Source organism: Lutibacter holmesii (assembly GCF_042679665.1).
Classification (GTDB): domain Bacteria; phylum Bacteroidota; class Bacteroidia; order Flavobacteriales; family Flavobacteriaceae; genus Lutibacter; species Lutibacter holmesii.
On record NZ_JBHTMV010000004.1, the window covers coordinates 230687 to 461372 of the forward strand.

Below are 230686 nucleotides of genomic sequence, written 5' to 3' on the forward strand. Positions count from 1 at the left end.
TAATAATTTTATCGCCTAATTTGTAACCTTTTTCAACGCCATCAATAATTTTACCTTTCAAATCAGGAGAAGGTGCAGGAATTTGTGTAATTGCTTCATGCTGTTCGGCATCAAACACATCACCTTGCTCGACATTTATAGGACTTAATCCTTTTTGAGCTAAAATATTTCCTAATTTATTTTTGATTAACTCCATACCTTTTAAGGCTGTGTCATCTTCTAATTTTTTTAGCTCATTCAACCCTCTGTCAAAATCATCTAAAATTGGTAATAAAACTGACATTAAATCTTCATTGGCAGTTTTAAACAATTCTATACGTTCTCTTGAAGTTCTTTTTTTATAATTTTCAAATTCAGCAAATAATCGTAAAAATTTATCTTTCTCTTGCTTAACTTCAAGTTCTAATTGCTCTTCAACAGATACTTCTTGTGTTTCTTCTTGCGTAGTCTCTTCAGTATCTTGAATATCTTTCTCCTCTATATTATCTTTATTTTCACTCATAATATTTCGATATAACTTAAATTTCCTTATAGCTTGCAAAAGTATTGCCATTTTTTGAATTATGCCAATATGACATTTTATTTTATTGAAAATTTAATTTGAATTCAAAAAAAATGGATACTTATTTAAATAAATATCCATTTTTAATTATTTTTTATGAAATTAGGATTCTTCTACCCTAGTTATTTTTGCCCCAATTGCTTTTAAGCGTTCATCAATATTTTGGTAACCTCTATCAATTTGTTCAATATTATGAATTGTACTTGTTCCTTGTGCTGATAATGCTGCTATTAATAAAGAAATACCTGCTCTAATATCAGGTGAAGTCATTTTTGTAGCTTTTAAACTAGACTCATGATTCATACCAATAACGGTTGCTCTATGTGGATCACATAATATTACTTTTGCTCCCATATCAATTAATTTATCGACAAAGAACAAACGACTTTCAAACATTTTTTGATGAATTAATACACTTCCTTTTGCTTGTGTAGCAACCACCAACATAATACTTAATAAATCTGGTGTAAATCCTGGCCAAGGCGCATCAGAAATGGTTAAAATTGATCCATCTATAAAGTTTTGAATTTCATAACTATCTTGTTCAGGAATAAAAATATCATCACCTCTTCGTTCTAAATTAATTCCAATTTTTTGAAATATTCTTGGAATAACTCCTAAATCATTCCAGCTTACATCTTTAATTGTAATAGAAGATTTTGTCATAGCAGCCATACCTATCCAACTTCCAATTTCAATCATATCAGGTAAAATTCTATGAGAACACCCTTGTAATGATTCAACACCTTCTATAGTTAAAAAGTTTGAACTAACTCCTGTTATTTTTGCTCCCATACTATTCAACATTTTACATAATTGTTGAATATATGGTTCACAAGCAGCATTATAAATTGTTGTGGTTCCTTTTGCTAACACTGATGCCATAATAATATTTGCAGTACCCGTTACAGATGCTTCATCTAATAACATATCTGTTCCTATCAATTGATCAGCTTCAACACCATAAAATTTCTCGTCTTTATTGTATCTAAACGTAGCGCCTAACTTTATAAAACCTTCAAAATGAGTATCTAATCTTCTTCTACCAATTTTATCTCCACCAGGACGTGGAATATATCCTTTTCCAAAACGAGCTAACAACGGACCAACAATCATAATAGAACCTCTTAGTGAGCTTCCATCTTTTTTAAATTGATCAGACTCTAAATAATTTAAATCTAAATCATCTGCTTGAAAAGTATAAGTGTCTTCACTAATTTTTTCACACTTTACTCCTAATTCACCTAAAACATAAATTAATTTATTTACATCAATAATATTAGGAATGTTACTAATTGTAACTTTTTCAGGAGTAAGTAAAACAGCACAAATTACTTGTAAAGCTTCATTTTTTGCACCTTGAGGTGTAATATTTCCACTTAATTTATGACCACCTTCAATTACAAATTTTGCCATTTTGTTGGTTTATTAATTAGATTTATAATTTTTCTTCTTAAAATCTTGGCGCTGTTTACCACCACCTTTATTATTCGACTTGTTTGTTGACTTTCTTTTCTTTAATAAGTCTTTAACTTGTGATAATGATTCGTTTCTATCAGTTAAATCAATTTTACCGTGAGATAATTCTACTAAATGTTTAAAAATTACCGCATCTTCAACTGTATCTTTATTCCAATTTAAATAACATTTTTTCATATGATTTGCTATTGCAAAATACAACGCTTCACGTGCTTCACCTTCTTCCCAAGTTAAAGCAACATCAATCATAGTTTGAATGTTATTTCCATAAAAACGATATTTTGAAGCAGATTTTGGGTAAGCCAAAGCTTCAGGTTTTGCTTGAAGTTCTTCTCTTGAAGGTTTTTCAAAAGGTGAATCTACTTCTAATTCAAAATTAGACATGATAAATAATTGATCCCAAAGTTTGTGTTTAAAATCAGGAACGTCACGTAAATGTGGTTGTAAATTCCCCATTACATCAACAATTGCTTTCGCCATTTTATTACGTTCTTCAACGTTCTCTAATGCTTTACAATTATCTATAAGTTTTTGTATATGTCTACCGTATTCAGGTATAATTAAATGTGGTCTTTCTCCGTTATATTCTAAATCAAATTCCATGTATCTCTGTTCTATTTAGGTTTTGCAAATTACAATATAAATATTGGTTTAACAATGATATTTTAGCTTATAATCTTAAGCTTAGCAAATTGCAATAATAATTTTTTTACACCTACAGAAGCAAAACGAATTTCTGCTTTTTGATTTGGTCCTGTTCCCTCTAAACTAAGTACTTCTCCTCTACCAAACTTGGTATGTTCAACTCTATTTCCAACAGCAACATTGCTATCAAATAAATTTGCTGAAGCTGATGGTTTACCGGTAACTTTTTTTAAGTTTTTTGGAGCTTGAAACTCCATTTTAGGACTCGCCTTCTTTTTTATTGGTGCACGCTGAATTGGCTTTTTAAATCTAATTTTATTTTGTGGAACACTTCCAAAAATATCTTCATTTATAAATTTATTTTGCTTTGTTTCAGCTACTTTTAACGTTAAATGTTCTAAATATTTTTCGTCTATTTCTTCTAAAAATCTACTAGGCTCACAATCTACTAATTTACCCCAGCGATAACGCATTTGAGCGTGACATAAATACGCTTGTTTTTCAGCTCTTGTTAAAGCTACATAAAACAAACGACGTTCTTCCTCAAGTTCACTTCTTGTATTCATACTCATTGCTGAAGGAAATAAATTTTCTTCTAACCCAACAATATATACATACGGAAACTCTAACCCTTTTGAAAGGTGAATGGTTAATAGTGATACTTTTGGTGTATCATCCTTTGAAGCTTTATCCAAATCTGAAGCTAAAGCAGCATCTTCAAGAAAAAATGCCAAAGAAGCATCTTCTCCTTTTTCTTTTTGTTCAACTGTAAAGTTTTTTATGGCATTTAATAATTCTTGAATATTTTCTACTCTACTAACGCCTTCTGGCGTGCCATCTTTTTCTAAATCTTTAACCAATCTGGTTTGTTTCACTACAAAATCTGCAACTTCATAAGCATCTTTTGTTTCAGCTTCAATTTTAAAGTGCTGAATCATAGTTGCAAAATTGTTTAATTTTGTACGTACTCCAGCATTTAAATTGATATCAGTTTTATTTAAATTACAAATAATTTCAAAAATTGATTTTTTGTAATGATTTGCTGCTACTGATAGTTTATCTACTGTGGAAGCGCCAATTCCTCTTAACGGATAATTAATTACACGTTTTAATGCTTCTTCATCATTTGGATTAATTAATAACCTTAAATATGAAAGCGTATCTTTAATTTCTTTTCTTTGGTAAAATGAAAGTCCACCAAAAATAACATACTCAATATTTTTTTCACGTAAAGCATCTTCAATTGCTCTAGATTGTGAATTGGTACGATATAAAATTGCAAAATCAGAATTTTGAAGTTGGTTGTTCATTTTATTTTCAAAAATAGAATCTGCAACAAACCTACCTTCTTTAATTTCATTAATGGTGCGCATTACTTTTATTTTCTCACCATCACTATTATCTGTCCAAACTTCTTTATCTAATTTGGTTTTATTTTTTTCAATAACACTATTTGCTGCTTCAACAATATTATTAGACGATCTATAATTTTGTTCTAATTTAAAAATCTTAACATTGTCATAGTTCTTCTGAAAATTTAAAATATTTTGAATATTTGCACCACGAAAGGCATAAATACTTTGTGAATCATCGCCTACAACGCAAATATTTTGAAATCTATCAGCTAATGCTCTAACAATTAAATATTGAGAATGATTGGTATCTTGATACTCATCAACCAAAATATATTTAAACCTGTCTTGATATTTGGCTAAAACTGCTGGGAATTGCGTTAGTAACTGATTGGTTCTCAACAATAAATCATCAAAATCCATTGAACCTGATTTAAAACAACGGTCAACATATTGTTGATAAATTTCACCAATTTTTGGACGTTGTGCCATTTTATCAGCTTCCATCAACTCTGGATTGTTGTAATACGCTTTTACTGTGATTAAACTATTTTTAAATGATGAAATTCTTCCTAAAATTTGTTTTGCTTTATAAACATCTTTGTCCAAGCCCATTTCTTTTATAATAGAAGTAATTAAACGGACTGAATCTTGTGAGTCATAAATAGTGAAATTTGAAGGAAAACCTAAATGATGCCCTTCAGATCGTAAAATTCTTGCAAATACAGAGTGAAAAGTTCCCATCCACAAATTTTTTGCTTCAGAAGTACCAACAACAGTTCCAATACGCTCTTTCATTTCACGTGCTGCTTTATTGGTAAAGGTTAATGAAAGTATGTTAAAAGCATCAACACCTTTATTCATTAAATGAGCAATTCTATAGGTTAAAACACGTGTTTTACCTGAACCAGCACCGGCAATTATTATCATTGGGCCGTCTTTATGAACAACGGCTTCTCTTTGAGATTCGTTAAGATTGTCTAAGTAATTATCCACAGGAAGTCTTTAAAAATTCAAATGTACTATTCCAAATTAAGTTTAGCAATAAAAGTTATCTACAAGTTTTTGTTAAATATCTTATTTCAGTTGGTGATTCACAAACAGTAAAACGTAACAAGTATTAAACACAATAATAAATAAACTTTTGAAAAAGGACATAAAAAAAGCGGTTTCATTTGAAACCGCTTTTTACATATTATTTTAAAAATTATTTAGCAAAATTGTAAGACAAGCCCAACATAATCATACTAGTGTTCATTTTATAACCTACAGATGTAACAGGAATTGCTCCGTAAGGATTTGTTGATGAAGCCAATAAAGGATTTAATAAATTTCCTGAAGTTGATCCACCACTTGTTCCATAATGGTACACACCATTTAATTTAAAATTATCACTAAATTCATATCCTAAACCAAATTGTACAGCATTTTTAATAACCGCAGTTGCTGGAATTGAAAAGAACGCTAATTCATCTTCAATTGGATTTGTACTATGCGTATACCCAAATCTTAAAGGTAATTTATTAATTAGTTTTAATTGGAAACCTGCCGAAAAAATATGCACATCATTCCAACCAAAACCTTGTACTGAACCAGTTTGTGTCCAACCTTTATCAGCAAAACCATTTGTATTTGTATAATCTACATTTCTGTAATCAAAAGCTATATCAAAAACATTTGTTGAATATCCAACACCAAAAGATAAAATTGCAGGATAATCCATATTGAAATTTGTATCAGGAGCTGCAGAACCATCTAAATAAGTATTGTTGAATTCAAAGTCACTAAAAGATTGTGCTGTTTTATAAGAAGCTCCAATATTAACTCCTCCTTCTGAAGCATAATACAATCCAAATTGTGCTCCAAAACCAACTGCTGTAGCTTTATCACTGTTTGGATAACCTAACGTCATACTTGGTGAAGAAATAGGACTTGGCGCTAATTCTAATGACGCATAATTAATATTGGGTTGAATACCTAAAGACAATCCTTTCAATATTTCATATGACCAAGATAATGAAACCTGTAATAGCATATAATCAGATTCTATATGTCCAAAACCACTCATATTTTGAGGGTAACTAATAGGGTTTGAATCATTTGGATTCCAAGATGCATTTGGATTGCCCTCTGCATCCATTGGTAAATTTGTTTCTTGAGGAAATGTAACTCCAAAACCGCTAATACCAAAAGCAGAAATACCAAATGTACTTTTACTTCCTTCTTTTCCGTACACAAAAGCAAGTGCTGGCATAGGTGATATTCCTCTATCATCTTCTGTTACACCTGAAACAGCTGGAGATCCGGTAAACATCATTCCTGCGGGAACGCTTGAACTTAACTCTGGTGATGAAGAAAATGCTCCAACACTAAAATCTAATATTTTTCCTTCAAAAGCAGATAAAGTTGCAGGGTTCCATTGTATGGCTCCACTAATATCTAAAGGCATTGCTGTAGCTGCACCACCCATTGACATGTTAACAGCCCCAACACCTTGCATAATATGCCCGGCTTGTGCAAAAGTTGCTGCTGTAAACAGCATTACCATTATTTTTAATAAATTTTTCATAATTGTTTGTTTGGTTTAATTTATGTTTGTTTAGATATTAAAATTAGGCTGTTTAATAAATATAATTACTGATAATTGTCAGTAATTTAGTTTTGAATTGTAACAATAGTTACTCAGTAATATTTGCGACATTACTTACTTTATAATAACTAAATTATATTGTGAATATTCAATAACAAAGTCTAAATTTGACTCATAAAATGATAAGAAAAGAATGGATTTAGATAGAATACTTGAATTACTTAGTTATACAATACCATCAGTTATTACTGGTTTAGTAGCCTATTATTTTTTTGTAACACATACTAAAAATGAAGAACGCAAATTAAAATTGGGGCTTTTAAAAGAAAATCAAAAGCAGGCTTTACCAATAAAATTGCAAGCTTATGAACGAATGACATTGTTTTTAGAACGTATAAACCCTTCTAGCTTATTAATTAGAATTACCTCTGTAAATAATGATAAAAACGCCTATGCAATAAGTATTATGAATAATATTGAGCAAGAATTTGAACATAATTTAGCACAACAAATTTATATAAGTGATGAATGTTGGAACGTAATTGTTGCTTCAAAAAATACCACACTACAATTAATAAGTAAAACTAGCCAACTTGAAAATATTTTAACTGCTCAAGATTTAAGAGAGGCTATTTTGAAAAAAATGGTTGATGTAGCTCCACCAAGTACTACAGCTTTAGCTTTTATTAAAAACGAAGTGAAAAATATTATTTAATCCTCTAAACAGGAATTAAATCGCAAAAATGAAAACCAGATTCTTTTTTTGAATTATCATCTTTTGAAATTTCATATTCTTTATACGTTTTTTCACCAATTTTAAATTGAATTGGATTTTTAAATATAGGACCATCAAAAACAAAAGTATGAAACTCTCCATTTTCTCCACAAGGGTCTACATTTTTAGGCAAATCTTTTAATAATTCTTTATCTATAACTCTACCTGTAAATTCACTTCCTAAAAGTTCAGCCTTACAACAAACAATCATTGTTTTAAATCCTAAATCTATAAATTCGTTTACAAGTTCAGTTGTATTACGTTTCCATAGCGGAAAATAACCTTGCAAGCCAACTTCTTTTAATCGCGTTTCACGGTACGTACGTAAATCTTCCAAAAAAATATCACCAAAAATGCTATGCGTAATTTTTTGTTTATTAATTTCAATAAGTTGCCTTTTCATAATAGCATCGTAATCTTCCATTGAAGGAGTTTCAGGCAACAAAATTCGTTGTATTGGCAACCCTATTTCTTTTCCTTGCGCAGTTAACAACTCATTTCTAACACCGTGCATAGAAATTCTATTGAACTTTGAGTTTACTGTAGTTACCAATTGTGTAACATCAAATTTCTCATCATTCAAAATATGATACAATGCCAAGGCGCTGTCTTTACCTCCACTCCAATTAAAAATTGCTTTATGCTGCTTCATTATAATTACAAATATTTGATGTGAAAAAATAGCCTAATCTTATTAATAAAATTAGGCTATTGTTTTTATTATATTTTAACTAATTCTAATTAAAATAAATTTTTGATGCCCCAACTGGTGCAGCAGTAGTATTTGTTTTTGCTCCAGTAGAAAGACTAAATACATTCATTTTACTTTCACCACTAAAATTAGCATCTAAAGTATATACACTATCATCTTCTACTTCAAGACCATATAAGTAAGCTGCTTCCGTTTCTAACAATGCAGTAGTAGGTAAACTTGTTGCTGAAACATCCATTTTATAAATGCTACTTCCTAAATTATAATAAATATATGAATCATCTTCTACCATTAAACTTGGATTTGAACCACTAGGAAATGCTAATTCTGATGAAACAGTATCACTATTAGTATCTATAGTTGTAATTACAGCATCAGTTTGACCAAGCCAATTCCAATTCTCATCATAAATTGTTCTTCCTTCAGACAAAACAACTAGATCTCCAGAATTATTAACAAATAACTCATCTGGATTATCTCCAACTGTAATTTCAGATGTTGCTTGTGTATCAATATCAATAACAGTTACAATATTATTTGTTGACCAAGCTCCTTTATGAGAAACATATAATTTTCCGTTTTCTTCAACAATACGCTCTGGACCATTTCCTACAGGAATTGTACTTGTAACTTCAAAAGCATCTAAGTCTATTACAGCAACAAAATCATCTGTAGCATCATATGTACTTCCCCAGTTAGTTGCATATCCAATTCCATCTTCAATTACCATATATCTTGGCAAAATTAGATCTGTTGTAATTTCCCCAACATATTCAAAAGTATATCTATCTACAACAACTATGGTATTTTGATTGTCAACAATAATGTAAGCGTAATCATCATCAAAAGAAATTGATTGTAAATACACCCCTAAATCTGCTCCATTTACATTTTTATAAATTAAACTTTCTGTAGTAACATAGTCATCTGACACAAAATAAACAGATCCTGTTGCTACTCCTTCACCACTTATAATAATACCGTTTTCATAATCACCTTTTGGTAATTGTGGCTCGTCATCATCATCACACGACACGAATAATACACTTAGTAAAAATATGCTAAGTAAAAATTTACTGATTTTCATAATTTAAAATTTAAAGTTTATGTTTATATTAAAATTTCTATTAGGCATTGGTCTACTAGGTAAAACTTCGTATTCTTTATTAAATACATTATTTACTTTTACTCCTAAACCTAATTGTTTGTTATTTGATTTTATAATGTTATAGTTTACACCTGCATTTCCTACATTGTAATATGGTACAGTGTAAGTATCTAAATTATCTGTAGTTGTATATACTTCACCTGTAAATAAGTGTTGGTAAAAAGCACTAAACCTTTTGTAAGAATATCCTAAACTTCCATTAGCTAAATGCTTAGGCACGTAGGTTAAATAGTTATTAGTACTTTTATCTTTTGCAATGGTGTAACTATAATTTAAATTGAAATTAAAAAGATGTTTATGTATTGCTTTGTTTATAGCTGCTGTAAACTCTACACCTTTATTTAAAGCTTCTGCAACGTTAATTGGTGTCCAAATACCTGGTCTATCAGGATCACCACCAGGAGTCCAAACTATTTTATCACTTGACTTTATATAAAAAGCACCTATATCAAATTTAACCGTATTTGATTTATAGGTAACACCAAAGTCACCTTGTAATGAAGATTCAGGAATTAAATCTAAATTACCCAACGCAGGCCAATACAAATCGTTATATGTTGGTACTCTATAATTTTTTGATCCATTAACTCTTGCAATTGTATTTTTCAACAAGTTAATTTCGGCTCCCAATGCAAATATTAACGGAATTTTATAATCTGAATTAAAATCTTTTCTAATCTTCGCATTTATGGAAACTATATTCTCAAAACTAAGATTGTAAATAAAGAATTGCGAAAATTGTTTTCTATTTTGCTCTCTAATTTCATCAGTACTTCCAAAAACCGATTCTAGTTCTGTAACACTTTCAATACTTGAATGTTGTGAGATTTGATAGTTAAAATTGTACTTTAATAAATATGTTTTTGACTTACCATAATTGTAAGCGTTTACATTTTTATCTACAAAATATCTATACTCTTGAGTTAAATATGCAAATTTAATAGCGTGAGTAAATTCATTTTTATGAAAATTGTATGCTATTAAATTTCTAAAATTATAATCTTTATATTTTTCTTTAGCTGCGGAAGGATTAGGTAACGTACCTGAAAATTCGCGATCCCCATTAAATTTAGATGAAAACACACTAAACTTACTAAAGTTATTCAGTTTATAAGCAAAACCTAAATTAAAACTTAAATTTTCATAAGCGCCATTTTCATTTTTCAATCCATCTGTTCCCAACCAATCATAATCATTTTCAGATTGATTAAAAGACACTCCAAATTTAGCAGCTATACTTTCATTCCCATATGAAACCTTATACAAACTATTGTAGGTATTATAACTCCCTAACGAAGTTACAACCTGATTATCAAAATGTTTTCCAAAACTTAATTGATCATTTAAATGAATTGTTCCTCCAATTGCACCTGAACCAAATTCAATACTACCACCACCACTTCTAACATTAATATTATCAAACAAATTAACTGTTAAAGCGTTAAATCCTGTTTGCCCATTGTTAATGGAATTTATATTAATACCGTTCCAAATAACTGCTGTGTTTGAAGCACTTGTTCCTCTAAAACTTGCAGTACTTGTTCCGCCAGCTCCATATTCTTTTATATAAATTGGCGTATTAAAACGTAATAAGCTTGTAAATGACTCGGTGTTTTTTAAAATTACTGAATCTGAAAGCACTAAAACCTTATACCCTTTAGACAGTTTTTGTAATTTTACTGTACTCAAGTTTACAACCTTTAAAGTTTGAACACTATCAAGTTGTGCAAAAGATTTGCTTCCAATTAATAAAATAAATACAAATAAAATATATCTCATCATAATAACCTTTCTCCCGAAAGTTTTAATTAATTAGATTGTGGCAGGTCTCCTGGCTTACGTATTGTTATTTACCTTCCCGTTTATTAACAGTGGTTTAAGTTTAATAACAACCATCGATTTCATCGACTAAGCATACAGTTGCGGGAACAGCTTCGGACTTTAACCGAATTCCCTTTTAACTCGTTTTATGTAAAATAAAACCGAGAACCATAATCGGCTGCAAAAGTAATTAAATAAGATTAATTAGTATCATTATTTCATAATAATATTACATTTGCTAAAAATTTAAACTCTATGATACATTATATAACTGGTGGAGAAAGATCTGGTAAAAGCAGCTATGCTCAGAAATTAGCAGAGAGTTTAAGCAATTCTCCTTATTATTTGGCAACCTCTAGAATTTGGGATAACGATTTTGAAAAAAGAGTTGAACGTCATAAAAATGATAGAGATGATCGTTGGACAACAATTGAAGAAGAGAAAGAAATTTCAAGAGTAATCCCAAAGAATTCAGTTGTTGTTATTGATTGTGTTACTTTATGGTTAACAAATTTATATTTTGACTCTGAATACAATGTTGAAAAAGCATTAGAATTAGCATCAATTGAAATTGAAAATTTATCAAAACTAGAAAGTGAAATTATTATTATTTCAAATGAAATTGGAATGGGTGTTCATGCACAAACACAAATGGCTAGAAAATTTACAGAATTACAAGGTTGGACAAATCAACGTATTGCTAAAATAGCAGATAAAGCAGTTTTTATGGTCTCAGGACTTCCACTTACTTTAAAATAATACACCCCTATGAATACATTTAAAATTACCCCAACTAACAAAAAATTTCTTAAAGAAATTACGCATAAAATAAACAATAAAACAAAGCCGTTAGGCTCGTTAGGAACATTAGAAATTATAGCCCAAAAATTATGTTTAATTCAAAACACATTATCTCCAAAATTAAACAAACCAGCAATGCTGGTTTTTGCAGGTGATCACGGTATTGTAAACAATTACCCTGTTAGTTCTTGTCCGCAAGAAGTAACACCTCAAATGGTATTTAACTTTTTAGAAGGTGGCGCTGGAATTAATGTTTTTTGTAAACAACATGGCTTTGATTTAAGCGTAATTGACGCCGGTGTAAATTACGATTTTGAGAACAGCGACGCTTTAATTAATGCAAAAATAGCAAAAGGAACTAAAGACTACTCAAAAGAGCCAGCAATGACAAAAGTGCAATGCGAACAAGCTTTTAAAATTGCTAGTGAAATAGTTTCTGAAAAATATGCTAATGGTAGTAATATAATTTCATTTGGAGAAATGGGAATAGGAAATACTTCTTCTGCTTCTTTATTAATGAGTGCTACTACAAAACAATCTATTGAAACTTGCATTGGTAAAGGAGCTGGCCTTACTGATGAGGGATTAGCAAATAAAATTTCAATATTAACCAAAGTTCAAAATTTCCACGGAATAAGTGAAAATGCACTTGAAAATTTACAAAATTTTGGAGGGTTTGAAATTGCAATGATGACTGGTGCTATGCTAAAAGCTGCTGAATTAAAAATGACTTTAATTATTGATGGTTTTATTGCCACTTCTTCCCTTTTAATAGCACAAGAGCTTAATAAGAATGTATTAGATTACTGTTTATTTTCACATGTTTCAAATGAACAAGGACATATTAAAATGCTAGACTTTTTAAATGCTACCCCAATTTTACACCTTGGTTTACGCTTAGGTGAAGGTACTGGTGCTGCAATTGCCTATCCAATAATTCAATCTGCTGAATATTTTATAAATCAAATGGCAAGTTTTGAAAGTGCTGGTGTAGCTAATATTGTTGAATAATATAACATGAAAAAAGAGTTAACTATTTTCTTAACAGCTATTATGTTTTTTACACGAATTCCGTGTCCAAAATGGATAGATCATTCTGGAGATATACTTCAAAAGTGCACTAAGTATTTTTCTATGATTGGTGTAATTGTTGGTTGTTTTGGGGCTTTAGTGTTTTGGGTAGCTTCATATATTTTACCGCTAAACATATCAATTTTACTAAGTTATGTTTCAACAATTTGGATTACTGGAGCATTTCATGAAGATGGCTTTGCTGATGTTTGTGATGGTTTTGGAGGCGGTTGGACCAAAGATAAAATACTTGCTATAATGAAGGATTCATTAGTTGGAACCTATGGTATAGTTGGTTTAATATGTTTATTTACATTAAAACTTTTTTCTCTTTTTGAAATTAGCAACCAATTAATTATTACAATTATTGCTGGGCATAGTGTAAGCAGATGTTTAGCTGCATTTATTTTATATTTATATCCGTACGCAAGAACTGAAAATTCAAAATCTATTGCCGTAGCTAATAATTTTAAACTTACTTATTTAATTTTTAATATAGTAATTGGGTTTTCTCCATTGCTATTATTTAAAACATATTGGGTATTTCTAGCAATAATCCCTCCATTCATAGCAATGTTGCTTTTAGGCAGGTTTTTCAAAAAATGGATTGGTGGTCAAACAGGTGATTGCGCTGGTGCAACGCAACAAATTACTGAAGTTATTTTTTATTTAAGTCTATTAGTTTTATGGAGATATATTTAGTAAGACATACCACTCCAAACATAGAAAAAGGCATATGCTACGGCCAGTCAAATATAGATGTAGCAGCTTCATTTAAAAATGAGGTTGATGCAATTTTAAATGCGTTAGATATTACAAAAGAAACCGTTGTATATTCTAGCCCATTAAAAAGGTGCACTCGCTTAGCGCAACAGTTTTCAAAAAATATAATTATTGATGACAGATTAATGGAGCTTAATTTTGGAGACTGGGAATTATTAAATTGGGATAATTTACCTAAAAAAGCATCAAATATTTGGATGAATGATTTTGTAAATGTTTCTACTCCAAACGGTGAAGCTTATATTGATTTAGCTAAAAGAGCAAACGAAATTTTTACTGAAATAGTTTCAACTTCAGCCAAAAAAATAATTATAACAACTCACGCGGGAGTTATTAGAAGTATACTCTCAAAAATGACTAACATACATTTAAAAGATTCATTCAATATAGATGTAAAATACGGTCAAGTATTCAAAATTATAAAACAAAATAATACACTTAAACTACTTTAAAACTACAATTATGAAATTATTTAAAAATATTTATTTATCAATTTTAACCATTTCTTTAATTGTTTCGTGTAGCACAAACAGCACAAAAAAAATAGAACCAAAAGCAATTTCACTTGTTAAATATGCTAAAGGTTTTGATATTTTAAAGTCTGAAAATGAAACAACACTAATTATAAAAACACCTTACCCTGGAGCAACAAAAGACGTTGTTTACACTATTGTTTCTACAGAAACATCAGCAAAAAACACAATTCAAGTACCTTTAAAATCAATTGTGGTAACTAGTTCAACACACGTACCTTCTCTAGAACTTTTAGGTGTTGAAAATAAATTAGTTGGGTTTCCTAATACCGATTTTATTTCTTCTGTAAAAACAAGGAAATTAATTAACGAAAACCTAGTTAATGAATTAGGACATCCTGAACATATTAATACAGAAACATTGTTAGATTTAAAACCCGATTTAGTAATGGGCTTTTCTATTAACAGTAACAATAAAATGTATGCAACAATTGAAAAAATTGGAATTCAAGTACTTTTAAATGGTGATTGGCTTGAAGAAACTCCTATAGGGAGAGCTGAATGGATTAAAGTTTTTGGAGTATTGTTTGATAAAGAAAAGGAAGCTGACAGTATTTTTAATAATATAAAAAATAACTACCTCAATGCAAAAGAAATTGCGAAAAAATCTAAAAACAAACCTTCTATAGTTTGTGGTGGATTATACAAAGATGTTTGGTATTTACCTGCTGGAAACAGTTTTGAAGCACAATTTTTAAAAGATGCAAACACCAATTACTTATGGAAAGATTCTGAAGGTGAAGGTAGCTTATCTTTAAATATAGAAAATGTTTTTGAAAAAGGAAAAGATGCTGATATTTGGATTTCTCCTGGTTTTTATGCCAATCTAAACGAACTTGGAAAAGCTAATTTAATTAGCTCAAAAATGAAGGCTTTTGAGGATAAAAGAATTTATTCATACAATAATACAACAGGTGAAAAAGGTGGTATTTGGTATTTTGAATTATCTCCAATAAGACCTGATTTGGTTTTAAAAGATTTAATTAAAATTGCACACCCTGAATTATTACCTAATTATGAATTCACTTTTTATAAAAGATTAAACTAATAATTACAATGAAAAAACTTCGACCAAAATCTAATTTAGATGAGCTATGTTACCCTTATATTTATGAGGATTCTTTACTTTGTGATTATGAAATTTTAACAGATGACTTAACCAGAATGGTAGGTTGGGCAATTAACGATCTAGGTGTTTTAAGACAACAATATCCAAAAAGCATTGAATTACAAACATTGGAAAATGAACTTAATTGGATACTGCCACTTTGTTATCATTTAAACGGATCTATTAGAGGTGAATTAGCAATTACAGAACAAGATCATCAACAATTATTAAAGAACTATAGAGCTATAAAAACTATTACAGAAAACGCTATTTCCGGATTTGTATTACCTGGAGGAGTTTCACCTGTAGGAGTTTTAAATAAATGCTCGTCAATGTGTAAACAAGCAATACGATTAATGGTGAAAATTCATAATTATGAACAAAAAGAAGTTGCAGAAATACTACCTAAATTCGCTAATTTATTATGTAATTACTTTTTTACAGCAACCGTATTAATTAATAAAGTTACAGGTTTTAAAGAAACTCCATTTATAAGTAAAAGTTATAAGTAAAGTAATTTAAATGCACGAATTAACTGTAAGTAGAATTGAATTATAAAATTAACTTTATATACTATAACATAACTTATTAGCAAAAAAAAGAGCTGTAATTATATTTACAACTCCTTTTTATAAATAATAAAAATTAAATTTAATCAAACATAGATGTTTGAGTATCGTCTTCTTCAATCACTTCAATATTTTCAATCACTGGAGGCTCGTATGGCAAAGGTTCTAACAGATTTACTGTTTTAATTTTGTCGCCTGTTAATTGATTTCCAAGAGCTTTTATACCTTTAACGGCAATAAACTCTTCTAAATTTACTTCCATATTTTCCAAACTTCGTTTAGAGAATACAATTTCAGCCATAGGTCTATAATCTGTTGAAACAATTTCTAACTGTGATTTTGGATGATCTGAAATAAATACTTCTTCCTTATTTGGGTTATCTATCATAAAACGTTTGATATAATAACGTTCTTTTTCACCTTCATAATAAATTACTGAAATTGGTTTTTGAGGTTCCCATTTTTCAAGCACAATCATATCACTATCAAAATGCGTTGTTAATTCTGGTTTTATAGTTTTAACTTCACCTTTTTGATTGATTATTAATAACCTATCTTCACCTTTAAATTCACCTAAAAGTTCTCCTCTTGCATCAACGTTTAAACGCTGTACAGTTTCATCAAACCATATTTTGCGTGGCTTTAAGGTTGAAACACCTTCAGATTTTAATTCTATTTTTCTTATAGGATATTTGCTAACAGTGTTCCCTTTTACACCACGACCTTTTATTAATAATTCAGAAAAATCAATATCCCATTTTAATTTTTTTACGCTTCCAACAGATCGCAATGTAACCGTTACAACTTCTGCTTCACCATTAGGATTTGCAGTAAAATAATGAACTACTGACGCTTTTTGTCCATTGGTTAAATCGTACTCTTTATCTCTGGTTACACTTGTAACATTAAAACGTTTCATATAACTTGCTCCGTGTCTTCCATCTCTATAAATCATATTGTACACGGTACGTTTATCATTCTTTTTAAAAATAGCAATATGTATAATATTTTTACCAACAAAGGTTTTAGTATCAACCTTGGTAATCATCATTACACCATCTTTTCTAAAAATAATAATATCATCAATATCTGCGCAGTCACCTAAATACTCATCACGTTTTAATGAAGTTCCCACAAAACCTTCTTCTCTATTCACATAAAGCTTTGTGTTACGCATTACAACTTTTGTAGCCACAATATCATCAAACAAACGCAATTCTGTTTTACGCTCCTTCCCTTTTCCGTATTTAACTTTTAGCTCTTTAAAATAATCAATTGCATACTCAATTAAATTGGCTAAATTATTTTTTACAGCAGCTATTTTATCTTCTAAACCTTCAATAAATTGCTTTGCTTTATCAATATCAAACTTAGAAATCTTTTTGATTCTAATTTCAGTCAAACGTACAATATCATCTTCAGTAACTGCTCTTTTTAAATGTTTTACATGTGGCTTTAAACCATCATCAATTGCATTTATTACGCCTTTCCAAGTTTCTTGCTCTTCAATATCACGATAAATTCTATTTTCAATAAAAATGCGCTCTAACGAAGCAAAATGCCATTGTTCTTCCAGTTCATTTAAATGAATTTCAAGTTCTAGCTTTAATAAATCTACTGTATGATTTGTAGAAGTTTTTAAAATTTCAGAAACACCAATAAAAACAGGTTTATTATTATCAATTACACAACCTAAAGGCGAAATAGAATTTTCACAATTTGTAAATGCATATAGCGCATCAATCGTTTTATCAGGGGAAATACCGTTTGGTAAATGCACTAAAATTTCAACATTTGCCGCTGTATTATCTTCTATTTTTTTAATCTTAATTTTACCTTTATCATTGGCTTTTATAATAGATTCAATTAATGAAGAAGTAGTTGTACCATAAGGAATTTCAGATATTACTAACGTTTTTTTATCTTGTTGAGAAATTTTGGCTCTTACTCTAATTTTACCACCTCGTTTACCATCATTATAATTTGAAACATCTGCAATTCCACCAGTTAAAAAATCTGGAACTAAAGTAAAACTTCTACCTTTTAAATATTTAATTGAAGCATCAATTAATTCATTAAAATTATGTGGCAACACCTTTGTTGAAAGTCCAACGGCAATACCTTCAGCTCCTTGTGCCAAAAGCATTGGGAATTTTACAGGTAAATCTACAGGTTCTTTTTTTCTACCATCATAAGAAGTTTGCCATTCAGTAGTTTTTGGATTAAAAACAACATCTAATGCAAATTTAGATAAACGAGCCTCAATATACCTTGAAGCTGCCGCACGGTCACCGGTTAAAATATTTCCCCAGTTTCCTTGCATATCAATCAACAATTCCTTTTGACCAATTTGCACCATCGCATCTGCAATTGAAGCATCACCGTGTGGGTGGTATTGCATTGCGTGCCCAACAATATTTGCTACTTTATTGTAACGTCCATCGTCTAAGTCTTTCATAGAATGTAAAATTCTACGTTGTACAGGCTTAAAACCATCATTTATTCCAGGTACGGCACGTTCTAAAATTACATAGGAAGCGTAATCTAAAAACCATTCCTTATACATTCCTGTAACTTTGGTAATGGTTTCTTGGCTTCCAAAATCTTCGTTCAAGTCGTTATTTAATTCTTCGTTGTTTTCTTCTTGCATTCTTGTGGGATCTTGTACTTGGTATCTGTGGTATTTAAATTTATGCTTCTTCTACTATATCTAGTTCAACTTTTAAGTTTTCAATAATAAACTTTTGCCTATCTGGAGTATTTTTACCCATATAAAATTCTAACATTTTATCTATGGTCATTTCTTTGTCTAACATAATAGGATCTAAACGAATATCGTCTCCAATAAAATGAACAAACTCATCTGGAGAAATTTCACCTAACCCTTTAAATCGGGTAATTTCAGGTTTACCTTTTAACGATTTTATTGCATTTTTCCTTTCTTCTTCAGAGTAGCAATAAAACGTTTGTTTTTTATCGCGCACCCTAAACAGAGGCGTTTCAAGAATGAACAAATGCCCTTCTTTTATTAATTCAGGAAAAAATTGCAAAAAGAACGTAATTAACAACAATCGAATATGCATACCATCAACATCGGCATCTGTTGCAATTATAATATTGTTGTAACGTAAATTTTCTAAACCATCTTCAATATTTAAAGCGGCTTGTAACAAGTTAAATTCTTCATTCTCATACACAATTTTTTTACTCATATTGTATGAGTTCAAAGGTTTTCCTTTTAGGCTAAATACCGCTTGTGTGTTAACATTTCTTGATTTTGTAATAGAACCACTTGCAGAATCTCCCTCTGTAATAAACAAAGAACTTTCTAAACGATTGTCCTTTTTTAAATCACCCAAATGCACTCTACAATCACGTAATTTTTTGTTATGTAAATTTGCCTTTTTTGCACGTTCACGCGCTAATTTCCGTATTCCAGATAAGTCTTTACGCTCTTTTTCAGCTTGTAAAATTTTCTTCTGAATATGCTCAGCTGTATCTGGATTTTTATGTAAATAATTATCTAATTTTGTTTTAACAAAGTCTGAAATAAATGTTCTAACAGTTGGTAAATCTCCACCCATTTCAGTTGAACCTAATTTAGTTTTTGTTTGACTCTCAAAAACAGGTTCCATTACTTTAACACTAATGGCTGAAACAATAGATTTTCGAATATCTGAAGCGTCATAATTTTTACCAAAATATTCTCTAACTGTTTTTACAATAGCTTCTCTAAAAGCTGTTTGATGTGTACCACCTTGTGTAGTATGTTGTCCATTTACAAATGAATGATATTCTTCGCTATATTGTGCTTTGCTAAACGTAATTGCAACTTCAATATCTTCACCTATTAAATGAATAATTGGAAACAACATAAATTCGTCAGCAATATTTTCTTCCAATAAATCTTTTAAACCATTTTCAGAATAATATTTTTCTCCATTAAAAATAATAGTTAAACCAGTGTTTAAATACACATAGTTTTTTATCATTTTTACAATATACTCATTTCTATATTTGAATTTTGGAAAAATGCTAGTATCAGGCACAAAAATCACTTTTGTCCCTTTTCTAAGTGTTGAAGGTTGCGCTCCTTCATTCAATGTAATATTCCCTGCTGAAAACTCTGCAAAAGCAGTTTCTCCATCTCTTATAGATTGTACTTTAAAATAAGAGGATAGCGCATTTACGGCTTTTGTACCAACTCCATTTAGTCCAACAGATTTTTTAAACGCTCTAGAATCATATTTACCTCCTGTATTCATTTTAGAAACTACATCAACAACTTTTCCTAAAGGAATCCCTCTACCGTAATCACGAACCGTAACCGTTTCATTTTTTACAGCAACCTCAATGGTTTTTCCAGCTCCCATCACATACTCGTCAATTGAGTTGTCTAAAACTTCTTTAATTAAAATGTAAATACCATCATCTGGTGAAGACCCATCACCCAATTTCCCAATGTACATTCCGGGACGCATTCTAATATGTTCTTTCCAGTCTAAAGAACGAATATTATCCTCGGTATAATTTGTTTGTTTAGCCATTAATTTGTGTAAGATTCTTGAACAATTGCTAATGTAACATTTTGCAATTAAAAAGGCAAAAAAGCCTTGTATAATAGTTATTAACAGAATTTTAACAATGTGAAGCTAAAACAGTTATATTTTCACTTTTTCTTATAAGAAATTACTCCTACTCCAACAATCACAATTAGCGTACCAACAAACTGTAAAACCGTTAACTTTTCATCTAAAACTAAATATGCTAAAATAATGGTTGAAATTGGACCGATACTACCTATTATTGAAAAATTATTAGCTCCTAGTTTTTTAATAGCAAAAGAAACTAAAAATGAAGGAATTAGAGTAGATACAATTGCCATTAAAAAACCTAACACATACACTTGATAAGGATATACAAATACACTTGTTCTATCAACAATTAAATAATGAATGAATACACAAACAGTAGAAACTATCATAGCATAAGCTGTAAATGCTACTGCACCAAATTTTGGTATTAACCAACCGCTACCAACTAAATACGAGGCGTATGACAAAGCACTTAAAAAAATAAAGAAACCACCTAAAACTACATTTGAATTCTCAAACTGAACTTCTCCCCAAAAAGTAATTACAACGCCTAAATATGTAATTAAAATAGCTACAACTTGTTTTTTTGAAATTGTGGTTTTAAAAAATATTTTTGAAATTAACAAAACCAAGGTTGGATAAATAAAAAGAATTATACGTTCTAAACCAGCTTTAATAAATTTTAAACCTATAAAATCAAAATAACTTGCCAAATAATAACCTATAAATCCAAACAAAAGAATATATAAAAAATCTGCCTTTTTAATTTTATGCGGGTTTTGAGGTTTTACATAAAAGGCAATTATTAAATAAAAAGGCACAGCAAAAAGCATTCTAAATAATAATAAATGCACAGCACTTACTTCATATTTATATGCCAATTTTACCATAATTGCTTTTGCCGAAAACATAACTATGCCAACAACTGCAATTAAAATTCCTGAATTAAATATTTTTGAAAAACTCATCTGACAAACATAAACAGATGATTTTTTTTATAAAGCTATTTATAAGTTGAAAATACGATATTCAAACAGCTAATTATACATTAAAACGGAAATGCATAACATCACCATCCTTCACAATGTACTCTTTACCTTCAACACGCATTTTACCAGCTTCTTTAACTTTAATTTCACTACCATAAGAAGCAAAATCTGAATAAGCAATTACTTCAGCTCTAATAAACCCTTTTTCAAAATCAGTATGAATTACACCTGCTGCTTGCGGTGCTGTATCTCCAATATTAATGGTCCAAGCACGTACTTCTTTAACACCTGCAGTAAAATATGTTTGTTGATTTAATAGTTTATAAGCCGCTCTAATAAGTACTGAAGATCCTGGCTCTTCTAAACCTAAATCTTCTAAAAACATTTCACGTTCTTCAAAAGTTTCAAGTTCTGTAATATCAGCTTCCATTCCAACTGCCAACACAATTACTTCAGCATTTTCATTTTTTACAGCTTCTTTTAAAGCATCAACATATGCATTTCCATCAACTGCCGAATTTTCATCAACATTACACACATATAAAACAGGTTTATCTGTAATAAATTGTAACGGTTTAATATATTCTTCTCTTTCTTTTTCTGTTAATTCAACAGCTCTTACAGAGATTGCAGCTTCTAATCCTTCTTTAACTTTCATTAAAGCATCTAATTCTTTTTGAGCTTCTTTATTACCAGTTCTTGCATTTTTTTTAACGCGCTCTAACCTTTTTTCTAAAGTTTCAAAATCTTTTAACTGCAATTCAATATCAATAGTTTCTTTATCTCTAACAGGATCTACCGTAGTATCAACGTGTACAATATTATCATTGTCAAAACAACGCACCACGTGAATAATAGCGTCTGTTTCACGAATATTTGCTAAAAACTGATTTCCTAAACCTTCACCTTTACTTGCTCCTCTCACCAAACCAGCAATATCAACAATATCAACGGTTGCCATTTGCACTCGTTCAGGTTTCACCAACTCTTCTAATTTCACAATTCTTGGATCTGGTACATTCACCACACCAATATTTGGTTCAATAGTACAAAAAGGAAAGTTTGCACTTTGCGCTTTTGCATTTGATAAACAATTAAATAATGTTGATTTTCCTACATTTGGTAATCCTACAATTCCAGCCTTCATAATTTTAATTTTTAGCGCTGCAAATATAGTGTTTAGTTTTCTATTATTTAAAATGAATTTTCAATTAAAAATACACGTTAAAATTAAAACAACAAAGCAGCTAATCTTTATGTAAAAATTCTTGTTTTGCTAACAATTGTGTAGCGGTTTCTACAACATCTTCATCGGGTACGCAACAATCAACTGGGCAAACTGCAGCACATTGTGGTTCATTGTGAAACCCTTTACACTCTGTACATTTACTTGCAATAATAAAAAACACTTCATCACTTAAAGGCTCTTGTAATTCTTCAGCATTCACTTTAACTCCATTTGGTAAAATTATATTACCATTTAATGTAGTTCCTTCAGCATAGGTCCAATCTTCTGAAGTTTCATAAATAGCATTATTTGGGCATTCAGGTTCACAAGCACCACAATTTATACATTCATCAGTAATTTTTATTGCCATAATTATATTTAAGTTAATTTTGTGCAAATTATAAAAATAAACATTAAGATGAATTTAGAGCAACGCATAAAAGCATTTGCACGATTAGGAACGTTTTTTAAACAATTTTCAAATCAAAAAATTGAAAAAAATGAAGGTTCTGAATTGAACAACCTCTTTTTTGAAGCTTTTAATATGCAAATTAATAGAGCACAAGAATTTAATGGATGGTTTACAAAAGAAAATGTGCTAAAATCTATTGAAAGCTGGAGCGATGCCCTTACAGAAGAAAATTTAACTAAATGGACTGCTGCTTATAATTTTGATGAAAAAGCAACACCAAAAAATGTAGCCATTATTATGGCCGGAAATATTCCTTTGGTTGGTTTTCATGATTTTCTATCGGTGCTAATAACAGGAAATAATGCCGTTGTTAAACTCTCATCAAACGACAAAAACTTTTTACCTTTAGTAGTTAAATTTTTAGAATATTACCATTCTTATTTTAAGGGAAAAGTTACGTTTACAACTGGAAAATTAGATAATTACAACGCCGTAATTGCTACCGGAAGTGACAATACAGCGCGTTATTTTGAACATTATTTTGGAAAATATCCAAATATTATAAGAAAAAACAGAAACTCAGTTGCTATAATTACTGGAAATGAAACAAATGAAGAATTAGAAGGATTGGGAGAAGATATTTTTCAATATTTTGGTTTAGGCTGTCGCAATGTTTCAAAAATTTATGTTCCTAAAAATTACAATTTTGATGCACTTTTTAATGCGCTTTATAAATTCAAAGACATTATAAATTATAAAAAATACGAAAATAATTACGACTATAATAAAGCCGTTTATTTAATGAGTATGTTTCAAATTTTAGAAAATGGTTTTTTAATGTTGAAAGAAGATAAAAGTTTTGCTTCACCAATAGCCTCACTATTTTACGAATATTATGAAGACTTTGAAACGCTTACGCAAGAATTAAACTCACAAAGTGACCAAATTCAATGTATTGCTTGTAATAAAAAAGGCGATGGTTTTATAAAATTAGGTGAAACACAACAACCAAAATTATGGGAATTTGCTGATGGTGTTGACACTATAGAATTTCTACTTAAAAATTAAATAAACTTAAAAACAGTACTTTTTAGCAACTATTTTTGAAAGCTATAAATAAGAATAATCACGCTTTTTTAATAATTCTAAAAATCTAAAAATCACAAAGTCAGTAAATTCAATGTATTAGCGAGAACGAAAACGTTGTAAATTTTGCGAATTCTACCAAAACTAACGCAACAAAATTATGAGATTTTTGTGATATTGTTAATTTCATTGGTTTTTCATTAAAATTATAATATTTTTTTTAGTAAATATGTAGCCGCTGTTTATCTTTTTTTATCGAAATTTGTAAACAAATAATTCATATTTATAAAAATGAAAAAACATAATTTTAGTGCTGGTCCTTGTATTTTACCACAAGAAGTTTTAAAACAAGCAGCTGATGCTGTTGTTAATTTTAACAACCTAGATTTATCATTAATTGAAATCTCGCATAGAAGTAAAGATTTTGTTGCTGTCATGGAAAATGCGCGCAGTTTAGTAAAAGAATTATTAAACTTACCTGAAGGTTACTCCGTATTATTTTTACAAGGTGGAGCAAGTCTTGAATTTTTAATGACTCCTTATAACTTATTAAAAGAAGGCGGAAAAGCTGCCTACATAGATACTGGAGCTTGGGCTGCAAAAGCTTTAAAAGAAGCTAAATTATTAGGTGATGTTGAAGTTATTGGTTCTTCAAAAGACAAAACATACAACTATATTCCTAAAAACTACACTGTTCCTTCTAATGTTGATTATGTTCACGTAACATCAAATAATACAATTTACGGAACTCAATTTAAAGAATTTCCAAAAACTGATGACGCTTTGTTAGTTTGCGATATGAGCTCTGATATTTTTTCTAGAGAATTAGATTTCACAAAATTTGATTTAGTGTACGCCGGTGCTCAAAAAAATATGGGTCCTGCAGGTACAACATTGGTTGTAGTTAAAGATGAAATTTTAGGAAAAACAAGTCGCAATATCCCTGCAATGTTAGATTACCAAGTTCATTTAAGTAAAGACAGTATGTTTAACACACCTCCTGTTTTTGCTGTTTATGTTTCTATGTTAACATTACAATGGTTAAAAGATTTAGGTGGTGTTAAAGCTATCGAAAAATTAAATAAAGAAAAAGCAGCATTGTTATATGCTGAAATTGATAGAAACCCATTATTTAAAGGTTTTGCTGAAGTTGAAGACCGTTCTTTAATGAATGTTACTTTTAATTTAACTGATGAATCTACAGGTGAAGTTTTCGATAAAATTTGGAACGAAGCTGGAATAAGTGGAATAAAAGGTCACAGATCAGTTGGTGGTTACCGTGCAAGTATTTACAACGCTATGCCAATTGAAAGTATTCAAGTGTTAGTAAACGCTATGCAACAATTTGAAAAAGAAATTAAAAACTAACTAATTAAAATTATTTATAATGAAAGTATTAGCAAATGATGGATTAGCTGTAAGTGGTGTAAAAGCACTTGAAGCAGCTGGGTTTCAAGTAGATTTAACTACTGTACCTCAAGATCAATTATTAGATTATTTAAATAACAATGAAATTGTTGTTTTATTAGTAAGAAGTGCTACAACAGTAAGAAAAGATATAATTGATAACTGCGAATCTTTAAAAATTATTGGTCGTGGTGGTGTTGGAATGGATAATATTGATGTTGAATATGCGCGCGAACAAGGATTAAGTGTAATTAACACTCCTGCTGCATCATCTCACTCTGTAGCTGAATTGGTATTTGCACATTTATTTGGAATGGCTCGTTTTTTACCACAATCAAATAGAGAAATGCCTTTAGAAGGTGATACTAAGTTTAAAAACCTTAAAAAAGCATTTGCAAAAGGTGTTGAATTAAGAGGAAAAACAATTGGTATTCTTGGTTTTGGACGTATTGGACAAGCTACAGCAAAAATAGCTTTAGGATTAGGAATGAAAGTTGTTGCTTTTGATCCATTTATGGACGAAGTTAATCTTGAATTAGAATTCTTTGATCACCAATCATTATTCTTCAATATCAATACAATTTCAAAAGAAGAAGTATTGCAACAAGCAGATTTTGTTTCATTACACGTTCCTGCACAAAAAGAATACGTTATTTCAACAAATGAATTTGAAATGATGAAAGATACCGCTTGCTTAGTAAACGCAGCTCGTGGTGGTGTAGTTGATGAAGTAGCTTTAGTAGAAGCTTTAGCTAGTGGTAAAATTGCAAAAGCAGCTTTAGATGTTTTTGAAAACGAACCTACTCCTGAAATTCAATTACTTATGAACCCAAGTTTATCTTTAACACCACATATTGGTGCAGCTACAAGTGAAGCTCAAGATAGAATTGGAACTGAATTAGCAGAACAAATTATTGATATATTAAGTTAATTTTACCAATAAGATATAAAATTAAAAGGTCGTTTATTAACGGCCTTTTTAGTTTAAAAAAACTAAATTTGTATCTTTGATTTTAATAAAAGTAAACCATAAACCACACTTAAAAATGGCAATTATAAAACCTTTCAAAGGACTTAGACCACCAAAAAATATTGTTGAAGAACTTTCTTGTTTACCGTATGATGTAATGAACTCTGACGAAGCAGCGGAAATGAGTGAAGGAAAAGGCACTTCATTATTAAGAATTACCAGAGCTGAAATTGATTTTGAAAAAGGAACTGATTCTCACCAAGAAAAAGTTTACGAAAAAGCCAGTTCAAACTTTAATTATTTTCAAGAAAAAGGATATTTAATTCAAGATGAAGTTGCGCAATATTACATTTATGCGCAAACTATGAATGGAAAAACCCAATATGGAATTGTGGGTGATGCTGCTTGTGATGATTACAAAAATGGCATTATAAAAAAACACGAATTAACAAGACCAGACAAAGAAGAAGATAGAAAAATACTTACTAGATATTTACAAGCAAATATTGAACCTGTATTTTTTACCTATAGAGCCGTTCCTGAAATTGATGAAATTGTTGCTTCTATTGTGGCTAACAATGAACCAGAATACGATTTTATAGGAAAAGAAGATGGTTTTGGTCATCAATTTTGGGTTATTAATGACGCTGAAATCAATAAAAACTTAGAGCAACTTTTTAAAGAAAAAGTACCTTGCACTTACGTTGCTGATGGTCACCATAGAACTGCTGCAGCTGCAGGAATGCAAGATGAATTCATTAAAAACAACCCAAATCACACAGGAGATGAACCATACAATTATTTTATGGCTGTACATTTCCCAGATGATCAATTACAAATAATTGATTACAACCGTGTTATCAAAGATTTAAATGGATTTACTGCTGAAGAAATTGTAGAAAAAATAGAAGAAAACTTTGAAATTTCTCAAATTTCTGAAGACATCATTAAACCTGAAAAAATACATGATTTCTCAATGTATTTAAATAGTAAATGGTACGGTCTTTCAGCTAAAGAAAATACTATAAATAATGATTCTCCAATTGATGGATTAGATGTAAGTATCTTATCAAAATTTGTTTTAGAACCAATTTTAAATATTAAAGATTTAAGAACCGATACTAGAATTGAATTTGTTGGTGGAATTAGAGGTTTAGGTGAACTTAGTAAGCGTGTAGATAATGGTGAAATGGCCATTGCTTTTGCATTATTTCCTGTAAGTATGGAAGAACTAATGCATATTGCAGATACCAATAATATTATGCCTCCAAAAGTAACTTGGTTTGAACCTAAATTACGTTCTGGTTTAGTAATTAATAAATTAAATTAATTTTGACAAGTATAGCTGATAATTTACAAAACATAAAAAGTACCCTGCCAGCTAATATTACACTAGTTGCGGTATCTAAAACAAAGCCTGTTTCTGAAATTTTAGAAGCGTACAATGCAGGACAACGTATTTTTGGTGAAAACAAAGTGCAAGAAATGGCACAAAAGTTTGAAACAATGCCAAAAGATATTCAGTGGCATATGATTGGTCATTTACAACGCAATAAGGTAAAGTATATGGCACATTTTGTAGATTTAATTCACGGTGTGGATAGCTTAAAAACGTTGAAAGAAATTAATAAACAAGCCCTTAAACATGAGCGTGTTATTAATTGCTTATTACAATTAAAAATAGCAAAAGAAGACACAAAATTTGGACTTTCATTTACAGAAGTTGAAAATATTTTAAACTCTGAAGAATTAAAAAATTTAAAAAATATTCATATAAAAGGTGTCATGGGAATGGCATCTTTTACTTCTGATGAAAGTATTGTTAGAGCCGAATTTAAAACCTTAAAAAATTTCTTTGAAAAGCTAAAAACAATTAATCTATTTAACTGTACACCAACTACTATTTCAATGGGTATGAGTGGTGATTATAAATTAGCCATTGAAGAAGGCAGTACTATGGTTCGCGTAGGAAGTGCTATATTTGGACACAGAAATTACTAGTATTTGTACGCAATTGTAGACATAGAAACAACAGGTGGTAAATTTAATGAAGAAGGAATTACTGAAATTGCTATTTATAAATTTGATGGTCATGAAATTGTAGATCAATTTATTAGCCTTGTAAATCCTGAAAAAGATATTCAACCATTTGTAGTTACTTTAACAGGAATTAATAATGGAATGTTGGTAAATGCACCTAAATTTCATGAAATTGCAAAACGTATTGTTGAAATATTTGAAGATTGCATTTTAGTAGCGCACAATGCTAGTTTTGATAGTAGAATATTAGCAACTGAATTTAGACGATTAGGTTATCATTTCGATCCTAAAACGTTGTGCACTGTAGAACTTAGTAAACAATTAATACCAGACCTTCCCTCCTACAAATTAGGACGCTTATGTAAATCTTTAGGTATTCCTATTTCAAGTAGACATAGAGCTGATGGTGATGCACTGGCAACAGTTCAATTATTTAAGCTTTTACTAAATAAAGATGTTGAAAAGAATATTATTAAACAAGCAGTAAAAGCTGATAATCCTAAAAAACTAGCTCCAAAATTAATGTCTATATTAGACGAGCTACCAAGTAAGACTGGAGTTTTTTATGTACACAACAATTCACGTAAAATTGTATACATTGGTAAGGGCAAAAATATTAAAAAAACAGTAAATCAATTGTTTTTAAGAGCTTCTAGAAAAGCCAAAACCATTCAAAAAAATGTGACTTCAATCACTTATGAAACTACAGGAAATGATTTAATTGCTCAATTAAAATTTTCTGAAGAAATAAAAATTAATAAACCTATTTTCAACTACAAATTAAAAAACAACATTCAAACAGTTGAGTTTAGTAGTCAAAACTTTTTACTTATTGATAAAGGTAGAACTGTTGGAGAAAAAGCGGTATTATTAGTTGAAAACAATCAATTTAAAGGGTTTTGCTTTACAGATTTAAGTTATCAAATAAATAATATTGAAGTACTTCGAAATTTAATTGCTCCTATGGAAGATTCAATCTTAAATAGAAATATTATTAAAAAGTACCTCGACAAAAATCAAATTGAAAAATTAATTGAATTTTAGATATCTTAAAATTCTCAAAATACTATGAAAAAAACACTCACCCTCATTTTCCTTTTAATAACAATTTATTCCTATTCTCAAGAAACAACATATAAATTTGGAGAAATCACTGCAAATGATCTAAGTTTTAAAGCCTCACAAATAGATGCTACTGCTAATGCAGTTGTACTCTATGAATCTGGCGATTCAAAGTTCACTGTAGATGATAGAAACATAAATGTAAACACAACCTATTACTTTAAAATAAAAATTTTTAATAAAGAAGGTTTTAAACACGGCACATTTTCAATTCCAATTTATGCGAACAAAAATAACAGTGAAAAGGTTGTAAAAATTAAGGGAATTACGCATAACAGTAACACTAAAAATCAAACACATTTGTCACTAAACAATGTGTTTACTGAGCAAGAAAACACAAATTGGAAATCTGTAAAATTTACAATGCCAAACCTTAAAGAAAACTGCATTATTGAAGTTTCATATACTGTGGTTACTCCTTTTAAATTTAATTTAACAGGTTGGGATTTTCAATCAGATATTCCAAAATTATCAAGTCAATACAAAGCTCTTATCCCTGGTAATTATTTCTACAACAGAAGTTTAACAGGTTACTTAAAACTTAGTTTAAACAATTCAACCGTAAAAAAACATTGCTTTCATGTTCCTGGTGTTATGGGTGATGCAAATTGTGAAGAGATAGTTTACGGAATGAAAAACATTCCTGCTTTTATTGAAGAAGATTATATGACTAGTAAAGAAAATTTTATATCAAAAATAAAATTTGAATTAGCTGAGTCTGTTTGGTTTGATGGAACAAAGAAAAAATACACAACAACTTGGGATGCTGTAGATAAGGAATTTAAATCTGATAAAAACATTGGTATTCAGTTTAAAAAAATTAAATATTTTGAAGATTTAATACCAGAAGAAATTAAAAATATTCCTAATGATTTAGACAAAGCAAAAGCTGTATACACTTTTATTCAAGATCATTTTACTTGGAATGAAAAATATGGAATATTTAAAAATGCACGTGTAAAACAGGCTTTTGAAGCAAAAATTGGTAATGTAACCGAAATAAATATTTCATTAATTAACGCCTTAAAAACGGTAGGTTTAAACACTGAATTAGTTTTATCTTCAACCAGAAATCATGGCGTACCAACAAAATTATATCCTATAATATCAGATTTTAATTACGTATTGGCAAAAGTAAATATTAACAACACCTACTATTTATTAGATGCGTCTCAAAAATTAAATCCATTTGGGTTGTTACCTTTTAAATGTTTGAACAGCTATGGTAGAGCTATGGATTTTAAAAATGATAGTTATTGGGTTAACATTATTCCAACTAAAAACAATAAAACAAATTTATATGCTAGCTTAGTTTTAAATGAAGATGGAAGTATTCACGGAAAATTAAGAAGAGTTAGCACAGGTTACCACGCTTTAAATAAAAGAATAGCATATTTAAAACTAAACAACGATGAAATTGCTGATGATTTTGAAAATATTTTTTCAAATTTAACGGTAGAAAATTACACGTTAGAAAATAAAAACGATATTAATAAACCAATTATTGAAGTATTTGATTTTGTTGTAGAGTTTGATGATCCTCGAAAAATATATTTCAATCCATTTTTTGGAGGAAGCTTTCAAGAAAATCCTTTTAAACAAGAAGATAGATTGTATCCTGTTGATTTTGGATTTATCAAGAAATATAATTTACACTTCAACATAGAACTACCTGAGAACTACAAAATTGAATCTTTTCCAAAGTCAGAAAAATATAATATTACTGAAAATGGAGCTAGTTTTGAAATCAACTCAAAATTAATAGAAGATTATAAATATACACTGCAGAGCAATCTCACAATTGCAAAAGACAAATTTTTAAACAATGAATATAATTCATTAAAAAAACTTTTTGAACACACCATAATAGCACAAAAAACACCACTAGTTATTAAAAAAGTTGAAACAAATTAAAGTCTGTTTTCTTTATCTAAAGAAAAACACTAATTTTAGTATAGAAAAGTTTACACTATTTTGAAAAAAGACATTAAAAATACTAAGCCTAACTTGAAAAGAAAGGTTCATGATATTATTTATGAAGCCGATACCAAGCATGGGAAATTATTTGATGTAATATTAATTATTACTATTATAATTAGTATAATTTTGGTAATGTTAGAGAGTGTTGAAAGTATTGACAAAAAATACCATGACATTTTAAATTTTTCTGAATGGATTATAACCATCTTATTTACAATTGAATATATAGCTAGAATTGCAAGTATTAAAAAGAAGTCAAGCTATATTTTTAGTTTCTATGGAATTATAGATTTTTTAGCAACTATCCCAAAATATGTTTCAATTTTTGTAGTAGGTTCACATGCGCTCATAGCATTAAGAGCGCTTCGTTTATTACGTGTTTTCAGAATTTTAAAATTAGGACGTTATTTAGGAGCTTCTAAAAGTTTACACACCGCTTTAATAGCAAGTAGAATTAAAATTTCAGTATTCTTATTTAGTGTTATTGTTCTTACTATTATTTTAGGAACAGTAATGTACCTTGTTGAAGGTCCTACAAACGGATTTACAAGTATACCCAAAAGTATGTATTGGGCAATTGTAACACTAACTACCGTAGGTTATGGAGATATTGCACCACAAACACCACTAGGGCAATTTATTGCTGGTTTGGTAATGATTTTAGGATACGGAATTATTGCCGTACCAACTGGGATTGTTACTTCTGAAATGGCAAAATCAGAAGAACCTAAATTGCATACAAACACACAGCACTGCACATATTGCTCAGCACACAACCATTTAGATAATGCAAAATACTGTCATAAATGTGGCGAAAAATTATACCATGAATAAATTTTTAATTACCGTTGTTGGTGCAACCGCTATTGGAAAAACTGCCTTAAGCATACACTTAGCGAAACATTTTAATACAGAAATTATTTCTTGTGATTCACGCCAATTTTATAAAGAAATGTGTATTGGTACAGCAGTTCCAACTACAAAGGAATTAGCAGCAGCACCACATCATTTTATTCAAAACAGATCAATTTTTGATGATTATAGTGTTGGGCAATTTGAAAAAGATGCCTTAAAAAAATTAGATGAACTTTTTAAAAAACACAATGTAGTTATTATGGTTGGTGGTAGCGGTTTATATGCCAACGCCGTGCTAAATGGATTGGATTATTTTCCAAAAGTTGATCCAGAAATTAGAACCAAATTAAATGCAAAACTTGAGACAGAAGGAATTGAATCACTTCAAAAACAATTAAAAAAACTAGATCCAACGTCATACAATGAAATAGAAATTGACAATCCACACAGATTAATTAGAGCATTAGAAACTTGTATTGGATCAGGTAAAACATATGCCGAGTTTAAAAACAAACCTAAAGCAACTCGCAATTTTAAAAGTATTAAAATTGGATTGACAGCCGAAAGAGAAATTATGTACCAACGCATAAATAAACGTGTAGATATTATGATACAAGAAGGCTTAGAACAAGAAGCTAAAAAACTGTTTAAACACAAATACTTAAACGCTTTACAAACAGTTGGTTATCGTGAACTTTTCAATTATCTTGAAGGACAATCAAACTTAGAGTTTGCTATTGAAGAAATTAAGAAAAACACACGTCGTTTTGCAAAAAGACAAGTTACTTGGAATAAAAAAGATACTGAAATTAATTGGTTTAACTTTGAGGAAAATGTAGCCACAATTATAAAGGAAACCGAAAACTTACTGTTAACTTCTAAAAATTAACATCTTATTAAACAAGCTTAATTTTAATTATTACTTCTAAAGTAAAATCTACAAACAGAGAGAAATACAAATCTATTAATGCAGTAAATTACAGCTTCATCGTTTATATTTAAAAAATTATAAATTTTTACTCAAAAAAAGTATATTTGACCAATTAAAAAAACGATTAAAATGAAAAAACTACTTACTTTACTTTTATTTTCTAGTATCCTTTTAGGATTCTCAACTTCTGCAACTGCTCAAGAAGATTACACCGCATTAAACCTATATGTTTCTTTTGGTGATAATGCAGCTATCAATGCTCAATACGAAATTCCAATTATGGAGAATGTAACCATTTCTCCATCTGTTGTAGTTCCTTTTGACTTTGATAATTTAACCGTTGGTGCAAGAGCTGATTACTATTTTGATAGTTTAATGAGTTTGCCTGAACCTTGGGATATTTGGGGTGGTGTTGACACTGGTTTTGTACTTGGAGGAGATGATGCTTTTAATATAAATGCACACGTTGGTGTAGAATATAAACTTAGCAAAACCTTAGGTATTATTGCTGAATTTGGTGGCGGAACTGCTTCTTTTGGTGGCTTTGGAGTTGGACTACATTTCTAAAACCTATAAAACGTATGTAAAGGCCTTATTTTTTAATAAGGCCTTTTTTTATGGCTAATTATTAAATATAGTTATCTTTAATAAATCATTTCAAATATAATTATTGTGAATAAAAAGGACCTTAAAGAATTTCTAGATCAAAAAGTATTGGAATACAACAATCCAAAATTTATTGAAAGTGATCCTGTACAAATACCACATCTTTTCACGCTAAAAGAAGACATTGAAATTGCAGGGTTTTTAGCAGCCACAATTGCTTGGGGAAACCGAAAAATGATTATAAATAATTCTCACAAAATGATGGAGCTCATGGGAAATTCTCCATTTGATTTTGTAATGAATCACAAGCAACATCATTTAGATAGTTTTAATGGTTTTGTTCATAGAACTTTTAATCATATAGATTTCACTTATTTTATAAAAGCTCTAAACCACATTTATAAAAATTACAATGGTTTGGAAAATGTATTTCAACAAAATGCCACGTCAAATTCACTTCAACCCGCAATTCATCACTTTAAAAAAATATTTTTTGAAATAAATCATCCAATAAGAACAACTAAACACATTTCAGATCCTTTAAAAGGATCCGCAGCGAAAAGAATAAATATGTATTTAAGATGGATGATTCGAGAAGATAAAAATGGTGTTGATTTTGGATTGTGGAAATCTATCTCACCTAGTGTATTATCTTGCCCGTTAGATGTTCACTCAGGGAATGTTGCTAGAAAACTTGGGATTTTAACAAGGAAACAAAATGATGCCAAAGCATTAGCTGAATTAGATACTGCTTTAAGAAAAATGGATGCCAATGATCCGGTAAAATATGATTTTGCCTTATTTGGTTTGGGTGTTTTTGAAAAGTTTTAAAATAATAACATAGGTAATTCTATGTTCAAATGAATATTAGAATCTCATTAAAAAAATATTATTTCAAACTTTCTTAAGTTTTCAAGGTCTAATATTTAATAACTTTAATTAATAATAATTTAATTGTATTAAATCTTAAATAATTGGTAAACGAGTCAGAATTCATACAAAAATTAACAAGCCCAAAACATAAAGATGAAGCCTTTAAGCAATTACTTCAACTTTATCAAAAAAGATTGTATTGGCATATTCGAAAATTAGTTATAACCCATGAAAATGCTGATGATGTTTTACAAAATACTTTTGTTAGAATTTTTAAAAGTTTGCCCAATTTTAAACAAAAAAGTTCATTACATACTTGGATGTTCAAAATTGCTTACAATGAATCTTTACGATTTTTAGAACAACAAAAAAAGAAACAGCATCAATCCTTAAATGAAATTACTTCAATGTATATGGATCAATTGGTTTCTGATACTTTCTTTGAAGGAAGTGAAATTCAATTAAAATTACAGCGTATTTTAGCAAGTCTTCCTGAGAAACAACGCCATATATTTCATCTAAAATACTTTGACGATTTAAAATTTAATGAAATGGAGACCATTTTAGGAATTAAAGAAGGCACCATAAAAACATCGTATTACAAAACGGTTGATTTTATTAAAAAAAACATAAACAAGGAAGAACTTTCCCTTAAAATTAAGGTCTAACTACTACTAACTAAAATCATAAAACATGAAATTAAATAACAATAATATTGATAAAACCCATTCTAAGGAATTAGGATTTTCTACTCCAAACAACTACTTTGAAACATCAAAGAATGAAATTTTTCATAAAGTTTCAGTTAAAAATAAACCAAAACGTATTTTATTAAATAAAACAAACGTTGTTTGGTTAGCGGCTGCTAGTATTGCTCTGTTAATTACGTTTACATTAATTAAACCAACAACATTTTCATCTTTAAAAAATGTGCCTACCATAGTTTCTGATTCACTACACAAAATTCAAGATACAAATTTGATGGATCAATATTTTTCTTCAGAAGATAATATCATTTTAACTTCCCTATTTGTTGATGATGAAAATATTGACAATTATGTAGCTCAATATATTGTAGAAGATATACTTATTGATGAATATATTGACAGTTATATTGTAGATGAAATGATGAATGACGAATTAATTTTTCAGTAATTAAAACTTTTTAATATACCTAAGGTCTAAATAATAGAACGTTCAAAATAGAATAAAATTTAATCTTTAAAAATCTATAAAAATGAAATCAATAAAATTAATATTCACAATCCTATTTGGAGTTTTACTAGTAACATCTAGTATACAAGCTCAAAATAATAAAGGTTCTCAACCTAAATTAGCATTAGAAAATTTAACTGAACAACAAAAATTACTTTTTCAAGAACAACAAGAGTTAATAAAAGCAAATAGAGATGCCTTTAAAGAAACACTTACTGAAGAACAATTATTAATAATTGAAAACCAAGAGCTTACCAGACAAGAACGCCAAGATGCTTTACGCTTAACTTTAACTGAAGCACAACTCACTATGATGGAAACTAACCGTGAAAGTGTTCGTGAATTAAAAGAACAATTTAGAAGTACCATTACAACTGAACAACGTCAACAATTACGAATGAGAATGCGAGTTAACCAAGATACTGATACAGGAAATGAAGCCATAGAAGCTATTAAAGAACAAAGGAGAGCTAAAATGCGCAACGGAACTGGAAATAGTAACGGAACAGGTAATGGAACCGGCAATGGAAATGGAACAGGTAATGGAACTGGCAATGGCAACGGAAACGGTGGTAGTTAATTAAAATTTAATAAAGTGGTTAAGGAAACTTAACCACTTTTCATCTTTCAAAAAAATGAAAAGAATAATAGCAATCATATTTTTTATTTCAATTATTTTTTCAGCAAAAGCACAACAACCATCTACAACTTCAAAAAATGTAGATGTTTTTATAGATGAGCTTTTGTTGGAAGAGGAAACTATAACTGATTTAATTGCTTCTTTAGTTCATTTTCAATTTTTATATTTTTCTGTAAATTATAATGCGGCTACTTATTTTTCAGGCCGAGATGTAGATATTGATCAATTTAATTTAACGCCACAAATTTCATATATGCATTCTAAAGGTTTTTATGCAAGTTTATCTGGAATTTATTATAGCGAATTTACTCCGAATTGGGATGTTACCAAAGCCACTGTTGGTTTTGGGAAAAGTTTTGGAAAAAATAAAAATTACTCATATTATACTTCGGCATCAGTATTTTTTTACTCAAATGATCTTGATAACTTATACAATAGCACCCTAAATACTGGTATTGGTATTCACACCAAAAAAAGAACGTTAGGAACACAAATATCAGGCTCTTTTTATTTTGGAAGTGATACAAGCTATCAAATAATTTCAAGTAGTTACGCTAACATATATTTGATAAAAACAAATAAACACAAATTAAAACTAAGACCACAGTTAAGCATTATAACTGGTACACAACTTGTAGATTTAACGGCTGGTTCAATTCAAAATACAACTTTAACCAATGAATTTGTTGAAGTTGCAGAAACTCCTATTTTACAATTAAGCTCGTATAGTTTAATAAACAGTCAATTAAGTATTCCTTTGCAATATAGTGTTCAGTCTTTTGATTTTGAAGTTGGCTATAATTTTAACTTCCCAAATGAAATAGGTTTAGAAACAGACCTAGAAAATACAAGTTTTTTTAATTTTGGAATGGCGTATCTTTTAAATATTTAATTACAAAAAGCTTTCTAACGCCAACTCATAACTTTGCAGTCCAAAACCTGCAATTACACCTTTTGCATTTGGAGCTATGTAAGAAACATGTCTAAATTCTTCACGAGCATGAACATTAGAAATATGCACTTCAATTACAGGTGTTTCAATTCCTTTTATAGCATCGCCAATAGCTACTGAAGTATGTGTATAAGCACCAGCATTAAAAATAACTCCATCAAAACTAAAACCTACTTCGTGCAGCTTATTTATAAGTTCACCTTCAACATTACTTTGATAATAAACAAGTTCAACATCAGCATATTTCTTTTTTATAGATTCAAAATATTCTTCAAAAGTTAAAGTCCCATAAATTGTTGGTTCACGTTTACCTAGTAAATTTAGGTTAGGTCCGTTTAATATCAATATTTTCTTCATAAGGTAAAAGTAATTAATTTTAAGCAAAAAAAAAGGAAGCTATTAGCTTCCTTTTTAAAATATTTTCAAGTTACTAGTTAAAGTAATACCCAAGTGTTAATTGAAAAACACCGTTTACTTTACCATAGTTATAGTAGTAATATGGCGGATTAACAGTTGGACCTTTCCAAATATCAGTCAATCCTAAAGTATAACGTGCATTTACATTAAACCCATTATCAAATTTATAACCAAAACCAATTAACCAATCAAAAGTAAGATCAGTAAAGGCATCACCAACTTTTACATCAGCATCTACAGCTTTGGCTGATAATAAAATACCTAATTGAGGTCCAGATTCAAAGCTAAATCCTTCTTTAAAATAATATTTAAATACAACAGGTAAATTTAAATAATCTAATCTGTAGGTATCTTCTAAAGCTTCAACACCACCAATAATACCACCACCGTTATATTTAAAACCTTGACCAGAGTACAATAATTCTACTTGAACAGCTGTGCTATATGAAGTTTCTACTTCAGCAACAAGACCTACATTAAATGATGTTCTACCTTTTACTCCATTAATATTTTCGTTTAAAATTGATGCAAAGTTTACACCTCCTTTTATACCAAAAGAAGCTTGTGCATTTATGCTTGTTATAGCAAGTAATAAAATACTTACTGATAAAATAATTTTTTTCATAATAAATAGTTTTTGTTAAATTCTTGCCAAATATACTGTAATTATTTAATTTGATGTTATCAAACAATTATTTCTTCAACTTGATATTCGCCTGATAATTTGAGTATTTATTTTATTGCAATACTTAATAAAAATGTATTTTTATAAAATGAAATGGTTAAAAATTTTAGAGGATTATCAGTTCTATTTAAAGATTGAAAAAGGGCTTGCACAAAACTCTATTGATAGTTATAGTAACGATGTTAAAAAACTACTTTCATATTTAGAAGAACATGAAATAGTCACTACTCCTCTTTCAATATCACACGATGATATTCAACAATTTATTTATACTGTTGCTAAAAACTTGAATGCTCGTTCACAAGCTAGATTAATTTCTGGATTGCGTAATTTTTTTGAATATTTGATTTTTGAAGATTATCGTAAAGACAATCCAACAGATTTAATTGAAACACCCAAAATTGGTAGAAAACTTCCTGATACCTTATCTATTGAAGAAATTGATACTTTAATACAAAGTATAGATTTAAGTTTACCACAAGGTGAACGCAATAGAACTATTTTAGAAACCTTGTACAGTTGTGGCTTACGAGTTTCTGAACTGATTAACTTACAGGTTTCTGATTTGTTTTTTGAGGAAGGATTTATAAGAGTTATTGGGAAAGGAAACAAACAACGCTTTGTACCAATAAATAAGCACACTCAAAAATACATTCAATTTTATATTAAAGATATAAGATCACATATTCCTGTTCAAAAAGGTTTTGAAGATACTGTGTTTTTAAACAGAAGAGGTAAAAAATTATCAAGAGTTATGATTTTTACCATTATTAAAAACTTAACAACAAAAGCTGGAATTGAGAAAAAAATTAGTCCGCATACTTTTAGACATTCATTTGCTACGCATTTATTAGAACGTGGTGCAGATTTGAGAGCTATACAACAAATGTTAGGTCACGAAAGTATTACCACAACCGAAATTTATATGCATGTTGATAAAAGCTTTTTAAAAGAAGTTGTTGCTACTTTTCATCCTAGAAATAAAAACAAATAAACATAAAAAAATCTCACCGAAGTGAGATTTTTTAAAGATAAGAACATCTAATTTTTTTTTACTTAGCAATATTAACAGCTCTTGTTTCACGAATTACTGTAATTCTTACTTGTCCAGGATAAGTCATATCGTTTTGTATTTTTTGAGAAATACTAAACGATAATTCTGATGCTTTTGCGTCATTCACTTTTTCACTCTCTACAATTACACGTAATTCTCTACCTGCTTGAATTGCATATGCTTTTTGAACTCCTTGGAAACCAAACGCAATATCTTCTAAATCTTTTAAACGTTGTATATAAGAATCTAAAACTTGTCTACGAGCTCCTGGTCTTGCTCCTGAAATAGCATCACAAACTTGAACAATTGGAGCTATTAAGGTTTTCATTTCAATTTCATCGTGGTGTGCACCAATGGCATTACATATTTCAGCATTTTCATTGTATTTTTGTGCCCATTCCATTCCTAACAAGGCGTGAGGTAAATCACTTTCTGTTTCTGGTACTTTACCAATATCATGTAACAATCCAGCACGTTTTGCTAGTTTAGCATTTAAACCAAGTTCAGCAGCCATAATACCACAAAGGTTTGCTACTTCACGAGAGTGCTGTAATAAGTTTTGACCGTAAGAAGAACGGTATTTCATACGTCCAATAGTTTTAATTAATTCAGGATGCAATCCGTGAATTCCTAAATCTATAACGGTACGTTTACCAACTTCAATAATTTCTTGTTGTAATTGTCTTTCCGTTTTCTTAACAATTTCTTCAATACGTGCAGGATGAATTCTTCCGTCTGTTACTAATTTATGTAATGACAAACGCGCTATTTCTCTACGAACAGGATCAAAACAAGATAAAATAATAGCTTCAGGTGTATCATCAACAATAATTTCTACACCAGTAGCAGATTCTAAGGCGCGGATATTTCTACCTTCTCTACCAATAATTCTACCTTTTACATCATCTGATTCTATATTAAAAACAGACACACAGTTTTCAACAGTTTGTTCAACACCTACACGTTGAATTGTATTTAAAATAACTTTACGAGCTTCTTGCTGTGCTGTTAATTTAGCTTCTTCAATAGTATCTTGAATTAATGCCATTGCATCAGATTTAGCTTCATCTTTTAACGATTTCACCAATTCAGTTTTAGCATCTTCAGCAGACAATCCTGAGATTACTTCTAAGTTTTCAACTTGTTTTCTGTGTAATTTATCAACTTCTTCAGCTCTACGCTCAAAGTACTCTAACTTCTTGTCGTTTTCAGCTATTTTAACAACTAATTCTTTGTTTAATTTTTTGCTTTTATCAAGTTCTTGAGACACTTGAGATTCTTTATCTCTAGTTCTTTTTTCAGCATCAGCAATTTTTTTATCTCTAGCGATAATTACTTTTTCATGTTCAGATTTTAATTCTATAAAGCGCTCTTTAGCTTGTAAAATCTTATCTTTCTTAATTGCATCAGCTTCAACTTTAGCTTCTCTTAAAATTGAAGTTGCTTCCTTTTTTGTATTTCTTAAAATTTTAGTTGCTTTATTTTTTTCAACAACTTTTGCAATAATAAGACCAATTGTCAATCCTATTGCAATACCAACAATTATTGGCATTATATACTCTACCATATTTCAAATTTAGATATAAAAAAACCTACATTAGAGTGGTTTTATGTAAACTCCTTATAAACAAGTTTAGGACTAACTAATTGATCAAGGATCCGTTCAAGACGGCTTGCTTTTACAATTAAGACTCATCCTTTATAAAGATGTAGTGTTGAGTTTAACAAACAATAACTAATGTAGGCAGTGTTATTAATTAATACTATTTTAAAGAACTTATTTATTTATATGCTCATCAATTAAAGCACATAACGTATTCATTTTATTGGTTGCTTCAGATAAATCTTGTTCTTTATTTATGGCGTTTATTTCAATTAAGGATGCAAATTGCAAGGCACACATGGCCAACACATCTTGTTTATCACTAACTGCATAATTCTTTTCAAATTTATTAACCAAATCATTTATTTGATTTGCTGCTTTTCGCATTCCTTCCTCCTCATTTACACTATTTACTTTAATAGGATATACGCGACCAGCAATTGTTATTTTTATTTTTAAAGGTTCTGCCATTTTAAAGAACTTATTCGCTTAATTGACTTATACAAGTATCAATTTCACGAATTAAAGCATTTATTTTGAGTTTTGTTTCTCTTCTATCTTCTTTACTGCCCTCTATAGTTTTAGCAATTTTTAAAACTTGATATTTTTTTTCAAGTGTTTCAAATAATTGCTTTTCCTTAGAAATTTCGTTTTCCAAAATAGCCAATTTGTTTAATAACAAATCATTTTCTTCTTTTAAAAAATTATAATTTTCTAAAAGTATTTTGAGTTTATTTTCAACTAAATTAACAACTTCTGTGATGTGACTCATAAATCCCTAAAAGATTATAAACTATATAATACAAAGTTAACATTAGTGAACCAATATTACAACTGTTTTCCATCATTTTATAGAAATGTTACTTCGTTAAGTATAAAAGCTTTAAGATTAAACCTTGTAAAAAATATAATTTACTATTTTAGCCTAAAACAAATTTCAGTGAAAAAACTAGTTTCAGTTATTCTAATTTTAATAGCACAATGTAGCTATAGTCAAGGTGATGTTTCCTCCTATCCTACTAATTATTTTAGTAATCCTTTAGATATTCCTTTAGTGTTATCTGGAACATTTGGAGAGCTACGCACCAATCATTTTCATGCTGGTTTAGATATTAAAACACTGCAAAAAGAAGGTTTAAATGTAATTGCTGCTGCAAACGGATATGTTTCTAGAATTAAAGTTTCTTTATGGGGTTACGGTAAAGTTATTTATGTTAAACACCCAAATGGATACACAACTGTTTATGCGCATTTGCAAAAATTTAATGACCGCATAGAGTCTTATATAAAAAAACAACAATACAAAAAAGAGTCGTTTGAAATTCAATTATTTCCGGGAGCTAATGAATTACCTGTAACTAAAGATGAAATTATTGCGTTTAGTGGAAGTACTGGTGGTTTTGTTGGGCCGCATTTACATTTTGAAATTAGAGATTCTAAAACCGAAAAACCAATAAATCCATTTTATTTTGGCATTCAAGTGAGTGACTCTAAAAAACCTAGATTAAATAATTTAATGGGGTATTCATTAAATGCAAATTCTCACATAAATAAAGTAAATGTTCCCGTACAACTTTCTTATAGAAAATTAGAAAATGGTGATTACTTAGCTAATAAAATTAATGCTTTTGGCTCTATAGGATTTGGTGTAAATGTATACGATCAGTTAGATGGCGCTTACAACAAAAATGGTATTTACAGCTTAACAATGGCCGTAAATGGAAAAAAAGTCCATGAGTTTAAAGCTAGTTCTTTTGCTTTTTCTGAAACAAAATATATTAATTTATTGGTAGATTATAACCGTCTTGAAAAATTAAATCAACGTGTACAAAAAACATTTACAGAGCCTTCAAACAAACTAAATATGTATCCTGTTTCAATAAATAATGGATTTATTACTGTTGAAGACGGACTTACCTACTCTATAGACATTGTAGCCAAAGATTTTGAAGGTAATCAACAAAAAATCACCATTCCGGTAGTTGGTAAAAAAGATACGACTACTGTTTCAAAACCAATTGTTAAAACACCTTATAAAATTAAAAAAGCTGAATTTAATAAATTTACACAAGATGGTGTTACGGTTGCTTTTCCAAAAAACACTTTTTACACTGATTTTTATTTAGATTTTAAGGTGGAAAATGGGATTGCAAAAGTGCACACACCTACGCTTCCACTTGATAGAAAATACACATTAACTTTTGATGTTTCTAAATTTTCAGAAATTGAAAAAAAACAATTATATATTGCTTCCATCAAAAAAAATGGAAACACTTCTTACCAAAAAACGGTTAAAAAAGAAACAACTTTTTATACAACCACAAAAAATTTAGGAACCTACACATTAAAAAAAGACACCTTTAAACCTTCGGTTAAATTACACAATGTTAAAAATGAACAATGGTTAACTCATTTTAAAAATTTACAAGTAAAAATATCTGATAAAGGATCTGGAATTAAATCTTATAGAGGTGAAATTGATGGTAAATGGATTTTAATGGAATACAATGTAAAAAGTGGTTTATTAACCTATGACTTTAACGATCAAGTTTTTTCAGAAGCAAAACACAACCTTAAAGTAACCGTTACAGACAATGTTGGCAACACAACAACATTGACTTCAACTTTTTTTAGAAAAAAATAAATAATCCTTGAAAAATTTAATTATAACAGCATTACTGCTATTCACAACTATTGTAACCGCTCAAAATGCAACTGTTAAAGGCGTTTTAAAAAACGAATTTAAGGAACCTATTGAAGGCGTTGCTGTAACTACTTCAAAGTTTGGGACAGTTTCAAACAATAAAGGTGAATACACTATAACGGTAACTGCTGATACTGAAATTACACTTATTTTTACACACGTTGCTTATAACACGTATAAGAAAAAAGTGAAAATCCCTAAAAATAAAACATTTCGTTTTTCACCAACTTTAACCGCAAAAGTAGAAGAAATTCATGAGGTTGTTATTGAAAATTCAAAAGATAAAGCACAAGGAACTATCAACGTTGACCCTTTAACGGCAACTAAAATTCCTGGAGCAAAAGAAGGTGTTGAAAACGTGTTACTCACATTTGCAGGTGTAAATAATAACAATGAATTAAGTACACAATACAATGTTCGTGGTGGAAATTTTGATGAAAATTTAGTGTATATAAATGGCATTGAAGTTTACCGGCCGTTTTTAGTAAGAACCGGACAACAAGAAGGTTTAAGTTTTGTAAATGAAAACATGGCACAAAATGTAAAATTTTCAGCCGGTGGGTTTCAAGCAAAATATGGAGATAAACTTTCATCGGTTTTAGACATAACCTATAGAACTCCAACAAAATTTGCAGCAAACATTAGCGCAAGTTTATTAGGCGCAAGTGCAACTATTGAAGGTACAATGTTTAATAATAAACTAAGTGCATTAGTTGGTGTACGCTATAGAAATAATAGTTTATTAATAAACAGCAAAGACATTGAAACTACTACTGAACCAAATTTTACCGATGCACAATTATACCTATCTTACTTAATAAATGAAAAATTTAAACTTGATTTTTTAGGTGTTTTTTCACTTAACAATTATAATTATACACCTAAATCAAGAAGTACCAAATTTGGGACGGTTAGTGATCCGTTAGAATTAATTGTTTATTACGAAGGTCAAGAAAAAGATGCTTTTAAAACACTATTTGGTGCTATAAACGGAAGTTACATAGTTAACAATAATTTAAGTTTTAATTTAACCACATCACTCTATCACACTGTAGAACAAGAACATTACGATATTTTTGCAGCGTATAATTTAGGTGAAGTAAATGCAGATTTTAGCGCCTCCAATTTTGGTGATGTAGAATTTTCAGAAGGTATTGGATCACAATTAAATCACGCTAGAAATGATTTAGATGCTTTAATTGGTGCTGCAGAAATAAAAGGTACGTACAAAAAAAATAGTCATCAAATAGATTTCGGAATAAAGTACAAAATTGAAGATATAAGAGATCGCATCAATGAATGGGAAGTAATAGATTCTGTTGGATTTAATGTACGTCCGCCGCATCACATTCCAAACAATCAACCTTATGAACCTTATACAAATCCAATAGAACCTTATCAAAATGTTCAGGCTCAAAACAATGTAAAAATTGATAGGTTAGTTTGGTTTGCCCAATACAGCAAAAACGCTTTCATTAACAATCATAAAATTTGGTATAACTTGGGTTTACGTTCTCACAATTGGAATATTAACGGTGATGAAATTGCTACTGTTAACCAAATTACGTATAGTTTACGCGGGCAATTTGCTATAAAACCAGCTTGGGAAAAAGATATGCTATTTCGAATTTCCGGAGGAATGTATCACCAACCTCCTTTTTATAAAGAATTAAGAAATTATGAAGGCACAGTAATTCCAACAGTAGATGCTCAAAAATCATTACAAGTAGTTATTGGAAATGACTTTAGTTTTAATTTATGGAATCGCCCTTTTAAACTAGTTTCTGAAGTATATTATAAACATTTAAGTAATGTAAATGTGTATTCAGTAGATAACGTTAGAATTAGATATATAGCAGATAACAATGCAACTGCGTATGCTACCGGATTAGATCTGCGTTTAAATGGGGAATTTGTTCCAGGTACGCAAAGTTGGATTAGTATAGGTTTATTAAAAACTGAAGAAAATTACGATAATATGGGCTACATAGCTAGACCAACTGATCAACGCTTTAAGTTTGGTATGCTTTTTCAAGACTATATGCCAAATATTCCTATGGTAAAAATGTATTTAAACTTGGTTTATAATACAGGAGTTCCAGGTGGTTCCCCTTCGTATAGCAACGCTTATAATTATCAAAGTAGATTGAATGATTATAAAAGAGCTGATATTGGTATATCTTATGTTTTTACAGATGCGCAAAACAAAAATACAAAAGGTTGGTTAAAACAATTTGAAGAACTTTCTTTAGGTGCTGAAATTTACAATTTGTTTGATGTGCAAAACTCAATCACAAATACTTGGGTTAGAGACGTATATTCAAAAGAATATTATGCTATTCCAAATTATATGACACCTCGTGTATTTAATGTAAAATTACATATGAAGTTTTAAATTACTAATTCTCTATAATTTAGTACACAAAATAAACATATACTACCTTCAGCTTTTTTAAACTTCTATTTTTAAAAATAAAAAGGTAAATTTAAACACAAACTAAAACTAAGCATACATAAATTAATTTTTTATGAAGTTATCCAAGCTATTATTATTCACATTTTTAATTTCTGTTCCTTTCATTACTTTTTCACAAGAAACAAAACCAAAAGTAGTATTGGTTTTAAGTGGTGGTGGCGCAAAGGGTGTTGCACATATACCAACGTTACAAGCGTTAGATTCCTTAGGGATTGTTCCTGATTTAATTATTGGAACTAGTATGGGAAGTATTGTTGGCGGATTATATGCGGCAGGATATTCAGGCGATAGCATTGCAAACATAGCAAACCACACAGATTGGGACGATCTTTTAGGAGGTGGTATTTTACTTTCTGACGTAAGCGTAGAAGAAAAAAGTGAATTTAATAGATATGTAGCTGACTTTGATTTGGTAAAAGGAAAGCCAAAAGTAAGTTCAGGAATTATTAATGATCAAAATTTACGTGAATTTTTATCTGTTTTAACGTATCCTGTTTATAATATTATTGATTTTGACGAATTGCCAATTCCTTATAGAGCAATGGCTACAGACATTGTTAATGGTAAAGAACTTGTTATAGATAAAGGCTCTTTAATGATTGCCATGAGAGCTAGTATGTCTATACCAAGTGTGTTTGAACCCGTACCATATGGAGAAACACTATTGGTTGATGGTGGTGTGTTAAATAATTTCCCAACTGATATAGCTAAAGAGCTAGGTGCTGACATAATTATTGGTAGCGATGTTGGTGGAGGTTTGGCTCCAATTGAAGAGTTAGATAATATTCCAAATATTCTTTTCCAAACAGGAATGCTTAGTAGTAACTTAAAAAACCCCGTAAATCAATCAAATTGTAATATATTAATTGACCATACCCAAAACTTAACATATTCTACAGGTGATTTTGCAAATAGCAAAGAAATTTATGCGCAAGGAAAAATTGCTACAAATACACAATTAACAAATTTAGTTGCATTAGCGCAGCAATTAAAACCTTATAAATCTAAACCTCATAGCCTTCCAAAAGTTCCTAAGTTATTTAAAATAGACACTATTCATTACACAGGAATAAGCAAAGCTAATATTGAAATGGTAAAGGCTAGAGCAAATATTAAAACAAATACAGCATACACAACAAATGATCTTATTAAAAGTGTTAACCAAGCAATGGGAACACAACTTTTTAAGCAAATTACCTTTAGTTCATTAGCTTTAAAAGATAAAAAAGGAATATCATTTAAAGGTTTTGAGAAATCAAAACACCAAGTTAAAGGATCTTTACATTACGACACTTACCGTGGTGTTGGGTTAATTGCTAATTATACAGGAAGAAATGTTATTGGAAACTCATCTCGTTTATTGTTTAGTATTGATATTGCTGAACAACCTAGACTGCGGTTGCAATATCAAAAAAACTTTGGAAAATATAAATCAATGTGGTGGCGCTCTGAATTTTTTACTGAACGACTACAACAACGTGTTTTTATTGATGGAAATATTGCAGACAGAATGAGATACCGTTTTTATCAGTTCAATAATGAGATTAATAAAAACTTAAATTCTTTACACAGTTATATTGGTGGAGGTATAAAGTATCAATTCACCAATTTAAAACCAATAAATGACCCTTTATACAATAGTAATGTTTTAGACTTATATGATTATAAGTTTAACAATTTAGAGCTTTACACACAATACATATTTAACAATTTAAATACTGTTTTTTATGCTACAAATGGAAATAGATTTAATGCAACCGTAAACCGATCAATATTGCATAAAACAAATATTCAATTTATTGAACATCCAGAATCCAATCAAAAAGGAAATACAAATGGTTTTACAAAAGTAAGTTTAGACTTTGAAAAAAGAATTCCTTTCAAAAATAAAATTACAGGAATATTTGGCGCTACAGTTGGACTCACTTTTGAAGATTATTTACAACAAAATCAAGTTTCATTTACTGATTTTGGTTATGCAGCTAAATTTTTTGTAGGAGGAACAATGATAAATCCAAGAAGTGGTAGCTTTACTTTCCCAGGATTACAAGAAGATGAATTAAATGTTAGCCAATTTTTAAAACTAAATGTTGCCGCACAATTTAACCCAGCAAATAAATTATACTTTACACCTCATTTAAATATTGCTTCTGTTGGATTTCAAGATTTTAATGAATACATAAAAGAAGCTTTTTCACCTAACGGAAACTGGAGTGAGTCTACAAATACAAGTACCTTATTTTCTACAGGTATTACAGCAGCATACCATTCCTATTTAGGGCCAATTACTTTTGATGTTTCTTATGTTAATGATATTAATAAAATTCGTGTATTTTTTAGTATGGGACTCGTTTTAAACCGATAACATATTAAATTAACCTAAACACATAAAATATGGCAAAAAAAGGACACGCTAAAAACACTGTAAACAAAGCAAAACATAGTAAATTAATGGCTCAAAAAAAGAACAAACTAACAGCTAAAAAATTAGCAAACCAACAACGCTTAAAAGAAATAGTTAGAAGAAGTCAAGAAAATAACAACACAAATTCATAAATCAATTCTTTCTTTAAATTTTAAATAAAAATAGGTCATTTATTTTTTTTGATTATATTAGCTTAAATTATTAGCAATACGCGCTCATTTATTAAGCTTTATGAATTACTTAGCAAACAACATTAAACATTTACGAACTTTAAAAGGTTTAACCCAAGAACAATTTTCAACCGAACTAAATGTATCACGCTCAAGAATAAGCTCTTACGAAGAAGAAAGAGCCTCACCTCCTATTGATTTTTTAATTGAATTGTCTAATTTTTTCAATATCCCAATTGATGCAATTATTAAAAATAATTTATCTTCAGCCACCGAAGCTTCTTTTATGAATGTAGGTAATAAAAGAACTCTTTTCCCAATAACGGTAGATTCTCAAGATGAAGAATTTATTGAAATGGTGCCTGTAGAAGCTTCCGCAGGTTATTTACGAGGCTATTCAGACCCTGAATATATTGAACATTTAAACAAAATTAAATTACCGTTTTTACCTACAGGAACACACAGAGCTTTTCCTATTAAAGGAGATTCTATGTTGCCTGTAAAAAGTGGCTCCTATATTGTTGCACGTTTTGTAGAAGATATTAGAGATTTAAAAGACGGTCACACTTACATTGTACTTACTTTAAACGACGGAATTGTATACAAAAGAGTGTACGACAAAATTGAAGAACACAATATGTTACTATTAGCTTCAGATAATAAAAAATACGATCCGTATTATGTTCCTGTAGAAGAAGTTATTGAATTGTGGGAGTTTACTTGTAGCATTAACACACAAGAATACAGCGAGCAAGAATTAAAAATAAGCAGCATTGCAAGTATGCTAACCCAATTAGGTGTTGAATTAAAAGAACTTCAAAAAACGGTTAATTAATGTACTCAATTGTAGATATAGAAACCACTGGCCACAGTTCAAAAATTACTGAAATCTCAATATTTGTTTTTGATGGTGAAAAAGTTATTGAAGAATATACTAGTTTGGTAAATCCAGAATGTGTTATTCCACCATTCATTACTAATTTAACTGGTATTACAAATGCAATGGTTGGTAGCGCTCCAAAGTTTTATGAAATTGCTAAAAAAATTGCCGAAATTACAAAAGACACCATATTTGTAGCTCACAATGTAAATTTTGACTATAACATTATTCAGAAAGAATTTAAAGATTTAGGCTTTGATTTTAAACGAAAAAAATTATGTACCGTTCGCTTATCTCGAAAATTAATTCCAGGATTAAAATCTTATAGTTTAGGCGCTTTATGCAGTAGTCAAAATATTCATATTCAAGACAGGCACAGAGCAAAAGGTGATGCTGAAGCTACCACCATTTTATTTGAAAAATTACTAAAATTAGATACAGATGAACAGGTTTTTAGATCTTTTTTAAATCCACGATCTAGACAAGCTACTTTACCACCATTATTACCAAAAAAAATACTTGACGAACTTTCACAAAAAACAGGCGTATATTATTTTAAAAATGAAAAAGATGAAATAATTTATGTAGGAAAAGCAAACAATATAAAACAACGTGTACTAAGTCATTTTTACGACAAGTCTAAAAAAGAAGTCACAATGTGCTTAGAAATTGCTCAAGTTACTTTTGTTGAAACAGGAAGTGAATTACTAGCGTTACTGTTAGAATCTTCTGAAATAAAAAAATGGTTTCCAAAATACAACCGTGCGCAACGAAGAGCCTCAGAAAGTATTGGCTTATTTAGCTACGAAGACAGAAATGGAATTATGCATTTAGCTTTCAACCGATTAAAATTAATTTCAAATCCGTTAATGAAATTTTATAGCACTACAGAATGTAGAAGTTTTCTTGAAAAACTTTGTGAAGAGTTTGAATTATGCCCAAAATATTGCCATTTACAGTCCAATGTTTCGTCTTGTTTTCATTATCAGTTAAAAAAATGTAATGGCGTTTGTAAAAATGAAGAACCTATAAACATTTACAACCAAAGAGTTAAAAAAGCCATTGAATCTATTCAATATAGTGCAGAACATTTTGTAATAAAACAACGAGGAAGAACCACCGATGAATACGGATATGTTTTAATTGTAAACGGTATTTACAAAGGATTTGGTTACGCTTCAAAAACTAGTAATTTAACTTCTGTAAGTGATTATTTAAACAACATTACCGCTCTAAAAGACAATAATGATGTAAAACGTATTTTAAATTCATATTTGAAAAAAAATACTGACACCATAGAAGTTTTAGATAATGTGGTTATTGAATTAAATTCTTTTAATTTATTTGCATCGTAAAAATTAACTATGAAAGCTGTAACGGTTACTGTTTTAAAAAAAGAGCTCAATAATAAATCAAACAGTGAATTGATTGAGTTGTGCTTACGTTTATCAAAATTTAAAAAGGAAAACAAAGAATTGCTCACTTATTTATTGTTTGAAGCTTCTTATGAAGAAGGTTATATTGAAACAGTAAAACTAGAAATAGACGAACAATTTGAACTTATAAATACCAAAACCTATTATTTTATAAAAAAAAGTGTGCGCAAAATATTACGAATGATTAAAAAATACATCCGGTATTCAAAAAAGAAAGAAACAGAAATTGAACTTCTACTCTATTTTTGTAAAAAAATGAAAGAATTTAAACCCGCTATTTCAAGAAATACAGTACTTCAAAATATTCAAACTAGAGAAATTGAAACTATTAAAAAAAAGTTGCTTTTAGTTCACGAAGACTTGCAATACGATTATAATTTAGAACTTCAAGATCTTCAAAAACGTTGATTTATATTCTACTTTGGTAAGTATACAAATCGTAATATCGTCCCTTTTTAGCAATTAATTCGTCGTGTTTTCCACGTTCAACAATTTCACCTTCTTCAATCACTAATATTTGATCTGCTTGTTGAATTGTACTTAATCTATGTGCAATTACAAAAGTTGTTCTATCTTTCATTAAAACACCCAAACTCTTTTGAATAAAAGCCTCACTTTCAGTATCTAAGTTTGAAGTAGCTTCATCTAATATTATCATCTTTGGATTTGCAAGCAACGCTCTTGCAATAGAAATTCGTTGTCGTTGTCCACCTGAAAGCTTTACACCTCTTTCTCCAATTACGGTGTCTAAACCATTTTCAAAACGACTGGTAAACTCATCTACGTAAGCTCCTTTTACCGCTTGTTGCAGTTGTTCTACGGTGGCATTTGGCCTTGGAAATAATATGTTTTCTCTAATGGTTCCTTCATATAAAAAATCGTCTTGCAACACTACTCCTAAACGACTTCTAAAACTACTCAAATTTACCTTTGATAAATTTAAACCGTCTAACAATACTTTTCCTTTTGAAGGGTTTAAAAATGTGGCTGCCAAACCAGCAATAGTTGATTTTCCTGAACCTGATGAACCAACCAACGCTGTTACACTTCCTGAAGGAGCTTCAAAAGAAATGTTATGTAATACTTCTTTACCTTCATCATAACTAAATGAAACATCATCAAAAACAATACTTCCTTTAATTTTGTCTAGAACAATCGTTCTTTCTTCTGGATTGTCTTCTTCTGTCATATTCATTAACTCCTGAGTTCTATCCAAACCAGCCATAGCCTCAGTAATTTGACTTCCAATATTACTCATTTGAACAATTGGCGCTACCATAAAACCTAATAATAATGTGAATTGAATAAATTCACCTAAGGTCATAGTTTCATTCATCATATAATAACCGCCAATTCCCATAATTCCAGCAGAAGCCAATCCAATTAAAAAAGTAGAAGAACTTGTAATAATTGCTGTTGCCGTTAAACTTTTTTTCACATTTAAAAAAAGTGTTTCAACTCCTTTTTCAAAATTTTGATTTTCTTGTTCTTCTGCATTAAAACCTTTTATAACACGTACTCCATTTAATGTTTCTGTCAATCTCCCAGATACTTCAGCGTTTATTTTACGTCGTGCTTTAAAAATAGGTCTAATTATTCCAAAGGCTTTTAACATTACAAAAGCAAATAAAATAACTGGAACCAATACAACAAAGGTCATAGTAGCATTAATTTTTAACAGCCAAATAAAAGAAACAATAGCTGTAATAGAACCTCCTATTAATTGCACCAATCCTGTTCCAACCAAATTACGAACACCTTCAACATCAGACATTACTCTTGAAACCAATGCTCCAGATTTATTATTATCAAAAAAATTAATAGGTAATTTTAAAAGTTTTTTTTGTACTTGAGCTCTTAATAACGAAATTAAATGTTGTGCTTCTACACTTAACAAACGTGTTAATGAAAATGAAGTTAAAGCTTGAATTAATAATGCTACAACTACAATTATTAAAAGTTGATACAAACCATTCATATCACCATTAGGTACAATTTTATCAACCAATGTTTTAGTTTGTAAAGGAATTACAAGTCCTGCCAAACTTTTTAAAATAATAAGGATTAACCCTATAAAAATTATTTTTTTTCGTGGCCAAATAAATTCTTTAAATGCCCAGGCAAACGATACTTTATTTTTACTCATACACAAATATAGTGGAATAATTGATGTATACCTTACAACAAGTAACCATCAATTTTTGGACATAAAAAAACTGCCTAAAAAATAAAGTAATTACTTTTTAGGCAGTTCTCTCAAATTATAATTTTAATTACTCTTCGTAAAAACGTCTTCTTGATGGTGGAGTTGAATATAAAACACCTCCTGCGGCTTCAAATTCTTCAACCAAATTTGGAAGTTTTACATCAAATAAATTATTTAATGTAGATGCTTCTTCATTGTACGTTTTTTCAGCAATCTCAAATTGCTCCTTTTGAGAACCTGTAACATCAACTTGAGCAGAAACGGTTGAATATCTTGCAAATCGCAATCTACTTGCTACCGTGTTTTTAGCTCCAAAACCTCCAATTAAAACTTTAGAAACATCGTTTACTTCTTGCTGTAAAGCATCAATTTTAGCAACCAACACATTTGCTTCAACAGCAGTATTTCCTAAAATAGACTTCATACTTTTTAATTGTGTATTCAATGCTTCTATTTTACCTTGTGCTGAGGTTACTTTCACATTTAAACTATTCACCGCTTTTAAAAACTCAAAATTAGATTTATAATTAGCCGTTCCTAATGCATTTGGAATAGATTTTACAGTAAATAATTGTGGTTCTACCAAACGCGTAAAAACACCATTCTCATTTTTATCAATAGAAACTTTATAAGTTCCTGGCGGAACTTTTGGCCCCCTTCTTGTTAAATAACTTAAATCCCACGAAATAGACTGATATCCTTTTTTAAGAGGAGCTGTTATTTTTCGCATAATTTCATTATTCGAATCGTAAATTGTAAAAACCAATGAAGGTTTTACCTCGCTTTTTTCAGCCAACAATTCATCACCTGTTGGATATACAAATTCACCTCCTGATTTTTCAGCAGCATTCATTCTTTTTTGACGCTTTGATTTTAAACTTTCAAATCCGTTTTTAATGAAAAACTCAAACTTAGCGCTTGGTCTAGGGTTTGGAGCTCTATAATAAACATCACCTTGATAATTTAAATTACTTGAAGGGAAATACAATAATGCATCATTAATTGGAAACAAATGCGCTTCTTTTTGAGCAACTTCATTAGATAAATTTCTTAATGAAGAATAGTTATCTAACACGTAAAACCCACGACCAAAAGTAGCAACAACTAAATCATTTTCACGTTCTTGAATAGTTAATTCTTTCACCTGAATAGTTGGCAATCCTTTTTTAATTTGAACCCATTTTTTACCACCATCAATGGTTGTCCAAACACCCCATTCTGTTCCTACAAACAATATATTTGGATCTTTAGTATCTTCAATAATACAATAAACTGTTCCTGAAGGTAAATTTGATGCTATAGATTTCCAAGTTTTTCCTTTATCGGTACTTTTTATTAAATATGGTGTAAAATCACTACTATTTTTTCTACCATCAAAACAAGCGTACACGGTACTTTCATCAAACCTTGAAGGCGTTATATAATTCACAAATGTCATATTTGGAACACCTGGAAATTTTTCATATTTACTCCAGTTTTCACCATCATTTTCAGTCATCCAAATTAAACCATCATCGGTACCTGCGTACAACAATCCTTGTTTTAAAGGCGATTCTGAAAGCGCAAAAATATTACCAAATTTTGAAGTTGACATATTTTTAGCAACAGCTTCAGGTTGCCACAATTTCCCCATCATTGGCAAGGTATTTTGATCAATACCACGTGTCATTTTTCCACTTACTTTTTTCCAAGTTCCGCCCATATCTGTACTTTTCAACACATAATTTCCTCCAACATATAATGTTTTTGAATTAAATTTACTTATAAAATAAGGTGTATTCCAATTCCAATTATACACTTCATCTTCTGTTGGTTGCGGTTTAATAGAAATACTATTTCCTGTTGTTCTATCATAACGTCTTAATCCGCAATATTGAGATTCACAATAATGAATATCTGGATTGCTAGGATCTGGAATAGATAAATACCCGTCACCACCAATTGTATATGTCCAATCTGAATTCACAATATTTCTTCTATGAGTTTGCGATGGACCAAACCAAGAACCATTGTCTTGAGCACCACCATACACATTATAAAAAGGATAATCATTATCTGTTCTTACGTGATAATACTGTGTAATTGGCAAATTATTTTTAAACTGCCAAGTTTTAGCTCGGTCATACGTTTCATAAATTCCACCATCGCAACCAGCAATATAATGGTTGGTATCATTTGGATCTATCCATAAAGCGTGGTTATCAACGTGTTTATTACTACCTTCAATATTTTCCCAAGTTTTACCTCCGTCATTTGAAAGTGAATTATAGGTATCCATTAAAATTACCACATTTGAATCAATTGGATCTGTGTACAATTCATTGTAATATTGCGGACTTCCAGAAACTTTGTCGCTTCTTTTTTCCCAACTTTCTCCCATATCACTTGATCTATATAAACCTCCTTTATTCCCCGGTAATTCAATAACAGCATACACAATATCAGGATTTGAAATAGCCAAAGACAAACCAATTCTTCCAACATCACCTTTAGGTAATCCTTTTTTTAATTTTGTCCAAGTTTCACCAGCATCTACAGATTTATAAATAGCTGATTCTGGTCCACCATCAATTTTAGAATAAACTCTACGCTCTCTTTGATGTGAACTTGCGTATAAAACATCAGGGTTTCTTGGATCCATTTCCATATCAGAAACACCGGTGTATTCACCTATTTCCAATACTCTCTTCCAGTTTTTTCCACCATCAATGGTTTTGTATAAACCTCTTTCTCCTCCAGGTCCCCAAGCTTGACCTTGAGCTGCAACATATACAACATTACTATTTCTAGGGTCTATCATAATTTTTCCAATTTGAGAACTTGTTTTTAAGCCCATATTGGTAAATGATTTTCCACCATCAGTTGTTTTATAAACACCATCACCGTACGCCAAATTACGTTGTGAATTATTTTCTCCCGTTCCAACCCAAACTACATTTGAATTGTTTGGATCCATTGCCAAACACCCAATTGAAAATACTTTTTGATCATCAAAAATTGGCTCAAAAGTTGTTCCATGATTCATTGTTTTCCACAAACCACCTGATGCCACACCAACATAATATTCTGAAGTGTTTTCTGGATTTACTGCCAAATCAGATATTCTACCTGAATAAGCTGCAGGTCCAATACTTCTAAATTTGAACATATTTAGCATTTTTGGGGTTAATTCAAACTGCTTTTGGTTTGAACTAGATTTCTTTTTACTTTTTTGCGCAATTATTTCCAACGAAGAAAACAATACTAAAAAAGCAAATAAAGGAATTATTCCTTTTTTTAGGGTTTTGTACATAATTGAGATACTTAAATTTTATTTTATTTTTAAACTCAGATAAAAATACATCTTTTTTTAACTTTTTACCTATCTAAATACATATAAATAGCTGTTTGAAAATATGATTTTTTTAAAAAACATATCCCAAAAATAATTTTTATTGAAAATTATATAAAATGAATGGATATTATTGAATAACTACTAAAACTAAAAAATCAGATTTTATGATGCATCATAAAATCTGATTTTTAAATATGTTTACTAATTTCTATTTTAATTCAATAAACTTAATACCTAAAGCTTTTTGTAGTTCATGAACTTTAGGCAATTCGCTTGGTGTAATTAAGGCTATTGAATAACCTGCTTTTCCGGCTCTTGCAGTTCTACCACTTCTATGTGTATAATATTCTAATTGTTCAGGTAATTGATGATGAATTACAAATGCTAAATTGCTAACATCAATTCCTCTAGCTGAAACATCTGTTGAAATTAATATTTGAATACTTTTGTTTTTAAAGGCACGCATTGTTTTTTCACGATCTCTTTGTTGCATATCACCTTCTAAAGCTGCAACCGAAAAACCTTCTTCTTTTAATTCTTCTTTTAATTTTTGAGTACCTAATTTAGTTCTACAAAAAATAATACCTCTATCATCTCCCCTTTTTTCTAACAATTGAATTAATACATCTAGCTTATTTTTCACTTCAGTAGTAATAAATTGATGTGTTATGTTAGCATTTACAATAGAATTTTTATTCACCGCAATTCTAGGTGCATTCACGTCCATATACGATTTAACAATTCTCTTAATTTCATCAGGCATCGTAGCTGAAAACAACCAAGTATTACTTGTACCACTTGTATATTTTAATATTCTATTTAAATCTTGTTTAAAACCCATGCTCAGCATTTCATCTGCTTCATCTAACACAATGGTTTTCACATTATTTAGTTGCACTTCATTACGTTCTATCAAGTCAATTAATCTTCCTGGTGTAGCAACAATAATGTGTGTTGTTCTTTGTAATGCTTTTATTTGAATTTCAATTTTTTCACCACCATACACACCTTCAACAAATATTCTTTCTGGGACATATTTAGTAAATTTGAATAACTGCTTTTTTATTTGCTGCGCTAACTCTCGTGTAGGTGTTAAAATTAAACCTTGTACTTCATTTAATGAAGTATTAATACTTTGTAAAATTGGAAGTCCAAAAGCTGCAGTTTTTCCTGTTCCTGTTTGTGCTAAACCAATAAAGTCGGTATTAGATTTTAATAAAACTGGAATTACTTTTTCTTGAATCTCTGTTGGTTTTTTAATTCCTAATTCTTTCAAACCAGCTATATATTCTTTTTTAACTCCTAATCGTGAAAATGATGACATATTGTTAATTTTAAGTGTGCAAATATACGTTTATTTAAAGTGTTATATTTTTATTTATTTTGATAAACAAAAGCAAAAAAAAAGCTACTTAAACAAGTAGCTTTTTTAAAAATATATTTTTGTTGAAATTAAATCTTTTTAACTTTAACAGCATTCATTCCTTTTAAACCTTTTTCCAATTCAAAAGTAACTTTATCATTTTCAGCAATTTGATCAATTAATCCACTAACGTGAACAAAATATTTTTCTTGAGAGTTTGTATCAAGAATAAATCCAAATCCTTTAGAAGTATCAAAAAACGAAACTTTACCAACTTTATCAGCTACTTCCTCTTCTTCTCTATCTTCCTTTTTAGGAATACCAATTTCAATTGTAGAAGCATCAACTTTTATTTTATTTGCTGGATCTGGTGGCGTATCAGTTAACTGTCCAAATTCATCAACATATACAAACATACTTTCTTGTCCGTTAGCTTTACGCTCTTCTTTTTTAAGTTGTTTGTCTTTTTTTCTTTTCAAACGTTTCTTTTCTCTTTCCTTTTTACCAAAGGTTTCTTGTGATCCTGCCATTAATTTATTAACTTATTTTTTAAATGTTGTTATTTAATTATTATTGTTGACTTAAAAAAAGAATTGTAAAGTAATTAACAAAAACAATATCAAGTGGTAGCAATAACTAGTTTTAAGTATATCAATATCATCAGACAATATTGAATAAAACTTAAGCAAATATACAATAAGATATCCTATTTTCAAAAAAAGAATAACGCCTTCTATATTTTAAAAACCTTGCTCAATAAACAACAGCCTATTTTACTTCTAAACCAAAAGTAAATCTCAAATCTTTGCGTTGTTTTTTATCAAAACTTCTTGAAAGGTTTGCTACATTCTACTTCAACTAGTTTTCACATATATTTCTACCCTATTATAAAGTTCATTTTTTTTGTTTCAATTCAATAATAAAATACTGAAACCTTTCTACCTAATGATTTTATTGTAATTACTCTAAAATAAATTTGAATTGATCTCCAGATTTTTTTTGAGCTAAAATAGCAATTGATTTTTCTGTTAGTTGAAAAATACGTGGGTAACCACCTGTTGTTTGTCCATCTTTCATTAAAATAATAAGATGTCCCGAAGGTACAATTTGTATTGTTCCAGGTAAAACTGGACTTGTAATAATTGTAAAATCATGCGGCACAAGTTGTTCGTTTAAACGATATCCCATTCTATTACTTTTGTTTGAAATAGTATGAATTCTACTCAAAATATCTTGCTGTTCTTTTAGTGTAAACAACTCTAATTCTGGCCCTTTTGTTACTTTAATGTTTTCAGTTTCATAAAACTGTTGTTTATTATTTACAACTCCTTTATTTAATAAATTATTGTTTTTGTTTGTATTAAAAGCAATTATATCTTGCTTAACAAACCTTTCTTGCTGTGTAATACCTTTGTAAAAAGAACGACTTCCTAAAACTTTAGGAGATTGAAAACCGCCTTTTACAGCTAAATAGCAACGCGCACCTTTTATTAATTTTCCAAATGATAAAATATCACCAGGCTCAACTTTAAAAACTTTATAATTAGAAATTGGTAAATTATTAAGAACTGGCGACATTTCTGCTCCTGTTATAACTGCGGTTGTACTTACAGTAAATTCTAATTTTGGACCACTTAATGTAATTTCTATTACAGCAGCATTCTCATCATTATTTAACAATCCATTTGCCAAACCTGCTGATATGGCATCCATTGTACCACTCATGGGAACTCCATATTTCCGATAATGAAATCTACCTAAATCTTGTATAGATGATTGCAATCCAGGCCTCAATACTTTAATCATGGATTATAGTTGGTTTTAATTGTAAAACTTCTTGTTTGTGAAATTCATCCACAGAAATTGGAAAAAATTGAATTCTGTCTCCTGGTGTAATATCACATGGAATTTCATTAGTAGCATCAAATAAATTTACTGGTGATTTTCCAATAAGTTGCCAACCGCCAGGTGAATCTTGCGGATAAATTCCTGTTTGATTTCCTCCTATTCCAACTGACCCTTTTGGCACTATTAATCGAGGTGTATTTTTTCTTGAGAAATGTAGCTTCTCTGGCAAACCGCCTAAATACAAAAAACCAGGTAAAAACCCAATTCCAAATACGGTATAAGTAACGCTACAATGTAAGTTTACAATCTCTTCAATACTCATATTTTTTTCAGAAGAAAGCAGTGCTAAATCAACACCAAACTCTTCTGAATAACATACAGGAATATTCCAAACAGTATTAACAACATCTAAATGATTCTCACCTTCTTCATACATAGATTTTAAAACAAGTACCAATTCATCAAAACCAACACTTAAATAATTATAACTTACTAAAATTGAATTATATATAAAATTTATATCAAGTATTTCTTTATGTTTTATATTTTCAATTTTTGACACAAAACAACGAATATCTAACAAAATTTCTTCTGATATTATAGCTGGCCAAGTAATTAGAATTGCACCTGAACCTAAAGGCTTATATGTTAATTTATAATTACTCACTTTTAGTAAAATCCTCTTTAAATTTTGAGATTCCTTTTACAATATCAACTGCATTTTCAGTGTCCGAATGCACACAAAAAGTTGCTCCTTTTATAGTATGTTTTTCTCCTGATATAGTTGTGATTTTATTTGTATTTATCACTTCTAAAACATGTTTAATAATAGCGGGTAAACTAGTTAACACGGCATCCTTTTTTGTTCGTGAAACCAAACTTAAATCGTCATTGTAATTTCTATCCGCAAACACTTCATAAACAATATTAAATCCTTGTTCCAAAGCACAAGTTTCAATTTCAGAAGCATAAGGAACATACAATACAATATCATTTTTATAGGGCGAAATAGCCGTTAAAAACTGATTTGCTAATTTTTTATTTTTAGCTATATCATTATACAATGCACCGTGTGGTTTAATGTGATGAACTTTTCCTCCTTGCAATTCAACTTCTTGCTTCAATAAATTTACTTGAGATCTTATGGTATTAATTAAATCAAATTCTGACAGTAGCATTGTTTTTCTACCAAAGTTTTCTTTGTCTGGATATGACGGATGCGCTCCTATTTTTACTTTATTTTTTATAGCTAAAGCAACAACTTCATTTATGATATCTTTTGAACCTGCGTGCGCACCACAAGCAATATTACAAGATTGTATATAAGGCATTAACAGCTCTTCGTTATACACTCCTTCTCCAACGTCACAATTAATAGCTATCATCTCTTTCCTTTTTATAAAATTTCAAACACTTTTAAAATACTCTTAAATCCTAAAATTAGCGTAATTAATATGATAATACCAGAAAGGATATTTTGAAGAGTTGTGTTTTTATAAATTCCTAAAACGCTAGTTTTATTTACTACCCACAATAAAAACAAAGCAACAACTGGCAATAAAATACCGTTAGCAACTTGTGCAAATTTAATTATTTCAATAGGACTTATTTTTAGTAATGAAAAAATTACTCCTAAAATTAACACTACTGCCCAAACCATTCTAAACTTTAAATCCTTCAAATTAGCATTCCATCCAAAACAGCTGTTTGCAACATAAGCTGCTGCTAAAGGAGCAGTAATTGCTGAAGTTATTCCTGCAGCAAATAATCCAATTCCTAAAAAATAAGTAGCCATATCACCGTACAACGGTTCTAAACCTTTAGATAAATCGGCAATATTTTTAATTTCTGTCCCTTGAATAGACGTTGCAGTAACAATAATAGCCATAGATACCAAACCACCTAAAATAATGGAGATAACAGTATCTATTCTAGCAAATTTTAAATCTTTTGGAGTATTCCATTTTTCTTTAACTAAAGAAGCGTGTAAAAACAAATTATAAGGAACAACTGTGGTCCCCACTAAGCCAACAATTGTAAGCAAACTTCCTTCAGGAAATTGAGGAACAAACATTCCATTAAAAAATGCAGAAATATCTGGTTTTGTTATAATTGCAGTAGCAATAAAAGAGCTACTCATAATTAGTACTAAAACCACCAAACTACGCTCCATAATTTTGTATTTCCCAATATACAGTAACAAAAAAGCTATTACACCTATACTAATTGGAAAAACATAAAAAGGAAGCGTTTTAAAAATACCTGATGCTCCTAAAGATGCTCCACTTATATTTCCAGCTTCATAAGCGGCATTCCCAATTACAATAGCTGAAAAAATTAAAGTCAGTACACTTTTTCTTAAAACAGGTGATTTCAATTGTTTTTTTATAATGCTAGCTAATCCTTCTTGAGCAATAATACCAACTCTCGCAGCCATTTCTTGTAATACAATTGTAGCAATAATAGACAATGTTAAAGCCCATAACAATGCATAACCATAATTGACTCCCGCCAACGTGCATAAAGTTACAGTTCCCGGACCAATAAAAGCAGCTGCAATTAATACACCAGGTCCCATATTTTTAAACCATTTTATCATTATTTAAAGAATTTTTTGATTGTACAAACTAGAATAATAATCAACTAAAAGTAAAAATAGTAATTTTGGTTAATCATAAGATTATAAAGCCAAATTTTATATCAATTTTCATTAAAAATGTACCACTACTTATGAAAAGTCAACTTCAACAATTATTTAATCAGCAAAAGAATCAACAATTCTGTATTGAAAATTCCACATACAAAAACAGCCAACGAATTGCTTTTTAAAGTTAAAATTGTATATTTAAAATTATTAAATAATCAAACTAAATTACTAACAAATGACGACTACATCAACTACTAAACCTACAAAAGCTTTTTGGATAATTGGCAGCATTGCTTTACTATGGAATTTAATGGGAGTTATAGCTTATTATAGTCAAATTAACATGACTAATGAAGCTTTATCTTTATTATCTGAACCCGAACAATTATATTATAAAAATGTGGAATCTTGGGCAACTGCAGCTTATGCTACAGCAGTTTTTGGAGGTTTCTTAGGATGTGTAACACTTTTATTAAAAAGAAAAATTACTTTTACTCTATTTATACTATCATTAATTGGCGTGTTAGTACAAGCAACCTATAATTTATTTATTCAAGAATTTATGGAAGTTACAGCGTTTCAAATGGGTTGGACAACTCTAATTATTGTAATTTCTATATTTTTAGTGTGGTACTCTAAAATTGCAATAAATAAAGGTTGGCTTTACAAGTAAGCATCATTTGATTTCTTACTTTTGATATTGATATGAAAAAACTATTGATTATTGGATTTGTTTGGCCAGAACCAAATGCTACAGCTGCAGGTAGTAGAATGTTACAATTAATTGAATTGTTTCAGCAAAAAGGTTACTCCATTACTTTTGCTAGTACTGCCTCAAAAACACCAACTATGTTTAATTTAGAAAATATTCATATTAAAACAGTTTCAATTGAATTAAACAACGCTAGCTTTGATTTGTTCATCACCAAATTAAACCCTGATATTGTTTTGTTTGACAGGTATTTAACTGAAGAACAATTTGGTTGGAGAGTATCCGAAAACTGCCCAAAAGCAATTAGAATTTTAGATACAGAAGATTTACACTTTTTAAGAAATGCTCGTAAAACAGCATTAAAAAACAACACAAAAGTTTCAAATTCAGAATTAATGAATGAGATGGCAAAACGTGAAATTGCAAGTATTTTTAGGTGTGACTTAACTTTGATTATTTCAAAATATGAAATGAAATTATTAAAAAAAGTGTTTAAAATTCCGAAAACGATACTGCAATACGTTCCTTTTTTAATGAATAGCATTTCATCTGAAACCATAAATTCATATCCGTCTTTTGAGAATAGATCTCATTTTATGACAATGGGAAATTTTAGACATGAACCAAATTGGGATGCTGTATTGCAATTAAAAAATAATATTTGGCCACTAATTAGAAAACAATTACCATCTGCTGAAATGCATGTTTATGGCGCATACGTTTCAGAAAAAGCCTTACAGCTTCACAATAAAAAAGAAGGCTTTTTAGTGAAAGGATGGGCAAACAGTACTGAAAATATATTTAAAAACAGTAAAGTTTGTTTGGCTCCATTGCGATTTGGAGCTGGATTAAAAGGAAAATTAATAGATGCTATGAAATATGGTACACCCAGTGTAACTACTTCTATTGGTGCAGAAGCAATGCATAAAAAACTGTCGTGGAACGGGTATATTTGTGACAACCCAACAGATTTTGCCACAAAAGCAATTAAACTCTACAGCAATAAAATTGAATGGGAAAAAGCACAAGAAAATGGAGCTATAATACTAAATAAATGCTTTTCTAAAACAAAATATGGTAACAAGCTGCAAGATAAAATTATGTTACTTGAAGAAAATTTGGAAAATCACCGATTAAATAATTTTATGGGCTCTTTATTAATGCATCATACTTTAAAAAGCACAAAATTTCTTGCCAAATGGATTGAAGAAAAAAACAAAAAATAATTTAATTTAAAATATCTAAAACATCCGTAGGAATTCTTACTGCTCTCATTTTTTTTTTATCTAACAAACACCAAGTAGTTTTTGCTTTTGCTAATAACTTATTACCTCTTTTAATTTCAACATATCTGTCTGATTTTACACCAACACTTTCTCCAATCCAAGTTTCTATAGTAATTTTATCACCTAATTTAGCAGCAGCTATATAATCTATTTCGTGCCTTAAAACAACCCAAACATATTTTTGGTTAATAATTTTAGAACTCAATTTATTCCAATGCTTTTCGGCGGCTTTTAACACCCATTCTAAATAAACAAGATTATTTACATGGTTTAAATTATCAATAGCATTTTCTGAAACAATTTTGTGAAATGTGTAATTATTTTTCAAGAATTTAAATTTAAAATGAATAAATGATAAAGTTGAACAATTATTTAAAATTTTATTGGAATTATAAAATCAATACCGTAAATTTACAAAACCTAAAGTTATACAATAAAAAAGGTTTTTTAACCACATTTTTTTTAAATTTGGTTAAAAAACTTACAGTCGTAACAACTAGCATTATTTAAGAAATTATCGTGGGGACGACAGTTTTGTTTATTAGTGTTGCGGCTGTTTTTTTATGCCCAAACCTAAAGAAATCCTCCCGTAATTATCTAAATATCAAAACAATAAATAATTTATTTATAGAATTATTCAATTACAAATAAACGCATATTGTTTTAGGTGTTATTAATAGTCCACTTTTATTTTTATATTCAAAATAAGGAACTAAAGTATTTATATAAATTCTTTTTAACCTAGTTTTAATTTCATTTTCTCTAACTAAAAACATAATATATAAAGATTTAAATTTAGCGTTCAATAAATATTTGCGTGAAAAAATTTCTTCCTTCATTATTTTTCTTTGTTGAAATTCCAAAATGTGTATAATCTGAATTTTCAATTATTTCTCTATGGCTATCACTTTTAATCCAAGCATCAAAAACACCTTGAGCTGTTCCAAACCCAAAACCAACATTTTCACCAACTAGTTTAGCATCTGCATCTTCTACAAGCTGCTGATGTCTCAATGGAAAATAATCATGACTAACTTTGTTCATTTCAGCCATATAAACAGTATGTGTTTCTGCAACACTTGAAATAATATTTAATTTTTTCAAAGAAATTAAGCCTTTAGACATTCTATAATTATTTACCAATTCAAGAATATCTAACTCAATTTCAGAATATTCTACTTTCGCATTTGCAGTTTCATCAAAGTAAATTCCATCATCATCTGATGAACAAGATGTAAACAAAAAACAAAGCATTACACAAGGGATTAAGAGTTTATTTAAAGTTTTCATAAGTAGGGTTAATGTTTTTGGAGTTGATTTTTTATTATTTTAAATACAGCCGTATTGCCATTTTTTATAGTACCGTTGTGGGGAGCAAAGATTTTAGTGAATGACATACAACTGTATTTAAAACACCAACTAACCTAATAATTTCATTGTTCAACAATGTAAATAATGAAATTATAAGATTAATTGGGTAAAAAAGTTTCGATGGTTGAGGTTTATTTGGTTTACCTAGAAACAATTCACTGCTTAAAATAACAGTAGCGGGGTTGAGTGTGCAAATGAATTTAGAATTCATGTCTTTGGGATTTGTGGTTAGGGTTGATTAAATTTTGTTTAAATTAAAGGTACTTTCAAAACGCAAGGCTTTAAAAGTACCCAATAATTTAGGGTTGATTTATTTATCTCTAATTTTCTCTAATAATTGATTTAGAGCTATTATTTCAGTTGGATTTAAATTACTAACAATCTCATTTTCAAATGCTGTATGAATAATTTCAATCTCCTTTAATAATTTTAATCCTTCTTTAGTAATATGGATATCAACTTTCCTCCTATTATTCTCATTCTGATTTCTAGTAATTAATCCTTTTAAACGTAATTTTTCAACCAAACGAGTTGTATTACTATTTTTACTTACCATTTCAGCTTGTATAGATTGAAGATCGGTTGCTGCTCCTTTCAATTCTTTTAATGAACGTAAAACTTGAAATTGTTGAATAGATATTCCATATTTTTTTAAATGATCTGAAAATTTTTCATTCATCCAGTTACCTGTATGCAAAATATTTGCAATTGTATAATCAGGTAAATTTAACGTCTGTATTTTAACATTTCTATTCAAATTCGAAGGGACGATAATTTCCTACACAATAATTGTATATACGTCAAATGTATATACAATAGTTTTAATTACCAAAATTTTTTGTTGAAAACTTTTATTGAGCCAACCATTTCAGCAGGTAATGAATTCACTATTAGCTAAACAAAATAAAAATCAAAAGCCAAATTACACAACTAAAACACACGTACAACTATTTGTTTTTCAGGAAGTTAATTAAATAAATAACTTTATATGGAAATAATAAAAAGTAACAATAATATTGTAAATATTAAGAAGAAAATAAAATCCATTTATTTTTATTACTTCTTTAGAATTGTTGATAACTATACTATCCAACAGCCAATTATTAACAAATTAAATGAATTTTAACAATAAACATTTCCGTAGATTTTCATGTTCATCTATCTTAAAAACAGTAAAAAAGAAAAATCAACATTATATATTTCGATTATTCAAATCTCAAAAAATCTTCGACTAATTTTAAAACTAGTAAATAATTGCAATTCTTCATTTAGAACACATAAATATGACACACTTTTTTGAATTGTTTAACTAAATTTTTCGTTAAATTCAGTATAATTGCATATGCTAAAAAACATTATATATATTGCTTTAGTTTTATTTACAATTAAAGCGTACTCTCAAGATCAACAGGCGAAAGACTCACTTATAAATAAAAGTGAAGAGAACTCTATTCAATTAAAAGGTCAAGTTGTAAGTAATTTTAATAAAACACCTTTAAAAGGAGCTCACTTATTTAATTTAAACTCTGTTATTGGTGCGGTTACAGATGATGACGGAAAATTTGCCATTACCACAAAACCTAATGATACGTTATACATTTCATATTTAGGTTTTCAATCTATTAAGTTAAAAATTACTAACGATTTATTAAAAGGTAACGAGCTTGTAATTGAATTACATGAGAAAGCAGAGCAATTTAATGAAGTTGTTGTAAAATCACATAAATTAGTTGGTGTATTAGAAATTGACGCCAAAAACGTTCCTAAAGACAAGTATGCTAGAATACATATTAACGGAATTTCTCAAACCTATGAATCAGGTTCTAGTTCGAGTAAAACTTATAATTCTGCAGTTGATAAAATGTTTCAACCCATTAATATGATGTATGATAAATTTGGGAAAAACCCAAAGCAACTGCGAAAAATTAAAAAATTACGAGATGATGATGCATTGCGTCAAATGATGGAGGATAAATTTAACAGAGAATTAATGATGGAATACCTAAATGTTGATGCTGTTGAACTAAATGATTTGTTAAACGAATGTAATTATTCTGATTATTTTATAAAACAAGCAAGCGATTTACAGCTTTTGGAAGCCGTTTTATTATGTTATGAAAATTATAAAGCAATTAAAAAAGGAAGTACAGTTAGAGACAATAACTCAAAAAATTAAAATTTTAAAAAGTCGCAATTAGCGGCTTTTTTTAACTACTCAAAATGGAATATAAATATAAAGAAATTGAATCAAATTCAGATTTAATAAAAGTTCTTGAGTTTGAAAATGAATTAAGGTATTACGCTTTTCAAAATATAGATTTTAACACTATTTTTAATTTAGGAACAAATGTTTCTTTTTACAACTGTATATTTTTAGGATGTACAATTCCTGATCATATTAACACACATGTTTCAGAAGACTGTCTCATTTTCCCTCAAATTAAAGCTCCGTTCAATCCTTTTATAAATAAATTATATACAAAAGAAACGCTTTATAATAATTACAAAATTGGTATTCCTAAAAGTTATGAGCAAACGCTAGACAAGGTTGTTTACAATCATTTTATTAAACACGGGAAAGAAGCACAAGATATTAAAGAAACTTTAACAAGACGTTTACACGACCATTCTATTACAAATGCACTAAACGATTTTATATCTTCCTACGAAAAAAGAAAAATTGTGGCTATAATGGGTGGTCACGGACTTTCAAGAAATGACGACAATTTTTTATCTGTTGCTCGAATTAGTAAAAAACTAACAGAATTAGGTTATTTAATGATTTCTGGTGGTGGCCCGGGCGCAATGGAAGCAACACACGTTGGTGCTTGGTTTGGTGGTAAATCTGATGCAGAATTAGTTGATGCTATTGAAATGCTATCAATAGCTCCAATATACAATGACGAATTATGGTTAGATCAGTCATTTAAAGTTCTTGAAAAATATCCAACTTCAAATTATAAAAGTTTGGGTATTCCTACTTGGCTTTACGGTCATGAACCTCCTACTCCATTTGCCACAAATATTGCTAAATATTTTGCCAATAGTGTGCGTGAAGAAGGTTTATTAGCCATTGCAAAAGGTGGTGTTATTTTTTCTCCAGGTAGTGCTGGAACAATTCAAGAAATATTTCAAGATGCAACACAAAATCATTATTTAAGTTATGGCTTTGCTAGTCCAATGGTATTTTTAAACAAAGAATATTGGACAAAAAATAGACCTATTTACCCACTTCTACAAAGTTTAACCGCTGAAGAAAAATACAAAAATATGATTCTTTCAATTTATGATAAACAAGAAGATGTTATTGAAGAAATTGAAAAATTCCCAAAAGCATAAACAAAAAAAAGGCAACCAATTGGTTGCCGTTTTTTTTATACGAATACTGTCTATTGATTTCCTAAAATAATTGGCATTCCGCTTTTTCCGCTTCCAATAACAATTACTTTGCTATTTGATGAATTTGATAATTCTAACGTTGCTTCAATTCCTTTATCTCTTAAAATCATATCATTTAATGATGCACTTAAAATACGGTTGGCATCTGCTTTACCTTGAGCTTCAATACGTACTTTTTCAGCTTCTTTAGATGCTGTAACTAATCTAAATTCATATTCTAAAGATTCTTGTTCTTGTTTTAATTTACGTTCAATGGCATCTTTAATTGTTGCAGGTAACGTAACATCTCTTACTAACACATCATTTAATTGAATATGCTGCGCATCTAAAATTAATTTTGTTTCCTCAAAAATTTCATTTTGAATTACATCTCTTTTGCTTGAATACAATTGCTCTGGAGTATAACGTCCAACCACACTACGTGCAGCAGACCTTAATGCTGGTTTAATAATACGTTCTAAATAATTTTCACCAATTTGTTGGTGTAAAGCACCTAACTCATTCGCTTTTGGTAAATACCAAGTAGATGTTTCTAATAAAATATCTAATCCGTTTGAAGAAAGTACTTTCATTGTCTCATACAATTCTTGCTGACGTACTTCATAAACAATAACGTTATTCCAAGGTGCAACAATATGAAACCCCTCTCCTAAAGGTGGTTCATCAGTTACTACACCGCCATCAAAACGTTTCCATAAAACACCCGCTTCACCGGCATCAATAGTAATAGTAGATTTTGATAAAAATATAATAGCTATAATTCCTAATAATATAAAAGGCATTAAAGTTTTTGGTAATTGTAATTGTCCGTTATTGGCCATAATTTTTAATTTAGTTTTTAATTTATTCAAAAATACAAAACAGATTTTATTTCTATTTACATTTTAAGTTTATTTAAAATAAAAAATGCCTTTAAAAACAGTTTAATTTTAATAGTTCTGTTTTATTCGTTTTTAACTGAATTTATATTCAGTTTAAAATAAAACTTACCCCAATTTTTAACACAACAAACAATTAAATTTTACCATAATATTTGCGTGTAAACCACTCAACACTTAATAAAAACAAAATAAAACCTAATATCCATTTCCAATTAATTAAAGGTGTTTTTACAACATTAGATTTTTGAATACTTTTAGCTGTGTTTGCTTCTAATAACGAAGAGATTAATTTTTCTTGTTGATTGGTGTAAAATATTTTTCCTGAAGTTTTTTCTGATAGTTTTTTTAATTCTTGGTCATTTGATTGACTAAACTGCTGTTCTAATTCAAATGGTATTATTTTAAATTTTCCTGTAACGCGCTCTAATTGATTCTCAACAGTCACTTCATAGCTGTATTCTGCAGCGGGTAAATCAGATAATTCAGCAACAAAGCGATTATTATTTAGAGCAAATGGTGTTTTCAACAAAAAATTAGTTTCTTTATTACTAACTGTTAACCATAGCTTTACTCTACTATCTAAATTTAAATTTTTATCAAAATAACTAGCAGTAACCTCAATCAATTCATTTGAATAAAATAATGGTTTTACAGAAGTGTTTAACCTCTTATTTTTAAGATTTGATGTTAAATACTGCATTAAATTTGCCATAAATCCATCAAAAGTTTCAAATGATTTTGTTGCTATAAAGCTATTCATACGCCATCGCCAACTATTTTCACCTACTAAAATTCCGCCTTTTTGATTTTCTATTTCAAAAGTTGCTAATAACGGTTGCTCTGTTTCTATTGCGCCTATTTTTTTAAATAAAACTGTTTTATAAGGAATAGAAAATTTAAGATCTCCAAATGAATTTTCTAAAGGAGCAAATTCTGAAAATCCAATGTCTTCATTAATAAATGTAGCGTAATTTGGGTTGAAATGTGGTAGATAGTTTTCTGAAGCCGCTACTATTTCCTTCTTAAAAAATGGTTGTGCATTGTTTAAAAAATTCCAATCAGTACTTACACCTGTCACAATTAAAAAATTAATTTTAGATGTATTCATTTCTGAAAAAATCAATTCAAAATCTTTTGTTGGTTGATATGCAATTATTAACTGATAATTTAATGCTTCAGCAATTTTAAAATCTTTTATATTTTGAATTGTAACAGAACGCTGTTTATTACTTTCAATAGATTTTTTTAACATTCCTAAATCTGGATGCAATACAGATGTTAAAACCAACACTTGCGAAGTTTCTTCAATTACTTCTACGCTAAATGTTTTTGAATTATTTATAGTGTTTTTCTCACCGTTTAAAGTTTCAATACTAGCCGTAAAATATTGAATTCCACTTGCTGTTGAGTTTAAATAAAAATTGGCGGTTTTACTGCGTTCACTTTTTGAAAAATTAAAAACTTCAGCATATACTTTTTTTCCTTTGTTATAAACTGATAATTTTTTAGTTACTGCTTTAGTTCCTTCATAATTTATAAAAACTTCAACCGGAAATTGGTTATTTATAAAACTATAACTATTTGTATTTAATTGACGAATATAAATATCATCAATTACCGTAGTATCACCAACTACAAAAGGGTAAACCGGACTTTTATAAGTAGAAAACTCAACAGCAGAACCCGTTGTTGAATTACCATCAGTTATTAAAATTACAGGATTTACACCATCTTTATAAATTTTAGAAAAAGTTTGTAATGGTTTTGAAATATTTGTTTCAGAAGCATTAAAATTAAGAGAATCTAATGTTTTTACATTCCCTCCAAAAGAATAATAAGCAACATCATAGGTTGAATTTAACGCCAAATTAGATCGTACAGATGCTACAACTTTTTGCACTGTTGAATCTAATGTATTGTTTTTTATGGAAGCTGAATTATCAACAGCTACCAATAATGTAGGTTTTACAATCTCTACAATCCTTTTTTTTATAGAAGGATTTATAAACAAAATACCTATGGAAAAAAGTGTTAAAAAACGCAAAAAAGAAAGCCAATAATTCAATTGGCTTTTCTCTTTTGATTTAAATATATATTGAAATACGGCTAAAATAAATGCGCCTACTACTACTAAAAGTATGTATAACAAGGTAACCGTCTCCAATTTTATAAGGTTTTATGTTAACATTCCACCGTCAACACTTAACGTTTGACCTGTTATGTAAGAACTCATATCTGATGCTAAAAACACACAAGCATTTGCAATATCTTCTGGCGTTCCTCCTCTTTTTAAAGGAATAGAATCTCTCCATCCTTGCACAACATCTTCATTTAATTTTCCAGTCATTTCAGTTTCAATAAAACCTGGTGCAATAGTATTACAACGAATATTTCTTGAACCTAACTCTAAAGCCACAGATTTTGTAAAGCCTAAAATACCAGATTTTGAAGCTGCATAATTTGCTTGACCAGCGTTTCCTTTTAATCCCACAACAGAACTCATATTAATAATAGATCCAGCGCGTTGTTTCATCATTGGTCTTATTACTGCTTTTGTTAAATTAAAAACAGATTTTAAATTTACTTCAATTACTTGATCAAAATCAGCTTCAGAAATACGCATCAATAAATTATCTTTTGTAATACCAGCATTATTTATTAATACATCAATTGTTCCAAATTCTTTTAAAACTGTTGCAGCCAATTCTTGCGCTGCATCAAACTTTGCAGCGTTTGATTGATAACCTTTTGCTTTTACTCCGTATGATTCTAACTCTTTTTCTAATTCTTGAGCTGCTTCAACAGATGAATTAAATGTAAATGCAACATTAGCACCTTGTTTTGCAAAAACAATTGCAATTCCTCTACCTATTCCTCTTGTTGCTCCAGTTATTAAAGCAGTTTTGTTTTCTAAAAGTTTCATATATTCTACTCTATTTTATTTTAATCAAAGATACACATTTATAAAAAAAATCCTACAAACAAAGCTGCTCATTTTAAGTGATTCAATTTCATTAAAATAAGCCTCTAATATCACTTTTTTGCTTTATTATTCTTTTAACAAATTATTTTATAATTAAAAAAACTTTTCATAAAACACAGGATATCAGCGTTTATGATAAAAGTCATTCTTTCATTACTTCTCAAATTATCAAAAATCATAAACAACTCATATCTAGTAAATTGTATTTTTACATGGTTTTAAAAAGACAATTTAATCTTAATAATTCGAATTGTATTATTTTTAATAAAATCAATAATAAACACAATTATATTAATTTAACATCAATTTTTATTAAACATATAACATAATTTTAACATAACTCTTAAATAAAGACAATTTGGTTTTATTTAAAAAACACATAGCAACAGTCCTTTATTAATTTTAAAAAAAAATGTATGAAACAAAAAAAACAATTTATTACAACAATTATATTACTATTTTCTATGGTAATATTTGCACAATCAAATCAAGTATCAGGAACAGTAACAGACGTTAACAAAGCTCCATTACCTGGTGTTACAATAACGGTTGAAGGTACTACAAGAGGAACTACCACAGATTTTGATGGAAAGTACAGCATAAAAGTAGAATCAAGTGAAAATCTTATATTTACATATGTTGGTTATAACGAGTATAAATTACAAATGGATGGTACAGACGTTTATGATGTAATTCTTGTTTCAGGTGTATCTTTAGATGAAATACTTGTAGTTGGATCAAGAAACCCAAACAGAACAGCTGTTGACACATCTGTTCCTGTAGATATTATAAATGTTTCTGAAATAGTTACTGCCGGTCCACAAGTAAACTTAAATCAAATACTTAATTATGTGGCTCCTTCATTTACATCAAACACACAAACTATTTCTGATGGTACAGACCATATAGATCCTGCGTCATTAAGAGGTTTAGGTCCAGATCAAGTGTTGGTTTTGGTAAATGGTAAAAGAAGACATACTTCATCATTAATCAATGTTAACGGAACATTTGGTAGAGGTAGCGTTGGAACAGATTTAAATGCAATTCCTGCTTCATCAATAGAACGAATTGAAGTTTTAAGAGATGGTGCTGCAGCACAATATGGATCTGATGCCATTGCTGGTGTAATTAATATTGTATTAAAAAGAAGCACAAATGTTTTAAACTTTAACGTTACCACTGGTGCTAATTTCTCAAAAAATGCAAACTCACAAACTGGTGGTGTTGATGGTGAAACCACAAACGTAAGTGCAAACTATGGTTTACAACTTGGAAATAGAGGTGGTTTTATAAATTTCACAGGAGATTTTGATGTTAGACAAGATTATAACAGAATGAAAGAATGGGAAGGAAACATATTTAACCTATACAATACAGTTGAAGGTGAAGCTTATAATGATGGTTACGACTTATCTAATTTATTAGATGATGATGTTTCTGATGTAATTTACTATGGAAATTTAGCAGGATTAGGTTTAGATCCAAACGCAACAAAATCTGAACTTCAAAGTATTTTAAGCGCCGATAATACAACTGCAGAATTAGCTTCTAGAGGAATGGTTAGAAGCGATTTTAATATGAGAGTTGGACAATCTTCTTTACGTGGTGGTCGCTTATTTGCAAATTTATCTGTTCCTTTAAATGATGACGGAACTGAATTGTATGCTTTTGCTGGTATTAGCTCAAGAGTAGGAAATTCAGCAGGATTTTACAGGCTACCTAACCAAAGTAGAACATACACTCCTGCATATGTGAATGGATTTTTACCTGAAATTAATTCAGCAATTAATGATCAATCTTTTGCTATTGGAATTAAAGGGAAAATATCTGAATGGGATATCGATTTTAGTAATACGTATGGTAAAAACGAATTTTTGTACACTATTGGAAATACGTCAAATGCCTCAATGGGAAACTCCTCTCCTACAACATTTGATGCTGGTGGATTTTCGTTTGCACAAAACACTACAAACTTAGATATTAGTAAGTTTTACGATGATGTTTTAGAAGGATTGAATATTGCTTTTGGTACTGAATATCGTGTAGAAAATTATGAAATACTAGCAGGTGAAGAAGCTTCTTACTCCCAATACACCTCTGAAGGACAAGTTATTACATTATCATCTCAAGATCCTGCAGAAGACTTTTTTGGAAACTCAAGACCAGGAGGCTCACAAGTATTCCCTGGATTTAGCCCTAAAAATGAATTATCAAGAGGAAGAAGCAGTGTTGCTGGTTATTTTGATGTTGAAGCCGATATTTCAGAAAGTTTTTTAGCAAGTTTTGCTACACGTTATGAAAACTATTCAGATTTTGGATCTACACTAAACTTTAAAGCTGCCACAAGAGTAAAAGTTGGTGACAATACAAATTTAAGAGCAGCATTTAACACAGGTTTTAGAGCACCATCATTACACCAGTTAAACTTTAATTCAACTTCAACAATATTTGATCAAAATGGAGATCCCCAAGAGGTTGGAACTTTTGCAAATGATAGTAGAGCTGCAGAACTTTTAGGAATTCCTCAATTAAAAGAAGAAACTTCTAAAAGTATTAGCTTAGGTTTTACATCTAAAATTCCAAGTGCTCATTTAACAATTACAGTTGATGGTTATTGGGTTGGAATTGATGATAGAGTTGTTTATACCGGACAATTTAAAGGCCCAGGAACTGGTACAGAACTGGACAATTTATTAGCACAAGCCAATGCAACTGCTGCATCATTTTTTGCTAATGCAATAGACACAGAATCAAAAGGATTAGATATTGTAATTACACAAGATTTAATGTTAGGTGAAACTATGAAATTAAAAAATGATTTATCTGGAACATTTTCAAAAACAGTTCAAGTTGGTGATATAAATGCTTCTGAAGTTTTAGAAAATGCTGGTTTAGTAGACACTTATTTCCCTGAAGATAGTAGAGTTTATTTAGAAGAGGCTGTGCCTAGAACAAAAATTAATTTATCAAATAGCTTAACTACAGATAAATTTAATGTATTTCTACGTAACGTTTGGTTTGGCGAAGTTACAGAAGCAACAACAAACACTGGCTTACAACAAGTATTTGGTTCTAAAATAGTAACAGATTTATCTGTTGGTTATAAATTAGCTGAAAGTACTACTATCACTATTGGTGCAAACAATTTATTTGATATATATCCTGATAGAGCAAAAGAATCAATTACGTATACTGATGCTAATGGAAATACTCAAACTGGAACTAACAGAAGTGGCGGTAGATTTGATTGGTCAAGAAGATCGCAACAATTTGGTATTAGTGGACGTTTCTTATTTGCAAGGTTAAACTTTATACTTCAATAAAAACTATTCTGATATAAAAAACGCTATCCATTAAAATAATGGATAGCGTTTTTTTTTGAATAATAAATATGTTAACCTAAAATTTCAGCTACTTTTGCTCCAATTTTTGCTGGAGAATCAACAACATAAATTCCGTTTTCACCTAATATTTTCATTTTTGCTTGAGCTGTATCATCTGCCCCACCAACAATTGCACCAGCGTGCCCCATTGTTCTTCCTTTAGGAGCAGTTTGACCTGCAATAAAACCAACAACAGGTTTTCTATTTCCATCAGCTTTTACCCAACGAGCAGCTTCTGCTTCTAATTGACCACCAATTTCACCAATCATAACAATACACTCTGTATCGTCATCATTCATTAATAATTCAACAGCTTCTTTTGTAGTTGTTCCAATAATAGGATCACCACCAATACCAATAGCAGTAGTAATTCCGTATCCTTGTTTTACAACTTGGTCAGCTGCTTCATAAGTTAATGTTCCCGATTTAGAAACAATCCCTACTTTTCCTTTTTTAAATATAAAGCCTGGCATAATACCAACTTTAGCCTCTTCAGGTGTAATTACTCCTGGACAGTTAGGGCCAACTAATCTACAATCTTTATTTTCAATATAAGCTTTTACTTTTACCATATCAGCTACCGGAATTCCTTCAGTAATACAAATAATCACTTTAATTCCTGCAGCAGCAGCTTCCATTATTGCATCGGCTGCAAACGCTGGTGGTACAAAAATAATTGAAGTATCAGCAGCTACAGCATCTACTGCATCTTGCACTGTATTAAAAACCGGTTTATCTAAATGAATTTGACCACCTTTACCTGGAGTAACTCCTCCAACTACATTTGTTCCATATTCAATCATTTGAGATGCGTGGAAAGTTCCTTCACCTCCAGTAAAACCTTGTACTATAATATTAGAATCTTTGTTTACTAAAACGCTCATTTAAAAATATTTATTTAGTTAGTTAGTTATTGCTTTCTTACAAATGTAATTTTTTATCTGTTTCTTTCCGAAAAAATTATATCTTTTTTTGATCTCTCAAAAATTGATTCATTTTTGCAACTTCTTGCAATTTTTTTCGCGCTTCACCAGCAGGTGTACCAAAGTACGTTTTTCCGCCTTTTAAAGATTTAGTAACACCACTTTGCCCAAGTATTACAGCTCCTTTCTCAATTGTAATTCCACTGTTAGTACCTACTTGTCCCCAAAGAATTACATCATCTTCAACAATGCAACACCCAGCAACACCAACCAATGATGCTATTAAACAATTTTCACCAATTATGGTATCGTGTCCAATTTGCACTTGGTTGTCAAGTTTAGTTCCCTTTTTAATTGTAGTATTTGCTGAAACACCTCTATCAATTGTACATAATGCACCAATATCAACAAAGTCTTCAATTATAACACTTCCGCTAGATAATAATTTATCATAACCTTCAGGTCTTTTCTTATAATAAAATGCATCAGCTCCAATACTAGTTCCTGCATGGATTGTTACATTATTTCCAATTTTACAATTATCATAGATAATTACATTTGGATGAATTACACAATTATTACCTATAATTACATTGTTTCCAATAAATACATTAGGCTGAATTATAGTGTTTTCACCAATTACTGCAGTGTCTGCAATACTTTTTGATGCAGGTTGAAAACTTTTAAAATGTGTTGTTAATTTGTTGAAACAAGTAAATGGATCTTTTACAACTAATAACGCTTTTCCTGGAGGACAACTAACTTTTTTATTTATCAATACTACCGAAGCCTTTGATTGTAATGCTTTGTCATAGTATTTTGGATGATCTACAAAAACAATATCACCTGGTTCAACCACATGAATTTCATTGCATCCAGAAATAGGGTAATTCTCAGGCCCTACTGCTTTTGCGTCAATTAATTCTGCAATTTCTTTTAGTGTATGTACTCTAGGAAACTTCATTCATTGATGTTTTATTCTTTAACTCTTTCTAAATAAGCACCTTTTGCCGTATCTATTTTAACTTTATCACCTTCATTTATAAATAAAGGTACGTTTATAGTTGCACCAGTTTCAACAGTTGCAGGTTTTGTTGCATTTGTTGCAGTATTACCTTTTACACCTGGCTCTGTATGTGTAATTTCTAAGATAACATTTAAAGGCATATCAACTGAAAGTGGCATATCATCTTCAGTATTTACAATAATAGTTACTACTTCACCTTCTTTTAAAAGTCCCGGAGCATCTATTACACTTTTTTGTAACGTTATTTGGTTGTAATCCTGATTATTCATAAAGTGAAAATCATCTCCTTCAGCATATAAATACTGAAATTTTTGAGTTTCAACACGAATATCTTCAATTTTTCTTCCTGCCGGAAATGTATTTTCTAATACTTTTCCTGTAGATAAACTTTTTAATTTTGTTCTTACAAAAGCAGGTCCTTTTCCTGGTTTTACGTGTAAAAATTCTACTACTTTAAAAATATCATTATTATGTTTAATACATAATCCGTTTCTAATATCTGATGTTGTTGCCATTCAATTTGTATAAATTAATTATAAATAGTTAATTTTTAACTACCTGTATATCCTTTCATAATTCCTCTTTGTGAGTTTTTTATGAAAAGAATTATTTGATCTCTTTCTTTTGTTGCCTCCATTTCAGCTTCAATTTTTTCTAAAGCCTGTGAAGTATTGTAATTATTTTGATATAAAATTCTAAAAATATCTTGAATTTCTCTAATTTTCTCAGTGTCAAATCCTCTTCTTCTTAATCCAATTGAATTAATACCAATATAAGAAATAGGTTCTTTTCCTGCTTTTGTAAAAGGTGGTACATCTTTTCTTACCAACGAACCTCCTGAAACTAGCGCATGTTGACCAATATGAATAAATTGATGTACTGCAACCAATCCGCTTAAAATAGCAAAATCTCCAACAGTTACATGACCTGCAATTACTGATCCATTGGCTAAAATACAATTATTTCCTACCACACAATCATGAGCAATATGTGAAGTTGCCATAATTAAACAATTATCACCTATTTGCGTTTTTCCAAGAGCTTTTGTTCCCCTGTTCACAGTAACACATTCTCTAATGGTTGTGTTATCACCAATAATTACCAATGAGTCTTCCCCATCAAATTTTAAATCTTGAGGAATTGCAGAAATTACTGCTCCTGGAAAAATTCTACAATTCTTTCCAATTCTAGCACCTTCCATAATGGTAACGTTTGAACCAATCCAAGTTCCTGAACCAATTTTTACGTTGTTATGAATAGTTGTAAAAGGTTCAACAACTACATTTGTTGCAATCTTTGCACCTGGATGTATGTAAGCTAATGGTTGATTCATTATTCTTTTGTTTTTTTGGCAATTTGTGCCATTAATTCTGCTTCAACAACTAATTTTCCGTTCGCATATCCATATGATTGCATATGGCAAATACCACGTCTAATAGGTGTTATTAATTCGGCTTTAAATATTAAAGTATCACCTGGTAATACTTTTTGTTTAAACTTTACATTATCCATTTTCATGAAATATGTTAAGTAGTTTTCTGGATCTGGAACGGTGCTAAGCACTAATACTCCACCACATTGCGCCATTGCTTCAACTTGCAATACACCTGGCATTACTGGTGCTCCTGGAAAATGTCCAACAAAAAAGTTTTCATTCATTGTTACATTTTTCATTCCAACCACGTGCGTATCTGATAATTCAATAATTCTATCAATCAACAAAAATGGAGGTCTGTGCGGAAGAATATTCATAATTTGATGAATATCCATTAACGGTGGTTGATTTAAATCAAACTTAGGAACGTAATTCCTTTTTTCTAATTTAATAATCTTTTGTAGTTTTTTTGCAAATACAGTGTTCACCATATGTCCTGGCTTATTTGCAATAACTTTTCCTCTAATTCTTGTTCCAACTAATGCTAAATCACCAATTACATCTAATAATTTATGACGTGCAGCTTCATTTGCCCAACGTAAAGTTAAATTATCTAAAATTCCGTTTGGCTTCACAGTTAAACTTTCTTTATTAAAAGCGCTTTTTAACTTGTTCATTGTAGCTTCAGAAATTTCTTTATCTACATAAACAATGGCATTGTTTAAATCTCCTCCTTTTATTAAATTGTGATCTAACAACATTTCCAATTCATGTAAAAAACTAAACGTTCTTGCATCAGCAATTTCAGTTTTAAACTCTGACAATGAATTTAAAGTAGCATTTTGAGTACCTAAAACTTTTGTGCCAAAATCAACCATTGTAGTTACTTGATACTCGTCTGAAGGCATTAATATAATTTCGCTACCAGTTTCTTCATCTTTGTAAGAGATTACTTCTTTTACTATATATTCTTCTCTTATAGCATTTTGCTCAACAATCTCAGCTTTTTCTAAAGCTTCAATAAAATGTTTAGACGAACCATCCATAATTGGAGGTTCTGGAGCATTAATTTCAATAATAATATTGTCTATATCTAAAGCAACAACAGCTGCTAATACATGTTCTGAAGTATTAATTACAACTCCTCTTTTTTCAATATTTGTTCCACGTTGTGTATTTACAACGTATTCTGCACTTGCCTCAATTATTGGCTCTCCTTCTAAATCAATTCTTTTAAACACATATCCATTGTTTACAGGAGCAGGTTTAAAAGTCATATTAACTTTATTTCCTGTATGTAAACCAACACCCGAAAGTGTTACTTCATTTTTAATTGTTTTTTGATTTTTACTCATCTTTATTAGTTAAAGCTTTTAGTTGTTTTTGAAGTTCATTAATTTCACTTGCTAGCTGCGGCAATTTTTTAAAATACACATAAGATCTGTTCCAATCTGAATACCCAAATGCTGGAGACCCTTGAATTACTTCATTGTCTTTAATATTTCTTCCAATTCCTGACTGTGCTTGAATACGCACATTATTACCAATTACTAAATGACCGGCAACTCCTACTTGTCCACCGAGCATACAATTTTCTCCAATTTTTGAAGAACCAGCGATACCAGTTTGCGATGCAATCACAGTATTTTTACCAATTTCAACATTGTGTGCAACTTGAATTTGATTGTCTAGTTTTACTCCTTTTCTAATAATTGTTGATCCCAATGTTGCTCTATCAATTGTTGTGGCTGCACCAACATCAACATTATCTTCAAGAATCACATTTCCAATTTGAGGCACTTTGCTATAAACACCGTCTTCATTTGGTGCAAAACCAAATCCATCAGCACCAATTACTGCACCCGCGTTAATAACACAATTTTTTCCAATAACTGTATCAGACATAATTTTAGCACCTGCAAAAATTACTGTGTTATCACCAATAGACACATTTTCGTCAATATAAACGTTTGGATAAATCTTTACATTGTCTCCAATAGTAACTTTATTACTTATATAAGCAAATGCTCCTAAATACAAATTCTCTCCTATTGAACACGATTCACTAATATGTGAAGGTGTTTCAATTCCAGATTTATTCATTTTTACTTGGTTGTAAAACTCCAATAATTTTGAAAATGCTTTGTACGCATCAGGAACTTTAATAAGTGTAGTTTCTATTTCTTTTTCAGGAGAAAAATCTTTATTTACAATGGCTATGCTTGCCTTGGTAGTGTATATATATTCAGTATATTTTGGGTTCGACAGAAAAGTTAATGATCCATTTTCCCCTTCTTCAATTTTAGAAAGTTGGTGTACTTCGGCATTTTCATCTCCTACAACCTCTCCTTCTAAAATTTCTGCTATTTGATTTGCTGTAAATTTCATTGTCTACAAAAGTAAAAAAAAACTTCAATTCCACCTATTTCTTTGGGTAACACATGTAGTACTTATAAACAGGTTTTGATAAAGCCTCTATATTAAGGTGGTCTGATGCTTTGGTAATATCTTTAATATCTCCATTCTTAAACAAAATTTGAATATTATTTTTAGTAGCATCATATGCTTGATTACTAATTTCACCGTGATACACAAAATATTCTAACTCTTTTGTAGAATAGTTAAATGTTTCTTTAACTTCATTATAAACTTCATTAATTTGGGTATTTGTAAATGGCGTGTTTTGAAGAATTACTTTTGGCAATCTTCTATTTATTAAACTTTCACACAATTTTGAAAGCACCAAATCTTCATGAGAAATCCATTCTTTAATTGCTGACAACACATCATAATCATCTAACCTGGCAAATGTTTCTAATGTATCTAAATTAAAATTATCATTGTTTATTTGATGTTTTAAAAAATAATTAAAAGCCTTACTTGAACATAGCTCAACTCCTTCTGATACTAGTTCCTTTGCTCTCTTCAATACTTTTACCAACACTTTTTCTGCAACTAAACCTGTTTTATGCAAATACACTTGCCAATACATTAAACGACGAGCAACAATAAACTTTTCAACTGAATAAATTCCTTTTTCTTCAACAACCAACGCATCATCTTTTACATTTAACATTACAATTAAACGCTCAGAATTAATATTTCCTTCAGCAACACCAGTATAAAAACTATCTCTTTTTAAATAATCTAACCGATCCATATCTAACTGACTAGATATTAATTGATATAAAAAGTTACGGTGATAATTTCCTTTAAATATTTGAATAGCCAATGATAATTGTCCGTTAAATTCATCATTCAGCGTTTCCATAAATTTTAATGAAATTCTTTCGTGATGAACTCCTGTAACAATACTTTGTTCTAAAGCGTGTGAAAAAGGTCCGTGGCCAATATCGTGCAATAAAATAGCAATATAAACGGCGTTTGCTTCTTCTTCAGAAATAGCAACACCTTTAAATCTTAAAATCCCAACTGCTTTTTGCATTAAATGCATACATCCAATGGCATGATGAAACCTTGTATGATGTGCTCCTGGATATACCAAATACGATAATCCCATTTGAGAAACTCTTCTTAAGCGCTGAAAATAAGGATGTTCAATTAAATCGTAAATTAAAGCGTTTGGAATAGTAATAAAACCGTAAATTGGGTCGTTTAGTATTTTAAGTTTGTTCGTTTTTTTTTCGGTCAAAATAATTTTTTTATAAAAGTACAACAAAGATAACAATATGAGTGAAATAAACATTTTATGGGTTGATGATGAAATAGATTTATTAAAACCACATATTATTTTTTTAGAAAAAAAAGGATATGCTGTTTCTAAATGTACCAACGGTGCAGATGCTATTGATTTATGTGAAGAACACAATTACGACATTGTTTTTTTAGATGAAAATATGCCAGGTTTAAGTGGTTTAGAAACTTTAACCGAGATAAAAAGTAAGCTTCCAAATTTGCCAATAGTAATGATTACTAAGAGCGAAGAAGAATATATTATGGAAGATGCCATTGGAAATAAAATTGCTGATTATTTAATTAAACCTGTTAATCCTAATCAAATATTACTAAGTTTAAAAAAGAATTTAGATCATTCTAGATTAGTTTCAGAAAAAACCACCTCAAATTACCAACAAGAATTTAGAAAAATTGCCATGGATTTAGCGATGGTAAATTCCTATGAAGACTGGGTGGATATTTATAAAAAATTGGTGTATTGGGAACTTGAATTAGAAAATATTAATGACACCGGAATGGTTGAAATATTGGAAAGTCAAAAACAAGAAGCAAATTCATTATTTTTTAAATTTATTAAAAAGAATTATGTTAACTGGGTAAATGATGAAGATGATGCACCTACTCTTTCTAATAATTTATTCAAAAAAGTAATTTTACCCGAAGTTTCAAAATCAAATGGAACACTTGTAGTTGTTATAGATAATTTGCGTTACGACCAGTTTAATATTATTGAAAAAACCATTAACAAATTCTATAAAAAACAAGAGGAAGTTCCGTACTTTAGTATTTTACCAACAGCTACACAATACGCTAGAAATTCAATTTTCTCTGGATTAATGCCACTTGAAATGGCAAAAAAACATCCTAATTTATGGAAAGATGATACTGATGAAGGCGGAAAGAATTTGCATGAAGAAGCTTTTTTAGAAGCACAATTACAACGTTTAAGAAAAGACATAAAATACAGTTATCATAAAATTACAAACCTTAAAACAGGAAAACAATTAGCTGATAATTTTAATGCAGAAAAGGACAACGATTTAACTGTGGTAGTGTATAATTTTGTAGATATGTTGTCGCACTCTAAAACCGAAATGGAAGTAATTAAAGAATTAGCTAGCGATGACAAAGCGTACAGATCTTTAACAAATAGTTGGTTTGTAAACTCACCTCTATTAGAAATGATTCAAAAGGCTCAAAAATTAGGAATGAAACTAATTATTACTACAGATCACGGTACAATAAATTCAAAAGCTCCTTCAAAAGTTATTGGCGATAAAAATATAAGCTCCAATTTACGTTATAAAACAGGTAGAAGTTTAACCTATGAAGATAAAGAAGTATTTGCAGTTAAAAATCCGGCAGACATAAAACTTCCATCAATACATATGAGTAGCTCTTTTATTTTTGCAAAAGAAGATTACTTTTTTGCATACCCAAATAATTACAATCATTTTGTAAAATATTACAAAAACACGTATCAACACGGTGGAATTTCTTTAGAGGAAATGATTATACCTTGCGCTATTTTTGATGCCAAATAAAAAGGTTTTACATGTAATAAAAGTTTAAAACTTTTTTCTAAAAAAACTTTTTTTAATAGTTGAAGTTTTCACTTTCTTTTTTAATCTTTGACTTTTAAATTTTAGCCTAAGATACTTATGGAAAAAAATTACTCTTTACCTGAAATTTCTGAAATAGCGAAAGAAATTATTAAACATGCCAAACATAAAGTATTATTATTTTATGGAAATATGGGTGTTGGTAAAACTACACTTATTAAAGAAATTGTAAAAGAATTAGGTGTTTTAGACCAAGTAAGCTCTCCTACCTTTTCACTTGTAAATGAATATCATACACAAAAAAATGAAAAGGTATTTCATTTTGATTTTTATAGAATTGAAGAAGAAGAGGAAGCTTTAGATATGGGCGTAGAAGAATATTTTTACAGCAATAATTGGTGTTTGGTTGAATGGCCAAATAAAGTAGAAAATTTACTACCTTTAAAATCTGTTACTGTAAGCATTACAGCCAACGAAAATCAACTAAGAACTGTACAACTTACCAATAATGAGTAAAATAATTCCTTCACCATTTAGTCACAAAGAACTAATACCACAAGAAGAAACTCTTGAAATTGTGAATCAAAAAGGGGACCTTGTCATTGGGATTCCAAAAGAAACACATTACCAAGAAAAACGAGTGTGTTTAACACCTGATGCCGTTGCCGCTTTAACAGCACAAGGTCATAAATTTGTGATTGAAACAGGAGCCGGTGAAGGTGCCAATTATTCAGACAATGAATATTCAGAAGCGGGAGCTAAAATTTCATATGATGTTAAAGAAGCGTTTGGGTGTAGTATTATTTTAAAAGTTGAACCACCTTCGTTAGATGAAATTGAATATATAAATCCGCAAAGCACATTATTTTCAGCTTTACAATTAAAAACTCAAAGTAAAAAGTATTTTGAAGCATTGGCTAGCAAACGAATAACTGCTATTGCTTTTGATTATATTAGAGATGAACATGGTATTTATTCAGTGGTAAAATCACTAAGTGAAATTGCAGGAACTGCTTCCATTTTAATTGCTGCCGAATTAATGAGTACTGTAAATGGTGGAAACGGATTGTTAATGGGAAACATTAATGGAGTACCACCTACATCGGTTGTGATTTTAGGCGCCGGAACTGTTGGTGAATTTGCTGCACGATCAGCAATTGGTTTAGGTGCACGTGTAAAAGTATTTGATAATTCATTAACAAAATTGCGCTCTTTACAACAACGCTTAGGGCAACCAATTTACACTTCAACTATTCAGCCAAAAACATTACAAAAAGCCTTAATGCGATGTGATATTGCAATTGGAGCAATTAGAGGTGTATCACGTTCACCTATTGTTGCTACTGAAAATATGATAAAAAACATGAAAGATGGCGCTGTAATTGTTGACGTAAGCATTGATAGAGGTGGCTGTTTTGAAACTTCAGAAATTACAACTCACGCAAACCCAACATATACAAAACACGGTGTTATTCATTATTGTGTCCCAAACATTCCATCAAGATACTCAAGAACAGCCTCCGTTTCAATAAGTAATATTTTCACTCCTTACTTATTAAATATTGCTGAAGAAGGTGGTTTTGAAAATGCAGCTCGATTTGATAAAAGTTTACAAAAAGGAATGTACTTTTACCACGGAATTTTAACTAACAAAACGGTTGCAGACTGGTTTAATTTACCATACCGAGACATTAATTTATTGTTTATATAAACTATGATGACATTTAAACAACGCTTGCCTTATTTTTTAGGAGGTTTAACAATTGGAATTATTATTGTAGTTTTTATTTTTAACAAAAAAAACACCACTTTTAATTACGGTCCAAATTCTAGGGTTTTAAAAAACCTAAGAACAAAAGAACGTATTTATTCAAAAGATGCCATTTCTTCTTTGTATTACTATCAATTAGACACCGCAATGGTTTCTAAAATTCTTACCAATGGAAATGTAGATTTAAGTAATAAAATTAAACTTGATAGCTGTATGTATCAATACAATATTCAAGGAACTTCAACTCTTAAAAATATTGAAGTAATTGTTAAAAACTGTGATTCAACAATTATTATTGAAAAAATTACGGTTGAATAGCTATTTTCTCGTAATAATGTGCTTCAATTTTCTTGATACTTTTAATGGTTTTCATTAACCATTTTAAATACAATTCACTCTTCTCTTCTTCCGTTAGTTGCCAATTAACAGTTGATTTACGCAAACGTGTATTTAAATTTTGAAGTATAATAGCTACGGCTACAGAAATATTTAAACTTTCAGTAAAACCAACCATTGGTATTTTTAAATAACCATCGGCATTATTCATCACTTGATCAGAAAGTCCTTGTTTTTCAACACCAAAAAAGAAAGCTGATTTTTTAGAAATATCAAAATCTTCAAGGTAACACGACTCATTATGAGGTGTTGTAGCAATTATTTGATATCCTTTACTTTTTAAATCAGCAATACAATCAAGAGTATTATTTGAATCTTGCTTATTATATAATGAAAAATCAATCCATTTTTGAGCACCTTTGGCAACTTGGTTTGAAGCATAAAATTCATATTTACTTTCAATAACATGCAAATCTTGAATCCCAAAAATATCACAACTTCTAACAATAGCACTGGAGTTATGAGGCTGAAAAATATCTTCAATTGCTACAGTAAAATGTCTAGTTCTGTCTTCTAACACTTTTTGAAATAAATTTTTCCTTTTTTCAGTAACAAAACCTTCTAAATACTCTATAAATTTATAATCTACCATTCAAATTCTTTCTTTTTTTCAAATATAAAATTTTACTTTTGAATTATGAAGAAAATTGTAATTCTTACCGGAGCAGGTATAAGTGCAGAAAGTGGTATAAACACATTTAGAGATTCTAACGGATTGTGGGAAGGTCATGACATTATGGAAGTAGCTTCACCCATTGGATGGCACAACAACCCCAATTTAGTACTCGATTTTTACAATAAAAGAAGAGCGCAACTATTTAATGTACAACCAAATAATGGACACAAAGCCTTGGTTCAATTAGAAGATTATTTTCAAGTGGATATAGTTACTCAAAATGTTGATGATTTGCATGAACGTGCTGGCAGCACCAATATTACGCATTTACATGGAGAATTACTTAAAGTAAGAAGTACTTTAGATGAACGTTTGATTTATAAATGGACAAAAGATTTAAACCCTGGAGATTTATGCGTTAAAAATTCACAATTAAGACCACATATTGTTTGGTTTGGCGAAGAAGTTCCAATGCTTGATAAAGCCGTAGAAATTACACGTAATGCAGATATTTTAATAATAATTGGTACTTCAATGCAAGTATATCCGGCAGCAAATTTAATTAACTATACAAAAACAGCTGCACCCATTTATTTTATAGATCCAAAACCATCTATAACACAAAACAGTTTCCAAAATTTAAAAATTATTTCTGAAAAAGCATCAATTGGTGTCCCAAAAGTAGTTACTGAATTAATTGAAATGTTTGCGTAAATAAGTTTCCACTTGTAATTTCCCCACCTAATTCAATTAACTCAAACACTTCCATGTTTCGTTCTTTCTTGTATTTTTTTACAGCTTTAAAATATTCTAGAGATTCATGCAACGGATTTTTTAAAAACCAGTCAAAATCATTTTTTTCTAAAAAACTTCTTGAAGAATTATTTAATTGAATATAAATACGAATTATTTCTTTTGAATTACATTTAAAAAGATTGATATGCTTTTCTGAAATATGCTCTATAAATGTCGCTTTATTCAATACGCTTTCCCAAACAATATCGCTAAAAATATTTAATTCGTCTTCAGCCATTTTAGGTTTTTCATTTTTAATGGTTTCCCATTCTTTTGCATCAATTTGTTGCGTTGCTAAAAACTCAGCAAATTCTTTATGCAGTTCTAAAAACTGCTCTTTAGTTAGTTGTCTATATTTCATAAGTACGCATAAAAAAACCGCCCAAAAGGGCGGTTCAAATATACTATAAATTCTAAATTTAGAAAGAGTAACGCAATCCAAATTGAACTTGCCATCTTGATGCTAAACTAGCATCATAAACAAATGTTTCAGTTAAATCAGAATTGAATGAATATGTTGGCGTACCAGCAGCATCAACAGTAACACCTACAGGTTGTACAGCGTTTGGTTGTTGTATTAATCCCCAATCTGAGCTAATCATATTTCCAATATTCAAAATATCAATACTAAATTCAATTTTGTTATCTCCAGCAACAACTAAGTCTTGAATAATTTTCACATCCCATCTACTTCTCCACGGAGAAATTGCAGCGTAACGATCCATATATTCACCTCTATTATCACTTAAATAACTATCTTGTTGAATAAAACTTTCAAAAGCAGCTCTTTGACTTGATTGCTCATCAGCAGTTCCAGAAAATTGCATTGAAGATAATTCTGACGCAGTAGGAATATAAATTAAATCATTTAAACCAGAACCATCATTGTTAATGTCTCCTGCATATGTATAATTAAATCTTCCTCCTTGAGCATACTCTATAAAACCAGCAATTGAAGTTCCCCATTTATCATTATCTCCATATCTCCAAGATTTTGAAGCTACCGCAATAAAACGGTGCTTATCTCCATATTTTGAATGCCCAAGCACATCAGCATTAGCATCACCAACAACAGGGTTAGCATCAAAGGCATCTCCTGTAATTTCAGCTTCAATAGAGTTAACATCCATTGAATTTAAATAGTTATAAGCTACACTAAAATACAACTGGTTATCAAATGATTTTTGTGCTTTAATAGTTCCATTAAATGCTCTACCCTTATCTGTATTTGTAAATACATAAGCAGTATTACCTTTATCACCTGGCGCATAAACAGCTCTGTTATCAACACCTCTTAACGTTGCTGAAGGAGTAGATAATCCCCAGTTTTGAACCATTGCTCCATTAATATCTTCAGTATAAGAAAGATCTCCTGTTAACACCAATCCATTATCAAATTTGTAATCAGCTCCTAAACTAGTTCTCCAAACTTGTGGCCATTTAAAATCAGGATCAACAACTTGGTAATACCATACATTAGGATTTGCAATTTGATTTCCTAACCATACAAAAGGAAAACGCCCTGTAAATATTCCAGAACCTCCTCTAACTTGTAATGTTTTATCACCTTTTACATCCCAGTTAAAACCAACTCTTGGTGAAAATAACACCTTACCTGTTGGCATTTGTGTAGAATCAAAATATACAGTTTCACCAGTAGATGGATCAGTATAAGGAATTGTAGGATCATAAAAATTACCTGGTGCATCAATAACTTCTTGAGCTTTATCTGAAGAATTAAAATATAAAGGCTTATCTAAACGAAGTCCAAGTGATAATTTAAAGTTTTGATTAATTTTCCAATCATCTTGTAAATAAAAAGCAACTTGACCAACATTTGTCTCGGCTAAAGCCCAAGAATCGTTTGCATTATTAGTGTCAAATGTATTTTGAGCTGCTGACATTGCATCTGATAAAAGACCATTTGAAATACCTGTATTAAAGGCATCCATATCAGCAAAATCACCAAAGAAAGCACCAACATAACCTCTATCATCGGCATATCCATAAGTTCCAAGATTGAATGAATTATCAAACATAAATTTTTCAAAAGAAAAACCTACCGTAAATAAATGATCACCTAAACTATAATTCAAATTATTTGTAATTTGAAATACTTTTTGATCTAATTTATTATTAATTGAAAATGGCTCGTGTCCTGCTACTATATAATTTGCTCCTGCTCCGTCTTGAATTCTAAATGCTGGCATTGGAGAAGATTTAGGTGATCTAAAATCATCAAAATGTGTATAACCTGCTTGAAATTTATTGGTTATTTTATCTGAAAATGTTGAATTTAATTCAATTAAAAATGAATTAATTTTATTATTTATTTCGTATCCTGAATTTTCAAACTGTAAAATTTGAGAGTTTGGACCTCTAAATCCTAAAGCTGTAGGGTGCGCAGGCTTATCTTTTGATGCATCTAAGAAATTATATACAAATGATAATCTATGATCTTTGTTTACATTCCAATCTAATTTTAAAATACCTTTAACACTAGATGAACTATGTGTAAAACCTTCGTACTCGCCAGGTTCATATCCAATACTTCTTAAAGCAGACTGTACATCAATTAAATCTTGTTCACTAACTCTAGATTCATTAATTGCACCTGTTCCTGTATTTGGTAACCAAGATTGACCTAAATCTGTACGGTCATCTTTTTCAAAGTTTGCAAAAACAAATAATTTATTTTTAATAATTGGAGCACCAACACTAACTCCAAATTGATATTGCTCTAATTTTGGAACAAATATTTTTTCTCCTTTAATTTTATTACCAGTTAAATCTTGATTTCTAAAATAACCATACATTGTACCAGTAACTTTATTTGTACCGCTTTTAGTTACAGCATTTACAGAAGCACCTGTAAAACCAGATTGCGTAACATCATAAGGCGCAGTTGAAACACTTATTTGTTCAATAGCATCTAATGAAATTGGTTGAGCATCTGTTTGCCCACCAGGAGTTGCAGCATCTAATCCGAAAGGATTGTTGAAAATTGAACCATCTAAGGTAAAATTATTGTATTGATCATTTCTACCACCAAAAGAACCACCTGAAGCAGAAGGATCTAATCTTGTAAAATCTGAAGCTGATCTTGAAATTGTAGGTAGTTTCGTTAATTCTTTTCTACCAACACTTGTTTCAGCACCTGTTCTATTACTGTTAAATGTAGTGCTTTTACTACCAGTAATTAATACTTCATTCAATTGCTCACTCTCACCAACTAATTGAACTTTTAAATCAAAAGCTTCTCCTAAGTCTAAATATACATCTGTATATTCAACAGTTTTATAACCAACAAAGCTGATTACAACATTGTAAGGTCCACCAACACGAAGGTTAGGAATAAAAAATCTTCCGCTCTCCAATGTCATTGCTCCTGAAACCGTTCCAGTAGGTTCATGCGTTACTACCACGTTGGCTCCAAAAAGTCCACCGCCCGAATCATCCATTACAATACCTTCAACCTTTGAGGTAGTAACCTGCGAAAAAACAGTTGTAATGGTTAAAATTAAAAATGTAAAAAGTAATTTTTTCTTCATACTAAAAAATAGTTAAGTTAAATTGTAAATTGTTTAAATAGATTGTTTGAATTGCTAAAATAAAAAAAGACCCACTATAAAAGTGGGCCTTGAGTTTTCTTTATTAACGATGAATTGTTAATAAAATGTTAAGCTAATTTCTAATTACTATTTAGCTTCACCAATAATTTCAATAGGTAATTCAACAATTACAGATCTGTGTAAACGAACTGTTGTATTGTATTTACCAAGTCTTTTGATGTTTCCACCTTCAACTTTAATGAATTTTTTATCAATTTCTTGACCTGCAGCTGCTAAAGCTTCAGCAACATTACCATTGTTTACAGAACCAAATAATTTAGAACCATCACCAGTTTTTGCAGTGATTTTAATTTCTAATTCTTTAATTGCATCTGCAATTTTAGTAGCATCTTTAATTAACTTTTCTTCTTTAAAAGCTCTTTGTTTTAAAGTTTCTGCTAATACTTTTTTTGCTGAAGTAGTTGCTAATACTGCATAACCGTGAGGTATTAAAAAGTTACGTCCGTAACCATTTTTTACAGTTACAACATCATCAATAAAACCTAAGTTTTCAACGTCTTGTTTTAATATAATTTCCATGATTCCTTTCAGTTTTATTTTAACATATCGCCAACGTAAGGCATTAAAGCTAAGTGACGTGCTCTTTTAATAGCAACAGAAACTTTACGTTGAAATTTTAATGATGTACCAGTTAAACGACGAGGTAAAATTTTACCTTGCTCATTTACTAAATATAATAAGAAATCTGCATCTTTATAATCAATATACTTGATACCATTCTTTTTAAAACGACAGTATTTTTTTACTTGTTTAGTGTCAATATCTAGTGGAGTTAGGTAACGAACCTCACCCTGTTTTCCTCCTTTTGATTGTTGTTCTATAGACATAACTCTTATTTTTTAGATGCGTTATTTCTTACTCTTCTTTTTTCAGCCCAAGCGATTGCATGCTTATCTAACGATACAGTTAAATAACGCATAACGCTATCATCTCTTCTAAATTCAAGTTCGAACGGAGTAATTGATTGTCCATCTACTTTGTACTCAAATAAGTGGTAAAATCCACTTTTTTTGTTTTGAATTGTGTAAGCTAATTTCTTTAGCCCCCAATCTTCTTTCGCGATCATTTCGGCACCTTTGGAAACAAGATAGTCCTCGAACTTCTTTACTGTCTCCTTTACCTGAGTATCAGATAAAACGGGATTCAAAATGAAAACAGTTTCGTAATGATTCATAAATTTTAATTTTAAGTGTTAACTTTTAAGCGTGCAAATATACAATTATTTATTAGTGAAACCAATACATTATTTGAAGTTTTTAATTATCTAAAATTCAATCTTTCAAAAACAACACAACTAACTGTATTACAACAAGATAAGACAAGTACGAAAATATACTTTTTTACAATAAAAAGCCTTTAATAATTATCTACATCAATATTTAACCGTATAGATCTAAATTGATTTACAGATTGAAACGCGTTTTTAATACGTATAATATTGCTTTTTGTGTGTACTAATGACTGCTTTTGAGGAATTTTTACAATAATATGGCGTATATAATAATTCCTAATTTTTGAAATAGCTGGTGTTGTTGGCCCTAAAACATTATCCTTAAAAATATTTGTTAATGATTTTCCAAACCAATTAGCTCCTTCTTCAACTCTATTAAAATCTTTATGTCGCAACGTTATTTTAATTAATCTGTAATATGGCGGATAATGGTATTGCCAACGCTCTTCCATTTGTTCCTTGTACATTTCATTATAATTACTTGTTGAAACTTGTTGTAAAATTTGATGATATGGATTAAATGTTTGAATAGCCACTTTTCCTCTTTTTTGAGCTCGTCCTGCCCTACCAGAAACTTGTACCATTAATTGATAACTACGCTCATGTGCCCTAAAATCAGGGAAATTCAACATATTATCAGCATTTAAAATCCCTACTAAAGACACATTTGCAAAATCTAACCCTTTTGAAAGCATTTGTGTACCCACTAAAATATCTATTTCCTGCGCTTGAAACTGACCAATTATTTTTTGATACCCATATTTTCCTCGTGTAGTATCTAAATCCATTCGCCCAATTTTATAATTTGGAAACAACTCTTGTAATTCTAGTTCAATTTGCTCTGTACCAAAGCCTTTTGTATTCAATTCATTGCTTCCGCACGCTCCACAATTATGAGGCATCGCTTGGCGATAACCACAATAATGACAACGTAATTCTTTTTTATAACTATGAAATGTTAAACTCACATCACATTGCGGGCATTGAGGTGAAACCCCACAAGTTTGACACTCAACCACAGGTGCAAAACCTCTTCTATTTTGAAATAATATGACTTGCTCTTTTTCATTCAAAGCATCTTGAATCATTTCTAACAAACGATCTGAAAAATGCCCATTCATTCTTTTTTTCCGATACTTTTCTTTAATATCTACCAATTCAATTTCAGGTAATAAAACATTTCCAAAGCGTCTATTTAACTCTACATACCCGTATTTTCCTTGTTGTGCATTGGTAAAAGATTCAATACTTGGTGTTGCAGAACCTAACAAGGTTTTAGCCTTATGAATGTTTGAAAGTACAATTGCCGCATCCCTGGCGTGGTAACGTGGTGCTGGGTCAAACTGTTTAAATGAAGTTTCATGTTCCTCATCAACAATAATTAATCCTAAATTTGAAAAAGGCAAAAACAAAGAAGAACGTGCACCAATAATCAATTGTGCCTTTCCTTTATTATTTAGAACATTATTCCATACTTCAACCCGTTCATTCATTGAATATTTAGAATGAAAAACCGATAAATTTGCGCCAAAATAATACTGTAAACGTTCTATTAATTGTGTTGTTAATGCAATTTCAGGTAACAAATACAATACTTGTTTACCACTTTCTAAAACCTCATTTATAAATTTTACATAAATTTCGGTTTTACCGCTACTTGTTATTCCTTTTAATAAAACTGTTTGTTTGGTTTCAAAAGACTCTTTAATACTTTTATAAGCAACTTGTTGATGTTCTGATAACTCCTTCATCTCAGAAGTTTCCCCTGCAAATTCAACTCTATCTTTTTGAATAAAATAATATTCAAATATACCTTTATCAACTAAAGATTTAAGTACACTTGCCGAAGTATTTGCTGCTTCCTGTAAATCACTAACTTTAATTGGTTTTTTAGTGCTTTTTAGTTGAAAAAAAGTAAGTACAGCTTCTCGTTGTTTTTTAGCTCTATTTACTAACGTTAATAATTCCGTTAGTTTTTCATCAGAATTCCAAACTTCAGCTAATTGAATATACTTTATTAATTTAGGTTTATACTGCTCGTAAATTTGTTCTTTTATACTTATAGCCTTCTTACCTAACATTTTTTTTATGGTAGGAAATACATTCTTTTTTCCTAATATGGCCATAATTTGATGAATAGATAACCTTGCTTGATGTTGCAAAGCTTCAACTATTAAAAACTCATCATCACTTAAAGAATCTTCTTCTAAAAATTCTGGAACTAATAAAATTTCGGTTTCGCTTTCTAATAAAAAAGCTGAAGGCAACGCTGCTCTAAACACATCTCCTAAAGAACACATATAGTAAGAAGCAATCCATTCCCAATGTTTCAATTGCGTTTCAGTTACAATAGGTTTTTCATCTAAAATCTGATGAATGTCCTTTGCCTCATAACCTTCGGGTGCATTTTCGTGAATTTTATAAACCAACGCAGTATACACTTTTGATTTTCCAAACTCTACAGCTACACGCATTCCTCTTTGCAAATAATCAGCTTCTGCAGCAGTTATTTTATAGGTGAACTCCTTTTGTAAAGGAATAGGTAATATGACATTTATAAAATGACTCAAAATACTTGGAATTTTCAAACAGTAAAAGTATTCAAATCAAATTAAAAAAATGATAAAACTGTGATTTAAGTTACTAACTACTTTGTGAGTTTCACTTACTTTTACCTAATATTATTCAACCTAAAATACTTATGAAAAAATTACTTTTAGCAAGTTTATTACTTGTATTGATAACTAGCTGCTCTCAAAAAAAGGAAAAACAGCAAATAAAAGCTCCAGAATATACAGCGTTGCAAAAAACTGCTTCGTCTTTATTTGGTAAATTACCAGAAGTTGCTGAAAATCCAGAAAACCCAATTACAAAAGCAAAAGTTGAACTTGGGAAAAAATTGTATTTTGACAATAGACTTTCAAAAGACAACACACAAAGTTGTAATACTTGTCATAATATTGAAACCTATGGCGTTGATAATTTAAGTACTTCTCCTGGAAACGATGGTGGATTTGGAACAAGAAATTCACCTACGGTATTTAATGCTGCTTTACATATGTCTCAATTTTGGGATGGTAGAGAACCTGATGTAGAAGCACAAGCTGGTGGGCCAATTTTAAATCCGGTTGAAATGGCTATGCCAAGCGAAAAAATTGTTGAAGAACGTTTATCTAAAATTGAAGAATACAACACTTTATTTACGCAAGTATTTCCAAATGATGACAGCCCAATTAGTTACAAAAATATTCAAAATGCAATTGGAGCCTATGAACGTACATTAATTACACCTTCAAGGTTTGATGATTTTATTGCTGGCGACGCTAATGCACTAACTGAAATAGAACAAGAAGGTTTACAATTATTTATTTCTACAGGATGCGTTGCTTGCCACTCAGGAAATGTTTTAGGAGGTAATATTTATCAAAAATTTGGTTTGTATGATGATTATTGGAAACATACCAAAAGCAAAACAATTGATGAAGGAAAGTTTGAAGTTACAAAAAATGAAAGCGATAAATACGTGTTTAAATCACCTTCTTTAAGAAATATTGAAAAAACATATCCATATTTTCATGATGGTAGTGTTAATGATTTAAAAGAAGCTGTTACCATAATGGCTAAAGTGCAATTAAATAAAGAGCTTACAGATGAAAATGTAAATGCTTTGGTTGCTTTTTTAAACTCATTAACTGGTGAATTACCAAAAAATATTTAAAGCTTTTATGCACTAAAATAAGTATACTTTTTACTGTTTCTATATGCCCAATTTTTATTGGGCATATTTTTTTGGCACGCTGTTTGTATTACTATTAGCACAAGCTAGCTACCTTTTTAGTACAAACCTTTAAAACCTTTCATTATGAAAAAAACACTACTTACATTCGTTACTTTAGTATTTGTTAGCTTTGGAATTATAAATGCCACTAACAATACTTCAACAACTAATATATACAAACAAGCACAAGGTGCATCCTTTACTTTTGTTGAAAACGGCATAACTTTTTCTGTATTTCAAAACGGAGAATTTGATTTTTACTTAAATCAAAGAAATAACTTTAGTGCCAGCTATTATAACAACGGTTTAAATATTACGTTTAACAGCGGCTATAATTATGATGCCTATGTACAATACGACCGTTTTGGAGCAGTAATTCAAATTCAAAACACTCCTATTTATTATGATTATTACGGACGTATTTCTAGAGTTGGAAATATAAACATTAATTATTTTAACGGTAGATTAGCTCGTTTAGGAGGTATGAATATTTATTACAATACTTATGGAAATTTTGCATACCAAAGAGGTTACATAAATAGATTTAACAGAACTTATGTGTACCATCCTTTCCACAATTATTTTACAAAACCTTATTACGATTATAGAGTTGTAAGTTATAAACCTTACAGAAACCGTTATAAAGCGCAAAGATATGCGTACCATAAAGATCACTCTAAAAACAAATTTTACGGAAAGAACAACAATTATAATAAACGTGATTCTCACAATAAATATGATAAAAACCGTACAAACAGACAGCGTGTTGCAACAAATTCAATTCCTAAAAGAAGAGAAAATGCTGTAACAAATAACAGAAATAAGGGAAAAGCTACAGACTTATTTAAAAATAATGGCGGAAATTATAATAGAGTTGCAAATAACGCTAACAGACAAACAACAAGTATAAAAAACCGAAATAACAATACTAGAAATACTTCTGAAAGAAAAACTAGTTCTCAAAATAGAACACAAGCAACAAGAAATAATTCAAATAGAAGTAGTGCAACGCAACGAAATTCAGAAATTAGAAAAAAACAAGTAGTTTCAAAAAATACAAATTCAAGAGCTACAAGATCTTCATTTGCTAGTCAAGAAAAAAGAAATACTTCAACAAGAAAAACACCAACAACACGAAGTACATCTAAAACAAACAAAAAGCAGATTGAAAAAAATGAGGAAAAAAGAACTAAAACTTCAAGAAGATCATAATAACTTAAAATTAGAAAATCCGCTACTAAAAGTAATTTCACTTTTAATAGCGGATTTTTTTATTGACAAAACGAACATTTAATCTTCAATATTTTCTTCTGAAATATCTTTTTCTTCAACCTGTTTAGCTTTATTTTTTGAAGCTTTTCTACTTCCGGCATACATATCATACCTAACAAATCTACAATCTAAATCTGCATTTTTAATAGGAATTCTTTTAGAGGTTTTTAAGCCAACATGTTTTAAAGCTTCTAAATCTGATGTTATAAACCAAACTGTAGAATCTGGATATCCTTGCTTTAAAGTATCACCAATACTTTTATAAAATTCTTTAACATCAATATTCAATCGTTCCCCATAAGGTGGATTGAACAAAATTGTAGTTGCACCAAAAACTTCTTTCATTGAATTAAAGAAATTTACGTGATGAACACCTATAAAGTCTGATAAATTTGCGCTTTTAATATTGTCATTTGCCTTTCTTATAGCTGAAGGCGCTTTGTCAAATCCCATAATTTTGAAATGACAATTACGTATTCTTTTTAGTAATACATCTTGAATTTTAAAAAATAAATCTTCATCAAAATCTTTCCAATGTTCAAAACCAAATTCTTTTCTATTGATATTTGCAGGAATATTGTTAGCAATCATTGCTGCTTCAATTAAAATTGTTCCAGAACCACACATTGGATCAATAAAATTACAATCACCTGTATAACCAGAAAGTAAAACAAGCCCTGCAGCTAACACCTCATTAATTGGAGCAATATTTGTAGCCGTTCTATACCCTCTTTTGTGTAAAGATTGTCCTGAACTATCTAAAGAAACGGTACATAAATCATTTAAAATATGCACATGAATTTTAACATCAGGGTGTAAAACATCAACATTTGGTCTTTTATGATATTTATGACGAAAATAATCTGCAATAGCATCTTTAGATTTTAATGCAATATAATGTGAATTGGTTGTAAAACGCTTTGAATTTACAACCGCAGCAATTGCAAACGTTCCATCAACTGTCATTTCACGCTCCCAGTCCATTTGCATTAACTTTTTATATAAATCATCTTCATCAAAAACTTTAAAACGTTTTATAGGTTTTAAAATTCTGATAGCTGTACGCAACGCAATATTTGCCTTGTACATAAATCCTTTATCACCCAAAAAAGAAACGTTTCGAACACCAATTTCTACATTTTGTGCTCCTAAATTTCTAAGTTCAGTTGCCAAAACCTCTTCAAGTCCAAACATTGTGGTGGCAACCATTTTAAAATTATGATTCATATTCATTTATTTTTTGCAAAAGTACTTAATTTAAAAACGTTTAAACTGCTTCTTATTTTAAAAATTAAATAAACACAAGATTTTATGGACAATAAGTTAGTGCAATTCACTATTTTTGTATCTATTTTTTTAACAATGGCACAAAACAAAGAATGGTTTGTATCTTGGTTTAACACCAAATACTACCATATTTTATATAAACATAGAGATGATACAGAAGCACAAGAATTCATGCAGAATTTAGTGAAGCTTCTAAAATTTAAAAAAGATGATTTATTACTGGATTTAGGCTGTGGTAAAGGTCGACACTCAATATTCTTAAATTCATTAGGTTATAATATTGTTGGAGCAGATTTATCTAAAAACAGTATTCAATTTGCAAAAAAGTTTGAAAATGAACGTTTGCAATTTGTTGAACATGACATGCGAAATCCTTTCAAAAACAAATACAACGCTGTATTAAATTTATTTACAAGTTTTGGTTTTTTTGAAGATGACAATGAAGATATAGCGATACTTAAAAACATAAAAAACAGTTTACTGCCAAATGGTATTGCTGTAATTGATTTTATGAATGCTGAAAAAGTAATTGCTAATTTAGTTGCTAAAGAAGTGCAAACAATTGACGGAATTACTTTTCACATTTCACGCTATGTAGATAACGGTTTTATTGTAAAAGAAATAAATTTTGAAGCTGATGGTGAACAACACACCTACTTTGAAAAAGTTAAAAGTTTAAATCTTGAAAAAATAAACAGCTATGTTTCAAGTGTTGGCTTTAAAATAAAACATATTTTTGGAAATTATCAATTAGCAGATTTTGACGCATCAAATTCTGACCGTTTAATCTTAGTTTTAGAATGACATATATAGTACTTATTTTATCTGTTTTAATTGGAATTGTTATTGTTTTTGGTTTAAAGCCAAGTACAAAAACAGTACAATTACTGTTAGCTTTTAGTGGTGCATATTTACTATCTATTACTATTTTGCATTTATTACCTGAAGTTTATCATTCTCACTATGAGTCTGTTGGCTTATACATTCTTTTAGGACTATTGCTTCAATTAATTTTAGACTTTTTCTCAAAAGGTGCTGAACATGGACATATGCATATACAAGCTGATAATGCATTTCCTGTTGCTTTATTTGTAAGTTTATGTTTACACTCTTTTATGGAAGGAATTCCATTAGCACATAATCATCATCACGAGCATTTACTTTGGGCTATTGTAATTCATAAAATACCTATTGCTATTATTTTAGGAACGTTCTTTGTAAAATCAAACATTTCTAAAAAAAATGCTATCTTATTTTTAGTGTTGTTTTCACTAATGTCTCCGTTAGGAAGTTTAGCAGGTGAAAACGTACCACTTTTAATTACATACAAAACAGAAATTACAGCCGTAATAATTGGAATATTTTTACATATTTCAACAATTATTCTTTTTGAAACTTCTAAAGATCATAAATTTAATTTATTTAAATTTTTAGCTATTTTAACAGGAATGTTGGTGGCTTATTTAGCTTAAATAAAAAACTCCAAAGAAAATCTCTTTGGAGTTTTTTTTATTTATTTGTAATCGTTTTTAATTAGCTACTTCGCTTATAAATTTAATTCGCATTAAGCGTAATTCTTCATCTTCATAGTCGCCATCAAATTCATCCATTGCATCCTGAATTTTATCACTGTCAGATTCCATAAAATATTCAAAAATTTCTTCTTGTTGATCTTCATCTAACATTTCATCAATACAATAACTAATATTAATTTTTGTTCCGCTATAAACAATACGTTGCATCTCTTCTATTAGCTCACTAAACTCTAATCCTTTAGCCTTCGCTATATCTTCTAAAGGCAGTTTTCTATCTGTATTTTGAATGATATATAATTTTAATCCTGAATTTACTCCTGTACTTTTTACCACAAAATCTTCAGGTCTCATGATATCATTTTCCTCAACATATTTAGAAATTAGTTCTAAAAATGGTTTCCCAAATTTTCTTGCTTTTCCTTCTCCAACACCATAAATGTTTTTTAGTTCATCTAACGTAATTGGATATTTCAATGCCATATCATCTAAAGATGTTTCTTGAAAAACAGCATACGGAGGCACATTATTTTTTTTGGCTACAGATTTTTGTAAATCTTTCAATAATTTTACCAACACAGCATCTGCTGCTGCACTATTTGATTTTTTATTGGTAGAAACAATACTAGGATCATCGGTTTCATTGTATATATGATCTTCGGTCATCATAAATGAACTAGGATTTTCAATAAAATCCAATCCTTTTTCAGTAATTTTTACAACACCATATTGCTCAATTTCTTTTCTAATATAACGTGCTACTAAAGCCTGTCTAATTAAAGCCATCCAATAAGCACCTTCCTTATCTTTTCCACAACCAAAAAATGGTCGTTCATCTGTTTTATGAGATTTTAGTAAGGCGTTTACTTTTCCAATAATGGTATTTACAACTTCTTTTGATTTATATTTTTCTTTAGTGTCACGAACAACTTCTAACAAACGTTTTAAATCATCTTGTGCTTCATGTTTCTTTTTTGGATTCACAACATTATCATCCATATCAGCACCCAAACCATTCACTTCATCAAACTCTTCACCAAAATAATGCAATAAATATTTTCTTCTAGACATAGAAGTTTCAGCATAACCAACTACTTCTTGTAACAAAGCATTTCCTATTTCTTGCTCTGCAATTGGTTTTCCTGATAAAAATTTCTCTAATTTTTCAATATCTTTATAAGCATAGTATGCTAAACAATATCCTTCTCCTCCATCTCTTCCTGCTCTACCTGTTTCTTGATAATAGCTTTCTAAACTTTTTGGAATATCGTGATGAATTACAAAGCGAACATCAGGCTTGTCAATTCCCATACCAAATGCAATTGTTGCCACTACCACATCAATGTCTTCCATTAAAAACATATCTTGATGTTTAGAGCGCGTTTTAGCATCTAAACCAGCGTGATAAGGCACTGCTTTAATTCCGTTTACTTGTAATAATTGGGCTATTTCTTCTACCTTTTTACGACTTAAACAATAAATAATACCAGATCTGTCTGCATGTCCTCTAATAAAACGAATAATATCTCCATCAATATTCTTTGTTTTAGGACGAACATCATAAAATAAATTAGGTCTGTTAAAAGATGCTTTAAACGTATTGGCATTCACCATTCCTAACGTTTTTAAAATATCTTCCTGAACTTTTTCAGTTGCAGTTGCAGTTAAACCTATAATTGGAACATCACCAATTTTTTGAATAATAGTTCTTAAATTTCTATATTCAGGTCTAAAATCATGTCCCCATTCTGAAATACAATGCGCTTCATCAATAGCTACAAAAGTGATATTTTGAGACTGTAAAAATTCAATGTATTCTTCTTTAATTAATGATTCTGGAGCTACATACAGTAATTTTGTAATTCCTGCTTCAATATCCCCTTTCACTTGTGCTACATCTGCCTTATTTAATGATGAATTTAACACATGAGCAATACCTTTATGTGATGAAATACCACGAATAGCATCAACCTGATTTTTCATTAAAGCAATTAAAGGTGAAACTACAATTGCAGTTCCTTCTTTCATTAAAGCTGGTAATTGGTAACATAGAGATTTACCTCCACCTGTAGGCATAATTACAAAAGTATCCTCATTATCCAATATACTTCTTATAACTTTCTCTTGCAAACCTTTGAATTTTGAAAATCCAAAATATTGTTTCAAAGCTTTGTGCAGATCATCATTTTTTTCACTCATACTTTATAATACATTTAATATCAAAAAATAACTACTCATTAATTCTTAAACAAGGCAATTTATACAATTCTAAAATAATAGTTTCACTTTTTAGCTTAGTTTAACAAATATCTAATTAAATAAATTTATTTTTGTTGCAACTAAAGATAAAACATTTTTTTAATTCAAAAAACATAAACTTTTGAAAAAAAATAAAAATACAATTATAGAAACTGCTAAGCAAACAATCATTGATGAAAGTAACGCAATTGCTAATTTAGTTAAATTTTTAACAAAAGATTTTGAAAACGCGGTACATTTCATCCATAATTCAAATGGTAGATTAATAGTTACAGGAATTGGAAAAAGTGCCAAAATTGGTGAAAAAATTGTGGCTACTTTAAATTCAACCGGAACACCAGCAATTTTTATGCACGCGGCTGATGCTATTCACGGAGATTTAGGAAATATTCAAAAAAATGATGTGGTAATGTGTATTTCAAAAAGTGGAAATACGCCTGAAATAAAAGTATTAGTTCCTTTTATTAAAAATTATGGAAACAAAATAATTGCCTTAACCGGTAATATAAAATCTTATTTAGGTACAAATGCTGATTTTGTGCTTAATTGTTATGTTGAAAAAGAAGCTTGTCCAAACAATTTAGCTCCAACTACAAGTACAACTGCACAACTTGTTATTGGTGATGCCTTGGCCGTTTGCTTGTTAGAACTCAATCATTTTTCAAGTAAAGATTTTGCAAAATACCATCCAGGAGGAGCACTTGGAAAAAAGTTATATTTAAGAGTTAAAGATTTAACAGATAATAATGCTAAACCTGAAGTTCAACTTACTACACCAATTAAAGATGTAATTATTGAAATTTCTAAAAAACGTTTGGGAACAACTGCTGTTATTAAAAACAATAAAATTGTTGGTATTATAACTGATGGTGATGTAAGACGTATGCTAAAAGACAACTCTGATATTAGCCAATTAACAGCTGCTGACATTATGAGTAAAAACCCTAAAACAATTCAAGTTGATGCTATGGCTATAAAAGCTTTAGAAACTATGGAAAACAATAATATTACTCAAATTTTAGTTGAAGACAAAACTGCTTATATTGGTGTAGTTCATTTACATGATTTATTAAAAGAAGGATTATTTTAAGATGGCAAAAGAACAAAACGAAATGTCTTTTTTAGACCATGTAGAAGAATTACGCTGGCATTTAGTGAGATCTGCCGGTATTGTTTTTCTATTTTCAATCATCGCATTTTTATTAAAAAGTTTTATATTTAATGTAATACTTTTTGCACCTAAAAGTGCTGATTTTGTTACCTATAGATTCTTTTGTAAAGTATCTCAACTTTTTGGAACAGACGGTTTATGTATTGAAGATATGCCTTTTACGTTTCAAAGTTTAGCTATGGCTGAACAATTTAGCGTGCATATATGGACATCTATTACAGCTGGTTTTATTTTAGCATTTCCATTTATTGTTTGGGAATTTTGGAAATTTATTAGTCCTGGATTGTTTGAAAAAGAACGTAAAGGAGCCAAAACATTTATTGTAATTTCTTCGTTTTTATTTTTTCTAGGTGTATTGTTTGGTTATTATGTAGTTACACCATTATCTGTAAACTTTTTAGGAAATTACTCTATAAGCGATTTAGTAGAACGAAACATTAAAATTGGTTCTTATATTGCATTGGTTCGCTCATCTGTATTAGCATCAGGATTAATTTTTGAATTGCCAATAATCATGTTTTTTCTAACAAAAATGGGATTAATTACACCTGATTTTTTAAAAAAATACAGAAAACATGCATTGGTTTTAGTATTAATTTTAGCGGCAATTATAACACCGCCAGATATTATTAGCCAAATAATTGTAGCCATACCAATTTTAATTTTATATGAAGTAAGTATATTTATTTCAAAAGTTGTCATAAAACGTGAACTTAAAGCAGCCAAAAAAAATGCCTAATCAAATAGAAGAATTCAATGCTTATCGTAAAAAAATGAACGATAAAATTTTATCTGAAGATAATAAAGTTGTAAAACGTATTTTTAATTTAGATACCAATGCCTTTAAAAAAGGGCATTTAGATGTTAAAACAAAAGAGTTATTAGGTCTAGTTTCTTCAGCAGTTTTACGCTGTGACGATTGCATAAGATACCATTTAGAAACTTGTTATAATGAAGGTATTTCAAAAGAAGAAATTATGGAAACACTTTCTATTGCAACGTTGGTAGGTGGTACAATTGTAATACCACATTTACGTAGAGCTTATGAGTTTTGGGAGGCTTTAGAAAATCAAACCATTTAAATAATTTAACACTTCAACAGTTATGATATTAAGAGCTGAAAACATAAAAAAGAAATATGGTAGCCGTTACGTGGTAAAAGGTATTTCTTTAGAAGTTAAACAAGGTGAAATAGTTGGTTTATTAGGACCAAATGGAGCAGGAAAAACAACTTCGTTTTATATGATTGTAGGAATGGTAAAGCCTAACGAAGGAAATATTTTTTTAGACAATACAGTTATTACCAATTTTCCAATGTATAAAAGAGCACAAGAAGGTGTTGGGTATTTAGCCCAAGAAGCTTCAGTGTTTAGAAAACTATCTGTTGAAGATAATATCATGTCGGTTTTACAATTTACAGGACTTTCAAAAGCTGATCAAAAATTAAAATTAGAGTCATTAATAGATGAATTTAGCTTAGGACACGTGCGTACAAACCGTGGAGATTTACTTTCAGGTGGTGAACGTAGACGAACTGAAATTGCTCGTGCATTGGCATCAGATCCAAAATTTATTTTATTAGACGAGCCTTTTGCCGGTGTAGATCCTATTGCTGTAGAAGATATTCAAAGTATAGTTGCACATTTAAAAGATAAAAATATTGGTATTCTTATAACAGATCACAATGTTCAAGAAACCTTAGCTATTACAGACAAAACATATTTAATGTTTGAAGGTAGTATTTTAAAAGAAGGAACACCACAAGAACTTGCTGAAGATGAAACTGTTAGACGTGTTTATTTAGGACAAGATTTTGAATTAAAAACTCGAAAATTTTAAAACACTTTTAATCTATAATGGAATACCAAGCGTTATTTCTTAAAATTAATAATAGTCTCAAAGGATTCCAAGATTCGGGACAAGTTGCAAATTATATTCCAGAATTAGCAAAAGTTGATGCTAATAAATTTGGAGTTCATTTAACTACAATAGATCATAAACAAGCTGGATTTGGTGATGACAATGAAAAGTTTTCAATACAAAGTATTGCAAAAGTATTGGCGTTAACATTGGCCTATACTTTTGAAGATGAAATTCTTTTTAAACGGGTGGGCGTTGAACCTTCAGGAACACCTTTTAACTCACTTTACCTGTTAGAAACAGACCAAGGAATTCCTAGAAATCCACTAATAAATGCCGGAGCTATTGTTGTTTGTGATGTATTAATGAGTCATTTAAAAAATCCTAAAGCCGATTTTTTAAAATTTGTTCAAACCGTTTCAGGGAATTCAGCTATTTCATATTGCGAACGAATTGTAACTTCTGAAAAATCTTGTGGTTACAGAAATATGGCTTTGGTTAATTTAATGAAAACATTTGGAAATATTAAAAATAAAATTGACGATGTTATGGATTTTTATTTCAATTTGTGTTCTATTCAAATGACTTGTAATGAGCTTTCTAAAACTTTTCTATTCTTAGCCAATGATGGTTTTTGTCCGGTTTCTAACAAGGTTATATTAAGTCCTAGCAAATCTAAAAGAATCAATTCTGTAATGCAATCTTGCGGATTTTACGATGAAGCTGGTGAATTTTCATTTAAAGTTGGCTTACCTGGTAAAAGTGGTGTTGGCGGTGGTATAGTTGCTGTACACCCAGGAAAATATAGCATTGCTGTTTGGAGTCCTAAACTAAATAAAAAAGGAAATTCAAACAAAGGAATTGCTTTTTTAGAACGTTTTACAACTGAGACAGATACTTCTATATTTTAATAAAGTTTGGTAAAAAAATTATTTACCCTTTGTAAATAAAGATATAAGTACATACAACACAATAACTAAAGGAATTGCAATATATTGCAACAATATAACCATTACCAAAGTACACAACATAAAAATATACTTCACTTTATTATTTTTAAAGCTGTAATCTTTAAATTTTAATGAAAAAAGAGGAATTTCGGCATTCATAAAATAACACAACAACGAGGTTAACAGTACTAAAAACCACGTGTTGTTTATTAATTGTAAAGCCAACTCATTACTTGTAAATTGCTGAATTAAAGGTAACGAAAGTACCACCAACGCAGCTGCTGGTGTAGGTAAACCTATAAAAGAACTTGTTTGTCTTTCATCAATATTAAATTTTGCCAATCTATACGCCGACGCTAACGTTATTAACAAGCCAATACCAGCTACCAAATAAATAATACTTAAATACTCTTTTAAAGGTAAATTATTCAATTCTTGCCCTTTTATAGTCCATTCATTATTACTTACCGAAGCTAAAATTAATTGAAACATTACAACTCCTGGCACTACTCCACTTGTAACAACATCAGCTAAAGAATCTAATTGCTTTCCTAATTCTCCTTGAACATTCAATAAACGCGCCGCAAAACCATCAAAAAAGTCAAAAAATATACCAAAAAAAACAAACATTGCTGCCACAACTAACTGCTCTTTAACAGCAAAAAATACAGCAATAGTTCCTGAAAGTAAATTTAATAATGTTAATAAATTAGGTATTTGTTTTTTTATGGTCATCATTAATAATTTCAGTAAATTTAATAAACTATTTATAAGGAAGAATTAATTATATTTAAATTTTAAATTTAATTCACCCAATGCCTGTAATTACTTCTAGTTATAATCCTCCTTTTTTGTTTAAAAACAGTCATTTAAATACTATTTACAAAACATTGTTTTTTAATAACAAAGTAAATTATGTTAGAAAAAGAATACCAACACCCGATCAGGATTTTTTAGACATTGATTTTTCATTAGTTCCTTCAAACACACTTGTAATTGCTTTGCACGGTTTAGAAGGTAGTTCTAATTCAAAATACATTGTATCACTTGTAAACCATTTAAACCAGCATAATATTGCTTGTGCAGCCATTAATTTTAGAGGTTGCAGTGGTGAAGACAATAACCATTTACACTCCTATCACAGCGGTAAAACAGATGATGTTTCAACCATTTTAAACTACATTTTAAATACTTATACATTCAAAAATATTATTTTAGTTGGTTATAGTATGGGCGGAAACATTGCCTTAAAATACTTAGGCGAAAACTCATTTATTCCGTTTGAAGTTAAAGGCGGAATTGCCATTTCTGTTCCGTGTGATTTAGAAGGCTCTTCAAATGCATTGGCAAAAACGGAAAACACCATTTATATGAAACGTTTTCTTAGAACTTTAAAGAAAAAATCAATAGAAAAATTAGAGAAATTCCCAAATAGCAACCTAGACTTATCAGCTATAACCACTGCACAAAACTTTGCTGAATTTGATGGTGCAGTAACAGCTCCTTTATTTGGTTTTAAAAATGCCCAAGATTATTGGACACAAAGTAGTTCAAAAGCATTTTTACCTGCAATAAAACTACCAACATTTATTATTAATGCTTTAGATGACACCTTTTTATCAAAAAGTTGTTTCCCTTTTGAAATAGCTAAAAATCATAAACAAATTACTCTTGAAACACCAAAATATGGAGGACACGTTGGTTTTAACACTAAAATTGTAGGCAAAGATTTACTTTGGAGTGAAAACAGAATAAGAACTTTTATAGAACATATTATTTCGTAATTATAAACATTTACATCTAAAGTTTTTTTACATTCGCTTTAGGTAATTTCAATCACAAAGTTTTACACTTAAATTTAAATGTTATTTAAATCATATGACTCGTAGTTTTTCTTTATTTTTAATAATTGTAGCTTGTTTTTTTCAATTAAACGCACAACAAAAATTATCTACCAAAGCAAGTATTAGTGTTGTAACTTGTGGTCCAGGAACCGATTTATATACAGCTTTTGGACACAGTGCTTTTCGTGTTTTTGATCCTTCACTTGGCATAGACAAAGTATACAATTACGGAACTTTTGACTTTAATGCACCTAATTTTTATTTAAATTTTGCCAAAGGAAATTTAACCTATTTTTTAGCTACAGGAAATTTTAATAGGTTTTTAAGAATTTACCAATATGAAAATAGATGGGTAAAAACACAGGTATTAAACTTATCAAATGAAGACGTTCAAGCAATGTATTTATTTTTAGAAGAAAATGCAAAACCTGAAAATAGAAATTATCAATACGACTTTTTTTATGACAACTGCTCTACTAAAATTGAAGCTGTAGTAACCGCTGTACTAAAAGATAAAATACAATTTTCAAATAAACATATTACTACACAAAAAACACATAGAGATTTAATTTATGATTATACGAAAGATTTTAAATGGGGGAAATTTGGAATTGATTTAGCTTTAGGTGCTGTAATTGATGATGAAGCTTCAAAAAACGATTATAAATTTTTACCAGATTATATTTTTGAAGCTTTTGAACAAGCAACTATTCAAAAAGAAGGAGTTATAGAACCTTTGGTACAAAATGAATATCTAATTATCAAAGAAAAACCAATAGCTAATAGCACTAAACTTTTAACTCCTTTTAATGTAATATTGTTATTTAGCTTACTCATAGTTTATAAAACTTATAAAAATTTTCAACTTAAAAAGAGAAGCAAATGGCTTGATTTTTTATTGTTTTTAACAACAGGAATAATTGGTATTCTTGTGCTATTACTATGGTTTGCAACTACACATACGGCAACATATCAAAATTTTAATTTTTTATGGGCATTTGCTCCAAATATTGTGATAGCATTTTACCTACTAAAAACAAATACTCCAAAATGGCTACATTATTATTTAATTTTAAACATACTATTGTTAATTACAATGGTAATTTGTTGGCTGTTAAAAATACAAATATTTAACCTTGCATTACTTCCTTTAATTGTTGCGTTAGCGCTAAGATATGTATATTTAATGCAAGTAATTAAACTCAAAAAGTAACTGTTTTTAAATTATTTATATACAAAAAAAGCTAGTTGAAAAAGGTATTCAACTAGCTTTTTTATGAAGTATTCTTTAATTACAATGTCTCTTTCAACCATTTAAAAAATTCTCGCTGCCAAACAATACTATTTTGAGAATTTAGCACCCAATGATTTTCTTCAGGAAAATATAACAATCTACTTTTTATACCTTGAAGTTGTGCTGCTTGAAAAGCTTCTAAACCTTGCCCAATTGGCACACGATAATCTTTTCCTCCTTGAATTATTAAAATTGGTGTATTCCATTTTTCAACAAAATTTGCAGGATTAAATTCTTCAAATGTTTTTTGTGCAGCAGCATTATTTTTATCCCAATAAGCACCTCCTAAATCCCAATTCACAAAAAATAATTCTTCAGTAGTTCCGTACATACTTCTTAAATTAAACATACCGTCATGTGCAATAAAACTCTTAAATCGGTTATTATGGATAGCCGCTAAATAAAACACTGAAAACCCACCATAACTTGCACCAACCGCTCCTAAACGATCTGTATCAACATATGATTCTTTTGAAATATCATCAATAGCAGCTAAATAATCTTCCATATTTTGACCACCATAATCTTTACTAATTTGTTCATTCCACTCCACTCCATGGCCTGGCATTCCTCTCCTATTTGGCGCAATAATTATATAACCATTTGCAGCCATAATTTGAAAATTCCAACGGAACGAATAAAACTGACTTAAAGCACCTTGTGGTCCACCTTGACAATACAATAATGTTGGATATTTTTTGGAAGCATCAAAATTTGGCGGATAAATTACCCAAGAAACCATTTCTTTTCCATCCGTAGTTTTTACCATTCTCTTTTTAACTGAACTCAACTGAATACTATTGTAAGTAGCATCGTTTACATGAGTTAGTTGTTTCATTTCACCAGTTTTGGCATTTACGGTATATAATTCAACAGCGTGATTCATATCTCTACGATTCACAACAAGTGTATTGTTTATTTGCCCTACAATTCCGCTAACATCAAACTGACCGTTGGTAATTTGTTTTGGTTGTTTGCTTTTTGATGTTACATCAATTTCAAACAACTGAACAGTACCTCCTATTGGCGCAATAAAATAAATTTTTTCACCTTTATCTTGCCAAACAAAACTATTAACTGTTCCATCCCAAGCATCAGTTAAATTTGTATGCTCACCATTAATATTTACAATAATATCATTTTTATCGGCTTCATAACCATCTCTCTTCATTTGTAACCAAGCCAACTGTCCCTTTGAAGAAAAAGAAGGTTGCGTATCATAGCCTTCATTTGCCTCTGTTAAATTTAAAGTAGTTTTATTGGCAATATTATACTCATAAATATCAGTATTTGTACTAACTGCATACGCAGTACCTTTTAATTTTTTAGAAACATATAAAATACTTTTACTATCTGGACTCCAAATATAATCTTCAGAACCACCAAACGGTTTTTGAGGACAATCAAACGCTTGATTTGCCATTATATCAATTAGTGCATCATCAGCATCTTTAATTCCGCCATAAAAAACGTGATTAAAAGTTCCATCAGACCACGTATCCCAATGACGATAATTTAATTCATTATAAATTTTCACATCTGATTCCTTCATATCAGAATGCACATCAACACCTAATACTTTTTCAAGTTTTACAGCTTTTGATGTTAATTTATAGGATCCATTTGAAGAAATACTAGGGTCATTTATCAAATTACTATAATCTTCAATAACGGTTGCATCACCACCATTTATAGGGATTTTATAAGTTGTTGAAGTTTTACTATTTGTTTCTACACTATATTTAGAAACGCTAAAAATCACATGATTTCCATCTTTTGTAATTCCTTTTCCTGAAACTTTTCCTAATTGAACCAATAGTTCTGGTGTCATCATATCTTGAGCTGAAATTTGTAGAAATGTAAATACTGTTAAAAATGAGATAACTATTTTACGCATATGTATTGTTTATTATTTACTGAAATACTAAAAAGCAAATTTATTATTTATTTTCAGAATGCAACCTTATTATAAGTATAAAAAAAGTCTTAATTTAATTGAAACTTTTAAGTAAAATAAAGGCACAAAAAAAGCCTTGATTTTTAAATATCAAGGCTTTTTTAAAGAATAAATACATTACCACAGCAACTTCCCTCTTTTCACATGAGAAATAATATCTAACGTAATAACAAACAAGAAAGCTAAAAGTGATACTGCGAAAACAACTTTACTTATGGTACAAAAAGTACATTCATAAAAGTTGCTATTAAAACCCAAAAAACTTCCAACACAACCAACAACAATCATGATTAAATAATCAAAAAATGCTATAATTGGAAGTATAACTAATGACTTAAGTGCAATATCTTTCATAACTACGTATTTTATAATTTGGTTTATTGAAAATTCTTCAATAATTTCTACAGGATAAAATTACAACAGCTATTCAAGCATTAATAATAATTGGCATAGGCATATTTTATTCTCATAAATTTAATTTATTACAAACAATAATGTAATTTTACATTATCCAGAATGAAATTTTTATATATTAAAACATGCCAGATTTTTTAAAAAAAGGAAGCAATTACAATTTTGATTTTTTAGACGCCAAAGAATGCCTAAACTATTTAACTGATAATGAAGTAAATGAGCTTCTCTCCTACAAAACTGATATAGAATTTGAACCTGGTGAAACCATTATAAAAAGAGGTTTGGCTGTAAATAATATTTTATATCTAAATGATGGTTTGGTTAAGTTAGAAATTATAAATGATGGAAAACCTTGTACAGTTGGCTTGGTTGATTCACATTCTTTTATTGGTATTATTTGTTGTTTTGCTTTTGAAAATTTTGATTTTACTGCCACTGCTCTCGAAAAAACAAACGTAAGTTTTATTAAAAAAACTGTTTTTGAAAAATTTATTAAATCAAATGGTGACTTTGCCTTAAATTTAATAAAACATATGTCTGGTATTTCAAATGGCTTATTTCATCGTTTAACAACGCTTTCTCAAAAAAATATTGACGGTGCGTTATCTATAATTCTTTTAGATTTTGCTAGAATATATAATTCTGATAAATTTTCAATTCCAATGGTACGAAAAGATCTTGCTAATATGTTAGGCTACTCTAAAGAAAGCGTTATAAATACCTTATCAAAATTTAATAAAGAAAACATTATCAATGTTTCTGATCGGAAAATTGAAATTTTAGATAAAAATAAATTAGAACAAATAAGCAAATTAGGATAACTAACTTGTTACACCATTTATAGAAAAACGTCTAATTGTGAAACAATTGAACGTTTTTTTTATTTTTACACAACAACTTAAAATAATAAAATGCTAGAATCTTTAAAATATCCTATTGGTCACGTAAAAATTCCTTCTGAAATAACTTCAAAAGAACTAAACACGTGGATTCAAACCATTGAAAACTTTCCTTTGAAATTAGATAACCTTGTTCAAAATTTATCTGACGAACAATTGGATACCACTTACAGAAAAAATGGTTGGACTATTAGGCAAGTAATTCATCATTGTGCTGATAGTCACCAAAACAGTTATATTCGTTTTAAATGGACTCTCACAGAAAATAAACCTGTTATAAAAGCTTATTTTGAAGAAAAATGGGGCGAATTATTTGATAGTAAATCTGCGCCCATACAATTATCCATACAAGTTCTGTATGCACTACACGCAAAATGGGTGTATTTATTAAAAGGCTTAACTAATGAAGATTTAACTAGAAGTTTTATACATCCTGAAAGTAAAGAAACAGTTACATTAGCTCAAAATATTGCAATTTACGCTTGGCATTGCAATCATCATTACGCACATATTTACAATTTAATGCAAAAACAACATTGGATTTCTTAATTAATTATTAAGAATACACCGCGCTGCTCTTATTTTATGGTACTTTAGGTATATTTGTAATTAGTTAAAGTTATTAATTTTAAAAATTGCTTAAGAAAATACATTTATTAAAATGAAAAGATATTGTTACTTATTATTACTTTTTTTTACTTTCTCCATACACGCACAAAAAGTAGAAATTGAACTAAATAACACATCTATAAATTCTGAATATGCAGAGTTTGGTGTTTCATACTTGAATAACAATACTATTTTATTTGCATCTTCAAAAAAAACAGACAACGATAAAACATTTACAACAACTAGAAGACGCCAAAACAAACAATTACACTTAGAACTTTATTTAGGAGATATTTTAGAAAATGGCGATGTAATACAACGTTCAAAATTTTCAAAAAAAGAAAATAATCCAGTATTAGAATCGGATATTTCATTTTCACCAGATAGAAAAACAGTTTACTTCACTTGGAATAATTTTTACAATACACAAACAAGAAAAGATTCTGCCAAATGGAAAACTTTACAAATTGTAAAAGCGAACATAAATGAACAATTAGATATTACAGACATTCAACTTTTACCTTTCAATAGTAAAGAATATTCAGTTAGAAATCCGGAAGTTAGTAAAGACGGCAAACAGCTGTTTTTTGTTTCAAATATGCCTGGAAATTATGGTGGAAATGATATTTATGTAGTTGATATTTTAGGTAACAACACCTACTCAGAACCTAAAAATTTAGGGCCAACAATTAACACAAAAGAATCTGAGTTCTTCCCTTTTGTTGATGCTAATAAAAACCTTTATTTTTCCACTTCGGGTCACAAAGGTATGGGACAGTTAGATATTTATAAAAGTGAATTTATAAATGGAACGTATACAACTCCTGTTCCATTAAAACAGCCTTTCAACAGTAAATATGATGATTTTGGCTATGTTGAAAACCCTGCAGGAACAGCAGGTTATATTACTTCAAACCGAAAAGAAAGTAAAGGTGGTGTGGATATATTTTCTTGGAAAATTAAAGAAAAAGATTGCTTTTCAGAAATGGTTATAACCGCCATAAATGAAACATCACAACTTGCAATTAAAGATATTAAAATCTCAGTTTTTGAAAACGCCAATGAACTAAAAAACACAATATCACCTTACAACACTACTAAAAGTATTGTTCTTAAATGTAATACATCCTACAAAATATTAATTGAAAAAGAAGGATTTCAACATAAAGAAATAATCTTTAAAACTGCAGCAATTGAAGAAACTGTTTCTAAAAATATTGTACTAACACCAATACAATGCACACAAAGCATTACCGGAATTGTATTAAATAATGAAACAAAAGAACCTATTTCAAATGCAAAAGTGAGTTTGTTTTTAAATAATGAATTAATAAGCACAAAATTTACTGAAGGTTCTCAAGAGTTTCAATTCAATGCAAAATGCAATGCCAACTATAAAATTACAGTAGAAAAAGAACAGTTTGAAGTTGCCGAATTGAATTTAGCAACAGACAATACTTTGAATAAAACCAATCCGCTTACAATTGAATTAACACCTATTGAATGCGCACAAAGCATTACTGGAATTGTATTAAATAAAGACACAAAAGAACCTCTTTCAAATGCAAAAGTGAGTTTGTTTTTAAATAATGAGTTAATAAGCACAAAATTTACTGAAAACGCTCAAGAGTTTCAATTCAATGCAAAATGCAATGCCAACTATAAAATTACAGTAGAAAAAGAACAATTTGAAGTTACCGAAGTGAATTTAGCAACAGACAATACTTTGAATAAAACCAATCCGCTTACAATTGAGTTAACAGCTATTGAATGCATACAAAGCATTACTGGAATTGTATTAAATAAAGACACAAAAGAACCACTTTCAAATGCAAAGGTGAGTTTATTTTTAAATAATGAATTAATAAGCACAAAATTTACTGAAAACGCTCAAGAGTTTCAATTCAATGCAAAATGCAATGCCAACTATAAAATTACAGTAGAAAAAGAACAGTTTGAAGTTGCCGAAGTGAATTTAGCAACAGACAATACTTTGAATAAAACCAATCCGCTTACAATTGAGTTAACACCTATTGAATGCATACAAAGCATTACCGGAATTGTATTAAATAAAGACACAAAAGAACCTCTTTCAAATGCAAAAGTGAGTTTATTTTTAAATAATAAATTGATTGAAAGTATAATTACAACCAATGAAAAAGGCTATTCATTCAATATTAATTGTAATACAAATGCTAAAATTACTGTTTCAAAAAGCGGATTTAGTCCCACACAATTTCCTATAGTAACTACTTCAACAAATAAACAGCAAATTATAAAAGACGTTGAATTAACTTCTATAATAGAATTTTCATCTGTAAACAATTTAAAATCTATTAAAACAAATCCTATTTATTTTGATTTAGATAGCGATGAAATTACAACTAAAGCGGCTATTGAACTAAACAAAGTAGTAGGCGTTTTAAAAAGTTACCCAACACTTAAAATTGAAGTGCAATCTCATACGGATAGTAGAGCACCGGATGCTTATAATTTAACTTTATCTGAAAAACGCGCATCATCTTCAGCAGAATACATAATTTCACAAGGAATTGATCCTAACAGAATTATGATGAAAGGATATGGCGAAACCAAATTACTAAATAAATGTGCAAATGGTGTAACTTGCACCAATGCTGAACATGAACTAAATAGAAGAACTGAATTTGTAATTATAAATGAATAAAATATGAAACCTAAAATTACATTTGAAGATTTTTCTAAAATAGATTTAAGAATAGGTACAATTATAGCTGTTGAAGATTTTCCTAAAGCACGAAAACCAGCTTACCAACTAACCATTGATTTTGGTGATTTAGGTGTTAAAAAATCAAGTGCTCAAATTACACAACGCTACACCAAAGATGATTTAATTGGAAAACAAATTACAGCAATTGTAAATTTCAAAAAAAAACAAATAGCAAATTTCTTTAGTGAGTGTTTAGTTCTTGGTATTGAAAATAACAAACAGGAAATTGTATTGTTGCAAAGTTCTAAATTAAATATTAAAAACGGTACACAAGTTAGTTAAACTAAACTCACCAATAATTATAAAACACGCTATTAGAACACTTTGAGTTTAGAATATTTCAAAAAAAATATGAAATCTAAACTAAAATATGTACTTTCATTGCTTAAATTAAAGACTTTTAAACTTAGGTGATTTTACAATAAACCAACTGAATTAAAAATTAGAGTTCTATGAATTATATCCAAATTGGAATTTTCTTTTTACAAGGTACTTTAATTGCTTTATTACTGCTTTTTCTTTTTAATCTTCGCAAAAAACTAGGAATTGGTTTACTCTTTGCTTGTTTAGGTTTATTCCAATTTATGCAAGTTTTTCTTTCGAGTACGGTTTATGTTAAAATTGCAAATAACTTATTAGTCTCACCAGGTTCATCGGTATTTTTTACAGCGTCATTGTTTGCAATACTTTTAATTTACATTAAAGAAGATGCAAGTGAAACTCGAAAAATTATTTATGCTTTATTAATAACAAATATTGCTATAGCCGTTTTAATTACAACTTTTAATTGGAATATTGAAGATCCTTCAACCTACAATCCTTTAAATGTAACAACAAACTTATTTGATAATAGTGCTTGGGTGCTACTTGTAGGGACCATAGCATTGTTTTTAGATGCGTTATTAATAATTATTGTATATGAATATATATCTAAAAGACTACCCTTTTTATTTTGGAATATTTGTTTAACAATGCTCATTGCAATAACATTTGACACCTTTTTTTTCTCACTTATTTCATTTTTTAAAAGTAAACAACTTGGTGTAATTATAACTTCAGGATTAATTTCGAAAGGAGTTTTCACCATTTTTTATAGCATTCTTTTTTATATTTATTTAAAGTTTTTTGAAACTAAAGAATATGATACACATTACTTTAAAATAAAAGATTTATTTAAAACCCTCACCTACCGTCAAAAATTTGAAATGGCACGATTAGATGTCATTAAAACTTCTGAAGAAATCAGAAAAAATGAAATTAAATACCAAACACTCACAAATATTTCACCAGTTGGTGTATTTCATACACGCGAAGATGGATATACAACTTTTGTAAATCCAAAATGGTGTGAAATTTCTGGAATGACTGAAAAAGATGCGCTAGGCTCAGGTTGGCTTAAATCTGTGCATCCTGATGATGTAAAAAACATAAAAACAAATTGGGAATTAGCAACACTTCAAAAACAAAAATCAAATACAGAATATCGTTTTTTATTAAAAGACGGTTCTATCAAATGGGTACTTGGACAGGCAGTTCCAGAGTACAATAGTCAACAAGAAATTATTGGGTACGTAGGTACAATTACTGATATTACAGAAATAAAATTATACCAACAAGAACAAATTAAACTGAAAGAAAAGGCAGAAGAAAGTAATCGTTTAAAATCGGCATTTTTAGCCAATATGAGTCATGAAATTAGAACTCCAATGAATGGAATTCTTGGTTTTACAGGACTACTTCAAGATGAAAAAATTTCAATTGAAAAACAACAAAAATATCTTGAAGTTATTGAAAAAAGCGGTAAAAGAATGCTCAATTTAATTGATGACATTATAAGTATTTCAAAAATTGAATCAGGAATTGTTAGCATTACCACAGAAGAATTTAATATAAATGAACACCTAGCCTATGAATTGAGATTTTTTAAACCTGAAGCTGAAGCTAAAGGACTACAACTTACAATGCATACTGCTTTACCAACTAATGAAGCCTTTATAAAACTTGACAAAGAAAAATTTGTATCAGTACTAACCAACCTTATTAAAAATGCCATAAAATATACTGAAAAAGGAAGTATTGATTTTGGTTATATACAAACTAAAAACACACTTGAATTTTATGTGAAAGATACCGGAATTGGTGTACCCATTTATAAACAAGATGCCATTTTTGAACGTTTTATACAAGCTGATATTGATGATAAAATGGCGCGACAAGGTATTGGTTTGGGACTGTCAATATCTAAAGCGTACATTCAATTACTAGGCGGTAAACTTTGGTTAGAAAGTGTTGAAAATGAAGGGTCTACTTTTTACTTCTCAATACCAAACAACAGTACTATTGGTGAAAATAATAACTCAATACAACAACATTTTAACACCAATATTGAACAAGAGGTAAAAAAAATAAAAGTTTTAATTGTTGAAGATGATGAAACTTCAAAACTATTACTTCAAATATTATTTTTAAATTTAACTTGTGAAGTTTTACACGTTAAAAGTGGAATTGAAGCCATTAAAACATGTAAAGAAAATCCTGACATCAATTTAATTTTAATGGATATTAGATTACCTAAAATGGATGGATATGAAGCAACAAAACAAATTAGAACTTTCAATAAAAATGTAATTATTATTGCTCAAACCGCACACGCTTTAACGGGTGATAAAGAAAAATCTTTAAAAGCTGGATGCAATGAATATTTGACCAAACCAATAATTAAAGATGATTTGTTAAAAATTATTAAACGTTATTTTGTTACTTTATAAATAACTATTTTCAAACACCCTTATTGCGCTTCAGCAACAAAAACATGAAACAAAAATTAGTGACTTTTTCAAAAATACTTAGTGGCGAACTGGTATTCGATAACCTTTATAAAAGTATATATGCAACAGATGCCTCAGTCTATAGAAAAATTCCTTTGGCAGTTGCTTTTCCAAAAAACATAAACGATTTAAAATTATTAATTCAGTTTGCTACTGAAAATAATATTTCATTAATTCCCAGAACTGCTGGAACTTCATTAGCTGGGCAATGCGTAGGAGACGGAATTGTAGTTGATGTTTCTAAATATTTTAAAAATATTGTTGCATTTAATGAGAGAAAACAAACGGTAACCGTTCAACCCGGAGTAATTAGAGATGAACTAAACTTGTTTTTAAAACCTTTCGGTTTATTTTTTAGTCCTAATACGTCAACAAGTAACCGCTGTATGATTGGCGGAATGGTTGGAAATAATTCATCTGGTACAACATCAATCAAATATGGTGTTACCAGAGATAAAGTAATAGAATTAAAAACCATTTTAAGCGATGGTTCCGAAGCAATTTTTAAAGAAGTTTCTACAAAAGAATTCCATCAAAAAAAGATTGGAAACAACTTAGAAAATACCATTTACAAATCTATATGTAATGAATTATCTTCTGAAGAAATTCAACAAGAAATTATAGCTAAATTCCCTAAAAAAGAAATACATAGAAGAAACACTGGTTATGCCGTTGACACATTAATAAACACGCCTGTATTTAGCAGTTCAAAAACGCCTTTCAACATGGCAAAATTGCTTACCGGAAGCGAAGGTACCTTAGCGTTTACAACTGAAATTACACTTCAACTAGATAAATTACCACCGTCAAAAAGTGTTTTAGTTGCCGTACATTTTAAAAGTATTCAAGAAAGTATGGAAGCAGTTGTAGTTGCAATGAAACACAATTTATATATGTGTGAATTAATGGATAAAACCATATTAGATTGCACTAAAAACAATAGAGAACAAACTAAAAATAGATTTTTTATTGAAGGTGATCCGGCAGCTATTCTTATGTTAGAAGTAAAATCAAATTCAATTAATGAAGTTGAACAATTTGCAAACGCTTTAATTTCCGACTTAAAAAAACATAATTTTGGTTATGCTTTTCCTAAATTAATGAACAATGATATACAAAAAGCCATTCAACTAAGAAAAGCTGGTTTAGGTTTATTAGGAAATATTATTGGTGATAAAAAAGCCGTTGCGTGTATTGAAGATACAGCTGTAGAACTGTCTGATTTACCAAACTATATTGCTGAATTCACAAAAATGATGGAAAAATATAGGCAAAATGCCGTTTACTACGCACACGCCGGTGCTGGAGAAATTCACCTACGCCCTATTTTAAATTTAAAAAAGAACACAGATGTTCAACTTTTTAGAACTATAACAACTGATGTTGCCAACTTAGTAAAAAAATATAACGGTTCTTTTAGTGGAGAACACGGTGATGGTATTGTACGTGCCGAGTTTATTCCACTTATGATTGGTACAAAAAATTACGAGTTACTTAAACGTATTAAAACAACTTTTGACCCCAACAATATTTTTAACAAAGGAAAAATAGTAGATGCTTTTCCTATGGATAAAAGTTTGCGTTATAAAGTTGATAGAATTGAACCAGAAATTAAAACCATTCAAGATTTTTCAGACAGTGAAGGAATTTTACGTGTTGCAGAAAAATGTAATGGTTCAGGTGATTGTAGAAAACCGGTTTCTGCAGGCGGAACAATGTGCCCAAGTTACAGAGCTACAAATAATGAAAAAGATACCACTAGAGCCAGAGCAAATGCGTTAAGAGAGTTTTTAACCAATTCAGAAAAAATAAACAAATTTGATTATGAAGAACTAAAAGATGTGTTTGACTTATGCTTAAGTTGCAAAGCGTGTGCAAGTGAATGTCCAAGTAATGTAGATATTGCTGCGCTAAAAGCCGAATTTTTACACCATTACTATAAAACCAATAAACCAACTTTAAGAACCAAATTATTTGCAAAAAATGTAAAATACAATAAGTTAGGAAGTCGTATTCCATTTTTAACCAATGTTGCTTTAAACAATAGAATTACTAAAAAAATAGTAGGTATTGCAGCACAACGTAGTATTCCAAAATTGTATAAAACAACACTTAAAAAATGGTACAATCGCAATGTAAAGCAGCTCCATAAAAATAGCTTTAAACAAGGAGAAGTTTATTTATTTTGCGATGAATTCACAAATTATTACGATGTTACTATAGGAATTGATGCCATTGAATTACTTACAAAATTAGGCTACAAAGTTATTATTATAAACCACGAAGAAAGTGGTAGAAGCGCCATTTCAAAAGGCTTTTTAAACAAAGCTAAAGAAGTTATTGATAAAAATATTGAGACATTTAAAGATTTAATTTCTGAAGAAAAACCATTAATAGGAATTGAACCTTCGGCAATATTAGGTTTTAGAGATGAATACATTCGGTTAGCCGAAGATAAAACCGCTGCTAAAAACATTTCTAAAAATGCATTTACTTTTGAAGAATTTATAAAAATGGAATTTGAAAAAGGAAAAATTAATGCTTCAAATTTTAACAACAACACAAAAGAAATTAAAATTCATGTTCATTGTCATCAAAAATCTTTAAGTACAACTGAAGCTACTTTTACTATGCTGAATATTCCAAAAAACTACAAACCAACAATACTAAATACAGGGTGTTGTGGTATGGCTGGAAGTTTTGGTTATGAAAAAGAACATTACAATATTTCTATGCAAGTTGGTGAAGATACCTTATTCCCAAAAGTTAGAAATTTACCTGAAACCATTGAAATTTCTGCGGCCGGTACAAGTTGCAGGCATCAAATAAAAGATGGTACAAACAAACTAAGTAAACACCCTATAACCTTATTAAAAGAAGCACTATTATAATTATGAGCAAAAAGAAAAAATACGAAGCAAACGCTTCTAGATACGAAAACATGAATTACAGAAGAGCTGGAAATAGTGGTTTACTATTACCACAACTTTCTTTAGGTTTATGGCATAACTTTGGGTTTACAGACGATTTTAAAAATGCAAGAAATCTATTAAAATGTGCTTTTGATAACGGAATCACACATTTTGATTTAGCCAATAACTATGGTATTCCAGCAGGATCAGCAGAATCTAATTTAGGTAAAATTCTAAAAAAAGATTTCAAAAGGTATAGAGATGAATTAATAATTTCTTCGAAAGCTGGTTACGGAATGTGGCCTGGACCTTATGGAGAATGGGGGTCTAAAAAGTATCTAATGGCAAGCTTAGATCAAAGTTTAAAAAGAATGGGATTGGAATATGTAGACATTTTTTATAGCCATAGACCAGATCCAAATACACCATTAGAAGAAACAATGGGCGCTTTAGATTTAATGGTTCGACAAGGAAAAGCGCTGTATATTGGAATTTCTAACTATAGTGCTGAAGATACTGCCAAAGCATCAAAAATATTAAATGATTTAGGAACTCCTTGTCTAATTCATCAACCTAAATACAATATGTTTGATCGTTGGGTTGAAGATGGATTATTAGAAACAATTGATAAAGAAGGTATTGGAGCAATAGTTTTTTCACCATTAGCACAAGGAATGCTAACAGACAGGTATTTAAATGGTTTCCCTGAAGATTCTAGAGCCGTAAAAGATGGACGATTTATAACTACAAATCAAATAAACACACAACTTGAAAAAATAAAAGCACTAAATGAAATTGCAAAAGAAAGAGCACAAAGTCTTGCTCAAATGGCTATTTCATGGATTTTAAAAGATCAAAGAATTACCTCTGTATTAATTGGAGCTAGTAAAACCAATCAAATTTTAGATAGTTTAAAAGCAACCGAAAATATTGAATTCTCTAAAGAAGAATTAGCTAAAATTGAGGCTATTTTAAAATAGCTGATTTTTAACAAAAAAAAAGCGCAAATTAAAATTTGCGCTTTTTTTATATTTAAGTTTTAATTATTTTCTATATAAAGGGTCAACTCCAATAGTTCCAACTAAACTTTTTAAATACTCTTTTGAACCAGCTTCTTTACATAAATCTTTTACTTTTTGTAAACGTGTATTCAAATCTAATTCCTCATTAATCATTGTATTATTTGGATCTTGAATAAAGTTTTCTAAATAATCAATTTGTTTCGTATAAAAAGCAACATCTTTTTGTTGTTTTAATTTCAATCTTTCTTTATACCAATCACTATTAATTACGTATTCTCTTTCAAAATAACTTCTTAATTCTGGATCACTTAATTCTTTACCTTCGTAAGTACCGTAAGCCATCATATGCAATAATATTTTTAACGGTGGAATTGCAGCATCAATACTTCCATCTTCAAAATAACGAAGAGCTACTTTTTCTTGAGCTTCAACAATATTAGCAATACCGTCAACAAAATCTTCCATACCTTGTAATTCTGGTTTTAACATTTTTTCGTTAAATACAGCATTAGGTTCGTCAAAAATACGGTTTAAACATCTTAAAGAGAAGGTACTTGTAATACGGTATCCTAATCTACTTGCTAAAACTTTTTTACCATCGTAAACAAAATCTTCCATTTTCTCAAGAGATCCATTTGCAATTAAAGCTTTTGGATCACGATCTTCAGGAACTAAACGTGCCCAAATTTCTGGAATTAATAAACTAATATCGTGATCTACTTTATTTTCTCCTCCAACGTAACCTGCAGCAGTACTAAACGCATTAGATTCTGTTAAAATATGAGATAATAACGCATTATTTAAATCGGTTGTAGGCGTTAACATGTTAAAAGGACCTTTTGTTAAAGCACCTTCAGAACCAGCTCCTGTTGTTGATGGAGATTTTCCTGTTAAACTACAAATAAAGTCCATAAATAACTCAGGAGTTTCCTGATAGTGGATTGGGTTGTATACTGCTAACGGACGAATACCTGCTTTTTTATCAACTGGATTGTTTCTTCTTCCTGGTAATACCGCATTTACAACGTTTATTACAGGTTCATCAGCTTTAATTCTTCTATACAATCTAACACCAATTTCACCTAAATAGCTATCTTCAGTTTCATTGATAAAAATATTACGCTCTAAATAACGTGGATTTTTAGTTGGCTCACCATTTACAATTCTTGTATGAGATGGCAACGCAAAATATTCCTCATCATTTGGACTTTCAACAACGCTAATAATTAAATCTTTAACAGGCTGCGTGTATTTGTCAAAATTAATAGTGTCTTCAAAAATTTCAATTGCATCTTCTTTTCTTAGTAATTCGTAATTTGTTAAAAATACATTGTTACTTACTAAGTCATGCTCTGCACCTTTATCATAACCACGAACAATTGCTTCATCAGGTCTTTGGAATAAATGTGATTCACAGTTTGCAACTACTTTTAAACTCTTGTTTGAATACGTAGAGTTTAAGTTTGAAAATTGATTTCTTGGTAGTGTAATTGATGCTGAAATATCATCTTCAATTTGAATTTTTGTACTTGCAGAAAAATCTGAACGTAATTTATTCAATAACCAAACACCTTTTTGGTTGAAACCAATTCTAACATAACTTCCAACTACTGGTGTATTGTTATATTGTAATCCTGTACCATTTTTACCGTTGATAATTTCAACAGACATACAGTCTTTCCAGTTTAAACCTTCGTTATCCTGACGATATAACCTTTTCACAAACAACACCAATGATCTAATATGAACAGGAATATTGTTTATAAACTCATTATACTCATCACTATTTTCATTTGACGGTGTTAATAATTTAACTGCTGAACCTAAAGTTCTTCCTTTATCTAAAAATGATCTTGATGGTGGTAATGATGGATCATAATCTTTCCATCTTTTAGAATAATTATATTCAATAATTTCATCAGCCTTTTTAAAATCTTCTTCAATATCTACAATGTTAAATGCACTATACGTAATGGCATTTTGCATAGATTTAGAAATTTCAGATTTACCACCACCTGAAACAGTACAAGGTTTATGACAAAATATTCCTTCAGGAGACGTATTTACAATTCTCCATAAAGCAATTGCATTGTGCTTTTCAAGTTTAAATTTATTACCTGTAGGGTGAACATATGTTTTTAATGGCGATAAGATTAATTTTTGATATTTATTCTTATACGTCCAACTAATACTATTTGTATTGGTATTTATGTAAGCATCTTCTGGTAGGTAAACAATATTTGGATATTTTTTATCTACTGCATAGTTTTCAGGTTTTACGTCAATTTTATCACCTAAAAATGCTTTTACATCTTCAAAGTTATGCTTATTTCCAAATTTAGCTGTAAATCCTGCACCATCAACAATATCACCCATTACACCTCTTGGGTAAGCAATTGCTCCACCTGCGTGTTCCTCTTCAACTAAACCATATAAATTGGCAGAATAGCTAATTTGAGTTTTAATTTCCTTTTTAGAATATCCAAAATAGTTATCAGCAATAATAGTAACAACTACTCCTCTATCATCTCTACAAGTTACTTTAAAAGCACCACCATCATTGTACAATTCATTCTCATCTTTCCAGCACATTCCATCATTTCTTTGACGTTCTGTAGCGCTATCATAGTGTGGTAAACCAACATCTTTTTTCTTCAATAATTTTAACTGTGGCGCTAAAATAATACAACCTGTATGTCCTGTCCAATGTTCAGTATCCAATGCTGCATCATTATGAGCTAAATGAGGATTTCCTGCATTTCCAAAAATAGATTCAACAAAATCTAAATTTGTTACCAAGCTACCTGGTGCAAAAAAGCGTACTTCTAAACTCTTTTTTGAAATTACTCCTTTAACTTCAGGGCAAACCATAGGACGCATTAATAGCGACACCATTAATTTTGCTTTATCTTCTTGGTTTGAAGTAAAAGGTAATGTTTTTAAAGCATCAGAAGGATTAAAAGCTGCTTTAAGGAAATGTGCAAAAGCAATTCTTGGCACTTCTTTTTTATCTAATGGTACAGGTAAATTACCTTCTACAATATGAAAAGTTCCTTTTGTAGTTCTTTTATCATTGATTGGGTTATTTAAAATACCTTGCTTAATTCTATGCGAAGTAATATCTTCACTAACAAAAGTTTTTCCGTTTGGAGGTAAACTTACCTCTCTTGCATGTCCCTTTTGATTTAAAATAAGTGTGTCATTTGGTAAAGCATATTTTGATTTATCAAAATCAACATCTTTTAAATAATCATTTAAAAAGTTTTGGATACGAGTATCTGCAGGTGACAAATGACTTGACAATAACCTTGATTTCTCTTGAAAACTTTTAATGAAAGAGTTTGTTAATTTTTGAAATTCTAAGTTACAAAATTTAACATCTGAATTTTCATCATCTTGATAAATTGGCTGTCCTAAAGAAGCTAGTTGAATGTTTATATACTGTACAGTATCTTTCCTATTTTGCTCTATTGATTCTTGATTCTCTTTGTTCATTGATGAAAAAAAATTTAAATTCCTATAATTAATTTAGTAAAAATCACCTTCTTACTAGTTTGTGTTTAAAATTGGTTAACCAATTTGAGTCACAAAAATGAAGAAAATTACATAATAAATAAAGAAAATTACCAACTATTTTAAAAATAAAGAGAATTAGACCTTTTTTATGTAATAAAAATCACAAAACGGCTATAATATATATATTCAATTAAGGTTTAGAGGCTTACTTATTAAATAATTCGTAAATTTTTAATGACAAAAAACATTATTTAATAATTTGTATATAATTTCACAAGTACACGTAAAACCTTGTTATTTGAGGCATTGCTATCTCAAAAACTAAAAATATGGTCTAATTTTATTGCTAAAACAGAAAACAAACCAAAAAAAAGCTTAGAATTTTTAAAAAATCCTAAGCTTAAAAGTATTTATGTACTGTAAAATTATCTTGAATAATTTGGTGCTTCTTTTGTAATAGTTACATCATGTGGATGGCTTTCTCGCATACCTGCCGAAGTAATTTTAACAAATTGAGCTTCTTTTTGAGTAGTAATATCTTTTGCTCCACAGTATCCCATACCGGCTCTTAAACCACCAATAAATTGATGCATTGTTTCAACCAACTCACCTTTATAAGGCACACGTCCAACAATTCCTTCAGGAACTAATTTTTTAATATCGTCTTCAACATCTTGAAAATATCTATCTTTTGAACCATGTTTCATAGCTTCAACAGAACCCATTCCACGATACGATTTAAACTTACGGCCTTCAAAAATAATAGTTTCACCTGGCGATTCTTTTGTTCCTGCTAATAATGAACCTAACATTACCGTATCTGCACCAGCAGCAATAGCTTTTGGTATGTCACCTGTATAACGTATTCCTCCATCTGCAATTACTGGAACACCTGATCCTTTAATAGCTTCAGCAACATCTAAAATAGCCGATAACTGAGGAAAACCAACACCTGCAACAACACGCGTTGTACAAATTGATCCTGGTCCAATCCCTACTTTTACCGCATCAGCTCCTGCCTCAACTAAATATTTAGCTGCAGCACCAGTTGCAATATTTCCTACTATAACATCTGTGTCTTTATTTTTACTTTTAACCGCTTTTAAAACAGCAACCACACCTTTTGTATGTCCGTGCGCTGTATCAATAATCAATGCATCAACACCAGCAGCAATTAAAGCTTCTGCTCTTTCAACAGCATCACCTGTAACTCCAATGGCAGCCGCAACTCTTAAACGCCCGTACGTATCTTTATTTGCATTTGGGTTTTCACTTACCTTAATAATATCTCTAAACGTAATTAACCCTACCAATTTGTAATTTGCATCAACTACTGGTAGTTTTTCAATTTTGTTAGTTTGTAAAATTAATTCAGCTTGCTTTAATGAAGTTCCTTCAGAAACAGTTACCAAGTTTTCAGAAGTCATAACTTCTTCAATTTTTCGGCTATTATTTCCTTCAAAACGTAAATCTCTATTGGTAACAATTCCAATCAAAGTACCTTCGCTATTCACAACTGGGATTCCTCCAATTCCGTATTCGCTCATAATACTTTTTGCAGCAAAAACAGTTTCATCTTTAGTAATAGTAACAGGTTCTAAAATCATTCCAGATTCAGAACGTTTTACTTTTTTAACTTCTAAAGCTTGTTTTTCAATAGACATGTTTTTATGCAACACACCAATACCTCCTTCACGAGCCATTGCAATTGCCATATCAGATTCCGTAACCGTATCCATAGCTGCGGAAACAATTGGAACATTTAAAGTAATGTTTTTTGAAAATTTTGTTTGAATACTTACTTCCCTAGGTAATATTTCAGAATATGCTGGAATAAGTAATACGTCATCGTAGGTTAAACCTTCTCCTACAAACTTGGAATCGTGTGAAATCATAGTGCAATCAACTTATAAATTAATTGCGAGCAAATTTACACTTTTTTATTGAAATAACAGGATTTATTTATTTCTTAACATTTTTATAACTCAATATCTCATACCCTATTGATACTACACTTATTACATAGCTTAATGTCATAAAAATTCCAGAAATAATAATTACATATTTAAACCATAACACACCTGTCCAAAGCAAATAAATACCTCCAAAAGTTAACACTAATGAAATAAATGGTTCAATCATTAAAAAGTGTTTTAGTTTTTTATTGATTGATGTTGTTGCTAATAATAAAGAAATTAAAAAGAAAATAACCGACATAGATAAAATATGACCGTGCACAATGGTTAATATTTCTCTTTCATTTTTTTTGAACTTCATAATTTCGGCATCTTCGTCAGCTTCATTTCCCAAATAATGCGTTTCAATACTTGCAGGTTGCATTGCTGTTGTATTATTAACAAAGCTTAAACCTCCAAAAAAACCAATACTTAATACCGAAATAAAAACCAGTATTAACACTTTAATTTCTTTTGGGAATTGATGTATAAGTCCGTGTACTTCCATTACAGTTGTCCTTTGTTACTTAAAATAGTCACAGTTTTTAATAACTTATTTACTTCATTCAACATAGATTTTACGGAAATTGTAGCTCCCGAAATTCCTGCAATATCTTGTTGATACGCTAATTCTTTCGTTGTTTCAGTACCTTCAAATTGTTTTAACCAACGCTTACTTCCTACTTCACCTCCGTGATCTTCTCTATAGGTAATTACTTTTACTTTTGAAACAATTAACTCTTTATCAAATATTACAATAAAGTCAAAAAAATCTGCTTTTCCGTAGGCTTTTCCAAAATAGTAATACCCAATTGTAGCGTTGTTATGAATAATTTTAAAAAAATTAGAATCATTAATACTAATAGGTAAACTTGCATTAATTTCAGAAGAAATATGTAAAGATTCTTTTGTAAATTCTTCAATTTTAAAAACCGAAGTAATTTCTTTTTTAATTAAAGCATCTACTCTTTTTGATGCTGTAAAACCAGACGAAATACAAACAATAAAAAACATGGCTATTATTTTTTTCATAAGAATAAGATGCTTTAATAATAATAATAATAATAATTATACTTTTTTAAAAACGTTTTAATTTAATTTGTTAGAACCAAACCCCTACACCTGCGTTAAATTGTGTATTTGTATCACTATCAACAACAGCATTGCTAAACAATTGGTAATCTACTTTAAATACAACTCCATTGGCCACTTTATAATCCAATCCAAAAGTTACATCATCTCTGTCATATGCTTTATTTTGAACCAAATCTCCTGCAGTTGCCGCATGTGTATTGTATTTTTCGTATCGTAAAAATGGTGTTAATTGTTGTACTCCTTTTAAAGGAAAATTATAGGCAACTTCCCCGTACACACCTGTCATTTGTGATCCTAAATCTTTACCACTAAACATATTATAAGCATCTGTATCAGATAAATCTGTATAAATATACTGACCTCTTAATTCTAAATTTTTATACACATAACGTGCATCCAATCCAATCATAGAAACACCAACTGTACTTTCTTCAATTGAAGTATCTTCAGTTTGAGTTTTACCAAAATAACCTGCCAAACCAACTCTTAATCCTCTAATTCCATAGTAATCAAGTTTTGTAGAAAAATTGGCAGAAGTAATTAAAGATTCTGCTCCTTTTTGACGTCCTTTTCGCAATCCGTCTGAACCTCTTAAAACTCCAGCTCCATCTATATAAGATATAAATCCGTTAAAAATATATGCTTGGTATTTTAATGAAGCACTATTGATATTACCTGAAACACCAATTCCTAACTCTCTCCAAGTAGTTGGCACAATATATTTATCTACATTTGGACGCTCCACACCGTGATACGTTGTAGGTTCATGAAATTCATTGATAATTCCCATTGGCACTAACATTAAACCTGCCAAAACATTTACAGATTCAGCAACTTTGTATTTTACAAATGCTTGTTCTACATAAACCTCTTTTACGTGCTCTAGTTCAATTTCAGTTAAAAAGCTCACTCTGTCATTAAATTTATAAGCAAACAATAACACCAATCTATGCACATCTAATTTTCCTGGTGCAGATCCATCAGGCTCATTGTAATCAATTTGACCATAACCACCTAAAGTTATCCCCTTATCTATTGGTGTACTTAATAAACGTTGACCAGAATTTAAATAACTACTTCCATCTCTTTGTTGAGACTGAAATTGTTGAATAGAATCTTGCGATTGCAAGGTTGAATTTTGTTGTGAATATCCAAAAACACTTGCTAAAACAAATGCTAATATTACTACTCTATTTTTCATTTTTAATAAAATTTAATTTAGATTGATTATAAATAGAGTGCAAACATATGTAACTTTTGATACATATAAAAGACTTATTTAGAATATTTCTAAATAAAATGACAAATATCATTTTAGCCCTAAAAAAAGAGAAGTGTAACGTTTTAAAACTAAATAAGTTAACTAGATAAAGATTTTTAAAGCTTCATTATAAGCGCTTTCAAAGCTCATTGCACTAATATTTGTAGAAGCTTTTTGTTGGGTAAAGTAAGAAACCAATTTTTCAGTTGGCATATTTCCGGTAAGTTCGTCTTTAGCCATTGGACAACCGCCAAACCCTTTAATTGCACCATCAAAGCGATTACAACCAGCAGCAAAAGCAGCATGCACTTTTTCGTGCCAAGTAGTTGGTGTAGTATGCAAGTGCGCCCCAAATTCAATAGAAGGATATTGAGGAATTAAATTAGAAAATAAATAAGAAATTATTTCAGGTGTTGAACTGCCAATAGTATCAGATAGCGACAAAATACGAACACCCATTGCAACAAGCGTACGTGTCCATTCTGCTACAATATCAACATTCCAAGGATTACCATACGGATTCCCAAATCCCATAGATAAATACGCAACCACTTGTTTATTAGACTTTGCAGCAATGTTTAAAATCTCATCTAAAATTGTAATAGATTCTGAAATAGTTTTACCAGTGTTACGCATTTGAAAATTTTCAGAAATAGAAAAAGGATATCCTAAATAATCAATTTCTTCAAACTTACAAGCATCTTGCGCACCGCGTACATTGGCAACAATGGCTAGTAATTTACTTTCGGTTTTACTTAAATCTAATTTTGACAATACATTTGCTGTATCGCGCATTTGGGGAATTGCCTTTGGAGAAACAAAACTCCCAAAATCTATGGTATCAAAACCAACTCGTAACAAAGCATTTATATATTGTGCTTTTGCTGAAGTAGGAATAAAATGAGACGTAACACCTTGCATAGCATCTCGCGGACATTCTATTAATTTTACTTTTCTCATACTACATCAAATATACAATACAATTATGAAAACAGTATAAAAAAGGCAATACCTACAAACACCACTATTTTAAACCATTTTATAAGCTTGCTAAAACTATTATGCTGTTGTAAATATTGGGCGAAACTACCAGATAATATAGAAACTACCGAAAATATTAAAAACGCTTGTAACATAAATAGGATACCTAATGCATAAAATTGAAACACCGTATTTAACGTGTTGCTAAATAAAAAACCAGGAAAAAATGCCAAAAAGAAAATTGAAACCTTCGGATTTAAAACATTCATTAAAAATCCTTGTTGAAATAACTTGAACATTCCTTTCTTTTCAACTCTAGTATTTAATAAAACTTCTTCTGAAGAAATATAACTTAAATACGCTAAGTACACTAAATAACAAGCTCCAAACAATTTTATAATAAAGAATACTAATTCCGATTGTTTTAACAATGCTGATACTCCAAAAGCCACCAATGTAGTATGCACTAAAATACCTGAAACCAACCCTAAAGCTGTTACAACACCATATTTTTTCCCATTAGTAATACTTTGAACCAATACATAAATTATGTCTGGTCCAGGCATAATTGTAAGTAACATTGAAGCTCCAATAAATGATATGAGAATCTCGTAGTTCAATTAGCTTTGCGCTAAAATTGCTTTATTAATCTTTTTTATTAGTGCCGGACCTTCATAAATAAATCCTGTATAAATTTGAACTAAATCAGCACCAGCGTTTAATTTTTCAAGCGCATCTTCTGCAGAATGAATACCTCCTACACCAATAATTGGAAAAGCTTTGTTTGATTTATCTGCCAAATATTGAATAACCTTAGTACTTCTTTCTCTTACTGGTTTTCCACTTAAACCACCATTTCCAATAGCTGTAAGCATTTCTTCAGAAGCTTTTAAACCTTCACGGTTTACTGAAGTATTTGAAGCTATAACACCTTCAATTTTTGTTTCAGCAACTATTTCAATAATTTCATCTAGTTGAATTTCATTTAAATCTGGTGCAATTTTTAATAAAATTGGTTTTTGAATTGCAAATTCTTTGTTCAAATCTTGCATTTTTGAAATCAATTCAATCAAGTAACTTTTATCGGTTAATTTTGCGTGACTTCCAACATTAGGACAGCTTACATTCAACACAAAATAATCTACAAAAGGATGTAATTCTTTAAAACATTCGGCATAATCGTTGGTATAAGCTTCAGGCATAGTAGCCGTATTTTTACCTATATTTCCACCTATAATTATTTTACCTTTATTTTCTTTTAACTTTTCAATAGCCGCTTTTAAACCTTCATTATTAAAACCCATTCTGTTTATTAATCCATTATCAGCTTTTAACCTAAAAATACGTTTTTTAGGATTTCCAGGTTGCGCCTTTGGTGTCACTGTTCCAATTTCAACAAAACCAAAACCAAAGTTTGCCAACTCATTGTAAAGCACCGCGTTCTTATCAAAACCAGCAGCCAAACCTACAGGATTCTTAAACGTTAATCCAAATAAATTTCGTTCTAACTTTTTACTATTCACTTGAAATAAACTTCTAAAAATTGCAGGAACACCCTGTATTTTTGAAAGAATTTTAATGAAGGAAAAAGTGAAATGATGAATTTTTTCTGGATCGAAAAGAAAAAATAACGGTCGTATTAAAAGTTTATACATGAATTTGATTTTTGCAAAATTAAAAAAAAGCCTTTAGAATTTCATCTAAAGGCTTTAAAATTATATGGTTTTAATTAACGCAATGTAGCACCCACATTTTTTTCAAATGTTTGTTGCAGCTTTTGCATTATTTTATCTATTTGCTTGTCGTTTAAGGTTTTGTTTTCATCTTGCAATAAAAAGCTTACTGCATAAGATTTTTTGCCTTCTGCTAATTTATCGCCTTCATACACATCAAATAAATCAACTTCTTTCAATAACTTTCTTTCTGATTGAAAAGCCAAATTATAAATTTCTCCAAATGAAACTTCTTTATCTAATAACAAGGCAAAATCACGTTTTACAGTAGGGAATTTTGGCAACTCAGCAATTTTAATTTTTGTTTTACCACCAACTTTTAACACATTATCCCAATTAAAATCTGCAAATAAAACTTCTTGTTTAATTCCAAATTCTTTATTGATTGATCGCTTAACGACTCCAAAATCTACCAGTTTAATTTTCCCTAAACTAAACGTAATTCCTTCAGAAAACACATCGTTTTTTGTTGGTGTAGTTTTTAAATTTTGAATTCCTAGTCTACCTAACAAAGCAGTAACAATTCCTTTTAAGTAAAAGAAATCTGAAGTTTTTTGAGGTACATTCCAACTTTCTTTGTTACGAGCTCCTGAAACAAAAATAGTTAAATGCTTTTGCTCACTATAACCACTTTCATACTTGTGGTATGTTTTTCCAAATTCAAAAAACTTTAATGAATTGTTTTTACGGTTAATATTATAAATAACAGACTCTAAACCACTAAATAACAATGACTGGCGCATAACACCTAAATCATTACTTAAAGGGTTTAGCATAGCCACATTATGCGATTCATTCAACACTTCTGAAAGGCTTACATAATCTGATTTTGTTAAAGAGTTTGCCATAGTCTCATTATAACCTTGAGAAATCAATTGGTTTGCAACTACGTTTTCAATCTTCACATCATCAAATTCTGAGAAAGAAATAGACGTATTTAACTTGTGAGAAAACTCTACATTATTGTATCCATATACACGTAAAATTTCTTCAATAACATCTGCTTCTCTGGTAACATCAACTCTGTATGACGGCACTGTTAATCCAACTCCTCCATCAGTAACACTGTTCACTTTTATGTCTAAAGAAGCTAAAATATTTTTAACCGTTTCACGAGGTATTTCAGCTCCAATTAAGCGATCCATTTTTTGATAAGAAAGAAATACTTCAAAATCTTCAATTTTTTTAGGATATAAGTCTACAATTTCTGAAGATATTTTTCCGCCAGCAACTTCTATAATTAAATTTGCAGCACGTTTTAACGCGTATTTTGTAATATTTGGATCAATTCCTCTTTCAAACCTAAAAGAAGCATCTGTATTTAATGCGTGACGCTTGGCTGTTTTTCTAACTGAAACCGGATTAAAATAAGCACTTTCTAAAAATATAGAAGTTGTATTACTTGAAACTCCTGAAACTTCACCACCAAAAACCCCTGCAATACACATAGGTTCATTGTTGTCATTACAAATCATTAAATCTTCTTCGTGCAATTCTCTTTCAACACCATCTAACGTTGTAAATTTTGTTCCTGTTGGTAAGGTTTTTACAATTACTTTATTCCCTTTTACTTGGTTTGCATCAAAAGCGTGTAAAGGTTGCCCTAATTCGTGCAACACATAATTGGTAACATCTACAACATTATTTATAGGTGTTAAACCAATAGCTTTAAGTCTATTTTGAATCCAACTTGGAGAGTCTTTAACTTCAATATCTGAAATAGTTACACCTGCATAACGTGGTGCTTTTTCATTATCTTCAACAACTACATCAAACTTTAAGGTTCTATCTTCAACTTTAAAATCACTTACTGAAGGTGAAATTAATTCTAATGAAGTTCCTTGCTGAATCATCCCTGCGCGTAAATCACGTGCAGTTCCGTAGTGGCTCATTCCATCAGCTCTATTTGGTGTTAAACCAATTTCAAAAACTTCGTCTTTTTCAATATTAAATACAGTTGCGGCAGGTGTTCCGGCTTCTAAATCATCATCTAACACCATAATCCCATCGTGACTAGAACCAAGACCTAATTCATCTTCAGCACAAATCATTCCGTGACTTTCTTCTCCTCGTATTTTACCTTTCTTTATTTTGAAACTTTCTCCTTTATCATCGTATAAAACAGTTCCAATAGTTGCCACAGGTACAGTTTGACCCGCTGCTACATTAGGTGCTCCACAAACAATTTGCACAGGTTCACCAGTTCCTAAATCTACTGTTGTTATTCTTAATCTATCAGCATTTGGATGTTGAACACACGTTAAAACTTTACCAATTACAATGCCTTCAAGGCTTCCTTTAATGGATTCTACAGTTTCAATTCCTTCAACTTCAAGTCCTAAATCAGTTAATAATTCTCCAGTTTTTTCAGCTTCCCAATCAACCTTTAAAAACTGCTTTAACCAATTGTATGATATTTTCATCTAAAATTTATTTTTTACGAATTGCAAAGATAATCATTACAAGTGAAATGTTAAAAGTTTGCAGTTAAAAGTTCACGTAACAATTTAGGAAGTATTACTAGCAAAATACAGCTTCTAAAAATACTTATTTAGCTAATATTTTGCCAAATAGTACTGTTTTTACTAATTTTTTGGTACGCTGTTTTTATACGCGCATTTTCAGGAAGACTCAAAACAGGATCGGTGGTAAGCACATCAACAGCCATACTTCTGGCCATTTTTAAAACGGCTGCATCTTTTACAATATCAGCAATTTTTAAATTTAACACACCACTTTGTTGCGTTCCCATTAAATTTCCAGGACCACGTAATTTTAAATCAACTTCAGCAATTTTAAAACCATCACTAGTATCAACCATTGTTTTTAAACGTGTTTTTGCATCTGCCGAAAGTTTAAAGCTCGTCATTAAAATACAATAACTTTGCTCAGCTCCACGCCCAACTCTTCCTCGCAATTGATGTAATTGAGACAAGCCAAAACGCTCAGCACTTTCAATAACCATAACACTTGCATTGGGAATATTTACACCAACTTCAATTACAGTAGTGGCCACCATAATTTGCGTATCACCTTTTACAAAACGTTGCATTTCATACTCTTTGTCGTCGGGTTTCATTTTTCCATGAACAATGCTAATTTGGTACTTTGGTGTAGGAAATTCTCTTGAAATACTTTCATAACCATCCATCAAATCTTTATAATCCATCGCTTCAGATTCGTTAATAAGCGGATACACCACATACACTTGGCGACCTTTATCAATTTCATCTCTTATAAATTTAAAAACCGATAAACGATTGGCATCATATCGGTGCGCAGTTTTTACTTCTTTTCTTCCTGGAGGTAATTCATCAATCACCGAAATATCTAAATCACCGTACACACTCATTGCCAAAGTTCTTGGTATTGGTGTTGCTGTCATTACTAAAATATGCGGTGGCAATTCATTTTTTCGCCATAATTTAGATCGTTGCTCTACACCAAAACGGTGTTGCTCATCTATAATTGCAATTCCTAAATTCTTGAATTTTACTTTATCTTCAATCAACGCGTGCGTGCCTATTAAAATATGAAGCTCTCCACTTTCTAGTTGTTCGTGAATTATTTTACGTTGTTTTGTTTTTACAGAACCTGTTAACAATTGAATGTTTACGTCCATTCCGGTTAACAATTCAACCAAAGAATTGTAATGTTGCGTCGCTAAAATTTCTGTAGGCGCCATCAAAGCAGCTTGAAATCCGTTGTCTAATGCAATTAACATAGTTAGCAATGCCACAATGGTTTTTCCTGAACCCACATCACCTTGCAATAACCTATTCATTTGAGCATTTGAACCAATGTCTTTTCTAATTTCTTTCAACACTCGTTTTTGCGCATTGGTTAAATCAAAAGGTAATTTATTTTTATAAAAATTATTAAAATAATTGCCAACAACACTAAAATTATAGCCTTTAATTTTAGATTTCCGAATTAATTTTTTTCGAATTAATTGCAATTGAATAAAAAACAATTCTTCAAATTTTAAACGACGTTCTGCTTTTGTTAGCAGCGATTGGTTTTTAGGAAAATGAATATTTAATAAAGCTTCACTTTTAGAAATAAACTGTAATTGCTGAATTATAGCATCAGACAAAGTTTCACCAAACCTTCCGTGCACTTCTTCAAACAAGTTTTGAATCATTTTTGAAATAATTCTATTTGTAATTCCTTTATTGGTTAATTTTTCTGTAGAAGGATACACGGGCTGCATTGCTGTGCGTAAATTTTTCTTGTAATCTGCCAATAATTCCATTTCAGGATGTGGCATTGAAAAAAGCCCATTAAACGAAGTTGTTTTCCCAAAAATAACATACGGTGTGTTTAACTTTAAGGCATCTTTAATCCATTTTGCACCACGAAACCAAACCAATTCCATAAAACCAGTGTCGTCTTTAAAAGTAGCCACTAACCTACTTCCTCGTTTTTGTTGTACCGTTTTTATAGACGTTATTTTTCCTAACACCTGAATTTCAGCAGCGTTTTGCTGCAATTGATTTATTTTAAAAAACTGTGTTCTATCAATATATCTATTCGGAAAAAAGTTTAATAAATCTTCAAATGTATAAATTCCTAATTCTGATTTTAATAAATCAGCTCTACTAGGCCCAACGCCTTTTAAATAGGAAATAGAAGTATTTAAAGTATGTACAGACATTGATTTTTTATAAAACACGAAGGTAATAATTCAAACAGCAATAAACAATTACATTTTAATAGTAACTAATTATGTACCTTTGCACCTTTAAAATTTTAGTATGAGATTACACAGAAACTTAGTATTTACAGTCATAGACTCCATGAAGCTTATTTTTAATGAGCAAGAATATGCCGATAAAGTTGTTCAAAAAGCCTTAAAAAAGGATGCACGCTGGGGAGCTAGAGACCGAAAATTTGTTGCAGAAACCATTTATGAAATGGTACGTTGGAAACGTTTATACAATGAAATTGCTGGTACAAAATCTCATTATTCTACTGAAAATGTTTGGAAAAACTTTAGTGTTTACGCGGTTTTAAAAGGTTATAAATTACCAGATTGGCCTCAATTTGTTGGAGTTCCTGAAAGAAGATACAAAGGTAAATTTGACGAACTTCAAAAAACACGTGTTTTTAAAGAATCTATTCCAGATTGGATGGATGAATTGGCTATAAAAGAATTGGGAGAAAAACATTGGAGCAAAGAAATTGAAGCTTTAAATAAACCTGCTGAAGTTCTATTACGTACCAATACTTTAAGAACCAATAAAGCTGCATTGCGCAAAAAATTAAGTGATGAAGGTATTGAAACTGTTTTTATTGATGGGTATCCTGATGCTTTAAAATTAGTAGAACGTGCAAATGTTTTTAAAACGAAATGTTTTAAAGATGGTTTATTTGAAGTACAAGATGCATCGTCTCAATTGGTGGCTGCATTTTTAGATGTAAAACCAGGAATGCGTGTAATTGATACGTGTGCAGGCGCTGGTGGAAAAACGTTACACTTAAGTGCTTTAATGGAAAATAAAGGGCAAATTATTGCAACTGATATTTACGAAAGTAAATTAAAGAAGTTAAAAATTAGAACCCGAAGAGCTGGTGCACATAATATTACAACAAAACCAATTGACTCTTCAAAAGTGATTAAAAAAATGAAAGCTACGGCTGACAGAGTGTTGATTGATGCACCTTGTAGCGGAATTGGAGTTTTAAAAAGAAACCCTGATAGCAAATGGAAATTACAACCTGAGTTTGTAGAAAACATTATTAAAACGCAAGCTGAAATTTTACAAAGCTATTCACAATTAGTAAAAGTAGGCGGAAAAGTTGTGTATGCAACTTGTTCTATTTTACCTTCAGAAAATGAAAATCAAGTAAAAAAGTTTTTAAAAGAAAATCCAAACTTTGAAATTATAAAAGATAAAAAAGTGTCGCCTTTTAAAACTGGTTACGACGGATTTTATATGGCTTTGCTAGAGCGCAAAAGCTAATTATATAAAGCATAAAAAAAGCGACTTGAAAAAGTCGCTTTTTTTATGCTTATTTACAAAATTGATTCTCCATTTAAATCTGTAGTAAGTACATCACTCATATAATCAAAATAAGGCCGCATAGCTTTGTAACTTTTATCCAACTCTTTTATAAAATTTGCACTTACCACTTCCTTATCCGTAAAATTACGCACCACAATAAATTGTTTCATTTTAATTAAATCCATATCAGGATGCTCTTTATCAAAACCTCTAGGTGCAGTTTTTAAAGCATTGCCTTGTAACGTTCCAAAATACTTTACAAAAGTTTCATTGTTAATTATAGCTCTAATTTCAGAAGTATCCATTTCAAACTCTTTTCTAATTCGTAATAAATCTTCTTTATTGGGTTCCCAAAAACCACCGGCCAAAAAACTTTCACCCGGCCTAATTCTTAAATAATAACCACCTCGTAAACTTTTGGTTGCTCTAGAAAAACTTCCTGCAAAATGCGGTTTATAAGGAGTTTTATCTTTTGAAAAACGAACATCTCTATAAATTCTAAATAACTTAAACTTATCTATGTCATCGTGTTCTTTTAATTGTGTTTCAACCGCATTATAAAAGTCTTTTATTTTTTGCTGTTCTACTAAAAACTCTGTTTTATGTTCAGCAAACCACTCACGGTTGTTATTTTTTTTTAAAGCTGTTAAAAACTCTAAAGTAATTTTATTTATTGAAGTCATTTTAGTTTTTATAGTTTGCAGTTGTATTAATTACTTTAATATGGTAATTAAATGTTTTCATAAACAACGTTTATAAAATTTAATTCATTATTTAAAAATTCAATGTACAAAAAATAATTATTCAAAAGGGCTTTTCACTATTTCAAAACAACTTTTTTATAAGTGTTTTTGTAAAAAAGAATTTTCTATACTTTTAAAAAAATAAATACTCTGCATTTTTTTGTAAATTTGAAAATGAAAAAAAATCTAAAGCTACAATTATCCTTATGCTGCTTGCTTATATTCGTTCTATTTTCAGGCAATATCCAAGCACAACATGCACCGAATGACACTTTAAAAATAAAGCACAAAAAAATAAAGAAAGTAATTATTCCAATGGTAAAGTACAGTACTAGCTTTGGAGCATCCTTCGGATTTATGGCTGCAGGTTATTACAAATTAAATCCTAAAGACACCATTTCACCAATATCAAGTACATCACTTATAGCTTCTTATACTACTAATAAATCGTGGCTTACCGTTGTACCAAGTAAATTTTATTTTAAAGAAGATAAGTTTAGATCAAAGATAGTTTTTGGTATGGGTACTATTAACTTTCAAACCTATTTAGATTGGGAAAATGTGACTAGCCAATTTCCTCCAGGAATCTTTCCAGACTTTGAAGATGATGGCACATTTGTTGACTACACTACTAATCTTCAAGCATTTTATGGTGATTTTTTAGTGAATGTATATGATAGATTATATGTGGGAGGAAATATAATATACTCACGATCAACAACTTCATTTGACATTCCTTTGAAACCTGATGATACCCAAAGCTTGTTTGGATTTGGTGTATATTCTGAGTTTGACACTAGAAATAATCAAATGATGCCTATAAACGGTTTCAACTCTAAATTTTTAACAACTAGTTATTTAGAAGCTTTAGGAAGTACCTCAAACTATCACAATATAAGTTTTGAATACAACAAATATTTTCAACAAGGTGAAAGAAATACACTGCTACTTAGAGCTTATGCACAAATTTCTTTAGGTGATGTTCCTTTTTCAGGAAAAAATATAGTTGGTAGAGACGATCTACGAGGATATTCAAACGGAAAATATAGAGCAAATCAAGTGTACGATGTTCAAAGCGAATACAGACACTGGTTTAGCAAGCGCTGGGGATATGTTGCCTTTGGAGGTTTTGCAACAGCTATTGACACTGCAAAAGATATTCGTATAGATAATGTATTGCCTGCTGTTGGTGCCGGAATTCGTTTTTTAGCAATACCAAGTTCAAATATTTCTATTGGTATGGATTTGGCAGTTGGAAAAGACGATTGGGGAATTTACTTTAGAATTTCTGAAGCTTTTACGAGATAAAAAAGATAAACACAGAAAAAGCCCTGTAATTTCTATAGAAATTACAGGGCTTTTTAATTATAACTATTGAAACATCTTAATTTCTGCCTTCCAATACCTTTACAATATCTTTCAATGTATAGCCTTTAGCTTGTAATAAAATTAGATAATGAAATAATAAATCTGCGCCTTCATTTAAAAACAACTCTTCATTATCATCTTTTGCTTCAATCACAATTTCAACAGCTTCCTCTCCTACTTTTTGTGCTATTTTATTTATTCCTTTTTCAAACAAAGATGCCACATAACTTTTCTCAGCATCAGCATTTACCCTTCTACTTGTAATAATACTTTCTAATTCTGAAAGAAAGCCAAAAGTCTGTTCATTTTTTTCATCCCAACAAGTATCTGTTCCTTTATGGCATGTTGGTCCAACTGGTTTTACTTTAATCAATAACGTATCATTATCACAATCATTTTTAATTGAAATCACATTTAAAAAATTCCCACTTTCTTCACCTTTCGTCCATAAACGCTGCTTAGTTCTACTAAAAAAAGTTGCTTTTCCAGTTTCCACCGTTTTTTCGTACGCTTCTTTGTTCATATATCCCAGCATTAGCACTTGTCTGGTTACAAAATCTTGAATAATAGCAGGCACTAAACCATCGTTATTCTTATTAAAATCTATATTCATAATTATTATCTTTTTAAACTTTTGCTATACTGAAATCAACCTATAATCTTACAGCAACACCTTGAGTTTTCAACTCGTTTTTTAAATCTACTATTTCAATTTCTTTAAAATGAAATACACTTGCAGCTAAGGCCGCATCTGCTTTTCCTTCAATAAAAGTATCAGCAAAATGCTGCATATTTCCAGCACCACCTGAAGCTATTATTGGAATATTTACCAACGCACTTAAATGAGCTAAGGCTTTATTTGCAAAGCCATTTTTTGTACCATCGTGATCCATAGACGTAAATAAAATTTCTCCTGCACCACGTTGTTCTACTTCTTCTGCCCACTCAAATAATTTAATTTCAGTTGGCACTTTTCCTCCAACCAAATGCACCATCCATTCGCCATCAATTTGTTTTGCATCAATGGCAACTACTACACACTGGCTTCCAAATTTAGCCGCCAAATCATTTATCAATTGCGGATTTTTTACTGCGGAAGAATTTATAGATACTTTGTCTGCTCCAGAGTTCAATAATATTTCAACATCCTCCACCGAAGAAATTCCACCACCAACAGTAAACGGTATATTTACTTTCTCGGCAACGTGCATTACCAATTCTGCTAATGTTTTTCTGCGTTGTTCTGTAGCTGTAATATCTAAAAACACCAATTCATCGGCACCTTCATTTGCATAAATCTCTGCCAATTCTACCGGATCACCAGCATCTCGTAAATCTACAAAATTAACACCTTTTACAGTTCTTCCGTTTTTAATATCTAAACAAGGAATTATTCTTTTTGTTAACATATATTCGTCACCCTGAACTTGTTTCAGGGTCTCATTATTTTATAAATCCAAAGTCTTTAATAATGGATTTTGTTGTTTAATTAAATTTATTTTCCAGTCATGACGCCAATTTTTCAATTGCTTTTCACGTAAAATCGCTTGTTTTATATCTGTAAACTCTTCAAAATAAACCAAATATTTAATATTATATTTTTTAGTAAACTCTGAACCTTCACCTAAAAAATGTTGAATACTCCTATTCTTTAAATTCGATGTTACTCCTATATAAAATGTTGTTCTATACTCATTTGTTAATATATAAACATAACTTAATTTCATTGTTAGATGTGATTCTGAATCAAGTTCAGAATGACGTAAATAAAATAGGTTTAATTATTTAATATAAAATTCTCTAGTTGCTTCATACTTATTTTGTGTTCGTAAATTGCTTTACCAACAATAGTCCCTTCACAACCCATCTCAGCCAATCTTGGCAATTCGTCATAGGTTGAAATTCCGCCTGAAGCTATTAATTTTATATTGTTTGTTTCGTTTAATATTTTTTGATACAAGTCAAATGAAGGACCTTGCAACATTCCATCTTTTGAAATATCTGTGCAAATTACATAGTTTACACCTTCTTTTTCATAATTCTGAATAAACGGCACTAACTCTTGATCACTTTCTTCTAACCAACCACCAATGGCTACTTTTTCGTTATTAGCATCGGCTCCTAAAATAATTTTGGCTGCACCAAATTTTGCCAACCAACTTTTAAAGGTATCCGGATTTTTAACCGCGATACTTCCACCAGTAATTTGATTTGCTCCACTTTCAAAAGCAATTTTTAAATCTTCATCAGATTTCAGTCCACCGCCAAAATCAATAGCTAAATTTGTTTTAGAAGCTATCGTTTCTAACACTTTATAGTTTACTATATGACTTGCTTTTGCACCATCTAAATCTACTAAATGTAAATGTTGAATTCCGTGATCTTCAAACATTTTAGCAACCTCTAATGGATTTTCATTGTATATTTTTTGAGTAGCATAATCACCTTTTGAAAGACGAACACACTTCCCATTTATAATATCAATTGCCGGAATAATTCTCATTGTTTATTGTATTTTTTATGCTGTTGTCATTACTTCATTTCCTAAATCAATTTCATTCTTTTGAAAGGAATACCACATTGTTTCCACTACTTGAAATGACAATTACTTATAATTCTAAAAAATTTCGCACTATTTGTGAACCTGCTTTACTACTTTTTTCTGGATGAAACTGTACTCCATAAAAGTTTTTTTCTTGCAAAGCTGATGCATATTGTAGTCCGTAATTTGTTGTTGCAATGGCTTCAGCATTCAAAGGAACATAAAAACTATGCACTAAATACATATATTCTTTTTCTTTAATTCCTTTAAACAAATCTGATTTTAAATTCTCAATTTGATTCCAACCAATTTGCGGCACTTTTTCTGAAGCAGAGAATTTTACCACATCACAATCAAAAATACCCAAACCTTGTGTATCGCCTTCTTCACAATAGCTACACATTAATTGCATACCTAAACAAATACCCAATACAGGTTGTGTTAATGTAGGTATTACCTTATCTAAACCGGTAGCTTTCAACATTTCCATAGCACTACTTGCCTCACCTACTCCCGGAAAAATAACTTTATCAGCATTTCGTATCTCCTCTTCATCATGAGATAAAACTGCTTCATACCCTAAACGCTGAATGGCAAATTTTATAGATTGTATGTTTCCTGCTCCGTAATTTATGATTACTATTTTCATTTTTTAGTTTTTGGCTTATGGCTATTAGCAAATGGCTAACGGCTAAAAGCTAATCTTATAACATTCCTTTTGTACTTGGTAAAATCATTTTTTCAGGATCACGTTTTACAGCAACTTTAATTGCTTTGGCAAACGCTTTAAAAATCCCTTCAATTTTATGATGTTCATTAGTGCCTTCAGCTTTGATATTTAAATTACAACGCGCACCATCAGTAAACGATTTAAACAAATGATAAAACATTTCAGTTGGCATTGCACCAATCATTTCACGTTTAAAATCGGCATCCCAAACCAACCAATTTCTACCGCCAAAATCTATAGCTACTTGCGCCAAACAGTCATCCATTGGCAAGCAAAATCCGTAACGTTCAATTCCTAATTTATTACCCAATGCTTTGGCAAAAACTTCACCTAAAGCAATCATAGTATCTTCAACGGTATGGTGTTCATCAACTTCCAAATCTCCTTGCACTTGAATCACTAAATCCATACTTCCGTGACGCGCAATTTGATCTAACATATGGTCAAAAAAAGCAATTCCTGTTGAAATATCACTTTTACCTGTACCATCTAAATTTAATTTAATATAAATCTTTGTTTCGTTGGTATTCCGTGTTAATTCAGCTGTACGGTTTTTTAATTTTAAAAACTCGTATATTTTTTCCCAATCATTACTTTCCAATCCTATAAAAGCATCTAACTCACTTCTTTTTACTGAAATTTCATCGGTTCCTAAATTGGTTTCATCATTGATAAAAATTCCTTTTGCTCCTAAATTTTTTGCCAACTCAATATCAGTTAAACGATCTCCAATAACAAATGAATTTTCCAAATCATAGTCCTCTGAAAAATATTTAGTTAACAATCCGGTTTTAGGTTTACGCGTATCAGCATTTTCATGAGGAAAAGTTTTATCTATAAAAACATCAGAAAAAACAACACCTTCATTTTCAAAAGAATCCATAATAAAATTATGCACTGGCCAAAATGTATCTTCCGGATACACATCTGTTCCCAAACCGTCTTGATTGGTAATCATTGCCAATTCAAAATCTAATTCTTTTGCAATTTTACCCAAATATGTAAATACTTTAGGGTAAAAAATCAATTTATCAAATGCATCAATTTGTTCATCAGCTGGCTCTTTTATCATAGTGCCATCACGATCAATAAATAAAACTTTTTTTCTCATATTATATTTCACTTAAAGCTTTTATTAACAGCTTTGTTTCTCTTTTAGTTCCCACCGTTAATCGCAATGTATTTTCACACAATGGCTGGGTGGTTCTGTTTCGTATTACAATTCCTTTTTCAATTAATTGCTGATATCTTTTTGCAGCATCATCTACCTTTACCAACACAAAATTTGCATCGGTTGGATACACTTTTTCAACAAAAGAAATATCCTTTAATCCTTCAATCAATCGAACTCTTTCTTTCAATATTTTTTTAATATCTGCTCTTAAATCGTCTATTTTCAAAAATCGTTTTAACGCACATTTTTGCGTTAATTCATTCACATTGTAGGGTGGCTTAATTTTGTTTAACACCTTAATAATTTCTTCTGAAGCATAGCAAATACCCAATCGTACACCCGCCATTCCATACGCTTTAGAAAAAGTTTGTGTAATCACTAAATTTGGAAATTCATTCAATCTTTTCAACCAACTATCTTGTGCCGAAAAATCAATATATGCTTCATCTAACACAACAATACCGTTGAATAGTTTTAGTAAAACTTCCACGCTTTCTTTTGAAAAAGAATTCCCTGTTGGGTTGTTTGGAGAGCATAAGAACAATATTTTAGAGTTTTTATCGGCCGTTTCTAAAATCTTCTTCACACTTGGCTCAAAATCTTTGGTTAATAAAACCTCTCGTTCTTCAACATTGTTAATATTTGCCAACACTTTGTACATACCATATGTTGGTGGTAATGTAATTACATTGTCTACCTTAGGTTCACAAAAAACACGAAACAACAAATCTAGCACCTCATCACTTCCATTTCCTAAAAGTATATTGCTTTCATTAATTTTTTTGAATTTAGACAATTCTTTTTTTACACTTGTTTGTTGCGGATCAGGATACCGATTAACACCATTTTCGTGTGGCGATTCATTGGCATCTAAAAAAACCATTTCTTTCTCAAGCTCTTTGTATTCATCTCTTGCAGAAGAATATGGTTGCAGTCCCAAAATGTTTTTTCTAATTAATTTTTCAATTTTCATTTTTATAGCTATTTTCAATTTATTTCAAACTGTTTAACCGCAATGTAACAGCATTTTTATGCGCATCTAATCCTTCTGCTGCTGCTAATATTTCAATGGTTTTTCCAATATTTTGAATTCCTTTTTCTGATATTTTTTGAAAAGAAATTGTTTTTAAAAATGAGTCAAGATTTACACCTGAATACGCTTTTGAATACCCATTTGTAGGTAAGGTATGATTGGTTCCTGAAGCATAATCACCTGCACTTTCAGGCGTATAATTCCCTATAAAAACCGAGCCTGCATTTGCCACACCATCTACATAAAAATCATTCTCATCCGTGCATACTATAAAGTGCTCTGGACCATATTCATTGATTAAATCTAACGCTATTTCTTTATTTTCAACAAAAATTAATTTAGAGTTTTCAATGGCTTTTTTTGCAATATTTTTTCTTGAAAGTTCTTCAATTTGTTTTTCAATTTCAATTTCAACTGCAGCCAATATTTCTTTTGAAGTTGCCACTAAAATTACTTGACTATCTACACCGTGCTCTGCTTGACTTAACAAATCAGATGCTACAAAACTTGCATTTGCACTTGCATCAGCAACCACCAACAATTCACTTGGTCCTGCAGGCATATCAATAGCCACACCATATTTGGTTGCCAACTGCTTTGCTACAGTAACATACTGATTTCCAGGTCCAAATATTTTATGTACTTGCGGTATGGTTTCTGTTCCAAACGTTAAACCCGCAATTGCCTGAATACCACCCACTTTTACAATTTTAGTAACACCGCATTGCTGTGCTGCATAAATAATTGCTGGATGAATTTTTCCTTGTTTATTTGGAGGTGTAGACAAAATAATTTCTTTACATCCTGCAATTTGTGCTGGAATTGCCAACATTAAAACCGATGAAAATAGTGGTGCTGTTCCACCAGGAATATACAAACCTACTTTTTGAATAGGACGCTTTTCTTGCCAACACGCTACACCTTCAGAAGTTTCTGTAAATACCTTACCTGTTTTTTGCGCTGCATGAAATGTATAAATGTTTTCTTTTGCTGCGTTTATAGCTGCTTTCAACTCTTCAGAAACCAACTGTTCAGCTGCTTTTACTTCAGCCTCAGAAACAAAGAAATCATCCAATTCAACACCGTCAAAAATAGAAGTGTATCGTCTCACACCATCATTTCCATTTCTTTTAATGTCATCAAAAATAGATGTTACCGTCTCTTCAATAGCTTCAACAGTTTGTGTTGGTCTTTGCAATAATTGTGACCAATCACTTTTTTCAGGATTTATAAATTTATTCATGTTACAACTTTAACTATTCAACTTTTAAAGTACCATTTTTTCAATTGGCACAACCAATAAACCTTCTGCTCCATTTGCTTTTAACTCATCAATAACTTCCCAAAAAGAGTTTTTAGGAACTACCGTATGAATTGAGCTCCATCCTGGTTCAGCCAAAGGTAAAACTGTTGGGCTACGCATACCAGGCAATAATTTAATAATGCTTTCAACTTTATCATTTGGGGCATTCATTAACACATATTTAGACTTTCTACCTTTTAAAACAGATTCAATTCTAAATTGTAATTTATCTAATATTTTTTGATTTTCTGCTGAAATATTTGGAGAAGCCGCCAACACTGCTTCACTAGTTAACATTTTTTCAACCTCTTTTAAATTATTTTTAAATAAGGTACTTCCGCTTGATACAATATCACAAATGGCATCAGCCAATCCAATATTTGGTGCAATTTCAACAGAACCATTAATCAAGTGAATATCAGGTTTTACATTAAACTGTTTAAAATAATTTAGAACCGTATTTGGGTACGATGTTGCAATACGTGCACCATCTAAATCTTGAATACTTTTATACTCAGCATCTTTTGGTACAGCAATAGACACTCTACATTTTGAAAAACCTAAACGCTCTACAATAGCAATATCTGTTCCTTTTTCAATCAACACATTTTCACCAATAATAGCAATATCTACCACACCATCTCTTAAATATTGCGGAATATCACCATTTCGTAAATACAACACTTCCAAAGGAAAATTACTTGCTGAAGCTTTCAATTGATCCTTTCCATTGTCTATTGAAATACCACAATCTTTTAATAATTTTAAAGAATCTTGGTTTAACCTTCCTGATTTTTGTACTGCAATTTTAATTTTATTCATGTTCTTAATTTATTGTGTTTGAGCAAAACTACCAGCTGATAAAATAAAAACCCGCTTGATTTACTCAAACGGGTTTAATATATATATCTACAATTTATTCAATACATCATTAGCTCGCTTGACTGCAAGTATTAAAATGATGATGATGCAATTGAATAAAATTCATTTCTCTTGTTTTGTGCAACAAATATATAAAATACTTTAAAACTACAATAATGCTTTTATAAAATATTCACAAATAATAATACATTGTTAACTATTTAACATGAAATTTACATTTAAGTTTCACTACTCTTAAAATTGTTCAAAACTCATTAATAACTGTTTAAATAACCCAAAAAGTAGCCAAGCTGTTTCTAATATTTTAATTAAATTTGCATTTTTATAACAATACACTAAAATAAACCTATATATGATTCAATTCTTTGGTAATGAAAACAGTACAATTTATGCTGTACAAACGTCAAAAGAACTTTCACAAGAAAACACGTTAAAATTAAACTGGCTTTTTGGAAATAAAGAAAAACTAGCACAGGCATCAATCGATGCTTTTTTTATTGGTCCTCGTGCTGCAATGATTACTCCTTGGAGTACCAATGCTGTTGAAATTACTCAAAATATGGGGATTGAAGGCATTCTTAGAATTGAAGAGTTTACCGCTTCCAATGCGCAAGAAGATTTTGACCCTATGATTTTTCAAAAATTTGAAAAATTAGATCAAGAAATTTTTGATGTACATATTGAACCTGAAGCTGTGTTACCAATTGATGATATTGCGGCTTACAACCAACAGGAAGGTTTGTCGTTAAGTGATGAAGAAGTTGCTTACTTAAATGGTGTTAGTGAAAAAATTGGCCGAAAGTTAACAGACTCAGAAGTATTTGGATTTTCACAAGTAAATTCTGAACATTGCCGTCATAAAATTTTCAACGGAACTTTTATTATTGATGGTGAAGAAATGCCAACTTCTTTATTTAAATTGATTCGTTTAACTTCTGAAAAAAATCCAAACGAAATTGTTTCAGCTTATAAAGACAATGTTGCCTTTGTAAAAGGACCAACTGTTGAACAGTTTGCACCAAAATCTGCCGACAAACCAGATTTTTACGAAAAGAAAGATTTCAATTCAGTAATTTCATTAAAAGCTGAAACACATAACTTCCCAACTACTGTTGAACCTTTTAACGGTGCTGCAACAGGTTCTGGAGGTGAAATTAGAGACCGTTTAGCTGGTGGAAAAGGTTCTTTACCTTTAGCCGGAACTGCTGTTTATATGACTGCTTATTCTCGTTTGTTAGAAAACAGACCTTGGGAAAACGGAATGCAGGAACGTAAATGGTTGTACCAAACACCAATGGATATTTTAATAAAAGCTTCAAATGGAGCTTCAGATTTTGGAAATAAATTTGGACAACCGCTAATTACAGGTTCTGTATTAACTTTTGAACACGAAGAAGATGCCCGCAAACTTGGTTTTGACAAAGTAATTATGCAAGCTGGTGGTATTGGATACGGAAAAAACGAACAAGCTTTAAAAGATATGCCAAAAGAACACGATAAAATTGTGATTCTTGGAGGTGATAATTATAAAATTGGTATGGGTGGTGCTGCAGTTTCTTCAGCAGATACAGGTGCTTTTGAAAGTGGTATTGAGCTAAACGCGGTACAACGTTCTAACCCTGAAATGCAAAAAAGAGCTGCCAACGCTATTCGCGGTATGGTTGAAAGTGATGTAAATACCATTGTTTCTATTCACGATCACGGTGCTGGTGGACATTTAAATTGCTTGTCTGAATTGGTTGAAGATACTGGTGGATTGATAGATTTAGATAAATTACCAATTGGTGACCCTACCCTTTCAGCAAAAGAAATTATTGGAAACGAATCTCAAGAACGTATGGGATTGGTAATTGGTGAAAATGATGCCGAATACCTACATAAAATCGCAGACAGAGAACGTTCTCCTTACTATGAAGTTGGTGAAGTTACAAATGATCACCGTTTTACATTTGAGTCTAAAGCTACTGGTGAAAAACCAATGGATTTAGAAATGGTTGATATGTTTGGAAGCTCTCCAAAAACAATTATGAACGATACTACTGTAACTTACAACTATCAAGGTTTGGAGTATTCAGTTCAACATATTTCAACTTATTTAGAACAAGTACTACAATTAGAAGCTGTTGCTTGTAAAGATTGGCTAACAAATAAAGTAGACCGTTGTGTTGGTGGTAAAGTTGCCAAACAACAATGTGCCGGTCCGTTACAATTACCATTAAACAATTGTGGTGTAATGGCATTGGATTACAACGGAAAAGAAGGAATTGCAACCTCTATTGGACATTCGCCAGTAGCTGCCTTAATTGATCCTGCAGCCGGAAGTAGAACAGCCATTGCAGAATCATTATCAAACATTGTTTGGGCACCTATCAAAGATGGTTTAAGCGGATTGTCATTATCAGCAAACTGGATGTGGCCTTGTAAAAATAAAGGTGAAGATGCTCGTTTGTACAAAGCCGTAAAAAGTTGTTCTGATTTTGCTATAGAATTAGGAATCAATATTCCTACAGGAAAAGATTCTCTTTCTATGAAACAAAAATATCCAAACGAAGATGTAATTGCACCAGGAACAGTTATTATTTCCGCAGCAGGAAACTGTACAGATATTCAAAAAGTAGTAGAACCTGTTTTACAAAAAGATGGCGGTTCAATTTATTATATCAACCTTTCACAAGACGAATTTAAATTAGGAGGCTCTTCTTTTGCACAAACCTTAAATGCAATTGGAAACGAAGCGCCAACTATTAAAGATGCAGATTTCTTTAAAAAAGCTTTCAATACGCTTCAAGAATTAATTGGAGCGGGTAACATTCTTGCCGGACACGATATTGGAAGTGGTGGTTTAATTACAACACTGTTAGAAATGTGTTTTGCAGACCTTAATTTAGGTGCTAAAATAGATTTTTCTGTTTTTGAAGAAAAAGACATTATTAAATATTTATTTTCAGAAAATATTGCGGTTGTTTTCCAAGCCAAAGATGATGCTACTGTTGAACAAACATTGGCTAACAACCAAGTTGAATTCTTTAAATTAGGAACTGTAACTACTGAAGAAACTTTAGATTTTGGTCCTTGCAAATTAGACATTCCAACTTACAGAGATATTTGGTACAAAACGTCTTATTTATTAGATGACAAGCAAACCGCAAACGGATTGGCAAAAGATCGTTTTGACAATTACAAAGTGCAACCATTAAATTACACTTTCCCAAGTTCATTTACTGGGAAATTACCTGTAATTGACGCAACAAAACCACGTCCAAAAGCAGCTATTATTCGTGAAAAAGGAAGCAATAGTGAACGTGAAATGGCAAACGCTATGTACTTAGCTGGGTTTGATGTAAAAGATGTGCATATGACCGATTTAATTTCAGGTCGTGAAAACCTAGAAGACATTCAATTTATTGGTGCTGTTGGTGGTTTCTCTAACTCTGATGTTTTAGGATCTGCTAAAGGTTGGGCTGGTGCATTTTTATACAATGAGAAAGCCAAAACAGCTTTAGATAACTTCTTTAAAAGAGAAGATACTTTATCTGTAGGAATTTGTAATGGTTGTCAGTTATTTATGGAATTAGAAGTGATCAATCCTGAACACGAAGTACACGGAAAAATGTTACATAATGATTCTCACAAACACGAAAGTAACTTTACTTCTGTAACCATTCAAGAAAATAACTCGGTAATGCTTTCAAGTTTAGCAGGAAGCACTTTAGGAGTTTGGATTTCTCACGGAGAAGGGAAATTTAATTTACCAATGGAAGAATCAGCTTATCAAATTGTAGCTAAATATGGTTATGAAAGTTATCCTGCAAATCCAAATGGTTCAGATTTCAATACAGCAATGTTATGTTCTAAAGACGGTCGTCACTTGGTAATGATGCCACATATTGAACGTTCAACTTTCCAATGGAACTGGCCAAACTACCCTGCAGGAAGAAAAGACGAAGTTTCACCTTGGGCTGAAGCTTTTGTAAATGCTAAAAATTGGCTTACAAAATAAGTTACACATACATATTTTATAAAAAAAGGCTTTCTAAGGAAAGCCTTTTTTTATACCTCATTTCAAATAGCGTAATTCAACACCTAAATAGCTTTTTACAGCACCATATTTTATTCACGTAAAACAAGTACAACTGCTTGTTATATGAAAACTTACCAAGGTATTCTCCCTAATTTCTCCATTTGTATAAATACCAATTATTTTGAAAATATCGCTTTTTTTAATGAAGTTTCTATGCACTTCTGGATTTCAGGATAAAAAAGAATATAATTAAGCAACATTTATGAAATTTATTGAATTTTCACTTAGAGTTAAATACATATACTTCAATAGTTTACATTTGCATTTTTAATTGAATTGAAATAAATGAAAATCCCTAAGGAATACAAGCATATTATTGAATTGGGAAAAGCGCTTCATATTTATGGCGTTCCAACCTATAAAGTACAATCGTACCTTACCAAAGTTGCCAAAACACAAGGCATTAATGGTGTATTTATGGATTTACCAACGTGGATCAACTATGTATTTTATAAAGATGATCAAACTTATAATTATGTAGAATGTATTCCGCCAGGTATATTAAATTTAGGTGGTTTATCTAGCGTAGATGAAGTTACCAATAAAATTATTTCAAAAGAATTAGACAGTTCAGAAGTGCTGCAAGAATTGAAATTGATACATAATGAAACTAAAAAAACAAATCATTTAATACTAACACTCTCCTACGCAATTGCTTCAGCAGGTTTTAGTTTAATGATAGGTTCTAATTGGATTTCTTTAGTTTTTGCATTCCTATTGGGTGCTTTAGTATATCCTTTTGTATACTTGTCAACACGTTCTAATTATTTTGAAACCGTATTAGAGTCGTTAACCTCATTTGTTGTAACCATTACAGCCTGTTTAATACACTTGGTATTTCCTGAATTAAATGTAGGAATTACCATTTTATCTGCCATAATTATATTTATTCCCGGTTTGGCCATTACTACCGCTTTGGAAGAAATTACCTCTAAAAACTTAGTCTCTGGAGGTGCTAAATTATTTGATGCTATTATCTCTTTATTCAAACAGTTTTTTGGTGTTTTGTTAGGGCTAGCTTTTATGTCTACAATTATAGATTTTAAACAATTGGTGCATATCTCTGATTTACCAAGATGGCTTATGTTTAGCGGAATTCCTTTGTTTTCAATTAGCTTGTTGGCTATTTTTCAAGTACGAAAAAAAGATATGCTTTTAGGTGTTGTTACAGGTGTTTCGGTATTCTTTTTAACGGTACTGTTTTCTGGTTATGGCGTTTTATTTAGTACGTTTATTGGAACTATTGCAGCCGTTGCTATTAGTCATTTATTTAATAGAATTACAAAAACTCCAAAAACGGTGTTTTTAACGCAAGGTATTGTAATGCTTGTACCCGGTAGTAAATCGTTTATGGGATTGAGCAATTCATTTTTAAATTCCTCTATTATTATTGCAGACAATTTATACGAACAAATAGCCTTTACATTAATGGGTATTATTGGCGGCCTTTTGTTTTCGGGAGTGTTTAGAAAACGCTAATTTAGATTACACAATAAATAAAAAGAGGTTATCTGTTCTCTAAAAACGTAAGTATTCGTTAACCTGAACTTGATTCAGGTTCTCATAATGATTTATTATTAGTATGATGAGATTCTGAAATAAATTCAGAATGACGAATTTTGATGCTTAGTTATTTTCTTTGTTAAATAAATATCCGTACAGCATACCCACAAAAAGAGCACCTCCAACAATGTTTCCAATTGTGGCAGGAATCAAGTTTTTTACAATAAAGGTATTCCAAGTGATCTCTGCACCTTCAAAAATAGCCAACGGAATAAAATACATATTTGCAATACTATGCTCAAATCCCATAGTTACAAAGGCCATTACTGGCCACCAAATAGCAAAAATTTTACCTAAGGTATCTTTAGCCGCCATTCCTTGCCAAACTGCCAAACAAACCAACCAGTTTGCACCAATTCCCTTTAAAAAAGTAACTAAAAAGGTATGACTGGTTTTACCTATAGCAATAGAATGTACCGCATTTACATAAGGTGCACTACTTACAATATGTGTTAAATGGGTAATTACATAGGCCACAAAAACAGCACCTACAAAGTTACCCACATATACCAATCCCCAATTTTTAAACACTGTTCCAAATCCTTGCTTTTTAGCAAGCACATTTGGAATAAAATAAGCATTGTTACCTGTAAAAAGCTCTGCACCAACAACAACTACAAGAATAAGTCCTAACGGAAAGGCTGCACCAAAAAAGAATTTTGTTAACCCAGGATTTTCAGCTGCAATACCCGGAGATCCGCCGCCAATAATAATTGCCAACAAGCCACCAAACGAAATGTATGCACCTGCTAAAAAAGCTAAAATTAATGTTTTACGTACTTTGTAATTTCCTTTGCCCTGCGCTAATTTATTTACAATAGCTATAACTTCTTTTGGGGTATTCATGATTGTTGTTACTGCTGATTTTTACAGCTTTTATTAATTTATTTTTACTTCTTTAAAATAAGCATTTAAAATAGTTGCAGCCTCATCAATTTCTTCAGGTGTATTTTCACGAGCGTCTTTAAGTTGGTATTCCCAACCTAAGGATTCCCATTTATGAATTCCTAACTTATGATAAGGTTGAATTTCTATTTTTTCAATTGTTTTATATGCTTTAAAGTGTGCACCCATGGCATGCAATAATTCGGGTTTATTTGTAATTCCCGGAATTAACACATAGCGTAGCCACATATTTTTACCTGAAGCTTCTCTATAAGCAGCAAAATTAAAGGTGGTTTCTTTATTTCGCATACCTGTTAAAGCTTCGTAGCCTTCTTCAGTCATACTTTTAATATCTAACATCACCAAATCTGCATATTTGTCTAACAATTCTTTTGTTGAATTGTTTAAAATTCGGCCATTGGTATCAATATTTGTATGAATACCTTCTTCTTTCAATCTCTTAAAAAAAGGAAGTAATTCTTTAGATTGCAATAAAGGCTCTCCTCCTGAAACCGTAACGCCACCATTGGCTCTAAAATAGGGTTTCATGCGCTTTGCCATTTTCACCAATTCTTCCACTTCATACTCCATACCTCCGGAGGTTTCAATGGTATCGGGATTGTGACAATACAAACATTTTAATTTGCAGCCTTGTAAAAAAATAACCAATCGAATTCCTGGACCATCGTGGGTACCAAAAGATTCTATGGAATGCACTCTTAGTTTTGTTTTAGTAGTAGTTGTAGTTTTGATAAGCGTAGTTTTTGAATTAAAGTGTCCAAAAAATTAAATAAATTAATCTTTTGGACACCAATAATACAATTTATATTTAAGATTACATGGATTCGTGGAACGAACGTGTAATTACTTCAATTTGTTGTTCTTTTGTTAAACGAACAAAGTTCACTGCATATCCAGAAACACGAATAGTTAATTGTGGGTATTCTTCAGGACGCTCCATAGCATCAATCAGAGTTTCTTTATCCAATACATTAACATTTAAGTGTTGTGCATTGTTTAAGAAGTATCCATCAATAGTAGCTGTTAGGTTCTCAATTCTATCAGCTTCATTTGCTCCTAAAGATTTTGGTACAATTGAAAATGTATTTGAAATTCCATCTTGTGAATCTTCATAGCTAATTTTTGCTACAGAGTTTAACGATGCAATAGCTCCGTTTTTATCACGTCCGTGCATTGGATTTGCTCCAGGTGCAAATGCAATTCCGTGTGGTCTTCCATCAGGAGTTGCTCCTGTTTTTTTACCATAAGATACATTTGATGTAATTGTTAATACAGACATTGTTGGTGTTGCATTTTTGTATACAGGTAACTTTTTTAACTCGTCGTTAAAATCAGCCACCGCTTTTGCTGCTAATGAATCTGCTCTATCATCATCATTTCCGTAGCAAGGAAATTCTCCTTCAATTTTAAAGTCTACCGTTAAACCTTCTTCATTACGAACTGGTTTTACTTTTGCATATTTAATTGCTGAAAGTGAATCAGCTACAATTGATAAACCAGCAATACCATACGCAATGTTAATAGTTGGGTTAGTATCAATTAAAGCCATTTGCGCTTTCTCATAGTAGTACTTGTCATGCATATAATGAATAATATTCATAGAGTCATTGTACACACGTGCTACTTCTTTCATAGCTACTTTAAAGTTTGCCATTACTTTGTCAAAATCTAAATACTCATCAGTATATTCAGGAATTCCGTTGATTACTTGCGTTCCTGTAAATTCACAACGACCAGCATTTACTGCTAACAATAATGTTTTTGCTAAGTTAGTACGTGCTCCAAAGAATTGAATAGATTTTCCTAATTCTTGGTAAGAAACACAACAAGCAATTCCGTAATCATCAGATCCACGACTTCCAGACATTAATGTATCATTTTCAAACTGAATTGAAGATGTATCAATAGCTACTTTTGAACAAAACTTTTTAAAGTTTTCTGGTAAATCATTTGACCATAAAACAGTCATATTTGGTTCTGGTGATGGTCCTAAGTTGTATAAGGTATGTAAGAAACGGAACGATGTTTTTGTAACTTTAGTTCTTCCGTCAAAAAACATTCCTCCAATAGCTTCAGTTACCCAAGTTGGATCTCCTGCAAAAATTTCATCGTAAGCAGCCATACGTAAATGACGTACCATACGTAATTTCATAACCATTTGATCAATGTACTCTTGTGCTTCAACTTCAGTAATAATTCCTTTCGCTAAATCTTCTTCAATATAAATATCTAAGAAAGTAGAAACATTACCTAAAGACATTGCTGCTCCATCTTGCTCTTTTACCGCTGCTAAATAAGCCATATATGTCCACTGTACTGCTTCCCTTGCATTTTCAGCCGGACGGTTTAATTCAAGATTGTAACTATTTCCTAATTCAACAATTTCTTTTAAGGCTTTAATTTGTTCTGCAACTTCTTCACGTAAACGAATTACTTCATCACTCATTGGACCTGTAATAGCATTTTGATCAGCTTTTTTAGCTTCAATCAATTTGTCTACACCATATAATGCAATTCTTCTGTAATCACCAATTATTCTACCACGAGCATAATTATCTGGCAATCCTGTTAAAAATCCTAAAGAACGGAATCTTTTAATTTCTGGAGTGTATGCATCAAAAACACCATCGTTATGTGTTTTTACAAATTTTGAGAATAACGCTGTTAAATCTTCACTTGGCGCAACACCTTGCTCAGACAATGCTTTTTGAACAACTTTAAAACCTCCAAAAGGTTTCATCGTTCTTTTTAACAATTCATCTGTTTGTAAACCAACAATTACTTCATTCTCTCTATCAATATATCCCGCTGCAAATGCGCTAATAGTTGAAATAGTTTCAGTATCTACTGAACGAACTCCGTTACGATCTCTCTCTTCTTGCGTTGCTGCCTTACAAGCGTCCCATAACTTTGTAGTTTTTTCACTTGCTGCTTCTAAAAAATCATGTGTTCCGTGGTACGGAGTTATATTTTTTAATACAAAATCTCTTACGTTAATGGTACTTTCCCAAATTCCTTTTTTAAAACTTACTGTTTTCATGTATTTGTTTTTTTAATATAATAGCTTCTATTTTGAAAAAGACAAAAATACGACTAAAAGCTACTTATATCACATAAAAAAAGGATAAAATTACCTTTTAAACCTCACTTTTTTACTAAAACGTTTGAATTATATAGCTTAGAGCCCCTATTTTGCGGGCATCTATCAATTGAAACCTATCAAAAATCAATAAAGCATAATTTTTAGTTAAAATAGCAAACATTCAAATTGAAGATAATTTACTAAAAAGGCAAAAAAACGTCAGAAATTTACTTTTTTATTGAAATAAGTTCTCATAAAAAATCAAATTCACAATTTAGAAGTGTAAAGCATCTTTAAACATTCTTTAATTTCATCTTCAAAAAAAATGGTTTTTTGCAAAATAGGCGAATAATTTATATTTTGACCTAAACCAAGCTACAAACTAATGAAAACAACCGCTACAAGATTATTTGATTTTGCGTACCTGCAATTCAAAAACAATCCACAACCAAAATTATTCAATACCAAAAAGAATGGAGCGTGGATTCCCACTTCAACATCCTCATATATTGAACAAGCCAATACGGTAAGTAGAGCACTTTTAAGGCTAAATATAAAACCTGGAGATAAAATTGCCGTAGTTACCACAACCAACAGAGTAGAATGGAGTATTTTAGATTTGGCAGTGCTACAAATTGGCGCTATAAATGTACCCTTATACCCTACTATTTCATCAAAAGATTACGCCTACATCATCAATCATTCTGATGCTGTGTTGTGCTTTGTATCAGACAAAGACTTGGCAAAAAAAGTTTCAAAAATAAAAGAAGAAACACAACTACAAGATTTATATTCGTTTGATACCGTTAAAAATTGTTCCTCTTGGGAATCACTTTTAGCATTGGGAACTGATACTTCTAACCAACACGAAGTAGACGCTCTTAAACAAGCTGTTGATAAAACAGCTACTGCAACAATCATTTATACCTCGGGAACAACCGGAATTCCTAAAGGTGTGATGCTTAGTCACCAAAATATTGTTGAAAATACCTTTTCAAGCGCTAAATCTTTAAATTTAAATGCTGCAAATTACAAGGTTTTAAGTTATTTGCCTGTTTGTCACATTTTTGAACGTTTTGCCTTGTACTATTATCAATTAATGGGGTTTGAAATTTATTTTGCAGAATCTATTGAGCAATTAGGTGATAATTTACGCGAAGTAAAGCCACATTTTATTCCGGTAGTACCACGTCTTTTAGAAAAAATTTACGATAAAATTGTAGACAAAGGCAGCAACCTAACAGGTATTAAAAAAATGCTATTCTTTTGGGCTCTCAACTTAGGTAAAACCTATCAACCCTATCACAAAAATGGCTGGTGGTATCATTTTCAATTAAAAATTGCCAACAAACTTATTTTTAACAAATGGCGCGCTGCCTTGGGCGGAAACATTAAGTTTTTAGTTTCAGGAAGTGCTCCACTGCAACCACAGTTGATACAAATATTTACCGCTGCAAATATTCCTATTTTTGAAGGTTACGGAATGACCGAAACATCTCCTGGTATTTCATTAAATGATATTAGAAATAACGGATTAAAAATTGGATCGGTAGGAAAAGCATTAGAAGGTGTTACCATAAAAATTGCCGAAGATGGAGAAATTTTAGTGAAAGGCTCTAACGTTATGCAAGGATATTATAAGAATGAAGAACTTACTAAAAAAACAATTTTAAACGGATTCTTACACACTGGCGATATTGGTGAACTTGATGCTGAAGGATTTTTAAAAATTACCGATCGAAAAAAAGAAATGTTTAAAACTTCTGGAGGAAAATACATTGCGCCTGCAGTACTTGAAAATAAATTAAAAGAATCGCGTTTTATAGAACAAATTATGATTGTGGGTGAATCTCAAAAAATGGTGGCAGCCATTATTCAACCTCACTTTGAGTTTTTAATTGAATGGGCAAAAAGAAAAGGTATTGAAACTGATGGCACTGCACAGTCTTTAGTTCAAAACAAAAAAATAATTAAACGTATCCAAAAAGAAATTGACAAATCAAACAAAAAATTTGGGCAATGGGAACAAATTAAAGTGTTTGAATTAACCCCTGAAATTTGGAGTATAGACAACGAATTACTAACTCCAACCATGAAAATTAAACGAAGTGTTTTAAAAAAACAATACCAACACTTAATTCAAAAAATATACTCGAACTAGGCAATTCATTAATTGCAACTTTGGTTCTTGTGAAATCACTCAAAATTTTATACTTTGCAACGCTACATTTAAACCAAACCAAATGTCAAAAAAAATAAACAAACTATTCGAGTTTGCCTACCATCAGCTCGAAACATACAACTTGCCTAAAGCTTTTAATACAAAATATAATGGTGAGTGGAAAGCCACTTCTTCACAAGAATTTATAGATCAAGGAAATGCTGTTAGTCGTGGATTGCTAAAATTAGGTGTAAAACCTGGAGATAAAATAGCCGTAATTTCAACCAACAACAGAACCGAATGGAATATCTTAGATTTTGGAATGCTTCAAATTGGTGCTATTAATGTACCTATTTACCCTACTATTTCTGAAGAAGATTTTCTATATATTTTCAATCATGCAGAAGTAACACATTGCTTTTTATCAGATAAAGGTTTATACAAAAAAGTAAAATCTATTCGTAAAAAAGTAGCAACTTTACAAGAAGTTTATGCATTTGATGAGGTAAAAAAGTGTAAAAATTGGAATGAAATTTTAACATTAGGTGCAGATGAAAGCTTACAACCTCAAGTAGAAGAATTAAAAGAGCAGGTAAATGCTGAAGATTTAGCTACCATTATTTATACTTCTGGAACAACAGGCAAACCAAAAGGTGTTATGCTTTCACATAAAAATGTGGTTACAAATGTACTAGACAGTACACCAAGACTTCCATTAGAATTTGGTAAAATTAGCGCTTTAAGTTTTTTACCAGTTTGCCATATTTTTGAACGTATGTTGCATTACCTATACCAAAATAGTGGTACTTCCATTTATTTTGCTGAAAGTATGGAAACAATAGGCGATAATATAAAAGAAGTAAAACCGCATTTTATGACCGTTGTACCTCGCTTATTAGAAAAAGTGTACGATGGCATAATTAATAAAGGATCTGAATTAAAAGGAATCAAAAAGTTATTGTTCTTTTGGGCAGTAGATTTAGGTTTAAAATACGAACCTTACCAAGCCAATGGCTGGTGGTACGAACAAAAATTAAAACTTGCCAATAAATTAATTTTTAGTAAATGGCGCGAAGCCTTAGGAGGCAGATTGCAAACTATGGTCTCTGGAAGCGCTGCACTTCAACCAAGACTTACAAGAGTATTTACCGCAGCGCAAATGCCTGTAATGGAAGGTTACGGTTTAACTGAAACTTCACCAGTAATTTCAGTAAATATGATTGAAGGTGATATGTTTAAAATAGGAACCATTGGAAAAACAATTGATAACGTAACCGTTAAAATTGCCGATGATGGTGAAATTTTAGTAAAAGGACCGAACGTAATGCAAGGATACTACAAAGATCCTGAACGAACTAAAAGTGTAATGACTGGCGACTTTTTTCATACCGGTGATAAAGGAGAGTTTGATGAAAATGGTTTCCTTACAATAACAGGACGTAAAAAAGAAATATTTAAAACTTCGGGAGGTAAATATGTAGCACCTGCTTTATTAGAAAATCAAATGAAACAATCTCGTTTTATTGAACAAATATTAGTAATTGGTGAAGGACAAAAAATGCCTGCTGCCATTGTACAACCAAGTTTTGAATTTTTAAGAGAATGGGCACGTATTCACCACGAGCCAATTCCTGGGAGCAATGAAGAGTTAATTTCAAACCCACACATAATTGCACGTATTGGAAAAGAAATTAAAAAAGGAAACAAACATTTTGCAAAATGGGAAAAAATTAAACGTTTTGAATTGACACCTGATGTGTGGAGTATTGAAAATAACTTATTAACGCCAACAATGAAACCAAAACGTACTGAAATACTTGCAAAATACCAGCATTTACACGATAAAATTTACAAAAATTAATCAGAGATAAGTACGCAAAAACCATTCATTTTTCTATTTTTGTAAAACAAACCAAAATTTTATAAATGGAACAATTTATAGTATCAGCTCGTAAATACAGACCCCAAGTTTTTGAGGAAGTTGTAGGGCAACAAGCCATCACAAATACGCTTGAGAATGCTATAAAAAACAACCATTTAGCACAAGCATTATTGTTTACAGGGCCTCGTGGTGTAGGTAAAACAACTTGTGCTCGAATTTTGGCAAAAAAAATAAATGAAAACGCAGGTGAAACAAGTGATGATGATTTTGCATTTAACATTTTTGAGTTAGATGCCGCTTCAAACAACTCTGTTGATGATATTCGAAGTTTAACAGATCAAGTTAGAATTCCGCCACAAACAGGAAAGTTTAAGGTGTATATTATTGATGAGGTACATATGCTCTCACAAGCCGCCTTTAACGCGTTTTTAAAAACACTTGAAGAACCACCAGCACACGCTATCTTTATTTTAGCAACTACTGAAAAACATAAGATTATACCAACAATTTTATCGCGTTGTCAAATCTTTGATTTCAAAAGAATTGGTGTGTTAGATGCCAAAAAGTATTTAGAAAAAATAGCGCTAGAAGAAGGCGTTCAAGCAGAAGACGATGCCCTACACATTATTGCTCAAAAAGCCGATGGCGCTATGCGTGATGCCTTGTCTATTTTTGATAGAGTAGTTAGTTTTTCAGGAAAAGAATTAACTCGAAAAGACGTTACCGAAAATTTAAATGTCTTAGACTACGATGAGTATTTTATAACTACTGATTATTTGTTAGAAAATAAAATACCAGATGTGTTGCTACATTTCAACAGCATTTTAGCCAAAGGATTTGAAGGGCATCACTTTATAAGTGGCTTGGCATCGCACTTTAGAGATTTGCTAGTGGCAAAAGATAAAATTACCATTGAATTATTAGAAGTTGGTGACAATGCCAAAAAGAAATATTTAAAGCAGTCTGAACAATGTGCAATGTCTTTTCTACTACAAGCTATAGACTTGGCCAATGACTGCGATTTAAAATATAAAAGCAGTAAAAATCAACGACTTTTAGTTGAACTTACGTTAATGCAGTTAGCCTCTATCACTTTTGATGGAGAAAAAAAAAATAGCAAACCTTACATAATTGCTGCAATTCATTACCGTTCAAAAGTAAAAAGATTAGCAAAAAGTAAAGTTACAACTAGCGCTAAATTAGCCAATGTAAAACAAGAAATTACAGCTATAAGTAAGCAAGCTATTACACAACCAACAAGTAAACCTCCTACACTAAAAACAGGAACTCGCAGACCATCTGCACTTACCTTAAAAAGTATTCACCTAAAAAAGGAAATTGCAAATACAGAAGTTGAGTTTGAAGAAGTAGAAGGATTGCCTAGCGATACTTTTACAGCGCAAAAAGCCGTTGAATTTTGGAATATTTATATTGAAAAGCTATTAAAAAAGGGACATAAAAGTGTGGCTTCTATTATGAAAACTGATGTACCTACCGTAAAAGGAAATGAGATACATTACACCTTACCCAACGCGTTAATGAAAGACCAATTAACCCGTGAAAAAACTTATCTACTAAAATTCCTTCGTGAAAGCCTTAACAATTTTAAAACTGAAATTGTAATCCATGTAAACGAAGAAGAAACAAAAAGATTTGCCTACACACCACAAGAACGCTATGAAAAATTAAAAGAAAAAAATAGCGCCTTAGAATTGTTCAAAAAAACATTTGATTTAGATTTATAAGGTATTCACAAAAGCACCCATCACTTTTTAATTAAATTCTTATTGAAAGTACTATAAATACATTCTTTTTTGAATTGTAACCGTTCGCTATTTCTTTATGTAACCACTAAAAATTAAAACTGTACACTAAAATTGTAAATTTAGCTTTCCATATTGCAAATTTTCATAAATTAGGACTTTTAATAAAGCCTTTAAAAACTAAAATTTAAATTTGATATATAATGATGTTAGGACTACAGTTTGAAACTGAAACCTCGTGGGCTGAGATTGCCAAAAACGATTTACAACAAATTTTAACAGATCACGCCTATGCAGAGCAAAAAGCCTCAGCAAACGCTACATCCATTATAATAAACTATTCTGAAGAGACCAAATTAGTACAAGAAATGGCGCTTATTGCCATTGAAGAATTGGAACATTTTAAAATGGTTCATGACATTATGATAGCACGCGGAATGGTTTTAGGACGCGCACAAAAAAATGACTATGCGGCACATTTACAACAGTATTTCCCTAAAACAAAAGACCGTTTAGAAAGTTTAATACAACGCTTGTTAATTGCGGCACTTATTGAAGCCAGAAGTTGTGAACGCTTTAAAGTATTTGCAGACAATATAAAAGACGAAGCACTGTCTAAATTTTATTTAGACTTAATGGCATCAGAAGCCAACCACTATAAAACCTTTTTAAATTTTGCTCGAGAATACCAAGATAGGGCAATTGTAGATGAAAAATGGAAAGGACTGCTACAGTATGAAGCAGAATTTATGAAATCAAGAGGGTTTAAAGCAAAAATACACGGATAATGTACAGTAAAGAAGAATCAGCAAAAATAAGAGAAGAATTTTGGACAAGTTACGGAAAGTCTTTCCCAAGAAAATGGCTATTGTATCGTACCCAAATTAAAGACTTTAATTTTAAGTTTGTTGCAGATAAAAAAGAAGCCTTGGTGTGTTTAGATATTGAATCATTTGACAAAACCAAAAATCAATTACTATTTGAGCAAGTATTAGAAGTAAAAAGTAACCTTATAGAAGATTATATTCCTGATGTGGTTTTTGATGAATTGTATCCGTTAAGCAACGGCAAAATTATTCATAGAATTTATGTTACCTATAAAGGAGAATTTAATATGCATAACAAAGCTACTTGGCAAGGTGTATTTCTATTTTTTAATGAGGCTATGCATCAATTTGAAGAGTTCTATGAAGATTTTGAAGACTTTATTAAACGAGCAATATTTTAGATGTATGTAGCCTTTAGCTATTTGCTGTTTAAGATTTTGGCATTCAAATTATAACTTCGACTCCGCTCAGTGAACTATACAAATAACCTATGAGAAAAACAATGGCCTACTTTTCATTTCTGTAGGAATACAAAAAATGTGGAGCGGTAAGCATTCAAAGAACGTAGTGGTCTGAATGCGATAGTGAAACATTTGAACGTATTCAAAGAAATTAAAATAAGCCTAGATTTTTGGTTCTTTTCATCAATGGAAAAGAACAATAAAAATTCAATTTATTACACTTTATAATATTCACCCCCCGAACCATCACTTCGACTCCGCTCAGTGACCAACACAAAATAACTTATGATAAAAACAACTGCCTACTTTTCATTTCTGTAGAAAATACTTCTTATGAAAAGATTACATGCTTTCTTGTGAAACCTTTTATTAACTTTTCCATTGATGAAAAGTTACAAAAATCTAGGCTTACGATAAAAGCGCTAAATTTATGGTTCATAGGCTAAATTTTAAGAACTCGTATGTAGAAATTTCAAAAGTAGAAGCTTGCAACAACTCAAACAACTTAAAATTTTACGCCTATTTCTCTGCAAATTTCACACGCTTTTCTCGATAGGCCGAATGTAGTTCAAATTGTAATTTTAGTTTTAATATAACCTATAAACTATTCAACCTTTAAACTCATAAACACGGAATCATCACTTCGACTCCGCTCAGTGACCAGTACAACTACCTCTTAAACCTTTAACCCCAAACCAACTCAAAAACACTGAATCATCAATTCGACTCCGCTCAGTGACTGATACATAATAACCTATGATATAAACAACGGCCTACTTTTCATTTCTGTAGGAATACAAAAAATGTGAAACGGTAAGCATTCAAAGAACGCAGTGGTCTGAATGCGAAAGTGAAACATTTGTACGTATTCAAAGAAATTAAAATAAGCCTAGATTTTAGGTTCTTTTCATCAATGGGAAAGAACAATAACAATTTAGTTTATTACACTTAATAATATTCCACCACCTAACCATCACTTCGACTCCGCTCAGCGACCAGTACAACTACCTCTTCAACCTCATTTTTAAGCGTTAAAAAAAAGAACAGCTTAAACACATAAAAAATATATCTTTGCACTATGAATTCAATACAAAACGATACTATTATTGCATTGGCAACCTCAGCAGGTGTTGGGGCCATTGCTGTAATACGACTTTCAGGTGAACAGGCCATCCAAATTGTAAATAAACACTTTGCATCTAAATTTGGAAACAAAGATTTAACCACCGTAAAATCGCACACTATTCATTTAGGAAATATTGTAGATGATACACATATTATAGATGAAGTATTGGTATCTATATTTAAAAACCCAAATTCATATACTGGTGAAAATGTAGTAGAAATAAATTGTCACGGTTCTGTATACATTCAACAAGAAATTTTACAATTATTTTTAAAAAATGGCGTTCGACATGCCGATGCTGGTGAATTTACCTTACGTGCATTTTTAAATGGAAAAATGGATTTAAGTCAGGCTGAAGCTGTAGCCGATTTAATTGCTTCAAATTCTGCCGCCTCACACCAAGTTGCATTGCAACAAATGCGTGGTGGATTTAGTTCTGAAATTGTAAACTTACGCCAACAATTACTAAATTTTGCAAGTTTAATTGAATTAGAATTGGATTTTGCTGAAGAAGATGTTGAATTTGCAGACAGAAGTGAATTTAAAAAACTTATTTCCCAAATTAACAAAGTATTGAAACGCTTGATAGACTCCTTTGCCTTGGGGAATGTCTTAAAAAATGGAATTCCTGTAGCTATTGTAGGAGAACCAAATGTTGGAAAATCTACCTTACTCAACGCGCTTTTAAATGAAGAAAAAGCCATTGTAAGTCATATCGCCGGAACAACACGAGATGCCATTGAAGATGAAATAACTATTGATGGAGTTGCCTACCGTTTTATAGATACGGCTGGAATTAGAAATACAGAAGATTTTGTTGAAAACATTGGTATTCAAAAAACATTTGAAAACATTGAAAAAGCACAATTGGTATTGCATTTAATTGATAGTTCTAAAGTAGATAACCTACAAAATAGCATGGAGGCCTTGGAACAAAAATACCCTTCAAAAAAAATATTAACCATTATAAACAAAGCCGATTTACTTTCGGAAGCAGCCATTGCACAGCTTCAACATAAAATTTCTAACCTGTTAATTCTATCTGCAAAAAATAAAACGGGTATTCATAGTCTAACCACTACCCTTACGGAATTGGCAAATAAAGGAGCGTTAAGTAACAATGAAACTATTGTGAGCAACGCTCGGCATTTTGAAGCGTTGAACAATGCCTATACAGCTATGCAAGACATTCAAAAATCTATAGACAACCAAGTAAGTACCGATTTGTATGCTATTGATATTCGGCAAGCACTATTTCATTTAGGTGAAATTACAGGAGAAGTTACTACCGAAGATTTATTGGGTAATATTTTTGCAAATTTCTGTATCGGGAAATAGTACTTATTTGTTCAAAAAATTAGTTCCTTTTTGCAAAATCTAAATCTAATACATTAAAATTATTAGATGCTTTTACCAGCAATGTTGATCCTATAGTTTCAAATAAATGATTTGTTTTCAAAACAAATTCAGCTTGTTTTTCAATTTGGTAATTTGGAATTCCAATAATGGTTAAATCTGTTACTTTTGATTTCTCTTCAATAAGGTTGTAAAATGGTTTTTGTTCAACCGCATTATTTATAATAATTATTTCAACATTTACCCTAAGATCTTCTACTAATTTATAAATTTTAGTATGAATTATTTTTTTATCTACATTGTTATTATTTACAAATAACACCCTAATACTTGTATTATTCCAACGTGGAGATGCAATTATAAAACGTGCTATATTCAACATCATTTCCGCATTTTTACTATCTGTTTCACGCCACCAAAAATCTACCGTATCATAGGTTCCAAACTTGGCTTTTTTATCAAAATCTAAATACAGTAGGTTATAATCTAAATACAATAATGTTTGGGTCATTTTAGAGTATTCCTTCGAGTTTTCTAATCCTTTTGGCCACCCCATCATAATGGTATTAGGTTCTACACCCGAAAATCCAAAGGCAGAAGCAATAGTAGTAATCCCATCATAAATATTGCTTACTTTTATTTGTCTTCCAAATATTCCCAATTCTTTAAACGCTTCACTTTTTACAATTTGCTCTGATTTTTTAAGCGGTTGTGAATTGGAAGTGTCTAATATCAATTTAAAATTTGTTACAATTCCTGTGCGTCCTGAAACTGTTTTACCCAATTGCAACAAATACGATTGATGATCACTTTGCCCACTAAACAAAATGATATTAGGATTCCAATTAGATTTTTCTACTTGTTGCTCGTCAATTTTCTTCAAGCCTTTATTCACAACATTTTCCCATACACTTTGCCAAACATCATTTGTTTGTAATTTAACTTCTTTACGTTGCAACCAAAAATACAAACCACCAATTACAATTAAAGCGCCAAACATGGCAAGCGTATCTAATTTAAACATCACTCCAAAACAAGCCATAAACCCTAGTAACCCAATCCAACGTCTAATTTTAAACGTGGGTTGAAAATCGGGGTTTGCCCAACTTTCTAAAAAAAAGGAAATATTGATAAAACCATAAGCGGTTATATAAAACATAGAAACTATACGTGCTATAACATCTAACTCACCAATTAATATCCCTGCTTGTGCAATTATAAATACCAATAACAAGGCATTTACAGGTTCGTTATTTTCCCCATTTCCTTTACCAAATATTTTAGGTGTTATTTTATCAATAGACATGGCTTGCAAAATTCTAGGACCTCCTAAAATACCACCAATGGCAGATGAAAGGGTAGCTCCCCAAATACCTGCAACTACGGCTGGTGAAAACAACGCAATTTTCATTAAAATATTATAATCGGAAATCAATACATCGGTAGTTACTGTATTGGCTAAAAACACCGCCAATCCTATATAAACTACAAGCCCTACACCAATAGCCATTAATGTTCCTTTCGGAATGGAGTTTTTGGGATCTTTTAAATCGCCACTCATAGCAATACCTGCCGTAAATCCTGTAACAGCCGGGAAAAAGATAGCAAATACTACTTCCATAGAAACCGCATGCCTAGGTGCTAACAACTGCACTGTTTCAGGTTGAAAATTAGATGTTCCAAAAAACACTGCAATTAATGAAATTATAATGGCGGCTAAAATTAAAAACTGTGTTTTTAATGCTAAGGATGTGCTTATTAAAGCCAATATGGTTAACCCAACAAGAGCTAATGTACCTGTTAAACGAATGTCATTAATTGCCAACCCAAAGCCAAAATAATCGTTGAAACTTTCAGCAAATCCAATTAAATACAATGCAATAGAGAGTGACGTACCTACATAAAGTGCAATACCTATAGAACCTCCAATAGGAATTCCCATACTTCTAGATAACACATAATAAATACCACCTGCTCCAATTTTTTTATCGGTGGCAATAGAAGAAACACTTAAACCTGTGGTTACGGCTATAACGTGTGCTAACACAATAATAACAATGGCACCTAACAAACCTGCGTTTCCAACTACCCAGCCCAAACGCATATACATAATTACCCCTAAAATAGTAAGAATAGAAGGTGTAAAAACTCCTTCAAACGTTCCAAATTTTTTTCCTTCAGCCATTATTTAAATACCTTTTTTAAGTGTACCAATTAAAAAAATAAATATAGCTTTTATATTTTTAAAATCACTGGTAAATTTTACCACGCTTATGAATATATATTTTAGACCACACCACGTGTTTTATTGTTTAATACTCTAGATAATGTATCTTTGATCCGTAAAATTTTATGTTTATATGCGCATACAAGACTTCGTAGGAACCTATACCATTGTTGGAAGCAACCAAGATGCATCTGCACATACTTACAAAGGCACGCTACACTTAACACTTGATGAAAACCAACGCATACTGGCCACTTGGCGCATAGAAAACAACCAAACACAAGTTGGAACTGGTTTTTTTAAAGATGGCATTTTAGTGATTAATTTCAGTTATATTGGTGAAGATCACAACACATTTAAAGGTGTTGTAGTGTACCGTTGTATTACCACAAACCTCCTCGATGGTTTTTGGTCTGAAAAACATGGAGATCCTTTATATTTAGGATCTGAACGTTGTTATCGCATTCAGCCTCCCAAAGAACTTTTAAACTAAATGTATGCAGTGTCCTTGTAATCCTCAAAAAAAATACAGTGCGTGCTGTCAAAAAGCACATCAAAATATTGCTACGGTTAGCACAGCCGAACAACTAATGCGCTCAAGATACAGTGCGTTTGTTTTGGCAAATGTAACTTACTTACAAAAAAGTCATCACAGCTCTACCAGACCAAATAAACAAGAAAAAAGAGACATAGAAAAATGGACAAAATCTGTACAATGGCTTCAATTAGATGTTTTAAACAGCAGCGAACACACCGTTGAATTTAAGGCTTACTTTCAGGAAAATGGATTGGTGCAAGTAATTCATGAAAATTCTAAATTCTGCAAAGAACACAACCATTGGGTGTACGTAGGTGCGCTAAACTAAACACCGCTAACAACATTCTTTTGGGCAAAAAAAATGAGGTACTTTTCAGCACCTCATTCAATGTTCATAATTTTAATTGTATCAACGTTTTAATAAGCGTTTCCAAAGTGATTTTTTAGGCACATCTTCGCCATAGCCATAGCCATAACCATAGCCATAGCCGTAGCCGTAACCATAGCCATAGCCTCTTTCCATATCTAAATCGTTGAGTAAAACTGCCATATTTGGCAATCGTTTTTCATCATACAATTTCTTTGGAATTTCTAACAAACGTTTGTCTAAATGATTGGCGCGCACTACATACAAACATAAATTGGCATGATGACTTAACAACAAAGTATCAGTAACCATTTTAACAGGTGCCGTATCTACAATTACGTAATCGTATTGCGCTTTTCCATACGCCAATACTTCATCAAAACGACCATTCATTAACAGTTCTGACGGATTTGGAGGCACCATACCTGAGTTTAATACATCAAAATTTCCTTCAGGGTAATGTTGAATAATTTCGGAAAGTGTTATATGTTCATCCATTAAATATTCAGTCAACCCTACTCTTTGATTTAACTTTAAATATTCATTGAATTTTGGTTTTCGCACATCAGCGCCTACCAACAATACTTTTTTATTAGACAATGCCAATACAGCAGCTAAGTTTAACGCCAAAAATGTTTTTCCTTCAGAAGGTAAGGTAGAAGTTACAAATACCACGTTTGATGTTTCTTTTACACCTGCCAACATAAAATTAATATTGGTTCGCAACATTCTAAACGATTCAGAAATGGCATCTCTATCATTTTCAGAAACTACAATTTTATGGTCAGCGGTTGTTTTAGGTATTTCACCAATAATAGGTGCTTTTACCAGTTCTTCCACATCTTTGTTTGTATGTACTTTATTGTCTAATAAAAACAATACATACAATACCACAAACGGAATTAAAAACCCAATACCCACAGCGGCAATTAGCACCAACAATCTTTTAGGACTCACAGGAACATCACTACCATCAGCTGCATCTATCACTTTTGCATTGGGAGCTGTTACTGCTAAAGAAATGGCATTTTCTTCTCGTTTTTGCAGCAAGTATAAATATAAGGTTTCAATAATTTGTTGCTGCCGTTGCATGTCTCTAAATTCACGCTCTTGTTGCGGTACTGAAAAAATTCGTGAATGAATTTTTTGTTCTTCTTGTGTTGCTTGTTGCAGAGAAATTTGCAGCGATGATTTTAAATTCACCAAGCTTTGTGCAATACTCCCACGCAATTCATCAATTTGCGCATTTAAATTTACAATAATAGGATGCTTCTCATTAGAGCTTTTTAAAATTCTGTTGCGCTCTAATAACAATTCATTGTACTGTTCACTGTTGGCATTTACTGTACCATCACTTAACCCTAAATTTGCAGGTAACAATTTTTCTTCATTTGCCGCAAGATAACTAGCCACATAATCGGTTAATTTTAGTTGGGTATTTATTGTTACAATTTGCTTTTCCAAATCTGCATTGCTTTCCAATACTAGCGTAGCTTCTGAAGGAATATCTGTTAGCTGGTTGGTGGTTTTAAATTGTTCTACTCCTTTATCAACCATTGATAAGTCTTTTTCAATCACCGCCAAACGTTCATTGATAAAAACATTGGTATTGTTTCCTATCAAACTTTTGTCTTCAATAGCATCTTTATTGTATTGCTTTACCAACCCATTTAAAATAGCTTCGCATTTTAATTTAATAGTTCCTTGCAGACTTAAGTTAATTAAACTCGATTTTTTAAAAAGCAACTCTACGCTTAATCGTTCCCTTAAATCTTCCACTACTTTTTTTAAGGGCTGTACGTTCACTAGCAGTTCTTCATTCAAATAATTAGACTGCATCATTTTAGGTGTAATCATAAAATTCCCAAAAGCTGCTTGTACCTTTTCCCCAAATACATGCGTGCTTACCTTTGTTCCTTCGGCATTAAAAAGTTGGAATTGCGTATCAGAAATTGCCACCACTGCAAATGTGGTGTCTAACTTGTACAGTTGTTCCTTATTGTAAAAGTTGATATTGAAAGGCACATCATCCTTATACTGTTCAGAAGTACGTACCCTTCCTTTTTTGTAATATAAAATATGAAGTTCTAACTCTTTAACCACCTGTGTCATTAAGCTTCTAGATTTTAACAAACCTATTTCATTATCTATAGATGTATTACCACCGCCCATCAATCCTAAATCTTCAAAGGCCGCTAGTTCCGAAGGTAAACCTCCACTATCTTCATCATCAATTAAAATGGTTGTAGCCACTTCATATTGGTTTGGGGTATAACGTAAGTAGGCAAAAGCAGCAAACAGCGCCACACTCACACCTAGTACAAACCATTTCCAATGAAAAACATATTTTTCAATAATTTCTCGATAATTCACAGGTTCTTCTTCTAAGAACATATAATTTAAAGGGTTTTCTTTTTGCATCATAAGGGGTGTTAGTTTAAGAGAATGGCTACCAAAGAGATTAAAATAGATACAGAGGAAAGAATAACCCCTGTATTTGCTCCTACTGCCGAATTGTTTACCCTGGTTTTGTTAGGTTCAACATACAGTACATCATTTTGCGCCAAATAAAAATAAGGCGAATTAAAAAGTTCTTTGTTGGTTAAATCTATATTGATAAATGTTCTTTTTCCTTTTTGTTCACGTATCAACAATACATTTTTTCTATTGCCGTAAATGGTTAAATCTCCTGCCAAAATAATGGCATCTAAAATTGAAATACGGCCGTTTGCAATGGTATAAGCACCTGGCTTTTGCACTTCACCAGTAACACCCACCTTAAAATTGGTTAGCCTAATGTTAATGGTAGGCTGTTTTATATATTCCCCAATACGTGTGGTTAAAACTGTTTTCAATTCTTTGGTGGTATAACCTTCTACTTTTAAATCGCCCAAAATGGGAAATTGAATTTGACCATCACTATCTACCAAATAGGTTAAAGGTTTAGAGTTTGAAATACTATTCCCAAGTACGGGCGTTTCATACAAATTAAAAGGCAAGGCTGCCACGCCATCTACCGCCGATACATTGATTCCTAAAATATCTCCTACTTGTATTTTAGGCTCAAAATTTAGCAAACTGTCTTGTACTTGCACTCCTTCTACTTCTTGAAAGTAAATTATTTTTTCAGGAGAAGCACAACTAAACAATAGGATTGTTAGCAATCCAATTACATAATATTTATTCATAATTTTTATTCTTGTATCTACTTTATAAAATATGTTAGTCTTTTTTATTCTTTGGTTCATCCATAAAAATTAGAATCCATCCAATTAATAAAACAACCACTACAATTGTTAATACCCAATACCGCATTTGTATTTCCATTTCTCTTATATTTTAACACCCAATCCTGTCACCCTAAGCCTGTCGAAGCATCTCAACTGTCATCCTGAGCACAGCGAAGGATCTCAAATGTCATTCTGAGCACAGCGAAGGATCTCAAATGTCATTCTGAGAACAGCGAAGGATCTCACAACCCAAATGTCATCCTGAGCACAGCGAAGGATCTCTTTTAAATTCACTATATATGTCATCCTGAGCACAGCGAAGGATCTCAATTGTCATCCTAAGCTTATCGAAGCATTTCAAATGTCATCCTGAACCTATAGAAGCATCTCATCACTTCACAATCTTTTTCTTCAACAGGTAAAACACCAACAAAAACACCCCAAACGATGCCAACAATACTCCTAACATGAAAAAACTATGCAGCAAAGCCGAAAGCTCCAAAATAAATATCACAAAGGCATAATTCACAAATCCCAACAACATAGCCACAGAAAAATGAGACATTCCTAAGTCTATTAAAATATGATGAGTATGATTACGATCTGGGTATAACGGACTTTTACGCTGTAACAAGCGCACGCCTATTACCCGAAACATATCAAACAACGGAATGCACAAAATAGCTGCTAGCACAAACAATTCGTTTTCAGGTTTAAACGCAAAATGGCTGTATAAACTAATATCTATGGCTAAAAACTTTAAGGATAAAAAACCAATACAAAACCCTATTAATAACGAGCCTGTATCACCCATAAATATTTTTTTGGTTGAAGAAAAATTATAGTACAAATAGGCAATTAACATACCTATAAAACTTAAGCACAATAAAAAGTAAAAATAAAAGCTGGTTGCCCAAAATACCAAGGCAAAAATGCTAAAAATAACAATGGCTACCATAGCTGCCAAACCATCAATTCCATCAATTAAATTGTATGCATTTATAATGGTTAATACCAACAATACACTCAACACATACATCATAGCTGCGGGTACTTCATAAATACCTAAAAATCCATGTAAATTGGTTTCTTCTAAAGCACTATGAAAAAACAAAAATAAGGTTGCCAAGGTTTCTAACACCAATTTTACACGTGGTGTAGATACTACCAAATCATCTTTTGCTCCTACCACAAAAATTAAGGTACTTGCCGCAATTAAATTTAAGCCAATATGCTCCGTATCAAAGTATTGAATAAAAAACATGGTAATAATTAAAGTAATAAAAAAAGCAATGCCTGCCATAGTTGGCGTAGCGGTGCTATGCGAACTACGTTCATTGGGTTTGTCGTTTAGTTTACGTGCAAGAATCACCCAGGTAATTTTTGGAATGACATAGTACACCAATAAAAAGGAGTTGAGTACTGCCAAGATACTAACCACTAGCAAATTAGACATGAATTGTTGTAGCATTTTTTAAAACTTTTACAGTTAATGAAAAAAATTAGGAATAATGTTAGAAATAAAATTAAGATAATTACTATTCACCACTTATCTAACAAATAAAATATAAACTCTAAAAATGTGAAGCATATAAATTGCTTATGCGACTCCAAGTATAACGCCTTAACGCAATCTCTTTCATACTTTTAGACAATTCAAACTCTTCTATTGAATTAAGATTATTTACAATATTAAAGAGTTCATCAACAGTTGAAAAATACAGTGCTTTTTCTTCAGTAGTATTATGATTTGTTGGCATATTAAATGCTATAATTGGCAAATTCAAATGCATTGCTTCAACCAATGAAGGAGCTGTACCACAATACGTATGACTATGAATATAAACATCTGCGTTGCTTCTTATTGTATCAACCTCTTTCAAATTGTAAACTGCATCTTGTAAATAAATATTAGGGTAATGAGAATACTTTACTTTTAACTCTCTACCATATTCAAACTTATCGTAATTTGAAACTAATACTAAATTTCTAGTTGGTAATTTAATATACGCTTCAATTACTACATGTAAATTATTATCTACTTGTGCTCTTGAAATACTAACATCATATTTGTCATTTAAAAATGGGTATTTTTTTAAAAGCTCTTTATTCTTTTTTTGAAGTGTTGTATGATCGCCCCCATACTCTATTAAAAAACTTTCTTTATTATAAGTTTTTTTTATATAATTACAAAAATACTGATTATCTGCTACAACAACTGTCGCACTAGAAATAGCAGTTTTTTCAGTAAACTTTAAGTACCATTGTATAAACCTACCCCATTTGTTTCTTTTCCATTCTAAGCCTCCAAAATTCACAATGGTTTTGGTTTTTTTAAAGAAATTTAAAAAAGGTAAAATCACGCAACCTGGAGTACCTAAAATTAAAATAGCATCATACTTGAACCAACTTAAAATAATAGCGGTAATATCATAAATAATACTCTGACCTCCATTTGCTTTAAAAGGCAAATACTTTAACTTACATCCATTATAAGTTTTTAACTGTTTATTTTTAGGAGTGGCTTGACAAAATACAGTAAAATCTATAATTTCATTTTTTTCAATGGTTAAATAATTAACCATTGTTTCAAACCCTCCATAATTAGCAGGTAAACCAACAGAACCAATTATAGCAACTTTCTTTTTTTTATCCATTATAAATAGTCCTGATAATAATTATCAATATATTCTTTTAAAGATATTTTCCAATCACGCATTTTATTTACACCTCTAAGCTCTAATTTTTTAGTTAAAAGCCTTTCTGATGGAGGGCGTTCAGCATAATAAACATCTTTAAAATAATCAGAACTAACAGAAGTTATTTTAACTTCATCTTGTTTACCTACTAATTTAACTAGTTCTTTAGCTACTTCAAAACGACTTGTCTGTCCACCACACACACAATTATATAAACCCCAATATTCTTTTTCAACAAGTTCTTTTACAGTTTTAGCAAAATCATGTGTATATGTTGGAGTACCATCTTTATCATTTACAATAAATAATTCTCTATTTCCATCTTTCAATTGTTTCATTAACTTTTGGATAAACTTTTTATCCTTTTTAGGCCCTGAACCCATCATCCAACCCGCGCGACATACTAAAAATCTGTTTGCATTTTCACAAACAAAACGTTCTCCCATATATTTTGCACGAGCATAAGCTCCTAATGGATTTGGCATATCCCAATCATCGTATAAATCTTTTTTACCATCAAATATACCTGCCGTACTAATATATAATAACGGAATATCTATACTATTTGCTAAATACACAGCATTTTCAACAGCTAATGTATTTGTTGCATACGTATCGTCCATATTTTCTTCACAAAACTCTAAATCTGTATATGCACCTAAATGAAACAAATAATCTGGTTTAAATTCTTCTATTTCTTTTTTATATGCTTCAAAATCTCGAAAATCAAGAAATGATAACCATTCTTCATTTACGTCTTTATCTGTACATTTAATTTCATATTCATCTTTAAACTGTGTGTAAAATGCTTCACCTAACATTCCACCGCATCCTGCGATATAAATTCTTTTTTTCATATATATATTATTTATTTTTTATAAATTTTTCGTTCCTTTATAAATTTTGCAGGAACACCTCCATTTATGGTATAAGGTTTTATATCCATTGTTACGACTGAATTTGCTCCAATAATAGCTCCTTTACCAATACTTATGGGCTTAGTAATAACCGTATTCATACCTATAAAAACGTTACAATCTATAAATACATTCCCCAAATATTGATGATCAAAATCATCATATGATACATCCAAAAAATGAGAAAGAATTTTAGTTCCTTCCGTAATTATAGTATTTTCACCAACAGTAATTAACTCAGGATTTAAATCATCGAAATAAACATTATATCCAATAAAATTAGTTTTTACATTTGTAAATTTGACCCCTGCCATTTTAAATAAACGAGCTCTTAAATTTCCGGGCATAAAAGGAAACTTACTAGCAATAAACATAATAGCTTTTCTAAATACTCTTTTTAAAGAATAATTTTTTTTAAGTACTTCCCTATTTTCCATCTAATACCTCTTGATATATATTAATAAGTTCTTCAGTCTTACATTCTACTGTTAATTTTCTTATTTTAACTTCTTCTCTAAGGTTATAGGATTCCGAATTAATGGACTTCACTATTAAATCACCTAGCTCAATTGGAGAATTTGTACTCGAAATAAATGAATTATTTATTCCTGAAATCATTAGTTCAACATTTCCAACATTTGTTGACACAATGGGAGTATTACAAGCCATAGCTTCCTTAATAGAGTTTGGGGACCCCTCAAAATCAGAAGTCATCAAACAAACAGATGCTGAATTATAATACAATGAACAAATTTCGCGAGGCTGCCTGGATAAAATCAATTCTTTAAAATTATATTCTGAATAGTTCTCCTTTAAATAAGTTATTACTTCTAAATATATATCATATCTTTTTTGTAACCTGTTTATGTTTTTAGAAGCCACAAACAATATATAATTACATTCTAAATCTAAACATAACTTTTCACAAGATTCAACTCTAGAAATCTCATTAAAATATTTTAAATCTACACCGTTAGGTAGATAAAATGATCTTGCTGCGATTTTCTTATTTTCAGGAATTTTATCTTTAAAAATTTTAAACACTCTTCTCTTTTTGGCTATATATTTATATAACCACACAAAAACATTATTTAAAAGTTTGTTATTTAATAAACTTTCGTTTTCAATAGAATTCAAAAAAGACACCAATATCTTTTTTTTGGAAGTTGCTATATATGCAAGGACTAAACATAGTCCATGAAAACAATGAATTAAATCGTATTGTTTATATTTCTTCTGTACAAATAAAAAAGCTTTAATATATTCCTTTAAGCCTTTTTCTTTTGTATTAATAAATAATACATCTCCATTAACTCCATTTTTTAAAACCCTATCTATTTGTTCTTTTGTGAAAATGCCATAATCAGGATTATTTTTTGTTGGATATGAATTTGTTATGAATAGTATTTTTTTCAAATTTTACTTTTTAATTTATTGTACATTTTAAGTGCTCTTACACGTAATATCTATAGAATAATTCTCAATTGAAAAAAGAATAGTAAATTTAAACTGTGTTTTTAATTCTAAGCATTTCGTAACTATTCTATTGATAATTTTTTAAGAATAGTTTATAAAGTTTTTGAAGGTAATTTTAAGTAATTAAAATATAATTTAACCTAAACAAATTTTAAATTCTCAATAATATTAACAATAAAGTGCTCTAAACTAGATATCAAATAAAAACAGTAATTAATTAAATATTCATATCAAGATAAAATAAAGCTTATTAGCTCATCTAAATCTTCTCTTTGTTTTTTTCTAACAGTTTCAAATCTGGAAATTCCGTTTTGCTGCAATTGTTTATAAAGATTGTTATTAAATATTAAATTCAAAATTCTATTTTTTATTTCACTAACAGAATATGGGTTTGCATATAAAACAGCATTACTACAAATTTCAGGTATTGAACTAAAAGCTGTTGTTACCACCGGAACTCCGAAACGCATTGCCTCAAGAGGTGGATACCCAAATCCTTCATTTAACGTTGGGTATATAAACGCATAAGCGTGCGCATATAAATTAAACAACTCTTCCTCAGCTACATATTTTTTTAAAATAAAACTTTCTTTATTTACAATATGTTTTAAGTACACTTTTTTATTGGTTACTCCTGTAATAATTACTTTGTAATTTAACTTAGAGTTTTCACTAATAATAGCATCAATAGCTTTTGCTGCCCTTAAATTATTTTTTAACCACCTATTACCACTTACCAATAAAAAATAATTACCATTTATATTATTTTTTTTTTTATAAGTTGTGGTAACATCAGGGCTATAAAACACCTTTAGTTTATCTATATTAATATTAGGGACAAATGTTTTTATACTATATTTAGTATGATTAGAAACTGCATACAAATTAATATTCTGCAAATTAAAAAGGTTTTTAAAGTGTATTAACTGTCTTTTTTTTACTTTATTTTTTAATAAAATTTTAATTATATTTTTAAAACGTAATTTACCACGTACATATAATAAAGAGTGCCAATTAAGTTCCATTTCCAAACCTCTTAAACCGTGTATTGCACCAATAATTTTACAATTAATTTTAGATAAATTTTTAAAATTATATGGTAATGCTGTATAAAATTTATCAATGTTATATATAGAAACTATATCATCAATTAAAACTTTATTTAAATCAATTTTTATAATATTATTTATAGAAATTAAGTCCATAATATCCTTTTCTAAAAATTTGCTATCATCAAATAGTGCAAATAATTTTAAATTACTATTTATTGACATTTCTACTAATTTAAAAAAAACAATTTTGCCATATTTACCTCCTCCATGGTACTTACCATCCAAGTTCGGCTGTATGGCAGAAATATCATACAATAAATTCATTTATCTAATTTTTAATATCTAATTTTAAACTCTTCTCATTTGTTAAATAACAAGAGATTTTATTCTTGCAATCCTCATAATTTTTTTTTCATTTAAAATCATCCCTAAAAAAATAAAAATAATAATGAAGTAAATCCCATTATAAAATGTCTCATTGATGAGCGAAATAAAAATTAATGAGCACAAATAAGTAAATAATATTTTTCCCCAAAGTAATACCTTGTTTTTATAACTAAATACAATTATTGTTATAATTAAATACAAGTAAATGATACTTCCAACAAGGCCATAACGTGTAATTATATTTGGAAAAAATATATCTACAGAATTGTATTGTTCAAAGCCTGTTGGAAGCATTGGTGAAATAGTTCCAATAGTAAATATGGGGTGTGTAATATCTATATCAGGAACATAACCAACACCAAGTAATATTCTTATTGGATCTTCTAAAACATATATAAATCTTTCATATGTTACTCCAAACCTAAAAATAAAAGAACCTTCATGATAAAAAGAGTTTAGATTATTATAATCCATATCTCCAATTAAATTAATTTCATTAAACAAATGAATAAATCTTTCATTTATAACAGGGAAATAGATTAATAACAATGTGTAAACAATAAAACTCAAAATTGGTAATAAAATCAAGGTAGCCATTTTTATTTTATTTTGTAAATACAAGTACAAAATCAAAATACTAAATACTGAAATAATAGCACCTCTTGATTGACCCAAAATAACTGATACAACTAATAAAACAACAAGATACATTTTGATATTTGTCCTAAAAAAAGTAAAAATACAGATTACTAATATTGGAATAATATAGGTCGGTCCATTTGTATATCTAGCACTACCCAATTCATTTACCATTGTAACTTTTAAAATATCTAAAGAAGGTGTATAAGAATATCCAAAAATGTATTGTGAAATATAAAAAGTAGCATGTAATAACGTTACTAAGACTAAAAAAACAAATAATTTTTTATAATCACGCCAATTAAAAGATCCTAACAAAAAGAAAAACATGAGATACCCTATTTTACGTGTTGTCCTAAATATTTGCAATAATGAAGTACCCCTAAATGAGAAGTCATATATTATACTAATTGCTAAAAAAACAAGAAATAATAACAATCCTTTTTCAATTCCTTTTAACTCAGAATTTACACCTTTAAAATTAATTGGTATTAAAATAAAAATTAACAATAAGGCTAAATCTCCATGTTGTAATGATAGTGAACCTAGTAAAAAATAACCAGGGACAAGTCTAAAATAACTACTTGCTAAAATAAGAATTGTAATTAGCGTTATATGCTTTTTTTTAGTTAAAAAAGAAACTAAACCTATTAAGAATAAAAACAAACTTACAAAGCCCATATAAATATATTATCCATGTTATTTTTTAACAAGGTTATAGGTATTTAGTATATGAATTTGAAACAATCTAAAAAACTGAATTAGTATAATTTTAAAGCGATTAATTTTTCGATAATTCTCAAGATAATACAATAAACTTTCAAGCTCTATACTTAGTAATTTGGTGTTTTGAACTACCTTAGTAGACTTAGCTCCTAAATGAATTGCACTAACACAAGTTAATAATGCCATTTTTAAATTTAATTTCTTTAATTTTTCGTATAAAATATTTTCTTCATAATATAGAAACGTATTTTCATCGAACCCATTTAACTGCTCCCAAGTACTTGTTTTAGCCAATATACAAGCTCCTGAAATTATATCGCATTTAATCATTTCTTGAAGTATTAACTCTGGATTACTTTTTAGAAAATACTTTTTAGCTATAATTTCATTTAGCATTGGTATTTTTAAAAATTTTATACTTTCACTAATTAATATATTATCTGTTGGGTTATTTCTACAACAATTATAATCTATATTGGTATCATCTTTCATTAAAATTGGACTTATCAAACCTACAGTAGGGTTCAAGTTTAAACTATTAATTAAAGGTTTTATTAGATTATTTGTTAATAATATATCATTATTTAACACTAAAATATGTTCAACTTTTTGTTGAATAAGAAATCGGATTCCTAAGTTATTACCTCTAGCATATCCCAAGTTTTCATTAGATTTAATTAGAATAATTTCTGAAGTTGTTTTTTTTATTATAATATTAGATTCAGTAATTTCATAACTTCTGCCACATTGTTTTAAAAATGAAGAAATTTCAACAATAGAATTATTATTAGAACCATTATCAACAATAACTAAAGTCAACTCTTCGCTTGAGCAAAATTTATAAACCGACTTAATGCAGTTTATAGTATCTGAATAATTATTGTAGTTGAGGATTACTATTCCTATAGTTTTCATGTTTTTTTTATTAATGCAGAATAATTATATTAATTAAACTTCTAAATCTCATTTTATTTTTAATTATCACAAATAATCCTATAAATTTTATCTTAGCGAAAAGTATTTAAATATTCAATCGTTATTTTTAAATTCCTAAAATACCAATATTGAGAAGTTCTTTATTTTAGTTGTTATTTAATACCAAATTTTAATAACACACCTAAAATCAATTCGTTTTTAATAATGAAAATTTGCAATAAAACAAAATATAAGGGACCGGTAACACCTGCAATAATTAAAATCAGCACACTTGGTAAACTAAATGTATTTAAATACATAAAAATAAATACAATTGGCAATGCATAAAGAATATTTAATAAAATTTGCTTTAAAGGGAAATTAATGTTCAATGTCTTTTTAACAAAATATTGAGCTACAATAAGCACACTAATTTCTGCACATACCCATACGATAGAAGAGCCAACACTTTTTAAAGAAGTCACTAACAAAATATTTAATAATGTCCCAACACTAGCACCAATAAAAGAATTAATCAAAATAATATTATCTTTTTTTAACGGCATTAATAACTGAATTATTAATATTTGCTCAATACCTATAATTAATATTAACGGCATTACAATTCGCATTGGTAAAATTGCACCTTCATATCCAGGCCCTGCTATCAATCTAATAATTTGTGGTGCAAATATTGTTGATATAGTAATAATTGGTATACTAAAAGCTATTAACGCATCGTAAGATCTAGCTGTTAATCGTTTTACTTCATCGATCTTTCCTTCTGCAACTAATGCGCTCATCCGAGGTAACATTACAGCAGTAAAAGCGGTAAAAAAAGCTAGTAAAACTCCATATAATTTTGTCGCCGTAGTGTAATATCCAACCTCTATATCCCCAGCAACAAAACCTAAGTATGCTACATTAAAAGAAGTATACATAGATGTTAAAACCATATATGAACCCATTGCAAAATATGATTTAATATAAGTTATAAAAGAGATATTCTTAAAACTAAAAGATATAAACCGTTTACGGTAATTCCAATTAATAAATGCATTTAAAACAACCATACCTACTATAAGTAAATAATAAACCTGTACATCATTTTGCCTTCTTACAAAGATAAAAACTGAAATAACAAAAATCAATTTTACTATTACTGAACGAATGGTAATATATTTAAAATCTTCTAAACCTTTAAAAAACCATTCAATCAGAAATAAATTAAAGATTAATTTTATACCTCCTAAAAGCATCATTTCCTTATTCTCAAATAATTTAGGAACAAAAATAGTAGCTACTATTAAGATTAGTAACATTACTAATGTGCTGATAATATTTAACAAAAAAAGACTTGAAAATGTTTTCTTAAGTTTTTCAATATTTATTTTGTTTTTCGCTACTTCACGTATACCTGTGATACTTATACCTAACATAGAAAAAAGTATGAAATAGTTAATTATACTATCAATAAAATTACATAGTCCAATATTTGAAACTCCCAATACACGTGTTACATAGGGGAAAACTAATAAAGGAAAAATAAAATTAGAAACCGTTAAAACACTGTTATATGCAAAGTTTTTTTTAATCCCCATTCTTAATCTTTATAATTTATAAAATACCTATATTTTATATAAATCATTTGTGTTAAATGTTAATTCTTAAAAAATTGAATCATCAGTTCTATCACGCCAAATTCCTTCCGCCTTAATTTCTAAAGGGCTACCAGCGAGCAGAATATGAGATGGGTAATTTGAGTAGTCTTTATTTAAATAAGAACCTGCACCAAAAATACAAAAATCAGGTGTTTTTGTCCCTTTCATTACTATACACCTAGTCGGAATCCAATTATTATTTCCAATAATAATTGGATCTAATGTTTTTCCTTTTAATTTCCCTTCTAAATCTTTTAATTTATGAAATGATGTATCCATAATAATTACTTCCCACGCTAATCTTACATTATCTCCAAATGTTACTGAACAATATGATGTTAATTTCAAATTTGCTGATACTAAAAAGTTATTACCAAAGTCAACATTTCCATTTACCCCAATAGAAATAGCTGAGTCATTCCCTACAATACATTTACCTCTAAAAACAACGGTTCCCCCATGGTTTTCCCACCTAATTCCTGAATTTGGGTATAAAGAAACTGTTCTAAACCCCAAGCGAATCATTCCTGTTTTTACTTCAGCAGCATCTAATTTAACTTTTCCTTCTACTTTTAATAATTCAGGTTTATACAGGAAAATTGGGAGCTTAATAGCCTGCTTAAATGGTAAATAATAAAAATTGAAGTATACCGTATATGGTAACGACCTTACAATGGACCTTTGCTTCCATATTTTTTTTAAAATATTCATAATAATTTTAAACATTTTACAATAGCTACTTTCCAATAAGGAATTTCCAATAAATATTTTTCTTTTATGCTTTTTTTATTCAACACACTATAAAACGGCCTTTTAGCAGGTGTTGGGTATTGTGAACTTTCAATAGGATTCACTTTTATAGCGATACCTTCTATTTCAAAAATAGCTTGTGCAAAATCAAACCAGCTACATATGCCTTCGTTAGAATAATGAAATAATTCTACAATTGTATTTTCTATTTTTGGCATGATAGTTACTATTGCTTGTGCCAAATCTGCCGCATTGGTTGGTGTTCCAATTTGGTCAGCCACTACATTTAAAGTATCACGTTCTTTCCCCAAACTCAGCATAGTTTTTACAAAATTGTTTCCAAACCTAGAATAGACCCACGAGGTTCTAATAATAATTGAATTGGCTGGGTTTATTGTTTGCATAGCCTGCTCCCCTGCCAATTTTGTTTTTCCATATACAGATTGTGGGTTAGGCACATCGCTCTCAACATAAGGTTTGTGATTTGTACCATCAAACACATAATCGGTAGAGATATGAATCAGTTTTATATGGTGCTCTTTGGCTAGTTGTGCAAAATTAGCTACTGCCAAATGGTTTATGTTTTCAGCAATTTCAACTTTTTCTTCTGCTTTGTCTACAGCCGTATAGGCTGCACAATTGATAATGGTATTAATGTGATTTCCTTTAATAAAATTAGCTACTGCTGTATGATTGCAAATATCCAATTCTTCAATATCGGTAAAAATGAAATTGTAGTTTGGGTGTTTGGGAGCTAGATCTCTAAGCTCTGAGCCTAATTGTCCGTTAGAACCTGTTACTAATATGTTATTCATTGTTCTTTTCTCTTTTTTGCACTTAAGAACTTGCTTGTAATAAGAGTCTTTATTTAATTTGTTCATTTTTATACTTCTCTAAAAAATCGAACCAAAAAAAGGAGACTTTTACGCGGTGTTTTTATCTTTTTATCAAAAATTTAAATCGTTTAATACATGCTAAATTTTCTACAAGGCTTCAAAAACTTTTAACGCATTTATTAAACTACACAGTAATCAACCCATATTTAGATTAAAAAAATAACTCTACTTATTGATACAAATCCATTTCATATTCAAAATACTCGGCATCTTTAAGTAAAGGTTGTTGTATATCTTTTGGCGATAATTGCAGGTGGTTTTTAGGAAGTTTCCAATCTATGGCAAATGCAGGATCATTAAATGCAATACCTCTATCACATTCAGGACTGTAATAAGCATCTACTTTATATGCAAACACTGCTTCTTTACTTAGCACTACAAATCCGTGTGCAAACCCTTTAGGAATAAACAATTGTTTTTTATTGGTCTCGGTTAATTCTACCGCCACATGTTGTCCAAAGGTTGGGGAACCTTTACGTATATCTACCGCCACATCTAACACCTTTCCTTTAATAACACGAACCAATTTGCTTTGCCCGTGCGGTGCTAGTTGGTAATGTAACCCTCTTAATACACCATAGGTAGATTTTGATTCATTGTCTTGACAAAACTCAATGGTACGTCCTAAAAACGCATTTAATTTATCTTGACGAAAGGTTTCTACAAAATACCCTCTTTCATCTCCACGAACTGTTGGTTCGCATATTACCACATCATGAATGGCCGTTCTAGTAAACTGCATCTGCTTCTTTTTCTTTTGCTATTTCTAATAAATACTGTCCGTACCCATTCTTTTTTAAAGGCTCGGCCAATACCATTAATTGTTCTTTGTTAATATATCCTTTTTGATAGGCTATTTCTTCTAAACAAGCAACTTTTAATCCTTGTCTGTTTTCAATAGCTTGTATATAGTTTGAAGCCTCTAATAAACTTTCATGCGTACCTGTATCTAGCCACGCAAAACCCCTTCCCATTACTGCTACTTTTAAATTATTTTGTGTTAAATATGCTTGATTTACTGAAGTGATTTCCAATTCACCTCGATAACTTGGCACTACATTTTTGGCTATTTCAATTACACTATTTGGATAAAAATATAAACCAACCACGGCAAAATTACTTTTTGGCACTGCTGGCTTTTCTTCAATACTCAAGGCATTTCCATGGTCATCAAATTCTACAACACCATACCGATCAGGATCTTTTACATAATATCCAAAAACAGTTGCTTTTTCTTTCTCTTTTACCGTTTGTACCGCATTGGCTAATATTTTAGAAAAACCATATCCATAAAAAATATTATCGCCCAATACCAAACATACATCATCAGTACCTATAAAATCTTCACCTATAATAAAAGCTTGCGCCAATCCGTCTGGTGAAGGTTGTTCTTTATAACACAATTGCATTCCAATGTCACTTCCATCTCCTAACAATTGCTTAAAACGTGGTAAATCAATGGGTGTAGATATAATCAAGACTTCTTTAATACCCGCTAGCATTAGTACTGATAATGGATAATAAATCATTGGTTTATCATGGATAGGTAATAACTGTTTGGATGTTCCTTTGGTTAGCGGATATAAACGTGTTCCAGAGCCTCCTGCTAAAATAATTCCTTTCATATGTTCTTAATTATTTTTTGTCATTGTGTAGTTTTGAAAAACCTATGCAATCTGTTTCATTTGATTCAGATTACGTTGGTAACCCATACTTCGTAATGACAATGCTTTTTGTTATCTATTGTATTGTGTGTTATAATATTCCTGATAAGCACCATTCACAATGCGCTGCATCCACTCTTCATTATTTAAATACCAATCTATTGTTTTGTGAATACCTTCTTCAAATTGCAATGATGGTTCCCAACCCAATTCATCTTTTAACTTTGTAGCATCAATAGCATAACGTTTGTCATGACCAGCTCTATCTGTTACATAGGTTATCAGCTTTTCTGAAGTACCTTCAGCTCTTCTTAATTTAACATCCATTACTTTGCAAATCACTTTAATTAAATCAATATTTGTCCATTCATTAAATCCACCAATATTATACGTATCTCCTATTTTTCCTTTATGAAATACAATATCAATGGCGCGTGCGTGATCTTCAACATACAGCCAGTCGCGAATATTTAAACCTTTTCCATATACCGGCAATGCCTTACTATTTTTAATATTATTGATAAAAAGTGGGATTAATTTTTCAGGAAATTGATTAGGGCCGTAATTGTTAGAACAATTAGTAATTACAACAGGCAAGCCAAAAGTATTGTGATAAGCACGTACAAAATGATCGGAACTTGCTTTTGCTGCAGAATAGGGTGATTTTGGATCATAAGGAGTATCTTCTAAGAAAAAACCTTCATCACCCAATGAACCATATACCTCATCAGTTGAAATATGATAGAATAATTTGTCTTCAAAATTTGAGCACCAACTAATTTTTGCCTGGTTTAACAACGTTAATGTCCCCATAATATTGGTATTGGCAAATTCAAATGGATTTGTAATGGAACGATCTACATGAGATTCTGCAGCTAAATGTACAACTGCCTGAATTTGGTAGGTTTCAAAAATTTCTTTCAATTTTTGTTGATCACAAATATCAGCTTTTATAAAGGTATAGTTTGGCGCATTTTCAATAGCTGTAAGGTTTTCCAAATTCCCTGCATAAGTCAAATTATCTATATTTATAATTTGATAATCTGGATAGTTTTGCACAAACAATTTTACAACATGACACCCAATAAAACCAGCGCCTCCAGTGATTAATATATTTTTCATTTCAATTATTTTTAATTATTATATTTCTTAAACCATTCAACAAATTGTTCAACACCCGCATCAATATTTGTTTTGCTTTTATAGCCCAATGCTTCTATTTCAGAAACATCAGCCCAAGTTTGTAGCACATCTCCTGGTTGCATTGGAAGAAATTCTTTAATCGCTTTTACACCCATACTATACTCAATAGCATTGATAAACGCCCCCAAAGATTTAGGGTTTCCATTTCCAATATTCATAATTTTATGAGCTGCTTTATTATTTTTATGTACAGGTGGTTTATTCAACAATAACTCTATACCTGTCACAATATCATCTATATAAGTAAAATCTCTACTCATACGTCCTTCATTGAAAACTTGAATTGGCTTGTTTTTTGCAATAGCATCTGCAAATAAATAAATTGCCATATCTGGTCTACCCCAAGGTCCGTAAACTGTAAAAAAACGCAAGCCTGTGGTTGGAATTCCATACAAGTGACTGTATGTATAAGCCATTAATTCATTGCTTTTTTTGGTCGCAGCATACAAGCTAATAGGATGATCTACAGTATCCGTAGCTGAAAATGGTACTTTTTTGTTTTCACCATACACACTTGAACTACTTGCGTACAACAAATGTTTTATAGTATAATGTCTACAACATTCTAACAGGTTTAAGTATCCTACTATATTGCTATCAATATAAGTTTCAGGGTTTTCAATACTATAGCGTACTCCTGCCTGTGCAGCTAAATTACATACTATATCAAACTGATACTTTTGGAAGAGTTTTGGTAACTCTTCTCTATCCTCTAAATTTATTCTAACAAAAGTAAATTGCTTTTGGTGACACTCTCCGTTTGCATGGTTTAAAAATATTTCTGCATCTTCTTTAGCTATGCCAAGCTCTTTTAATCGAGCATATTTCAAATTCACATCGTAATACGCATTGATATTATCAATACCTACAACTTGATATCCTTTACATAACAATGATTTTACCAAATGAAAGCCAATAAATCCTGCCGCTCCAGTTACTAATATTTTCATTTCAATTTCTCTTTTCAATTTTTCCCAAGGCATAGCCATAACTGCACAACAAAATACATTGTTGCCAAACGGGCACTGTTTTCAAAAAACTAGTTGGTAATTTAATGGCAACGCGGGTGTTTTGTAAAAACCAGCTAGTAATAGCTATCCACCTGCTGTTGCTTATATGGGCGTTAGAAATACAACCCACTATATTCACCATAAGTGTATGGTGCGTTATATAAACGGAAGTATGATATGACATAGGATAAATTTCACGGATATACTTAAATTACACTGATTTGTTGTTGATGACACGGATATTGTTAAAAAATGACACGGATAGTTGTGGTGCTTGTTACTTATTTATTGAAATGGTGTTTACCAAGCGTTTCCACTTGAGACTTTGCTCTCCAAAATTTATGAGCATCCCAATTTCTATGTGAGAAGATTTTAAATAGTTGAGTACCTGCTGGGTCATATGCTCTTGTATGCCCCGCACAGATTTAATGTCTAACAGTACATGGTTATAGCATAAAAAATCTACTGTAAAAAACTCATTTAAAGGTTCGCCGTTATAATAAATAGGTACTTCTTTTTGTTGTTCAAAAGGAATATTTGCTTGTAAAAATTCTTTTTCTATTGCTTGCTGGTACACGGTTTCAGAAAAACCACTTCCCAATTTTTTATGTACATTGATACAGGCGCCTATCACCTTAAATGTTTCTTCTTCAAATAGTAATTTAGACATTATATTTTTTGCTTTAATACGTGTATGGTGGTTAAATATACCATACATTACAGGGTGGTAACACCTATTTTTACACCAATTTACAGCTTGCCTTACAAAGTTGCGTAATGGCTTTTACATAGGTTTGTACACCTATAGCATTTGCTTCTTTTGTGGCTGTTTTTGAAATGTGCTGTGGTGTTATTTCTTGAATAGGTAAATGGTACGTTTGCTCAAATAATTGTACATATAACTTATTTGTAATAGCGGCAATTTCAAAACTATTGTACGCTGTTTCTAATGGTTGTTGGCTGCTTGTATGTTGGTTTTTATTACAGTACATTACACCTTTAACATGGGCATTTTGTGCTGCCGTTATTATATTTACAAAACCAATAGTATTTACGGTGTGCACAGCAACGGCATTGGTAATTTTGCTGGTGGCCTGGTTTAATACCGCCTGATGTACAACTAGATCAATATGTTTACAGGCTTTTTTGCAATCTTCTTCGTTTCGAATGTCTCCACCAATCAACTTAAAATTTGGATTGGGCACTAAATGTTTAATGGCATCCATTTTACCAGTAGAAAAATTATCTAAACAAACCACGGTGTATTTTAATTGCAACAGAGCTTCACATAGCTTAGCGCCTACAAAGCTAGCGCCTCCTGTTACCAAAATGGAACTTTTTTTCATTTTTTTGTGTAGTGTTGTACCCTATTTAAATGCTTATTTTAAATTTTGTGTTATGGAAACATTACAAAACCTACCATTGCCAAAGAACCTAAGGCTACAGCAAAAATTAATACTACGCGAACTACTTTTTTTACGTTTTCCATACGATGCATGCTTTTTCAATGAATACTCTTTTTTTTATTGGTAGAAGCAACCTCTTACTTCTATATATTGCTAACTCTATGAGTTTTTTGTGTACTATACCTACAAACTACGCTAGTGTTTTTAGGCCTTCTTTTTATACTTAAAGTTGTGTGTGGTGTGTTGTTAATTATTGTGGCAACGTACATACAAACGTACTGCCTTTTCCTAACTGAGATGTTACTGTAATATTTCCGTCTTGTTTTTCAATCAATTCTTTGGTAATGGCTAACCCTATGCCTGTTCCTTTTTCTTGCGCTGTACCATTTTCACTGTTAAGCGTACCATTTTTAAACAAACTATTTGCCAATTGAGGAGACATTCCTATGCCAGCATCTTTTACCGAAATATGTACTTGGTTTGCTAAAATGTTGAATTGTATATGTATTTCACCCTTTTTATTGGAGAATTTAATGGCGTTTGAAATTAAGTTTCTTAAAATAATTTTAAAAATACTGGCATCGCACGTGGCACGTACTGCTGCAGTTTGATCAAACCGAATGCCAATTTGTTTAAATGTTACTATAGGTTTAAACTCTGCCAACACTTCTAATAACAACTCATTTAAAACATACGACTGTTTGTTTATTTTAAATTTCCCCGATTGAGAACCTGTCCAAACCAAAGTGTCTTCTAATAATTTATAGGTACTTTGTGCATTGTTTTGAATATAAGAAATATACTGTCCTATTTTTTCAAATTGCTGTGCTTTATAATTTTCTTTTAGCAGTTGCGAAAAGCCTAAAATAGTGCTCAAAGCATTTTTTAAATCGTGCGCTAAAATGGCTAAAAACCTATTTTTATCTTCATTCAGCGCTTCTAAGGCTATAATTTCTTCTTGAAGCAATGGTTTAGTTGCTGCAGTACCTTCTATTTTTTTAAAAAACAATACAATATGCTCACTTGATACCAATTTGATGGTAATTTCAAAAAAAAGCGAAGTTTTGTTGTTTAAATACACATGAGATTTGGTGGTTTTGGAAGGTGTTTTAATAAAATTGTAAAAACACGGTGCAACTTGATCTAAGCCCATTGTTGCACAGGCTTTAGATCCTAATTGCTCGCCAATAATAACTTTTTGTGAAATACCCAATACTTCACAAAAAGTTATATTTACATCCATAATTTTCCCAGTTGGATTACATAATACAATGCCCAAGTTAGGAACGTCGTTTAAATGTAAGATACCTGTTTCCAGATGCTCTTGCGATGGTTCAACAAATTTGTGGGGAGAAGTGATAGCCAATAAACTAACTTTACGAATGTTTAATTTTAAATTTATTTTTAATACTTGCTTAAGCCACTTTTGTAAGGGTAACCTTTACCCCTAGCTCTAGCAATAATACTTGTAATCTGTTTTTTCCTACTTCTTGAATAACTCCTTCTTTACCTTTAAAAGGACCGCTGCTAATGATATGTGCATCACCTTCTTTTTTTTGATCTATAGCCGCTGATAAGGAACTATCTACCAAATACTCTTGCAACAATTCAATTTCTTTGTTGGGAACTTTAGCAGGTTTCCCTAAATAAAATAGGTATTTTAATACCCCAGGAACCTCAAAAACCTTTGCTCTATCCTTCTCTTGTATTTTTATAAAGAGATACGAATTTATTAAAGGGGCAATTACTTTCTTTTTACGATCTGACCATTGTTTTACCGTGGTCACTGTAGGACAAAAAATTTGAAATCCGAGTGCTTCTAACTGACTCGCAATTTTAATTTCATTTCTTCTTTTTACTCTTAAAACAAACCAAAACATAGCAATGTATAATAGGGTATTTGTACTTAATTTAACTGATTGAAATCATTAGAATTTGACATGGCTTCGCCATTAACAATTACATTATTTTAAATTCTAACTGATAAAATTTGATGTAGTAAAATTCCAACAAAATAACATTATAACCTTACGGAATCCCGTAAATACTATTTTTTTAATAAATAAATTTGAGTACTGTATACAGCTTCGCCCTTTAAAATCCCAAAAATGAATTTATTTCAATTTTTAAAATCTTCAAGATTTTTGATAAAAAAAGTAAAATTTAAATGTGGTAACCTCTATACCACCTATATGTTATTTTTACAATATTGGATATTTCGCAATTTTTCCAAAGTATATCACAAATTTAACTAACAAAACAAGTTAAAAGAATGACAAAAATCACCTATAAGTTAATTTTACTATTAATTAAAAAATTAGGTATAATTATTAGTAAGTTACCCTTTTGTAACCCCTATTTTTTATAGAAATGTAATGTAACTATTAATAAAGTACTACTCTTGTATTTATACGTGTTCTATCTTTAAGAAAATTAGGTACTAAAAAAACATTTTAAGCGTGCAAATACCTTTTTAGTGTTTGGTAACATCATTTATTTCAAAATCAGCAAACAAAAGTTTTTCGTCTCTTAGTTCATCTTGTTTTTTTAAACTTCTATAAATACCCCATTTGGGTCTTGCATAAATCATGGTATTGAACCACGTTTGCATATTTTTTTTATGCACCTTTAGTATTGTTTTTCCGTCAAGCGTGCGCAAGGTTAACTGATAGCTTCCATTTTTTTGATACGTAATTGTTTCATTGGCAACTATCCATTTACCAGTAATCTTTGACAATGCTACGCTTTCTAAAACTTCTTTTTCATCGTTATTTATATAAACAATTTCAAAGTTTTTTTTACCATTTCTTTTTCTGGCTATAAATGCAAAAAGCGGTTCGTTTCCACTAGTTTTATTGTAGGTAATTTGATGTACATCGGTATATCTTGAAGATACTTGAAGCCCTTTTTCTAATTTAAACTTCCATTGGTAATTTATAGTTTCACCTACTGTACCTAAAATAACAGCACTGGATTTATTGTTTGCTTTAATTTCATTTCTTTGCCTATCAAATCTTTTGCACCTATCCTTGTCGTGCTGTATATGTAGTACAAATTCAAAAACATATTTTTGAAGTGTAGCATCAAATACTTCTGAAATATGCCTTCCAAAATCTTGATGATTGCAATCTGGCACTTCAACTGCGACCCTATTTTCATTTATGAGTACCGAATTGATTAATTCGTAGGTTTCGCCTGCACCATTTGCTGAAAGTTTTACTTGGGCGTGGGCATTTGTAACAAATAAAAGCACCACTAACAACACAGCTATACAAATACTTCTTTTTATGTTTTTGTTCACCTTAAAATAGATAGTCTGCATTGTATTGATGATTACTTTTTTGAAATACTTTGTAAGTACTGTTGAATGATTGCGCTGTTATTTCCTATTTACATAGGTAGAATGTAATTGCTGAAGCTTCCAAGTATTGTTTTCTTTGATAGCAACACCACTTTCTAACCAATGTATAGTACGTAAGGTATCGGTTCCTTTTATAAAAGTTCCATAATTGTCATAGGCAATCCAAATAGAACCGTTGTTATGTACTGCCTTTATAAAATTAAAACGATTGCTTCTACGAAATTGTTGTTGCGCCATTTTAACGCGTTGTTTGTTCATATAGTTGGCAATGGTATCATTATTCCACACTGCACCATTTTCAAGCAAAATAAAATCTTTGGTGTGGTATTTTTGAATGGCGGTTGTATCTAAATTAGACCATATTTCTTGAAATGAATTAACAATTAAGTCTTGAACTTCAACAATGGCTGCTTGTTTTTGAAGGGTATCTAATTGAACCGATTTGTTAGCAGTTGTTTGGTTGTTGTACTTACACGAAAACACCGTACAAACTACTAATATTAAAAGCATTTTTTTCATAATTCTAAATTTAGGTATGGTTTTATGGTTTTGCTACTCGTAAAATTTTGTCCATTTTACGCCCTTTTGCCAACTCATCAACTAGCTTATCTAAATACCTACATTGGCGGTAAACAGCAAATTCATCAGGTATTTCTTCAATTCTATACCCACAAATTACTCCTTTAATTAGCGGTGCATTAGGGTGTAATTGTGCTTTTTGAAAAAATGTTTCAAATGTTACTTTTTCATCAAGTAACGTTTGTAATTGTGCATCATTAAAACCGGTAAGCCAGGTGATTACCTGATTTAGTTCTTCTTTGGTTCTTCCATTTTTCTCTAATCGGTCTAGGTATAACGGATAAATAGAAGCCACAATCATGTTGGCCACTTTTTCATTTTTTGCAGCAGTAACTTTCATTCTATTTGTTTATTTTACGTTGTTGTTTTCAATTTTATACTGTAATAATACGATAGGATCATTTGGTAACTGAAGTGTTCCTATAAGTTGTAGCCCCAATTTCTGTAATAATTTTTGAGAGCCTAAATTTTCTTTACTAGTTATGGCTTGTAAAGATGTGAGGCCAAACTCTTGAAATGCCGCTTCTTTAAGTCTGTTGGCAGCTTCAAACCCATAACCTTTATTTTCAAATTCAGGAAGAAACGCAAAGCCAATATCAAATCCATCAACACCTTCCCTATCATACAAACCGCAAGTACCAATTTTTTGCTGATCTTGTTTTCGAATTAATGTATAATTTGAAAAACCCAATCTTTCAAGTTGCGGCATCATTTTTTCATTGATGTAATCTTTGGCGCTTTCAACTGTTTTTACATTTCTATCGCCAATATATTGAAGCCATTTGGGTGTATTTAAAAGTGACAATACAAATGCAGCATCACGCACTGTAGTAGGCATTAAAATTAGTCTTTCTGTTTCAAACGATGTATAGTTCATTTTAAATTACTTGAGTTAAACAGTACAAGCAGGCTTTCAAATTTAAGCCTATTTTAGCGATTACTAAACTACTTAAAGCAGTTTTATACTTTAAACTGCTTACTGTTTAATTTTTGTTGGGCTATATTTCTAACTTTTTTTGAAATTCCATTTTCTGCAAACTTCGCTATGATTTCACGTGTTACGGCCTGCTGGTCTACTATATAGTTTTGAATGTTCGCTTGGCCATTTGCAATTACTTTTTCAACCAACTCATTTGAGATGCCATTTTCCAATAGTTGTAAACGGTAAGCTTCTGAAATTTCATCAACTACTCCTCTATTTATAGTCATTCTAGGATCTTGGAAACAAGGTAAAGTTCTCATAAGCTCTTCTAATTCAGCTACAAGTTTTAAGCGACTCTTGGTAGAAAAAGTTAAAAATGGATGCTCCCAATTGGGTTCAATATCAAATTCATTTGTTTTGGAGTTAAAAATTTCTACAAAATTTAATACCTGTAGTTGATACGCACCTTGCAGGTCTTGCTCTGGTCTCCATTGAACATCAATTAATTTTAATCGAGTATTGTTTTGTAACATTAACAAACTAGAACCTTCAAAATACGGTTCATTACCAGCTATTGGATCAACTTCATACAGCTGATTATAAGTTACTTCCCAACTGGCTTCTATTCTAAGAGGTTGAAGATGCATTTTTTTAGTTTTTGATTAAAATTTAGTTTAGGAATGACTAGCAACTGGTTTAATGGGTATCCAAACTTCTTCTTCAGCCTGTGCATCCATTGGGTTGTAATTTGCTCCTAAAACTTCAAAATGCGGACGTTGATCTAACTCATATTCCGAATTTGGCAACCATTCATTAAAAATATAGTTTGCTGTTTTAGGAAAATCTTTTGCGGCGCCTTTATGTATAAAAACAACATACAAACCACCTTCTAAAATACGGGTTTCTAGTTCTTTTGGTATATCTTCAAATTTATGAACCGAGACCATAGCGCATTTTGTAAACTCCGTTTGTGGATTAAAATCTTTAAAAATTAATGATTTGCTATAAACCTGCATAGCTATTAGATTTGAATCTACACGGTGTTTTATTAATTTTTGCAAAGGCATAAAACTTTTCCATAACGCAGCCGTTTTATCTGCACTTAAAGACATTTTTAAAGAGTTGCCTACTAGTTTTTTTTCGGAAAGTTGCGTTATTGTTGCTTGCATAGAATAGATTTGTTGTCTCAAATCTATAAAATATATTTAACTTACTAGCATATTGCTTTTGAAGTGTTGTGGATAGATAAAAAAGTTTAAAAAACAAAAAACCTTACAATTTCTTGTAAGGCATTATGCTCTTTTTCTATTTACAACTTCCCTTTAACTCGCTAAGTGTATTACAAAAGTAACGCAGCGCATACATAAAATTTTACGGAAACCCATAAAATTAGAAATTTTTACTAATTCTAAATAAGACCTAAATCTTTAGACATGGCCACTAAATGCGCTGGATTGGTTGCATTAAAATGTTCTTTTAAAAATTTCAATCGTTTCTCCACGGCGCTAACACTAGACGGACTTTTACCTAATTCTTTTAATTTTTCACTTATTTGACCTTGTAACAACCCTTGCGATAAACATTCAATCAAAAAAATATCATATGCGGTAATTTCTACAGCATTGTCTGTTGCAATATGTCCAGACAATTCAGGAGAAATATAAATACGATTTGATTGTTCTATCAATTGAATGGCTCTTTTCAATTCTCTTAACCCTTCTCTACCTTTCCACACATAAGCGTTTATTTTGTATTCATTGAAAAGCGTTTGAATGGTATACGCCTTATCTTCCACCGAAAAAACAGCAATTTTTAATTCGGGAAAGGCTGAACGTACTTCTTTTATAAGCGCATCACCTGAAGTAATTTTTTGTGTATTGTGATCTTGGTCAAATGACAAATCACTAATTAATAAATCAAAAGGAGCATTATTTAGTTGGGCACTTTTTAATTTTAACAAAGCCTCATCACAATATTGAACATATTGAATTTCAGCCACACCAATTTTTTCTAATTCAGAACGAACTCCAAAATTAATAAAGTCCTTATCCTCTGCTATCAATACTTTTTTAAACATTCTATTCTTTAAAAATTATCAATGCTTTAAACCCTTTATTTAAAGCTGATGTAAAAGTAATCATCCCTTGAATGGATTTTATACGGGTTTCCACATTTGACAGCCCATTTTTTATTTCAAGCGTTTCTAAGTCCACTCCTACGCCATTATCAGCATATTGAATCTTAAATTCTTTTTGGTTTTTTTCAAATGTTAGTGCTACTAATTTAGCCGCACTGTATTTTTGCATATTTACCATTAACTCTTGTAAAACTCTATAAATTTCAATTTGTTTGGTTTCTGATATTTTTTCTAAACCAACTTCTTCTAAATTTTTTAAAATAACGGTAGTGGTAGTAGCATTGAAGTTGACAAGCATACTTTTTAAAGATTGCACAAAATGTGCTCCAGTTTCAATTACCTTATGCTGATGTGAAATATCTCGTGTTAACAAATACACACTTTCTAAATCATCTAATAAATTTTCTTTTGGCGTGTTTACATATTGTAATTTATTCATAATATCTACCACATTATTGGCAACTTCATCATGTATTTTTTTGGCAATGCGTGTTTCGGTTTGATATACTTCAGCTCTTTTTTCTTGTTGATGTTTTTGTTTTCTAAAATACCCATAAATGAAAAGCATTACTAAAATTGCCCCCATTGAAACCGCGCCAATGGTATTTCTAGTTTGTTCTTTTTGCAATGCCAGTTCATTTTCAGCTGAACTAATTTTTAATCTGTAATTTTCTTCTCTATTTTGTTCAGAATCAAATTTTAACTTTGCATAGGTGTTCTTTGCATAGTTTTTAGCGGTATTTAAACTATCATTTATGTAAACATAACGTGTATAAAATCCTTTTAAGTTTGGTGAAGTATCTAATGCAATAATTTTTTCTAATGCTTCTAATTGGTCTTGCGGACTATTAGATTTTATAGCCATTCCATACATTTTTTTGGCATAGCTCAACGCCAATGTTGGATTATTTTTTTTAAAAACATCTGAAAGGTGTGCATAACTTGCAATTTGCCCCCAAGTATCTGATTGGGTGATTCTCATATTTAAAGCGCGCTTTAACTCAGGTACAACAGCAGTATCGCCACCGAGCCATTTTGTATAAGCTAAATTATCTATAATTCGAGCATTTGTTTTAGCATTTCCAATTTCTTGCGAACGCAAACTATCTAAAATAACAATTGCTTTATTATATTCTTTTAAATCTCTGTACACATTTGCTTTGTTTTGCAAATACAAAATTTTAAAATTGTTATTGCTTGTTATTTGCAACGCTTTGTTATACCAATATAAAGCTTCGTGATAATCTTGTTGTTTACGCGATGAGATTGCTAAACAATTATATACCGAAGTTAAATGATCTATGTTGTTTTTGGGTAAATATTTTATAGCCTCAATTCCGGTACTTTCACTACTTGTATAATCCCCTAAATCTGATTCTACAATGGCTAAAAAAACCAATGTTTGCCCTATCCCAGTACTATCGTTTAAATGTCTATAAATTTCATTTGCCTTGTTGTAATAAAAGTAAGCACTGTCTTTTTTATTAGCAACAACCAAATGGTAACCTTTTGTAAAGTATTCGTATGCTTTTTTAGATGTAAGTTCTGTTGAATTTACTGCTTCTTGAGAAATTGCAGTCCATGAAATTAAACAAAAAATTAAAAAATAGAGGGGCTTGATTTTACTTTTATTCATAGCACTAAATTACTATAAAAGTACCGATTATTAAATACTGTCTTACAATTCAAATTAATTATAAATAACACTAATAAATAGTAGCTACGCTGACGCTTAACTACCTAAAAAAACTTATTATTATGAGATCCTGAATTATCACTTCGACTCCGCTCAGTGACCGATATAAAATAACATATGAAATAACCAACGGCCTACTTTTCATTTCTGTAGGAATACAAAAAATATAAAACGGTAAGCATTCGAAGAACGTAGTGGTCTGAATGCGACAGTGAAACATTTGAACGTATTCAAAGAAATTAAAATAAGCCTAGATTTTTGGTTCTTTTCATCAATGGAAAAGAACAATAACAATTCAATTTATTACACTTAATAATATTCCTCCTCCAACCATCACTTCGACTCCGCTCAGTGACCTAAACAAATAAAATTTGATAAAAACAACGGCCTACTTTTCATTTCTGTAGGAATACAAAAAATGTGAAACGGTAAGCATTCAAAGAACGAAGTGGTCTGAATGCGATAGTGAAACATTTGAACGTATTCAAAGAAATTAAAATAAGCCTAGATTTTTGGTTCTTTCCATCAATGGAAAAGAACAATAACAATTTAGTTTATTACACTTTATAATATTCCACCTCATAACCATCACTTCGACTCCGCTCAGTGACCTATATGACTTCAACTATTCAACCTTTAAACTCATAAACACGGAATCATCACTTCGACTCCGTTCAGTGACCGATACAAAATAACATATGAAATAACCAACGGCCTACTTTTCATTTCTGTAGGAATACAAAAAATATAAAACGGTAAGCATTCAAAGAACGAAGTGGTCTGAATGCGATAGTGAAACATTTGAAAGTATTCAAAGTAATTAAAATAAGCCTAGATTTTTGGTTCTTTTCATTAATGGAAAAGAACAATAACAATTTAGTTTATTACACTTTATATTATTCCACCTCCTAACCATCACTTCAACTCCGCTCAGTGACCGATACAAATAACATTTACTAAAAACAATGGCCTACTTTTCATTTCTGTAGGAATACAAAAAATATGAAACGGTAAGCATTCAAAGAACGCAGTGGTCTGAATGCGATAGTGAAACATTTGAACGTATTCAAAGAAATTAAAATAAGCCTAGATTTTTGGTTCTTTTCATCTATGGAAAAGAACAATAACAATTCAGTTTATTACAATTAATAATATTCCACCTCCTAACTATCACTTCGACTCCGCTCAGTGACCGATATAACTTCGACTATTCAGCCTTTAAACTCAAAAACACGGAATCAACACTTCGACTCCGTTCAGTGACCTATACAAAATATCATATGAGAAAAACAACGGCCTACTTTTCATTTCTGTAGGAATACAAAAAATGTGGAGCGGTAAGCATTCAAAGAACGTAGTGGTCTGAATGCGATAGTGAAACATTTGAACGTATTCAAAGAAATTAAAATAAGCCTAGATTTTTGGTTCTTTTCATCAATGGAAAAGAACAATAACAATTCAGTTTATTACACTTTATAATATTCACCCCCCGAACCATCACTTCGACTCCGCTCGGAAACCGATATGACTTCAACTATTCAATCTTTAAACCCCAAACCAACTAAAAAACACTGAATCATCACTTCGACTCCGTTCAGTGACCGATACAAAATAACATATGAAATAAACAACGGCCTACTTTTCATTTCTGTAGGAATACAAAAAATATAAAACGGTAAGCATTCGAAGAACGTAGTGGTCTGAATGCGACAGTGAAACATTTGAAAGTATTCAAGGAAATTAAAATAAGCCTATATTTTTGGTTCTTTTCATCTATGGAAAAGAACAATAACAATTCAGTTTATTACACTTTATAATATTCCTACTACGAACCATCACTTCGACTCCGCTCAGTGACCGATACAAAATAACATATGAAATAAACAACGGCCTACTTTTCATTTCTGTAGGAATACAAAAAATGTGGAGCGGTAAGCATTCAAAGAACGAAGTGGCCTGAATGCGATAGTGAAACATTTGAAAGTATTCAAAGAAATTAAAATAAGCCTAGATTTTTGGTTCTTTCCATCAATGGAAAAGAACAATAACAATTCAGTTTATTACACTTTATAATTTTCCTACTACGAACCATCACTTCGACTCCGCTCAGTGACCGATACAACATCTAAACTATTTCACCATTAAACTATTAAACCTTTAAACTATTACTCCTTATAACTAGGAATCACATTTAAAATCATTTGCTGAACCGTATCAAAAGAGGTTTCTGGAGAAATTTTTGCAATTTTCTTAAGCAGTTTTAACCTATGTTTATCTTCAAAAGAACACATATAAACATTTAAATTACCTTCTTTTGTTAGGAATGTTTCTTCTTTATAATACAAAGATTCGTGTAATTTTTCACCAGGTTGTAAACCAATAAAGTTAAAAGCAACCATTTCTTTGTTTGAAAGCATCTTATTTGCCAATGCTTTCGCAAGTTCTATTATAGCAATCGGTTTTCCCATTTCACAAACCAATAAATCACCATCAGTAATCGTTGGAACTTGTAATAAAGCAGCACACACATTGTTCATAGTAATAAAATAACGTGTTACCTTTTCGTGAGTAATTGTAATGGGAACTCCTTGCTTGAGCTGCTGTTCAAATAAAGGAAGTACCGAACCATTTGAATAAGGAATGTTTCCAAAGCGAATTACCTTAAAACCACATTTATTGGATTGCTGAACATCAGAAATATAAAGTTCAGCCAATCGTTTACTTGCTCCCATTATACTTGATGGGTAAACAGCCTTATCTGTTGAAATGAGTACAAATTGCTGAACGTTGTGTTTTATAGCCGCATTTGCAAGAATGATTGTCCCTTTAAGATTTACTTTTATCGCTTCATACGGATACTTCTCCATTAATGATACGTGTTTACAAGCGGCAGCATGATACACTAAAGTAGGCTTCCATTTTTTAAAAATCTGATTGATTCTTATTTTATCACAAATATCTGCAAGTACAAATTCAACATTCGTTTCAGCATCAATCATTCGTAATTCTTGCTGTAATTTATACAAGCCAAACTCGTGTTGATCCAATAAAATCAATTGACAATTAGCTTGCTCTAACAATACTTTTGACAATTCACTACCAATAGAACCTGCTGCACCTGTAATAAGAATTACCTGATTTTGTAGGTTTTCTTTTACATTACTTGGTATGTTTAATTGAAATTTGGTTGCTAACAAGTGCTTTAAACTCATATTAGTTACATTGAAACACAAAAATAAGCTTTTAATTAAAGTTGTTCCTTTTTTAATGCCTTTTTAATACAATTGGTAATTCTAAACAAATCGAACTCGGTTAAATTAGATCCACTAGGTAAGCACAATCCATTGGCGAATAATTCTTCAGCAACGCCATTGGTAAAAGCAAGGTAATCTTGAAAAATAGGTTGCAAATGCAAAGGTTTCCATAAAGGTCGTGCTTCAATTCCCTCAAGATCTAAGGCAATTCTTATCTTTTCACGTACCTCAAAAGAAGGAGTTTGTATGCAAGAAAGCCATCTATTAGAATAATACCCTTTGGGTTCCTCTAAAAACTTCAACTCATTACAACCTTGCAATTCTTTCTTATAAAATTCAAAAATAGCTCTTCTTGCCTGTACACGTTCATCAATAACCGTTAATTGCCCACGACCAATACCTGCCAACACATTACTCATTCTATAATTATAACCAATTTCTGAATGTTGATAATGAGATGCTACATCTCTTGCTTGGGTTGCAAAAAACAAGGCTTTTGCTTTCATATTTTTGCTAGTACTAATCAATGCGCCACCACTAGATGTGGTAATAATTTTATTGCCGTTAAAAGAAATGACCCCAAATTCTGCCAAAGTCCCACAAGGAATATCTGCTACTTTACTACCCAAAGCACCTGCGGCATCTTCAATAATAGGTATTTCATATTTATTTGCTATGGCACGTACAGCTGAAACTTTAAAAGGCATCCCATAACTATCCACAGCAATTATTGCTTTTGGTTTTATTCCGTTTTTCAACCTGTTTTTAATAGCTTTTTCTAATAAATAAGGTGAAAGATTCCAAGTTAAGTCTTCACTATCAATAAAAATGGGAATTGCACCTTCATATAAAATAGGATTTGCTGAAGCACAAAATGTAAAACTTTGGCATAAAACCTCGTCTCCCTTAGAAATACCAAGTAATTTTAAAGCTAAATGAATTGCTGCAGTTCCAGAGTTCACCGCCAAAACATGACTTTGATTCCCTAAAAAATTTTCAAGATCGGTTTCAAAATTCATCAACTGATCACCAACTGGCGCAATCCAATTAGTATCAAATACTTCTTGAATAAAGTTTTGTTCAGTGCCACTCATATGTGGTGATGATAGCCAAATTTTATTTTTCATGATTTTCTTAAAACAATTCAAAAATACTGTTTTTATTTGGGAATAGAATGAAACTCTATTTCATAACAAATTTAAATAACAGGACTACCTATAAAAATACAATCAAAATTCAGTACAATTCCGTTTTATCTATTAACTTTGTTTTCCTATGTTATAGAAATAAATTAATTTAAATTGTTATAAATGCTTTCTTTTTTTAAAAAAAATAAATCGTCTTTAACCACAAAATTCCCAAAGGGTTTTGTTGATATTCATAACCATTTAATCCCAGGTATAGATGATGGTGCCAAAACATTGGATGACTCTTTAACGTTAATTAAAAGAATCCATAGCTATGGCATAGAACATATTATTTGTACACCTCATATTATGGAAGGAGTTTGGGAAAATAGCCCAGAAATAATTTTAGCTCAATTAGAAAAGTTAAAAATTCATTTAAATGAAAATAACCTTTCGAATATACATATTAGTGCAGCTGCAGAATATATGTTGGATGGCAATTTTAACAAATTATTGAGTAAGGGCAATTTATTAACTTTAAAAGATTCGTATCTTTTAGTTGAAATGTCGTACCTAAGTGCCCCAGTTAACTTATTTGAAACTTTATTCAATATTCAAATTGCTGGCTACACACCTGTGCTGGCTCATCCAGAACGTTATAATTTTTACCACCAAGATTTTGGTATGTATCAAAAATTAAAAGATGCTGGTTGTTTGTTTCAAATAAACCTCTTGTCATTATCAAATTATTATGGTAAGCATGTGAATACTACAGCTTTAAGATTATTAAAAGAAAACATGATAGATTTTGCTGGATCTGACACGCACCATAATCGTCATTTGAATTATTTAGAAAAAATTAACGATAAAAAAATACTACAGCGAATTGCACCTATTTTAGAAAATAATGGAAAATTCTTTTCTAATTAAGATTCTAAAAAAGGTTCCTTTTTTTCATACTACTATTTGACTTTTTATAGGTGATAAGAATAATAAAAATTTAATGGTTAGCGATAGAATACAATTATCTCAGATATTTATATCTCTGAATTAACACTTCGACTCCGCTCAGTGACCGAAATGATTTCAACTATTCAACCTATAAACTCCAAACCAACTCAAAAGTACGGAATCATCACTTCGACTCCGCTCAGTGAACAATATGACTTCAACTATTCAACCTTTAAACCCCAAACCAACTCAAAAACACTGAATCATCACTTCGACTCCGCTCAGTGACCAATACAAGCTAAGCTAATACTAACAACCAATTAGTACCAAAAAAAGTTCATTACAACAACTGCAATGAACTTTTTTAATATATACTAAATACTTTGATTAACTTTTACCTAAAATTTTCTTCCACCAAGGTATTTTCTTTTCTTCCTCTCCATAACCATAGCCATAACCATAACCATAGCCATAGCCGCCTTTTTCGTAATTTACATCATTCACTAATACTGCCATATTTGGTAAACGCTTTTCATGGTACAATTGTTTTGGAATTTCTAACAAGCGTTTATCTAAATAATTAGCTCTAATTACATATATAAATAAGTCTGCATAATGTCCTAGTAACAACGTATCTGTTACCAAATTTACAGGTGCTGTATCCACAATTACATAATCGTAGTTTTCTTTACCATAATTCAATACTTCCTCAAATCTGCCGTTCATTAATAATTCCGACGGATTTGGTGCAATTACTCCAGAATGAATCATATCAAAGTTTGTTTCTTCCACATGTTGCACAATTTCTGAAGGTTCTAATTTGGTATCCATTAAAAAATGTGTCAACCCTTTACCACTCTTAATATTTAAATATTCGGTAATTTTTGGTTTACGAATATCTGCTCCTATCAACAAAACTTTTTTATTTGACAATGCCATTACAGAAGCCATATTCAACGAAATAAATGTTTTACCTTCCCCACTCATTGTAGAAGTAATAAATATAGTTTTAGCATTAGAATAGACCCCAGATAACATAAAGTTCATATTTGTACGCAACAATCTAAAAGATTCTGCAATACTATCTCGATCATTTTCTGACACCACAATTTTCTTCGCAGATTTCGTTTTTGGAACATCACCAACAATAGGCGCTTTTACAATCTTTTCAATATCCTTTTTTGTATGAATTTTATTATCTAATAAAAATATTATATAAATAACTCCAAACGGCACAATCAAACCTAACAATAAAGCTGCTAAATAAACTATTTTACGTTTTGGAGCAACAGGCAAAGAACTTCCATAAGCTCTATCAATAATCTTTGCATTAGGTAATGTTACCGCCAATGTGATTGCATTTTCTTCTCTTTTTTGCAATAAATATAAATATAGCGCCTCAATAATCTCTTGTTGACGAACAATATCTCGATATTCTCGTTCCTGTCTTGGAACATCTGCAATTTTGGCATTTAATCTATTTTCTTGTTGTTCAATCTGCCTTAATGAAATCTCCAATGAAGACTTTAAATTAACTAAACTTTGAGAAATACTACCTCGCAAACCAACAATTTGCGAATCTAAGTTGATTATTACCGGGTTCAATTCACTTGAACTATTAGATATTCGATTCCTTTCTAAAATTAATTCATTATATGATGCTGTGTTTGCACTTAAACTTTCATCCCCTAACCCCAAATTTACAGGAATTAATTCTTCTTTATTACTCTGTAAAAAATCATTCACATATGCTACTAGTTTTAATTGCGTATTTAAATTCACAATAGCCTGCTCTAATTCTGATTTCGTTCCAACCACCAAAGAAGCCTCAGACGAAATATCCGACAATTTATTATCTACTTTAAATTTCTCTGCTCCCGTTTCAACAACTAATAACTCTTTATTTATTATATCTAAACGATTGTTTATAAAAACATTTGTATTTTTAGCTATCAAACTTTTGTCTTCAACCGCATCTTTATTATATTGTTTCACCAAATTATTTACAATATCTTCTGCCTTTAATTTTACATTATCCTTTAAACCAATTTCAATTACACTTGATTTTTTATTCACTGCTTGAATTTGAATTGCTCCTCGATATCTGTCAATAACTTTTTGAACAGAAGATATCTTTACAATTATTTCTTTCTCCTCATTATTTCTAAAAAATGGCGTTGAAATAACTTTTATTTTTCCTAAACTAGTTTTTATTTCCTCTCCAAATTTATGAACAGATACTAACTCACCTTTCAAACTTTTCAATTTAAATTCAGAAGTTGATTTTAAAACAATTACAAATGAAGTATCACTTTGATAAAATAATGAATCTTTATTCAAAAAATTAATTTGAATTGGTAGCTTTTTATAAAGTTCTGTTGTTTTTACTCTCCCTTCAAAATAATAGGAAATATTTAATTCTAAATCCTTCACAACACGCCCCATTAATGTACGGGATTTTAACAACTCAATCTCATTATCTAGTGAAGTTTGTACACCACCTAATAAATCTAAATCCTGAAATACTGCTAATTCAGACATCCCCCCTCCTTTTTCATCATCAATTAAAATAATACTTGAAACTTGATATTGATTAGGGGTGTACCGTAGATATAGAAACGCACCAATAATAGCAATTATTACTCCTAGTACAAACCATTTCCAATGGTAAACATACTTTTCTATTTCTTCTCTTAAATTGATTGAGTCGTCATTAAAATCGACTTCATTGAGTGGATTATTTTGTTGCATATAGAAAAAATTAAAGAAGGAAAATGGTAACCATTGATAATAAGATAGATATTGTAGAAAGAATAACACTGGTATTTGCACCTACAGCCGAGGCATTTACTTGTGTTCTATTCGGCTCCACATAAATCACATCATTCTGAGCTAGATAATAATAAGGAGAATTAAATAGTTCTTTATTTGTTAAATCTAAATTTACAAACACACGTTTCCCGTTTTGCTCTCGTATTAATAGCACATTCTTTCGCTTCCCATGAATTTCCAAATCACCAGCTAAACCAATAGCATCAACTATCGTAATACGTTCATTTGGCACCTCATATGAACCAGGTTTCTTTACTTGCCCCATAACGGTCACCTTAAAGTTCGTAAACCTAATATTAACAATCGGATTTTTTATATAGGTTTCTAAAATAGTTGTTAATTTTGTATTCAACTCCATAGTAGTTAAATCCAATACATTTAATTTACCTATTACCGGAAAATGAATATTCCCTTCAGCATCTACCAAATAAGTCAAAGGTTTTGCAGTCGTGGCTGTATTCCCTAAAATTGGTGTTTCATATAAATTAAAAGGTAACGCTGCTTCTGCATCAACAGCAGAAACATTAATTGATAAGAGATCTCCTACTTGAATTTTTGGTTGATAATTAATTAAGGTGTCATTTACCTCAACTCCCTCAAGATCTTGAAAGTAAACTATTTTTGCAGGTGAAGCACAAGAAGCAACACTTAAAATTGTTATTAACAATGAAAAGTATGCGAATACTAAGGTATTTTTCTTCATTCTTTTTCTAAGATTATTTTAATTTTCAAAGCATTTATAATTCCTCAATTACAAACAAATGCAAATTTACATTTTTTTTTGGGTAAATCGAAGTTTTAAAAGCTTATTCCCAATTATAAAAATAACATTTTAAAATGTAAAGTATGTAAACTACTATCTATCAAATAAAATAATTAATTAACCTTTTATAAACAATAAAGTATACTAAATTGTTAAAACAGTATATTTAACTATTAAACTAGTTAAAACTAAACTTACCCTATAATGTTCTGGGTCAATACTTCGACTCCGCTCAGTGACCAATACAAATAAACTATGAGAAAAACAACGGCCTACTTTTCATTTCTGTATGAATACAAAAAATGTGGAACGGTAAGCATTCAAAGAACGAAGTGGCCTGAATGCGAAAATATTTCTGTAGAAAATAGTTCTGAAGAAAAAGATTACATGCTTTCTTGTGAAACCTTTTATTAACTTTTCCATTGATGAAAAGTTACAAAAATCTAGGCTTACGATAAAAGCGCTAAATTTATGGCTCATAGGCTAAATTTTAAGAACTCGTATGTAGAAATTTCAAAAGTAGATGCTTACAACAACTCAAACAGCTTAAAATTTTACGCCTATTTCTCTGCAAATTTCACACGCTTTTCTCGATAGGCCGATTACAGTTCGAAGTGTAATTTTAGTTATTTAATTTACACCCTTAAACCTATAAACTGTTCAACCTTTATACCTATAAACCTTTCAACTCAAATATCCTGAATCATCACTTCAATTCCAATTCAGTCACAAAAATAAATTGCAACCTGTAAATCCAACAAGAAGTCGCTTTAAAGCTGATAACATCAACTACAAATTAAATTAAAAATAAGCTTAGAATTAACTCCTTAAAAAATACAATTTCTAAGGGATTAATTAACATTTTTTTAAGAATAATTCATCATTTTATCAATTTCAGCAACTTATGTAAAAATTACAGCCCTAACCAACAACAATACAACTCACTAATAAACAATAAGTTAAGCGCTTTTCAAGTTTAAAAACAATAGACATCATGCGGATTTTTGTTTTAAACACCAAATTATTAATAACTTTTTTTCTGAATCTAGAAAAGCATTACTATTTAACCTTATATTTGAAATAGGAAAATTTAATAAAAAGTTCTTGTTTTATTAAATTTATATACTATGCAGACTTTGTTTTGTATAGGTTGTTCCAAGATATTTTGTAAAAATATCTTCCAATAGCTATGAAAGCTATAGAATAAAAAAGTTCTAAAGGTGCAACTTTAGAACTTTGTATAAGGTAATGCTATAAGAAGCATTGTGTTTTAACAAAACAAATTTACACATCTTCTTTTAGCTTACCAAATTTTTTTTTTGGAAAAACGCCTATTATACATAGGTAAAAAATGGTAAGTATGATCTAATTATTTCACACATTGCTTGTAGTATAGTACCTGCAATTAAATGCTTTAAAATCGCTGTAGCTTTACTTTTAGAATAAAAGTGTGTTCACAAAAAAAAGCGTAAAGGCTTGTCGTACCGTAGGCCTTTTAAAAAATTACGGTTGATATAGAGTGTTCAAACCGTACTCTTTCAAAACGGTATTATTTTAAATATATATAATTATGAGCTTAAAAATAAAAGCTTTGAATATAAAAAATCCTCAGGATTTAAATGAAGAGTCAAAATATATTGCTAAGGCAATTTCAACAGGTTTAATTGATTTTGAACGATTGGCATATTTGGTTTCTAACCAATGTACCGTTCGTGAATCTGATTGCTATGCTGTTTTATTAGCTTTAGAGCATAATATGTTAGATGAATTACAACAGGGAAAAGTTGTTAATTTTGGTAGAATAGGTAATTTTCAAATTGGTGTAAAATCCAATAGAGAAGAAACAGCTGAAGAAGTTACCTTAAGTACTATCAAAAGTGCGCATTTAAACTTTAGAGCGAGTAGTAAATTAAGAAGTAAACTAAAATCGGTTGAGTTTTCTTTCAAAGGTCAAACTAGTTCATAGTTACTTATTATTTTGGCAAGAGGCTGTTTAAAATTTAAACAGCCTCTTTTTTTTAGCTATACAATTGTATCTTGCGCAACTCTCTTTTATTTCTTGCGCAACTTTTATTAAAAACTTGCGCAACTTACACTCATAACTTGCACAAGTTTTTTTTGTAAGTTCACCACTTATATGTGCTTCACTTCAATTTTTATAGCACATCCCCTTATTCCCCTATTCTACTCATCGATATGCTCCCAATATCATCACTTCGACTCCGCTCAGTGACCGATACAAAAAACTGATCTTATTTTCTATCGTAAAACCCTTTTATTAACTTTTTCATCAATGGAAAAGAACAATAACAATTCTATTTATTACACTTAATAATAATCCTCCTCCGAACCATCACTTCGACTCCGATCAGTGACCGATATGACTTCAACTATTCAACTATTCAACTTTTAAACCCCAAACCAACTCAGAAAACACGGAATCATCACTTCGACTCCGCTCAGCGACCGATAATAAACTTTTCAAGTGACCAATACAAAATATCATATGATAAAAACAACGGCCTACTTTTCATTTCTGTATGAATACAAAAAATGTGAAACGGTAAGCATTCAAAGAACGAAGTGGTCTGAATGCGATAGTGAAACATTTGAACGTATTCAAAGAAATTAAAATAAGTCTAGATTTTTGGTTCTTTTCATCAATGGAAAAGAACAATAACAATTTAGTTTATTACACTTTATAATATTCCACCTCCTAACCATCACTTCGACTCCGCTCAGTGACCGATATGACTTCAACTATTCGACCTTTAAACCCCAAACCAACTCAGAAACAATGAACTATCACTGCGACTCCGCTCAGTGAACTATACAAAATAACATATGAAATAAACAACGGCCTACTTTTCATTTCTGTATGAATACAAAAAATGTGAAACGGTAAGCATTCAAAGAACGAAGTGGTCTGAATGCGATAGTGAAACATTTGAACGTATTCAAAGAAATTAAAATAAGCCTAGATTTTTGGTTCTTTTCATCAATGGAAAAGAACAATAGCAATTCAGTTTATTACACTTTATAATATTCCACCTCATAACCATCACTTCGACTCCGCTCAGTGACCGATATGACTTCGACTATTCAACCTTTAAACCCCAAACCAACTCAAAAACACCGAACCATCACTTCGACTACGCTCAGTGACCGATACAAAAAATCATATGATAAAAACAATGGCCTACTTTTCATTTCTGTATGAATACAAAAAATGTGGAACGGTAAGCATTCAAAGAACGAAGTGGTCTGAATGCGATAGTGAAACATTTGAACGTATTCAAAGAAATTAAAATAAGTCTAGATTTTTGGTTCTTTTCATCAATGGAAAAGAACAATAGCAATTCAGTTTATTACACTTTATAATATTCCATCTCCTAACCATCACTTCGACTCCGCTCAGTGACCAGGACAACTACCTCTTCAACCTTTAAACCCCAAACCAACTCAAAAACACCGAACCATCACTTCGACTCCGCTCAGTGACCAATAATAAACTTCTCAATTTTTACACCTCTAAACCCTTAAACTTTTCAACCAATAAACCTTTCAATCTAATAATCAATCTTTAAAACAAACATGTTATTGTTTTCCATATAATTTTTAAATCGCCTAAAAAAGATTGCTGCTTATAATATGCTAAATTCATTTGAACTTTATCTGGAAAAATTACTTCATCGTTATAACGCAAAGGAAATTCTTGCTGTTTTAATAAGGTCTCTTCATCTCTATATTTAATAGTCGCTTCACAGGTAAGTCCAGGTTTTAATTTTAATAGGGTGCTTTGATTTCCTTTCAATTGATCATAATACCCTTCAATATCAGGTCTAGGGCCTACAACACTCATTGAACCATTAATCACATTTAATAATTGTGGTAATTCATCTAATTTTAATTTCCTTAATAATCTACCTCCTCTAGAAATAGCTTTGGTTTTTGGATGAATTGTTCGGAATTTATAAATTGAAAAAGGAATTCCAAATTGACCAATACGTTTTTGAATAAAAACGCCGGAAGTTTGAGTATCAAAAATTGCAAAAAGAAGCACTAAAAGAAATAACCAACTTAATAAAAGAACTAAACAAATTCCAAAAAATAAATCAAATACCCTTTTTATCATTATTTCACAAGAATCATTATGAACAGTAAAACTAATAAGCGTTTTCTTCTTTCTTAAATAACATCGTCCAAATTGTTCTCAATATAATTTTAAGATCTAACATAAAACTCCAGTTTTCAATATACCAAATATCGGCCATTGCCCTATTTTTCATATCTTTCACTGTTTTAGTTTCTCCTCTAAACCCTAAAATTTGAGCCCAACCTGTAACTCCAGGTTTTGCAAAATGACGTACCATAAATTTATCAACCACTACTCTATATTCTTCAGTATGTTTTAACATATGTGGTCTTGGCCCAACCAAAGACATATTGTTCAAAAACACATTTACTACTTGTGGCAATTCATCTAAACTTGTTTTTCTTAAGAATGCGCCTACTTTAGTAATACGCGCATCATTTTTTGTAGCTTGCTTACTGTCCGAATCTCCATTGACTTCCATACTTCTAAATTTAAAACATTTAAAAGTTTGTCCGTCTCTACCTGTTCTGTCTTGTGCAAAAAACACAGGACCTTTACTCGTTAATTTAATAATAATAGCAATTATAGGAAATAACCAAGAAAAAATAAAAACAATCGCAAACCCAGAAAAAGCCACATCAAAACCACGTTTCATAATCCTATTCGTCAAACTTTGTAAAGGCTCTTCTCTAAATCTCATTACAGGAATATTTTCAATATATTCAATAGAAAATAATTGAGATAAATATTCTGAAAATTCAGGAATAACACGTACTCTTATTAAATTATTATCAGCAAACTCAAGTAATTCATTGATAAAATCGGCTTTTTTATTTGGTAAGGAAATTACAATCTCTTTTACCTCATTTTCCTCTAAAAACTGTTTGGCTTTACTCAAATCACCCTTTTTCAATTTACCCAATTTCCCTGATAATTCAGCATCTGTAAAAATAGCTTTGATATTGTACCCATATTTTGGATCTAAATACACTTTCTTTACAAATTTTTTAATGTGCGTATTATAACCAATCAACACCAACTCAGCAAAATTACTTCTATTCGTTTTTCTTCTCTTTTTATAAAAGAATAGAAAAATCGCCCTCCATACAAGCACTAATCCACTAAACAACAATAAGGTAGTTAGAAAAAAGATCCTTGAAAACTTATAATCAGTACTAAAGAAAACTATGGTGGCGCTTAGTACAATGAATGTTAATAACGCTTTTGCACTTTTTGAAAGTAATTTATCAATATATAATATACGTGGAATCTCATATAAATTAAATCGTAAAACCACTAATACCCATACAATTTCCCAAATCAAGAAAAGTGTATAATAAAAAGGATCTTCAGGCATAAAAACCCCAAATCGGATAAAATTTGAACTAAAAAAAGCCAATGATAATAATATCAAATCTACTACAAACGCAGCTAAAGGAATAACTTTTGATTTTGTTTGAAACATAGTAATAATTTATATGGTTCTAAAAAAATGAACATTTTTATAATAGATGGTATACAAACATACAACGTTTTTCTTTTTCAAAGCATCCAACATATTTATCTTTTTAATAGTACTGCAAATATATTGAATTATTTTTATATAAATCAAAACTTATAAATGTACTGCTTTATATAGAAACATATAGCTTTGTAAATGTTAATATTAATGTAAAATTAATTTTACACTTCAAATAAAAGAAGAGATTTTATGAAAGTTGAGGTTTTTCGATTCCGCTGAGCTGCACTAAAAATGACAAATAAAGAAAACGCTGTCATCTCGACTGGAACGCAGTGTAATGGAGAGATCTTATGAATTTTGAAGCTTTACAATTGGAACGTGAGATTTCTCAACTTCGCTAAAGCTACGTTCGAAATGACAAGATAGTGTTTGTCTTCTCGACTGGAATGCAATGAAATGGAGAGATCTTATGAATATTGAAAGTTTACAATGAATCATAAGAGATTTTTCGATTACGCTGCGCTGCACTCAAAATGATAAATAAAATTAATTTGACATCTCGACTGGAACGTAGTGTAATGGAGAGATTTTATGACTGTTGTAGCTTTACTATTGGAACGTGAGATTTCTCCACTCCGTAAACTCTGGTCAAATGACAAATTAAAAAATAATATTTAACTTTATTCTATGAAAAAGACTTTTGGAACACATAATTACTATGTGTATATAATTACTAACAAAAATAAAAGCACATTATACATTGGAGTCACTAATAATTTAAAGAATCGTTTAATTTATCATAATACACCTATTAAAAATTCAAAACATTTCTCTCATGTTTATAATTGTAAATACCTGATTTATTTTGAACACTTCAACATTATTAACGAGGCTATTTTGAGAGAAAAACAATTAAAAAAATGGAACAGAGCGAAAAAAGAAAACTTAATCAATCTTCAAAACCCAAATTGGAATTTCTTGAATAATGAAATATAAACTGTCATCTCGAATTGAACGCGGTGTAATGGAGATATCTTTTTTTTATTAAAATATGAGATTTCTCCACTACGTAAACTCCGGTCGAAATGACAAAATAGTGTTTGTCATCTAGACTGGAACGTAGTGTAATGGGAAATCTTTTGGATGTTGAAGCTTTACTATTAGAAAGTGAGATTTCTCAACTTCGCTATAGCTACGTTCGAAATGACAAATAAAAAAACGCTGTCATCTCGACTGGAACATAGTGTAATAGAGAGATATTTTGGATGTTGAAACTTTATAATTGGAACGTGAGATTTTACGATTCCGCTGCGCTGCACTCAAAATGACAAATATAATAACCTTGTCATCTCGACTGGAACATAGTGTAATAGAGAGATCTTTTGTATGTTGAAGCTTTACAATTGGAACGTGAGATTTTTCGATTCCGCTGCGCTGCACTCAAAATGACAAAAAAAATAACCTTGTCATCTCGACTGGAACGTAGTGTAATGGAGAGATCTTATAAATGTTGAAGCTTTACAATTGGAACGTGAGATTTTTCGATTCCGCTGCGCTGCACTCAAAATGACATAAAGAAAACGCTGTCATCTGGATGGGAACGTAGTGTAATGCAGAGATCTTTTGAATGTTGAAACTTTACAATTGGAACGTGAGATTTCTCAACTTCGCTATAGCTACGTTCGAAATGACAAGATAGTGTTTGTCATTTCGACTGGAACGTAGTGTAATGCAGAGATATTTTGGATGTTGAAACTTTATAATTGGAACGTGAGATTTCTCAACTTCGCTAAAGCTACGTTCGAAATGACAAGATAGTGTTTGTCATCTCGACTGGAACATAGTGTAATGGAGAGATCTTATGACTGTTGTAGGTTTTCAAATGGAACGTGAGATTTTTCGATTCCGCTGCGCTGCACTCAAAATGACAAATAAATCTGGACGTTAGTTTAAAATTCTAAACGTTTATAAATCTTTAAAAAACCACCAACATTATCTGGCAACCGATTTCCTAAATCAAAAGAAGTACCAAATTCAACACCTATAGGCCAATTTAATAGTGAAGAAATATCAAACTCTGCGAAACCCGAAAATTGTCTTGGAGTGGTTTCAAACTCTTCATCAAACCAAGCATAATAATGTACATAGCTAAACAACATCTTATAAGCTACCTTTTCTTGAATAAACCCTTTTGTACCAATATTAAATGCTAGTAAACGATTGTAACTTAAATCAGGGCCTGTTACTACTCCTTCTTCATTTACTTCAGTAATAATATAGGGTGTACCAATGGTTCTTCCAAAATAAGACCACCCCGAATTGTATTGTGCATTCTTAAAATATCGATCTCGTCCTCTTTTTGGAACATCCACTCCGTTTTCATCCAAATAATGGGTCTCTGAACCACTCGCATTTTTCGTATAAGTTACCTCTGTTACCAAATGACTTACCAAACCTTTAGGATTCTTTAATTCTATCGCCAAACCGTACAAAGCATCAGGCCAATTCTGTAGTTCTCTTCCTGATTTATCTTCAAAAGGATGTGACCAATAAAAATCCCAATTGAATTGGTCTCCTAAGTGGTGTAATTGAATGCTATAATTCCCCATATGATTCCCCAAGGCATTTAGTTTATCTGTACTCGTAACATCACTTGCACTTCTTGCTTTACCCAATACCATTCTAATATAAGCATTAAAATCATATATTAATTCTCCATGAACAGGATTAGTACCTGCCCATTGAGCCCAATCATCTAATCCCACACTAAAACTAAACTTTTCAGAAGTCTTAAACTTAAAATGTAAACTCTTGTTATGCGCATGCGCCCCATCTACAATACGGTCATCATTCATCAAATATTCAGCATAATTTGCTTTTATGGAAAACCAATCTTTCCAAAACCCTACACTTACAAAACCGTTGGTTTCAAAATTTATACCTGGCATAGCCCTTGAATTGGTAGATTTTAAGAAATTACCATTGGATGACGATAAACCTTCCCATTGTACTGCATCATATTTATTTCCAACAGTTAATAATATCCCTTTATAACGGACACTTGCATACAACTCATTTACAAATACTGAATTCTCCGTTGCCAAATAGCCTGTAAATGATCCTTTATAAGCAATATCCCAATCATTTTCATTTTGCTTAAATCCCTTTCCAATATAGGCATTCAAAGATCCATAATCACTTGTAGGAATAGCACCATATTTATTTGCGGTTAACCAAAAGGGAAGTGTTTTAGCCGTTGAAGCTCCTGTATTTAACTCAACTCCTACTACTACATTTTTATCTTGTGCATATACACTAAAAACGCACAACCAAAAACACCCAATTTTAAACAAAATTTTCATAATCAACCTTTAATTTTTATCAATTTAGGCAACAGATATTGTGGTATTTTACGTCCGATTTTACATACCAATGTAACATATCCTAATAATTGATGCTTTTTAATAATTACTAAATCTTCTGAAGATTTTTTCTTTTGCAAGGCAGTTGTAGTGCTTTTACCACCCAAACGCATTTTAACCACCCAAGTGTTTAAAAAATGCTTTTTAATGGCTGTTTCTTTAAACCAACGCAATGAAATTTCATAATCACTAGCAATCGTATAACCTTCATCATACAACCCATACATATCAAAAACACTACGCTTTACATAAATAGTTGTATGTAAAGGAATCCAACCAAAATTTAAATAGCGCCTTTTATAAGGTTTTGATGCATATGTGCGCTTTACCACTGAAATATCTTCTTTGTCTACATACATGCCATTCGCGTACACCAAATCTGCCTTAGATTCTTGAAATGCTTTCACCACCTTTTGAATAGAATCATTATCATAATACATATCATCAGAATGTAAAATACCAATAATATCTCCTGTTGCTTGTTCAATTCCTCTATTTAAGGCATCATACAATCCGTTATCTTTTTTAGAAATATAATAACCTAGTTGGGCTTTATAAGGTTCAATTTTTTTTTGTGTTCCGTCCGTTGAACCACCATCAATTATAATATGCTCAATAGATGGATAACTTTGGTTTAAAACAGATTGAATACAACTTTCAATACAATCTTGATTGTTATAAACAATGGTAATAACAGATACTTTCATTTATAAATAATTTTCTATATACTTAATCAATTTTATAAGTTTTCTTTATATAATTAATAATAGCTTGATCATCATTTTTATATATTTTTTGTAATTCGTAAATTTTAGCATCAACCAAAAAACGATACCAAAAGCCCTGTAATACATGCCATACAAAACCAGATTTACCATCTAAAAAACCTAATTTAAAAAAATAGCGATATGAAAAATAAATGAAAGGTCTAACAAATAAGGGGAATTTCAAATATGCTAATTTTAAATACCTTTTTCTTTGTTCTCCTGTTCCAAAAAAATTAGGGTCTACACTATTTTCAGAAAAAATACAATATTTAGTATCCAATAAATCAACCATTTCTCTAGTTGCATAACTATTATGTTTTTCAGTCCACCAAGTTAAATCATTTAAGTTTTCATCAACTTGAACAATATCTAATTTCGTAGTATCACCTTCAACTAATTTAATATGTTCATCCATCCATCGATTTTCGCAAAAACCTCTTTTATGCTTCCAAATTTTTAAATGCCAAACAGGAAACCAACCTCCATGCAATAATGGCTTACCCATAAAAACTATTTTTCGTTTAATATAAACCCCCGTTATATCATTTTCTAAATTCGTTAATGTTTTTTTTAAATCAATGGTTGTATTTAACTCATAATATTCATCAGCATCTATCCTCCATACCCATTCGGATTTAATTCCACAATTATCTAGAGCCCAATTAAACTGAGTCGCATAATTTTTCCATGGATTTTGAAATGTTTTAACTCCTAAATTTTGTGCTATTTCAATTGTCCTATCGGTACTGTATGAATCAACAATAATAATCTCAGTTACACTTTCTTTAAGAGAATTAATGCAACGTTCAATATGTTGTTCTTCATTAAACGTTAAAATAATAGCCGTAATTGTTGTCAAAATAATTTTATTTTTTAAATTCTCTTTTTTTTATAAACTGTGCTGGATTACCACCAATAATACTCCCTTTTTCAACATTTTTAACTACTAATGATTTTGCTCCAATTACCGAAAATTCTCCAATTTCAACGCCAGGTAATATATATACTCCAGTAGAAATCCAACAACCATCACGAATAAGAATTGGTTTTGTTACTAAATCAAATGATAAGCTATTCACATCATGACTTCCAGTAATAAGATAAACGTCATTCCCAATACAACATTTTTCTCCTATTGTTATTTTATCCAAACAATAAGTCCATGAATTATGTCCTAAACTAGACAAATGACCCATTGTTAAATTCCAAGGATGATCTATTTTAGCAGTCCTATTAATATTAACCGTACTGCTTAACTTAGCTCCAAACAATTTAAGCATCAAAATTCTTGGCTTTTTTACCTGATTTGGAAACAATTTGAAAATAGTTACATTAACTATTTTCCATATATGACTTTTAATCTTTTCTTTAAAACTAAAAGGAGTTGTTTGGACTGGTTGGTATAGAAAATTTTTATCCATTAATTATTCTTTCTTTTAAAAAAACTGAAGGATTACCTCCAACAACAGTCCAATCTTTAACATTTTTAAAAACTGAAGAAGTAGCCCCCACAACAGCTCCTTCTCCAATGGTTACACCTGGACCTATAAATGAATTCGCAGCCACCCAAACTTGATTATTAATATGAATAGGCTTTAATATTAAATTATTTTTAGGGTCTGTAATATCATGAGTAGAAGCACATAGATAACTTTTTTGAGATATGGTCGTATTATCTCCTATAATAATTTCACCTTGATTATAACAATCTACATTTTGTCCTAAGCAAGTGTACTCACCAACAACTAAATTCCAGGGTGCCCATATTTTAACACTCGCATGAATTATTGTTCCTTTCCCAACCTTAGCACCAAACATTTTTAATACAAAATTACGCCAACTATTAAAAATAAATAATCCATAAGGTCTAAATAAAAACCAATATGTACAATTCCATAGTAATCTTCCAATTTTATTTTTGAAGCTAAAACTATGGCTGTAATTTGATAAATCAATTTTATTTTCCATTAACAAGCTACTTTTATTTACTAATACAACTATTATAAAAACTAAACATCGCTTTGGTTACGCTTTCAACTGTGTACTTCATTTTAATTAATTCTTTTCCATTTTCTCCCATCTCTTGTAATAATTCATTATCTAATTCTATTACTTCTTCTAACGTACTCACCAAATTTGACACTGATAAATCTACCCACCAACCACAATGATGCGTCTGTAATTCTTTCCAAGGTGTTCCAGTTGTGGTAATCACAGGTAAACCAATATGCAATGCCTCTGCTATTACAATGCCAAAATTTTCGCTATACGATGGTAAAATAAATACATCTGATTTACCATACAACTCCCATTTTTTATTACCATACAACGGACCCACAAAATTAAATTGATCTGTCAACGATAAATCTTTTGTTAATTTCTTCAGTTCATTTATATATCCTTCCTCTCCGTTGCCAGCTATAGTGATTCTTAAATATTTATTATCTAGTTTAGAAACAGCTTTTATCAATAGGTCAATTCCTTTTTTAGGATGTACCCTAGACAAAAATAATAAATTCTTTATCTTTCCTTCTTTATTAATCTTCCATTTTTTTTGTGGAATTACATTAGTATCAATACCGTTAGGAATAACAATTGAAGGATTATGATATCCTAAACTCTGTATCTGCTCTAATTCTGATAAGGCCGTAGCATGAATAGCATCAACTTTTTGTAAAGACTGTTTTTGATATAAAAAAAGTGCAATTTTTTTCTTTAATGAATTTCTATTTAAAATATAGGGCTCTAACATACCATGAGGAGACAAAATAACCTTTATATTTAATGATTTAGCTGCTTTTTGAAATAATGAATTTTCATAATTCCACAAACCATTTATATGAATAATGTCTGGTTTTTCTAATTTTAGAATAGAAATATAGGACTTTAATAAACCTTTAACTCTTACCCTATGAAAAGGGGTTAACCCCAAACTCTCAAACAATTTCAATTTAACTCCATGAATTTCCACAGGGTTATCACTACGCCCAGAAATTATTATTTGATTTATGTTAAATTTAGCTAATCCTTCAGCGACTATCTTCATATAAGCTGTAGTCCCTCCACCTGTTTTATCAATTGATGCTATAAAATGTATTACTTTCATATTAATTTTATTTAAACTCTTCCTCCTACAAAGTTTGAATACATTTTTGGAAGATATTTCCTAAGAAACATCCCAATTAAAACTGCAAACATTACAAAAATTATAGGGGATAAAATATAGGATATTAAATAACCCAATGATGTTTTCCCGACAAACAATACTATAAGTTTCCTTATAATATTAATAAATGGCTCATGTATTAAATAAATAAAAAAGGTAAATTGACAAACTAAATCAATAAAGGGGAACTTTTTTAAAACAAATTTTGGACCAATCAAAGCATCATACAAATACCATACCCCTATTGAGCCAAAAACAATTAATAATTCATCAAAATATTTCAGGTAAATATCAGGTAAAACATCTATAATATAACTAACAAATAAATAACCAATAAAAATAAGATAACCCCATTTTACTTTTTTAAATATAATTTTACTTTTACTAATTGAAATCCCTCCTCCAATAGAAAACCAACCAATAGAAGACAATAAAGAAATTGGATAAATTTCAACATTAAGTAAAATCATAAAAAACAATATTAGAATACCTAACCATTTAAGGTTTTTAATCATTATATAAATTAATGGACTTATAATAATAATAAGAATTAAATCCCTTAAAAACCATAGATGAAAAGCTATAGGTGAGTTACCATCATCCATCATCCAAAAAATATTTTTTATAAAACTAAGTAATGGTTTATCAAATAAACTTAAAAAATCCCAATTAATATAGTTCGATGCCCCTGGTAACGACTGTATTCCTGCAAAAGTTAAAACAAATAATAAACAACTATATATATAAGGTAGAAAAATAGATGTAAATCTTTTTTTTATTTTAACCCTAATTACATATAAACCTATTTCTGTTTTTAAAAAATAAAGGTACCCAGATATCATAAAAAAAACAGGTACCGCCAAACGACCAATTTTATTACTTACTAAGTCCTGTATAAAAGAGTTCAAATAAAACCCCTGTACTTTAAATCCAGAATGAATATAAAGTACAAAAACTATTAATATTAATGAAAGTAATTTTATTTTATCACTGAGGTATTGGTTCATCTAAATAAATTTATTTACCTAATGAATTTAATGAATTTAATGAATTTTCAATCATATTGGCCATTGTTAAATTTTCCCTAACATATTTACATGCATTAATACTCATTTCTTTTATATCCTCTTCTTTCATAGAGATTAAATTATTGATACACTCTTCAATATTTGAAAAAATTAATGAGTTAAATCTATGAATCAAATAGGTATATTCTACACATTGCAAAGTCTGATCGCTCCTTTTAAAAGTAACCACAGGCTTTCCGTAAGCTAGAGCCTCTACAATTGATAAACCGACCCAACCAGGTTGTATATATAAGTCAGCAATTGTAAATAAATCATCTTTTAATTTTTTATCATAAACTGTTCCAAAATCATATACATTTGTATAAATTGAAAAATCTGGTTTGTAATCACCAGAACCAATTATAATAAAACCCCATTTACTTTTATCTAACCTATTTATAACCTCTTCTAACAAATCAATTCGCCTATATGGACTATTAAACCTAGCACAAAAAATAAAACATTTCTCTTGCTTAATATTATATTTATTCTTTAACTCTTTTATTGAGCAAAAATGATTTAAATTTAAAATTTCCTCAATATTAGATATAGTATTATTTAAAGCTGTAATTTTTTTATTTGGAAAAACATCTGTCCACATTTCTTCTTCCTTTTTTGTGTACACCCATATGGCATCTGCTAAATAAATCATAACTTTTAATAAAATACTAGGCATTTTCTCTTCCTTCAAATATCGTTTTACCGAAATCCCTTGCCCCCAAAGTATAATCTTCTTTTTATGAAAAGGTTTTAAAAATAATAATAACCAAGTTGAAATATGACCAAAATGTAACATTAAAACTAATTTGTTACAATCTTTTTTTAGAAAAGGTAATAAACTATAAACTAAAAAAGGTCCTAAAGAATAGTTTTTGATATAGTGCCCTTTAAAAGTAGATTTTTTAAAATTATCTTTTAAAACACTTTCATCAGAATTATAACAATATACTTTAATAGGAGATGTTTCAAACATACCTTCGAAAAAAGCTTCTCTATAATGCGGTATATGTGGCTGTAAAATTGCAATCATTACCTAAATTATTGTTGATTAATATAAGAATCAACTTCAAATCCATAAATTCTTCTTTTTCCTTCATGTATCGAATCAAAAGCTACAGTTTTACCACTTCTTTTCCATCTAGGATGAAGGTCACAATGCAAACCACTTCGATAAAATGCCATTTTTTCTACTGAGAAAGATTTTAATACTGACTGTTCAACATCTTCCAATGTATTTTTTATTTTATCAATATCAGGTTTTTCAAATATCATTTTATACCTCCCTAACAATACCTTCTTTTGTGTACTATATTGAAACAAATATAATTCTCTAATTCCCTCGTTATTAGGATAGGTATCATTAATTAACCAATCCCTATTTGATGGACAAAACATAGGATGACCATCCTCTAATAATACCCCTTTACCTAAAAATGTTTGTTCTACCTGATCTGAATCAGAAAATAATAACCAATCAAATGGGGAGGCTTTTTTTATATTCACATCCTCCATTAGTTTATCTTTTTTCAAAAGTTTCTTAACAACTTCTTTTATACCTCGCATCAATACTGGAGGAATCATTCTTATAATTGGGTTACTTCTCAACTTTTCTATTCCTGTTCCTACTCTACCCCAAATTGCGACATGTCCATCATCTTTCCAGTCGAAATGACTTAAAAAACCAGTGGCCAAACACCTTAAGTTTTCTCCATTAATGTCAACTGTCATCAATCTTGTTGTTTCTCCTCCATCGTTTAATTTACATCGATGTAAAAAAGCAATCCTCGTTTGAGATGGATTTAAAACTAAATGAGTAATATAATGATGTTTACCTAGATTTTCTCTTGCCTTAAAGTTTGCAACATCATAAATTGACAAAATTAATTCATTCTCTTTTGTAAAAATATTATGCTTAATAATACCAGAATTCATAGGAGCATGAACTTTACTATTGACATCTAATATCCCAGTATAACCATAACCTCCAACCCTATGTAATCTAGAATAATCCAAACCAAATGCCCAACCATTATTTGTAACAACATGGCTAGTAAAATTAATTGAATCTATAAGTTCATTTTTATCTGTGTCATAAACATCAGTCCCCCAAACTTCACCAACTTTATTATTAACTATAAGTACATTCGTATCTCCAATCCACTGTTGTCTCGCCCCTTGAGGGTAATTATAAGCATTTGTTTTTCCTAATTCTATAAACTCTCCTTTTTCAATATATCCAATTGTACATGGAGTATCAATACTTGGAGGTGATTTAATATTGTTAATTTTTAAAGTAGCTAATTTTGTTTCATCATTATTCCAAGCAATTAAATCATGAAATCCAAAAAAATAATTTGAATTATCGTTTGGACTAATACTAAATTCTTGATTACTCATAATATATAATTTTCAATGTTTGTTAGATATTTTTTCCATATTGATTCTGAAAATGTTTCTTGTAATAATAATGAATGATTAGAATATCCAAACAGTTCATTATATGATTTCTCACTAATTTCTTTTAATAAATTACTTAAAGAGTTTATTTCATAATTACTGTAAAAATATTTAAACTTTTTTAATTCATTATAAGAAAATGTAGATATGACAATTCTATTATATGAAAATGACTCCAACACTTTGGAAGGAAAATTATTCATGTTCTTATCAAATTTAGGATTTCTTAAGTTTAAACTAAAAGGGATCTCTCTTAATAATTCTAAATATTTCTCATAACTTAGTAAGCCTAAATAAAATATATTTGGACATGTAGAAATTTCTTGTTCTTGATCTTTAGTTAAACTCCCAGTAATAAACAATTTAAATTCTTGAGGTAAATTTGAAAATGTCTTAATAGCTAATGACCAGCCAGTAGATTCTTCTAACCTACCCGACAATAGAAACTTTGTATCAATAGGATTCTTTATTTCTATATTATTAATTTTACTCAGAGGAACAATTCCAGCTAAATTTACCATGTTTTTATTACTAAATTCGTTTCTACATGATAAAGAAATAATACCGGATATCTTTTTTTCAATAAAACTTTTTATAAACCTTTGTAAAGAAAATTTATTATTAGAAGGTGTATAATCCGCCAAAATTATAAATATTTCCCTTCCATAAATATACTTAAGAATTAAACAGGATAATAAATTATGAGGAGTAATGTTATAATACCAAATATTTTTTGCTTTTTTTGCTTTTTTTGCCAGAATGATACTTTCTATAAAGGAATTTAAAAATTTAAAAATTCCTTTATGGGATTTAAACCTTCTGGATTGCACATAATTTACAAAATTATCTTTTTCATTTTCGATTTTCTTTACAACATTAATTGGCACTAACGAAATAACATTATTAAAACAATTCGTATCTATCAAATTAAAGCAGAAATTGTTTGCCGCTTGTGATACCTTTAATTCTGAAGTAAGCTTTTTAGGCACTACTTGACATATAAATAATCTATCCATATCATTTAATTCTAATTACATCTTATAAAAAATTCGGTTAAGAAAAGTCTTCATCTCATTATTAGTAAAATTTCTAAAAGTCTGATTTAAACACAAGCCTAAAGCTAAAAAAGTTGAAATGTTCGATAAATTAAAACTAACTTGAGCCTCAATAAAAAGGAAAAACAATCGAAAACTTATATAAACACCTAAAAATTTACAAAGTAAGTTATTAGACTTGTAGATGGCTAATTTTGACGCAAAATAATGCAACAACACAATTACTAATACAAACACTAAACCACCTCTTAACAAATACTCTAAAATCCCTACCTCAGACCCTAAACGACCATTTTTAAGATTACTTCCATCAAAAATATCCTTTAAAAAAGTATCATGATAGCCTGCTGCAGAAATTCCGAAAATTAAATTATTTTCTTTTGTAACACCGTTCCAAGCATCAAGATATACCCCAGTTCTAGAATCATTCACCATTGATATATCTAAATTATCTTTTCCTTTTATTGAATATTCAGTTTTATACTCATCAAAAAAAACAAATATATTTAATCCAAAAAATGATAAAGTAACTAAAAAAAATGGTAGAAATAACAAAAAAACTCTTATTTTTTTAAGATATTTCAAAGTATTTAAATTTTTAAATATTGCTAAGAAAAATAAAATACTTATAAAACCAAAGTTTAAAATATTTGATCTAGATTTTAAATCATAAAATATAGAAATAAAACAAATTACTATTATTATTATTTTCCATTTTTTTTTAAAAAAAGGAACAAACAGTAAAATTAAATAGAGAAATGATACATAGTGAGTAAAATCATTCATCCCAAATTTCCCTGAAAAATATTTTAACACAGATAATGGTAATGAAATTAACAAAAAACTTTTAATAAAAATAAAAGCAAGATCTAATTTAGCGCAAAGTAAACTAAATAATGGTAAAAATATTGATGGAAAAAAAACTGTAACTACATATCTATCTTGTTCATAAGAAGATGAAATAAAAAAACTATAAACTAAAATAACAATTCCATAAATAATATAAAAAAACAACAATTGTCTTTTATCGGATAATTTCAATTCATATTTACGTAGAATAATAAAAATCAAAAAAATACTTAAAATATTTAAAATAAAGGATGAAATAGTTGCAGATGTTTGTGAATTAAAAATAGTATCAGTAACCCCAGACAATGAGATTAATAAAACAATAATTTTTACTATATTCTTTAAACTAATCATTGAAAAATGTATTAACCTCTAAAAATTTATCTTTATTTTTTTTGATTATATTTAAATCCCAATCCCACCACTTAATAGATTCTAATTTTTTAATTTTTTCTGAATTAAACCTATGCTTTATAAATTTAGCGGGAGTTCCTCCAACAATTTCATAAGGGCCAACATTTTTGGTTACAACAGCATTTGCAGCAATAATAGCTCCATTCCCTACCTTTACTCCATCAACAATAATAACGTTTGTTCCTATCCAAACATCACTACCTATATATATGTCTTTATA

At 30.3% G+C, this 230686-nt stretch carries 195 protein-coding genes, 1 other RNA gene, 1 pseudogene and 1 riboswitch (2 of these 198 cut by a window edge); of the genes and pseudogenes, 74 read left to right on the plus strand and 123 right to left on the minus strand.

What is annotated here, in order from left to right; translation table 11 throughout:
* The 5 genes from ACFQ5N_RS09350 to ACFQ5N_RS09370 form a co-directional block, all read right to left on the minus strand.
* On the minus strand, nucleotides 1-502 hold the 5' portion of the coding sequence (locus ACFQ5N_RS09350) for a nucleotide exchange factor GrpE (protein ID WP_386809230.1). 29 nt of this gene lie to the left of the window's left edge; the window shows 502 of its 531 coding nt (coding positions 1-502); its start codon is at nucleotides 500-502; the stop codon falls past the left edge of the window.
* Between the two features lie 162 nt (nucleotides 503-664).
* Nucleotides 665-1978 (minus strand): UDP-N-acetylglucosamine 1-carboxyvinyltransferase, encoded by a 1314-nt coding sequence (murA, locus tag ACFQ5N_RS09355; protein WP_386809231.1) that lies wholly within the window; start codon nucleotides 1976-1978, stop codon nucleotides 665-667.
* Between the two features lie 12 nt (nucleotides 1979-1990).
* Nucleotides 1991-2644, minus strand: a complete 654-nt coding sequence (locus tag ACFQ5N_RS09360) for a DUF4290 domain-containing protein (RefSeq protein WP_386809232.1) — start codon at nucleotides 2642-2644, stop codon at nucleotides 1991-1993.
* Between the two features lie 62 nt (nucleotides 2645-2706).
* Nucleotides 2707-5034, minus strand: coding sequence for an ATP-dependent helicase (locus tag ACFQ5N_RS09365; protein ID WP_386809233.1), 2328 nt, complete (start codon nucleotides 5032-5034; stop codon nucleotides 2707-2709).
* A 211-nt stretch (nucleotides 5035-5245) separates the two neighbouring features.
* On the minus strand, nucleotides 5246-6607 hold the full coding sequence (locus ACFQ5N_RS09370) for an OmpP1/FadL family transporter (protein WP_386809234.1): 1362 nt from the start codon (nucleotides 6605-6607) through the stop codon (nucleotides 5246-5248).
* A gap of 214 nt (nucleotides 6608-6821) precedes the next feature.
* Here ACFQ5N_RS09370 and ACFQ5N_RS09375 point away from each other — a divergent pair, with 214 nt between their 5' ends.
* Nucleotides 6822-7343 (plus strand): DUF7935 family protein, encoded by a 522-nt coding sequence (locus tag ACFQ5N_RS09375; RefSeq protein WP_386809235.1) that lies wholly within the window; start codon nucleotides 6822-6824, stop codon nucleotides 7341-7343.
* Nucleotides 7344-7347: 4 nt separating this feature from the next.
* Here the strand turns inward: ACFQ5N_RS09375 and ACFQ5N_RS09380 are convergent, their stop codons facing one another.
* The 3 genes from ACFQ5N_RS09380 to ACFQ5N_RS09390 form a co-directional block, all read right to left on the minus strand.
* A complete protein-coding gene (locus tag ACFQ5N_RS09380) occupies nucleotides 7348-8055 on the minus strand; it encodes a Dph6-related ATP pyrophosphatase (RefSeq protein WP_386809236.1) in 708 nt (235 codons plus the stop codon).
* Nucleotides 8056-8140: 85 nt separating this feature from the next.
* A complete protein-coding gene (locus ACFQ5N_RS09385) occupies nucleotides 8141-9202 on the minus strand; it encodes a YncE family protein (RefSeq protein ID WP_386809237.1) in 1062 nt (353 codons plus the stop codon).
* Nucleotides 9203-9205: 3 nt separating this feature from the next.
* Nucleotides 9206-11065 (minus strand): TonB-dependent receptor plug domain-containing protein, encoded by a 1860-nt coding sequence (locus ACFQ5N_RS09390; protein ID WP_386809238.1) that lies wholly within the window; start codon nucleotides 11063-11065, stop codon nucleotides 9206-9208.
* A 22-nt stretch (nucleotides 11066-11087) separates the two neighbouring features.
* Nucleotides 11088-11292, minus strand: a riboswitch (cobalamin riboswitch).
* Between the two features lie 67 nt (nucleotides 11293-11359).
* Here ACFQ5N_RS09390 and cobU point away from each other — a divergent pair.
* From cobU to ACFQ5N_RS09420, 6 genes are read left to right on the plus strand one after another with little or no spacing between them, the layout of a single operon-like run.
* Entirely contained in the window at nucleotides 11360-11863 is a 504-nt protein-coding gene (gene cobU, locus ACFQ5N_RS09395; RefSeq protein ID WP_386809239.1) for a bifunctional adenosylcobinamide kinase/adenosylcobinamide-phosphate guanylyltransferase, read from the plus strand.
* Between the two features lie 9 nt (nucleotides 11864-11872).
* Nucleotides 11873-12916: a nicotinate-nucleotide--dimethylbenzimidazole phosphoribosyltransferase gene (gene cobT / locus ACFQ5N_RS09400; RefSeq protein WP_386809240.1), complete on the plus strand. Its 1044-nt coding sequence runs from the start codon at nucleotides 11873-11875 to the stop codon at nucleotides 12914-12916.
* Between the two features lie 6 nt (nucleotides 12917-12922).
* Nucleotides 12923-13678 carry an adenosylcobinamide-GDP ribazoletransferase gene (gene cobS / locus ACFQ5N_RS09405; protein WP_386809241.1) on the plus strand — a complete coding sequence of 252 codons (756 nt, stop codon included), beginning with the start codon at nucleotides 12923-12925 and terminating at the stop codon, nucleotides 13676-13678.
* On the plus strand, nucleotides 13663-14211 hold the full coding sequence (gene cobC / locus ACFQ5N_RS09410) for an alpha-ribazole phosphatase (protein WP_386809242.1): 549 nt from the start codon (nucleotides 13663-13665) through the stop codon (nucleotides 14209-14211). Before cobS ends, cobC begins: the two co-directional genes overlap by 16 nt.
* A gap of 10 nt (nucleotides 14212-14221) precedes the next feature.
* A complete protein-coding gene (locus ACFQ5N_RS09415; protein ID WP_386809243.1) occupies nucleotides 14222-15340 on the plus strand; it encodes an ABC transporter substrate-binding protein in 1119 nt (372 codons plus the stop codon).
* 8 nt (nucleotides 15341-15348) lie between these two features.
* Complete coding sequence (locus ACFQ5N_RS09420; RefSeq protein ID WP_386809244.1) at nucleotides 15349-15912, plus strand: hypothetical protein; 564 nt, start codon at nucleotides 15349-15351, stop codon at nucleotides 15910-15912.
* Between the two features lie 139 nt (nucleotides 15913-16051).
* Here ACFQ5N_RS09420 and ACFQ5N_RS09425 read toward each other — a convergent pair whose 3' ends face one another.
* The 5 genes from ACFQ5N_RS09425 to ACFQ5N_RS09445 all read right to left on the minus strand — a co-directional run bounded on the left by ACFQ5N_RS09425 (nucleotide 16052) and on the right by ACFQ5N_RS09445 (nucleotide 23151).
* Entirely contained in the window at nucleotides 16052-18619 is a 2568-nt protein-coding gene (locus ACFQ5N_RS09425; RefSeq protein ID WP_386809245.1) for a DNA gyrase/topoisomerase IV subunit A, read from the minus strand.
* A gap of 40 nt (nucleotides 18620-18659) precedes the next feature.
* Nucleotides 18660-20516: a DNA topoisomerase IV subunit B gene (locus tag ACFQ5N_RS09430; RefSeq protein WP_386809246.1), complete on the minus strand. Its 1857-nt coding sequence runs from the start codon at nucleotides 20514-20516 to the stop codon at nucleotides 18660-18662.
* A 122-nt stretch (nucleotides 20517-20638) separates the two neighbouring features.
* Nucleotides 20639-21532, minus strand: coding sequence for a DMT family transporter (locus ACFQ5N_RS09435; protein WP_386809247.1), 894 nt, complete (start codon nucleotides 21530-21532; stop codon nucleotides 20639-20641).
* Nucleotides 21533-21605: 73 nt separating this feature from the next.
* On the minus strand, nucleotides 21606-22700 hold the full coding sequence (gene ychF, locus ACFQ5N_RS09440) for a redox-regulated ATPase YchF (protein ID WP_386809248.1): 1095 nt from the start codon (nucleotides 22698-22700) through the stop codon (nucleotides 21606-21608).
* A gap of 100 nt (nucleotides 22701-22800) precedes the next feature.
* Nucleotides 22801-23151: a 4Fe-4S binding protein gene (locus ACFQ5N_RS09445; RefSeq protein WP_386809249.1), complete on the minus strand. Its 351-nt coding sequence runs from the start codon at nucleotides 23149-23151 to the stop codon at nucleotides 22801-22803.
* A 48-nt stretch (nucleotides 23152-23199) separates the two neighbouring features.
* Between ACFQ5N_RS09445 and ACFQ5N_RS09450 the strand changes: the two genes are divergently transcribed.
* From ACFQ5N_RS09450 to ACFQ5N_RS09520, 15 genes are all read left to right on the plus strand, one after another.
* Nucleotides 23200-24261 carry an acyl-CoA reductase gene (locus ACFQ5N_RS09450; protein ID WP_386809250.1) on the plus strand — a complete coding sequence of 354 codons (1062 nt, stop codon included), beginning with the start codon at nucleotides 23200-23202 and terminating at the stop codon, nucleotides 24259-24261.
* A 309-nt stretch (nucleotides 24262-24570) separates the two neighbouring features.
* A complete protein-coding gene (serC, locus tag ACFQ5N_RS09455; protein ID WP_386809251.1) occupies nucleotides 24571-25647 on the plus strand; it encodes a 3-phosphoserine/phosphohydroxythreonine transaminase in 1077 nt (358 codons plus the stop codon).
* Between the two features lie 19 nt (nucleotides 25648-25666).
* Nucleotides 25667-26617: a D-2-hydroxyacid dehydrogenase gene (locus ACFQ5N_RS09460; RefSeq protein WP_386809252.1), complete on the plus strand. Its 951-nt coding sequence runs from the start codon at nucleotides 25667-25669 to the stop codon at nucleotides 26615-26617.
* A gap of 115 nt (nucleotides 26618-26732) precedes the next feature.
* A complete protein-coding gene (locus ACFQ5N_RS09465; RefSeq protein WP_386809253.1) occupies nucleotides 26733-27986 on the plus strand; it encodes a DUF1015 domain-containing protein in 1254 nt (417 codons plus the stop codon).
* Nucleotides 27987-27988: 2 nt separating this feature from the next.
* The gene (locus ACFQ5N_RS09470) at nucleotides 27989-28657 is read left to right on the plus strand and encodes a YggS family pyridoxal phosphate-dependent enzyme (protein ID WP_386809254.1); all 669 of its coding nucleotides are present in this window, start codon (nucleotides 27989-27991) and stop codon (nucleotides 28655-28657) included.
* Between the two features lie 3 nt (nucleotides 28658-28660).
* Complete coding sequence (locus tag ACFQ5N_RS09475) at nucleotides 28661-29740, plus strand: exonuclease domain-containing protein (RefSeq protein WP_386809255.1); 1080 nt, start codon at nucleotides 28661-28663, stop codon at nucleotides 29738-29740.
* A gap of 24 nt (nucleotides 29741-29764) precedes the next feature.
* On the plus strand, nucleotides 29765-31732 hold the full coding sequence (locus ACFQ5N_RS09480; RefSeq protein ID WP_386809256.1) for a transglutaminase domain-containing protein: 1968 nt from the start codon (nucleotides 29765-29767) through the stop codon (nucleotides 31730-31732).
* Between the two features lie 93 nt (nucleotides 31733-31825).
* On the plus strand, nucleotides 31826-32632 hold the full coding sequence (locus ACFQ5N_RS09485) for an ion transporter (protein WP_386809257.1): 807 nt from the start codon (nucleotides 31826-31828) through the stop codon (nucleotides 32630-32632).
* On the plus strand, nucleotides 32625-33542 hold the full coding sequence (miaA, locus tag ACFQ5N_RS09490; protein WP_386809258.1) for a tRNA (adenosine(37)-N6)-dimethylallyltransferase MiaA: 918 nt from the start codon (nucleotides 32625-32627) through the stop codon (nucleotides 33540-33542). Before ACFQ5N_RS09485 ends, miaA begins: the two co-directional genes overlap by 8 nt.
* 171 nt (nucleotides 33543-33713) lie before the next feature.
* Nucleotides 33714-34151, plus strand: a complete 438-nt coding sequence (locus tag ACFQ5N_RS09495; RefSeq protein ID WP_386809259.1) for a hypothetical protein — start codon at nucleotides 33714-33716, stop codon at nucleotides 34149-34151.
* 105 nt (nucleotides 34152-34256) lie between these two features.
* Nucleotides 34257-35021 (plus strand): TIGR02757 family protein, encoded by a 765-nt coding sequence (locus tag ACFQ5N_RS09500; RefSeq protein ID WP_386809260.1) that lies wholly within the window; start codon nucleotides 34257-34259, stop codon nucleotides 35019-35021.
* Between the two features lie 143 nt (nucleotides 35022-35164).
* A complete protein-coding gene (locus ACFQ5N_RS09505; protein ID WP_386809261.1) occupies nucleotides 35165-35731 on the plus strand; it encodes an RNA polymerase sigma factor in 567 nt (188 codons plus the stop codon).
* Between the two features lie 25 nt (nucleotides 35732-35756).
* On the plus strand, nucleotides 35757-36218 hold the full coding sequence (locus ACFQ5N_RS09510) for a hypothetical protein (RefSeq protein ID WP_386809262.1): 462 nt from the start codon (nucleotides 35757-35759) through the stop codon (nucleotides 36216-36218).
* An 82-nt stretch (nucleotides 36219-36300) separates the two neighbouring features.
* Nucleotides 36301-36858, plus strand: coding sequence for a hypothetical protein (locus ACFQ5N_RS09515; protein ID WP_386809263.1), 558 nt, complete (start codon nucleotides 36301-36303; stop codon nucleotides 36856-36858).
* A 55-nt stretch (nucleotides 36859-36913) separates the two neighbouring features.
* The gene (locus ACFQ5N_RS09520) at nucleotides 36914-37810 is read left to right on the plus strand and encodes a hypothetical protein (protein ID WP_386809264.1); all 897 of its coding nucleotides are present in this window, start codon (nucleotides 36914-36916) and stop codon (nucleotides 37808-37810) included.
* Here ACFQ5N_RS09520 and aroQ read toward each other — a convergent pair whose 3' ends face one another.
* Nucleotides 37811-38227: a type II 3-dehydroquinate dehydratase gene (gene aroQ / locus ACFQ5N_RS09525; protein WP_386809265.1), complete on the minus strand. Its 417-nt coding sequence runs from the start codon at nucleotides 38225-38227 to the stop codon at nucleotides 37811-37813.
* Nucleotides 38228-38300: 73 nt separating this feature from the next.
* The gene (locus tag ACFQ5N_RS09530) at nucleotides 38301-38912 is read right to left on the minus strand and encodes a porin family protein (RefSeq protein WP_386809266.1); all 612 of its coding nucleotides are present in this window, start codon (nucleotides 38910-38912) and stop codon (nucleotides 38301-38303) included.
* Nucleotides 38913-39060: 148 nt separating this feature from the next.
* Between ACFQ5N_RS09530 and xerD the strand changes: the two genes are divergently transcribed.
* A complete protein-coding gene (xerD, locus tag ACFQ5N_RS09535; protein WP_386809267.1) occupies nucleotides 39061-39966 on the plus strand; it encodes a site-specific tyrosine recombinase XerD in 906 nt (301 codons plus the stop codon).
* 58 nt (nucleotides 39967-40024) lie between these two features.
* On the opposite strand, the gene rny is transcribed toward xerD, so the two are convergent.
* The 4 genes from rny to ACFQ5N_RS09555 form a co-directional block, all read right to left on the minus strand.
* Nucleotides 40025-41593, minus strand: a complete 1569-nt coding sequence (rny, locus tag ACFQ5N_RS09540) for a ribonuclease Y (protein ID WP_386809268.1) — start codon at nucleotides 41591-41593, stop codon at nucleotides 40025-40027.
* 47 nt (nucleotides 41594-41640) lie between these two features.
* A non-coding RNA gene (ssrS, locus tag ACFQ5N_RS09545) (6S RNA) lies at nucleotides 41641-41747 on the minus strand.
* Between the two features lie 56 nt (nucleotides 41748-41803).
* The gene (locus ACFQ5N_RS09550; protein ID WP_386809269.1) at nucleotides 41804-42100 is read right to left on the minus strand and encodes a cell division protein ZapA; all 297 of its coding nucleotides are present in this window, start codon (nucleotides 42098-42100) and stop codon (nucleotides 41804-41806) included.
* A gap of 10 nt (nucleotides 42101-42110) precedes the next feature.
* The gene (locus ACFQ5N_RS09555; RefSeq protein WP_386809270.1) at nucleotides 42111-42401 is read right to left on the minus strand and encodes a hypothetical protein; all 291 of its coding nucleotides are present in this window, start codon (nucleotides 42399-42401) and stop codon (nucleotides 42111-42113) included.
* 168 nt (nucleotides 42402-42569) lie between these two features.
* Between ACFQ5N_RS09555 and ACFQ5N_RS09560 the strand changes: the two genes are divergently transcribed.
* The 7 genes from ACFQ5N_RS09560 (at nucleotide 42570) to ACFQ5N_RS09590 (ending at nucleotide 52128) form a co-directional block, all read left to right on the plus strand.
* Nucleotides 42570-44273 carry a M23 family metallopeptidase gene (locus ACFQ5N_RS09560; RefSeq protein WP_386809271.1) on the plus strand — a complete coding sequence of 568 codons (1704 nt, stop codon included), beginning with the start codon at nucleotides 42570-42572 and terminating at the stop codon, nucleotides 44271-44273.
* Between the two features lie 7 nt (nucleotides 44274-44280).
* A complete protein-coding gene (locus ACFQ5N_RS09565) occupies nucleotides 44281-46728 on the plus strand; it encodes a TonB-dependent receptor (RefSeq protein ID WP_386809272.1) in 2448 nt (815 codons plus the stop codon).
* Between the two features lie 133 nt (nucleotides 46729-46861).
* On the plus strand, nucleotides 46862-49174 hold the full coding sequence (locus tag ACFQ5N_RS09570) for a patatin-like phospholipase family protein (protein ID WP_386809273.1): 2313 nt from the start codon (nucleotides 46862-46864) through the stop codon (nucleotides 49172-49174).
* Between the two features lie 29 nt (nucleotides 49175-49203).
* Nucleotides 49204-49365, plus strand: coding sequence for a hypothetical protein (locus tag ACFQ5N_RS09575; protein WP_386809274.1), 162 nt, complete (start codon nucleotides 49204-49206; stop codon nucleotides 49363-49365).
* A 100-nt stretch (nucleotides 49366-49465) separates the two neighbouring features.
* Nucleotides 49466-50239: an XRE family transcriptional regulator gene (locus ACFQ5N_RS09580; RefSeq protein ID WP_386809275.1), complete on the plus strand. Its 774-nt coding sequence runs from the start codon at nucleotides 49466-49468 to the stop codon at nucleotides 50237-50239.
* Nucleotides 50239-51639, plus strand: a complete 1401-nt coding sequence (locus tag ACFQ5N_RS09585) for an exonuclease domain-containing protein (RefSeq protein ID WP_386809276.1) — start codon at nucleotides 50239-50241, stop codon at nucleotides 51637-51639. Before ACFQ5N_RS09580 ends, ACFQ5N_RS09585 begins: the two co-directional genes overlap by 1 nt.
* Before the next feature lie 9 nt (nucleotides 51640-51648).
* Complete coding sequence (locus ACFQ5N_RS09590) at nucleotides 51649-52128, plus strand: hypothetical protein (RefSeq protein WP_386809277.1); 480 nt, start codon at nucleotides 51649-51651, stop codon at nucleotides 52126-52128.
* Between the two features lies 1 nt (nucleotide 52129).
* Here the strand turns inward: ACFQ5N_RS09590 and ACFQ5N_RS09595 are convergent, their stop codons facing one another.
* The 8 genes from ACFQ5N_RS09595 to ACFQ5N_RS09630 all read right to left on the minus strand — a co-directional run bounded on the left by ACFQ5N_RS09595 (nucleotide 52130) and on the right by ACFQ5N_RS09630 (nucleotide 63070).
* On the minus strand, nucleotides 52130-53866 hold the full coding sequence (locus ACFQ5N_RS09595) for an ABC transporter ATP-binding protein (protein WP_386809278.1): 1737 nt from the start codon (nucleotides 53864-53866) through the stop codon (nucleotides 52130-52132).
* Nucleotides 53867-53993: 127 nt separating this feature from the next.
* Nucleotides 53994-57218: a VPS10 domain-containing protein gene (locus tag ACFQ5N_RS09600; RefSeq protein ID WP_386809279.1), complete on the minus strand. Its 3225-nt coding sequence runs from the start codon at nucleotides 57216-57218 to the stop codon at nucleotides 53994-53996.
* A 250-nt stretch (nucleotides 57219-57468) separates the two neighbouring features.
* Complete coding sequence (locus tag ACFQ5N_RS09605) at nucleotides 57469-58584, minus strand: DEAD/DEAH box helicase (protein ID WP_386809280.1); 1116 nt, start codon at nucleotides 58582-58584, stop codon at nucleotides 57469-57471.
* Between the two features lie 128 nt (nucleotides 58585-58712).
* Complete coding sequence (locus tag ACFQ5N_RS09610; RefSeq protein ID WP_386809281.1) at nucleotides 58713-59153, minus strand: cold-shock protein; 441 nt, start codon at nucleotides 59151-59153, stop codon at nucleotides 58713-58715.
* Between the two features lie 430 nt (nucleotides 59154-59583).
* The gene (locus ACFQ5N_RS09615; RefSeq protein ID WP_386809282.1) at nucleotides 59584-60429 is read right to left on the minus strand and encodes a 5-oxoprolinase subunit C family protein; all 846 of its coding nucleotides are present in this window, start codon (nucleotides 60427-60429) and stop codon (nucleotides 59584-59586) included.
* Nucleotides 60422-61138 carry a 5-oxoprolinase subunit PxpB gene (gene pxpB, locus ACFQ5N_RS09620; RefSeq protein ID WP_386809283.1) on the minus strand — a complete coding sequence of 239 codons (717 nt, stop codon included), beginning with the start codon at nucleotides 61136-61138 and terminating at the stop codon, nucleotides 60422-60424. The genes ACFQ5N_RS09615 and pxpB overlap by 8 nt, the downstream gene beginning before the upstream one ends.
* Nucleotides 61131-61856: a 5-oxoprolinase subunit PxpA gene (gene pxpA, locus ACFQ5N_RS09625; RefSeq protein ID WP_386809284.1), complete on the minus strand. Its 726-nt coding sequence runs from the start codon at nucleotides 61854-61856 to the stop codon at nucleotides 61131-61133. Before pxpA ends, pxpB begins: the two co-directional genes overlap by 8 nt.
* 11 nt (nucleotides 61857-61867) lie before the next feature.
* Nucleotides 61868-63070 (minus strand): Nramp family divalent metal transporter, encoded by a 1203-nt coding sequence (locus ACFQ5N_RS09630; RefSeq protein ID WP_386809285.1) that lies wholly within the window; start codon nucleotides 63068-63070, stop codon nucleotides 61868-61870.
* Between the two features lie 283 nt (nucleotides 63071-63353).
* Here ACFQ5N_RS09630 and ACFQ5N_RS09635 point away from each other — a divergent pair, with 283 nt between their 5' ends.
* Complete coding sequence (locus tag ACFQ5N_RS09635) at nucleotides 63354-63791, plus strand: hypothetical protein (RefSeq protein ID WP_386809286.1); 438 nt, start codon at nucleotides 63354-63356, stop codon at nucleotides 63789-63791.
* 32 nt (nucleotides 63792-63823) lie between these two features.
* Complete coding sequence (locus ACFQ5N_RS09640; protein WP_386809287.1) at nucleotides 63824-65056, plus strand: glycosyltransferase family 4 protein; 1233 nt, start codon at nucleotides 63824-63826, stop codon at nucleotides 65054-65056.
* A 1-nt stretch (nucleotide 65057) separates the two neighbouring features.
* On the opposite strand, the gene ACFQ5N_RS09645 is transcribed toward ACFQ5N_RS09640, so the two are convergent.
* The 3 genes from ACFQ5N_RS09645 to ACFQ5N_RS09655 form a co-directional block, all read right to left on the minus strand.
* Entirely contained in the window at nucleotides 65058-65444 is a 387-nt protein-coding gene (locus ACFQ5N_RS09645) for an acyl-CoA thioesterase (RefSeq protein ID WP_386809288.1), read from the minus strand.
* Nucleotides 65445-65911: 467 nt separating this feature from the next.
* Nucleotides 65912-66406, minus strand: coding sequence for a CAP domain-containing protein (locus ACFQ5N_RS09650; protein WP_386809289.1), 495 nt, complete (start codon nucleotides 66404-66406; stop codon nucleotides 65912-65914).
* Nucleotides 66407-66797: 391 nt separating this feature from the next.
* Nucleotides 66798-67184, minus strand: coding sequence for a MarR family winged helix-turn-helix transcriptional regulator (locus ACFQ5N_RS09655; RefSeq protein ID WP_386809290.1), 387 nt, complete (start codon nucleotides 67182-67184; stop codon nucleotides 66798-66800).
* 645 nt (nucleotides 67185-67829) lie between these two features.
* Between ACFQ5N_RS09655 and ACFQ5N_RS09660 the strand changes: the two genes are divergently transcribed.
* Both ACFQ5N_RS09660 and ACFQ5N_RS09665 read left to right on the plus strand, forming a co-directional pair.
* The gene (locus ACFQ5N_RS09660; protein ID WP_386809291.1) at nucleotides 67830-68663 is read left to right on the plus strand and encodes a carboxypeptidase-like regulatory domain-containing protein; all 834 of its coding nucleotides are present in this window, start codon (nucleotides 67830-67832) and stop codon (nucleotides 68661-68663) included.
* Between the two features lie 44 nt (nucleotides 68664-68707).
* Nucleotides 68708-69826 (plus strand): LOG family protein, encoded by a 1119-nt coding sequence (locus ACFQ5N_RS09665; protein WP_386809292.1) that lies wholly within the window; start codon nucleotides 68708-68710, stop codon nucleotides 69824-69826.
* A 50-nt stretch (nucleotides 69827-69876) separates the two neighbouring features.
* Here the strand turns inward: ACFQ5N_RS09665 and ACFQ5N_RS09670 are convergent, their stop codons facing one another.
* From ACFQ5N_RS09670 to fabG, 3 genes are all read right to left on the minus strand, one after another.
* Nucleotides 69877-70707 (minus strand): prohibitin family protein, encoded by an 831-nt coding sequence (locus tag ACFQ5N_RS09670; RefSeq protein ID WP_386809718.1) that lies wholly within the window; start codon nucleotides 70705-70707, stop codon nucleotides 69877-69879.
* 193 nt (nucleotides 70708-70900) lie between these two features.
* Nucleotides 70901-72931, minus strand: coding sequence for a vWA domain-containing protein (locus ACFQ5N_RS09675; RefSeq protein WP_386809293.1), 2031 nt, complete (start codon nucleotides 72929-72931; stop codon nucleotides 70901-70903).
* Between the two features lie 12 nt (nucleotides 72932-72943).
* Nucleotides 72944-73690 carry a 3-oxoacyl-[acyl-carrier-protein] reductase gene (gene fabG, locus ACFQ5N_RS09680; protein WP_386809294.1) on the minus strand — a complete coding sequence of 249 codons (747 nt, stop codon included), beginning with the start codon at nucleotides 73688-73690 and terminating at the stop codon, nucleotides 72944-72946.
* 476 nt (nucleotides 73691-74166) lie between these two features.
* On the opposite strand from fabG, the gene ACFQ5N_RS09685 reads away from it, so the two are divergent.
* Nucleotides 74167-77073: a TonB-dependent receptor gene (locus tag ACFQ5N_RS09685; protein ID WP_386809295.1), complete on the plus strand. Its 2907-nt coding sequence runs from the start codon at nucleotides 74167-74169 to the stop codon at nucleotides 77071-77073.
* A gap of 71 nt (nucleotides 77074-77144) precedes the next feature.
* On the opposite strand, the gene sucD is transcribed toward ACFQ5N_RS09685, so the two are convergent.
* From sucD to ACFQ5N_RS09720, 7 genes are all read right to left on the minus strand, one after another.
* Nucleotides 77145-78017, minus strand: a complete 873-nt coding sequence (gene sucD, locus ACFQ5N_RS09690) for a succinate--CoA ligase subunit alpha (protein ID WP_386809296.1) — start codon at nucleotides 78015-78017, stop codon at nucleotides 77145-77147.
* Nucleotides 78018-78093: 76 nt separating this feature from the next.
* On the minus strand, nucleotides 78094-79020 hold the full coding sequence (locus ACFQ5N_RS09695; RefSeq protein WP_386809297.1) for a UDP-3-O-(3-hydroxymyristoyl)glucosamine N-acyltransferase: 927 nt from the start codon (nucleotides 79018-79020) through the stop codon (nucleotides 78094-78096).
* Nucleotides 79021-79031: 11 nt separating this feature from the next.
* Nucleotides 79032-79598: an elongation factor P gene (gene efp, locus ACFQ5N_RS09700; RefSeq protein WP_386809298.1), complete on the minus strand. Its 567-nt coding sequence runs from the start codon at nucleotides 79596-79598 to the stop codon at nucleotides 79032-79034.
* Nucleotides 79599-79633: 35 nt separating this feature from the next.
* A complete protein-coding gene (lpxA, locus tag ACFQ5N_RS09705) occupies nucleotides 79634-80416 on the minus strand; it encodes an acyl-ACP--UDP-N-acetylglucosamine O-acyltransferase (RefSeq protein WP_386809299.1) in 783 nt (260 codons plus the stop codon).
* Complete coding sequence (locus ACFQ5N_RS09710) at nucleotides 80416-81813, minus strand: bifunctional UDP-3-O-[3-hydroxymyristoyl] N-acetylglucosamine deacetylase/3-hydroxyacyl-ACP dehydratase (protein WP_386809300.1); 1398 nt, start codon at nucleotides 81811-81813, stop codon at nucleotides 80416-80418. Before ACFQ5N_RS09710 ends, lpxA begins: the two co-directional genes overlap by 1 nt.
* Nucleotides 81806-82846 (minus strand): UDP-3-O-(3-hydroxymyristoyl)glucosamine N-acyltransferase, encoded by a 1041-nt coding sequence (gene lpxD / locus ACFQ5N_RS09715; RefSeq protein WP_386809301.1) that lies wholly within the window; start codon nucleotides 82844-82846, stop codon nucleotides 81806-81808. The genes ACFQ5N_RS09710 and lpxD overlap by 8 nt, the downstream gene beginning before the upstream one ends.
* A gap of 34 nt (nucleotides 82847-82880) precedes the next feature.
* Nucleotides 82881-84110 carry an HD domain-containing protein gene (locus tag ACFQ5N_RS09720; RefSeq protein ID WP_386809302.1) on the minus strand — a complete coding sequence of 410 codons (1230 nt, stop codon included), beginning with the start codon at nucleotides 84108-84110 and terminating at the stop codon, nucleotides 82881-82883.
* A gap of 37 nt (nucleotides 84111-84147) precedes the next feature.
* Here ACFQ5N_RS09720 and porX point away from each other — a divergent pair, with 37 nt between their 5' ends.
* The 4 genes from porX (at nucleotide 84148) to ACFQ5N_RS09740 (ending at nucleotide 87805) form a co-directional block, all read left to right on the plus strand.
* Complete coding sequence (gene porX / locus ACFQ5N_RS09725; protein ID WP_386809303.1) at nucleotides 84148-85698, plus strand: T9SS response regulator signal transducer PorX; 1551 nt, start codon at nucleotides 84148-84150, stop codon at nucleotides 85696-85698.
* A 117-nt stretch (nucleotides 85699-85815) separates the two neighbouring features.
* Nucleotides 85816-86232, plus strand: a complete 417-nt coding sequence (gene tsaE / locus ACFQ5N_RS09730) for a tRNA (adenosine(37)-N6)-threonylcarbamoyltransferase complex ATPase subunit type 1 TsaE (protein WP_386809304.1) — start codon at nucleotides 85816-85818, stop codon at nucleotides 86230-86232.
* Nucleotides 86225-87427, plus strand: coding sequence for an alanine dehydrogenase (locus tag ACFQ5N_RS09735; RefSeq protein ID WP_386809305.1), 1203 nt, complete (start codon nucleotides 86225-86227; stop codon nucleotides 87425-87427). The genes tsaE and ACFQ5N_RS09735 overlap by 8 nt, the downstream gene beginning before the upstream one ends.
* Nucleotides 87428-87430: 3 nt before the next feature.
* Nucleotides 87431-87805, plus strand: a complete 375-nt coding sequence (locus ACFQ5N_RS09740; protein WP_386809306.1) for a hypothetical protein — start codon at nucleotides 87431-87433, stop codon at nucleotides 87803-87805.
* Here ACFQ5N_RS09740 and ACFQ5N_RS09745 read toward each other — a convergent pair.
* Nucleotides 87792-88475, minus strand: coding sequence for a TrmH family RNA methyltransferase (locus ACFQ5N_RS09745; RefSeq protein ID WP_386809307.1), 684 nt, complete (start codon nucleotides 88473-88475; stop codon nucleotides 87792-87794). The two genes, ACFQ5N_RS09740 and ACFQ5N_RS09745, sit on opposite strands and share 14 nt — an antisense overlap.
* 45 nt (nucleotides 88476-88520) lie before the next feature.
* Here ACFQ5N_RS09745 and ACFQ5N_RS09750 point away from each other — a divergent pair, with 45 nt between their 5' ends.
* A complete protein-coding gene (locus tag ACFQ5N_RS09750; RefSeq protein ID WP_386809308.1) occupies nucleotides 88521-89213 on the plus strand; it encodes an SIR2 family NAD-dependent protein deacylase in 693 nt (230 codons plus the stop codon).
* On the opposite strand, the gene ACFQ5N_RS09755 is transcribed toward ACFQ5N_RS09750, so the two are convergent.
* The 6 genes from ACFQ5N_RS09755 to priA form a co-directional block, all read right to left on the minus strand.
* Nucleotides 89185-89655 carry a DUF6495 family protein gene (locus ACFQ5N_RS09755; protein ID WP_386809309.1) on the minus strand — a complete coding sequence of 157 codons (471 nt, stop codon included), beginning with the start codon at nucleotides 89653-89655 and terminating at the stop codon, nucleotides 89185-89187. The genes ACFQ5N_RS09750 and ACFQ5N_RS09755 overlap by 29 nt on opposite strands.
* A gap of 58 nt (nucleotides 89656-89713) precedes the next feature.
* Complete coding sequence (locus tag ACFQ5N_RS09760) at nucleotides 89714-92845, minus strand: TonB-dependent receptor (protein WP_386809310.1); 3132 nt, start codon at nucleotides 92843-92845, stop codon at nucleotides 89714-89716.
* A 147-nt stretch (nucleotides 92846-92992) separates the two neighbouring features.
* Entirely contained in the window at nucleotides 92993-93445 is a 453-nt protein-coding gene (gene rplI, locus ACFQ5N_RS09765; protein ID WP_386809311.1) for a 50S ribosomal protein L9, read from the minus strand.
* A gap of 14 nt (nucleotides 93446-93459) precedes the next feature.
* Entirely contained in the window at nucleotides 93460-93753 is a 294-nt protein-coding gene (gene rpsR, locus ACFQ5N_RS09770; RefSeq protein WP_386809312.1) for a 30S ribosomal protein S18, read from the minus strand.
* 5 nt (nucleotides 93754-93758) lie between these two features.
* Nucleotides 93759-94100 (minus strand): 30S ribosomal protein S6, encoded by a 342-nt coding sequence (gene rpsF / locus ACFQ5N_RS09775; RefSeq protein ID WP_386809313.1) that lies wholly within the window; start codon nucleotides 94098-94100, stop codon nucleotides 93759-93761.
* A 182-nt stretch (nucleotides 94101-94282) separates the two neighbouring features.
* On the minus strand, nucleotides 94283-96727 hold the full coding sequence (priA, locus tag ACFQ5N_RS09780; RefSeq protein WP_386809314.1) for a replication restart helicase PriA: 2445 nt from the start codon (nucleotides 96725-96727) through the stop codon (nucleotides 94283-94285).
* Between the two features lie 131 nt (nucleotides 96728-96858).
* Here priA and ACFQ5N_RS09785 point away from each other — a divergent pair, with 131 nt between their 5' ends.
* Together ACFQ5N_RS09785 and ACFQ5N_RS09790 are read left to right on the plus strand one after the other, a co-directional pair.
* Nucleotides 96859-97875: a cytochrome-c peroxidase gene (locus tag ACFQ5N_RS09785; RefSeq protein ID WP_386809315.1), complete on the plus strand. Its 1017-nt coding sequence runs from the start codon at nucleotides 96859-96861 to the stop codon at nucleotides 97873-97875.
* Between the two features lie 144 nt (nucleotides 97876-98019).
* Complete coding sequence (locus ACFQ5N_RS09790; protein ID WP_386809316.1) at nucleotides 98020-99147, plus strand: hypothetical protein; 1128 nt, start codon at nucleotides 98020-98022, stop codon at nucleotides 99145-99147.
* Between the two features lie 78 nt (nucleotides 99148-99225).
* On the opposite strand, the gene ACFQ5N_RS09795 is transcribed toward ACFQ5N_RS09790, so the two are convergent.
* Nucleotides 99226-100434: a THUMP domain-containing class I SAM-dependent RNA methyltransferase gene (locus tag ACFQ5N_RS09795; protein WP_386809317.1), complete on the minus strand. Its 1209-nt coding sequence runs from the start codon at nucleotides 100432-100434 to the stop codon at nucleotides 99226-99228.
* An 84-nt stretch (nucleotides 100435-100518) separates the two neighbouring features.
* On the opposite strand from ACFQ5N_RS09795, the gene ACFQ5N_RS09800 reads away from it, so the two are divergent.
* Nucleotides 100519-101298 carry an SAM-dependent methyltransferase gene (locus ACFQ5N_RS09800; protein ID WP_386809318.1) on the plus strand — a complete coding sequence of 260 codons (780 nt, stop codon included), beginning with the start codon at nucleotides 100519-100521 and terminating at the stop codon, nucleotides 101296-101298.
* Nucleotides 101295-101966, plus strand: a complete 672-nt coding sequence (locus ACFQ5N_RS09805; protein ID WP_386809319.1) for a ZIP family metal transporter — start codon at nucleotides 101295-101297, stop codon at nucleotides 101964-101966. The genes ACFQ5N_RS09800 and ACFQ5N_RS09805 overlap by 4 nt, the downstream gene beginning before the upstream one ends.
* A gap of 57 nt (nucleotides 101967-102023) precedes the next feature.
* Here the strand turns inward: ACFQ5N_RS09805 and ACFQ5N_RS09810 are convergent, their stop codons facing one another.
* Entirely contained in the window at nucleotides 102024-104225 is a 2202-nt protein-coding gene (locus ACFQ5N_RS09810; protein WP_386809320.1) for a RecQ family ATP-dependent DNA helicase, read from the minus strand.
* A 181-nt stretch (nucleotides 104226-104406) separates the two neighbouring features.
* Between ACFQ5N_RS09810 and ACFQ5N_RS09815 the strand changes: the two genes are divergently transcribed.
* From ACFQ5N_RS09815 to ACFQ5N_RS09835, 5 genes are read left to right on the plus strand one after another with little or no spacing between them, the layout of a single operon-like run.
* Nucleotides 104407-105375, plus strand: a complete 969-nt coding sequence (locus tag ACFQ5N_RS09815; RefSeq protein ID WP_386809321.1) for a KpsF/GutQ family sugar-phosphate isomerase — start codon at nucleotides 104407-104409, stop codon at nucleotides 105373-105375.
* A gap of 1 nt (nucleotide 105376) precedes the next feature.
* A complete protein-coding gene (gene tatC / locus ACFQ5N_RS09820) occupies nucleotides 105377-106195 on the plus strand; it encodes a twin-arginine translocase subunit TatC (RefSeq protein ID WP_386809322.1) in 819 nt (272 codons plus the stop codon).
* Complete coding sequence (locus tag ACFQ5N_RS09825) at nucleotides 106188-106538, plus strand: carboxymuconolactone decarboxylase family protein (RefSeq protein ID WP_386809323.1); 351 nt, start codon at nucleotides 106188-106190, stop codon at nucleotides 106536-106538. Before tatC ends, ACFQ5N_RS09825 begins: the two co-directional genes overlap by 8 nt.
* Nucleotides 106539-106560: 22 nt before the next feature.
* Nucleotides 106561-107295, plus strand: a complete 735-nt coding sequence (lptB, locus tag ACFQ5N_RS09830; protein WP_386809324.1) for an LPS export ABC transporter ATP-binding protein — start codon at nucleotides 106561-106563, stop codon at nucleotides 107293-107295.
* A 17-nt stretch (nucleotides 107296-107312) separates the two neighbouring features.
* Nucleotides 107313-108227 carry a glutaminase gene (locus ACFQ5N_RS09835; protein ID WP_386809325.1) on the plus strand — a complete coding sequence of 305 codons (915 nt, stop codon included), beginning with the start codon at nucleotides 107313-107315 and terminating at the stop codon, nucleotides 108225-108227.
* A gap of 18 nt (nucleotides 108228-108245) precedes the next feature.
* Here the strand turns inward: ACFQ5N_RS09835 and ACFQ5N_RS09840 are convergent, their stop codons facing one another.
* The gene (locus tag ACFQ5N_RS09840; RefSeq protein WP_386809326.1) at nucleotides 108246-109004 is read right to left on the minus strand and encodes a CDP-alcohol phosphatidyltransferase family protein; all 759 of its coding nucleotides are present in this window, start codon (nucleotides 109002-109004) and stop codon (nucleotides 108246-108248) included.
* Nucleotides 109005-109081: 77 nt separating this feature from the next.
* Here ACFQ5N_RS09840 and ACFQ5N_RS09845 point away from each other — a divergent pair, with 77 nt between their 5' ends.
* Both ACFQ5N_RS09845 and ACFQ5N_RS09850 read left to right on the plus strand, forming a co-directional pair.
* Complete coding sequence (locus ACFQ5N_RS09845) at nucleotides 109082-110050, plus strand: YheT family hydrolase (protein WP_386809327.1); 969 nt, start codon at nucleotides 109082-109084, stop codon at nucleotides 110048-110050.
* Between the two features lie 94 nt (nucleotides 110051-110144).
* On the plus strand, nucleotides 110145-111323 hold the full coding sequence (locus ACFQ5N_RS09850) for a lipoprotein N-acyltransferase Lnb domain-containing protein (RefSeq protein ID WP_386809328.1): 1179 nt from the start codon (nucleotides 110145-110147) through the stop codon (nucleotides 111321-111323).
* A 79-nt stretch (nucleotides 111324-111402) separates the two neighbouring features.
* On the opposite strand, the gene ACFQ5N_RS09855 is transcribed toward ACFQ5N_RS09850, so the two are convergent.
* Together ACFQ5N_RS09855 and ACFQ5N_RS09860 are read right to left on the minus strand one after the other, a co-directional pair.
* Nucleotides 111403-113301, minus strand: coding sequence for a S9 family peptidase (locus ACFQ5N_RS09855; RefSeq protein WP_386809329.1), 1899 nt, complete (start codon nucleotides 113299-113301; stop codon nucleotides 111403-111405).
* Between the two features lie 177 nt (nucleotides 113302-113478).
* Nucleotides 113479-113715, minus strand: coding sequence for a hypothetical protein (locus ACFQ5N_RS09860; protein ID WP_386809330.1), 237 nt, complete (start codon nucleotides 113713-113715; stop codon nucleotides 113479-113481).
* 185 nt (nucleotides 113716-113900) lie between these two features.
* Between ACFQ5N_RS09860 and ACFQ5N_RS09865 the strand changes: the two genes are divergently transcribed.
* The 7 genes from ACFQ5N_RS09865 (at nucleotide 113901) to mgrA (ending at nucleotide 124752) form a co-directional block, all read left to right on the plus strand.
* Nucleotides 113901-114596, plus strand: coding sequence for a Crp/Fnr family transcriptional regulator (locus tag ACFQ5N_RS09865; protein WP_386809331.1), 696 nt, complete (start codon nucleotides 113901-113903; stop codon nucleotides 114594-114596).
* Nucleotides 114597-114686: 90 nt separating this feature from the next.
* A complete protein-coding gene (locus ACFQ5N_RS09870; RefSeq protein ID WP_386809332.1) occupies nucleotides 114687-115223 on the plus strand; it encodes a YfiT family bacillithiol transferase in 537 nt (178 codons plus the stop codon).
* A 112-nt stretch (nucleotides 115224-115335) separates the two neighbouring features.
* The gene (locus ACFQ5N_RS09875; RefSeq protein ID WP_386809333.1) at nucleotides 115336-117969 is read left to right on the plus strand and encodes an OmpA family protein; all 2634 of its coding nucleotides are present in this window, start codon (nucleotides 115336-115338) and stop codon (nucleotides 117967-117969) included.
* 3 nt (nucleotides 117970-117972) lie between these two features.
* Entirely contained in the window at nucleotides 117973-118314 is a 342-nt protein-coding gene (locus ACFQ5N_RS09880; RefSeq protein WP_386809334.1) for a tRNA-binding protein, read from the plus strand.
* A gap of 170 nt (nucleotides 118315-118484) precedes the next feature.
* Complete coding sequence (locus ACFQ5N_RS09885; protein ID WP_386809335.1) at nucleotides 118485-120800, plus strand: response regulator; 2316 nt, start codon at nucleotides 118485-118487, stop codon at nucleotides 120798-120800.
* A gap of 44 nt (nucleotides 120801-120844) precedes the next feature.
* Nucleotides 120845-123751 (plus strand): FAD-binding and (Fe-S)-binding domain-containing protein, encoded by a 2907-nt coding sequence (locus tag ACFQ5N_RS09890; protein ID WP_386809336.1) that lies wholly within the window; start codon nucleotides 120845-120847, stop codon nucleotides 123749-123751.
* A gap of 2 nt (nucleotides 123752-123753) precedes the next feature.
* Nucleotides 123754-124752, plus strand: a complete 999-nt coding sequence (mgrA, locus tag ACFQ5N_RS09895; RefSeq protein WP_386809337.1) for an L-glyceraldehyde 3-phosphate reductase — start codon at nucleotides 123754-123756, stop codon at nucleotides 124750-124752.
* Nucleotides 124753-124815: 63 nt separating this feature from the next.
* Here the strand turns inward: mgrA and ACFQ5N_RS09900 are convergent, their stop codons facing one another.
* The 10 genes from ACFQ5N_RS09900 to recG all read right to left on the minus strand — a co-directional run bounded on the left by ACFQ5N_RS09900 (nucleotide 124816) and on the right by recG (nucleotide 139992).
* Nucleotides 124816-128289, minus strand: coding sequence for a hypothetical protein (locus ACFQ5N_RS09900; protein WP_386809338.1), 3474 nt, complete (start codon nucleotides 128287-128289; stop codon nucleotides 124816-124818).
* Between the two features lie 446 nt (nucleotides 128290-128735).
* A complete protein-coding gene (guaB, locus tag ACFQ5N_RS09905) occupies nucleotides 128736-130205 on the minus strand; it encodes an IMP dehydrogenase (RefSeq protein ID WP_386809339.1) in 1470 nt (489 codons plus the stop codon).
* 67 nt (nucleotides 130206-130272) lie between these two features.
* Complete coding sequence (locus ACFQ5N_RS09910; protein ID WP_386809340.1) at nucleotides 130273-130773, minus strand: hypothetical protein; 501 nt, start codon at nucleotides 130771-130773, stop codon at nucleotides 130273-130275.
* Nucleotides 130773-131297, minus strand: a complete 525-nt coding sequence (locus ACFQ5N_RS09915; protein ID WP_386809341.1) for an FMN-binding protein — start codon at nucleotides 131295-131297, stop codon at nucleotides 130773-130775. The genes ACFQ5N_RS09910 and ACFQ5N_RS09915 overlap by 1 nt, the downstream gene beginning before the upstream one ends.
* Before the next feature lie 70 nt (nucleotides 131298-131367).
* Nucleotides 131368-132561 (minus strand): hypothetical protein, encoded by a 1194-nt coding sequence (locus ACFQ5N_RS09920; RefSeq protein WP_386809342.1) that lies wholly within the window; start codon nucleotides 132559-132561, stop codon nucleotides 131368-131370.
* Nucleotides 132562-132723: 162 nt separating this feature from the next.
* Nucleotides 132724-133581: a hydroxymethylglutaryl-CoA lyase gene (locus tag ACFQ5N_RS09925; protein WP_386809343.1), complete on the minus strand. Its 858-nt coding sequence runs from the start codon at nucleotides 133579-133581 to the stop codon at nucleotides 132724-132726.
* 23 nt (nucleotides 133582-133604) lie between these two features.
* A complete protein-coding gene (locus ACFQ5N_RS09930; protein WP_386809344.1) occupies nucleotides 133605-134222 on the minus strand; it encodes a LysE family translocator in 618 nt (205 codons plus the stop codon).
* A complete protein-coding gene (locus ACFQ5N_RS09935; protein WP_386809345.1) occupies nucleotides 134223-135257 on the minus strand; it encodes a quinone-dependent dihydroorotate dehydrogenase in 1035 nt (344 codons plus the stop codon).
* A 74-nt stretch (nucleotides 135258-135331) separates the two neighbouring features.
* Entirely contained in the window at nucleotides 135332-137758 is a 2427-nt protein-coding gene (pheT, locus tag ACFQ5N_RS09940; protein ID WP_386809346.1) for a phenylalanine--tRNA ligase subunit beta, read from the minus strand.
* 128 nt (nucleotides 137759-137886) lie between these two features.
* Nucleotides 137887-139992 carry an ATP-dependent DNA helicase RecG gene (gene recG, locus ACFQ5N_RS09945; protein WP_386809347.1) on the minus strand — a complete coding sequence of 702 codons (2106 nt, stop codon included), beginning with the start codon at nucleotides 139990-139992 and terminating at the stop codon, nucleotides 137887-137889.
* Between the two features lie 100 nt (nucleotides 139993-140092).
* Between recG and ACFQ5N_RS09950 the strand changes: the two genes are divergently transcribed.
* Nucleotides 140093-141301, plus strand: coding sequence for an RsmB/NOP family class I SAM-dependent RNA methyltransferase (locus tag ACFQ5N_RS09950; RefSeq protein ID WP_386809348.1), 1209 nt, complete (start codon nucleotides 140093-140095; stop codon nucleotides 141299-141301).
* Nucleotides 141302-141354: 53 nt separating this feature from the next.
* Here the strand turns inward: ACFQ5N_RS09950 and ACFQ5N_RS09955 are convergent, their stop codons facing one another.
* The gene (locus ACFQ5N_RS09955) at nucleotides 141355-142026 is read right to left on the minus strand and encodes a DUF2461 domain-containing protein (RefSeq protein WP_386809349.1); all 672 of its coding nucleotides are present in this window, start codon (nucleotides 142024-142026) and stop codon (nucleotides 141355-141357) included.
* Between the two features lie 375 nt (nucleotides 142027-142401).
* On the opposite strand from ACFQ5N_RS09955, the gene ACFQ5N_RS09960 reads away from it, so the two are divergent.
* Nucleotides 142402-143394, plus strand: coding sequence for a BamA/TamA family outer membrane protein (locus ACFQ5N_RS09960; protein WP_386809350.1), 993 nt, complete (start codon nucleotides 142402-142404; stop codon nucleotides 143392-143394).
* Nucleotides 143395-143470: 76 nt separating this feature from the next.
* On the opposite strand, the gene hisIE is transcribed toward ACFQ5N_RS09960, so the two are convergent.
* The 9 genes from hisIE to hisG all read right to left on the minus strand — a co-directional run bounded on the left by hisIE (nucleotide 143471) and on the right by hisG (nucleotide 151058).
* A complete protein-coding gene (gene hisIE, locus ACFQ5N_RS09965; protein WP_386809351.1) occupies nucleotides 143471-144067 on the minus strand; it encodes a bifunctional phosphoribosyl-AMP cyclohydrolase/phosphoribosyl-ATP diphosphatase HisIE in 597 nt (198 codons plus the stop codon).
* Nucleotides 144068-144107: 40 nt separating this feature from the next.
* Nucleotides 144108-144863 (minus strand): imidazole glycerol phosphate synthase subunit HisF, encoded by a 756-nt coding sequence (gene hisF, locus ACFQ5N_RS09970; protein ID WP_386809352.1) that lies wholly within the window; start codon nucleotides 144861-144863, stop codon nucleotides 144108-144110.
* A 39-nt stretch (nucleotides 144864-144902) separates the two neighbouring features.
* Nucleotides 144903-145181, minus strand: a complete 279-nt coding sequence (locus ACFQ5N_RS09975) for a GIY-YIG nuclease family protein (RefSeq protein WP_386809353.1) — start codon at nucleotides 145179-145181, stop codon at nucleotides 144903-144905.
* Between the two features lie 50 nt (nucleotides 145182-145231).
* Complete coding sequence (hisA, locus tag ACFQ5N_RS09980; protein ID WP_386809354.1) at nucleotides 145232-145957, minus strand: 1-(5-phosphoribosyl)-5-[(5-phosphoribosylamino)methylideneamino]imidazole-4-carboxamide isomerase; 726 nt, start codon at nucleotides 145955-145957, stop codon at nucleotides 145232-145234.
* Between the two features lie 106 nt (nucleotides 145958-146063).
* Nucleotides 146064-146645 carry an imidazole glycerol phosphate synthase subunit HisH gene (hisH, locus tag ACFQ5N_RS09985; protein ID WP_386809355.1) on the minus strand — a complete coding sequence of 194 codons (582 nt, stop codon included), beginning with the start codon at nucleotides 146643-146645 and terminating at the stop codon, nucleotides 146064-146066.
* Between the two features lie 55 nt (nucleotides 146646-146700).
* Nucleotides 146701-147837 carry a bifunctional histidinol-phosphatase/imidazoleglycerol-phosphate dehydratase HisB gene (hisB, locus tag ACFQ5N_RS09990; RefSeq protein WP_386809356.1) on the minus strand — a complete coding sequence of 379 codons (1137 nt, stop codon included), beginning with the start codon at nucleotides 147835-147837 and terminating at the stop codon, nucleotides 146701-146703.
* 1 nt (nucleotide 147838) lies between these two features.
* Nucleotides 147839-148873, minus strand: coding sequence for a histidinol-phosphate transaminase (hisC, locus tag ACFQ5N_RS09995; protein ID WP_386809357.1), 1035 nt, complete (start codon nucleotides 148871-148873; stop codon nucleotides 147839-147841).
* Nucleotides 148874-148892: 19 nt separating this feature from the next.
* Nucleotides 148893-150176: a histidinol dehydrogenase gene (hisD, locus tag ACFQ5N_RS10000; protein WP_386809358.1), complete on the minus strand. Its 1284-nt coding sequence runs from the start codon at nucleotides 150174-150176 to the stop codon at nucleotides 148893-148895.
* 24 nt (nucleotides 150177-150200) lie between these two features.
* Entirely contained in the window at nucleotides 150201-151058 is an 858-nt protein-coding gene (gene hisG, locus ACFQ5N_RS10005; RefSeq protein WP_386809359.1) for an ATP phosphoribosyltransferase, read from the minus strand.
* Nucleotides 151059-151470: 412 nt separating this feature from the next.
* Here hisG and purL point away from each other — a divergent pair, with 412 nt between their 5' ends.
* Nucleotides 151471-155118: a phosphoribosylformylglycinamidine synthase gene (gene purL, locus ACFQ5N_RS10010; protein WP_386809360.1), complete on the plus strand. Its 3648-nt coding sequence runs from the start codon at nucleotides 151471-151473 to the stop codon at nucleotides 155116-155118.
* 366 nt (nucleotides 155119-155484) lie between these two features.
* Nucleotides 155485-156678, plus strand: a complete 1194-nt coding sequence (locus tag ACFQ5N_RS10015; protein WP_386809361.1) for a threonine/serine exporter family protein — start codon at nucleotides 155485-155487, stop codon at nucleotides 156676-156678.
* 147 nt (nucleotides 156679-156825) lie between these two features.
* Here ACFQ5N_RS10015 and ACFQ5N_RS10020 read toward each other — a convergent pair whose 3' ends face one another.
* From ACFQ5N_RS10020 to pflB, 3 genes are all read right to left on the minus strand, one after another.
* Nucleotides 156826-157608 (minus strand): formate/nitrite transporter family protein, encoded by a 783-nt coding sequence (locus tag ACFQ5N_RS10020; protein ID WP_386809362.1) that lies wholly within the window; start codon nucleotides 157606-157608, stop codon nucleotides 156826-156828.
* A gap of 33 nt (nucleotides 157609-157641) precedes the next feature.
* On the minus strand, nucleotides 157642-158364 hold the full coding sequence (gene pflA / locus ACFQ5N_RS10025; protein WP_386809363.1) for a pyruvate formate-lyase-activating protein: 723 nt from the start codon (nucleotides 158362-158364) through the stop codon (nucleotides 157642-157644).
* A gap of 118 nt (nucleotides 158365-158482) precedes the next feature.
* Nucleotides 158483-160708, minus strand: coding sequence for a formate C-acetyltransferase (gene pflB / locus ACFQ5N_RS10030; RefSeq protein WP_386809364.1), 2226 nt, complete (start codon nucleotides 160706-160708; stop codon nucleotides 158483-158485).
* A gap of 427 nt (nucleotides 160709-161135) precedes the next feature.
* Here pflB and ACFQ5N_RS10035 point away from each other — a divergent pair, with 427 nt between their 5' ends.
* The 6 genes from ACFQ5N_RS10035 (at nucleotide 161136) to mnmE (ending at nucleotide 170308) form a co-directional block, all read left to right on the plus strand.
* Nucleotides 161136-162911, plus strand: a complete 1776-nt coding sequence (locus ACFQ5N_RS10035; protein WP_386809365.1) for an AMP-dependent synthetase/ligase — start codon at nucleotides 161136-161138, stop codon at nucleotides 162909-162911.
* 82 nt (nucleotides 162912-162993) lie between these two features.
* The gene (locus ACFQ5N_RS10040; RefSeq protein WP_386809366.1) at nucleotides 162994-164772 is read left to right on the plus strand and encodes an AMP-dependent synthetase/ligase; all 1779 of its coding nucleotides are present in this window, start codon (nucleotides 162994-162996) and stop codon (nucleotides 164770-164772) included.
* A 65-nt stretch (nucleotides 164773-164837) separates the two neighbouring features.
* The gene (dnaX, locus tag ACFQ5N_RS10045; RefSeq protein ID WP_386809367.1) at nucleotides 164838-166538 is read left to right on the plus strand and encodes a DNA polymerase III subunit gamma/tau; all 1701 of its coding nucleotides are present in this window, start codon (nucleotides 164838-164840) and stop codon (nucleotides 166536-166538) included.
* Between the two features lie 224 nt (nucleotides 166539-166762).
* Entirely contained in the window at nucleotides 166763-167344 is a 582-nt protein-coding gene (gene miaE / locus ACFQ5N_RS10050) for a tRNA-(ms[2]io[6]A)-hydroxylase (RefSeq protein ID WP_386809719.1), read from the plus strand.
* The gene (locus ACFQ5N_RS10055) at nucleotides 167344-167784 is read left to right on the plus strand and encodes a DUF4268 domain-containing protein (protein WP_386809368.1); all 441 of its coding nucleotides are present in this window, start codon (nucleotides 167344-167346) and stop codon (nucleotides 167782-167784) included. The genes miaE and ACFQ5N_RS10055 overlap by 1 nt, the downstream gene beginning before the upstream one ends.
* A gap of 1138 nt (nucleotides 167785-168922) precedes the next feature.
* On the plus strand, nucleotides 168923-170308 hold the full coding sequence (gene mnmE, locus ACFQ5N_RS10060) for a tRNA uridine-5-carboxymethylaminomethyl(34) synthesis GTPase MnmE (RefSeq protein ID WP_386809369.1): 1386 nt from the start codon (nucleotides 168923-168925) through the stop codon (nucleotides 170306-170308).
* A gap of 19 nt (nucleotides 170309-170327) precedes the next feature.
* Here mnmE and ACFQ5N_RS10065 read toward each other — a convergent pair whose 3' ends face one another.
* Complete coding sequence (locus ACFQ5N_RS10065) at nucleotides 170328-172511, minus strand: amino acid permease (protein ID WP_386809370.1); 2184 nt, start codon at nucleotides 172509-172511, stop codon at nucleotides 170328-170330.
* Nucleotides 172512-172686: 175 nt separating this feature from the next.
* Between ACFQ5N_RS10065 and ACFQ5N_RS10070 the strand changes: the two genes are divergently transcribed.
* Nucleotides 172687-173046 carry a hypothetical protein gene (locus ACFQ5N_RS10070; protein ID WP_386809371.1) on the plus strand — a complete coding sequence of 120 codons (360 nt, stop codon included), beginning with the start codon at nucleotides 172687-172689 and terminating at the stop codon, nucleotides 173044-173046.
* Between the two features lie 4 nt (nucleotides 173047-173050).
* Nucleotides 173051-173419, plus strand: a complete 369-nt coding sequence (locus ACFQ5N_RS10075) for a YchJ family protein (protein ID WP_386809372.1) — start codon at nucleotides 173051-173053, stop codon at nucleotides 173417-173419.
* 81 nt (nucleotides 173420-173500) lie between these two features.
* Here the strand turns inward: ACFQ5N_RS10075 and ACFQ5N_RS10080 are convergent, their stop codons facing one another.
* From ACFQ5N_RS10080 to ACFQ5N_RS10230, 31 genes are all read right to left on the minus strand, one after another.
* The gene (locus tag ACFQ5N_RS10080) at nucleotides 173501-175882 is read right to left on the minus strand and encodes a GumC family protein (protein WP_386809373.1); all 2382 of its coding nucleotides are present in this window, start codon (nucleotides 175880-175882) and stop codon (nucleotides 173501-173503) included.
* Nucleotides 175883-175890: 8 nt separating this feature from the next.
* Nucleotides 175891-176646, minus strand: coding sequence for a polysaccharide biosynthesis/export family protein (locus tag ACFQ5N_RS10085; RefSeq protein WP_386809374.1), 756 nt, complete (start codon nucleotides 176644-176646; stop codon nucleotides 175891-175893).
* A 433-nt stretch (nucleotides 176647-177079) separates the two neighbouring features.
* Nucleotides 177080-178159: an MraY family glycosyltransferase gene (locus tag ACFQ5N_RS10090; RefSeq protein WP_386809375.1), complete on the minus strand. Its 1080-nt coding sequence runs from the start codon at nucleotides 178157-178159 to the stop codon at nucleotides 177080-177082.
* Between the two features lie 103 nt (nucleotides 178160-178262).
* Complete coding sequence (locus tag ACFQ5N_RS10095) at nucleotides 178263-179345, minus strand: DUF1972 domain-containing protein (protein ID WP_386809376.1); 1083 nt, start codon at nucleotides 179343-179345, stop codon at nucleotides 178263-178265.
* Nucleotides 179345-180244: an SDR family oxidoreductase gene (locus ACFQ5N_RS10100; protein WP_386809377.1), complete on the minus strand. Its 900-nt coding sequence runs from the start codon at nucleotides 180242-180244 to the stop codon at nucleotides 179345-179347. Before ACFQ5N_RS10100 ends, ACFQ5N_RS10095 begins: the two co-directional genes overlap by 1 nt.
* A gap of 11 nt (nucleotides 180245-180255) precedes the next feature.
* Nucleotides 180256-180741: an acyltransferase gene (locus ACFQ5N_RS10105; RefSeq protein ID WP_386809378.1), complete on the minus strand. Its 486-nt coding sequence runs from the start codon at nucleotides 180739-180741 to the stop codon at nucleotides 180256-180258.
* The gene (locus ACFQ5N_RS10110; protein ID WP_386809379.1) at nucleotides 180731-181720 is read right to left on the minus strand and encodes a glycosyltransferase; all 990 of its coding nucleotides are present in this window, start codon (nucleotides 181718-181720) and stop codon (nucleotides 180731-180733) included. Before ACFQ5N_RS10110 ends, ACFQ5N_RS10105 begins: the two co-directional genes overlap by 11 nt.
* 290 nt (nucleotides 181721-182010) lie before the next feature.
* A complete protein-coding gene (locus tag ACFQ5N_RS10115) occupies nucleotides 182011-183156 on the minus strand; it encodes a glycosyltransferase (RefSeq protein WP_386809380.1) in 1146 nt (381 codons plus the stop codon).
* Between the two features lie 42 nt (nucleotides 183157-183198).
* Complete coding sequence (locus tag ACFQ5N_RS10120; protein ID WP_386809381.1) at nucleotides 183199-184539, minus strand: O-antigen ligase family protein; 1341 nt, start codon at nucleotides 184537-184539, stop codon at nucleotides 183199-183201.
* A gap of 18 nt (nucleotides 184540-184557) precedes the next feature.
* Nucleotides 184558-185499: a glycosyltransferase gene (locus tag ACFQ5N_RS10125; protein WP_386809382.1), complete on the minus strand. Its 942-nt coding sequence runs from the start codon at nucleotides 185497-185499 to the stop codon at nucleotides 184558-184560.
* A gap of 173 nt (nucleotides 185500-185672) precedes the next feature.
* Nucleotides 185673-187100: an oligosaccharide flippase family protein gene (locus ACFQ5N_RS10130; RefSeq protein WP_386809383.1), complete on the minus strand. Its 1428-nt coding sequence runs from the start codon at nucleotides 187098-187100 to the stop codon at nucleotides 185673-185675.
* Nucleotides 187101-187166: 66 nt separating this feature from the next.
* Entirely contained in the window at nucleotides 187167-187871 is a 705-nt protein-coding gene (locus tag ACFQ5N_RS10135; RefSeq protein WP_386809384.1) for a hypothetical protein, read from the minus strand.
* Nucleotides 187868-188725, minus strand: coding sequence for a dTDP-4-dehydrorhamnose reductase (gene rfbD, locus ACFQ5N_RS10140; RefSeq protein ID WP_386809385.1), 858 nt, complete (start codon nucleotides 188723-188725; stop codon nucleotides 187868-187870). The genes ACFQ5N_RS10135 and rfbD overlap by 4 nt, the downstream gene beginning before the upstream one ends.
* A 250-nt stretch (nucleotides 188726-188975) precedes the next feature.
* Nucleotides 188976-189548: a dTDP-4-dehydrorhamnose 3,5-epimerase gene (rfbC, locus tag ACFQ5N_RS10145; RefSeq protein ID WP_386809386.1), complete on the minus strand. Its 573-nt coding sequence runs from the start codon at nucleotides 189546-189548 to the stop codon at nucleotides 188976-188978.
* Complete coding sequence (gene rfbA, locus ACFQ5N_RS10150; protein WP_386809387.1) at nucleotides 189535-190431, minus strand: glucose-1-phosphate thymidylyltransferase RfbA; 897 nt, start codon at nucleotides 190429-190431, stop codon at nucleotides 189535-189537. Before rfbA ends, rfbC begins: the two co-directional genes overlap by 14 nt.
* 111 nt (nucleotides 190432-190542) lie before the next feature.
* Nucleotides 190543-191592 carry a dTDP-glucose 4,6-dehydratase gene (gene rfbB, locus ACFQ5N_RS10155; RefSeq protein ID WP_386809388.1) on the minus strand — a complete coding sequence of 350 codons (1050 nt, stop codon included), beginning with the start codon at nucleotides 191590-191592 and terminating at the stop codon, nucleotides 190543-190545.
* Nucleotides 191593-191603: 11 nt separating this feature from the next.
* Nucleotides 191604-192623, minus strand: coding sequence for an NAD-dependent epimerase (locus tag ACFQ5N_RS10160; protein ID WP_386809389.1), 1020 nt, complete (start codon nucleotides 192621-192623; stop codon nucleotides 191604-191606).
* A 337-nt stretch (nucleotides 192624-192960) separates the two neighbouring features.
* A complete protein-coding gene (locus tag ACFQ5N_RS10165) occupies nucleotides 192961-193353 on the minus strand; it encodes a GxxExxY protein (RefSeq protein ID WP_386809390.1) in 393 nt (130 codons plus the stop codon).
* A gap of 70 nt (nucleotides 193354-193423) precedes the next feature.
* Nucleotides 193424-194029: an NAD-dependent epimerase/dehydratase family protein gene (locus ACFQ5N_RS10170; protein WP_386809391.1), complete on the minus strand. Its 606-nt coding sequence runs from the start codon at nucleotides 194027-194029 to the stop codon at nucleotides 193424-193426.
* 310 nt (nucleotides 194030-194339) lie between these two features.
* A complete protein-coding gene (locus ACFQ5N_RS10175) occupies nucleotides 194340-195332 on the minus strand; it encodes a sensor histidine kinase (RefSeq protein ID WP_386809392.1) in 993 nt (330 codons plus the stop codon).
* Nucleotides 195333-195504: 172 nt separating this feature from the next.
* Nucleotides 195505-195969, minus strand: a complete 465-nt coding sequence (locus ACFQ5N_RS10180; protein ID WP_386809393.1) for a UpxY family transcription antiterminator — start codon at nucleotides 195967-195969, stop codon at nucleotides 195505-195507.
* Between the two features lie 593 nt (nucleotides 195970-196562).
* Nucleotides 196563-197411: a heparin lyase I family protein gene (locus ACFQ5N_RS10185; protein ID WP_386809394.1), complete on the minus strand. Its 849-nt coding sequence runs from the start codon at nucleotides 197409-197411 to the stop codon at nucleotides 196563-196565.
* A gap of 57 nt (nucleotides 197412-197468) precedes the next feature.
* Nucleotides 197469-197969: a hypothetical protein gene (locus ACFQ5N_RS10190; RefSeq protein ID WP_386809395.1), complete on the minus strand. Its 501-nt coding sequence runs from the start codon at nucleotides 197967-197969 to the stop codon at nucleotides 197469-197471.
* Between the two features lie 22 nt (nucleotides 197970-197991).
* Nucleotides 197992-198369, minus strand: coding sequence for a DUF2200 domain-containing protein (locus ACFQ5N_RS10195; protein ID WP_386809396.1), 378 nt, complete (start codon nucleotides 198367-198369; stop codon nucleotides 197992-197994).
* Nucleotides 198370-198378: 9 nt separating this feature from the next.
* A complete protein-coding gene (locus ACFQ5N_RS10200) occupies nucleotides 198379-198906 on the minus strand; it encodes a GNAT family N-acetyltransferase (RefSeq protein ID WP_386809397.1) in 528 nt (175 codons plus the stop codon).
* A gap of 83 nt (nucleotides 198907-198989) precedes the next feature.
* Nucleotides 198990-199598, minus strand: a complete 609-nt coding sequence (locus tag ACFQ5N_RS10205) for a hypothetical protein (RefSeq protein ID WP_386809398.1) — start codon at nucleotides 199596-199598, stop codon at nucleotides 198990-198992.
* 27 nt (nucleotides 199599-199625) lie between these two features.
* Nucleotides 199626-200120, minus strand: a complete 495-nt coding sequence (locus tag ACFQ5N_RS10210; RefSeq protein ID WP_386809399.1) for a GyrI-like domain-containing protein — start codon at nucleotides 200118-200120, stop codon at nucleotides 199626-199628.
* Between the two features lie 239 nt (nucleotides 200121-200359).
* Nucleotides 200360-201028 (minus strand): response regulator, encoded by a 669-nt coding sequence (locus tag ACFQ5N_RS10215; protein ID WP_386809400.1) that lies wholly within the window; start codon nucleotides 201026-201028, stop codon nucleotides 200360-200362.
* A 1-nt stretch (nucleotide 201029) separates the two neighbouring features.
* Nucleotides 201030-202724, minus strand: coding sequence for a tetratricopeptide repeat-containing sensor histidine kinase (locus tag ACFQ5N_RS10220; protein WP_386809401.1), 1695 nt, complete (start codon nucleotides 202722-202724; stop codon nucleotides 201030-201032).
* 2225 nt (nucleotides 202725-204949) lie between these two features.
* Nucleotides 204950-205996 (minus strand): SDR family NAD(P)-dependent oxidoreductase, encoded by a 1047-nt coding sequence (locus tag ACFQ5N_RS10225; protein ID WP_386809402.1) that lies wholly within the window; start codon nucleotides 205994-205996, stop codon nucleotides 204950-204952.
* Nucleotides 205997-206031: 35 nt separating this feature from the next.
* Nucleotides 206032-207165, minus strand: coding sequence for a DegT/DnrJ/EryC1/StrS family aminotransferase (locus ACFQ5N_RS10230; RefSeq protein WP_386809403.1), 1134 nt, complete (start codon nucleotides 207163-207165; stop codon nucleotides 206032-206034).
* 183 nt (nucleotides 207166-207348) lie between these two features.
* Between ACFQ5N_RS10230 and ACFQ5N_RS10235 the strand changes: the two genes are divergently transcribed.
* On the plus strand, nucleotides 207349-208095 hold the full coding sequence (locus tag ACFQ5N_RS10235) for a tyrosine-protein phosphatase (RefSeq protein ID WP_386809404.1): 747 nt from the start codon (nucleotides 207349-207351) through the stop codon (nucleotides 208093-208095).
* 408 nt (nucleotides 208096-208503) lie between these two features.
* Here ACFQ5N_RS10235 and ACFQ5N_RS10240 read toward each other — a convergent pair whose 3' ends face one another.
* Nucleotides 208504-210867 (minus strand): GumC family protein, encoded by a 2364-nt coding sequence (locus ACFQ5N_RS10240; RefSeq protein WP_386809405.1) that lies wholly within the window; start codon nucleotides 210865-210867, stop codon nucleotides 208504-208506.
* A 10-nt stretch (nucleotides 210868-210877) separates the two neighbouring features.
* The gene (locus tag ACFQ5N_RS10245; protein WP_386809406.1) at nucleotides 210878-211651 is read right to left on the minus strand and encodes a polysaccharide biosynthesis/export family protein; all 774 of its coding nucleotides are present in this window, start codon (nucleotides 211649-211651) and stop codon (nucleotides 210878-210880) included.
* A 315-nt stretch (nucleotides 211652-211966) separates the two neighbouring features.
* Between ACFQ5N_RS10245 and ACFQ5N_RS10250 the strand changes: the two genes are divergently transcribed.
* Both ACFQ5N_RS10250 and ACFQ5N_RS10255 read left to right on the plus strand, forming a co-directional pair.
* Nucleotides 211967-212125, plus strand: coding sequence for a hypothetical protein (locus ACFQ5N_RS10250; protein WP_386809407.1), 159 nt, complete (start codon nucleotides 211967-211969; stop codon nucleotides 212123-212125).
* Between the two features lie 1156 nt (nucleotides 212126-213281).
* Nucleotides 213282-213677, plus strand: a complete 396-nt coding sequence (locus ACFQ5N_RS10255) for an HU family DNA-binding protein (RefSeq protein ID WP_386809408.1) — start codon at nucleotides 213282-213284, stop codon at nucleotides 213675-213677.
* Nucleotides 213678-215294: 1617 nt separating this feature from the next.
* Here ACFQ5N_RS10255 and ACFQ5N_RS10260 read toward each other — a convergent pair.
* Together ACFQ5N_RS10260 and ACFQ5N_RS10265 are read right to left on the minus strand one after the other, a co-directional pair.
* Entirely contained in the window at nucleotides 215295-215846 is a 552-nt protein-coding gene (locus ACFQ5N_RS10260) for a sugar transferase (protein ID WP_386809409.1), read from the minus strand.
* Nucleotides 215847-215877: 31 nt separating this feature from the next.
* Nucleotides 215878-217272: an undecaprenyl-phosphate glucose phosphotransferase gene (locus tag ACFQ5N_RS10265; RefSeq protein ID WP_386809410.1), complete on the minus strand. Its 1395-nt coding sequence runs from the start codon at nucleotides 217270-217272 to the stop codon at nucleotides 215878-215880.
* Between the two features lie 684 nt (nucleotides 217273-217956).
* Between ACFQ5N_RS10265 and ACFQ5N_RS10270 the strand changes: the two genes are divergently transcribed.
* Nucleotides 217957-218265: a GIY-YIG nuclease family protein gene (locus ACFQ5N_RS10270; protein ID WP_386809411.1), complete on the plus strand. Its 309-nt coding sequence runs from the start codon at nucleotides 217957-217959 to the stop codon at nucleotides 218263-218265.
* 953 nt (nucleotides 218266-219218) lie between these two features.
* On the opposite strand, the gene ACFQ5N_RS10275 is transcribed toward ACFQ5N_RS10270, so the two are convergent.
* From ACFQ5N_RS10275 to ACFQ5N_RS10330, 12 genes and pseudogenes are all read right to left on the minus strand, one after another.
* A complete protein-coding gene (locus tag ACFQ5N_RS10275) occupies nucleotides 219219-220631 on the minus strand; it encodes a hypothetical protein (protein WP_386809412.1) in 1413 nt (470 codons plus the stop codon).
* Between the two features lie 2 nt (nucleotides 220632-220633).
* Nucleotides 220634-221398, minus strand: coding sequence for a glycosyltransferase family 2 protein (locus tag ACFQ5N_RS10280; protein WP_386809413.1), 765 nt, complete (start codon nucleotides 221396-221398; stop codon nucleotides 220634-220636).
* Between the two features lie 22 nt (nucleotides 221399-221420).
* Nucleotides 221421-222317 carry a glycosyltransferase family 2 protein gene (locus ACFQ5N_RS10285; RefSeq protein WP_386809414.1) on the minus strand — a complete coding sequence of 299 codons (897 nt, stop codon included), beginning with the start codon at nucleotides 222315-222317 and terminating at the stop codon, nucleotides 221421-221423.
* Nucleotides 222318-222339: 22 nt separating this feature from the next.
* Nucleotides 222340-222879: pseudogene (locus ACFQ5N_RS10290) on the minus strand (putative colanic acid biosynthesis acetyltransferase); the annotation flags it as partial.
* Nucleotides 222872-223426, minus strand: coding sequence for a putative colanic acid biosynthesis acetyltransferase (locus ACFQ5N_RS10295; protein WP_386809415.1), 555 nt, complete (start codon nucleotides 223424-223426; stop codon nucleotides 222872-222874). The gene ACFQ5N_RS10295 and the pseudogene ACFQ5N_RS10290, both read right to left, overlap by 8 nt.
* Before the next feature lie 13 nt (nucleotides 223427-223439).
* Nucleotides 223440-224564 (minus strand): glycosyltransferase, encoded by a 1125-nt coding sequence (locus ACFQ5N_RS10300; protein WP_386809416.1) that lies wholly within the window; start codon nucleotides 224562-224564, stop codon nucleotides 223440-223442.
* 11 nt (nucleotides 224565-224575) lie between these two features.
* On the minus strand, nucleotides 224576-225631 hold the full coding sequence (locus ACFQ5N_RS10305; RefSeq protein WP_386809417.1) for an acyltransferase family protein: 1056 nt from the start codon (nucleotides 225629-225631) through the stop codon (nucleotides 224576-224578).
* A gap of 10 nt (nucleotides 225632-225641) precedes the next feature.
* Nucleotides 225642-226721: a glycosyltransferase gene (locus tag ACFQ5N_RS10310; RefSeq protein WP_386809418.1), complete on the minus strand. Its 1080-nt coding sequence runs from the start codon at nucleotides 226719-226721 to the stop codon at nucleotides 225642-225644.
* Nucleotides 226722-226729: 8 nt separating this feature from the next.
* Nucleotides 226730-228088 carry a hypothetical protein gene (locus tag ACFQ5N_RS10315; RefSeq protein WP_386809419.1) on the minus strand — a complete coding sequence of 453 codons (1359 nt, stop codon included), beginning with the start codon at nucleotides 228086-228088 and terminating at the stop codon, nucleotides 226730-226732.
* Nucleotides 228085-229164, minus strand: coding sequence for a hypothetical protein (locus tag ACFQ5N_RS10320; protein ID WP_386809420.1), 1080 nt, complete (start codon nucleotides 229162-229164; stop codon nucleotides 228085-228087). Before ACFQ5N_RS10320 ends, ACFQ5N_RS10315 begins: the two co-directional genes overlap by 4 nt.
* Nucleotides 229165-229179: 15 nt before the next feature.
* Nucleotides 229180-230043 carry a hypothetical protein gene (locus ACFQ5N_RS10325; RefSeq protein ID WP_386809421.1) on the minus strand — a complete coding sequence of 288 codons (864 nt, stop codon included), beginning with the start codon at nucleotides 230041-230043 and terminating at the stop codon, nucleotides 229180-229182.
* 355 nt (nucleotides 230044-230398) lie between these two features.
* Nucleotides 230399-230686, minus strand: the end of a protein-coding gene (locus ACFQ5N_RS10330; RefSeq protein WP_386809422.1) for a CatB-related O-acetyltransferase. 378 nt of this gene lie beyond the right edge of the window; only the last 288 of its 666 coding nucleotides appear in the window; the start codon falls outside the window, past its right edge; the stop codon is at nucleotides 230399-230401.

Bases quoted from the DNA above. Each gene is read 5' to 3' on its own strand.
- ACFQ5N_RS10200 (WP_386809397.1), bottom strand. From the start codon at position 198,906: ATGAACTATACATCGTTTGAAACAGAAAGACTAATTTTAATGCCTACT.
- ACFQ5N_RS09850 (WP_386809328.1), top strand. From the start codon at position 110,145: ATGACTCGTAGTTTTTCTTTATTTTTAATAATTGTAGCTTGTTTTTTT.
- miaE (WP_386809719.1), top strand. From the start codon at position 166,763: ATGTTAGGACTACAGTTTGAAACTGAAACCTCGTGGGCTGAGATTGCC.
- ACFQ5N_RS09880 (WP_386809334.1), top strand. From the start codon at position 117,973: ATGAAACCTAAAATTACATTTGAAGATTTTTCTAAAATAGATTTAAGA.
- ACFQ5N_RS10130 (WP_386809383.1), bottom strand. From the start codon at position 187,100: ATGGGGATTAAAAAAAACTTTGCATATAACAGTGTTTTAACGGTTTCT.
- hisD (WP_386809358.1), bottom strand. From the start codon at position 150,176: ATGAATAAATTTATAAATCCTGAAAAAAGTGATTGGTCACAATTATTG.
- cobS (WP_386809241.1), top strand. From the start codon at position 12,923: ATGAAAAAAGAGTTAACTATTTTCTTAACAGCTATTATGTTTTTTACA.
- ACFQ5N_RS09695 (WP_386809297.1), bottom strand. From the start codon at position 79,020: ATGAAGTTTCCTAGAGTACATACACTAAAAGAAATTGCAGAATTAATT.
- ACFQ5N_RS10015 (WP_386809361.1), top strand. From the start codon at position 155,485: ATGAAAATCCCTAAGGAATACAAGCATATTATTGAATTGGGAAAAGCG.
- ACFQ5N_RS09685 (WP_386809295.1), top strand. From the start codon at position 74,167: ATGAAACAAAAAAAACAATTTATTACAACAATTATATTACTATTTTCT.
- ACFQ5N_RS09975 (WP_386809353.1), bottom strand. From the start codon at position 145,181: ATGAAATTAAGTTATGTTTATATATTAACAAATGAGTATAGAACAACA.
- fabG (WP_386809294.1), bottom strand. From the start codon at position 73,690: ATGAAACTTTTAGAAAACAAAACTGCTTTAATAACTGGAGCAACAAGA.
- ACFQ5N_RS10065 (WP_386809370.1), bottom strand. From the start codon at position 172,511: ATGGCTGAAGGAAAAAAATTTGGAACGTTTGAAGGAGTTTTTACACCT.
- ACFQ5N_RS10240 (WP_386809405.1), bottom strand. From the start codon at position 210,867: ATGCAACAAAATAATCCACTCAATGAAGTCGATTTTAATGACGACTCA.
- ACFQ5N_RS10020 (WP_386809362.1), bottom strand. From the start codon at position 157,608: ATGAATACCCCAAAAGAAGTTATAGCTATTGTAAATAAATTAGCGCAG.
- ACFQ5N_RS09650 (WP_386809289.1), bottom strand. From the start codon at position 66,406: ATGAAAACTTTAAATAAACTCTTAATCCCTTGTGTAATGCTTTGTTTT.
- ACFQ5N_RS09580 (WP_386809275.1), top strand. From the start codon at position 49,466: ATGAATTACTTAGCAAACAACATTAAACATTTACGAACTTTAAAAGGT.
- ACFQ5N_RS10270 (WP_386809411.1), top strand. From the start codon at position 217,957: ATGAAAAAGACTTTTGGAACACATAATTACTATGTGTATATAATTACT.
- tsaE (WP_386809304.1), top strand. From the start codon at position 85,816: ATGGAAAAAAATTACTCTTTACCTGAAATTTCTGAAATAGCGAAAGAA.
- purL (WP_386809360.1), top strand. From the start codon at position 151,471: ATGATTCAATTCTTTGGTAATGAAAACAGTACAATTTATGCTGTACAA.
- tatC (WP_386809322.1), top strand. From the start codon at position 105,377: ATGGCAAAAGAACAAAACGAAATGTCTTTTTTAGACCATGTAGAAGAA.
- ACFQ5N_RS09420 (WP_386809244.1), top strand. From the start codon at position 15,349: ATGAAAAAACTTCGACCAAAATCTAATTTAGATGAGCTATGTTACCCT.
- ACFQ5N_RS10175 (WP_386809392.1), bottom strand. From the start codon at position 195,332: ATGGATGTAAATATAACTTTTTGTGAAGTATTGGGTATTTCACAAAAA.
- ACFQ5N_RS10105 (WP_386809378.1), bottom strand. From the start codon at position 180,741: ATGGAAAATAGGGAAGTACTTAAAAAAAATTATTCTTTAAAAAGAGTA.
- cobT (WP_386809240.1), top strand. From the start codon at position 11,873: ATGAATACATTTAAAATTACCCCAACTAACAAAAAATTTCTTAAAGAA.
- ACFQ5N_RS09960 (WP_386809350.1), top strand. From the start codon at position 142,402: ATGGTAAAGTACAGTACTAGCTTTGGAGCATCCTTCGGATTTATGGCT.
- ACFQ5N_RS09360 (WP_386809232.1), bottom strand. From the start codon at position 2,644: ATGGAATTTGATTTAGAATATAACGGAGAAAGACCACATTTAATTATA.
- ACFQ5N_RS09740 (WP_386809306.1), top strand. From the start codon at position 87,431: ATGATGACATTTAAACAACGCTTGCCTTATTTTTTAGGAGGTTTAACA.
- ACFQ5N_RS09430 (WP_386809246.1), bottom strand. From the start codon at position 20,516: ATGGCTAAACAAACAAATTATACCGAGGATAATATTCGTTCTTTAGAC.
- ACFQ5N_RS10245 (WP_386809406.1), bottom strand. From the start codon at position 211,651: ATGAAGAAAAATACCTTAGTATTCGCATACTTTTCATTGTTAATAACA.
- rfbB (WP_386809388.1), bottom strand. From the start codon at position 191,592: ATGAAAAATATATTAATCACTGGAGGCGCTGGTTTTATTGGGTGTCAT.
- ACFQ5N_RS10075 (WP_386809372.1), top strand. From the start codon at position 173,051: ATGCAGTGTCCTTGTAATCCTCAAAAAAAATACAGTGCGTGCTGTCAA.
- ACFQ5N_RS09510 (WP_386809262.1), top strand. From the start codon at position 35,757: ATGAAATTAAATAACAATAATATTGATAAAACCCATTCTAAGGAATTA.
- mgrA (WP_386809337.1), top strand. From the start codon at position 123,754: ATGAGCAAAAAGAAAAAATACGAAGCAAACGCTTCTAGATACGAAAAC.
- rfbC (WP_386809386.1), bottom strand. From the start codon at position 189,548: ATGCAGTTTACTAGAACGGCCATTCATGATGTGGTAATATGCGAACCA.
- ACFQ5N_RS10220 (WP_386809401.1), bottom strand. From the start codon at position 202,724: ATGAATAAAAGTAAAATCAAGCCCCTCTATTTTTTAATTTTTTGTTTA.
- ACFQ5N_RS09840 (WP_386809326.1), bottom strand. From the start codon at position 109,004: ATGATGACCATAAAAAAACAAATACCTAATTTATTAACATTATTAAAT.
- ACFQ5N_RS09755 (WP_386809309.1), bottom strand. From the start codon at position 89,655: ATGAAATATAGACAACTAACTAAAGAGCAGTTTTTAGAACTGCATAAA.
- aroQ (WP_386809265.1), bottom strand. From the start codon at position 38,227: ATGAAGAAAATATTGATATTAAACGGACCTAACCTAAATTTACTAGGT.
- lpxA (WP_386809299.1), bottom strand. From the start codon at position 80,416: ATGAATCAACCATTAGCTTACATACATCCAGGTGCAAAGATTGCAACA.
- ACFQ5N_RS09520 (WP_386809264.1), top strand. From the start codon at position 36,914: ATGAAAAGAATAATAGCAATCATATTTTTTATTTCAATTATTTTTTCA.
- ACFQ5N_RS10125 (WP_386809382.1), bottom strand. From the start codon at position 185,499: ATGAAAACTATAGGAATAGTAATCCTCAACTACAATAATTATTCAGAT.
- ACFQ5N_RS10225 (WP_386809402.1), bottom strand. From the start codon at position 205,996: ATGAGTTTAAAGCACTTGTTAGCAACCAAATTTCAATTAAACATACCA.
- ACFQ5N_RS09460 (WP_386809252.1), top strand. From the start codon at position 25,667: ATGAAAGTATTAGCAAATGATGGATTAGCTGTAAGTGGTGTAAAAGCA.
- xerD (WP_386809267.1), top strand. From the start codon at position 39,061: ATGAAATGGTTAAAAATTTTAGAGGATTATCAGTTCTATTTAAAGATT.
- ACFQ5N_RS09610 (WP_386809281.1), bottom strand. From the start codon at position 59,153: ATGGCAGGATCACAAGAAACCTTTGGTAAAAAGGAAAGAGAAAAGAAA.
- ACFQ5N_RS09445 (WP_386809249.1), bottom strand. From the start codon at position 23,151: ATGGCAATAAAAATTACTGATGAATGTATAAATTGTGGTGCTTGTGAA.
- dnaX (WP_386809367.1), top strand. From the start codon at position 164,838: ATGGAACAATTTATAGTATCAGCTCGTAAATACAGACCCCAAGTTTTT.
- hisIE (WP_386809351.1), bottom strand. From the start codon at position 144,067: ATGAATATAGATTTTAATAAGAATAACGATGGTTTAGTGCCTGCTATT.
- ACFQ5N_RS09670 (WP_386809718.1), bottom strand. From the start codon at position 70,707: ATGGCCAATAACGGACAATTACAATTACCAAAAACTTTAATGCCTTTT.
- ACFQ5N_RS10070 (WP_386809371.1), top strand. From the start codon at position 172,687: ATGCGCATACAAGACTTCGTAGGAACCTATACCATTGTTGGAAGCAAC.
- ACFQ5N_RS10035 (WP_386809365.1), top strand. From the start codon at position 161,136: ATGAAAACAACCGCTACAAGATTATTTGATTTTGCGTACCTGCAATTC.
- recG (WP_386809347.1), bottom strand. From the start codon at position 139,992: ATGTCTGTACATACTTTAAATACTTCTATTTCCTATTTAAAAGGCGTT.
- ACFQ5N_RS09885 (WP_386809335.1), top strand. From the start codon at position 118,485: ATGAATTATATCCAAATTGGAATTTTCTTTTTACAAGGTACTTTAATT.
- lptB (WP_386809324.1), top strand. From the start codon at position 106,561: ATGATATTAAGAGCTGAAAACATAAAAAAGAAATATGGTAGCCGTTAC.
- ACFQ5N_RS09865 (WP_386809331.1), top strand. From the start codon at position 113,901: ATGCCAGATTTTTTAAAAAAAGGAAGCAATTACAATTTTGATTTTTTA.
- ACFQ5N_RS09920 (WP_386809342.1), bottom strand. From the start codon at position 132,561: ATGAAAAATAGAGTAGTAATATTAGCATTTGTTTTAGCAAGTGTTTTT.
- serC (WP_386809251.1), top strand. From the start codon at position 24,571: ATGAAAAAACATAATTTTAGTGCTGGTCCTTGTATTTTACCACAAGAA.
- rfbD (WP_386809385.1), bottom strand. From the start codon at position 188,725: ATGAATAACATATTAGTAACAGGTTCTAACGGACAATTAGGCTCAGAG.
- ACFQ5N_RS10135 (WP_386809384.1), bottom strand. From the start codon at position 187,871: ATGAATATTTTAAAAAAAATATGGAAGCAAAGGTCCATTGTAAGGTCG.
- ACFQ5N_RS09870 (WP_386809332.1), top strand. From the start codon at position 114,687: ATGCTAGAATCTTTAAAATATCCTATTGGTCACGTAAAAATTCCTTCT.
- ACFQ5N_RS10300 (WP_386809416.1), bottom strand. From the start codon at position 224,564: ATGAAAGTAATACATTTTATAGCATCAATTGATAAAACAGGTGGAGGG.
- ACFQ5N_RS09425 (WP_386809245.1), bottom strand. From the start codon at position 18,619: ATGCAAGAAGAAAACAACGAAGAATTAAATAACGACTTGAACGAAGAT.
- ACFQ5N_RS09910 (WP_386809340.1), bottom strand. From the start codon at position 130,773: ATGGAAGTACACGGACTTATACATCAATTCCCAAAAGAAATTAAAGTG.
- ACFQ5N_RS09955 (WP_386809349.1), bottom strand. From the start codon at position 142,026: ATGACTTCAATAAATAAAATTACTTTAGAGTTTTTAACAGCTTTAAAA.
- ACFQ5N_RS09860 (WP_386809330.1), bottom strand. From the start codon at position 113,715: ATGAAAGATATTGCACTTAAGTCATTAGTTATACTTCCAATTATAGCA.
- ACFQ5N_RS10235 (WP_386809404.1), top strand. From the start codon at position 207,349: ATGCTTTCTTTTTTTAAAAAAAATAAATCGTCTTTAACCACAAAATTC.
- ACFQ5N_RS09495 (WP_386809259.1), top strand. From the start codon at position 33,714: ATGAAAAAACTACTTACTTTACTTTTATTTTCTAGTATCCTTTTAGGA.
- ACFQ5N_RS10165 (WP_386809390.1), bottom strand. From the start codon at position 193,353: ATGTCTAAATTACTATTTGAAGAAGAAACATTTAAGGTGATAGGCGCC.
- ACFQ5N_RS09855 (WP_386809329.1), bottom strand. From the start codon at position 113,301: ATGCGTAAAATAGTTATCTCATTTTTAACAGTATTTACATTTCTACAA.
- ACFQ5N_RS10095 (WP_386809376.1), bottom strand. From the start codon at position 179,345: ATGGATAAAAAAAAGAAAGTTGCTATAATTGGTTCTGTTGGTTTACCT.
- ACFQ5N_RS10170 (WP_386809391.1), bottom strand. From the start codon at position 194,029: ATGAAAAAAAGTTCCATTTTGGTAACAGGAGGCGCTAGCTTTGTAGGC.
- ACFQ5N_RS10275 (WP_386809412.1), bottom strand. From the start codon at position 220,631: ATGAAAATTTTGTTTAAAATTGGGTGTTTTTGGTTGTGCGTTTTTAGT.
- ACFQ5N_RS09875 (WP_386809333.1), top strand. From the start codon at position 115,336: ATGAAAAGATATTGTTACTTATTATTACTTTTTTTTACTTTCTCCATA.
- ACFQ5N_RS10205 (WP_386809398.1), bottom strand. From the start codon at position 199,598: ATGCATCTTCAACCTCTTAGAATAGAAGCCAGTTGGGAAGTAACTTAT.
- sucD (WP_386809296.1), bottom strand. From the start codon at position 78,017: ATGAGCGTTTTAGTAAACAAAGATTCTAATATTATAGTACAAGGTTTT.
- ACFQ5N_RS09595 (WP_386809278.1), bottom strand. From the start codon at position 53,866: ATGAGTAAAAATAAAGTATCGTTTGCCTGGGCATTTAAAGAATTTATT.
- ACFQ5N_RS10120 (WP_386809381.1), bottom strand. From the start codon at position 184,539: ATGGGCTTTGTAAGTTTGTTTTTATTCTTAATAGGTTTAGTTTCTTTT.
- ACFQ5N_RS10230 (WP_386809403.1), bottom strand. From the start codon at position 207,165: ATGAAAAATAAAATTTGGCTATCATCACCACATATGAGTGGCACTGAA.
- ACFQ5N_RS10210 (WP_386809399.1), bottom strand. From the start codon at position 200,120: ATGCAAGCAACAATAACGCAACTTTCCGAAAAAAAACTAGTAGGCAAC.
- ACFQ5N_RS09465 (WP_386809253.1), top strand. From the start codon at position 26,733: ATGGCAATTATAAAACCTTTCAAAGGACTTAGACCACCAAAAAATATT.
- ACFQ5N_RS10265 (WP_386809410.1), bottom strand. From the start codon at position 217,272: ATGTTTCAAACAAAATCAAAAGTTATTCCTTTAGCTGCGTTTGTAGTA.
- ACFQ5N_RS09630 (WP_386809285.1), bottom strand. From the start codon at position 63,070: ATGATAAAATGGTTTAAAAATATGGGACCTGGTGTATTAATTGCAGCT.
- ACFQ5N_RS10090 (WP_386809375.1), bottom strand. From the start codon at position 178,159: ATGCTACAACAATTCATGTCTAATTTGCTAGTGGTTAGTATCTTGGCA.
- ACFQ5N_RS09635 (WP_386809286.1), top strand. From the start codon at position 63,354: ATGACGACTACATCAACTACTAAACCTACAAAAGCTTTTTGGATAATT.
- hisF (WP_386809352.1), bottom strand. From the start codon at position 144,863: ATGTTAACAAAAAGAATAATTCCTTGTTTAGATATTAAAAACGGAAGA.
- ACFQ5N_RS09385 (WP_386809237.1), bottom strand. From the start codon at position 9,202: ATGAAAATCAGTAAATTTTTACTTAGCATATTTTTACTAAGTGTATTA.
- ACFQ5N_RS09590 (WP_386809277.1), top strand. From the start codon at position 51,649: ATGAAAGCTGTAACGGTTACTGTTTTAAAAAAAGAGCTCAATAATAAA.
- ACFQ5N_RS09710 (WP_386809300.1), bottom strand. From the start codon at position 81,813: ATGAGTAAAAATCAAAAAACAATTAAAAATGAAGTAACACTTTCGGGT.
- ACFQ5N_RS09550 (WP_386809269.1), bottom strand. From the start codon at position 42,100: ATGGCAGAACCTTTAAAAATAAAAATAACAATTGCTGGTCGCGTATAT.
- ACFQ5N_RS09390 (WP_386809238.1), bottom strand. From the start codon at position 11,065: ATGATGAGATATATTTTATTTGTATTTATTTTATTAATTGGAAGCAAA.
- ACFQ5N_RS10310 (WP_386809418.1), bottom strand. From the start codon at position 226,721: ATGATTGCAATTTTACAGCCACATATACCGCATTATAGAGAAGCTTTT.
- ACFQ5N_RS09845 (WP_386809327.1), top strand. From the start codon at position 109,082: ATGCCTGTAATTACTTCTAGTTATAATCCTCCTTTTTTGTTTAAAAAC.
- ACFQ5N_RS09375 (WP_386809235.1), top strand. From the start codon at position 6,822: ATGGATTTAGATAGAATACTTGAATTACTTAGTTATACAATACCATCA.
- ACFQ5N_RS09515 (WP_386809263.1), top strand. From the start codon at position 36,301: ATGAAATCAATAAAATTAATATTCACAATCCTATTTGGAGTTTTACTA.
- ACFQ5N_RS09600 (WP_386809279.1), bottom strand. From the start codon at position 57,218: ATGTACAAAACCCTAAAAAAAGGAATAATTCCTTTATTTGCTTTTTTA.
- ACFQ5N_RS10255 (WP_386809408.1), top strand. From the start codon at position 213,282: ATGAGCTTAAAAATAAAAGCTTTGAATATAAAAAATCCTCAGGATTTA.
- ACFQ5N_RS10180 (WP_386809393.1), bottom strand. From the start codon at position 195,969: ATGTTTTGGTTTGTTTTAAGAGTAAAAAGAAGAAATGAAATTAAAATT.
- pxpA (WP_386809284.1), bottom strand. From the start codon at position 61,856: ATGATAGCTATTAATTGTGACGTTGGAGAAGGAGTGTATAACGAAGAG.
- hisA (WP_386809354.1), bottom strand. From the start codon at position 145,957: ATGAGAATTATTCCGGCAATTGATATTATAAATGGGAAGTGTGTTCGT.
- ACFQ5N_RS09950 (WP_386809348.1), top strand. From the start codon at position 140,093: ATGAGATTACACAGAAACTTAGTATTTACAGTCATAGACTCCATGAAG.
- ACFQ5N_RS10295 (WP_386809415.1), bottom strand. From the start codon at position 223,426: ATGGAAAATAAAATTGATTTATCAAATTACAGCCATAGTTTTAGCTTC.
- ACFQ5N_RS09750 (WP_386809308.1), top strand. From the start codon at position 88,521: ATGAAGAAAATTGTAATTCTTACCGGAGCAGGTATAAGTGCAGAAAGT.
- efp (WP_386809298.1), bottom strand. From the start codon at position 79,598: ATGGCAACAACATCAGATATTAGAAACGGATTATGTATTAAACATAAT.
- ACFQ5N_RS09890 (WP_386809336.1), top strand. From the start codon at position 120,845: ATGAAACAAAAATTAGTGACTTTTTCAAAAATACTTAGTGGCGAACTG.
- ACFQ5N_RS09825 (WP_386809323.1), top strand. From the start codon at position 106,188: ATGCCTAATCAAATAGAAGAATTCAATGCTTATCGTAAAAAAATGAAC.
- rny (WP_386809268.1), bottom strand. From the start codon at position 41,593: ATGGTAGAGTATATAATGCCAATAATTGTTGGTATTGCAATAGGATTG.
- ACFQ5N_RS09605 (WP_386809280.1), bottom strand. From the start codon at position 58,584: ATGTCATCATTTTCACGATTAGGAGTTAAAAAAGAATATATAGCTGGT.
- rpsF (WP_386809313.1), bottom strand. From the start codon at position 94,100: ATGAATCATTACGAAACTGTTTTCATTTTGAATCCCGTTTTATCTGAT.
- pflB (WP_386809364.1), bottom strand. From the start codon at position 160,708: ATGAAAACAGTAAGTTTTAAAAAAGGAATTTGGGAAAGTACCATTAAC.
- ACFQ5N_RS10320 (WP_386809420.1), bottom strand. From the start codon at position 229,164: ATGGATAGATTATTTATATGTCAAGTAGTGCCTAAAAAGCTTACTTCA.
- ACFQ5N_RS09735 (WP_386809305.1), top strand. From the start codon at position 86,225: ATGAGTAAAATAATTCCTTCACCATTTAGTCACAAAGAACTAATACCA.
- ACFQ5N_RS09800 (WP_386809318.1), top strand. From the start codon at position 100,519: ATGGACAATAAGTTAGTGCAATTCACTATTTTTGTATCTATTTTTTTA.
- hisH (WP_386809355.1), bottom strand. From the start codon at position 146,645: ATGAAAATAGTAATCATAAATTACGGAGCAGGAAACATACAATCTATA.
- ACFQ5N_RS09925 (WP_386809343.1), bottom strand. From the start codon at position 133,581: ATGAGAAAAGTAAAATTAATAGAATGTCCGCGAGATGCTATGCAAGGT.
- rplI (WP_386809311.1), bottom strand. From the start codon at position 93,445: ATGGAAATTATATTAAAACAAGACGTTGAAAACTTAGGTTTTATTGAT.
- ACFQ5N_RS09805 (WP_386809319.1), top strand. From the start codon at position 101,295: ATGACATATATAGTACTTATTTTATCTGTTTTAATTGGAATTGTTATT.
- ACFQ5N_RS10190 (WP_386809395.1), bottom strand. From the start codon at position 197,969: ATGAAAAAAATGCTTTTAATATTAGTAGTTTGTACGGTGTTTTCGTGT.
- ACFQ5N_RS09790 (WP_386809316.1), top strand. From the start codon at position 98,020: ATGAAAAAAACACTACTTACATTCGTTACTTTAGTATTTGTTAGCTTT.
- ACFQ5N_RS10185 (WP_386809394.1), bottom strand. From the start codon at position 197,411: ATGCAGACTATCTATTTTAAGGTGAACAAAAACATAAAAAGAAGTATT.
- ACFQ5N_RS10215 (WP_386809400.1), bottom strand. From the start codon at position 201,028: ATGTTTAAAAAAGTATTGATAGCAGAGGATAAGGACTTTATTAATTTT.
- ACFQ5N_RS09380 (WP_386809236.1), bottom strand. From the start codon at position 8,055: ATGAAGCAGCATAAAGCAATTTTTAATTGGAGTGGAGGTAAAGACAGC.
- ACFQ5N_RS10280 (WP_386809413.1), bottom strand. From the start codon at position 221,398: ATGAAAGTATCTGTTATTACCATTGTTTATAACAATCAAGATTGTATT.
- ACFQ5N_RS10250 (WP_386809407.1), top strand. From the start codon at position 211,967: ATGAGAAAAACAACGGCCTACTTTTCATTTCTGTATGAATACAAAAAA.
- ACFQ5N_RS09795 (WP_386809317.1), bottom strand. From the start codon at position 100,434: ATGAATCATAATTTTAAAATGGTTGCCACCACAATGTTTGGACTTGAA.
- rpsR (WP_386809312.1), bottom strand. From the start codon at position 93,753: ATGTCTATAGAACAACAATCAAAAGGAGGAAAACAGGGTGAGGTTCGT.
- rfbA (WP_386809387.1), bottom strand. From the start codon at position 190,431: ATGAAAGGAATTATTTTAGCAGGAGGCTCTGGAACACGTTTATATCCG.
- ACFQ5N_RS09935 (WP_386809345.1), bottom strand. From the start codon at position 135,257: ATGTATAAACTTTTAATACGACCGTTATTTTTTCTTTTCGATCCAGAA.
- ACFQ5N_RS09530 (WP_386809266.1), bottom strand. From the start codon at position 38,912: ATGAAAAAAATTATTTTATCAGTAAGTATTTTATTACTTGCTATAACA.
- ACFQ5N_RS09435 (WP_386809247.1), bottom strand. From the start codon at position 21,532: ATGAGTTTTTCAAAAATATTTAATTCAGGAATTTTAATTGCAGTTGTT.
- ACFQ5N_RS09570 (WP_386809273.1), top strand. From the start codon at position 46,862: ATGAAGTTATCCAAGCTATTATTATTCACATTTTTAATTTCTGTTCCT.
- ychF (WP_386809248.1), bottom strand. From the start codon at position 22,700: ATGAAGGCTGGAATTGTAGGATTACCAAATGTAGGAAAATCAACATTA.
- cobC (WP_386809242.1), top strand. From the start codon at position 13,663: ATGGAGATATATTTAGTAAGACATACCACTCCAAACATAGAAAAAGGC.
- lpxD (WP_386809301.1), bottom strand. From the start codon at position 82,846: ATGAAATTTACAGCAAATCAAATAGCAGAAATTTTAGAAGGAGAGGTT.
- murA (WP_386809231.1), bottom strand. From the start codon at position 1,978: ATGGCAAAATTTGTAATTGAAGGTGGTCATAAATTAAGTGGAAATATT.
- ACFQ5N_RS10100 (WP_386809377.1), bottom strand. From the start codon at position 180,244: ATGAAAAAAAGAATTTATATCGCAGGATGCGGTGGAATGTTAGGTGAA.
- ACFQ5N_RS09760 (WP_386809310.1), bottom strand. From the start codon at position 92,845: ATGAAGAAAAAATTACTTTTTACATTTTTAATTTTAACCATTACAACT.
- ACFQ5N_RS09665 (WP_386809292.1), top strand. From the start codon at position 68,708: ATGGAATATAAATATAAAGAAATTGAATCAAATTCAGATTTAATAAAA.
- ACFQ5N_RS09745 (WP_386809307.1), bottom strand. From the start codon at position 88,475: ATGGTAGATTATAAATTTATAGAGTATTTAGAAGGTTTTGTTACTGAA.
- ACFQ5N_RS10260 (WP_386809409.1), bottom strand. From the start codon at position 215,846: ATGATAAAAAGGGTATTTGATTTATTTTTTGGAATTTGTTTAGTTCTT.
- ACFQ5N_RS09810 (WP_386809320.1), bottom strand. From the start codon at position 104,225: ATGAGTGAAAAAAATGATGATCTGCACAAAGCTTTGAAACAATATTTT.
- ACFQ5N_RS09835 (WP_386809325.1), top strand. From the start codon at position 107,313: ATGGAATACCAAGCGTTATTTCTTAAAATTAATAATAGTCTCAAAGGA.
- ACFQ5N_RS10315 (WP_386809419.1), bottom strand. From the start codon at position 228,088: ATGAGTAATCAAGAATTTAGTATTAGTCCAAACGATAATTCAAATTAT.
- ACFQ5N_RS10160 (WP_386809389.1), bottom strand. From the start codon at position 192,623: ATGAAAATATTAGTAACTGGAGCGGCAGGATTTATTGGCTTTCATTTG.
- ACFQ5N_RS10305 (WP_386809417.1), bottom strand. From the start codon at position 225,631: ATGAACCAATACCTCAGTGATAAAATAAAATTACTTTCATTAATATTA.
- ACFQ5N_RS09450 (WP_386809250.1), top strand. From the start codon at position 23,200: ATGAATTTAGAGCAACGCATAAAAGCATTTGCACGATTAGGAACGTTT.
- ACFQ5N_RS09640 (WP_386809287.1), top strand. From the start codon at position 63,824: ATGAAAAAACTATTGATTATTGGATTTGTTTGGCCAGAACCAAATGCT.
- cobU (WP_386809239.1), top strand. From the start codon at position 11,360: ATGATACATTATATAACTGGTGGAGAAAGATCTGGTAAAAGCAGCTAT.
- mnmE (WP_386809369.1), top strand. From the start codon at position 168,923: ATGAATTCAATACAAAACGATACTATTATTGCATTGGCAACCTCAGCA.
- ACFQ5N_RS09480 (WP_386809256.1), top strand. From the start codon at position 29,765: ATGAAAAAAACACTCACCCTCATTTTCCTTTTAATAACAATTTATTCC.
- ACFQ5N_RS09555 (WP_386809270.1), bottom strand. From the start codon at position 42,401: ATGAGTCACATCACAGAAGTTGTTAATTTAGTTGAAAATAAACTCAAA.
- ACFQ5N_RS09415 (WP_386809243.1), top strand. From the start codon at position 14,222: ATGAAATTATTTAAAAATATTTATTTATCAATTTTAACCATTTCTTTA.
- ACFQ5N_RS09615 (WP_386809282.1), bottom strand. From the start codon at position 60,429: ATGATTAAAGTATTGAGGCCTGGATTGCAATCATCTATACAAGATTTA.
- ACFQ5N_RS10040 (WP_386809366.1), top strand. From the start codon at position 162,994: ATGTCAAAAAAAATAAACAAACTATTCGAGTTTGCCTACCATCAGCTC.
- ACFQ5N_RS10115 (WP_386809380.1), bottom strand. From the start codon at position 183,156: ATGAATTTATTGTATGATATTTCTGCCATACAGCCGAACTTGGATGGT.
- hisC (WP_386809357.1), bottom strand. From the start codon at position 148,873: ATGAAAATTGAAAAATTAATTAGAAAAAACATTTTGGGACTGCAACCA.
- ACFQ5N_RS09915 (WP_386809341.1), bottom strand. From the start codon at position 131,297: ATGAAAAAAATAATAGCCATGTTTTTTATTGTTTGTATTTCGTCTGGT.
- pheT (WP_386809346.1), bottom strand. From the start codon at position 137,758: ATGAAAATATCATACAATTGGTTAAAGCAGTTTTTAAAGGTTGATTGG.
- ACFQ5N_RS10080 (WP_386809373.1), bottom strand. From the start codon at position 175,882: ATGATGCAAAAAGAAAACCCTTTAAATTATATGTTCTTAGAAGAAGAA.
- porX (WP_386809303.1), top strand. From the start codon at position 84,148: ATGAGTGAAATAAACATTTTATGGGTTGATGATGAAATAGATTTATTA.
- ACFQ5N_RS10055 (WP_386809368.1), top strand. From the start codon at position 167,344: ATGTACAGTAAAGAAGAATCAGCAAAAATAAGAGAAGAATTTTGGACA.
- ACFQ5N_RS09660 (WP_386809291.1), top strand. From the start codon at position 67,830: ATGCTAAAAAACATTATATATATTGCTTTAGTTTTATTTACAATTAAA.
- miaA (WP_386809258.1), top strand. From the start codon at position 32,625: ATGAATAAATTTTTAATTACCGTTGTTGGTGCAACCGCTATTGGAAAA.
- hisG (WP_386809359.1), bottom strand. From the start codon at position 151,058: ATGAATAAAATTAAAATTGCAGTACAAAAATCAGGAAGGTTAAACCAA.
- ACFQ5N_RS09900 (WP_386809338.1), bottom strand. From the start codon at position 128,289: ATGAACAAAGAGAATCAAGAATCAATAGAGCAAAATAGGAAAGATACT.
- ACFQ5N_RS09575 (WP_386809274.1), top strand. From the start codon at position 49,204: ATGGCAAAAAAAGGACACGCTAAAAACACTGTAAACAAAGCAAAACAT.
- ACFQ5N_RS09585 (WP_386809276.1), top strand. From the start codon at position 50,239: ATGTACTCAATTGTAGATATAGAAACCACTGGCCACAGTTCAAAAATT.
- ACFQ5N_RS09785 (WP_386809315.1), top strand. From the start codon at position 96,859: ATGAAAAAATTACTTTTAGCAAGTTTATTACTTGTATTGATAACTAGC.
- ACFQ5N_RS09370 (WP_386809234.1), bottom strand. From the start codon at position 6,607: ATGAAAAATTTATTAAAAATAATGGTAATGCTGTTTACAGCAGCAACT.
- guaB (WP_386809339.1), bottom strand. From the start codon at position 130,205: ATGATTTCACACGATTCCAAGTTTGTAGGAGAAGGTTTAACCTACGAT.
- hisB (WP_386809356.1), bottom strand. From the start codon at position 147,837: ATGAGAAAAAAAGTTTTATTTATTGATCGTGATGGCACTATGATAAAA.
- ACFQ5N_RS10085 (WP_386809374.1), bottom strand. From the start codon at position 176,646: ATGAATAAATATTATGTAATTGGATTGCTAACAATCCTATTGTTTAGT.
- ACFQ5N_RS10195 (WP_386809396.1), bottom strand. From the start codon at position 198,369: ATGAAAGTTACTGCTGCAAAAAATGAAAAAGTGGCCAACATGATTGTG.